Annotated in this window: 234 protein-coding genes, 1 tRNA gene, 1 pseudogene and 1 riboswitch (2 of these 237 only partly in view); of the genes and pseudogenes, 153 read left to right on the forward strand and 83 right to left on the reverse strand. The window is 72.4% G+C overall.

The genetic code is table 11. The annotated features are described in order from the left end of the window. The 24 genes from aspS to KDN32_RS08090 form a co-directional block, all read left to right on the forward strand. Positions 1–645, forward strand: the 3' end of a protein-coding gene (aspS, locus tag KDN32_RS07975) for an aspartate--tRNA ligase (RefSeq protein ID WP_211731484.1). 1,158 nt of this gene lie to the left of the window's left edge; 645 of the gene's 1,803 nt are visible here — the last part of the coding sequence; its start codon lies off the left edge, out of view; its stop codon occupies positions 643–645. Between the two features lie 318 nt (positions 646–963). Next, positions 964–1,998, forward strand: coding sequence for an ABC transporter permease (locus KDN32_RS07980; protein WP_211731485.1), 1,035 nt, complete (start codon positions 964–966; stop codon positions 1,996–1,998). A gap of 82 nt (positions 1,999–2,080) precedes the next feature. Then, positions 2,081–3,847, forward strand: coding sequence for an ABC transporter substrate-binding protein (locus KDN32_RS07985; protein ID WP_211731486.1), 1,767 nt, complete (start codon positions 2,081–2,083; stop codon positions 3,845–3,847). Between the two features lie 195 nt (positions 3,848–4,042). Further along, positions 4,043–5,053 (forward strand): ABC transporter permease, encoded by a 1,011-nt coding sequence (locus KDN32_RS07990; protein ID WP_211731487.1) that lies wholly within the window; start codon positions 4,043–4,045, stop codon positions 5,051–5,053. A gap of 11 nt (positions 5,054–5,064) precedes the next feature. Next, a complete protein-coding gene (locus KDN32_RS07995; protein WP_211731488.1) occupies positions 5,065–6,153 on the forward strand; it encodes an ABC transporter ATP-binding protein in 1,089 nt (362 codons plus the stop codon). Continuing rightward, positions 6,150–7,469, forward strand: coding sequence for an ABC transporter ATP-binding protein (locus KDN32_RS08000; RefSeq protein WP_211731489.1), 1,320 nt, complete (start codon positions 6,150–6,152; stop codon positions 7,467–7,469). Before KDN32_RS07995 ends, KDN32_RS08000 begins: the two co-directional genes overlap by 4 nt. A 49-nt stretch (positions 7,470–7,518) precedes the next feature. Further along, the gene (locus tag KDN32_RS08005) at positions 7,519–8,898 is read left to right on the forward strand and encodes a replication-associated recombination protein A (RefSeq protein ID WP_372446487.1); all 1,380 of its coding nucleotides are present in this window, start codon (positions 7,519–7,521) and stop codon (positions 8,896–8,898) included. A gap of 102 nt (positions 8,899–9,000) precedes the next feature. After that, complete coding sequence (locus KDN32_RS08010; protein ID WP_211731490.1) at positions 9,001–10,779, forward strand: ABC transporter substrate-binding protein; 1,779 nt, start codon at positions 9,001–9,003, stop codon at positions 10,777–10,779. Positions 10,780–10,804: 25 nt separating this feature from the next. Further along, complete coding sequence (locus KDN32_RS08015) at positions 10,805–11,320, forward strand: hypothetical protein (protein ID WP_211731491.1); 516 nt, start codon at positions 10,805–10,807, stop codon at positions 11,318–11,320. Continuing rightward, a complete protein-coding gene (locus KDN32_RS08020) occupies positions 11,320–11,628 on the forward strand; it encodes a DUF6167 family protein (RefSeq protein ID WP_211731492.1) in 309 nt (102 codons plus the stop codon). Before KDN32_RS08015 ends, KDN32_RS08020 begins: the two co-directional genes overlap by 1 nt. Continuing rightward, a complete protein-coding gene (alaS, locus tag KDN32_RS08025) occupies positions 11,628–14,330 on the forward strand; it encodes an alanine--tRNA ligase (protein WP_211731493.1) in 2,703 nt (900 codons plus the stop codon). The genes KDN32_RS08020 and alaS overlap by 1 nt, the downstream gene beginning before the upstream one ends. Before the next feature lie 2 nt (positions 14,331–14,332). Further along, positions 14,333–14,794, forward strand: coding sequence for a Holliday junction resolvase RuvX (gene ruvX, locus KDN32_RS08030; protein WP_211731494.1), 462 nt, complete (start codon positions 14,333–14,335; stop codon positions 14,792–14,794). Continuing rightward, the gene (mltG, locus tag KDN32_RS08035) at positions 14,787–15,956 is read left to right on the forward strand and encodes an endolytic transglycosylase MltG (protein WP_211731495.1); all 1,170 of its coding nucleotides are present in this window, start codon (positions 14,787–14,789) and stop codon (positions 15,954–15,956) included. Before ruvX ends, mltG begins: the two co-directional genes overlap by 8 nt. 31 nt (positions 15,957–15,987) lie before the next feature. Next, positions 15,988–16,812 (forward strand): shikimate dehydrogenase, encoded by an 825-nt coding sequence (locus KDN32_RS08040; protein ID WP_211731496.1) that lies wholly within the window; start codon positions 15,988–15,990, stop codon positions 16,810–16,812. Further along, a complete protein-coding gene (locus KDN32_RS23270; protein ID WP_307853837.1) occupies positions 16,809–17,534 on the forward strand; it encodes a prepilin peptidase in 726 nt (241 codons plus the stop codon). The genes KDN32_RS08040 and KDN32_RS23270 overlap by 4 nt, the downstream gene beginning before the upstream one ends. Positions 17,535–17,546: 12 nt before the next feature. Continuing rightward, positions 17,547–18,725, forward strand: a complete 1,179-nt coding sequence (gene aroC, locus KDN32_RS08050; protein ID WP_211731497.1) for a chorismate synthase — start codon at positions 17,547–17,549, stop codon at positions 18,723–18,725. A 5-nt stretch (positions 18,726–18,730) separates the two neighbouring features. Continuing rightward, entirely contained in the window at positions 18,731–19,231 is a 501-nt protein-coding gene (locus KDN32_RS08055; RefSeq protein ID WP_211731498.1) for a shikimate kinase, read from the forward strand. Beyond that, positions 19,228–20,331, forward strand: coding sequence for a 3-dehydroquinate synthase (gene aroB / locus KDN32_RS08060; protein WP_211731499.1), 1,104 nt, complete (start codon positions 19,228–19,230; stop codon positions 20,329–20,331). The genes KDN32_RS08055 and aroB overlap by 4 nt, the downstream gene beginning before the upstream one ends. Then, positions 20,328–21,122: a ribonuclease FAU-1 family protein gene (locus KDN32_RS08065; RefSeq protein WP_211731500.1), complete on the forward strand. Its 795-nt coding sequence runs from the start codon at positions 20,328–20,330 to the stop codon at positions 21,120–21,122. The genes aroB and KDN32_RS08065 overlap by 4 nt, the downstream gene beginning before the upstream one ends. Then, on the forward strand, positions 21,119–21,559 hold the full coding sequence (locus KDN32_RS08070; protein ID WP_211731501.1) for a type II 3-dehydroquinate dehydratase: 441 nt from the start codon (positions 21,119–21,121) through the stop codon (positions 21,557–21,559). Before KDN32_RS08065 ends, KDN32_RS08070 begins: the two co-directional genes overlap by 4 nt. A gap of 204 nt (positions 21,560–21,763) precedes the next feature. Then, positions 21,764–22,042, forward strand: coding sequence for a hypothetical protein (locus KDN32_RS08075; protein ID WP_211731502.1), 279 nt, complete (start codon positions 21,764–21,766; stop codon positions 22,040–22,042). Positions 22,043–22,054: 12 nt separating this feature from the next. Further along, positions 22,055–22,894, forward strand: a complete 840-nt coding sequence (locus KDN32_RS08080; RefSeq protein ID WP_307853838.1) for a PhzF family phenazine biosynthesis protein — start codon at positions 22,055–22,057, stop codon at positions 22,892–22,894. A gap of 52 nt (positions 22,895–22,946) precedes the next feature. Then, positions 22,947–23,402: a CBS domain-containing protein gene (locus KDN32_RS08085; protein WP_211731503.1), complete on the forward strand. Its 456-nt coding sequence runs from the start codon at positions 22,947–22,949 to the stop codon at positions 23,400–23,402. Between the two features lie 267 nt (positions 23,403–23,669). Continuing rightward, positions 23,670–24,026, forward strand: a complete 357-nt coding sequence (locus KDN32_RS08090; protein WP_211731504.1) for a hypothetical protein — start codon at positions 23,670–23,672, stop codon at positions 24,024–24,026. Positions 24,027–24,141: 115 nt separating this feature from the next. Here the strand turns inward: KDN32_RS08090 and KDN32_RS08095 are convergent, their stop codons facing one another. Then, positions 24,142–24,795 (reverse strand): NAD(P)H-binding protein, encoded by a 654-nt coding sequence (locus tag KDN32_RS08095; RefSeq protein ID WP_211731505.1) that lies wholly within the window; start codon positions 24,793–24,795, stop codon positions 24,142–24,144. A 31-nt stretch (positions 24,796–24,826) separates the two neighbouring features. Here KDN32_RS08095 and KDN32_RS08100 point away from each other — a divergent pair, with 31 nt between their 5' ends. The 4 genes from KDN32_RS08100 to KDN32_RS08115 all read left to right on the forward strand — a co-directional run bounded on the left by KDN32_RS08100 (position 24,827) and on the right by KDN32_RS08115 (position 27,604). Beyond that, positions 24,827–25,654: an aminoglycoside phosphotransferase family protein gene (locus KDN32_RS08100; RefSeq protein ID WP_211731506.1), complete on the forward strand. Its 828-nt coding sequence runs from the start codon at positions 24,827–24,829 to the stop codon at positions 25,652–25,654. Positions 25,655–25,743: 89 nt separating this feature from the next. Next, positions 25,744–26,307 (forward strand): elongation factor P, encoded by a 564-nt coding sequence (efp, locus tag KDN32_RS08105; protein WP_211731507.1) that lies wholly within the window; start codon positions 25,744–25,746, stop codon positions 26,305–26,307. 9 nt (positions 26,308–26,316) lie between these two features. Further along, positions 26,317–26,727, forward strand: coding sequence for a transcription antitermination factor NusB (nusB, locus tag KDN32_RS08110; RefSeq protein WP_211731508.1), 411 nt, complete (start codon positions 26,317–26,319; stop codon positions 26,725–26,727). Positions 26,728–26,791: 64 nt separating this feature from the next. Then, entirely contained in the window at positions 26,792–27,604 is an 813-nt protein-coding gene (locus tag KDN32_RS08115) for a DUF1206 domain-containing protein (RefSeq protein ID WP_211731509.1), read from the forward strand. Here KDN32_RS08115 and KDN32_RS08120 read toward each other — a convergent pair. Together KDN32_RS08120 and KDN32_RS08125 are read right to left on the reverse strand one after the other, a co-directional pair. Next, positions 27,601–28,311 (reverse strand): TetR/AcrR family transcriptional regulator, encoded by a 711-nt coding sequence (locus KDN32_RS08120; RefSeq protein ID WP_211731510.1) that lies wholly within the window; start codon positions 28,309–28,311, stop codon positions 27,601–27,603. The genes KDN32_RS08115 and KDN32_RS08120 overlap by 4 nt on opposite strands. A 73-nt stretch (positions 28,312–28,384) precedes the next feature. Continuing rightward, positions 28,385–29,902, reverse strand: a complete 1,518-nt coding sequence (locus KDN32_RS08125; RefSeq protein ID WP_211731511.1) for an ATP-dependent DNA ligase — start codon at positions 29,900–29,902, stop codon at positions 28,385–28,387. Positions 29,903–29,961: 59 nt separating this feature from the next. On the opposite strand from KDN32_RS08125, the gene KDN32_RS08130 reads away from it, so the two are divergent. From KDN32_RS08130 to KDN32_RS23275, 11 genes are all read left to right on the forward strand, one after another. Beyond that, a complete protein-coding gene (locus KDN32_RS08130; protein ID WP_211731512.1) occupies positions 29,962–30,588 on the forward strand; it encodes an FMN-binding negative transcriptional regulator in 627 nt (208 codons plus the stop codon). After that, the gene (locus tag KDN32_RS08135) at positions 30,585–31,202 is read left to right on the forward strand and encodes a hypothetical protein (protein ID WP_211731513.1); all 618 of its coding nucleotides are present in this window, start codon (positions 30,585–30,587) and stop codon (positions 31,200–31,202) included. Before KDN32_RS08130 ends, KDN32_RS08135 begins: the two co-directional genes overlap by 4 nt. A 92-nt stretch (positions 31,203–31,294) precedes the next feature. Next, a complete protein-coding gene (locus tag KDN32_RS08140; protein ID WP_211731514.1) occupies positions 31,295–31,576 on the forward strand; it encodes a DUF4287 domain-containing protein in 282 nt (93 codons plus the stop codon). A gap of 25 nt (positions 31,577–31,601) precedes the next feature. Continuing rightward, a complete protein-coding gene (locus KDN32_RS08145) occupies positions 31,602–32,450 on the forward strand; it encodes an SCO6745 family protein (protein ID WP_211731515.1) in 849 nt (282 codons plus the stop codon). 54 nt (positions 32,451–32,504) lie between these two features. Next, the gene (locus KDN32_RS08150; RefSeq protein WP_211731516.1) at positions 32,505–33,533 is read left to right on the forward strand and encodes an aldo/keto reductase; all 1,029 of its coding nucleotides are present in this window, start codon (positions 32,505–32,507) and stop codon (positions 33,531–33,533) included. A 115-nt stretch (positions 33,534–33,648) separates the two neighbouring features. After that, positions 33,649–35,025: an NAD-dependent succinate-semialdehyde dehydrogenase gene (locus tag KDN32_RS08155; RefSeq protein ID WP_211731517.1), complete on the forward strand. Its 1,377-nt coding sequence runs from the start codon at positions 33,649–33,651 to the stop codon at positions 35,023–35,025. 66 nt (positions 35,026–35,091) lie between these two features. Further along, on the forward strand, positions 35,092–35,934 hold the full coding sequence (locus KDN32_RS08160; protein WP_211731518.1) for an SDR family NAD(P)-dependent oxidoreductase: 843 nt from the start codon (positions 35,092–35,094) through the stop codon (positions 35,932–35,934). Positions 35,935–36,416: 482 nt separating this feature from the next. Further along, complete coding sequence (locus KDN32_RS08165; RefSeq protein WP_211731519.1) at positions 36,417–37,628, forward strand: HNH endonuclease signature motif containing protein; 1,212 nt, start codon at positions 36,417–36,419, stop codon at positions 37,626–37,628. Between the two features lie 230 nt (positions 37,629–37,858). Continuing rightward, positions 37,859–38,908: a hypothetical protein gene (locus tag KDN32_RS08170; protein ID WP_211731520.1), complete on the forward strand. Its 1,050-nt coding sequence runs from the start codon at positions 37,859–37,861 to the stop codon at positions 38,906–38,908. A 413-nt stretch (positions 38,909–39,321) separates the two neighbouring features. Continuing rightward, positions 39,322–40,080 carry a DUF6414 family protein gene (locus KDN32_RS08175; RefSeq protein WP_211731521.1) on the forward strand — a complete coding sequence of 253 codons (759 nt, stop codon included), beginning with the start codon at positions 39,322–39,324 and terminating at the stop codon, positions 40,078–40,080. After that, entirely contained in the window at positions 40,073–41,236 is a 1,164-nt protein-coding gene (locus tag KDN32_RS23275) for an AAA family ATPase (protein WP_211731522.1), read from the forward strand. Before KDN32_RS08175 ends, KDN32_RS23275 begins: the two co-directional genes overlap by 8 nt. Before the next feature lie 247 nt (positions 41,237–41,483). On the opposite strand, the gene KDN32_RS08185 is transcribed toward KDN32_RS23275, so the two are convergent. From KDN32_RS08185 to KDN32_RS08195, 3 genes are all read right to left on the reverse strand, one after another. Then, complete coding sequence (locus KDN32_RS08185; protein ID WP_211731523.1) at positions 41,484–41,897, reverse strand: hypothetical protein; 414 nt, start codon at positions 41,895–41,897, stop codon at positions 41,484–41,486. Between the two features lie 368 nt (positions 41,898–42,265). Beyond that, entirely contained in the window at positions 42,266–42,883 is a 618-nt protein-coding gene (locus tag KDN32_RS08190; RefSeq protein WP_211731524.1) for a hypothetical protein, read from the reverse strand. Positions 42,884–43,065: 182 nt separating this feature from the next. After that, complete coding sequence (locus KDN32_RS08195; protein WP_211731525.1) at positions 43,066–44,244, reverse strand: IS110 family RNA-guided transposase; 1,179 nt, start codon at positions 44,242–44,244, stop codon at positions 43,066–43,068. A gap of 284 nt (positions 44,245–44,528) precedes the next feature. On the opposite strand from KDN32_RS08195, the gene KDN32_RS08200 reads away from it, so the two are divergent. Continuing rightward, on the forward strand, positions 44,529–44,903 hold the full coding sequence (locus tag KDN32_RS08200; protein WP_211731526.1) for a nuclear transport factor 2 family protein: 375 nt from the start codon (positions 44,529–44,531) through the stop codon (positions 44,901–44,903). Positions 44,904–44,982: 79 nt separating this feature from the next. On the opposite strand, the pseudogene KDN32_RS23515 reads toward KDN32_RS08200, so the two are convergent. Then, a pseudogene (locus KDN32_RS23515) lies at positions 44,983–45,111 on the reverse strand (NAD(+)--rifampin ADP-ribosyltransferase); the annotation flags it as partial. A 116-nt stretch (positions 45,112–45,227) separates the two neighbouring features. On the opposite strand from KDN32_RS23515, the gene msrB reads away from it, so the two are divergent. Beyond that, on the forward strand, positions 45,228–45,650 hold the full coding sequence (msrB, locus tag KDN32_RS08205) for a peptide-methionine (R)-S-oxide reductase MsrB (protein ID WP_211731527.1): 423 nt from the start codon (positions 45,228–45,230) through the stop codon (positions 45,648–45,650). Between the two features lie 24 nt (positions 45,651–45,674). Here msrB and KDN32_RS08210 read toward each other — a convergent pair whose 3' ends face one another. The 4 genes from KDN32_RS08210 to KDN32_RS08225 form a co-directional block, all read right to left on the reverse strand. Continuing rightward, positions 45,675–46,148 carry an SRPBCC family protein gene (locus KDN32_RS08210; protein ID WP_211731528.1) on the reverse strand — a complete coding sequence of 158 codons (474 nt, stop codon included), beginning with the start codon at positions 46,146–46,148 and terminating at the stop codon, positions 45,675–45,677. A 100-nt stretch (positions 46,149–46,248) separates the two neighbouring features. Beyond that, positions 46,249–46,692: a PA2169 family four-helix-bundle protein gene (locus tag KDN32_RS08215; RefSeq protein ID WP_211731529.1), complete on the reverse strand. Its 444-nt coding sequence runs from the start codon at positions 46,690–46,692 to the stop codon at positions 46,249–46,251. Between the two features lie 87 nt (positions 46,693–46,779). After that, positions 46,780–47,250: an SRPBCC family protein gene (locus KDN32_RS08220; RefSeq protein WP_211731530.1), complete on the reverse strand. Its 471-nt coding sequence runs from the start codon at positions 47,248–47,250 to the stop codon at positions 46,780–46,782. Beyond that, positions 47,247–47,990 (reverse strand): DsbA family oxidoreductase, encoded by a 744-nt coding sequence (locus KDN32_RS08225; RefSeq protein ID WP_211731531.1) that lies wholly within the window; start codon positions 47,988–47,990, stop codon positions 47,247–47,249. Before KDN32_RS08225 ends, KDN32_RS08220 begins: the two co-directional genes overlap by 4 nt. A 90-nt stretch (positions 47,991–48,080) precedes the next feature. Between KDN32_RS08225 and KDN32_RS08230 the strand changes: the two genes are divergently transcribed. Continuing rightward, the gene (locus tag KDN32_RS08230; protein WP_211731532.1) at positions 48,081–48,557 is read left to right on the forward strand and encodes a hypothetical protein; all 477 of its coding nucleotides are present in this window, start codon (positions 48,081–48,083) and stop codon (positions 48,555–48,557) included. Positions 48,558–48,634: 77 nt separating this feature from the next. Further along, positions 48,635–50,365, forward strand: coding sequence for a DEAD/DEAH box helicase (locus tag KDN32_RS08235; RefSeq protein WP_307853842.1), 1,731 nt, complete (start codon positions 48,635–48,637; stop codon positions 50,363–50,365). A 10-nt stretch (positions 50,366–50,375) separates the two neighbouring features. Here the strand turns inward: KDN32_RS08235 and KDN32_RS08240 are convergent, their stop codons facing one another. Then, positions 50,376–51,509, reverse strand: a complete 1,134-nt coding sequence (locus KDN32_RS08240) for a CDP-glycerol glycerophosphotransferase family protein (RefSeq protein WP_211731533.1) — start codon at positions 51,507–51,509, stop codon at positions 50,376–50,378. 255 nt (positions 51,510–51,764) lie between these two features. Between KDN32_RS08240 and KDN32_RS22305 the strand changes: the two genes are divergently transcribed. Further along, positions 51,765–52,586, forward strand: coding sequence for a resuscitation-promoting factor (locus KDN32_RS22305; RefSeq protein WP_307853843.1), 822 nt, complete (start codon positions 51,765–51,767; stop codon positions 52,584–52,586). Between the two features lie 61 nt (positions 52,587–52,647). Continuing rightward, entirely contained in the window at positions 52,648–53,304 is a 657-nt protein-coding gene (locus tag KDN32_RS08250) for a hypothetical protein (protein WP_211731534.1), read from the forward strand. 6 nt (positions 53,305–53,310) lie between these two features. Here the strand turns inward: KDN32_RS08250 and KDN32_RS08255 are convergent, their stop codons facing one another. The 3 genes from KDN32_RS08255 to kynA all read right to left on the reverse strand — a co-directional run bounded on the left by KDN32_RS08255 (position 53,311) and on the right by kynA (position 57,099). Next, positions 53,311–53,661: a YciI family protein gene (locus KDN32_RS08255; RefSeq protein ID WP_211731535.1), complete on the reverse strand. Its 351-nt coding sequence runs from the start codon at positions 53,659–53,661 to the stop codon at positions 53,311–53,313. Positions 53,662–53,728: 67 nt separating this feature from the next. Beyond that, complete coding sequence (pepN, locus tag KDN32_RS08260) at positions 53,729–56,161, reverse strand: aminopeptidase N (protein ID WP_211731536.1); 2,433 nt, start codon at positions 56,159–56,161, stop codon at positions 53,729–53,731. 89 nt (positions 56,162–56,250) lie between these two features. After that, positions 56,251–57,099, reverse strand: coding sequence for a tryptophan 2,3-dioxygenase (kynA, locus tag KDN32_RS08265; RefSeq protein ID WP_211731537.1), 849 nt, complete (start codon positions 57,097–57,099; stop codon positions 56,251–56,253). A 241-nt stretch (positions 57,100–57,340) separates the two neighbouring features. Between kynA and KDN32_RS08270 the strand changes: the two genes are divergently transcribed. Continuing rightward, positions 57,341–58,270, forward strand: a complete 930-nt coding sequence (locus KDN32_RS08270) for a DNA-3-methyladenine glycosylase family protein (RefSeq protein WP_211731538.1) — start codon at positions 57,341–57,343, stop codon at positions 58,268–58,270. A gap of 16 nt (positions 58,271–58,286) precedes the next feature. On the opposite strand, the gene KDN32_RS08275 is transcribed toward KDN32_RS08270, so the two are convergent. Continuing rightward, entirely contained in the window at positions 58,287–59,537 is a 1,251-nt protein-coding gene (locus KDN32_RS08275) for a phospholipase D-like domain-containing protein (RefSeq protein WP_372446493.1), read from the reverse strand. A gap of 58 nt (positions 59,538–59,595) precedes the next feature. On the opposite strand from KDN32_RS08275, the gene KDN32_RS08280 reads away from it, so the two are divergent. Then, complete coding sequence (locus tag KDN32_RS08280; RefSeq protein ID WP_211731539.1) at positions 59,596–60,183, forward strand: dihydrofolate reductase family protein; 588 nt, start codon at positions 59,596–59,598, stop codon at positions 60,181–60,183. 3 nt (positions 60,184–60,186) lie between these two features. Here KDN32_RS08280 and KDN32_RS08285 read toward each other — a convergent pair whose 3' ends face one another. Together KDN32_RS08285 and KDN32_RS08290 are read right to left on the reverse strand one after the other, a co-directional pair. Next, positions 60,187–60,405, reverse strand: coding sequence for a hypothetical protein (locus KDN32_RS08285; RefSeq protein WP_211731540.1), 219 nt, complete (start codon positions 60,403–60,405; stop codon positions 60,187–60,189). A 16-nt stretch (positions 60,406–60,421) separates the two neighbouring features. Then, positions 60,422–61,240, reverse strand: coding sequence for a hypothetical protein (locus KDN32_RS08290; protein WP_211731541.1), 819 nt, complete (start codon positions 61,238–61,240; stop codon positions 60,422–60,424). Between the two features lie 61 nt (positions 61,241–61,301). Here KDN32_RS08290 and uvrB point away from each other — a divergent pair, with 61 nt between their 5' ends. Continuing rightward, a complete protein-coding gene (gene uvrB / locus KDN32_RS08295; protein ID WP_211731542.1) occupies positions 61,302–63,431 on the forward strand; it encodes an excinuclease ABC subunit UvrB in 2,130 nt (709 codons plus the stop codon). Between the two features lie 192 nt (positions 63,432–63,623). Here uvrB and KDN32_RS08300 read toward each other — a convergent pair whose 3' ends face one another. Further along, a complete protein-coding gene (locus KDN32_RS08300) occupies positions 63,624–64,571 on the reverse strand; it encodes a LysR family transcriptional regulator (RefSeq protein ID WP_211731543.1) in 948 nt (315 codons plus the stop codon). Positions 64,572–64,644: 73 nt separating this feature from the next. Here KDN32_RS08300 and KDN32_RS08305 point away from each other — a divergent pair, with 73 nt between their 5' ends. After that, positions 64,645–65,565 carry an EamA family transporter gene (locus KDN32_RS08305; RefSeq protein WP_211731544.1) on the forward strand — a complete coding sequence of 307 codons (921 nt, stop codon included), beginning with the start codon at positions 64,645–64,647 and terminating at the stop codon, positions 65,563–65,565. Here KDN32_RS08305 and KDN32_RS08310 read toward each other — a convergent pair. Further along, the gene (locus KDN32_RS08310) at positions 65,516–66,061 is read right to left on the reverse strand and encodes a DUF1707 SHOCT-like domain-containing protein (RefSeq protein WP_211731545.1); all 546 of its coding nucleotides are present in this window, start codon (positions 66,059–66,061) and stop codon (positions 65,516–65,518) included. The two genes, KDN32_RS08305 and KDN32_RS08310, sit on opposite strands and share 50 nt — an antisense overlap. A 77-nt stretch (positions 66,062–66,138) precedes the next feature. Here KDN32_RS08310 and KDN32_RS08315 point away from each other — a divergent pair, with 77 nt between their 5' ends. Next, positions 66,139–66,705: a hemerythrin domain-containing protein gene (locus KDN32_RS08315; protein ID WP_211731546.1), complete on the forward strand. Its 567-nt coding sequence runs from the start codon at positions 66,139–66,141 to the stop codon at positions 66,703–66,705. A 30-nt stretch (positions 66,706–66,735) separates the two neighbouring features. Continuing rightward, positions 66,736–67,125: an MmcQ/YjbR family DNA-binding protein gene (locus KDN32_RS08320; protein ID WP_307853847.1), complete on the forward strand. Its 390-nt coding sequence runs from the start codon at positions 66,736–66,738 to the stop codon at positions 67,123–67,125. Here the strand turns inward: KDN32_RS08320 and KDN32_RS08325 are convergent. Continuing rightward, positions 67,100–67,759: an ion channel gene (locus KDN32_RS08325; RefSeq protein ID WP_307853849.1), complete on the reverse strand. Its 660-nt coding sequence runs from the start codon at positions 67,757–67,759 to the stop codon at positions 67,100–67,102. The genes KDN32_RS08320 and KDN32_RS08325 overlap by 26 nt on opposite strands. A 64-nt stretch (positions 67,760–67,823) precedes the next feature. Here KDN32_RS08325 and KDN32_RS08330 point away from each other — a divergent pair, with 64 nt between their 5' ends. From KDN32_RS08330 to KDN32_RS08355, 6 genes are all read left to right on the forward strand, one after another. Beyond that, positions 67,824–68,315: an Rv1363c family protein gene (locus KDN32_RS08330; RefSeq protein WP_211731547.1), complete on the forward strand. Its 492-nt coding sequence runs from the start codon at positions 67,824–67,826 to the stop codon at positions 68,313–68,315. Continuing rightward, complete coding sequence (locus tag KDN32_RS08335) at positions 68,312–68,827, forward strand: hypothetical protein (RefSeq protein WP_211731548.1); 516 nt, start codon at positions 68,312–68,314, stop codon at positions 68,825–68,827. Before KDN32_RS08330 ends, KDN32_RS08335 begins: the two co-directional genes overlap by 4 nt. A gap of 66 nt (positions 68,828–68,893) precedes the next feature. After that, positions 68,894–69,865 carry an NAD(P)/FAD-dependent oxidoreductase gene (locus KDN32_RS08340; RefSeq protein ID WP_211731549.1) on the forward strand — a complete coding sequence of 324 codons (972 nt, stop codon included), beginning with the start codon at positions 68,894–68,896 and terminating at the stop codon, positions 69,863–69,865. 68 nt (positions 69,866–69,933) lie between these two features. After that, positions 69,934–71,202, forward strand: a complete 1,269-nt coding sequence (locus KDN32_RS08345) for a glycosyltransferase family 4 protein (protein WP_211731550.1) — start codon at positions 69,934–69,936, stop codon at positions 71,200–71,202. Beyond that, the gene (locus KDN32_RS08350) at positions 71,189–71,938 is read left to right on the forward strand and encodes a class I SAM-dependent methyltransferase (protein ID WP_211731551.1); all 750 of its coding nucleotides are present in this window, start codon (positions 71,189–71,191) and stop codon (positions 71,936–71,938) included. The genes KDN32_RS08345 and KDN32_RS08350 overlap by 14 nt, the downstream gene beginning before the upstream one ends. Next, entirely contained in the window at positions 71,935–73,044 is a 1,110-nt protein-coding gene (locus KDN32_RS08355; protein WP_211731552.1) for a glucosidase family protein, read from the forward strand. The genes KDN32_RS08350 and KDN32_RS08355 overlap by 4 nt, the downstream gene beginning before the upstream one ends. Here the strand turns inward: KDN32_RS08355 and KDN32_RS08360 are convergent. Further along, positions 73,000–73,662 (reverse strand): class I SAM-dependent methyltransferase, encoded by a 663-nt coding sequence (locus KDN32_RS08360; RefSeq protein WP_307853850.1) that lies wholly within the window; start codon positions 73,660–73,662, stop codon positions 73,000–73,002. The genes KDN32_RS08355 and KDN32_RS08360 overlap by 45 nt on opposite strands. A 4-nt stretch (positions 73,663–73,666) precedes the next feature. Next, positions 73,667–74,959 (reverse strand): alpha/beta hydrolase, encoded by a 1,293-nt coding sequence (locus KDN32_RS08365; protein ID WP_211731553.1) that lies wholly within the window; start codon positions 74,957–74,959, stop codon positions 73,667–73,669. 37 nt (positions 74,960–74,996) lie between these two features. Here KDN32_RS08365 and KDN32_RS08370 point away from each other — a divergent pair, with 37 nt between their 5' ends. Next, positions 74,997–75,887, forward strand: a complete 891-nt coding sequence (locus KDN32_RS08370) for an aminoglycoside phosphotransferase family protein (RefSeq protein WP_211731554.1) — start codon at positions 74,997–74,999, stop codon at positions 75,885–75,887. A gap of 204 nt (positions 75,888–76,091) precedes the next feature. Here the strand turns inward: KDN32_RS08370 and KDN32_RS08375 are convergent, their stop codons facing one another. After that, positions 76,092–76,835 carry a dienelactone hydrolase family protein gene (locus KDN32_RS08375; RefSeq protein WP_307853852.1) on the reverse strand — a complete coding sequence of 248 codons (744 nt, stop codon included), beginning with the start codon at positions 76,833–76,835 and terminating at the stop codon, positions 76,092–76,094. Between the two features lie 44 nt (positions 76,836–76,879). Then, entirely contained in the window at positions 76,880–77,521 is a 642-nt protein-coding gene (locus tag KDN32_RS08380; RefSeq protein WP_211731555.1) for a sulfotransferase family 2 domain-containing protein, read from the reverse strand. 70 nt (positions 77,522–77,591) lie between these two features. Between KDN32_RS08380 and KDN32_RS08385 the strand changes: the two genes are divergently transcribed. Continuing rightward, positions 77,592–78,236, forward strand: a complete 645-nt coding sequence (locus tag KDN32_RS08385) for a hypothetical protein (RefSeq protein ID WP_211731556.1) — start codon at positions 77,592–77,594, stop codon at positions 78,234–78,236. Here KDN32_RS08385 and KDN32_RS08390 read toward each other — a convergent pair. From KDN32_RS08390 to KDN32_RS08405, 4 genes are read right to left on the reverse strand one after another with little or no spacing between them, the layout of a single operon-like run. Next, on the reverse strand, positions 78,230–78,871 hold the full coding sequence (locus KDN32_RS08390; RefSeq protein ID WP_211731557.1) for a sulfotransferase family 2 domain-containing protein: 642 nt from the start codon (positions 78,869–78,871) through the stop codon (positions 78,230–78,232). The genes KDN32_RS08385 and KDN32_RS08390 overlap by 7 nt on opposite strands. A gap of 37 nt (positions 78,872–78,908) precedes the next feature. Beyond that, on the reverse strand, positions 78,909–79,589 hold the full coding sequence (locus KDN32_RS23280; RefSeq protein WP_211731558.1) for a thioredoxin domain-containing protein: 681 nt from the start codon (positions 79,587–79,589) through the stop codon (positions 78,909–78,911). 47 nt (positions 79,590–79,636) lie between these two features. Continuing rightward, entirely contained in the window at positions 79,637–80,326 is a 690-nt protein-coding gene (locus KDN32_RS08400; RefSeq protein ID WP_211731559.1) for an MBL fold metallo-hydrolase, read from the reverse strand. Beyond that, positions 80,320–81,024 (reverse strand): maleylpyruvate isomerase family mycothiol-dependent enzyme, encoded by a 705-nt coding sequence (locus KDN32_RS08405; protein ID WP_211731560.1) that lies wholly within the window; start codon positions 81,022–81,024, stop codon positions 80,320–80,322. Before KDN32_RS08405 ends, KDN32_RS08400 begins: the two co-directional genes overlap by 7 nt. A 152-nt stretch (positions 81,025–81,176) precedes the next feature. Here KDN32_RS08405 and uvrA point away from each other — a divergent pair, with 152 nt between their 5' ends. From uvrA to KDN32_RS08460, 11 genes are all read left to right on the forward strand, one after another. Continuing rightward, the gene (gene uvrA / locus KDN32_RS08410) at positions 81,177–84,197 is read left to right on the forward strand and encodes an excinuclease ABC subunit UvrA (RefSeq protein WP_211731561.1); all 3,021 of its coding nucleotides are present in this window, start codon (positions 81,177–81,179) and stop codon (positions 84,195–84,197) included. 54 nt (positions 84,198–84,251) lie between these two features. Continuing rightward, positions 84,252–84,719 (forward strand): Rieske (2Fe-2S) protein, encoded by a 468-nt coding sequence (locus tag KDN32_RS08415; protein WP_211731562.1) that lies wholly within the window; start codon positions 84,252–84,254, stop codon positions 84,717–84,719. Positions 84,720–84,784: 65 nt separating this feature from the next. Continuing rightward, positions 84,785–86,779, forward strand: a complete 1,995-nt coding sequence (gene uvrC / locus KDN32_RS08420; RefSeq protein WP_211731563.1) for an excinuclease ABC subunit UvrC — start codon at positions 84,785–84,787, stop codon at positions 86,777–86,779. A 3-nt stretch (positions 86,780–86,782) separates the two neighbouring features. Further along, on the forward strand, positions 86,783–87,661 hold the full coding sequence (rapZ, locus tag KDN32_RS08425; protein ID WP_211731564.1) for an RNase adapter RapZ: 879 nt from the start codon (positions 86,783–86,785) through the stop codon (positions 87,659–87,661). 1 nt (position 87,662) lies between these two features. Then, the gene (locus tag KDN32_RS08430) at positions 87,663–88,631 is read left to right on the forward strand and encodes a gluconeogenesis factor YvcK family protein (protein WP_211731565.1); all 969 of its coding nucleotides are present in this window, start codon (positions 87,663–87,665) and stop codon (positions 88,629–88,631) included. Between the two features lie 70 nt (positions 88,632–88,701). After that, positions 88,702–89,688 carry a DNA-binding protein WhiA gene (gene whiA / locus KDN32_RS08435; protein WP_211731566.1) on the forward strand — a complete coding sequence of 329 codons (987 nt, stop codon included), beginning with the start codon at positions 88,702–88,704 and terminating at the stop codon, positions 89,686–89,688. A 225-nt stretch (positions 89,689–89,913) separates the two neighbouring features. Continuing rightward, positions 89,914–90,909 (forward strand): type I glyceraldehyde-3-phosphate dehydrogenase, encoded by a 996-nt coding sequence (gene gap / locus KDN32_RS08440; protein WP_211731567.1) that lies wholly within the window; start codon positions 89,914–89,916, stop codon positions 90,907–90,909. 4 nt (positions 90,910–90,913) lie between these two features. Beyond that, a complete protein-coding gene (locus tag KDN32_RS08445) occupies positions 90,914–92,128 on the forward strand; it encodes a phosphoglycerate kinase (protein ID WP_211731568.1) in 1,215 nt (404 codons plus the stop codon). 39 nt (positions 92,129–92,167) lie between these two features. After that, positions 92,168–92,938 carry a triose-phosphate isomerase gene (gene tpiA, locus KDN32_RS08450; RefSeq protein WP_211732444.1) on the forward strand — a complete coding sequence of 257 codons (771 nt, stop codon included), beginning with the start codon at positions 92,168–92,170 and terminating at the stop codon, positions 92,936–92,938. A gap of 44 nt (positions 92,939–92,982) precedes the next feature. After that, positions 92,983–93,222, forward strand: coding sequence for a preprotein translocase subunit SecG (gene secG / locus KDN32_RS08455; RefSeq protein ID WP_211731569.1), 240 nt, complete (start codon positions 92,983–92,985; stop codon positions 93,220–93,222). A 35-nt stretch (positions 93,223–93,257) separates the two neighbouring features. Beyond that, entirely contained in the window at positions 93,258–93,620 is a 363-nt protein-coding gene (locus KDN32_RS08460; protein ID WP_210437648.1) for an RNA polymerase-binding protein RbpA, read from the forward strand. Between the two features lie 216 nt (positions 93,621–93,836). Here the strand turns inward: KDN32_RS08460 and KDN32_RS08465 are convergent, their stop codons facing one another. From KDN32_RS08465 to tkt, 7 genes are all read right to left on the reverse strand, one after another. After that, positions 93,837–94,805 (reverse strand): putative endonuclease domain-containing protein, encoded by a 969-nt coding sequence (locus tag KDN32_RS08465; RefSeq protein ID WP_211731570.1) that lies wholly within the window; start codon positions 94,803–94,805, stop codon positions 93,837–93,839. Between the two features lie 256 nt (positions 94,806–95,061). Next, complete coding sequence (gene pgl, locus KDN32_RS08470; protein WP_211731571.1) at positions 95,062–95,790, reverse strand: 6-phosphogluconolactonase; 729 nt, start codon at positions 95,788–95,790, stop codon at positions 95,062–95,064. Further along, positions 95,787–96,704: a glucose-6-phosphate dehydrogenase assembly protein OpcA gene (locus tag KDN32_RS08475; RefSeq protein ID WP_211731572.1), complete on the reverse strand. Its 918-nt coding sequence runs from the start codon at positions 96,702–96,704 to the stop codon at positions 95,787–95,789. The genes pgl and KDN32_RS08475 overlap by 4 nt, the downstream gene beginning before the upstream one ends. A gap of 25 nt (positions 96,705–96,729) precedes the next feature. Continuing rightward, positions 96,730–98,256: a glucose-6-phosphate dehydrogenase gene (zwf, locus tag KDN32_RS08480; protein ID WP_211731573.1), complete on the reverse strand. Its 1,527-nt coding sequence runs from the start codon at positions 98,254–98,256 to the stop codon at positions 96,730–96,732. After that, positions 98,253–99,911 (reverse strand): glucose-6-phosphate isomerase, encoded by a 1,659-nt coding sequence (gene pgi, locus KDN32_RS08485; protein ID WP_211731574.1) that lies wholly within the window; start codon positions 99,909–99,911, stop codon positions 98,253–98,255. Before pgi ends, zwf begins: the two co-directional genes overlap by 4 nt. After that, positions 99,908–101,023 carry a transaldolase gene (gene tal / locus KDN32_RS08490; RefSeq protein WP_211731575.1) on the reverse strand — a complete coding sequence of 372 codons (1,116 nt, stop codon included), beginning with the start codon at positions 101,021–101,023 and terminating at the stop codon, positions 99,908–99,910. The genes pgi and tal overlap by 4 nt, the downstream gene beginning before the upstream one ends. A 39-nt stretch (positions 101,024–101,062) precedes the next feature. Beyond that, positions 101,063–103,177 carry a transketolase gene (gene tkt / locus KDN32_RS08495; protein ID WP_211731576.1) on the reverse strand — a complete coding sequence of 705 codons (2,115 nt, stop codon included), beginning with the start codon at positions 103,175–103,177 and terminating at the stop codon, positions 101,063–101,065. 215 nt (positions 103,178–103,392) lie between these two features. Here tkt and KDN32_RS08500 point away from each other — a divergent pair, with 215 nt between their 5' ends. The 3 genes from KDN32_RS08500 (at position 103,393) to KDN32_RS08510 (ending at position 106,029) form a co-directional block, all read left to right on the forward strand. Next, positions 103,393–104,361, forward strand: coding sequence for a heme o synthase (locus KDN32_RS08500; RefSeq protein ID WP_211731577.1), 969 nt, complete (start codon positions 103,393–103,395; stop codon positions 104,359–104,361). 157 nt (positions 104,362–104,518) lie between these two features. Beyond that, positions 104,519–105,511, forward strand: coding sequence for a hypothetical protein (locus tag KDN32_RS08505; protein WP_211731578.1), 993 nt, complete (start codon positions 104,519–104,521; stop codon positions 105,509–105,511). Between the two features lie 5 nt (positions 105,512–105,516). Continuing rightward, complete coding sequence (locus KDN32_RS08510; RefSeq protein WP_211731579.1) at positions 105,517–106,029, forward strand: class F sortase; 513 nt, start codon at positions 105,517–105,519, stop codon at positions 106,027–106,029. A gap of 10 nt (positions 106,030–106,039) precedes the next feature. Here KDN32_RS08510 and KDN32_RS08515 read toward each other — a convergent pair whose 3' ends face one another. The 4 genes from KDN32_RS08515 to KDN32_RS08530 all read right to left on the reverse strand — a co-directional run bounded on the left by KDN32_RS08515 (position 106,040) and on the right by KDN32_RS08530 (position 109,496). Continuing rightward, on the reverse strand, positions 106,040–106,966 hold the full coding sequence (locus KDN32_RS08515; protein WP_249216386.1) for a COX15/CtaA family protein: 927 nt from the start codon (positions 106,964–106,966) through the stop codon (positions 106,040–106,042). Continuing rightward, positions 106,966–107,745 carry an ABC transporter permease gene (locus KDN32_RS08520; protein ID WP_307853857.1) on the reverse strand — a complete coding sequence of 260 codons (780 nt, stop codon included), beginning with the start codon at positions 107,743–107,745 and terminating at the stop codon, positions 106,966–106,968. Before KDN32_RS08520 ends, KDN32_RS08515 begins: the two co-directional genes overlap by 1 nt. Then, positions 107,742–108,680: an ABC transporter ATP-binding protein gene (locus KDN32_RS08525; RefSeq protein WP_307853858.1), complete on the reverse strand. Its 939-nt coding sequence runs from the start codon at positions 108,678–108,680 to the stop codon at positions 107,742–107,744. Before KDN32_RS08525 ends, KDN32_RS08520 begins: the two co-directional genes overlap by 4 nt. 63 nt (positions 108,681–108,743) lie before the next feature. Further along, on the reverse strand, positions 108,744–109,496 hold the full coding sequence (locus KDN32_RS08530; RefSeq protein WP_211731581.1) for a laminin G domain-containing protein: 753 nt from the start codon (positions 109,494–109,496) through the stop codon (positions 108,744–108,746). Positions 109,497–109,692: 196 nt separating this feature from the next. Here KDN32_RS08530 and KDN32_RS08535 point away from each other — a divergent pair, with 196 nt between their 5' ends. The 9 genes from KDN32_RS08535 (at position 109,693) to KDN32_RS08575 (ending at position 116,692) form a co-directional block, all read left to right on the forward strand. Continuing rightward, on the forward strand, positions 109,693–110,391 hold the full coding sequence (locus KDN32_RS08535; RefSeq protein ID WP_211731582.1) for a helix-turn-helix transcriptional regulator: 699 nt from the start codon (positions 109,693–109,695) through the stop codon (positions 110,389–110,391). Continuing rightward, the gene (gene sufB, locus KDN32_RS08540; RefSeq protein WP_211731583.1) at positions 110,388–111,806 is read left to right on the forward strand and encodes a Fe-S cluster assembly protein SufB; all 1,419 of its coding nucleotides are present in this window, start codon (positions 110,388–110,390) and stop codon (positions 111,804–111,806) included. Before KDN32_RS08535 ends, sufB begins: the two co-directional genes overlap by 4 nt. 83 nt (positions 111,807–111,889) lie before the next feature. After that, positions 111,890–113,077 carry a Fe-S cluster assembly protein SufD gene (gene sufD, locus KDN32_RS08545; RefSeq protein ID WP_211731584.1) on the forward strand — a complete coding sequence of 396 codons (1,188 nt, stop codon included), beginning with the start codon at positions 111,890–111,892 and terminating at the stop codon, positions 113,075–113,077. Next, positions 113,074–113,421, forward strand: coding sequence for a non-heme iron oxygenase ferredoxin subunit (locus KDN32_RS08550; RefSeq protein WP_211731585.1), 348 nt, complete (start codon positions 113,074–113,076; stop codon positions 113,419–113,421). Before sufD ends, KDN32_RS08550 begins: the two co-directional genes overlap by 4 nt. Further along, positions 113,418–114,176, forward strand: a complete 759-nt coding sequence (sufC, locus tag KDN32_RS08555; protein WP_211731586.1) for a Fe-S cluster assembly ATPase SufC — start codon at positions 113,418–113,420, stop codon at positions 114,174–114,176. Before KDN32_RS08550 ends, sufC begins: the two co-directional genes overlap by 4 nt. A gap of 61 nt (positions 114,177–114,237) precedes the next feature. Next, entirely contained in the window at positions 114,238–115,473 is a 1,236-nt protein-coding gene (locus tag KDN32_RS08560; protein WP_372446497.1) for an aminotransferase class V-fold PLP-dependent enzyme, read from the forward strand. A gap of 1 nt (position 115,474) precedes the next feature. Further along, entirely contained in the window at positions 115,475–115,930 is a 456-nt protein-coding gene (sufU, locus tag KDN32_RS08565) for a Fe-S cluster assembly sulfur transfer protein SufU (protein ID WP_211731587.1), read from the forward strand. Further along, positions 115,927–116,304 carry a metal-sulfur cluster assembly factor gene (locus tag KDN32_RS08570; protein ID WP_211731588.1) on the forward strand — a complete coding sequence of 126 codons (378 nt, stop codon included), beginning with the start codon at positions 115,927–115,929 and terminating at the stop codon, positions 116,302–116,304. The genes sufU and KDN32_RS08570 overlap by 4 nt, the downstream gene beginning before the upstream one ends. A 205-nt stretch (positions 116,305–116,509) precedes the next feature. Next, positions 116,510–116,692 (forward strand): hypothetical protein, encoded by a 183-nt coding sequence (locus tag KDN32_RS08575; protein WP_211731589.1) that lies wholly within the window; start codon positions 116,510–116,512, stop codon positions 116,690–116,692. 4 nt (positions 116,693–116,696) lie between these two features. Here KDN32_RS08575 and KDN32_RS08580 read toward each other — a convergent pair whose 3' ends face one another. Further along, entirely contained in the window at positions 116,697–117,674 is a 978-nt protein-coding gene (locus KDN32_RS08580; RefSeq protein WP_211731590.1) for an SMP-30/gluconolactonase/LRE family protein, read from the reverse strand. Positions 117,675–117,796: 122 nt separating this feature from the next. On the opposite strand from KDN32_RS08580, the gene KDN32_RS23285 reads away from it, so the two are divergent. Further along, positions 117,797–118,579 carry an aminoglycoside adenylyltransferase domain-containing protein gene (locus KDN32_RS23285; RefSeq protein WP_211731591.1) on the forward strand — a complete coding sequence of 261 codons (783 nt, stop codon included), beginning with the start codon at positions 117,797–117,799 and terminating at the stop codon, positions 118,577–118,579. A gap of 16 nt (positions 118,580–118,595) precedes the next feature. Beyond that, the gene (locus KDN32_RS08590) at positions 118,596–118,997 is read left to right on the forward strand and encodes a hypothetical protein (RefSeq protein ID WP_211731592.1); all 402 of its coding nucleotides are present in this window, start codon (positions 118,596–118,598) and stop codon (positions 118,995–118,997) included. Here KDN32_RS08590 and KDN32_RS08595 read toward each other — a convergent pair whose 3' ends face one another. Beyond that, a complete protein-coding gene (locus tag KDN32_RS08595) occupies positions 118,998–119,924 on the reverse strand; it encodes a hypothetical protein (protein ID WP_211731593.1) in 927 nt (308 codons plus the stop codon). Between the two features lie 53 nt (positions 119,925–119,977). Between KDN32_RS08595 and KDN32_RS08600 the strand changes: the two genes are divergently transcribed. Together KDN32_RS08600 and KDN32_RS08605 are read left to right on the forward strand one after the other, a co-directional pair. After that, entirely contained in the window at positions 119,978–120,523 is a 546-nt protein-coding gene (locus KDN32_RS08600) for an NYN domain-containing protein (RefSeq protein WP_211731594.1), read from the forward strand. Positions 120,524–120,532: 9 nt separating this feature from the next. Further along, positions 120,533–121,138, forward strand: coding sequence for an acVLRF1 family peptidyl-tRNA hydrolase (locus KDN32_RS08605; RefSeq protein ID WP_211731595.1), 606 nt, complete (start codon positions 120,533–120,535; stop codon positions 121,136–121,138). A 3-nt stretch (positions 121,139–121,141) separates the two neighbouring features. Here KDN32_RS08605 and KDN32_RS08610 read toward each other — a convergent pair whose 3' ends face one another. After that, a complete protein-coding gene (locus KDN32_RS08610; protein WP_211731596.1) occupies positions 121,142–121,627 on the reverse strand; it encodes a GbsR/MarR family transcriptional regulator in 486 nt (161 codons plus the stop codon). A 55-nt stretch (positions 121,628–121,682) separates the two neighbouring features. Between KDN32_RS08610 and KDN32_RS08615 the strand changes: the two genes are divergently transcribed. The 3 genes from KDN32_RS08615 to KDN32_RS08625 are packed head-to-tail and all read left to right on the forward strand — an operon-like array spanning position 121,683 to position 125,048. After that, positions 121,683–122,573 (forward strand): ABC transporter ATP-binding protein, encoded by an 891-nt coding sequence (locus tag KDN32_RS08615; protein ID WP_307853859.1) that lies wholly within the window; start codon positions 121,683–121,685, stop codon positions 122,571–122,573. Continuing rightward, positions 122,570–124,135, forward strand: coding sequence for an ABC transporter permease (locus KDN32_RS08620; protein WP_211731598.1), 1,566 nt, complete (start codon positions 122,570–122,572; stop codon positions 124,133–124,135). Before KDN32_RS08615 ends, KDN32_RS08620 begins: the two co-directional genes overlap by 4 nt. 10 nt (positions 124,136–124,145) lie before the next feature. Continuing rightward, on the forward strand, positions 124,146–125,048 hold the full coding sequence (locus KDN32_RS08625) for an aminoglycoside phosphotransferase/kinase family protein (protein ID WP_211731599.1): 903 nt from the start codon (positions 124,146–124,148) through the stop codon (positions 125,046–125,048). 22 nt (positions 125,049–125,070) lie between these two features. Here KDN32_RS08625 and ypfJ read toward each other — a convergent pair whose 3' ends face one another. Next, positions 125,071–126,009: a KPN_02809 family neutral zinc metallopeptidase gene (gene ypfJ, locus KDN32_RS08630; protein ID WP_211731600.1), complete on the reverse strand. Its 939-nt coding sequence runs from the start codon at positions 126,007–126,009 to the stop codon at positions 125,071–125,073. Between the two features lie 111 nt (positions 126,010–126,120). Here ypfJ and KDN32_RS08635 point away from each other — a divergent pair, with 111 nt between their 5' ends. From KDN32_RS08635 to KDN32_RS08650, 4 genes are all read left to right on the forward strand, one after another. Next, entirely contained in the window at positions 126,121–127,719 is a 1,599-nt protein-coding gene (locus KDN32_RS08635) for an ABC-F family ATP-binding cassette domain-containing protein (RefSeq protein WP_211731601.1), read from the forward strand. 220 nt (positions 127,720–127,939) lie between these two features. Then, positions 127,940–128,722: an enoyl-CoA hydratase/isomerase family protein gene (locus KDN32_RS08640; RefSeq protein ID WP_211731602.1), complete on the forward strand. Its 783-nt coding sequence runs from the start codon at positions 127,940–127,942 to the stop codon at positions 128,720–128,722. Between the two features lie 92 nt (positions 128,723–128,814). Beyond that, a complete protein-coding gene (locus KDN32_RS08645) occupies positions 128,815–130,698 on the forward strand; it encodes an ABC transporter ATP-binding protein (protein ID WP_211732448.1) in 1,884 nt (627 codons plus the stop codon). Between the two features lie 170 nt (positions 130,699–130,868). Next, the gene (locus KDN32_RS08650; RefSeq protein WP_211731603.1) at positions 130,869–131,639 is read left to right on the forward strand and encodes an SDR family oxidoreductase; all 771 of its coding nucleotides are present in this window, start codon (positions 130,869–130,871) and stop codon (positions 131,637–131,639) included. Here the strand turns inward: KDN32_RS08650 and KDN32_RS08655 are convergent. Further along, positions 131,583–132,497 carry an SURF1 family cytochrome oxidase biogenesis protein gene (locus KDN32_RS08655; RefSeq protein ID WP_211731604.1) on the reverse strand — a complete coding sequence of 305 codons (915 nt, stop codon included), beginning with the start codon at positions 132,495–132,497 and terminating at the stop codon, positions 131,583–131,585. The two genes, KDN32_RS08650 and KDN32_RS08655, sit on opposite strands and share 57 nt — an antisense overlap. 62 nt (positions 132,498–132,559) lie before the next feature. Here KDN32_RS08655 and moaA point away from each other — a divergent pair, with 62 nt between their 5' ends. Together moaA and KDN32_RS08665 are read left to right on the forward strand one after the other, a co-directional pair. Continuing rightward, positions 132,560–133,546: a GTP 3',8-cyclase MoaA gene (moaA, locus tag KDN32_RS08660; protein ID WP_211732449.1), complete on the forward strand. Its 987-nt coding sequence runs from the start codon at positions 132,560–132,562 to the stop codon at positions 133,544–133,546. Beyond that, on the forward strand, positions 133,543–133,959 hold the full coding sequence (locus KDN32_RS08665) for a hypothetical protein (RefSeq protein ID WP_211731605.1): 417 nt from the start codon (positions 133,543–133,545) through the stop codon (positions 133,957–133,959). The genes moaA and KDN32_RS08665 overlap by 4 nt, the downstream gene beginning before the upstream one ends. Before the next feature lie 25 nt (positions 133,960–133,984). Here KDN32_RS08665 and KDN32_RS08670 read toward each other — a convergent pair whose 3' ends face one another. Together KDN32_RS08670 and KDN32_RS08675 are read right to left on the reverse strand one after the other, a co-directional pair. Then, positions 133,985–134,185: an acetone carboxylase gene (locus KDN32_RS08670; protein WP_211731606.1), complete on the reverse strand. Its 201-nt coding sequence runs from the start codon at positions 134,183–134,185 to the stop codon at positions 133,985–133,987. Between the two features lie 173 nt (positions 134,186–134,358). After that, on the reverse strand, positions 134,359–134,649 hold the full coding sequence (locus tag KDN32_RS08675) for a DUF3099 domain-containing protein (protein WP_211731607.1): 291 nt from the start codon (positions 134,647–134,649) through the stop codon (positions 134,359–134,361). Positions 134,650–134,722: 73 nt separating this feature from the next. Here KDN32_RS08675 and KDN32_RS08680 point away from each other — a divergent pair, with 73 nt between their 5' ends. The 5 genes from KDN32_RS08680 (at position 134,723) to KDN32_RS08700 (ending at position 139,043) form a co-directional block, all read left to right on the forward strand. Then, a complete protein-coding gene (locus KDN32_RS08680) occupies positions 134,723–134,935 on the forward strand; it encodes a dodecin (RefSeq protein ID WP_135840398.1) in 213 nt (70 codons plus the stop codon). Between the two features lie 69 nt (positions 134,936–135,004). Continuing rightward, a complete protein-coding gene (fabG, locus tag KDN32_RS08685) occupies positions 135,005–135,724 on the forward strand; it encodes a 3-oxoacyl-[acyl-carrier-protein] reductase (RefSeq protein ID WP_211732450.1) in 720 nt (239 codons plus the stop codon). Positions 135,725–135,779: 55 nt separating this feature from the next. Further along, a complete protein-coding gene (gene fabI / locus KDN32_RS08690) occupies positions 135,780–136,550 on the forward strand; it encodes an enoyl-ACP reductase FabI (RefSeq protein ID WP_211731608.1) in 771 nt (256 codons plus the stop codon). A 31-nt stretch (positions 136,551–136,581) separates the two neighbouring features. Continuing rightward, complete coding sequence (locus KDN32_RS08695; protein WP_307853862.1) at positions 136,582–138,288, forward strand: Mur ligase family protein; 1,707 nt, start codon at positions 136,582–136,584, stop codon at positions 138,286–138,288. 293 nt (positions 138,289–138,581) lie between these two features. Continuing rightward, positions 138,582–139,043 (forward strand): AMIN-like domain-containing (lipo)protein, encoded by a 462-nt coding sequence (locus tag KDN32_RS08700; RefSeq protein WP_211731609.1) that lies wholly within the window; start codon positions 138,582–138,584, stop codon positions 139,041–139,043. A 181-nt stretch (positions 139,044–139,224) separates the two neighbouring features. Here KDN32_RS08700 and KDN32_RS22325 read toward each other — a convergent pair whose 3' ends face one another. Genes KDN32_RS22325 through KDN32_RS08715 form a run of 3 tightly spaced genes read right to left on the reverse strand, consistent with a single transcriptional unit; the run spans position 139,225 to position 143,357 of the window. Next, positions 139,225–139,590, reverse strand: coding sequence for a cupin domain-containing protein (locus tag KDN32_RS22325; RefSeq protein WP_211731610.1), 366 nt, complete (start codon positions 139,588–139,590; stop codon positions 139,225–139,227). Positions 139,591–139,602: 12 nt separating this feature from the next. Then, on the reverse strand, positions 139,603–142,374 hold the full coding sequence (gene cphA, locus KDN32_RS08710; protein ID WP_211731611.1) for a cyanophycin synthetase: 2,772 nt from the start codon (positions 142,372–142,374) through the stop codon (positions 139,603–139,605). Further along, the gene (locus tag KDN32_RS08715) at positions 142,371–143,357 is read right to left on the reverse strand and encodes a cyanophycinase (RefSeq protein WP_211731612.1); all 987 of its coding nucleotides are present in this window, start codon (positions 143,355–143,357) and stop codon (positions 142,371–142,373) included. The genes cphA and KDN32_RS08715 overlap by 4 nt, the downstream gene beginning before the upstream one ends. 33 nt (positions 143,358–143,390) lie before the next feature. On the opposite strand from KDN32_RS08715, the gene KDN32_RS08720 reads away from it, so the two are divergent. Then, complete coding sequence (locus tag KDN32_RS08720) at positions 143,391–143,921, forward strand: SixA phosphatase family protein (RefSeq protein WP_211731613.1); 531 nt, start codon at positions 143,391–143,393, stop codon at positions 143,919–143,921. Further along, complete coding sequence (locus KDN32_RS08725) at positions 143,918–144,703, forward strand: putative protein N(5)-glutamine methyltransferase (protein WP_211731614.1); 786 nt, start codon at positions 143,918–143,920, stop codon at positions 144,701–144,703. Before KDN32_RS08720 ends, KDN32_RS08725 begins: the two co-directional genes overlap by 4 nt. On the opposite strand, the gene serB is transcribed toward KDN32_RS08725, so the two are convergent. Beyond that, positions 144,675–145,892: a phosphoserine phosphatase SerB gene (gene serB, locus KDN32_RS08730; protein WP_211731615.1), complete on the reverse strand. Its 1,218-nt coding sequence runs from the start codon at positions 145,890–145,892 to the stop codon at positions 144,675–144,677. The genes KDN32_RS08725 and serB overlap by 29 nt on opposite strands. 170 nt (positions 145,893–146,062) lie before the next feature. Here serB and KDN32_RS08735 point away from each other — a divergent pair, with 170 nt between their 5' ends. Both KDN32_RS08735 and KDN32_RS08740 read left to right on the forward strand, forming a co-directional pair. Beyond that, complete coding sequence (locus KDN32_RS08735; protein WP_249216388.1) at positions 146,063–146,506, forward strand: DUF805 domain-containing protein; 444 nt, start codon at positions 146,063–146,065, stop codon at positions 146,504–146,506. A gap of 45 nt (positions 146,507–146,551) precedes the next feature. Next, a complete protein-coding gene (locus KDN32_RS08740) occupies positions 146,552–146,908 on the forward strand; it encodes a VOC family protein (protein WP_211731616.1) in 357 nt (118 codons plus the stop codon). 3 nt (positions 146,909–146,911) lie between these two features. On the opposite strand, the gene KDN32_RS08745 is transcribed toward KDN32_RS08740, so the two are convergent. After that, complete coding sequence (locus KDN32_RS08745) at positions 146,912–147,652, reverse strand: Rv1486c family protein (protein ID WP_249216389.1); 741 nt, start codon at positions 147,650–147,652, stop codon at positions 146,912–146,914. 76 nt (positions 147,653–147,728) lie between these two features. Here KDN32_RS08745 and KDN32_RS08750 point away from each other — a divergent pair, with 76 nt between their 5' ends. The 4 genes from KDN32_RS08750 (at position 147,729) to KDN32_RS08765 (ending at position 151,000) form a co-directional block, all read left to right on the forward strand. Beyond that, positions 147,729–148,535, forward strand: coding sequence for an ABC transporter ATP-binding protein (locus KDN32_RS08750; protein WP_211731617.1), 807 nt, complete (start codon positions 147,729–147,731; stop codon positions 148,533–148,535). A 17-nt stretch (positions 148,536–148,552) separates the two neighbouring features. After that, the gene (locus tag KDN32_RS08755; RefSeq protein ID WP_211731618.1) at positions 148,553–149,014 is read left to right on the forward strand and encodes an NfeD family protein; all 462 of its coding nucleotides are present in this window, start codon (positions 148,553–148,555) and stop codon (positions 149,012–149,014) included. Between the two features lie 118 nt (positions 149,015–149,132). Beyond that, entirely contained in the window at positions 149,133–150,242 is a 1,110-nt protein-coding gene (locus KDN32_RS08760) for an SPFH domain-containing protein (protein ID WP_249216855.1), read from the forward strand. Continuing rightward, complete coding sequence (locus KDN32_RS08765) at positions 150,239–151,000, forward strand: sulfite exporter TauE/SafE family protein (protein ID WP_211731620.1); 762 nt, start codon at positions 150,239–150,241, stop codon at positions 150,998–151,000. The genes KDN32_RS08760 and KDN32_RS08765 overlap by 4 nt, the downstream gene beginning before the upstream one ends. Here KDN32_RS08765 and KDN32_RS08770 read toward each other — a convergent pair. Further along, on the reverse strand, positions 150,944–151,978 hold the full coding sequence (locus KDN32_RS08770; RefSeq protein WP_211731621.1) for an alpha/beta hydrolase: 1,035 nt from the start codon (positions 151,976–151,978) through the stop codon (positions 150,944–150,946). The two genes, KDN32_RS08765 and KDN32_RS08770, sit on opposite strands and share 57 nt — an antisense overlap. A gap of 87 nt (positions 151,979–152,065) precedes the next feature. Between KDN32_RS08770 and KDN32_RS23290 the strand changes: the two genes are divergently transcribed. After that, positions 152,066–153,190: a PP2C family protein-serine/threonine phosphatase gene (locus tag KDN32_RS23290; RefSeq protein WP_211731622.1), complete on the forward strand. Its 1,125-nt coding sequence runs from the start codon at positions 152,066–152,068 to the stop codon at positions 153,188–153,190. Positions 153,191–153,252: 62 nt separating this feature from the next. Beyond that, positions 153,253–154,233, forward strand: coding sequence for an oxidoreductase (locus tag KDN32_RS08780; RefSeq protein WP_249216390.1), 981 nt, complete (start codon positions 153,253–153,255; stop codon positions 154,231–154,233). Between the two features lie 10 nt (positions 154,234–154,243). Here the strand turns inward: KDN32_RS08780 and KDN32_RS08785 are convergent, their stop codons facing one another. The 5 genes from KDN32_RS08785 to KDN32_RS08805 all read right to left on the reverse strand — a co-directional run bounded on the left by KDN32_RS08785 (position 154,244) and on the right by KDN32_RS08805 (position 158,305). Continuing rightward, a complete protein-coding gene (locus KDN32_RS08785) occupies positions 154,244–155,221 on the reverse strand; it encodes an ABC transporter ATP-binding protein (protein WP_211731623.1) in 978 nt (325 codons plus the stop codon). 1 nt (position 155,222) lies between these two features. Further along, the gene (locus tag KDN32_RS08790; RefSeq protein ID WP_211731624.1) at positions 155,223–156,035 is read right to left on the reverse strand and encodes an ABC transporter permease; all 813 of its coding nucleotides are present in this window, start codon (positions 156,033–156,035) and stop codon (positions 155,223–155,225) included. Continuing rightward, positions 156,028–156,825, reverse strand: coding sequence for an ABC transporter permease (locus KDN32_RS08795; protein ID WP_249216391.1), 798 nt, complete (start codon positions 156,823–156,825; stop codon positions 156,028–156,030). Before KDN32_RS08795 ends, KDN32_RS08790 begins: the two co-directional genes overlap by 8 nt. Positions 156,826–156,949: 124 nt before the next feature. Further along, the gene (locus KDN32_RS08800; protein WP_211731626.1) at positions 156,950–157,465 is read right to left on the reverse strand and encodes a CAP domain-containing protein; all 516 of its coding nucleotides are present in this window, start codon (positions 157,463–157,465) and stop codon (positions 156,950–156,952) included. Positions 157,466–157,777: 312 nt separating this feature from the next. Then, positions 157,778–158,305, reverse strand: coding sequence for a YbhB/YbcL family Raf kinase inhibitor-like protein (locus KDN32_RS08805; RefSeq protein WP_211731627.1), 528 nt, complete (start codon positions 158,303–158,305; stop codon positions 157,778–157,780). 50 nt (positions 158,306–158,355) lie between these two features. On the opposite strand from KDN32_RS08805, the gene cobA reads away from it, so the two are divergent. Continuing rightward, a complete protein-coding gene (gene cobA / locus KDN32_RS08810; protein ID WP_211731628.1) occupies positions 158,356–159,600 on the forward strand; it encodes a uroporphyrinogen-III C-methyltransferase in 1,245 nt (414 codons plus the stop codon). After that, positions 159,593–160,405 carry a TrmH family RNA methyltransferase gene (locus KDN32_RS08815; protein ID WP_211731629.1) on the forward strand — a complete coding sequence of 271 codons (813 nt, stop codon included), beginning with the start codon at positions 159,593–159,595 and terminating at the stop codon, positions 160,403–160,405. Before cobA ends, KDN32_RS08815 begins: the two co-directional genes overlap by 8 nt. Here KDN32_RS08815 and KDN32_RS08820 read toward each other — a convergent pair. From KDN32_RS08820 to def, 3 genes are read right to left on the reverse strand one after another with little or no spacing between them, the layout of a single operon-like run. Then, positions 160,368–161,003: a DedA family protein gene (locus tag KDN32_RS08820; protein WP_211731630.1), complete on the reverse strand. Its 636-nt coding sequence runs from the start codon at positions 161,001–161,003 to the stop codon at positions 160,368–160,370. The two genes, KDN32_RS08815 and KDN32_RS08820, sit on opposite strands and share 38 nt — an antisense overlap. A gap of 10 nt (positions 161,004–161,013) precedes the next feature. Further along, positions 161,014–161,838, reverse strand: a complete 825-nt coding sequence (locus KDN32_RS08825) for a TrmH family RNA methyltransferase (protein WP_307853866.1) — start codon at positions 161,836–161,838, stop codon at positions 161,014–161,016. After that, positions 161,814–162,428, reverse strand: coding sequence for a peptide deformylase (def, locus tag KDN32_RS08830; protein ID WP_211731631.1), 615 nt, complete (start codon positions 162,426–162,428; stop codon positions 161,814–161,816). The genes KDN32_RS08825 and def overlap by 25 nt, the downstream gene beginning before the upstream one ends. 88 nt (positions 162,429–162,516) lie before the next feature. Between def and KDN32_RS08835 the strand changes: the two genes are divergently transcribed. Together KDN32_RS08835 and KDN32_RS08840 are read left to right on the forward strand one after the other, a co-directional pair. Continuing rightward, positions 162,517–163,878 carry an acyl-CoA dehydrogenase family protein gene (locus KDN32_RS08835; protein WP_211731632.1) on the forward strand — a complete coding sequence of 454 codons (1,362 nt, stop codon included), beginning with the start codon at positions 162,517–162,519 and terminating at the stop codon, positions 163,876–163,878. Next, positions 163,878–165,089: an acyl-CoA dehydrogenase family protein gene (locus KDN32_RS08840; RefSeq protein ID WP_211731633.1), complete on the forward strand. Its 1,212-nt coding sequence runs from the start codon at positions 163,878–163,880 to the stop codon at positions 165,087–165,089. Before KDN32_RS08835 ends, KDN32_RS08840 begins: the two co-directional genes overlap by 1 nt. Before the next feature lie 49 nt (positions 165,090–165,138). On the opposite strand, the gene KDN32_RS08845 is transcribed toward KDN32_RS08840, so the two are convergent. After that, positions 165,139–165,432, reverse strand: a complete 294-nt coding sequence (locus tag KDN32_RS08845) for a YiaA/YiaB family inner membrane protein (RefSeq protein WP_211731634.1) — start codon at positions 165,430–165,432, stop codon at positions 165,139–165,141. A gap of 96 nt (positions 165,433–165,528) precedes the next feature. On the opposite strand from KDN32_RS08845, the gene KDN32_RS08850 reads away from it, so the two are divergent. Genes KDN32_RS08850 through KDN32_RS08875 form a run of 6 tightly spaced genes read left to right on the forward strand, consistent with a single transcriptional unit; the run spans position 165,529 to position 170,489 of the window. Further along, complete coding sequence (locus KDN32_RS08850; protein ID WP_211731635.1) at positions 165,529–166,977, forward strand: pyridoxal phosphate-dependent decarboxylase family protein; 1,449 nt, start codon at positions 165,529–165,531, stop codon at positions 166,975–166,977. A 5-nt stretch (positions 166,978–166,982) separates the two neighbouring features. Beyond that, the gene (locus tag KDN32_RS08855) at positions 166,983–167,615 is read left to right on the forward strand and encodes a hypothetical protein (RefSeq protein ID WP_211731636.1); all 633 of its coding nucleotides are present in this window, start codon (positions 166,983–166,985) and stop codon (positions 167,613–167,615) included. An 11-nt stretch (positions 167,616–167,626) separates the two neighbouring features. Next, positions 167,627–169,063 (forward strand): GuaB1 family IMP dehydrogenase-related protein, encoded by a 1,437-nt coding sequence (locus tag KDN32_RS08860; RefSeq protein ID WP_211731637.1) that lies wholly within the window; start codon positions 167,627–167,629, stop codon positions 169,061–169,063. Positions 169,064–169,076: 13 nt separating this feature from the next. Then, positions 169,077–169,754 (forward strand): sulfotransferase, encoded by a 678-nt coding sequence (locus KDN32_RS08865; RefSeq protein ID WP_211731638.1) that lies wholly within the window; start codon positions 169,077–169,079, stop codon positions 169,752–169,754. After that, entirely contained in the window at positions 169,751–170,299 is a 549-nt protein-coding gene (locus KDN32_RS08870) for a nucleosidase (protein ID WP_307853867.1), read from the forward strand. The genes KDN32_RS08865 and KDN32_RS08870 overlap by 4 nt, the downstream gene beginning before the upstream one ends. Before the next feature lie 34 nt (positions 170,300–170,333). Continuing rightward, positions 170,334–170,489 (forward strand): hypothetical protein, encoded by a 156-nt coding sequence (locus tag KDN32_RS08875; RefSeq protein WP_211731640.1) that lies wholly within the window; start codon positions 170,334–170,336, stop codon positions 170,487–170,489. 151 nt (positions 170,490–170,640) lie between these two features. Here the strand turns inward: KDN32_RS08875 and KDN32_RS08880 are convergent, their stop codons facing one another. From KDN32_RS08880 to KDN32_RS08895, 4 genes are all read right to left on the reverse strand, one after another. Next, the gene (locus tag KDN32_RS08880) at positions 170,641–171,222 is read right to left on the reverse strand and encodes a LysR family substrate-binding domain-containing protein (protein WP_211731641.1); all 582 of its coding nucleotides are present in this window, start codon (positions 171,220–171,222) and stop codon (positions 170,641–170,643) included. 35 nt (positions 171,223–171,257) lie between these two features. Beyond that, the gene (locus KDN32_RS08885) at positions 171,258–172,952 is read right to left on the reverse strand and encodes a BCCT family transporter (protein ID WP_211731642.1); all 1,695 of its coding nucleotides are present in this window, start codon (positions 172,950–172,952) and stop codon (positions 171,258–171,260) included. Between the two features lie 73 nt (positions 172,953–173,025). Continuing rightward, positions 173,026–174,714, reverse strand: coding sequence for a bifunctional 3'-5' exonuclease/DNA polymerase (locus KDN32_RS08890; protein ID WP_211731643.1), 1,689 nt, complete (start codon positions 174,712–174,714; stop codon positions 173,026–173,028). A 29-nt stretch (positions 174,715–174,743) separates the two neighbouring features. Next, on the reverse strand, positions 174,744–175,583 hold the full coding sequence (locus tag KDN32_RS08895) for a helix-turn-helix transcriptional regulator (RefSeq protein ID WP_249216392.1): 840 nt from the start codon (positions 175,581–175,583) through the stop codon (positions 174,744–174,746). A gap of 108 nt (positions 175,584–175,691) precedes the next feature. Between KDN32_RS08895 and KDN32_RS08900 the strand changes: the two genes are divergently transcribed. Together KDN32_RS08900 and KDN32_RS08905 are read left to right on the forward strand one after the other, a co-directional pair. Further along, a complete protein-coding gene (locus KDN32_RS08900; protein WP_211731644.1) occupies positions 175,692–176,621 on the forward strand; it encodes an SDR family oxidoreductase in 930 nt (309 codons plus the stop codon). 29 nt (positions 176,622–176,650) lie between these two features. Then, positions 176,651–177,109: a VanZ family protein gene (locus KDN32_RS08905; RefSeq protein ID WP_211731645.1), complete on the forward strand. Its 459-nt coding sequence runs from the start codon at positions 176,651–176,653 to the stop codon at positions 177,107–177,109. Positions 177,110–177,123: 14 nt separating this feature from the next. Here KDN32_RS08905 and KDN32_RS08910 read toward each other — a convergent pair whose 3' ends face one another. Continuing rightward, on the reverse strand, positions 177,124–178,104 hold the full coding sequence (locus KDN32_RS08910) for an Acg family FMN-binding oxidoreductase (protein ID WP_211731646.1): 981 nt from the start codon (positions 178,102–178,104) through the stop codon (positions 177,124–177,126). Next, positions 178,101–178,643 (reverse strand): flavodoxin family protein, encoded by a 543-nt coding sequence (locus tag KDN32_RS08915; RefSeq protein WP_211731647.1) that lies wholly within the window; start codon positions 178,641–178,643, stop codon positions 178,101–178,103. The genes KDN32_RS08910 and KDN32_RS08915 overlap by 4 nt, the downstream gene beginning before the upstream one ends. Positions 178,644–178,776: 133 nt before the next feature. Between KDN32_RS08915 and ppk2 the strand changes: the two genes are divergently transcribed. Both ppk2 and KDN32_RS08925 read left to right on the forward strand, forming a co-directional pair. Next, positions 178,777–179,778: a polyphosphate kinase 2 gene (gene ppk2, locus KDN32_RS08920; protein ID WP_211731648.1), complete on the forward strand. Its 1,002-nt coding sequence runs from the start codon at positions 178,777–178,779 to the stop codon at positions 179,776–179,778. A 90-nt stretch (positions 179,779–179,868) separates the two neighbouring features. Then, complete coding sequence (locus tag KDN32_RS08925; RefSeq protein WP_211731649.1) at positions 179,869–180,825, forward strand: universal stress protein; 957 nt, start codon at positions 179,869–179,871, stop codon at positions 180,823–180,825. Between the two features lie 13 nt (positions 180,826–180,838). Here KDN32_RS08925 and KDN32_RS08930 read toward each other — a convergent pair whose 3' ends face one another. Genes KDN32_RS08930 through KDN32_RS08950 form a run of 5 tightly spaced genes read right to left on the reverse strand, consistent with a single transcriptional unit; the run spans position 180,839 to position 185,906 of the window. Beyond that, a complete protein-coding gene (locus KDN32_RS08930) occupies positions 180,839–181,558 on the reverse strand; it encodes a gamma-glutamyl-gamma-aminobutyrate hydrolase family protein (RefSeq protein ID WP_211731650.1) in 720 nt (239 codons plus the stop codon). A 7-nt stretch (positions 181,559–181,565) separates the two neighbouring features. Continuing rightward, a complete protein-coding gene (locus KDN32_RS08935) occupies positions 181,566–182,345 on the reverse strand; it encodes a 3-oxoacyl-ACP reductase (RefSeq protein WP_211731651.1) in 780 nt (259 codons plus the stop codon). 52 nt (positions 182,346–182,397) lie between these two features. Continuing rightward, complete coding sequence (locus tag KDN32_RS08940; protein ID WP_211731652.1) at positions 182,398–183,762, reverse strand: aldehyde dehydrogenase family protein; 1,365 nt, start codon at positions 183,760–183,762, stop codon at positions 182,398–182,400. Position 183,763: 1 nt separating this feature from the next. Next, positions 183,764–185,131: a glutamine synthetase family protein gene (locus KDN32_RS08945; protein ID WP_307853870.1), complete on the reverse strand. Its 1,368-nt coding sequence runs from the start codon at positions 185,129–185,131 to the stop codon at positions 183,764–183,766. A 40-nt stretch (positions 185,132–185,171) separates the two neighbouring features. Continuing rightward, entirely contained in the window at positions 185,172–185,906 is a 735-nt protein-coding gene (locus KDN32_RS08950) for a FadR/GntR family transcriptional regulator (RefSeq protein WP_211731653.1), read from the reverse strand. A 148-nt stretch (positions 185,907–186,054) separates the two neighbouring features. Here KDN32_RS08950 and KDN32_RS08955 point away from each other — a divergent pair, with 148 nt between their 5' ends. After that, positions 186,055–187,632, forward strand: coding sequence for an amino acid permease (locus KDN32_RS08955; RefSeq protein ID WP_211731654.1), 1,578 nt, complete (start codon positions 186,055–186,057; stop codon positions 187,630–187,632). Positions 187,633–187,687: 55 nt separating this feature from the next. Here KDN32_RS08955 and KDN32_RS08960 read toward each other — a convergent pair whose 3' ends face one another. From KDN32_RS08960 to KDN32_RS08970, 3 genes are all read right to left on the reverse strand, one after another. Beyond that, positions 187,688–188,212: a hypothetical protein gene (locus KDN32_RS08960; RefSeq protein ID WP_211731655.1), complete on the reverse strand. Its 525-nt coding sequence runs from the start codon at positions 188,210–188,212 to the stop codon at positions 187,688–187,690. Positions 188,213–188,293: 81 nt separating this feature from the next. Then, positions 188,294–188,734 carry a hypothetical protein gene (locus KDN32_RS08965; RefSeq protein WP_211731656.1) on the reverse strand — a complete coding sequence of 147 codons (441 nt, stop codon included), beginning with the start codon at positions 188,732–188,734 and terminating at the stop codon, positions 188,294–188,296. Between the two features lie 132 nt (positions 188,735–188,866). After that, a tRNA-Leu gene (locus KDN32_RS08970) sits at positions 188,867–188,952 on the reverse strand. Between the two features lie 80 nt (positions 188,953–189,032). Between KDN32_RS08970 and KDN32_RS08975 the strand changes: the two genes are divergently transcribed. The 6 genes from KDN32_RS08975 (at position 189,033) to ribH (ending at position 194,844) form a co-directional block, all read left to right on the forward strand. Further along, positions 189,033–190,364, forward strand: coding sequence for a M20/M25/M40 family metallo-hydrolase (locus KDN32_RS08975; protein ID WP_211731657.1), 1,332 nt, complete (start codon positions 189,033–189,035; stop codon positions 190,362–190,364). Positions 190,365–190,503: 139 nt separating this feature from the next. After that, positions 190,504–190,656: riboswitch (FMN riboswitch) on the forward strand. Positions 190,657–190,740: 84 nt separating this feature from the next. After that, positions 190,741–191,775 (forward strand): bifunctional diaminohydroxyphosphoribosylaminopyrimidine deaminase/5-amino-6-(5-phosphoribosylamino)uracil reductase RibD, encoded by a 1,035-nt coding sequence (gene ribD / locus KDN32_RS08980; RefSeq protein ID WP_249216393.1) that lies wholly within the window; start codon positions 190,741–190,743, stop codon positions 191,773–191,775. Next, positions 191,776–192,408, forward strand: a complete 633-nt coding sequence (locus KDN32_RS08985) for a riboflavin synthase (RefSeq protein ID WP_211731658.1) — start codon at positions 191,776–191,778, stop codon at positions 192,406–192,408. It abuts the gene before it with no gap. Then, the gene (gene pnuC, locus KDN32_RS08990) at positions 192,405–193,106 is read left to right on the forward strand and encodes a nicotinamide riboside transporter PnuC (protein WP_211731659.1); all 702 of its coding nucleotides are present in this window, start codon (positions 192,405–192,407) and stop codon (positions 193,104–193,106) included. The genes KDN32_RS08985 and pnuC overlap by 4 nt, the downstream gene beginning before the upstream one ends. Beyond that, complete coding sequence (locus KDN32_RS08995) at positions 193,103–194,368, forward strand: bifunctional 3,4-dihydroxy-2-butanone-4-phosphate synthase/GTP cyclohydrolase II (protein ID WP_211731660.1); 1,266 nt, start codon at positions 193,103–193,105, stop codon at positions 194,366–194,368. Before pnuC ends, KDN32_RS08995 begins: the two co-directional genes overlap by 4 nt. Beyond that, entirely contained in the window at positions 194,365–194,844 is a 480-nt protein-coding gene (gene ribH / locus KDN32_RS09000; RefSeq protein ID WP_211731661.1) for a 6,7-dimethyl-8-ribityllumazine synthase, read from the forward strand. The genes KDN32_RS08995 and ribH overlap by 4 nt, the downstream gene beginning before the upstream one ends. A gap of 26 nt (positions 194,845–194,870) precedes the next feature. Here the strand turns inward: ribH and KDN32_RS09005 are convergent, their stop codons facing one another. Further along, positions 194,871–195,128 (reverse strand): DUF3072 domain-containing protein, encoded by a 258-nt coding sequence (locus KDN32_RS09005; RefSeq protein WP_211731662.1) that lies wholly within the window; start codon positions 195,126–195,128, stop codon positions 194,871–194,873. Positions 195,129–195,233: 105 nt separating this feature from the next. On the opposite strand from KDN32_RS09005, the gene KDN32_RS09010 reads away from it, so the two are divergent. Genes KDN32_RS09010 through KDN32_RS09020 form a run of 3 tightly spaced genes read left to right on the forward strand, consistent with a single transcriptional unit; the run spans position 195,234 to position 196,813 of the window. Next, positions 195,234–195,497, forward strand: coding sequence for a phosphoribosyl-ATP diphosphatase (locus KDN32_RS09010; RefSeq protein ID WP_211731663.1), 264 nt, complete (start codon positions 195,234–195,236; stop codon positions 195,495–195,497). 7 nt (positions 195,498–195,504) lie between these two features. Beyond that, positions 195,505–196,350, forward strand: coding sequence for an ATP phosphoribosyltransferase (gene hisG / locus KDN32_RS09015; protein WP_211731664.1), 846 nt, complete (start codon positions 195,505–195,507; stop codon positions 196,348–196,350). Next, positions 196,334–196,813, forward strand: a complete 480-nt coding sequence (locus tag KDN32_RS09020; protein WP_211731665.1) for a PH domain-containing protein — start codon at positions 196,334–196,336, stop codon at positions 196,811–196,813. Before hisG ends, KDN32_RS09020 begins: the two co-directional genes overlap by 17 nt. A 20-nt stretch (positions 196,814–196,833) precedes the next feature. On the opposite strand, the gene KDN32_RS09025 is transcribed toward KDN32_RS09020, so the two are convergent. Beyond that, positions 196,834–197,751 (reverse strand): aldose 1-epimerase family protein, encoded by a 918-nt coding sequence (locus KDN32_RS09025; RefSeq protein WP_211731666.1) that lies wholly within the window; start codon positions 197,749–197,751, stop codon positions 196,834–196,836. 31 nt (positions 197,752–197,782) lie between these two features. On the opposite strand from KDN32_RS09025, the gene KDN32_RS09030 reads away from it, so the two are divergent. After that, positions 197,783–198,745: a GNAT family N-acetyltransferase gene (locus tag KDN32_RS09030; protein WP_211731667.1), complete on the forward strand. Its 963-nt coding sequence runs from the start codon at positions 197,783–197,785 to the stop codon at positions 198,743–198,745. On the opposite strand, the gene KDN32_RS09035 is transcribed toward KDN32_RS09030, so the two are convergent. Genes KDN32_RS09035 through KDN32_RS22335 form a run of 3 tightly spaced genes read right to left on the reverse strand, consistent with a single transcriptional unit; the run spans position 198,715 to position 200,967 of the window. Next, on the reverse strand, positions 198,715–199,305 hold the full coding sequence (locus KDN32_RS09035; protein ID WP_307853871.1) for a uridine kinase family protein: 591 nt from the start codon (positions 199,303–199,305) through the stop codon (positions 198,715–198,717). The genes KDN32_RS09030 and KDN32_RS09035 overlap by 31 nt on opposite strands. Continuing rightward, positions 199,295–200,512, reverse strand: coding sequence for an amino acid deaminase/aldolase (locus tag KDN32_RS09040; RefSeq protein WP_307853872.1), 1,218 nt, complete (start codon positions 200,510–200,512; stop codon positions 199,295–199,297). Before KDN32_RS09040 ends, KDN32_RS09035 begins: the two co-directional genes overlap by 11 nt. Further along, the gene (locus KDN32_RS22335) at positions 200,509–200,967 is read right to left on the reverse strand and encodes a hypothetical protein (protein ID WP_249216394.1); all 459 of its coding nucleotides are present in this window, start codon (positions 200,965–200,967) and stop codon (positions 200,509–200,511) included. The genes KDN32_RS09040 and KDN32_RS22335 overlap by 4 nt, the downstream gene beginning before the upstream one ends. Positions 200,968–201,014: 47 nt before the next feature. Between KDN32_RS22335 and KDN32_RS09045 the strand changes: the two genes are divergently transcribed. The 5 genes from KDN32_RS09045 (at position 201,015) to KDN32_RS09065 (ending at position 204,120) form a co-directional block, all read left to right on the forward strand. Continuing rightward, complete coding sequence (locus tag KDN32_RS09045; RefSeq protein ID WP_211731669.1) at positions 201,015–201,551, forward strand: SseB family protein; 537 nt, start codon at positions 201,015–201,017, stop codon at positions 201,549–201,551. 333 nt (positions 201,552–201,884) lie between these two features. Next, positions 201,885–202,550 carry a translation initiation factor IF-3 gene (gene infC, locus KDN32_RS09050; RefSeq protein WP_307854001.1) on the forward strand — a complete coding sequence of 222 codons (666 nt, stop codon included), beginning with the start codon at positions 201,885–201,887 and terminating at the stop codon, positions 202,548–202,550. Positions 202,551–202,661: 111 nt separating this feature from the next. Beyond that, a complete protein-coding gene (locus KDN32_RS09055; protein WP_211731670.1) occupies positions 202,662–202,874 on the forward strand; it encodes a large ribosomal subunit protein bL35 in 213 nt (70 codons plus the stop codon). A 74-nt stretch (positions 202,875–202,948) separates the two neighbouring features. After that, positions 202,949–203,335: a 50S ribosomal protein L20 gene (gene rplT / locus KDN32_RS09060; protein ID WP_201935762.1), complete on the forward strand. Its 387-nt coding sequence runs from the start codon at positions 202,949–202,951 to the stop codon at positions 203,333–203,335. Positions 203,336–203,340: 5 nt separating this feature from the next. Next, positions 203,341–204,120, forward strand: coding sequence for a TrmH family RNA methyltransferase (locus KDN32_RS09065; RefSeq protein WP_211731671.1), 780 nt, complete (start codon positions 203,341–203,343; stop codon positions 204,118–204,120). A 6-nt stretch (positions 204,121–204,126) separates the two neighbouring features. Here KDN32_RS09065 and KDN32_RS09070 read toward each other — a convergent pair whose 3' ends face one another. Then, a complete protein-coding gene (locus KDN32_RS09070; protein WP_211731672.1) occupies positions 204,127–205,101 on the reverse strand; it encodes a helix-turn-helix transcriptional regulator in 975 nt (324 codons plus the stop codon). A gap of 90 nt (positions 205,102–205,191) precedes the next feature. On the opposite strand from KDN32_RS09070, the gene KDN32_RS09075 reads away from it, so the two are divergent. The 7 genes from KDN32_RS09075 to pheT all read left to right on the forward strand — a co-directional run bounded on the left by KDN32_RS09075 (position 205,192) and on the right by pheT (position 214,928). Continuing rightward, positions 205,192–206,307, forward strand: coding sequence for an epoxide hydrolase family protein (locus KDN32_RS09075; protein ID WP_211731673.1), 1,116 nt, complete (start codon positions 205,192–205,194; stop codon positions 206,305–206,307). Positions 206,308–206,381: 74 nt separating this feature from the next. Beyond that, entirely contained in the window at positions 206,382–206,645 is a 264-nt protein-coding gene (locus KDN32_RS09080) for a DUF4031 domain-containing protein (RefSeq protein ID WP_211731674.1), read from the forward strand. Positions 206,646–206,655: 10 nt separating this feature from the next. Next, positions 206,656–207,732, forward strand: coding sequence for a sensor histidine kinase (locus KDN32_RS09085; RefSeq protein ID WP_307853874.1), 1,077 nt, complete (start codon positions 206,656–206,658; stop codon positions 207,730–207,732). An 83-nt stretch (positions 207,733–207,815) separates the two neighbouring features. Continuing rightward, complete coding sequence (locus KDN32_RS09090) at positions 207,816–208,514, forward strand: response regulator transcription factor (RefSeq protein WP_211731675.1); 699 nt, start codon at positions 207,816–207,818, stop codon at positions 208,512–208,514. Then, positions 208,511–211,174 carry a DUF4153 domain-containing protein gene (locus KDN32_RS09095; protein ID WP_211731676.1) on the forward strand — a complete coding sequence of 888 codons (2,664 nt, stop codon included), beginning with the start codon at positions 208,511–208,513 and terminating at the stop codon, positions 211,172–211,174. The genes KDN32_RS09090 and KDN32_RS09095 overlap by 4 nt, the downstream gene beginning before the upstream one ends. A gap of 153 nt (positions 211,175–211,327) precedes the next feature. Then, a complete protein-coding gene (gene pheS, locus KDN32_RS09100; RefSeq protein WP_211731677.1) occupies positions 211,328–212,425 on the forward strand; it encodes a phenylalanine--tRNA ligase subunit alpha in 1,098 nt (365 codons plus the stop codon). 16 nt (positions 212,426–212,441) lie between these two features. Next, on the forward strand, positions 212,442–214,928 hold the full coding sequence (gene pheT, locus KDN32_RS09105) for a phenylalanine--tRNA ligase subunit beta (protein WP_211731678.1): 2,487 nt from the start codon (positions 212,442–212,444) through the stop codon (positions 214,926–214,928). A 55-nt stretch (positions 214,929–214,983) separates the two neighbouring features. Here the strand turns inward: pheT and KDN32_RS09110 are convergent, their stop codons facing one another. After that, positions 214,984–215,787, reverse strand: coding sequence for a maleylpyruvate isomerase family mycothiol-dependent enzyme (locus KDN32_RS09110; RefSeq protein ID WP_211731679.1), 804 nt, complete (start codon positions 215,785–215,787; stop codon positions 214,984–214,986). Positions 215,788–215,876: 89 nt separating this feature from the next. Between KDN32_RS09110 and argC the strand changes: the two genes are divergently transcribed. The 6 genes in view from argC to KDN32_RS09140 are tightly spaced (each overlapping or abutting the next) and all read left to right on the forward strand, a layout consistent with a single transcriptional unit that may run on beyond the window. Further along, on the forward strand, positions 215,877–216,905 hold the full coding sequence (gene argC / locus KDN32_RS09115; protein WP_211731680.1) for an N-acetyl-gamma-glutamyl-phosphate reductase: 1,029 nt from the start codon (positions 215,877–215,879) through the stop codon (positions 216,903–216,905). Beyond that, positions 216,905–218,056, forward strand: coding sequence for a bifunctional glutamate N-acetyltransferase/amino-acid acetyltransferase ArgJ (gene argJ, locus KDN32_RS09120; protein ID WP_211731681.1), 1,152 nt, complete (start codon positions 216,905–216,907; stop codon positions 218,054–218,056). Before argC ends, argJ begins: the two co-directional genes overlap by 1 nt. Beyond that, on the forward strand, positions 218,053–219,042 hold the full coding sequence (gene argB, locus KDN32_RS09125) for an acetylglutamate kinase (RefSeq protein WP_211731682.1): 990 nt from the start codon (positions 218,053–218,055) through the stop codon (positions 219,040–219,042). Before argJ ends, argB begins: the two co-directional genes overlap by 4 nt. After that, entirely contained in the window at positions 219,042–220,241 is a 1,200-nt protein-coding gene (locus KDN32_RS09130) for an acetylornithine transaminase (protein WP_211731683.1), read from the forward strand. Before argB ends, KDN32_RS09130 begins: the two co-directional genes overlap by 1 nt. Beyond that, positions 220,238–221,161, forward strand: a complete 924-nt coding sequence (gene argF / locus KDN32_RS09135; protein ID WP_211731684.1) for an ornithine carbamoyltransferase — start codon at positions 220,238–220,240, stop codon at positions 221,159–221,161. Before KDN32_RS09130 ends, argF begins: the two co-directional genes overlap by 4 nt. Then, positions 221,158–221,242, forward strand: partial view of an arginine repressor gene (locus tag KDN32_RS09140; protein ID WP_211731685.1) — the beginning only. Its footprint extends 467 nt past the window's final position; the window shows 85 of its 552 coding nt (coding positions 1–85); it begins with the start codon at positions 221,158–221,160; its stop codon lies beyond the right edge, outside the window. Before argF ends, KDN32_RS09140 begins: the two co-directional genes overlap by 4 nt.

Genomic DNA, 221,242 nt, shown 5'->3' on the forward strand with positions numbered 1-221,242 from the left:
GCCGGACCGGTCAAGAGCAGCCGCGCGCTGCTCGGCGCGGCGCGACTGGAGATCGGTCGGCGCGGCGGCATGCTGGACGACTCGACCTTCGCCTTCACCTGGGTGGTCGACGCGCCGCTGTTCGAGCCGAGCTCGGACGCAGTGGCCAGCGGCGACGTCGCGGTCGGCGCCGGAGCGTGGACGGCCGTCCACCACGCGTTCACGAGCCCCAAGCCGGAGTACCTCGACACCTTCGACACCGACCCCGGCACCGCGCTGGCCTACGCCTACGACATCGTCTGCAACGGCAACGAGCTCGGCGGCGGGTCGATCCGTATCCACCGCGGTGACGTCCAGAAGCGCGTCTTCCAGGTGATGGGGCTCAGCGAGGAGGAGTCGCAGGAGAAGTTCGGCTTCCTGCTCGACGCCTTCAAGTACGGCGCGCCCCCGCACGGCGGCATCGCGGTCGGCATGGACCGGATCGTGGCGATGCTCGCCGGCAGCGACTCGATCCGCGACGTCATCGCGTTCCCGAAGTCGGGCGGCGGCTACGACCCGCTGACCGCGGCGCCCGCGCCGATCACCCCCGAGCAGCGCAAGGAGGCCGGCGTCGACGCGAAGCCGGCGGCGCCCGCGCCCGCCGGGGGCGCGGACGCACCCGCCTGACAGGCGTCCCCTGCCGCCTCGGAGCCGCCCCTGAGTGGCGCCTGCGACAGCGCCCCCGCAGCCCCGGGACCCCGGGGCTGCGGGGGCGTCGTCGCGTGGAAGGACCTGCCTCCCACGCGCCTCTGCGACGGAGGACGTCCCGTCCGATGACCGAACGGCGTGAGGTTTGCCGGACACCGCGGACGAACGCGTCGTAACGCGATCGTTACCGGTCGGTGATCGTGCGTGCGGCGCGGGTCACATAGAGTCCCGTTCGGCGCAGGGGCCCGGGGGACCCTCGGACCGCGCCGCGAAAGTCCCGAACCAGATGGGGAGAGCATGTCGGCAGAGACCGCAGGACCGGAGACGCTCGGCTCGATGAGCCAGGAGCCGGACCACCAGGATCCCAACAGCCAGCAGGCGAAGGAGATCTCGGGCAAGTCCCCCCTCCGGATCGCGTTGGGTCGACTCGCCAAGGACAAGATTGCGGTCGTGTGCGCCGTGGTCGTGCTGTTCTTCGTGATCTGCGCCGTGTTCGCCGGCCCGATCGCCAACCTCTTCGGCGTCAGCCTCGAGACCCCGCTCGCCAGTGAGCGCGTCGACGGCCTCAACAACTCGCTGCCGCTGCCGGAGATGGGCCCGCCGAACGGCCCGTTCACCTGGGACCACCCGATGGGTGTCGCCCCGCAGACCGGCAACGACAACCTCGCCTACTGGCTCTACGGCTGCCGCACCTCGCTGCTGATCGCCACGGTCGCCACGCTGGTCGCGAGCCTCGTCGGCGTGATCGTCGGCCTGCTGGCCGGCTTCCTCGGCGGCGCGATCGACAAGGTGCTGTCGTTCTTCATCGACATGTTCCTGACGATCCCGTTCCTGCTGGCCGCGCTGACCCTGGCGCCGATCCTCAACGAGCGGTTCAACCTCTCGGACAACTACCAGACCATTCAGAAGCTCAGCCTGGTCGCCGTCCTGGCGCTCTTCGGCTGGATGGGCACCGCGCGCCTGATCCGCGGTGAGGTCCTCGCGCTGCGCGAGCGCGAGTTCGTGCAGGCGGCCCGCGTGATGGGCATGCCGACCTCCCGCATCCTGTTCAAGGAGCTCCTGCCCAACCTGGCGGCGCCGATCATCATCAGCGTGTCGCTGATGCTGCCCTCGTTCGTCGCCGCCGAGGCCGGCCTGGCCTACCTCGGCATCGGTGTCTCCGACGGCATCTCGTGGGGCCAGACGATCCTGCGGGCCGCGACCCCGACCTACTTCCGTGACTACCCCCAGTTCCTGTGGCAGCCGCTCCTCGGCATCGTCGCCCTGGTGCTGGCCCTCAACCTCCTCGGCGACGCGATCCGCGACGCCCTGGACCCCAAGACCCGCCGCTGAGCCTCGGGGCTCCTGACTCGGGACCACGCACGTCGCCGGAGACGCCGTCCTCGGTGAGAACAAAAAGGAAAGGCTGGACAGCATGAAGCGGAACAAGCCGCTCGCACTCGTCGCTGGCGCCGCTCTCCTGACCCTTGCTGCCTGTGGCGGCGGGTCGGACGACGGTGGCTCCACCGGCGGGGAGAAGCGAGAGTTCGGCGAGCAGACCGGAGGCACGAAGGACGCCGGGGCCCAGGGTCCTGCTGCCGAGATCGACGGCGCCACGGCCGGTGGGACCATCACGGTCTACCTGCCCGGCGACCCCGGTCCGGACACGCTCGACCCGACTGCCGGATGGTCGGTCACCGGCAACTCGATCCAGCAGGCTCTCACCAGCCGCTCGCTGACCCAGTACAAGCGCGGCGACGACGGCCAGCCCGTCCTGGTCCCGGACCTCGCCACCGACCTGGGCACGCCCAACGACGACTACACCGAGTGGACGTTCACCATCCGTGACGACGCCACGTGGGAGGACGGCAAGCCCGTCACCGCGGAGGAGGTCGCCTTCGGCATCTGCCGCTCGCTGGACTCCGAGGCGTTCCCGTCCGGTCCCGGCACCGAGTACTCGAAGGCCTACTTCGACGGTGCGGCCGACTACGAGGGCCCCTACACCGGCAAGGACCCCAACTGCGAGAAGTGGTCGGGCATCTCGGTCGACGGCCAGGACATCACCATCAAGATGGCCAAGCCGTTCCCGGACATGGACTACTGGGGCGCCTTCATGGCGATGGGCCCGGCCCCGCTGGGCAACGCGTCCAAGCCGCCGAACTACGGCACCAAGCCGCTGTCCAACGGCCCCTACAAGGTCGACAGCTACAAGCCCAACGAGGAGCTCGTCCTCGTCAAGAACGACCAGTGGTCCGCTGACTCCGACCCGGCCCGTCACCAGTACGCCGACGAGTTCGTGTTCAAGTTCAACCAGGACCAGGCCAAGGTCGACGAGATCATGCTGTCGGACAACTCCGACAGCCAGACCGCCGTCTCCACCGGCCTCGGCTCGGACAAGTACAACGACGCCAACGGCCAGCTCGGCGACCGCCTGGTGCAGCAGACCTCGCAGTGTGTCTCCACGCTGACGCCTGACTACACCAAGATCGACGACATCCGCGTCCGCAAGGCCCTCGCCTACGCGTACCCGTACCGCGACGTGTGGATCGCCGGCGGTGAGGTTCCGGACGTGACCCGCATCCCGGCCAACTCGGTCATGCCTCCCGGCATGGCGGGCAAGAAGGACTTCCAGGTCGACGGTGAGCAGATCACCTACGACCCGGAGAAGGCGAAGGCCCTCCTGGAGGAGGCCGGCGTCGAGATGCCGTACCCGATCACCATGATCTACTACGAGGTCGACCCGCTGGCCAAGGCCACCCAGGACCAGATCACCAAGGGCTTCGAGGCCTCCGGCTTCTCGGTCAAGGCCATCCCGGTCCAGGAGTCGCCCTACAACGTGTGGCTCGACCCCGACAACAAGGTCAACAAGACCCTCAACCTCCGTGGCGTCAACTGGTGCTCGGACTGGCCGGCCGGCTCGACCATGATCCCGCCGCTGCTGAAGACCGACGCCGTCTACAACACCGCGGGCTTCTCCGAGTCCTCGGTCGACGACGAGATGGACAACATCGCCACCCTCCCGCTCGAGGACCAGGCCGACGCCTGGGGCGCGCTGGACGAGAAGATCATGACGGACTACTTCCCGATCATCCCGACCGCGTTCCGCAACGACCTGTTCGTGTTCGGCACCAAGGTCGGCAACCCGACCGGTGACGGCTCGATCGGTGCGCCGAACTACAAGGACCTGTACGTGATGCAGTGATCCCGGCGCTCCCCGGGGCCTGGCCACGGCCCGGCCCCGGGGGCACCCGCTCCACCTGAGCACCCGAGCACCACCCAAGCAACACTGACGTGTGGGGGTTCCCGATCCGGGGACCCCCACACGGCAGCGCGGACCCAGTAGGCTTCCTGCCTCGGGGGGTCCGACTCATCCACCATCCCCGGAGAGTGACCTGCGATGTTCGCGTATATCGTGAAGAGGCTGATCTCGGGAGTCCTCGTCGTGACGCTGGTCTCGATGGCGATCTTCCTGCTGTTCTGGTACGGACCCTCGAGTCCGGCCCAGCCGATCTGCGACCGAGAGACCAGCAACCGGTGCACCCAGGCGAAGCTGGCGACCTACGAGAAGACCCTGGGCTACAACAACCCGGTCTACGAGGAGTACGGCAAGTATGTCTCCGGCATCTTCGTCGGACGCACCCTCACGATCGCCTCGAACGACTACCGGTGCGACGCCCCCTGCCTGGGCCTGAGCTACCGCACCAAGCAGCCGGTCAAGGAGGAGCTGGTCGACCGCATGCCGGCGACGTTCTCCGTGGCCATCGGCGGCGCCTTCCTCTACCTGCTCTTCGGCATCCCGATCGGGGTGGCGGCGGCCAGACGCCGCGGCTCGGTCTCCGACAAGGCGCTCGTCTCGAGCTTCCTGTTCATCAGCTCGATCCCGTACTACCTGTTCGCGCTGCTGACCTGGCTCTACCTGACCATCACCTTCCAGGTGCCGCTCTTCAGCGACACCGGCTACTTCTCACCGATCGGTGACGGGCCGTGGAAGTGGTTCAGCGGCATGTTCCTGGCGTGGGTCGCGCTCGGCATCTTCGGGTGCACGCAGTACACCCGTTTCACCCGCGGCGCGATGGTCGAGGCGCTGAGCGAGGACTACATCCGCACCGCCAAGGCCAAGGGCCTGCCCACGCGGACCATCGTCTACAAGCACGGCCTGCGCGCCGCCCTGGTGCCCGTCGTCACCATCTTCGGCATCGACTTCGGCACCCTGCTGGCCGGCACGATCTTCACCGAGCGCATCTTCGAGATCCAGGGCATCGGCTACTGGAGCCTCCAGGCGGTGCAGGGCAAGGACCTGCCGGTCGTGCAGGCCACCGCCCTGTTCAGCGCCGTCGTCCTGATCATCTCCAACCTGCTCGTGGACGTCGTCTACTCCGTCCTCGACCCGAGGGTGAGGCTCTCGTGACCAGTGTTCCCATGACCCAGACCAGCGCCGCCGCGGCGGCCGAGTCCGACGGTCCGTTCCTCGTCGTCGAGGACCTGAAGGTGACCTTCCCGACCGAGGACGGCCCGGTGACCGCGGTGAGCGGGCTGAGCTATTCGGTGGAGCGGGGCAAGACCCTCGGCATCGTCGGCGAGTCCGGCTCCGGCAAGTCCGTGTCCAGCATGGCCGTGATGGGCCTGCACGACGCGAAGTCGGCCCAGATCTCCGGCTCGATCCGCGTCGGCGGCACCGAGGTCGTCGGCCTCAGCGAGTCGCGCATGCGCGGCCTGCGCGGCAACGCGATGGCGATGATCTTCCAGGACGCGCTCGCCGCGCTGCACCCCTTCTACAAGATCGGCAAGCAGCTCGAGGAGGCCTACCTCGTCCACCACTCGGGCGCCTCCAAGCGCGACGCCCGTCGCAAGGCGATCGAGATGCTCGACCGCGTCGGCATCCCGCAGCCGGACCGTCGCGTGGACGACTTCCCGCACCAGTTCTCCGGCGGCATGCGCCAGCGCGCGATGATCGCGATGGGCCTCATCAACGACCCGTCGCTGCTGATCGCCGACGAGCCGACCACCGCGCTCGACGTGACGGTGCAGGCGCAGATCCTCGACCTGCTCCAGGACCTGCAGCGCGAGTTCAACTCGGCCGTCATCATCATCACCCACGACCTCGGCGTGATCGCCGAGATGGCCGACGACGTCCTCGTGATGTACGCCGGTCGCTGCGTGGAGTACGGCACGGCCAAGCAGATCCTCACCACGCCCGAGATGCCCTACACCTGGGGCCTGCTCTCGAGCATCCCGGACGTCAGCGCCTCCACCGACGCGCGCCTGATCCCGATCCCGGGCAACCCGCCCAGCCTGCTGCGGCCGCCGTCGGGCTGCTCGTTCCACCCGCGTTGCGTGCACTCCGACAAGGTCGCCGGTGACCTGTGCAGCACCCAGCTCCCCGAGCTGCTCCCGGCCAGCTCGGGCACGGCGCACCTCAAGCGGTGCCACCTCGCCGACCCCGTCGGGGTCTACCAGACCGAGGTGCTGCCCGAGATCGCCCCCGACCTCGTCGAGGAGACCCGATGACCCAGGACCCCAACGCCCGCGCCTCGATCGAGCCCACCGAGGTGGGCGCCAACGCGGCCGAGACCGGTGACCGCGTGCTCGACGACCGTCACGACCTGACGGAGGACCACGAGCTCGCCCACGAGAACCTGGACCTCGCCGACCTGGGTCGTGCCGCCAGCGAGCTCGACCCGGACGCCCCGGCGGTGCTGACCGTCGACAACCTGAAGATGTACTTCCCGGTGAAGTCGTCCGGCCTGGTGCGCCGCACCATCGGCCACGTGCAGGCGGTCGACGGGATCTCGTTCGAGGTGCCCAAGGGTGGGTCGCTCGGCATGGTCGGCGAGTCCGGCTGCGGCAAGTCGACGACCGGTCGCCTCATCACCCGGCTCTACAAGCCCACGGGCGGGTCGATGATGTTCGACGGCCAGGACCTGGCCAAGCTCTCCAACCGCGAGATGAAGCCGCTGCGCCGCGACGTGCAGATGATCTTCCAGGACCCCTACACCTCGCTCAACCCGCGCCACACGGTCGGCACGATCGTCGGTGCGCCGCTCGAGGTGCACAACGTCGTCCCGAAGAACCAGGTCCTCAAGCGGGTCCAGGAGCTGCTCGAGGTCGTGGGCCTCAACCCCGAGCACTACAACCGCTACCCCAACGAGTTCTCCGGCGGCCAGCGCCAGCGCATCGGCATCGCCCGTGCGCTGACGCTCAACCCGAAGGTCCTCGTGGCCGACGAGCCGGTCTCCGCGCTCGACGTGTCGATCCAGGCGCAGGTGGTCAACCTGCTCCAGGACATCCAGCGCGAGTTCGACGTGGCGTTCCTCTTCATCGCCCACGACCTGGCGATCGTGCGCCACTTCTGCCCGGAGATCGCGGTCATGTACCTCGGCAAGATCGTCGAGATCGGTGACCGCGAGACCATCTACGGCCGCCCGCACCACCCCTACACCCAGGCGCTGCTGTCCGCGGTGCCCGACGTGAAGCAGGCGGCGGTCGGTGGTCGGCGCGAGCGGATCCGGCTCGAGGGCGACGTCCCGAGCCCCATCAACCCGCCGTCGGGCTGTCGCTTCCGGACCCGCTGCCAGTTCGCGCAGGAGATCTGCGCGAAGGTGGAGCCGCCGCTGCTCCAGATCGGCTCGCGCCACAAGGTCGCCTGCCACTTCGCCGGCGAGCTCGGTGCCCACCCGGCGACGCCGGTGACGACCGAGCTGCTCGGTGTCGACGACCAGGGCAGCCCGGTCCCCGGAGCCGTGCCGTCGAACACGCAGCTCACCATCCCGGGCTACGAGAAGACCTGGTACGACCTGAAGACCAAGCAGACCACCGGGGCCTGACCCGGGTCCCGGTCCCGGCCACCGAGCCGGGACTGGGATACTCGGTCGCGTGGACGGCCTGTTCGAGATTCCGGGCGCGGGGCAACCCGCGCCCGGTTCCGTGTCCGGGGGAGACCCGGGCGCCGGGTCCCTCGGAGCCAACACGTTCGCCTCGGCGCCGCTCGCGGTGCGGATGCGACCGCGGACGATCGACGAGCTCGTCGGCCAGCAGCAGCTGCGCGCGGCGGGCTCACCGCTGCGCCGGCTGGTCGAGGGCGACCAGTCGATGTCGCTCCTGCTCTGGGGTCCGCCCGGGACCGGCAAGACGACGATCGCGGCGATCGTCAGCCAGCAGACCCGCCGCCGGTTCGTCGAGGTCTCGGCGGTCGCGGCCGGGGTGAAGGAGGTGCGGGCCGCGATCGACGGCGCCCGCGCCGAGCTGGTGCGCAGCGGCCAGGAGACGGTGCTGTTCGTCGACGAGGTCCACCGCTTCACCAAGGCCCAGCAGGACGCCCTGCTGCCGGGGGTGGAGAACCGCTGGGTGACCCTCATCGCCGCCACGACGGAGAACCCCTTCTTCTCCGTCATCAGCCCGCTGCTCTCGCGCAGCCTGCTGCTGCGCCTGCAGTCGCTCACCGACGACGACGTCGCCGAGGTGATCGACCAGGCCGTCGCCGACGAGCGCGGCCTGGGCGGCTCGACCACGCTGGACGACGACGCGCGCGACCACCTCGTACGTTTCGCGGGCGGGGACGCGCGTCGTGCGCTGACCTACCTCGAGGCGGCGGCCGGGGCGGCGGCGAGCAACGGCCAGGACGCCATCGACCTCGCGACCGCCGAGACCGCCGTCGACCAGGCTGCTGTGCGCTACGACCGCCAGGGCGACCAGCACTACGACGTCATCAGCGCGTTCATCAAGTCGATCCGGGGCTCCGACCCCGACGCGGCGCTCCACTACCTCGCCCGGATGATCGAGGCGGGGGAGGACCCGCGGTTCATCGCTCGCCGGCTCGTGGTGCACGCCAGCGAGGACATCGGCCTGGCCGACCCCACCGCGCTCCAGGCCGCGGTCGCCGCTGCGCAGGCGGTCCAGCTGATCGGGATGCCCGAGGCCCGGATCAACCTCGCCCAGGCCACCATCCACCTCGCCGTCGCGCCGAAGTCCAACGCGGTGATCACCGCCATCGACGCGGCCATCTCCGACGTCCGCGCCGGGAAGATCGGCCAGGTGCCGGCCCACCTGCGCGACGCCCACTACGGCGGTGCGAAGGACCTCGGCCACGGGAAGGGCTACGCGTACCCCCACGACGAGCCCTACGGCGTCGTCGAGCAGCAGTACCTCCCGGACGCGCTCGCCGACGCGAGCTACTACACCCCGACCAGCCTGGGCGCCGAGGCCGGCGTGCGGGAGCGGTGGGAGCGGGTGCGCCGGATCGTACGTGGCCGGTAGCACACCACCCGGTCGACCGATGTCTGCGCGGAGCCGCCCCTCTCGTGATGGACTTCCTCCGGTGACCGGACGGACCGGCCTCGACGGGGGAAGAGCAGCACGATGACCAGGACCAGGCCGCTGGCAGTCCTCACGACCGGAGCCGCGCTGCTCGCGCTGGCCTCCTGCTGGGGCGGCCCGGGCGACCCCGACGACCGCGACCGACCGGAGTCCGAGCGGCTGTTCGTCGAGACCGGCCCCGCCGTGAAGGACGCCACGAGGACCGGTCCCGCCGTCCCGGTCCCGGGCGCCGACGAGGGCGGCACGCTCACGGTCTACCTGCCGGGCGCGCCGGGTCCGGACACCCTCGATCCCTCGGGCGCGTTGTCGGCTGTGGGCAACCCGATCCAGCAGGGGCTCGTCAGCCGCTCGCTGACCCAGTACGCGCGCGGCGAGGACGGCGGCGCCGTGCTGGTGCCCGACCTCGCCACCGACCTGGGCCGCCACAACGACGACTACACCGAGTGGACCTTCACCATCCGCGACGACGCGACGTGGGAGGACGGCTCGCCCGTCACCGCCGAGGAGGTGGCCTTCGGGATCTGCCGCTCCCTCGACATCGAGGAGTTCTCCCACGGCCCCGGGAGCGAGTACGCCCGCACCTACTTCCTCGGGGCCGACGGCTACGACGGTCCCTACGCGGGCGACGACCCGGACTGCGCGGACTGGGACGGCATCTCGGTCGACGGGCAGGACCTCACGATCCGGATGTCCCGACCGTTCCCCGACATGGACTACTACGGCGCCTTCATGGCGATGGGCCCGGTGCCGCTCGGCGACGCCTCGGACCCGGTGGCGTACCGCCAGCGACCGCTCGCCAACGGGCCCTACGAGGTGGAGCGCTGGGACCCCTACGAGCAGCTGGTGCTGGTGCGCAACGAGGAGTGGGACGCCGCGTCCGACCCGGCACGCCACCAGTACCCCGAGCGCTGGGTCTTCAAGTTCACCCAGGACCAGGCCAAGGTCGACGAGATCATGCTGTCCGGCAGCCCCCGCGGTCGTGACGCGCTGTCCACCTCGGTCGGCTCGGGTCGCTACCGGGAGGCCGAGCGCCTGCTCGGGGACCGGCTGGTGCAGACGCCCACCAGCTGCGTCGCGACCGTGACGCCCGACTACACGAAGATCACCGACGTGCGGGTGCGCCGCGCGCTGGCCTACGCCTTCCCCTACGAGGACGTCTGGCAGGCGGCGGGCGAGGTCGCCAACGTGACGCGGGTGCGCGCTCACTCGCTGATGCCGCCAGGCATGCCCGGGCACCGTGACGTGCAGGTCGGCGAGGAAGTCATCACCTACGACCCTGCCCACGCCCGCGAGCTCCTCGCCGAGGCGGGCTACGCCGACGAGCCCTACCCGCTCACGATGATCTACTTCGAGCTCGACCCGCAGGTCCGTGCCGCCCAGGACCAGGTCACCACCGGACTGGAGGCAGGCGGCTTCTCGGTGAAGGCGATCCCCGTCCAGGAGTCGCCGTACGACACCTGGCTCAACCCGGACGACGAGCTGGACCGGAGGCTCAACGTCCGGGCCGCCAACGTGTGCCCGGGATGGCCCGGCGGATCCGCGCTGCTGCCGACCCTGCTTCGCACGGGCGCGACCTTCAACACCGCGCGCTTCTCCGAGCCGTCGGTCGACGACGAGATGGACCGGATCGCGACCCTGCCGATCGACGAGCAGGCCGACGCGTGGGCCGACCTCGAGCGGGAGGTGATGGAGCGCTGGTTCCCGGTGGTGCCGGTCGCCGACATCAACCGGCTGTTCGCGTTCGGGACCGGCGTCGGCAACCCCAGCGGCGACTCCTCGATGGGGACGCCCAACTACAAGGACCTCTACGTCGAGCGCTGACCGGCGCGGCTTATAGGCTGTCCGGGTGACGACGGAGCAGGCGTGGCTGGTGGCCACCACGGCAGCGGCCTCGGTGCTGGCGCTCGTGGCGCTGGTCGTCGGCCTGCGCGCCCGCACCCGCGCGGTCCGTGCCGAGGCCCGGGCCGACGCACTGGCCCGCGACCTGGCCGACCGTGTCGCGCTCCTGGAGTCACCCGTCACCACGGCACCTCCGGCCCCGGCCGGCGACGACGCCGCGACCTTCGTGATCACCGCGCTGCGGTCGGACGCCGAGGTGCAGCAGGCGGCGCGGGAGATCGACGGGCGGCTCTTCACCGACATCGTGGCGCGCGAGGCGGTCGTCGCGGCCGCGTCCTGGACCCACGGTGTGCGTCGCGCGCTGTCGGCCGAGAGCCGCAACCGGGTCCGCTTCCACGTGCGCCAGGAGACCAGGCGCGCCGGACGCGAGCGCCGCGCGGAGATGAAGCAGGCGCTGCGCGAGTTCCGTGCCCGCGAGCGGTCGGCGGGCCGTCCGGCCGAGGTCGGGGAGGACGTCGCCTGATGGGACGCCCTCTCTGGTTCGTCGCCGGGGCGGGGGTCGGGGTCTACGCCGCTGCCCGCGCCCGTCGCGTCGCGGAGTCCCTGACCGCCGACGGCCTGCGCGACCGCGTCCGCGGCTGGCAGGTCGGCGCCCGCCTGTTCGCCGAGGAGGTCCGCCAGGGCCACGACGAGCGTGAAACGGAGCTGCGGGAGCAGCTCGGGCTCCGACCTCATGGACTGCACGAGCTGGAACCTGGTTTCGAGGCTCCCCCCAGGGATGCACACCGCGCTCGCACCTCAACCACCGACGAGATGAAGGACCCCCACTGATGGACACCGCCGAGATCCGCCGCCGCTTCCTCGCGCACTTCGAGGCCGCCGGTCACGCCGTGGTGCCGTCCGCCTCGCTGCTCGCCGACGACCCGAACCTGCTGTTCGTCCCGGCCGGCATGGTGCCGTTCAAGCCCTACTTCCTCGGCCAGGAGACGCCGCCCTACGACCGCGCCACCAGCATCCAGAAGTGCGTGCGCACCCCCGACATCGAGGACGTCGGCAAGACCACCCGCCACGGCACGTTCTTCGAGATGTGCGGCAACTTCTCCTTCGGCGACTACTTCAAGGAGGGCGCCATCGAGCTGGCGTGGACCCTCATCACGAAGTCGGTCGACGACGGCGGCTACGGCCTCGACCCCGACCGGCTCTACCCCTCGGTGCTGGTGGGCGACGAGGAGGCGATCGGCCTCTGGATGAAGGTCACCGGGCTGCCCCGCGAGCGGATCGTCCAGCTCGGCCCCAAGGAGAACTACTGGTCGATGGGCGTGCCGGGCCCGGGCGGCCCGTGCTCGGAGATCCTCTACGACCGCGGTCCCGAGTGGGGCCCGGACTTCGACCCGGCCACCCTCGGGCCCGACATGCCGGTCGAGCTCGAGGACCGGCTGCTGGAGTTCTGGAACCTCGTCTTCATGCAGGACGAGCTCAGCGCGGTCCGCTCGAAGTCCGACTTCGACATCTCCGGCTCGCTGCCGAAGAAGAACATCGACACCGGCATGGGCCTCGACCGCGTCGCGTTCCTGCTCCAGGGCAAGAACAACATGTACGAGATCGACGTGATGTACCCCGTCATCGAGAAGGCCGAGGAGCTCACCGGCAAGAAGTACGGTGCCGACCCGGCCGACGACGTCCGCTTCCGCGTCGTGGCCGACCACGTCCGCTCCTCGATGATGCTCATCGGCGACGGCGTCACGCCGGGCAACGACGGGCGCGGCTACGTCCTGCGCCGGCTGCTGCGCCGCGCCGTCCGGTCGATGCGGCTGCTCGGCTGCGAGGACCGGGTGCTGCCCGAGCTGATGCCGGTCTCGCGCGACAAGATGGGCGAGACCTACGACAACCTCTTGTCCGACTGGCCGCGCATCTCGCAGGTCGCGTTCGCCGAGGAGGACGCGTTCCGCAAGACCCTGCAGGCGGGCACCCAGATCTTCGACACCGCCGCCGACGAGGTGAAGCAGACCGGCGGGACCACGCTGTCGGGCGAGCGCGCCTTCGCGCTCCACGACACCTACGGCTTCCCGATCGACCTCACCCTGGAGATGGCCGCCGAGGCAGGCCTCCAGGTGGACGAGGCGGGCTTCCGCGGCCTGATGGCCGAGCAGCGCGAGCGCGCCAAGGCCGACGCCCGCGCCAAGAAGGGCGCGCACGGCGACACCGCGGTCTACCGCGGGATCTTCGACGAGCACGGCCCCACCGAGTGGCTGGCCTACGAGACGCTCGAGACCGAGTCCCGCCCCCTGGCGCTGCTCAGCGGGGGGAGCGCGGTCCAGCGCCTCGGTGAGGGCGAGGTCGGCGAGCTGGTGCTCGACCGCACCCCGTTCTACGCCGAGTCGGGTGGCCAGGTCGCCGACGCGGGCCGGATCGTCTTCGACGGCGGGGTGCTCGAGGTCGTCGACGTCCAGCGCCCGATCAAGGGCCTGGTGGTGCACCAGGTCCGGGTGCTCGAGGGTGAGCTCGACGCGGGCCGCGAGGTGCACGCGCGGGTCGACCCCGAGTGGCGCACCGGCGCCCGCCAGGCCCACTCCGGCACCCACGTGGTGCACGCCGCGCTGCGTGAGGTGCTCGGCCCGACCGCCCTGCAGTCCGGCTCCTACAACCGGCCCGGCTACCTCCGCCTCGACTTCGGCTGGACGCAGGCGCTCACGCCCGAGCAGGTGCGCGACGTCGAGCTGGTCAGCCAGCAGGCGCTGCGCGCCGACCTCCCGGTCGCGTGGGACTACATGACGCTGGAGCAGGCCAAGGAGTGGGGCGCGATCGCGCTCTTCGGCGAGACCTACGACAACACTAAGGTGCGGGTCGTCGAGATCGGCGGACCCTGGTCCCGCGAGCTCTGTGGTGGCACGCACGTCGACCACTCCTCGCAGATCGGCACGGTCGTCGTCACCGGCGAGACGAGCGTCGGCTCCGGCAACCGCCGCATCGAGGCGCTCACGGGCGTCGAGGGCTTCGGCTACCTCGCCCGTGAGCGCGACGTCGTCGCCCAGCTCACCGGCCTGCTCAAGACCCAGCCCGACGACCTCGTGTCGCGCGTGCAGGGCCTCACCGAGCGCCTGAAGTCGGTGGAGAAGGAGCTGGAGAAGGCGCGCCTCGCGCAGCTGCTCGGCGCCAGCGCCGACCTGGCGGCCGGTGCCACGCAGGTCGGTCCGGTGCGCCTGGTCGCCCACCGTGCCGACGGCGCGTCCGGCGGCGACGTCCGCAACCTCGCGATGGACGTGCGCGGCCGGCTGCCCCAGGGCGAGCCCGGGGTCGTGGTGATCGTGGGGCAGGCCGACGGCAAGGTGTCCGTGGTGGCCGCCACCAACGACGAGGCGCGGGCGCGCGGCCTGTCCGCCGGCGAGCTGGTCCGCGCGGTCGGGCCGCTGCTCGGCGGCAAGGGCGGCGGCAAGGACGACGTCGCCCAGGGCGGCGGCACCGACGCGTCCCGGATCGACGAGGCCCTGGCGCTGGTCGCCACCGAGGTCGGCGCCCGCGCCGCGCAGGGCTGAGCGTGCGGTTCGGCGTACGGCTGGGCATCGACCCGGGGGACTCCCGGATCGGTGTCGCCCGCAGCGACCCCTCGGGCTTCCTCGCCACTCCCGTGGAGACGGTGCGGCGGGGGTCCGGCGACGTGCGTCGGCTCGCTGCCCTCGTCGTCGAGCACGAGGCGGTGGAGGTCGTGGTCGGGCTGCCGCGGTCGCTCAGCGGCACCGAGGGCCCGGCGGCCGCCAAGGTCCGCGACTTCGCCGCCACGGTGGCGCGCCGAGTTGCACCCGTCCCTGTCAGGCTGTGTGATGAACGACTGACCACGGTCTCGGCCGAGTCGATCCTGCGCGAGCAGGGCCGGCGTGGGGCGAAACGGCGTGCCGTGGTCGACCAGGCAGCTGCCGTGCTGATCCTGCAGACTGCCCTCGACACGGAGCGGTCGAGCGGACAGGCCCCCGGAGAGATCGTCGAGGTGAACGATGAGTGAGCACCAGGCCCCCGTCGAGGACGACCGCGACGACGAGCCCTACGAGTACGTCCCCGGCGGCAAGCGGCGCAAGCGCCGCGGCGGCAAGGGCTGCCTGGCCGTCCTGGTCGCGATGGCGGTGCTCGTGGGCGGCTTCTACGTCGGGCTCACCAAGGGCGTGGAGTGGGTCTCCGACCAGTTCCAGGGCCCGGACGACTTCGCCGGACCCGGCACCGGCTCCGTGCAGTTCGACGTCAACGAGGGCGACTCCGTCGCGCAGATCGGGCGCAACCTCAAGGCCGAGGGAGTGACCAAGTCGGTCCAGGCGTTCATCGACGCCGCCGCCGGTGAGCCGGACTCGAGCGGCATCCAGGTCGGCGCCTACGAGCTGAAGAAGGAGATGAAGGCCTCCGACGCGCTCGAGGTCCTCATCGATCCCGCGAACCTGATCGGCTTCCCGACCGTCACCATCCCCGAGGGCCTGCGCCTCACCGAGATCGTCTCGACCCTCGCCGAGGGCACCGACTTCTCCGAGGCGGCCTTCGACCGGGCCCTGCAGAAGCCCGACAAGATCGGGCTGCCCGACTACGCCGACGGCAACGCCGAGGGCTACCTCTTCCCGGCGACCTACGAGATCAAGCCCGGCATGAAGCCGCTGGCGATCCTCAAGATGATGGTGGCGCGCTGGCAGCAGGCCGCGGACGAGGCCGGTCTGGAGGAGAAGGCGGCCGAGCTCGGCCACACCCCGGGCGAGCTGATGATCATCGCCTCGCTCATCCAGGCGGAGGGGCGCGGCTCGGACATGCCGAAGATCTCGCGGGTCATCTACAACCGTCTCGACGGCCCCGGCGACAAGGGCGGCACCAACGGCACCCTCGGCATCGACGCGGCCATCGCCTACGGCCTGGGCCTGTCGCCCGGCTCCACCGAGCTGACGCCCGAGCAGCTGGCGGAGGACACGCCCTACAACACCCGCATCAACGCCGGGCTGCCGCCGACGCCGATCGAGGCACCCGGTGACGAGGCGATCGCCGCGGCCGCGAACCCGGAGGAGGGCGGCTGGTACTACTACGTCACCGTCGACCTCTCCACGGGTGAGACGAAGTTCTACGAGACCTACGACGGGTTCCTCGAGGGCCGCGACGAGTACAAGGCCTACTGCGAGACGTCGGACCGGTGCTGAACGAGCGTCTGCACGGCGGGAGCGGCCGGGGGTGAGCGCGCGGCGCTGCGGCGTGCTGGGGGACCCGGTCGCCCACTCGCTGTCCCCGGTCCTGCACCGCGCCGGCTACGCCGCGCTCGGCCTCGACTGGCGCTACGACGCGCACCGGGTGCCGGCCGGCGGGCTGGCCGGGTTCCTCGACGGGCTCGACCCGGAGTGGCGCGGGCTGTCGCTCACGATGCCGCTCAAGCGCGAGGCGATGGCGCTGGCCGATCGGGTGACCGACCGCGCGCGGCTGGCGGGCGCGGTCAACACGCTGGTGCTGGCCGACGACGGATTCCTGAGCGGTGACAACACCGACCTGCCCGGCGCGGCGGCGGCCGTCCGCGAGCGCACGTCGTTGCCGCTGGCGTCGGCGGCGGTGCTCGGTGGCGGCGCGACGGCCACGTCGACGGGGCTCGCCCTGGCCGACCTCGGCGCACGGTCGCTGCGGGTGCTCGTCCGCGACCCGTCCCGGGCGGAGGAGACCGTACGCGCGCTGCGCGCGCACCCGTCGGGGCCCGAGGTGACGACCGGCGCACTCGCCGGCGACGACCCGCTCGACGTGGACGTCGTGGTCTCCACCGTCCCTGCCGTGGCACAGACCCCGGAGCTGGTCGCCAGGTGTGCGCCCGCGCCGGTCCTGTTCGAGGTGCTCTACGACCCCTGGCCCACGCCCCTGGCCGCGTCCGCCGGCGACCGCGTGCTCGTGGGTGGGCTGGACCTGCTGGTCCACCAGGCCGTGATGCAGTTCGATCTGTTCACCGGCCTGCAGGCACCGCTGGAGGCCATGAGGGAGGCGGGCGAGCGCGCGCTCGCCGGACGGAGCCCGACGTGAACGACACCGTGCTCGCCTCGCTGCTGGCCGCGCTCGTCGCCGCCCTCGGGGGCCTGCTCGTGCCGTTCGTCCTCGCCCAGCTGCCCGAGCCCGAGCCGCCCTCGACACCGCTGCCCGAGGGGGAGACCCCGCCTCCGCCCTACGCCGAGCTGGCCGCCCGTCCCGGCCTGGGCTGGCGCTGCGCGGTGGTGGCCGGCGTGCTGGGCGGGGTGGTCGGCGCCACCCAGGGGCTCGTGTGGTCGCTGGTCTGGCTCGCCCCGCTGGTGCCGGTCGCGGTCGCCCTGGCCTTCGTCGACTGGCACACGCGGCTGCTGCCGCGGCGCATCGTCGTCCCGGCGACGCTCGCGGCGCTCGCCGCCGTGCTGGTCGTCGGCCTCGCCACGGACCAGCGTGACGCCCTGGTGCGGGCGGTGGTGGCGATGGTCGTCGCGCGGTCGTTCTTCTGGGTGCTGTGGTTCGTCCACGCGACCGGCCTCGGCTTCGGCGACGTGCGGCTCGCCGCCCTCGTCGGCCTGGTGCTGGGCTGGGAGGGCTGGGGCGCGGTCGCGCTGGGACTGTGGTCCGGCTTCGTGGCCCTCGGCGTGCCCGGCGTGCTGCTGGCGCTCGTGCGGCGTGACCTGACGCTGGTGCGCAAGGCGTACCCCTTCGGACCGGCGATGCTCGCCGGCGCCCTGGTGGGTCTCGTCTGGGGGACCGCGCTCGGCGCGCGTGTCTGGGGCTGAGAGACTGGCGCCATGCTCCGATGGCTCACAGCAGGCGAGTCCCACGGTCCCTCGCTGGTGGCGATCCTCGAGGGGCTGCCCGCCCACGTCCGCGTCACGACCGACGACCTCGCCGACTCGCTGGCCCGCCGCCGCCTCGGCTACGGCCGCGGCGCGCGGATGAAGTTCGAGCAGGACCAGGTGCGGGTGCTCGGCGGCGTGCGCCACGGTGAGACGCAGGGCGGCCCGGTGGCGATCGAGGTCGGCAACACCGAGTGGCCGAAGTGGGAGAAGGTCATGTCGGCCGACCCCGTCGACCCGGTGGAGCTCGACGCGCTCGCCCGCAACGCGGCGCTGACCCGCCCCCGCCCCGGGCACGCTGACCTCGTCGGCATGCAGAAGTACGACTTCGACGAGGCACGCCCGATCCTCGAGCGCGCCTCCGCCCGCGAGACCGCCGCGCGCGTCGCGCTCGGCCGGGTGGCCTCCAACTTCCTCGAGCAGGCCGTCGGCGCGCGGATCGTGTCCCACGTCGTCTCGCTCGGCGGCGTGAAGGCGCCCGCGGGCGTCGTCCCCGGCCCCGACGACGTCGCCCGTCTCGACGCCGACGAGGTGCGCTGCCTCGACCCCGACGCGAGCGCCGCGATGGTGGCGCGCATCGACCAGGCCCACAAGGACGGCGACACCCTCGGCGGCGTCGTGGAGGTGGTCGTCCATGGCCTGCCCCCGGGCCTCGGCTCCCACGTCCACTGGGACCGTCGCCTCGACGCGCGCCTCGCGGGCGCGCTGATGGGGATCCAGGCGATCAAGGGCGTCGAGGTCGGCGACGGCTTCGAGCTCGCCGACACGCCCGGCTCGCTCGCGCACGACGAGATCGTGTCGACCGACGAGGGCCTGCGCCGCACGTCCGGCCGTTCCGGCGGCACCGAGGGCGGCATGTCGACCGGGGAGGCGCTGCGCGTGCGTGCGGCGATGAAGCCGATCGCCACCGTCCCGCGGGCCCTGCGGACCGTCGACGTCGCCACGGGCGAGGCCGCCGTCGCCCACCACCAGCGCTCCGACGTGTGCGCGGTCCCGGCCGCCGGCATCGTGGCCGAGGCGATGGTGGCGCTGGTGCTGGCCGACGCCGTCGTCGAGAAGTTCGGCGGCGACTCGGTCGCCGAGACCCGGCGCAACGCCGAGTCGTACCTCGACACCCTCCGGTTCCGGTGAGCGCCGTGGCTCCCCGCGTGGTGCTCGTCGGCCCGATGGGGGCCGGCAAGACGACCGTCGCCGGCCTGCTCGGCGACGCCTGGGGCGTGCCGGTCCGCGACACCGACGCCGACATCGTCGCCACGAGCGGTCGCGAGATCGCCGACATCTTCGTGGAGTCCGGGGAGGAGCACTTCCGCGACCTCGAGGCGGCCGCCGTGACTGCGGCGCTGGCCGAGCACGACGGCGTCCTGGCCCTCGGCGGCGGGGCCGTGCTGCGCCCCGAGACGCGCGCGGCGCTCGCCGACGTGACCGTCGTGTTCCTGCGGGTCGGGCTGTCCGACGCCGTGCGCCGCGTCGGCCTCGGCGTCGGGCGGCCGCTGCTGCTCGGCAACGTGCGGGCGCGCATCAAGGCGCTGCTCGACGAGCGCACCCCGGTCTACGAGTCGGTGGCCGACCACGTCGTCGAGACCGACGGCCGTACGCCCGGCGAGGTCGCCGACGAGGTCCGCGAGCTGCTCGGATGAGCCCCACCGACACCGTCATCCACGTCGGCGGCGCCTCGCCCTACGACGTCGTGGTCGGCCACGGCCTCGCCGACCGGCTGCCCGGGATGCTGGGGGAGTCGGTCCAGCGCGTCGCCGTGCTCTACGCCGGCACCCTGGGGGCGCTCGCCGACCCGGTCGTCGACGCACTGGTCGAGCACTACGACGTGCTGGCGCTGGGACTGCCCGACGGCGAGCGGGCCAAGACCGCACCGGTGGCCGCGGACTGCTGGGAGGCGCTCGGCGAGGCCGGCTTCACCCGGTCGGACGCCGTCGTCACCATCGGCGGGGGAGCGACCACCGACCTCGGCGGGTTCGTGGCTGCGAGCTGGCTGCGCGGCGTACGCGTCGTGCACGTGCCGACCACGCTCCTCGCGATGGTCGACGCAGCCGTGGGCGGCAAGACCGGCATCAACACCGGCGCCGGCAAGAACCTCGTCGGTGCGTTCCACGAGCCCGCGGGCGTGCTGTGCGACCTCGCGCTCCTGGAGTCGCTCCCGCGTGCGGAGCTCGTCGCCGGGCTCGGCGAGGTGGTCAAGTGCGGCTTCGTCGCCGACCCCGCGATCCTCGAGCTCGTCGAGCGCACCGATCCCGCCGCCCTCACGTGGGACTCGCCCGAGCTGCGCGAGCTGGTCGAGCGCGCGATCCGGGTCAAGGTCGACGTGGTCGTCGACGACCTCAAGGAGACCGGCGGGTCCGGTGGCCACCCGGGCCGCGAGGTCCTCAACTACGGCCACACCCTCGCCCACGCGATCGAGCGCACCAGCGACTACGCGGTGCGCCACGGCGAGGCCGTCGCGATCGGATGCGTCTTCGTCGCCGAGCTCGCGGCACGCGCCGGCTCGCTCGAGCCTGCCGTCGTCGAGCGGCACCGCGCGGTGCTGTCCCGGGTGGGGCTGCCCGTCGCGTACGACGTCGCCTCCTTCGACGACCTCCATGCGGCGATGAGGGTCGACAAGAAGGCCCGCGGCTCGCAGCTGCGCTTCGTCGTCCTCGACGACCTCGCGGTCCCGCGGATCCTGGCCGGCCCCGGCGAGGACGACCTGCGTGCGGCCTACGCGGCGCTATCGTCCGCCGGGTGACTGAGGCTTCGGGGGACGAGACGGCCGTCAGCGAGTCCGGCGGCACCATGCAGCGGCTGACCGGTGCGGCGGCCCCGCGCGAGGTCGACCTGGCGGTGCTGGACGACCTGCGCCGGGCCGAGGGGGACGGACCGTGGCGCCCGGCCGGCACGAGACCGTTCCTTCCCGCGGGCGAGGTCGTCCAATGGCGCTACGGCCGACGCTGCGACCCGATGCGCGTGGTCCGCGACGACGAGCGCGGCCTGGTGGCGTGGCTGGCGAGCGACACCGAGGTGTTGTCGTCGGCGCCGGACGACGGGCTCGCGCTGCGTGACCGGCCCCTGGCGGAGCGGTTCCTCGGCGTGCGGGTCCCGACGCTGGGGCGGTGGCAGGGCAGCGGCATCCTCCGCATCGCGCCTACTGGGCGCCCATGGTCGGTCTGGGTCTTCCGAGAGGACGACGGCTCGCTGGCGGGTCACTACGTCAACCTCGAGCTGACCCACCGCCGACGCGGTGAGGAGACCAACACCCGGGACCTGGTCCTCGACCTCTGGCTCGACGCCGACGACCGGCTCTGGCTCAAGGACGCCGACGAGCTGGGAGCCGCGGTGGACAGCGGAGTGCTCGGCGTCGCTCAGGCCGAGGAGATCCACGCGATCGCGGAGTGGGCGCGGGCCGAGGTCGTCGAGGGCGGCTCGTGGGTGCTCGACGAGGAGTGGACGACCTGGCGGCCGCCGTCCGACTGGATCGCCCCGTCCCTCCCGGACAGCGACGACGTGCGCGCCGCGCGGAGCCGTACGCTCCCCTCATGACCGACCGCACCCGGGTCCTCGTCCTAAACGGCCCCAACCTCGGCCGGCTCGGCCGCCGGCAGCCGGAGATCTACGGCTCCACGACCCACGCCGAGCTCGCGCACCAGTGCGTGGAGTGGGGACGCGAGCTCGGGCTCCACGTCGAGGTGCGCCAGACCAACCACGAGGGCGACCTGCTCGACTGGCTCAACGCCGCCGCCGACGACGTCGTCCCGGTCGTGCTCAACGCCGGCGCGTGGACCCACTACTCGCTCGCCCTCTGGGACGCCTGCGCCCAGCTGACCGCGCCGCTGGTCGAGGTGCACATCTCCGACCCGAAGCAGCGCGCCGAGGAGTTCCGCCACACCTCCGTCGTCGAGCCCCACGCCGCGCTGACCATCGCCGGTCAGGGGATCGACGGCTACCGCCAGGCGCTGGTGCACCTCGCTCCCCGCTGACTCGGCAGCAACTGCGCAGGAAAACCTGCCGAGTCGGCGCGAACTTCGCCGGGAGGACGCCGAGTCGGCAGTAACTTCGCCGGGGGCACGCCGAGTCGGCAGTAACTTCGCGCCGACTCGACGCGGTCGTGGTCGACTTTCTGCCGACTCGGCGGGGTCGTCAGAGATCTTCTGCCGACTCGGCGGACGTGGGAGGCTGAGGGCATGGACGACGGCGTCGAGGTCACTGCCCTGGCGATCAACGTCGCCGTCCCCGAGGACCTGCGGTGGCGCGACACCCGCCGCGACGTCGAGTTCGAGCTCCAGACCCTGACGATCCGGCTGCTGCCCGACGGCTCGACGGCGGCCAAGGCGTACGGCCGTCCCGTGGCCGGCGGTCGCGGCGGGTACGTCTCGTTCCCGGTCCCGGACCGGCCCGAGCTCGTCGCCCTGGTCGCGGCCGCGGCCGACGAGGCCGGGCGGCGCTGGAGCGCCCACCTCTGATTGGATCGGCGGGTGCTGCCCTTCCGCCAGGTCGACGTGTTCAGTGCCGAGCCGTGGCTCGGCAACCCGCTCGCCGTCGTGCACGACGCCGACGGCGTGACCGACGCGCAGATGGCGGACTTCGCGCGGTGGACCAACCTGTCCGAGACGACGTTCCTGTGCACGCCGACCGACCCGGCCGCGGACTACCGGGTGCGGATCTGGACGCCGGCCGGTGAGCTGCCCTTCGCGGGCCACCCGACGATCGGCAGCGCCCACGCCTGGCTGGAGGCCGGGGGAGCTCCGCGTGGCGACGTCGTGGTGCAGGAGTGCGGTGCCGGGCTGGTCGACGTACGCCGCTCGCCGCGGCTCGGGTTCGCGGCACCGCCGCTGGTGCGCTCGGGGCCCGTGGACGACGCGCTGCGCGAGCGGATCCTCGCCGGGCTCGCGGTCGACGCGTCCGCGGTGCGCGACCTGGCGTGGATCGACAACGGACCCGGGTGGGTCGGGGTCGACCTCGGGTCGGCCGACGCCGTCGTGGCGCTGGAGCCGGACCTCGCGGCCTTCACCGACCTCAAGGTCACCGTGCTCGGGCGCTGGGACGACGCGCGAGCCGCGGACCTCGGCGCCGACGTCGAGGTCCGGGCGTTCTTCGCCGACGGCCGCGACTTCACCGAGGACCCGGTCACCGGCAGCGCCAACGCCGGTCTCGCGCAGTGGCTGATCGGCAGCGGCGCGCTGCCGACGACGTACACCTCCCGGCAGGGCAGCGTGATCGGTCGTGAGGGCCGCGTCCGGCTGGAGGCCGCCGACGGCCAGGTGTGGGTGTCGGGCGACGCCGTCACCCGGGTGCGGGGCGAGGTCGACCTCTAGGAGCACCCTCCGGGTGGGACGTGCCGGCCCCCGGTGGCGCATCATGGCTGTCGTGGAGGAGCACCGGGTCGACGACGTGATGCTCCGGGCACCGATCGTGCTGGCCGCGTCCAGCACGCTCGCGGACGCCCGGGACGTGCTCGCGAGCTCGCACGTCCACATCGTGCTGCTGACCGCGACCGGTCGGGTCGGTGAGCCGCTCCTGGGCACGCTGGTGCGTGACGACCTCCCGGACCGGGGCGGTGCCCGCGACAGCGCGCTCACCCACGCCCGGCTCGCGGGTCGTACCGTCCACGCCGACCTCGCGGCCGACGAGGTCCGGCGCTCGATGCGCGCCTCCGGACGCCGACGGCTCGCCGTCGTCGGCGCGGAGGGCAGCCTGCTCGGGCTGCTGTGCCTCAAGCGCAGTGGTGAGGGCTTCTGCACCGATGCCGGCGTGCGCGCACGGCGTGCCGCGCGTGCCGAGGCCGGCCGCGACGACGAGGCGGCACCCGCCCGAGATCGGTAGTTCTGCGGATGCGCCCGCCCCGCGGCGCCCGCGAGACTCGGGCGCAGACGTCGTGATGGTCATCGACGTCGGGGAGGTCGTGATGCGGAGCGTGGTGAGCAGGAGCGCGCACGCGGACCAGCTGGAGGCCGAGGTCCGCGACGCGACGTGCTGCGTCGCGACCGACCGGTGCTGGGCCTGTCAGGTCAAGCTGGGAGAGGTGCGCGCGGCCCGCAGGGACGCGCTGCTGCTCCGGATCGCGACCGTACGACCGAGGAGGACGGCTCGATGATGGTGCGCGACGGTGCTGCTGGGGGCGGCACGGGGGCCCGGGGTGGGGGACGGGTGCCGTTGTCGACGATGGGGCTCGGGATGGCGGTGCGCCGGGAGGCGGCGCGCCGCCGTGCCGAGGCCGACTTCGGGCCGATGTCCGGGCCGGCGCTCGACCTCGTCGAGCTCTTCGAGCTCGGGTGGCACCGGTGCTACGGCGACCTGGCGCCGCCGAGCGACGTCATGGACGACCTGTGGCTGGTCGCCGACGGCGACCTGGGGCGCCTCGCGAGCGCCGCACGCCTCGCGGTGACGGACTGGCGCGACCTCCGGGTCGCCGCCGACCGGCTGCGCGAGGTCGTCCCGGGCGCCTGACGGGCACCGCCTGTCCACACCTCCCTCAGTAGTCCGCTGCGATCGTCCGGTCCCCGGTGGGGTGGGACCGGCCGTCTGCAGCGGACTACGGGTGATGGCTGTGGACGGAGGGGGTTCAGCCGAGCGAGGCGAGCCAGTCCTCGACCGGGACGTCGCCCTTGCCGAAGACGAGCGTCCGGCCGACCGCGCGCTCGTCGGCGAGCACGGCGGCGGCCACCCGGGCGACCAGCTCGCGGGGCGACTCGTCGCCGTCGCGCGAGGACGCGTGCGGGTTGACCCGGCCGTCCGAGGCCTCGGTGGTGAGGGCGCCCGGGCCCAGGACGGTCCAGCCGAGGTCGGTGCCGCGCAGGTGGTCGTCGGCGGCGATCTTGGCGTCCTGGTAGCGCCGGAACGGGTCGTCCTCGGGCACGAGGTGGTCGGGGGAGGCGCCGGAGAACGACACCATGACGTAGCGCCCGACGCCGGCCGCGACCGCGGCGTCCATCGAGCGGATCGCGGCGTCGCGGTCGACGGCGTCGGTGCGCTCGGGGTCGCCACCGCCGGCGCCGGCCGACCAGACGACCGCGTCCGATCCGCGGAGCAGGTCGGTGAGGGCGTCGAGGTCGGCGTCCTCGACCGAGGACACGACGGCCGTGGCGCCGGTGGCCTCGACGTCGGCGACGTGGTCGGGGTTGCGGATCACCGAGCGGACCTCGTGACCGGCCTCGACGAGCAGGGGAGCGAGCAGGAGGGCCACCTTGCCGTGGCCGCCGAAGATCGTGGTGCGCATGTCGCGACGCTAGCGCGGCTACGGTGACCCGGTGCAGCCCCCGGTCCAGACCTCCACCCACCAGGTGAGCCTCGGCGAGACGGAGGTCCGCAAGGCGTACGTCGCCGACCACGAGGACGAGGCCGAGCGGGAGTGGGCCTGCCTGACGCTGCTCGCGGAGCACGCGCCCGGCCTGGCGCCGAGACCGTTGCGGCGCGAGGACGCAGAGACGCCGGTCATCGTGATGGAGCGGCTGCCCGGCGCGCACCTCGCGCCCGAGCCGCTGACGGCCGCGCAGGTCGCCGCCGTCGGCACCGCCCTGCGCCGGCTCCACGACGTACCGGTCGGGGCGGTCGAGGCCGCCGGGATCGGTCCCCGCGGGATCGGCACCGCCACGCTGCCGCCGGCCCTCGTCGATCGGCTCTCGCCCGGGCACGACCTCTCCGCGTGCGAGGACCCGGCGCTGGTGCGGGCGGCGCGCGACGCCGCGCGGGACTGGCTGCGGGACCCCTCGCTGCCCGAGCTCCGGGCGGAGGTCCTCGGCATCGCCGACCTCAACCCGCCCAACGTGATCTGGGACGGGCGCGCCGCGCGGCTCGTCGACTTCGAGGACGCCGGCCTCAGCGACCCGGCGTACGAGCTCGCCGACCACGTCGAGCACCTCGGCAGCCGGCTCCCGGGTGTCTACGACGCCGACGCACTGGCTGACGCCGTGGGGCTGGACGGGGAGCAGCGCGAACGGATGGCGGCCTACCGGCCGTTCTGGGCGGCCTTCTGGCTGGCGATGCTGACGCCCGGCAGCGGGTCGTGGCACCGCAACCCGCCGGGCACGGTGGAGGCGCAGGCCGGGCATTTCATGGCTCTCGTGGGCCGCCACTAGACTGGCCCGTCGGCGCGGGGCAGGCCCCGCCCGCACGTTCCTTGACACTCCTCGAGACCAGACACAGCGACGAAGGCGGACAGACTCACATGGCAACCACCAACGACCTGAAGAACGGCATGGTCCTCAAGATCGAGGGCCAGCTCTGGTCCGTCGTCGAGTTCCAGCACGTCAAGCCCGGCAAGGGTCCGGCCTTCGTCCGCACCAAGCTCCGCAACGTCGAGTCGGGCAAGAACGTCGACAAGACCTTCAACGCCGGCACCAAGGTCGAGACGGCCAACGTCGACAAGCGCACCATGCAGTACCTCTACAACGACGGCTCGTCCTACGTCTTCATGGACACCAGCACCTACGAGCAGCTCGAGGTCACGCCCGAGGTCGTGGGCGACGCCAAGAACTTCATGCTGGAGAACCAGGAGGCGATCGTCGCCACCAACGAGGGTCGCGTGCTCTTCATCGAGCTCCCCGCGTCCGTCGAGCTCCTCATCGCCGAGACCGAGCCGGGCCTGCAGGGCGACCGCTCGACCGGCGGCACCAAGCCGGCCACGCTGGAGACCGGCCACACCATCGCGGTCCCGCTGTTCATCACCACCGGCGAGAAGGTCAAGGTCGACACCCGCGACTCGTCCTACCTCGGCCGCGTCAAGGGCTGAGCTCCGCACGTGGCTGCCCGTTCCAAGGCCCGCAAGCGCGCGCTGGACATCCTCTTCGCCTCCGAGCTCCGCTCCGAGGACCCCGTCGTGGCGCTCGAGCGCGCCGTCGACGCGGGTGAGGGTCCGACCAACCCCTACACCGCCGTGCTGGTGCGCGGCGTCGTCGAGCACCGCGACCGCATCGACGAGGTGCTGAGCACCTACAGCAAGAGCTGGACGCTCGGGCGGATGCCCGCCGTCGACCGCAACGTGCTGCGCATCGGCGTCTTCGAGCTGCTCTGGGGCGACGACGACGTGCCGCAGAGCGTCGCCGTCAGCGAGGCGATGCACCTCGTGCAGGACCTCTCGACCGACGAGTCGCCGGCCTTCGTCAACGGCCTGCTCGGCTCGGTCATGCGCGACCGCGCCAGCCTGGTCTGACCCGTCCCACCCGCAGGGGTTCACGGCCTCGCCCGTGGGCCCTGCGGGGGCCTAGGTTGGCCCCATGAGCAACGCGTCGGACGCCGCCGAGAAGGTCCACGACAGCGAGTGGTTCGACCACGCGATCCGGGCCGGCCTGGTGGCCTACGGCGTGGTCCACCTGCTGGTCGCCTGGCTGGCGATCCAGCTCGCCATCGGCGACAAGGAGGACCAGGCCTCCAACAGCGGCGCCATGCACTACCTCTCCCAGCAGCCGATGGGCGAGGTGCTGGTCTGGCTGATCGCGATCGGCATGCTGCTGCTCGTCCTCTGGCGTGTGCTCGAGGCGGCCTACGGCTACTCCGAGGAGTCGGACGACAAGAAGCGCTGGGTCAAGCGAGGGTCGTCGCTCGGCAAGGCGGTGCTCTACGGCGCCCTCGCCTGGAGCGCGTTCAAGACCGCGACCGGCGACGGGGGCGGCAAGGGCGGCACGGACGGCACGACCGCGAAGATCATGCAGATGTCGGGTGGCCAGCTCATCGTCGGGATCATCGGCCTGGCGATCATCGGCTACGGCATCTCGCTGGTCGTGCGTGGGTGGACCGAGAAGTTCCGTGAGCACCTCGACGCGCAGGGGCAGGCCGGCCAGGACGGGTCGGCGTACGTCCTGTTCGGCAAGATCGGCTACATCGCCAAGGGCGTCGCCATCGTCATCGTCGGCGGCCTGTTCGCCTACGCCTCGGTCACCCACGACGCGAAGAAGTCCGGCGGGCTCGACCAGGCCCTGCAGACCGTGCTCCAGCAGCCGTTCGGCCAGGTCCTCCTGATCGCGATCGCGATCGGGATCGGGGGCTACGGCGCGTTCTGCTTCGCCCGCGCGAAGCACCTCTCGCGCTAGTCGCCCGCGCGTGGCGTTGCGCCGGCCGCGACGGCGAGGGCGGTGGCGACCATGTGCGCGCGCACCTGCTCGGCGGAGACGCGGCTGATCCGCGGCACGCCCGGCGCCTCCTCGGACACGAGCATCGCGACGCGGCCGAGCTGGAGGGTGCCGAGGCCGCTGGCGTAGAGCATGTTGGCGAGCAGGCCGGGGTCCTCGACGTGGAAGTCACCGCTGGCGACGCCGGCCTCGATGGTCTGGGTCAGCACCGCGAGGCAGCCGCTGATGGCCTGCCCGAGCCGGAACATCGCGCTCTCGCTGACCTCCTCGAGCAGGTCGCCGCCCGGGCGGCACATGATCGACTGGGCGCAGTCGACGAACGCGGGATGGGCCAGGCCGTAGTCGACGAACGCCTCGGTCAGCCGCTGCAGCTTGAGCCGCGGCTCGTCGGTCGTGTCGGCGCCGGCACGGAGCGCGTCGCGCAGCTCGTCGAGGTACTGCACGAGGGTGAGGGCGAAGAGCTCCTCCTTGCCGGTGAAGTGGCGGTAGATGATCGCCCGGTTGATGCCGACGGCCCGGGCGATGTCCTCGATCTGGGCGTCGCGCACGCCGCGCTCGTCGAACAGCGCCCGCGTGGCGGCGATGATCTCGGCCTCGCGGAGCCGTCGCCGGGCGGCCGCAGTCGTGCCGCGGGTGACGCCGGTCGGGGTCGACGGCTCGGTGCTCATGGCCGCCAGTCTAGGGAGACGACGCCCCCGTCCCGCCTCCCCGGTGCGGCGTATCTTCGTGTGCGACCGCGTGTCACGCGGGGGCGTGTGAGCGTACGGCCTCGATCGTGTCGGCCTCGTCGGGACCCTTGTCGTCGCGGTAGCGCAGGACCCGCGCGAAGCGCAGCGCGAGGCCGCCGGGGTAGCGCGTCGAGCGCTGCAGGCCGTCGAAGCCGATTTCGACGACCTGCTCGGGGCGGACGTGGACGACGTGTCCCTCGCGGTGGGTCTCGAGGGCGAGGAACCGCTCGGTCTGCCACGCGAGGACCTCGTCGGTCATCCCCTTGAAGGTCTTGCCGAGCATCACGAAGCCGGTGGGCGAGGAGGCGTCGCGGGCGCCGAGGTGGATGTTGGAGAGCCAGCCCTCACGGCGGCCGGAGCCCCACTCGACGGCGAGGACCACCAGGTCGAGGGTGTGGACCGGCTTCACCTTGACCCACGCCGCGCCGCGGCGGCCGGCGGCGTAGGGCGCCGACAGGTCCTTGAGGACGACGCCCTCGTGGCCGGCGGCGACGGTGTCGGCGGCGAACGCGTCGGCCTCGGCGGGGTCGGCGGTGACGAGGCGGCGTACGCGGCGGGGCTCGGGCACGAGGGCGTCGAGCGCGGCGAGCCGCTCGTGGCCGGGGGCGTCGAGCAGGTCACGGCCGTCGAGGTGGAGCAGGTCGAAGAAGTGGGGCGTGATCGCGACGCCCGACTCCTGCGCGGTGCGGCTCGCGGTGTCCTGGAACGCCATCGGACGTCCGTCGTCGGTGAGCGCGAGCGCCTCGCCGTCGAGGACGAACCGCTCCGCCGGCAGCGACCGGGCGACCTCGACGACCTCGGGCAGCCGTGCGGTGATGTCGTCGAGGCTGCGGGTCACCACCAGCACGTCGTCACCGTCGCGGTGGACCTGGATCCGGATGCCGTCGAGCTTGGCGTCGATCGCCACCTCGGTGCCGGCGTCGGGGGAGAGGCCGGCCATCGCGGAGGCCACGTCGGGCGCGCTGGAGGCCAGCATCGGCATGACCGGCCGGCCCACCTCGAGCCCGATCGCGGCCAGTGCCTCCTCGCCCGCCCAGGCTGCGCCGGCCGCCGCAACGGTCGAGCCGGCGAGCATCGCGGCCCGCCGGACCGCGGCGAGCGGGACGCCCGCGACCTGCGCGACCGCCTCCTGGGTGACGGCGTCGAGCGCGCCCTGGCGCACGTTGCCCGTGACGACGGCCTGCAGCCACCGCTGCTCGGGGGCGGTGGCGCGGGAGAACAGCGCGGCGACGGCCTGCCGGCGCGCCAGCTGGGAGCCGGCGCCGGACAGACGCGACATCGCCTCGAACGCCTCGTGGACCTCCAGCACCCCCAGCGACGGCTCGTCGGCGGGGTCGGGGACGTCGCTGACGCCGCGCCAGCCGAGGCCGGTGCGGCGCTGGAGGAGCGCGCCGCCGAGGTAGGACACGACGACCTCGAGCTCCTCGGGCGTGACCCGGGCGAGGGTCTCGGCGAGCGCGGCGACCTTGGCCTTGCGCGAGCGGGTGGCGGCGACCGCGGCGGAGGTGGCGACGAGCTCGGCGAGCAGCATGCGTCCATCCTGCCGCCCGCCACCGACAGCCGCCGCGCCCGAACGGGCAGGATGGGGCCATGCCCCCGTCCGCGCCCGACGCCTCGCTCTACGTGCCGCGACACAACGTGATGGACGTCGACCACGTACGCCCCTTCGTGGCGGCCGTCGGGACCGCCCAGCTCGTCACCGTCGGCGCCGACGGCGCTCCCGACGCGACCTTCCTGCCGGTGCTGTGGGAGGGCGACCGGCTGGTCGGTCACGTCGCGCGCGCCAACGGCCACTGGCGCCGGATCGTCGACGGCTCGCCCGCCCTGGCGGTCGTGACCGGCCCGGACACCTACGTCTCGCCGTCCTGGTACGCCACCAAGGCCGAGCACGGCAGGGTCGTCCCGACATGGAACTACTCGGTGGTCCACCTCCGCGGCCTGGTCGCCGTCCACGACGACCCGGAGTGGGTGCGCGCGATGGTCACGCGCCTCACCGACCGGCACGAGGGCGACCGCGCCGAGCCGTGGGCCGTGACCGACGCCCCGGCCGACTACGTCGGGAAGAACCTGCGCCCGATCGTCGGCGTCGAGCTGGTCGTCGAGTCGGTGGAGGCGAAGGCCAAGCTGTCGCAGAACCGCTCCGACGAGGACCGTGCCGGTGTCGCCCGGGGGCTGGCCGCGGACGGCCGTGACCCGTCCGGCCTGGTCGCCCCGTGAGCCGGGTCCGCGAGCGCTTCACCGGACGGATTGCCGGCGTCGGCAGCACGAGCGGCGTCCGCGTGGTGGTGGGGCGGTGGGACGCCTCGCCGTGGGGTGCGTTCGCCGACGTCATGGTCGAGGACGCGTCCGGCCACCGCGTCCTGCTGGCCCCCGACGAGCGGGTGCGCGACTTCGTCGCCGCGACCTACACCTTCGACGAGCACGTCCTCGAGCCGGTGTCGGTGGTGGACACCCCGGACGGCTGGCAGGTCACGACCCCGTCGCTGTCGCTGCGGCTGGTCACCGGAGGGCGTACGCCGCTCGGCGCGCTCCTCGGGCTCGTGCCCGCCCGCCTCGCGACCGCGCCCGCGTGGTGCACCGCGATCGACCCGGTGGCGCGCGTGGTGGTGCGCGGCGTGCGGACCCGCGGGACCGCCGGCAACGACCGGCGCGAGTGGTACGGCGCGACGTCGGTCCACGCCGTTACGTCGCTGACGGGGGAGTGGCGTGGCTCCTCGCTCGGCGCCCTCGCCCCGGTCGACCCGCCGTGTCGTTTCGGCTTCTCCTCGACGCCCGCCCGGCCGTCGGTGACCAGCGTGGTGACCACGATCGACCGGGCCGTGAAGGCCTGAGCGCCGGGTCCGGCCAGGAGCAGCGGTTTCGGAGAAGCGGTGTGACGGTGGGCGCCGCTAGCGTCGGCGGCACACCGACGAAGGGGACCACGATGAGCTACCAGGCCTACCTCGATGCGATCGAGAAGAAGACCGGCAGGACGCCGGCGGAGCTGCTGGGCGAGGCCGCGGACCGCGGGTTCACCCCGGCGAGCAAGGCCGGCGACTTCGTCTCGTGGCTCGAGGACGACTACGACGTGGGCCGCGGCCACGCGATGGCGTTGTGGGGCGTGCTGAAGAACGGCGCGACGATCAGCGACAAGCACGTCGGCAGCGGCGGCACCCACTCCGACCCGTCGACGGAGCTGCGGCTGGACGGCATCGCCCGCCGCTGAGGGACGGCACGGTAGGAAGGGGGACATGGACCCTCGCCTCGCCGGACGCACCGCCCGCCTCCTGGAGCCCCTGCACGCCCTGGGCTACTTCGCCCCCGAGGTCGAGGCGGAGGTGGTCGGCCTCGGCGTCCGCACGGGTCGTGCCACCTACTTCGCGTCCCGCGCGGCCGCGATGGGTCGGGTCGGCGCCGGCCCCGTGGCGGCGACGTTCTACGTCTTCAACCCGTCGCTGGTCGCCCACTTCGTCCCGGCCGTGTGGGAGGCGGCGAGCCCGGAGGACGTGGTGGCGGCGCGCTACCGCGGCGTCTCGGCCGCGTGGACCCGGTTGCTCGGCGCGGAGGCCCTGGTCTCCGACGAGGTGCGCGAGGCCGCCGACCTGGCTCGTACGGCGGCCGACGGGTGCTCGGTCGCCGGGCGACCGCTCCACGCTGCCCACGCGGACCTGTCGTGGCCGGAGGAGCCGCACATGGTCCTCTTCCACGCGCTGACCCTGCTCCGCGAGCACCGTGGGGACGGGCACGTCGCCGCGCTGATCGGCGCCGACCTCAGCGGCATCGAGGCGCTCGTCACCCACACCGCGACCGGCAAGGGCTTCACCCAGCCGGCTGCGCAGGCGACCCGCGGCTGGTCCGACGGGGAGTGGTCGGCGGCCGTGGCTGGGCTGGCGTCGCGGGGCCTGATGACCGCAGAGGGCGCGCTCACCGAGGACGGCGCCGCCCTCCGGACGGCGGTCGAGCGGCGTACGGAGGAGAGCGCGTACACGCCGTGGGAGCACCTCGGGGAGACCGGCACTCAGCGGCTCACCGAGCTCTGCCGCCCGCTGGTCACCACCGCGCTGACGAACGGCGCCTTCCCGCCCGGGGTCTTCGCCTGAGCGCTGCTCCTCGTCGTCGCGACCGTGCCCGCCCGGGTGGCTAGGCTCGACGCCATGCGATACCGACGGATGGGCAACAGCGGCTGCGCGGTCTCCGAGCTGTGCCTCGGCACGATGACGTTCGGGGCCGAGACCGACGAGGCGGGCTCCCACGCCCAGCTCGACCTGTTCGTCGAGGCGGGCGGCACGCTGGTCGACACGGCCGACGTCTACTCCGCCGGGACCTCGGAGGAGATCATCGGCCGCTGGCTGGCCGACCGGCCGGCGGACGTCACCGACCAGGTGGTGCTCGCGACCAAGGGTCGGTTCCCGATGAGCAGCGGGCCGAACGACGCCGGGCTCTCGACGCGTCACCTGACCCGCGCGCTGGACGCGTCCCTCGGCCGGCTCGGCGTCGACGCGGTCGACCTCTACCAGGTCCACGCCACCGACCCGCACACGCCGATCGAGGAGACGCTGCGCACGCTCGACGGCTTCGTGCAGGCCGGGAAGATCCACTACTACGGGCTCTCCAACTTCACCGGGTGGGAGCTGACCAAGGCCGTCCACACCGCACGGGCGCTGGGGCTGCGGGCGCCGGTGACGCTCCAGCCGCAGTACAGCCTGATCGTGCGCGAGATCGAGTGGGAGGTCGTCCCTGCCGTGCTGGACGCCGGGATGGGCCTGCTGCCGTGGAGCCCGCTCGGTGGTGGCTGGCTGTCCGGGAAGTACACCCGCGACCAGAGGCCGACCGGCGAGACCCGGCTCGGGGAGGATCCCGGTCGCGGCATGGAGGCCTGGGACCGGCGGGGGAGCGAGCGCACCTGGCGGATCATCGACGCCGTCGACCGCGTCGCGCAGGAGCGCGGGGTGTCGATGGCCGAGATCGCGCTCGCGTGGGTCACCAACCGCCCTGCGGTCACGTCCACGATCCTGGGCGCCCGCACCACCGAGCAGCTCACGGCCAACCTGAAGGCGGCGGGGCTCGTGCTGTCGGAGGAGGAGCAGGCGGTCCTCGACGAGGCCAGCGACCTCGGTGCGACGGACTACCCCTACGGCGACCTGGGCGTCGAGCAGCGCAGCCGCGACCTCGCCGGCGGCTGATTCCCGATCCGGGCGGTGGGACTCCTCACCCCTCCGGACCCTTGTGGCGGTCGCGCCCGTGCGTACGTTCGGAGGTGGGGGATGCACACGTCCCACACCGTTCGAGAGGAAGCACATGAGCGACTACCAGGTCACGAACCCGTCCACCGGCGAGGTCGAGAAGGAGTTCCCGACCGCCACCGACGCCGAGGTGCAGGACGCCATCGCGCGCAGCCACGCGGCGTACGGCGAGTGGCGCACGACGTCGAAGGACGAGCGCGCGCAGGTGCTGCGCACGGTCGCCGACCTCTACGACGAGCGGGCCGCCGAGCTCGCCGCGATCATCGCGCGCGAGATGGGCAAGCCGATCCGGGAGGGCAAGGGCGAGCTCAAGCTGGTCGCGTCGATCTTCCGCTACTACGCCGACCAGGGGCCGGCCCTGCTCGCCGACGCCCCGCTCGACCCGGCGATGGGTGGCAGCGCGCTGGTGCGCAAGGAGTCGGTCGGCCCGCTGCTCGGGATCATGCCGTGGAACTTCCCCTACTACCAGGTGGCCCGGTTCGCCGCGCCCAACCTGATGGTCGGCAACACGATCCTGCTCAAGCACGCCCCGCAGTGCCCCGAGTCGGCGCTCGCGATCGACCAGATCTTCGCCGACGCGGGCCTTCCGGCTGACGCCTACATCAACCTCTTCGCCACCAACGACCAGTCGGCCGACATCATCGCCGACCCGCGCGTCGTCGGCGTCTCGGTGACCGGCTCCGAGCGCGCCGGCTCGGCCGTCGCCGAGGTGGCCGGGCGACACCTCAAGAAGGTCGTGCTCGAGCTTGGCGGCTCCGACCCCTTCATCCTGCTCGACGCCGACGACCTCGGCGCCGCCGTGAAGTCGGCCGTCCGGGGCCGGATGGGCAACGCGGGTCAGGCGTGCAACGGCGCCAAGCGGATGATCGTCGTCGACGACCTCTACGACGACTTCGTCGAGCAGTTCACCGCGGCGATGGCCTCGCTCACGCCGGGCGACCCGTTCGACTCCTCGAGCGGCTTCGGCCCGCTCTCGTCGGACGCCGCCGCGACGACCCTGATCGAGCAGGTCGAGGACGCGGTCTCCAAGGGTGCGACGCTCCGCACCGGCGGCAAGCGGCTCGACCGCCCCGGCGCCTTCGTCGAGGCCACCGTGCTCACCGACGTCACGCCCGACATGCGCGCCTACAGCGAGGAGCTCTTCGGCCCCGCCGCTGTCGTCTACCGCGTCAAGGACGCGGCCGAGGCCGTCGCGCTGGCCAACGACTCGTCGTTCGGACTCGGCGGTGTCGTCTGGAGCGCGGACACCGAGCAGGCCCAGCGGGTCGCCGACGCGCTCGACACCGGCATGGTCTGGATCAACAGCGCCCAGGGCTCGGCCGCCGACCTGCCCTTCGGCGGGACCAAGCGCTCGGGCGTCGGCCGCGAGCTCGGCCCCTACGGCATCGACGAGTTCGTCAACAAGAAGCTCATCTACACCCCCGCGGGCTGACCCCGCTCGCCACGGGTCCGGGGGTCCTGCCTCCGGGCCCGTGGCGGCGCCGCCTACGCTCGGCGCATGAGCGATCAGACGATGGCCGGCCGCACCGTGCTGGTGACCGGAGCGAGCGACGGGATCGGCGCGGAGACCGCGAAGGTCCTCGCCCAGCGAGGCGCGACGGTCCACGTCACCGGGCGCTCGGCCGACAAGCTGCGGCCGGTCGCGGAGGCGGTCGGCACGGAGCCGCTGGTCGCCGACTTCTCCCGGCTCGATGACGTACGCCGCCTGGCCGAGCAGGTGCGCGAGCGCGTCGGCTCGCTCGACGTGCTGATGAACAACGCCGGCGGCACCTTCGCCCCGACGCGGACCACGCACGACGGCCACGAGCCCAACTTCCAGGTCAACCACCTCGCGCCGTTCCTGCTGACCAACCTGCTGCGTCCGACGCTGGCCGCCGCCGACCGCTCGCTCGTGGTCAACACCTCGAGCATCGCCAACCTGGTGGGCAAGGTCGTGCTCGACGACCTCGACTACGAGCACCGCAAGGCGCGCGAGTTCGCCGCCTACGGCACCGGCAAGCTGATGAACATCCTCTTCACCCGCGGCATCACCGACCGCTGGGCCGACGACGGCATCGCGTCCGTCGCGGTGCACCCGGGGCCGGTGGGCAGCTCGTTCGGCCGCGACTCGTGGCTCGTGGGCCTGCTCTACCGCACGCCGCTCGCCCGCTTCGCGACGATCAGCGTCCCCGACGGCGCGGCGCCCCTCATCACCCTCGCCGAGCGCGGGCCCGACCCCGAGATCAACGGGCGGTACTTCAGCCGGTTCACCATCGACGGTCGTGAGAACAAGCAGGCGCACGATCGGACTCTGATTGACGGGCTCTGGGAGCGGTCGGCGGAGCTCGTCGGGCTCGCCTGACTCGCACCGCAGGACGGCCCCTCAGCTTCGGTGGTCGAGGAGGGACGAAGTCCCGTCTCGAGACCTGGTCCACCGTTGGTCGAGGAGGCCGCCCGCGGCCGTCACGAGACCCCGTCCACCCTCGCTGGTCGAGGAGGGACGAAGTCCCGTCACGAGACCCCTTGGCCTCAGTTGCACACTGGATCGAACCTCCCCTTCCCGTCTGATTCGAACAGGTGTACGATCGTGCGTAGCACGCCGGTCCGAAACGGTTCTCTCGTCTGAGGTGACGGAGTTCCCGGGATCGGGTCAGTCACTCATAGAACCCGTGTTGGTGCTCGCGGGATGCCGTAGGGCTCTCGGGTGACGACCTGGCTAGTGGTGCCACCCCATGCCTCACCGCTTCGCCCCGGACCCGGGCGGATGTCAGTGACGTGCGTGCAAGGAGGTGGCCCCCGATGGATCAGCTGGACCAGCCAGACCCGGAGCTTCAGCATCCGATCGTGGCGTGTGCGGGCGACCTACGTGCGTTGTTGAAGGGCGTGGTGTCGGTGGAGCCGGTGTTCATGTCGGTGGCCGACAAGCGGGCGGCGCTGGTGGAGCTGGTGGCGGCGCGTTCCCAGCTGGACGGGCTGCTGGCGCGGGTGCTGGCCGCGTCCGACGATCTCGGGACGGTGGAGGGTTCGCGGGACGCGACGGCGTGGCTGGCCTCCGAGACGCGGTCGACGCGGCGGGAGTCGCGTCGGGACCTGGCGTTGGGGCGGGCGTTGGAGGCGCATCCGGAGGTCGGGCGTCAGCTCGCGGACGGCACGCTGCGAGCGGAGCAAGCACGGGCGATCGTCGACGCGGTCGACGCCCTCCCGTCCCGGGTGGATGACGTGGTGCGTGCGGAGGCCGAGGCGCGACTGCTGGCGTACGCGCGTGAGCATGACGCGAAGGGTCTGCGGCAGATCGGGAAGCGGATCCTGGACGTGGTCGCACCCGAGGTGGGGGAGTCCGCCGAGGCCGACGCGCTCGAGGCCGAGGAGCGGCGGGCGGAGGAGTCGGTGTCGTTCTCGATGTCCGATGACGGTGAGGGACGCTGCCACGGCCGGTTCACGGTCCCGTCTCCTGTGGGTGCGGTCCTGCGGCGGATCCTGCTGGCGTTGGCGAACCCGGCCCGCCACACCGACGCCGACCTGCGCGACGAGGCGGGGGTGTGGAAGCCGTCGCGTCGTCGGATGGGTGAGGCGTTCGTGGAGTACGTCGAGCGCTATCCGACCGACGCGGCCCCGCAGACCGCCGGTGTGAACGCGACGGTCGTGGTGACGCTGACCCTTCGGGATCTGCTCGGTGACCGCGGTGTCGCGTTGCTGGACGACGGGACCCGGATGTCGGCGGCGCAGGCACGCAGGTTGGCCTGCGAGGCCGGTGTCATCCCGGTGGTCCTCGGCGGCGACGGTCAGGTGCTGGACCTGGGCCGGACGCGGCGGTTGTTCAGCAAGGCGCAGCGGATCGCGCTCGGTCTGCGCGACGGTGGCTGCACCGCGCGGGGGTGTGAGACAACCGCCTCAGGCTGCCACGCCCACCACGACGACCCCTGGTCCAACGGCGGCACCACCGACCTCGCGAACGGGCGGCTGCTGTGCCCGCGCCACCACCGTCTCGCCCACGACCCCCGCTACGCGAAGACCATCCATGCCGACAACCAGGTCACCTTCGTGATGCGGACGTGAGGGGAGTTGGGATCGAGCTTTCGCTCGGCGGTAGCGACGAACCGCCCACTACGACGCAGGTGCTCAGCGCCCAGATGACCTCTGGTCCATTCATGCTCCAACGAGGAGCCAGCACCTGCCGTCGACGGTCAGCAGTTCCACTCTTGAGTTCGGGGCGCGAGCGAGCAAACAAGGACCCACTCTGGGCGCTTCCGAGTCGAGCCGCACTATTTCGCGAGAGCATGCGGGTCATGAGCGATGCCCCAGAGTCCGCTAAGTCCGACTTTAAGTACAACGTCGAGAACGCGATCTCAATGTCGTGTGATTGGGCCGGCATCTTGGCTCCAGCGCAACTTGAGGCAGTGGCCAAGGAACCGGACGTGCCGATCTGCAACATTTACCTGATCGGTCGCCGTCCGCGGGTAACTGTGGATCCGACGACGTGGGTGTGCGATGCGGAGACGTTCGAGGTGTCGCTGACCGCCGATCTGGGCGGCGGATACTCGAACACGGTCACGCTCAGCGGTCCGCACCTGTACGAAAGTCCGCTAAAGCTGGTCAGCAACGGGCCGTACACGGTCATGGAACTGCACAACGAGGCCGGGGACCTGGTGTCGGGTGCGCCGACGGCGATGTGGTTCTCGATGTACCTGCAACAGACGATGGGGTTGGGACGCATGGATGCGACCGAGCTCGATGAGGCGCTGTTCGACCTGGAGGTCGTGTACGTCGGCCAGTCGCAAGACGCAGGTGGGGCGATCCAGAGCCGGCTTCAGACCCACAAGACACTGCAGCGCGTCATGGCGGACACTCAGCAGACCGCACCACACCTGGACGTGTGGGTCGTCCCGATGCAGTTCGCGACTTACAACAAGATGTCGACCTTTGGGTCGTGGCTGGGCACAGAGGGTGATGAACAGTCCATGGCTCACCTGAACGCGTTCGAGCACGCCTCGCTCGACGTCAGCGTGGTCACGGCGCTGGCCGAGGCTGCCCTAATCCGGTACTTCCAACCCAAGTTCAACGAGAAGTTCGTAGACACCTTTCCCGAGCCGCTTCACAAGACCTACCGGAAGGTCTACGACCTGGATGTGAGCGCGGTCGGGCTCGACTTCGAGACCCTGTCGACCTTCGGCACTCGATTGAAGAGTCGCGTCGTACAGCCAACGTTCATCCACGCTGGCCTGTTCGCGCTCCATGACGAAGCCGACCGGCGCCGGTTCTTCGACTTGGACGACGACGGCGGGGTCGCCGACGCGACCCACTTCAAGCGCGGGCTCGCGAAGGACATCCCTTCCTAGCCCTCCCCCGAAAGCTCGGCTCCCTGATCCACTGGGCGGCCGGAACTCCGCCCACTATGACGTAGGTGCTCAGCGCCGTGCTTGACTCCATGCAGGGATGCGGTGCTGCGATGCCTCGCGCCCGATGTCCGCCCTGGGAATGCTCGGATTGCTGGCGGACTGCCCGACGGATCGCTGCGGCGGCGTGCTAGCGGTCGCCCGTTAAACTGGGGAGAACGGCGTCGCCGGTCAGACTGCGCCCCCGAGATCCCATCGATAGTTCGAACCAGGGGTTCGCCCTCGCTTCCGGCAAGAGATGTCGGTCCTGTCCGGCATGCTCTCCCTGCAACGCGTTCCGCTCGACCGACGTGCCCAGCCAAGAAGGTGACCTCCTGTTGAACTCACCAAAGGACGATGCCGCTACGCCCAAGTCGATGGTCAAGGTCGTCTACTTCGACGAGCAGTCTGCGTCCGACTACCTCGACATCACCGCCGGCGGTGCTACGAGTTCCACAAGCCAGGAGATCAAGGAGCGTGCCTCTGACCTCCACGCGAAGGTCGAGTCGAAGGTGTCCGCACGGCTGTCGTGGCTTCCGTTCGTCGGCGTATCCGGTGAGGCAGGAAGCGGCGTCGACTACAAGAGCGTCGGACAGAGCATCTTGAACCAGACGTTGTCGAACACGATCCTTACTGACTACCTGGCCGAGATCGCCAACGACGACCGCGTTCGTCGACTCGACGACTACGTCGTTACCGCACCGGCAGATTCGATGGCCGCGACCAAGATGTACACGCCCTACATGGTCATCGCGAGAACCGAGGAATTCGGAATCGACCTGGCACGGCTAGATGAGGCACTCGAGCGCGCAAAGGGCTACTACGAGCTCCTCGCCACGAGCCAGCATGACGGTACCGACCGCTGCGTCCTGCGGTTCAACATCCGGGCGTTCAGGAATAACTACGGCCTTTCCGACCTGGGCCGGATGCGCCTGGTCTATCACGCCATTCTCGTCGGCAAGACCACGGAGAAAGGCCTGACGATGTCGGGCGAGATGGCGAGCAGCGAAGCCAGTCCCGGAGATCAGGCTCTGACCGCGCTAGAACTTGTCGACGGCGCACCGGCCGCCTCGAAGGCGGCGGTGGAAGAGCTTGATGTCTACGACGTCGTACTTGCTGGAGTCGAGCGTGGCTGACACCGAGGTCAAGATCTACTACGGCCCACCGTCCTGGTTTCACAAGCAGATCGGGACTGATCTTAAGTCAAAGAACCTCGTTACCCTGGTTCTCCGGGAGGACGCCCGCCGCCGCGAGTTCCGCGTGGTGGTACCCGAGCAGGAGAGCGAGCCGGTGAAGAAGGTCGCCAGGCCCAAGCACGTTGTCGCAGGGTCCAGCGACTACGCAAGCCTCAACGAACACGTCATCACCAACTTCGCGCAGCTCGTTCGCTCGATGCGTCCGAAACACCTCTATCTGAACAATCCACCGTCTCGGGTTCACGACCAGCTCGAACGAGCTTTCGCGGATACAACGACCGCGCACTACGTATACCCACCGTTTACGACGGAAACTCTACGAACCTTTAGGGATGAGTTCGGGAATCACTTGGTCGGACAGGAATCAGTGCGCGAGACGCTCCTCGCGGCGATGTACCCGCTCGCCCGGCTCAGTCGAGGGCGACCGGTCGTACTAATGTTCTACGGTCCTTCGGGCGTCGGGAAGACCCAGACCGCTCAGTTCATCAACGGCCTGCTTGGCGGAGAGCTTCTACGGAAGCAGTTCTCGATGTTCCATAGCGAGAAGTTCGCCTCATACATGTTCGGGGGGGAGCACGGAGAAGCCTCACTTGCTCGCGATCTTCTCGACCGCGAATCAGGCGTCATCCTGATCGATGAGTTTGACAAGGCTAATCCCATCTTCCACAGCGCCTTCTACGAGCTATTCGACACCGGCGAGTTCGTCGATAAGAACTACACGGTCCAGGTTGGCCCGGCACTCATCATCTGTACCTCGAACTACTCGTCGAAGGAAGAGATTCGGGACGCGCTGGGCGATGCACTCGCATCACGCTTCGACGCGCTCATTGAGTTCCAGCACCTCACTTCAAGTGAAGTACTCACAGTCATCGAGCGAACGGTCGATAGCCGTCTCGCGGGCTTAAGCGCCGTTGAGCAGTTGCACGTCACTCGTGAGCAGTTGCTCGGGTTGCTCGGCCCGCTTGCCGCGAGCAGTCACAACATCCGCGAGCTCGGGAAGACCATCGACAGTGTCATCTCCATCCTCCTCGTGAGATCTGCACTCGAAGCAGATACAGACCTCGATCCGCCTACGGCCACAGCGGAAGGTCGGTGACCGCTCCGAGTTCGACGGAGTGGTAGGGCCACGCTCCGTCCCTAGACCGGTCACGATCACATCACCGCAATGATGCTTGGGCGGGGGCAACACTGGTAGCCGGCCCAACTGCGCGCAACCGATAGAACGATGGACGGGTCTGCTGCACGAACTGGTGACAGGCTGAGTCTTCTCGAGGCATGCTGGGGTCGCTCGCGCGCGTGTGCGCTCGCTCTAACCGGCTAGGACCTTGAATTTTCGCGCTGTCTCACGACGACCGATCCTCCACGGCAGGTCCGTACTGCTGACGCATCTTGGCCAGGTTTGCCGCACCTTCAGCCAACTCCTCATCCTTGAGATAATCAGGCTGATTGGTGTAGACGATGTGGTTCGCCGGGTGGATCAGGTCTTTTAACTGCAAGTCGAATGGCAGGATTTCGCTCCAGCGAGTGCTGAGTGACGAGAGCGCCTCGATAGTCACAGGGTGGGCGCGCTGCTCGGGCACGACGCCGGGGACGGAACCTACGAACTCTGCTACGAGCTCACGAGTCTCGCCGCCGGGAACACTGAATGGCGCCGTGACGTCCTGAATGTCGTCCTCTTTCGGATCCACGCGCGTGCGTGTCCATTCCCATGCCATTAACTCGCCGCCTTCGGCGAAGCGCAGGCGCAGACTAACCACCACGAGCGTAGCCGCGCCTGTGTTGTGGAGTACAAGCGGCAGCGGATTGCGGAGCGATCGCGAGCAACGTACGCCGCCCAAGTTGTTGGTTCATACGTTTGCAGCCGTCCCGGCCGCGCGTGCAGCCACCAGAAGGAAAGCACGGTGAACAGCAGCGCCATCATGGAGATGGCGACCGCGGCGTACGACATGGCGTCCATCATGACGGGCAAGTAGCGGGTCAGGAAGGAGTCGTGTGGTGCGTCCTTGCGCCGCATTCGAGCATCCACTCGGTTCCCGCCAGAATTAAGGTCGTGCGATAGCGCTAGAGCACGCACTGGGGGGCTCCACCGCACCAACTTGTGTGGCCCGGGTGAGTCGAGTCTTCGCTAGTGGCGCCAATGCACCGTCTCGTCAACAGCAGCTACGAACATGACGCTTCCTACGAAGTATCCGAACGCGAGGTCGAGGCCGCTAGGCATCAACAGCCACCCAAAGGCGACGCAGCCCGCAGCCGTGCCCCAGCGTAAGTTGAACCTGAACTTGCGGGTTGCGTGAGCGGTAAGAGTGGCGTAAAGGAGTGTTTGAATCACAACAGGGAACAACATCGCCGCGCCGTGAAAGTTGCGAAAAGCGTTGGAGTTCCTAAAGCAATTCAGTGTTGCCGACTCGGTTCCCCCGCATGCTTGCCACTTTTCGCCCAGTTCCGGCAGCAACAATTTCGCCATGATCATCGACAGCGAGATGAACGACACGAGCAGGAGTAGGGCTCTCGCGGTCATCCCGACGATGGTCTGCTGCGAGGGTTGAGGAGCCCAGTGTCTGCAGGAGCGTCGCACGGCGATCAGCATCATCAGAATGGCGACGAAGACGCCCCACTCCCAAAGTCGCACTTCAGGTGAGCCCGCTACTAGCCAGAGAGAGATCGCGAGAGAGAAGCCCAGCAACCCTCCGATCGCATCGACTAAGAATTCGGGGGCTTCAGAAGAGCTCGCTTGATTCGGCACGTGAGGAGGCTAGACGCAGAGGCGGTCGGCCTGACGCCCCGTCTCGAGGCGATGGGCGGGAGCTGGTGCGCCCGACAGCACCTACCTCCGACCGCGCAAGTTCCGGCGCGTCACTCCGCCGCGTGCCGGGGACATCCGGATCTGGCACCCCTCTGTGTCAAGACGCAGCAGGGAGTGGAGTCCTAGGGTGTTGTCTGGCGGGTCCGGGAAGTGGCTTGTCCGAAGAGTTTGGTGTGGGGCTGTGAGCCGGCCGCGCTGGGGTCAGAGTCGTTGCCCCGTTGCCCTCCCGGGCCTGTCCTCGTTGTTGTGCTCGTTGGCGCCTTGGTGGTGCGGACGGCGTCGTTGAGCATGGTCTGGTAGACGATGTCGGACAGTCGGCGCTTCACGCACCGCATGGCTTCCATGGGTGCCTTCCCGGCGGCCTTCTTGCGGTCGTAGTAGGCGCGGCCCTCGGTGGGGTTGCGCAGCTGCACGCGGGCCATGGTGTGCAGCACCCGGTTGATCTGCCGGTTGCCTTTCCTGGACAGCCGGTGGCGGGTCTGGTCACCGGAGGATGCATCCAGGGGTGCGGTTCCGTTCCAGGACGCGAAGTGGGACTTGCTGGGGAAGCGGGTGATGTCGCCGACCTCGACCAGCAGCCGAGCGGCGCCGGTGGGTCCGATGCCGTGCAGGTCCAGCAGCGTGGTGCCGGTCGCGCGGACAAGGTCGGTGAGCTCCTTGTTCGCCTCCTTCTTGCGGGCGTAGATCCGCTCGAGGTCCGTGACGAGCTCGGCGGCCACTCGGCGTCGGGTCTTGCCGACGACTCCGCGGGGCCTGATCTTGGCGAGCAGCGCCTTGGCCTGGGCCGCGGACAGGTTCTTCTTCGCGCCACCCGGGATGAGCTCGAGCAGCAGCTTGTGCAGCTGGGAGGTCTTGCGGGTGTGCTCCTCGCCGAGCGAGCGCCGTCGGTCGACCAGGAGTCGCAGCACCGCGAGTTGCTCGTCGTTGACGACCGGACGCAGGCCGGTCATCCGGGTGCCGACGAGCGCGATGGAGTGGGCGTCGGTGGCGTCGGTCTTGCGTCCTTGACCGGTAGCGAAGACCCGGGCTCGTGCTGACAGCTTCGGTGGCACGTCGACGACTTCCTCGCCCGCGGCGAGGAGTCTTATCGCGACGTGATGGCCGATCCCGGAGCATCCCTCGATGGCCCAGACCCGGTCGGGGAACTGGCTGACATAGCGCCTCATCTCGGCGAACCCCGCCGAGTCGGTGCCGTAGCGGCCGCCACCGATGACGGTCTCGTCGGCGGTCATCACCTCGATCGTGACCGACCGTTTGTGTGGGTCCATCCCGATCACCACACGACTGCTCTCGTTGTTCATCAGCTCCTCCGATGCTCGAACCTGTTCGGTTGTCGAGCCGGGAGGGCAACGCTGCTTCGAGCTGGGCAATCCCCTCTTGAGCCTCTCCTGGCCCTGGCGACGCCCGGGACCGCGCAGGCCAATGGAGAGCCACACGACCAGCGTGCGCAGCCGAAAATGAGAGCGACGACCCGGGCGCCTGGACCGAGCCTCGCCAGACCCGGTCCTGGGGTCAATGGAACAAGCAGCCCCGATGCGGGCGCTCTTGCCGTCTCGGGGACCGTCAGCATGGCACGGTGATGGACATGAGCGTTGAGCAGGAAGTGCTCGCGGCGGCTGAATCGCGAGCAGCGGCTCTAGCGGTGGGCGATGCCGAACAACTCGGTGATCTCTTGCACGTGGCCTTCAGGTGGACCGCGCACATCGGCGACACCTACGACCGCGCCGAGTACATCCGCCGAAACACCGAGGGGCACACGGTCTGGCGATCACAGACCTTGGTCAATCCTGAGGTCGTCGTCGTCGGCGAGACCGCTGTGCTGTACGCCGAAGTGCACGACGTGGTGCAGTCGGACGGAGATGCGTCGGAGACATTCCGGATGCCGATGACCCAGGTCTGGGTCCGTTCAGATAGCAGTTGGAAGTGCCTGGCCGGTCACGCGGGGCCGCGGCTGACCTGACGTCCGCACATGCCGCGATGAGTGCGGCATTCCGCCGCGTATGTGCCTTCGGTACGCGCCGACGACCGACCTCGTGCAGGACTTCGAGCAGGTGGCGCGGCCGGTGAGGTTCCGTCGGGTGGCCGGGAAAGCGCTTGTCGGCGACGCTGGTCGTCCTCGAAGGGGCGGAAGGCGTCACGGTGTACACGCGGCCGGGCCGACTCGCCACCTTCGTGCCGAGGGAAGAGCCCGGAGGCCTGCCGACGGGGATCAAGGGTCACCGGCTCCCGCGCCCCGCGGACGAGACCGCGGGAGCCGTCAGGCACCCGTCCCTACGCTGGCAGCATGTTCCGCCGCGCGCGCCCTGAGCCCGAGGTCGTCCGCTCCGACCAGGAGTGGCGCGAGCAGTTGACGCCGGAGGCCTACCGCGTGCTGCGTCGGGCCGGCACGGAGCGGGCCGGGACGAGTGCGTACGAGCACCCTCCTGCCGACGGCAACGGTGTCTACCGGTGCGCGGGCTGCGGTGCAGAGCTGTTCCGTGCGGGCGACCAGTACGACTCGGGGTCGGGGTGGCCGAGCTTCACCTCACCCGCGGTGGCGGGCAGCGTCACGACGAGGACCGACTTCAGGCTCGTCGTGCCCCGGCGCGAGGTCTTCTGCGCGCGGTGCGGCGGGCACCTCGGCCACGTCTTCGGCGACGGTCCGGCGCCGACCGGCCGGCGCTACTGCATCAACGGCGCCGCACTCGATCTCGACGACGCCGACTGACAGCCGCGAGTACGGTGCGGCGGGTCAGCCGCGCGTCAGGATGGTCTCGAGCTCGGCCAGCGCACGATCGGCGTAGCCCTTCCACATGCGACCGAGGACGCTGGTGGTCAGGCGGGCCGGGGAGGTCCTCGGGTGGAAGGTCCAGGCCCAGCCGACGCGCGCACCGCCGTCGGCGGGCGTGACCGTCCAGGCTCCGTCGATGGTGTGGACGAAGCGTCGGAGCGGCCCTTCGATCTCATCGAGCCGGTAGGCGAAGCTGCGCGGCCGCTCGACGTCGGTCATGGTCTCGCGCAGCCGACCACCGTCGGCGAGCACGATCATGCGTGTCTGTCCGACGGCACCCCAGTCGTCGGGCTGATCGGTCACGTCGGCGACGGCGGGGAAGGCCGCAAAGCGACGGTTGAACACCTCGGTGAGCCGTGCGCCCATGAGCCGGTCGAAGGCGACCTCGGGTTCGACCGCAACGACGCGGGAGGCCTCGACCCGGTGACCGGACATGCTGCTCAGGCTACGCGGGCTCGAGGCGCGACGCATCGGATCCCGGCCGGCGATCCGCCGCCCGGGCGCCGCGGATCACCCGCGGCGCCGGGGGAGCGGGTCACGCAGCAGTCTGCAGCGCCTTCACCTCGTCGCGGGCCGCGACGACGGCGGCCTGCTGGCGTACGACGACCTCGCGGAAGCCGGCGCTGAGGTCGAGCTTGAGGGCGTCCGCGTACTCGGAGACCGCGTGGTCCTCGCCGGTGGCGGCGGCCTTGAGGACGGCCTCGGCGTCGTCGCCGGTGAGCGCGTCCTTCAGGGAGAGCCAGCCGCGGTGGACGGCGGCGGCGACCGAGCCGCTCGCGTCGACGTCGTCGCCGTACTCGTGGCCCATCTCGACGATCTCGCGCCAGAAGCCGGCGCGCTGCTCGGACAGGCGGTGGAGGGTCGACGCCCACTCGGGGTGCTCGCCGTCGCGCAGCTTGTCGGCTGCGTCGGCGAAGCCCTTCTCGCCGTCCTTCAGGGTCTCGACGAGCTCCTTGGCGGCCTTGGCGTCATCAGACATGTGTGCTCCTTCGTGTGGGTGGACCCTCCACACAAGCCGACGGCACACGGCCACGGATCACCCGTGGGGATGCCCACGGAGAAGGCTTCAACCGCCCTCGGCGATCCGCTTGATCGCGGCGAGCGTGGCCGGGATCCCCGCGTGGGCCGCCCGCGTGCGCTCCTCGATCTCGTCGGCGGCGCGGTCGCCGTACTTCTCCGCGAACATCGACAGGCCGGCGGGCAGGAAGGCCCAGGTCTCGGTCAGCCGGGTGCCGTCGCCGTCGGGCTCGAGGAGGAAGCCCCAGCGCACGAAGCCCTGACCGACCTCCCAGGCGAACTCGCGGCCGCGGTCGGCCGCCACCACCTGTGAGCGGGTCTCCCAGGTGCGCGCGGGCGTCTCGTTGTGGCCGGTGAACCACGCGCCGACGGTGCCCGGCTCGGCGTCGTCGTCCCAGCGGCACCACCGGCAGATCGGGCTCCACTCGCCGGTGCGGGTGACGTCGCTGACGAGGTCGTACACCGCCTCGGAGGTGGCTGCGACGACCACCGAGTCCTGGTGGGTCAGTCCCTGGGTCATCCGCGCTCGCTCCTCTGTCGACGGCTGCCACCGTGCCAGTCCTCCTCCTGGCCGACCGACCCGGGGTCGACGCCGAAGCCGACGAGCTGGGGGCGCTCGCGCAGGCTGCGCTTGAGCTCGGCGAAGCCGGGGAAGCGGGCCAGCCCGACCACGTGGTCCCACAGCTCCAGTGCCTGCGCGGGCTCGGGGAGCCGGCTGATCACGGGGCCGAAGAACGCGACGCCGTCCGGCGGCTCGAAGTGGATGATCGGCGTGCCGACGTCCTTGCCGGTGAGCGCGCGGGCCTCGTCGCCGTCCGCTCGGATCGCGTCGTCCCACGACGGGTCGTCGAGGGCGTCTGCGAGGTCGGTGGGGAGGTCGACCTCGCGCAGGATCGGCTCCAAGAACTCCCGGGTCCCGCGGTGCTCGCGGTTCGCGGTCTCGTCCGTGCTCGCCGGCGGCGGGGTGTCGAAGATGTGCGCTCCGAGTGCGGCCTGGAGCGCGTCGACCGCCTGCGGGCCGTGCTCCTCGCGCGCCCGGGCGACGGCACGCAGCAGACGCAGCCCCGCGGTGTGGCCGGCCTCGTACTCCGGTGGGAAGTGGGCGTCGTAGACGATGTCCTCGTTGATCAACCGCAGCGAGATGAAGCGCCAGTCGACGGTCAGGCCTCGCTCGGCCTGCACCATCCGGATCCACTTGCTGGTCAGCCAGCAGAACGGGCACACCGGGTCGAAGTAGAAGCGGATGTCGGCGGTCGTCATGGGTCGACCCTAGGCCCGCCCTCGGCAGACACGCCCCTGACCTCGTACGCTGCTGCAGTCATCACTGCGGGGGTAACTGAGGAGGCGCACGTGTTGGACCAGGACTACGACCAGAACGTCCGCGGCGACGCGAGCGAGCAGGACCAGCCCGGAGCCGAGCTCGGCGTACCCGCGCCCCGTTCGCCCTCGGCGGCGCGGCTGCTGGAGATGACCGCCCGGGAGACCGACCAGTGGCGGGCCGACGCCCGCGCGGAGGCCGACGGCATCGTCGCCGCCGCCCGCGAGGAGGCCGCCGAGGTCGCGCGCGCGGCGCAGGCCGACGCCGACACGATGCGCGAGGACGCGCGTCGCGCCGCCGAGAAGACCATCGCCGAGGCTCGTGCCGAGGCCGAGGGCATTCGCACCGAGGCGTCGGAGCAGCGTGCGCACGAGGAGTCGGAGGTCGCCCGGCTCCAGCAGGTGGCCGCGGAGCACTCCGAGCAGCTTCGCCGTCACCTGACGGACATGCTCGGCCGGCTCGATGCCGTCCCGGGTCAGTCCGAGCGGCGCGACGGCTCGGGGGAGTAGCCCCGGCACCGGTCCCCGCCCGGCAGCCCACAGCGAGCCGCCACCACCGACGCGACCGCCCCGGATACCGTCCGGTGGTGGGTAGTCGACGAGGGTCCAGCACGCGTCGCCGGAGCACGTCCGGGCGGCGCAGCGGCGGCTCCCGCCAACCGCGGCCGCTGCCGGTCGCCGGGCCGGGGGAGCGGCTGTGGGTGCTGGACGTGCCCTACGGCACGCAGGTCGACGGGGCGTCGTGGCACCCCACGGTGAAGACCCACCTGTACGTCGGTCGCCGGCTGCCGGCGCACCTCGAGGCGTACGCGCCCGGGCCCCACACGCTCGGGCGGTTCATCGAGAACACGCTCAACCCCGGCGACCGCACGCCCGAGCCGGAGCCGACCGACGCCTTGGAGCCGCGGCGGCTGCAGTTCGAGGCGGCGGACGCGATCGCGGCTCGCGCCGAGGCCGGCGGACGCCTGTTCCTGCTGGCCGACGAGCCCGGGGTCGGCAAGACGATCTCAGCGGTGCTCGGCGCGCAGGCGGTGGCCGACCTCCGGGACGCGCGCCGCGTGCTGGTCGTCGCCGACCGGCCGGCGGCGATCACCATCGGCCACTGGTGCCGCACCATCACTGCGCTCGGCGACGGCGGGCTCGAGTGGGTCGTCATCACGTGGGACCGGCTCGAGAAGGTGATGGACCACGACTGGGACGTGATCATCGCCGACGAGGCACACGCCCTGCGGCGCACGACGACCAAGCGGTGGAAGCGCTGGGCCCGGATCTCGGGGCACGGCAAGCCGCACGACACCGCGCCGTTCGTCATCGCGACCACGGCGACGCCGGGCCACACGCCGCTCGAGCTGCCCTACCTCGCGCCGGCCTACGCCCAGGTCCTCGGCGAGCCGATGCGTGACTGGGCGTCTGCCACCCAGCCCGGGCAGACGTTCGCCGAGGCGCTGGAGCGTCACGGTGTCGGCGTCGAGCAGGGCCGCTACGGCGCGAGCTGGACCACCGACCCCGCGCGGCGGGCCGCGGACCTCAAGCTGGTCCGGGGCTGGCTCGAGGAGGAGCGACCGCCCGCGATGCTCCACCGGGCGGCGCCGTGGGGTCCGGTGCCGATCTCCGGGATGCCGGTGGCCCTGACGCCGGCCGAGCGGGAGGCGTACGAGGCCGAGTGGGGCGAGTTCTGCCGCGAGATGGACCTCGCGCGGCGGGGCCGCAACGTCGCCAAGGGCCGGGCCGCGCTGCTGCGGTTCCGTCAGAAGGCAGGCCTGCTGCGCGTCGACTCGACGGTCGCCTGGATCGCCCAGCAGGTGGAGGCCGAGCGGCAGGTGGCGTGCTCGGTCGAGTTCGTCGCCACGGCCGCCGACCCCATCGCCGACCGGCTGCGCGCCTCCGGCATCGAGGTCGCGAGCATCTACGGGCGTGACCGCTTCGACCCCGAGGCCGAGCGGCTGCGCTTCCAGACCGGGCAGGCGAAGGTCTGCGTCTTCACCACGGTCGCCTCGATCAGCCTGCACGCCGGCGAGACGCTGGCCGACGGGCGGACGGCGAGCACCGAGCCGCGGGTCGGGGTCTTCCACCAGGCCCGGTTCTCCGGGATCGCCGGGCGGCAGGTCACCGGCCGCACCCACCGCGACCACCAGGTCTCGCCGTGGCACGTCGCCTACGCCGAGGGCACCGTCGAGGAGCAGGTCGGCAAGGTGATGGTCGAGCGCATCGCGGCCGCGTCCGACACGGTCGGCAGCGACACCACCGGGCTCACCGACCTCGCCGAGCTGCTCGGCGCCGACTGGCTGCCTGTCGCGTCGCTCACCGAGGACGGCTGAGCGGGGCGGCTCAGGCCGTGATCGCGCCGCCGCCGTCGTCGAGCAGCCGGTCGCGCAGCGCGACCAGCTCGGACACCGCGGTGAGGAACCGGCCGGTGCTCTCGCCGACCGCGAGGTCGTCGAAGTAGTGGCGGCGCATCGCGAGGCGGGCGAGGTGGTGCTCGTCGTGCTCGAGCCGGTCGGCGAGCAGGTCGGCCAGCGACCCCACCGACCGGGCGTCGACGACATCAGCGCAGTGGCTGAGGGGCGCCTGCTCGTGGAGCGCCGCGAGGTCCCCGTGCGGGTCGGTCATCACGATCGGCCGGTCGGTGCACAGGTAGAGCCAGTCGAGGCCGACCGACGACACGTCGGTGACCATCGCGTCGCACTGCGACATCATCGCCAGGATGTCGCCGCTCAAGACCTCGGTGTGCCCGGCGTCGGGGTCCTCGTGGGCGGCCTCGGCCACGATGCGCAGGATCGCGCCGTGGGCCTCGGCCACCTCGGGCACGAGGCTGGTCGTGACCTTCGGGTGCGGCTTGTAGACCAGCCGCACGTCCGGCACCCGCAGCACCTGCCGCACGATCTCCTCGCCGAGGGCGACCACCGAGGTGTAGTCGTTGTAGCTCGCGTCGCCCTCCCACGTCGGGGCGTAGAGGACCGTACGTCGCGGGCTCGGCGCGAGCAGGGGAGCGCGGGGCAGGTCGAGCTGGGGGCGCCCGATCCGCACCAGCCGGGCGGCGTCGAAGTCGAGCAGGCCGGTGACGTAGCGCTGGACGGCGGCCTCGCCGGCGACGAAGACCCGGTCGTAGGCCTTGGCGTTGTTGCTCGCCATCGACTGCTTGTCGCTCTCGCCGTGGTTGACGTGGACGTGGAGCATCCGCGCGTCGACGAGGGACTCGAAGTTGGTGGGGGAGTTGTTGACGTAGAGCACGACCTTGGCCCCGAGCTCGGCGTAGAGCTCGGTGAGGTCGGCGAACGACTCGGCGTGCAGGACCGGCAGCCGGGTGCGCTCGCGGACCAGCGCGGCCGAGTCGGCGTCGCGTACGACGAGACCCACGGGGTGGGCCGCGTCCAGCACCTCGAGGACCTCCAGCCACTGGATCAGCTGGTAGGCCCGGGTCGGGTCGCCCGCGAAGTGGGCGAGCACGCGTACGTCCTCCACGCAGGAAGTCTATTCGTGCGGGGGAGCTCGTGACCTCCCTCACACGGGTGGGTGGACACCCGCTTGGCGAGGCCGACCCTGATTCGACATGCCTGCGGGGGTCGTGTTCTGGTGGTGGGACCGCAGCAGTGCTCCCGTCGTCGTCGACGCGCCTCCCCTCGTGAGGCGAGCAGCGCAGCGCGGCCGGCGCCCCGCGAGGCGCCGCGTCCGAGCGCCCCGGAGGCGTACCCCCAACCCCCGTGAGGTCAGAAGCACGTGCGTGCCACCACCACACCCACCCCGTCCACCCGCACCGCCGCGCGCTCGCGCGGCGCTGCAGCCGGTCTCGCTGCGGCCGCCGTCGCGCTCAGCCTCGTGCCCGGCAGCGCGTCCGCGCAGCAGGCCGACGCGGCACCCGTCGAGGTCAGCCTGGAGCTCGCCGGTCAGGCGCCGGTCGAGGTTGCCACCACGCCGCAGGTCTGGCCCGGCCAGGTCCTCGAGGCGCACGGCGTCGCCGTCGACGGCAACGACCTCGTCGCGGTCCTCCGCGACGGCGACAAGGTCCACGGCCAGAAGAAGAAGGTGCGGCAGGGCGACGTCGTCCGGCTCACCGACGTGGTCAAGGAGCGCAAGACGAAGATCAAGAAGGTCCGCAAGGGCACCGTCGAGGTCTTCACCACCAAGCTCAAGCCCGGCAAGCGCAAGGTCGTCAGCACCGGTCGCGCCGGACAGCGCAAGATCGTCGCCGTCAAGACGCTCCACGACGGCGAGCCGGTGAGCTATCGCGTGGTGAAGAGGAAGCTGGTCAAGGAGTCGCGTCCGCGTCGCGTCCTCGTCGGCCGCGAGGCGTGGTCCGTCCCCGGCGCCGACGGCCTCAACTGGGGCGCGCTGGCCAACTGCGAGTCCGGCGGCAACCCCCGCGCGGTCAACCCGGCGGGCTACTACGGCCTCTACCAGTTCGACACCGGCACGTGGCGCAGCGTCGGCGGATCCGGCCTCCCGACCAGCGCGTCGGCGGCCGAGCAGACCTACCGCGCCAAGCTGCTCTACCAGCAGCGCGGCCGCTCGCCGTGGCCCACCTGCGGCCGCCTGCTCTGACGCACGGGGTTCCCCGGGATCGATGATGCTCGCCGTGGCCCGACACACCTAGCGTCGGGCCATGGCGACACCCTCTCGGCGACTGGCCCAGCTCCTGGTGGCATCGAGCCTGGCGGTGGCCGCCGTGGCCGTCGGCGGTGGGTCCGCCGATGCTGACCCGCCGCGCGCCTGGACGGGCGGGGTGGAGTCGGACTTCGGCCGGGTCTGGTGGGTCCACGAGGGGTCGTACGCCGGCGCCCCCGGCAACTGGCACCTCGGCGACCTCACCATCGAGGAGGACGACGACGTCCTCACCGGGAGCCTCGTCGACTGGAGCTGCCCCGACGGCGCCAGGCCGCCCGATCCGCTGATCTCACCGGTCCCGCCCACGTCGTGCACGATCGTCGGCGGGACCTACGTCGAGCAGCTCGACCCGTGGGACATCGCGGTCTTCGACCACGCGACCAACCGCCTGCGCCTCTCCGGGGACTTCCGCGAGGTCGACGCCTCGGGCGAGGGTGTTGGCACCGTCCCGATCGACGTCACGCTGGTCGGGACCGGCTCACCGGAGAAGACGCGCACGTACTCGGCCGGCCGCACGCGATTGACCTACGAGGAGTACTTTCCGACGGCGAAGGCCTGGGGTCGATTCGACGGGCACCGCGTCGGCGGTCCTCGCGTCACGCAGTCCATCACCCAGGTCAGCTTCTACATCCGGGACATGGTCCGCGCACCGTGAGGCGCCTCACTCCTCGACTGGTCGCACCTCCACGACGGGGTGCGACCGGGTGAGGACCCGCGCCGCCTCGACGAGGGCGTCGTGGTCGTCGCAGGTGACGAGGAAGAAGCCCGACATCTGCTCGACGGTCTCCGCGTAGGGGCCGTCGGTGACCGCGACGCCCTCGTCGGTACGCCGGAGGGTGCGCGCCGCGCTGCTCGGCCCGAGCCCGGCGCCACCGGTGATCGCCCCGCCCGCCTCCGTCAGCAGCCGGGCGAACTCCGCGTCCGTGTCGTAGGTCGCCTGGTGGTCGGCCTCACTTCCTGCCAGCCACGCGGCCTCGTCGTCAGCGGGGAACAGCACCACGTAGTCGGTCATCGCCGGGTCCTCTCGTCGGGGTCGTCATGAGGGTGACGGGCGGGGACGGCCCGGATCGACAGCGCGGTCACCGGCCCCGCGCCCGCACCATCCGCAGGACCTCCTCCGAGCGCTCGGTGAGGGCGCCGACGACGACGGGCGCGGCGTGGGCAGCTGCGACCTCGCGGGCACGGAGGACGTAGGCCTCGTCGACGGCGTGGACCGGGAAGAGGCTCGCGGTGAGCGCCAGGCCGGGGATCATGCCGCCCTCGTGGAAGGTGGGCAGCGCCTCGAGGAAGCGCTCGGCGTACGGGGCCAGCACGTCGTCCTGGCCGGGGCGCCAGAGGGCCGGGCCGACGGTGCGCGCGGACTGGATCGGCACGCGGCGCTCGACCAGGGCTGTCCACGCCTCCTCCTTCGCCTCCGCCGACGGCGAGCTCGCGCGGACGCAGAGCGCGCGGATCCACGAGTCGGGGTCGGGGTCGCGCTCCTGCAGCGCCTGCACGGCGTCGGCGTCGACCGTGCCGAGCTCCGCACGCCGCTGGAGGACGTACCACTGGACGTCGACGTCGTCGCCGGCGAGCGAGGTCACCTCCGCGAGGTCGTCGTCGTCCGTGGCCGTCCGCGCCAGCGTGCGCAGCGCCGACTGGCGCGACACCCCGGCGTCGAGCATCGACCGCGCGGCGGCGGCGACCTGCGCCTCGAGGTCGGCGCGGTCCGACGCGGGAGCCCACTGCTGGGCCGCGGCCAGCGCTAGCTGGAGGCACGGCTCGGCGACCGTCTCGACGGTCTCGACGCGCACCACGTCGGTGAGCGCGCCGACCGCCTCGGCCGCGGTGGCGTCGCCCTCGGACAGCATGTCCCAGATGGTGGCCATCGCGACCGCGCGGGCGAGCGTCGTGGGCAGCGCGGACGGGCGGCCGACGAGCACCTCGCGCCCGGCCGCGTCGGGCCGGGTGGTGGCGAACGTCGCGTCGTCGTGGTTGACGAGGTAGAGGTCGGCCTCGGGGAGACCCTCGACCGGCGTGCGCTCGCCGTCGACCTCGACCTGGACCGCACCGACCTCCTCGAGGACCTCACCTGCCCAGCGGTAGGCCGCGACCCCGACGACCTGCGGGTGCGGAGCGCCGTGGGCGCCCGCCGCGGTCAGGACGAGGCCGTCGTCGGTCCGCTCGATCCCGAGCCGGTCGACGCCCGCGGTCTCGAGCCACGCCCGGCGCCACGGCTGGAGGTCGCGGCCGCTGGCCTGCTCGAGCGCGCCGACCAGGTCGTCGAGGGTGGTGTTGCCCCAGGCGTGCTCCGCGAAGTACGCCGTCATGCCCCGGCCGAAGGTCTCCTCGCCGACGAAGTGCATCAGCTGCTTGAGGACCGCGGCGCCCTTGGGGTAGGTGATCGAGTCGAAGATGGACTCCGCGTCGGCCACCGACGGCACCACCTGGCGGATCGGGTGGGACGCCGGGCCCTGGTCGGCGAGGTAGGCGTCGAGCTTGTCGCCGACGAGGTTGTTGGCGGCCGTGTCGCCGTAGGCCGTCGCCCGCTCGGCCGCCCACATGCAGGCGAACTCGGCGAACGCCTCGTTGAGCCAGAGGTCGTCCCACCAGCGCATCGTCACGATGTTGCCGAACCACATGTGCGCCATCTCGTGCAGCAGCACGTTGGTGAAGACCTGCCACTCGGCCGTGGTCGGCTCGTGGCGGCGGACGATGTCGTCGCTCCAGGTGACGCAGCCGTAGTTCTCCATGGCGCCGCCGAACTCCGGCAGGAACACCTGGTCATAGCTGCGCTGCGGGAACGGCATCCCGAACCGCTCGCCGAAGAACTCCAGGCCCTGCGCGGTCAGCGTGAAGAGCTGGTCGGCGTCTCGCCGCAGCGCGTCGGCGAGGGTCTGGCGGGCATACAGGCCGAGGTCGTGGCCGCCGGCCTCCTTCCGCACCTCGACGAACGGTCCCGCCACGACGACGGGGTTGTACGTCGAGAGCGGCGGGGTCGGCTCGAAGGTCCAGCGCCGGGCGCCGTCGACCTCCTCGACGAGCGGGTCGCCGGAGTTGCTGACGACCGTCCAGCCGGCCGGCGCGGTGACCGTGAACGCATGCGGCGCCTTGAGGTCGGGCTGGTCGAAGCAGGCCCAGGCATAGCGCGCCTCGTCGGGCTCGAAGGTCGTCCAGAGGTAGACGTTGTCGTCGGCCGGGTCGACCGCGCGGTGGACGCCGCGGCCGTGGGTGGTGTCCGCCTGCACGGTGGCGACGACCAGCTCGTTGTCCTCGGCGAGGCCCTCGAGCGCGATCCGTCCGTCGACGGCCGCTGGCAGGGGCTCGCCGTTGAGCGTTGCCGTCTCGACCTCGGCGCAGCAGTCGACGAAGGTCGAGGCCCCGGCGGTCGCGGCGAAGCGGATCGTGCTCACGGCACGGAACTCAGGCCCGTCGGGCAGGGCGGTGAGGTCGACGGCGATGTCGTAGGACGTGACCGACAGGAGGGCTGCGCGCTCGACGGCCTCCTCCTGTCGCAGGCTGCGGACGGGCACGGGTGTGGTCCTCACTCGAGTCGGTGGCGGTCGCCCGAGGTGGGCGCCGTGGCCACCTTAGGTCGGGCCGCCGACAGGAGTGACGCGGGTCACTGCCCGATGCGGGTGCGGACCTCGTAGAGCTCGGGGAAGAAGGTGAGGTCGAGGGCCCGGCGCAGGAAGTCGACGCCCGACGAGCCGCCGGTGCCGATCTTGTGGCCGATGGTGCGCTGCACGACCTGCAGGTGCCGGAAGCGCCACTGCTGGAAGGCGTCCTCGACGTCGACGAGCTCCTCGCAGGTCTCGTAGACGCCCCAGTGCTCGGCGGGCGCGGCGTAGACCCGCGCGAACACGTCGACGAGGTCGGGGTCGGTGGTGTGCGGCTTCGACCAGTCGCGCTCAAGCAGCCGGTGCGGGACGGCGTGCCCCTGGCGGGCGAGGTGGGCGAGGAACTCGTCGTAGAGCGAGGGCTCGTGGAGCAGCTCCTCGAGCGCGGCGCGGGCGGCCTCGTCGTGGGCGTGGACCTTGACCATGTCGGCCGACTTGTTGCCGAGGAGGAACTCGACCTCGCGGTACTGCGCGGACTGGAAGCCCGAGCTGGTGGCGAGGAACGGCCGGATCTCGGCGTACTCGCTCGGTGTCAGCGTCGCCAGCACCGACCACTGGTCGGTGAGCGTGTGCTGGATGTGCTTGACGCGGGCCAGCCGCTTGAGCGCGGGGGAGAGGTCGTCGGTGCGCAGGAGCTCGCGGGCCGAGCGGAGCTCGTGGACCATCAGCTTGAGCCACAGCTCGCTCGTCTGGTGCTGCACGATGAAGAGCAGCTCGTCGTGCTGCGGCGGGTCGGAGAGCGGCTGCTGCGCGGACAGCAGGACGTCGAGGCGGAGGTAGTCGCCGTAGGACATCGCCCGCGAGAAGTCGCGCTGGATGCCGGACTCGAGGTCACGCTGGTTGTCGCCCATGGCCGCAGGCTAGTCGGGGCCGGTGGTGACCGGCTGCGAGGGAGCGGTGGCTGAGCGACATTTCGCGGGCTGGGAATGTCGGTGTCGCACCGCCGGACGATGACGTCGTACACGTGTCCGGGAAGCTGCCCCAGATCTGCGGAGGGAGGGGCGAGAAGCCGGACACGTGTACCCCGAGGGGCAGCCGAGCAGGTCAGGCCGCTCGGCCGGGCCGTCGGTCGCCTCGACTACCGTCGGAGCCATGGCCGACGTCGAGCGCACCCGCACCTGGGTGCCCGGCTGGCCGTGCGCGCCCGCGCAGGTGCTGCGCCCGCAACGGCGAGGCGCCGGTGACCCCACCCAGCGCGAGGACGACGCCGGCCGCACGTGGCGTGCCATGCGTACGCCGGTGGGCTCGGCGACGCTGTGCATCCAGGCCCGGCCGTCCACCGGCGACGTGGTCGGGCGCGCCTGGGGGCCAGGAGCGGACTGGGCGTTGGAACACCTGCCGCGCCTCCTCGGCGCCGACGACGACCCCACGGGCTTCGAGGCGCACCACCACCCCGAGGTGGCGGAGGGGTGGCGCCGCCACCCGCACTGGCGCTTCGGCGCGACCGGGCTCGTCATGGAGTCGCTGGTGCCGTCGATCCTCGAGCAGAAGGTGACGGGCAAGCAGGCATTCGGGTCGTTCCGCGAGCTGGTGCGCCGACACGGCGAGCCCGCCCCCGGGCCGGTCGCGTCGCTGCGGCTGATGCTCCAGCCCACCCCGGCGACGATCGCCGCCATCCCGTCCTGGGAGTGGTTGCGCCTCGGCGTCCAGCCCGCGCAGTCCCGCACCGCCGTGACCGCCTGCCGGCTCGCGTCGTCGCTGGAGCGGATCACCGAGGTGTCTGCCGAGGAGGCGGACCGGAGGCTGTGCACGGTGCGCGGCATCGGCGTCTGGACCAGCGCCGAGGTGCGTCAGCGCGTGCTCGGGGACCCCGACGCGGTCAGCTTCGGCGACTACCACCTCGCCAACTGGGTCGGCTGGGCGCTGGTCGGCCACGACATCACCGACGAGGAGATGGGCGAGCTGCTCGAGCCCTACCGCCCCCAGCGCGGCCGGGCCGCGATGCTCGCGATCGCTGGCGGCCGCACGCGCCCGCGACGGGGGCCGCGGATGAGCGTGCCGACGCACCTGCCGACGCGCTGAGCCCGAGGGAGAGCGCTCAGAGCAGTGGCCGCAGCGGCGCGAGGAAGCTCTCGGTGAACTTCCGGTTCAGGTCGCGCGCCTCCCACTCGTCGAGGGTGAGCTCGAGGCAGTTGGTCTGGTCGGTCCGGAAGACCTCCTCCATCACCGACGCGAACTCCGGGTCGATCACCTCGACGTTGATCTCGTAGTTTCCCTGGAGGCTGAGCCGGTCGATGTTGGCGGTGCCGACGGTCGACCAGCTGCCGTCGATGGTGGCGGTCTTGGCGTGCACCATCGCGTCGCGGAAGCGCATGATCCGCGCACCCGACGCGAGCAGCTCCCCGTAGTAGCCGCGGGAGATCCAGTCGGCGACGATGTGGTTGGACTTCAGCGGCAGCAGGATCCGGACGTCCACCCCGCGTCGCGCGGCCTCGACGAGCGAGTCGACGAAGTCCTGGTCGGGCAGGAAGTAGGCCGTGGTGATCCAGATGTTGCGGCTCGCGCGGTTGATCGCCTCGAGGTACATGCTGCGGATCGGGAAGTTCCACTGCCGCGGGACGTTGCGGTGGATCCGGATCTGCGGGTCCCAGTGGGACGCGGTCTCCAGCAGCAGCGGCCGCTCGTCGCGCTTGATCCGGTGGCGCCGGTTGAGGTTCCAGAAGTCGGCGAAGGCGCGCTTGAGGTCCCAGACGCCCGGGCCGGTGATCCGCACGTGGGTGTCGCGCCACTCGGTGGCGTAGGGCGCCCCGATGTTGTAGCCGCCGAGGAAGGCGACCTCCTCGTCGACCACCAGCATCTTGCGGTGGTCGCGTCCGTAGCGGCGCAGGTCCCAGAACTTCAGGCCGGCCGTCCACACCGGGTAGCGCAGCACCTTCAGCGACGGCGCGAAGCGCTTGAACGCGGGGGAGACGACGAGGTTGGCGAACCCGTCGTAGATGCAGTGCACGTCGACGCCCCGCTCGGCGGCGGCGGTGAGGGCGGTCTTGAACTTCCACCCGATCTCGTCGCCCTTCCAGATGTAGGTCTCGAAGAGGACCTGCTTCTTTGCGCCGTCGATCGCGGCCAGCATGTCGTCGTAGAGGTCGCGGCCGAAGGTGTACGTCGTGATCTCGCCGTCGCCGACCGGCACGCTCTCGGGTGCCGTCACCGGGAACGGCTTGGGCTTCTTGCCGCGCCGGCGGTAGGAGTCGACGAGCGACAGCGCGATCGCGAGACCGACCTGCAGGCCCAGCAGCCCCAGCAGGCCCCGGCGGACGGCGGTCAGCGCACGGGACAGGGTCACGCGCACAATCTAGCCACGCGCCCCCATGCCCGTGGCGCGCGACCCGGCTGGCAGCATGCGGGCCATGCGTCGCCTCGTCTACCTGGTCGCCGTCACCCTCGACGGATTCATCGCCGGACCCGAGGGAGGTGACCCCAGCGGGTCGGAGTTCCTCCCCGTCACCCCGGACCTCGTCGAGCACCTCGTCGCCTCCTGGCCCGAGACCCTGCCCGGTCCCGCGCGCGACGCGATGGGGGTGACCGACCCCGGCACCCACTTCGACACGGTCGTGGAGGGGCGCGCGTCCTACGAGATCGGTCTGGACGCCGGCCTGCTCGACGCGTACCCCCACCTGCGCCACCTCGTCGTGTCGCGCTCGCTCGCCGGTCGCACCGACCTCCCGGTCGAGGTCGTCGACGGCGACCCGCTCGAGCGGGTCCGCGCGCTGAAGGCCGAGGACGGCGACAAGGACGTCTGGCTGGTCGGGGGCGGCACGCTCGCCCACGCCCTGCTGCCGGAGATCGACCGGCTGGTGCTGAAGGTCAACCCGTCGGTCATCGGCGACGGCGTTCGCCTCTTCGCAGGGCCGTTCTCGCCGGCGCGCTTCGAGCACGTCGGGCAGGTCGACCTGCCCGGCGGGGTCCGGGTCGTCACCCTCGACCGGGTCCGCTGAGCCTCACCGGCGGCGGAACAGCCCGACGCCCGTGCTCGCGGAGTACGCGCGCACGAGGAACGCCAGGCCCAGCAGCAGCTGGGCCACCCCGAGCGCCGTGCGGCCGTCGGTCAGCGTCCAGGCGCCGAGGCACAGCCAGAGGGCGGCGAGGAGGAAGGTCCAGGTGCGAGGGCTCCGGCCGCTGGCCTCCTCCTCGTCCTCCACGTCCTCCACGCGCCGCATGTCGCGACCCTAGCCGTCAGGCCAGGCCCAGCGCGGCGTACCGCGGCACGTCGCACGGCCGGTCCGACAGCACCCGGAAGAGCGCCGCCCGCAGCACGGCCTGCCGTGCGGTGCCGGTGCGCCAGTCGTCGAGCGCCCCGACCGGGGCGTCGTGCCAGAGCACGGCGTCGAGGACCAGGACGGCCTCGGCCCACAGCGGCGAGCGCCAGGTGGGGGAGAAGTCGATGACGAACGGGACGCCGGCGGCGTCCAGCAGCACGTTGCCGGCGAGGTCGCGGTGGACGAGCTGCTCGCGGCCGAGACTGTCGGAACTGTCGGTGCCGTCGAGGCCGTCGACCAGCCCGGCCACGAGGTCGGCGAGCCCCGGCTCGGGGCGCAGCGCGGCCGCGACGACGGCCGCGTCGGCGTCGTACGCCTGGTGCTCGGCGTCGGTCCAGCGGTCCGTGCGCGCGTCGAGGCCGGCAGGGCGTTCGGTCACCGCGGAGGCGAGGTGGGCGTGGAGCAAGTGGGCCGTGGCACGCAGCGTCGGCAGGTCGAGGCACGGGGTCGTACCGTCCTCGAAGCGGGTGGCCGCCCAGCCGTCGACCGTGAGGCTGCCGTCACGGGCGGGCACGGGCAGGGCGAGCCGCAGCGAGCGTGGCGACTCCTCGTCGAGCCGCACGGCCAGTCGCGCCTGGATCGGCGCGAGCCAGGCGTCCTCCGGTCCGTGGCCGGGGGACAGGGCGAGGTCACCCGCCCGCCACGTCGTGCCCTGTCCGCCCGGGAGCGGCTCCAGGACGCCCTCGGCCGCGAACAGGTCGAGCACGTGGTCGGGCGGCTGGCCGGGGTGGGGCATGCAGCGAGCGTAGGACGACTGCTCGGAGCCCGCTGTCGGTGGCCCCGCGTAGGCTCGACGCATGCGTCCAGTCACCGATCTCCAGCGCCGGGTGGCCCCCTTCAAGGTCGTCTCCGACTACGAGCCGTCCGGCGACCAGCCGACCGCGATCAAGGAGATCGTGGGGCGCATCCAGGGCGGGGAGCAGGACGTCGTGCTGCTCGGCGCCACCGGCACCGGCAAGACCGCGACCGTCGCGTGGGTGGCCGAGCAGCTGCAGCGCCCGGTGCTGGTCCTCCAGCCCAACAAGACGCTCGCCGCCCAGTTCGCCAACGAGCTGCGCCAGCTCTTCCCGGACAACGCCGTCGAGTACTTCGTGTCCTACTACGACTACTACCAGCCCGAGGCCTACGTCCCCCAGACCGACACCTACATCGAGAAGGACTCCTCGATCAACGAGGAGGTCGAGCGGCTGCGCCACAGCGCCACCAACAGCCTGCTCACCCGCCGCGACACGATCGTGGTGTCGACCGTGTCGTGCATCTACGGCCTCGGCACCCCCCAGGAGTACGTCGACCGGATGCTGCGGCTCAAGGTCGGCGAGGAGCACGACCGCGACTCGGTGCTGCGCCGGCTCGTCGAGATCCAGTACACCCGCAACGACATGTCCTTCACCCGCGGCACCTTCCGGGTCCGCGGCGACACCCTCGAGATCTTCCCGGTCTACGAGGAGCTCGCGATCCGGGTGGAGTTCTTCGGCGACGAGATCGAGCGCCTGATGACGCTCCACCCGATCACCGGCGAGGTGATCTCCGACGACACCGAGCTGCACGTCTTCCCCGCCACCCACTACGTCGCCGGTCCCGAGCGGATGGAGCGGGCCATCAAGGGCATCGAGCTCGAGCTCGAGGACCAGCTCGCCGCCTTCGAGAAGCAGGGCAAGCTGCTCGAGGCCCAGCGCCTGCGGATGCGCACGACCTACGACGTGGAGATGATGCGCCAGGTGGGGTCGTGCTCGGGCATCGAGAACTACTCGATGCACATGGACGGCCGCACCCGCGGCAGCGCGCCCAACACGCTGCTCGACTACTTCCCCGAGGACTTCGTGCTCGTGGTCGACGAGTCCCACGTCGCCGTTCCCCAGATCGGCGGGATGTACGAGGGCGACATGTCGCGCAAGCGCAACCTCGTCGACCACGGCTTCCGCCTGCCCAGCGCGATGGACAACCGGCCGCTCAAGTGGGAGGAGTTCGTCGACCGGATCGGCCAGACGATCTACCTCTCCGCCACCCCGGGCAACTACGAGCTCGACCGGGTCGGCGGCGTCGACAACACCGTCCAGCAGATCATCCGCCCGACCGGCCTGATCGACCCCGAGGTCGTGGTCAAGCCGACCAAGGGCCAGATCGACGACCTGATCCACGAGATCCGCACCCGCGCCGACAAGGGCGAGCGGGTGCTGGTCACCACGCTCACCAAGAAGATGTCGGAGGACCTCACCGACTACCTCCTCGACGCCGGCATCCGCACGCGCTACCTCCACTCCGAGGTCGACACCCTCAAGCGCATCGAGCTGCTGCGCGACCTGCGCCTCGGCGAGTACGACGTGCTGGTCGGCATCAACCTGCTGCGCGAGGGCCTCGACCTCCCGGAGGTGTCGCTGGTCTCGATCCTCGACGCCGACAAGGAGGGCTTCCTCCGCTCGGACAAGTCGCTCATCCAGACCATCGGCCGCGCGGCGCGCAACGTGTCCGGCCAGGTCCACATGTATGCCGACAAGATCACGCCGTCGATGGAGAACGCCATCGAGGAGACCAACCGTCGCCGCGCGATCCAGGTCGCCTACAACACCGAGCACGGCATCGACCCCACGCCGCTGCGCAAGAAGATCGCCGACATCACCGAGATGCTCGCGCGCGAGGACGAGAACACCGAGGAGCTGCTCCGCACCTGGGCCGACGTCGGTCAGAAGGGCCGCGCCGGAGGCGTCAAGGCCGGCAAGTCGCCCACCCCGGCGCTGTCGAAGATCCACTCCGAGGCACCCGACACCGCCGGCATCCCGAGCGCCGACCTCGCCGAGCTGATCCAGGGCCTGACCGACCAGATGAGGACGGCGGCCGCCGAGCTCCAGTTCGAGGTCGCGGCGCGCCTGCGCGACGAGATCTCCGAGCTCAAGAAGGAGCTCCGCCAGATGATGGAAGCGACGAAGTGAGGAGGGTGCCCCGAGCGAGGCGCTGCACTGAGGAGGCGCGCTAGCGCCGTCTCGAAGTGCACGAGCTCGGAGGGTCCTCGACGAGCGAGGAGCTGCGCGCGAGCGAAGCGAGTGCGCCGGCGACGAAGTAGACCCCTGCGCGCACGCTGGCGGCGTTCTCTCGGATCAGTGGGGAAGATCGCTCCCGCTATGTCACGACGATCGTCCCCACTCTCCGTGGCTAGAGGGAGCGGGGGAGGACGTGAGGGACGCAGCGACCTCGCGCAGCACCTCGTGCACGAGCCGGCGGGCGGGGTTGTCGGTCGTCGAGCGCCGCCACACCGCCTGCACCTGACGGATCGGCTGCGGTCGCTCCACGGGCACGACCACGACCTGGTCGGGCAGGGGCCCGCGGCCCAGCCGGGGGACGAGGCCGATCGCGGTGCCGGTGGCGATGATGCCGAGGTGGGTGGCGTACTCCGCGTCGAGGTAGCGCACGTCCGGCCGCTCCGCACGCCCGGCGAACATGGCCATCAACCAGTCGTGGCAGATCGAGCCCGGTGGCGGCACCACCCACGGCTCGCCGACGAGGTCGTCCGGCTCGACCGAGGTGCGGTCGGCGAAGCGGTGGTCGCGGTGCACGACGAGGTCGGCGCGGTCGGTGAGCAGCAGGTCGGCGTCGAGCCCGGCCGGGAGGTCGAGGTGGACCGACTCCCAGTCGTGCACCACCCCGAGGTCGGCGACCCCGCGGGCGACCGCGTCGACCACGTCGCGCGGGTCGTCACCGCTGAGCGTGATCCGCAGGTCGGGTGCCCGCTCGGCCAGCACCCCGAGGGCGGGCGCGACGAGACCCCGCTTGGCGGTGGCGAACGAGGCCAGGTGGAGGCTGCCGACCACCGGCACGCCGGTCTCGTGGCCGAGGTGGTCGAGCGCCTCCAGCTCGTCGAGCACCCGGCCACCCCGGTCGGCCAGCAGCCGCCCGCGCTCGGTGAGCACGACGCCGCGGCCGACCCGCTCCAGCACCGGCGAGCCGGGTGCCTCGAGGCGCTTGAGCTGCTGGGACACCGCCGAGGGGGTGAAGCCGAGGACCCCGGCCGCGGCGACCACGCTGCCGTGGTCGCGGACGGCGATGAGCGAGCGGAGGGCGACCAGGTCGATCATGCAGTCACGCTACATGAATCTGCTCAGTGGACATCGCTGGTCGTGACGGATTCGATGGCGCAGGATGGCTTTCATGTCCCCACGCCACGCCCTCCTCGCGGTCCTGGTCATGCTCGTGTGGGGTGGCAACTTCGTGGTGATCGACGCCGGTCTCGCCGACGTGCCGCCACTGGCGTTCCTGGCGCTCCGCTTCGCGCTGGTGGCGCTGCCGTGGGTCTTCGTCGTGCCGCCGCCGCGGGTCGGGTGGCGCCCGGTCGTCGCGGTCGGCGCGTTCATGAGTCTCGGGCAGTTCTCGTTCCTCTACGTCGCCCTCGAGCTCGGCATGCCGGCCGGCCTCGCCTCGCTCGTGCTCCAGGCACAGGTCATCATCACGATCGTGCTCGCCGCCGCGGTGCTCCGGGAGCGGCCGACGAGGGCGCAGGCCGTGGGGGCCACCGTGGGCACGGTCGGCCTCGTCGTGGTGATGGTGGCGCACGGTGCGTCGTCTCCGCTGCTGCCGGCGGTGGTCATGCTGGGGGCCTCGACCTGCTGGGCCATCGGCAACGTGGTCGCTCGTGCCGCCGGCGTCGCCTCGGGACTGTCGATGGTGGTGTGGTCGGCGCTGGTCGTCCCGGTCCCGGCGTTCCTCCTGTCGGTGCTGGTCGACGGGTGGTCGCCGACCGTCGACGGCCTCACCCAGCTCAGCGGCACCGCGTGGCTCAGCACGGCTTACACCGCCTTCGGGGCCTCGCTCCTGGGCTACACGATCTGGAACAGCCTGCTCGCGCGCTACCCCGCGAGCGCCGTGGTGCCGTTCGTGCTCCTCGTGCCGGTGGTCGGCATCGTGGCCGCCTGGCTCGTCCAGGGTGAGGTGCCGAGCCCGCTGGAGCTGGCGGGCGGAGCGGTGATGATGGTCGGCGTCGCGCTCGCGACCGTACGCCTGGGGCGACGGCCCCGGGCAGGGGTCACCCGGGACCCAGCTCCCGCTTGCGCAGGCGCTTCTCCTCGCGCCTGACGAGCTCCTGCTCGTGCTCCTCGATGATGTCGCGCTTCTGGAGCTGGGTGCGCAGGAGGTTCGCGAGGGCGGCGAGGCTCGGGAAGACCGCCCACGGGAAGCTGCCGGGCCCCGTGGTCACCGCCCAGATCGTCCAGCAGATCAGCGAGACCGTCAGGAAGCCGGTGGCGGCCTCGCGGCGGGACTTCTCCCACTTCCGCACGGCCTGCTGGTGGACGTCGGCCTGGGTGAGCGACCCGGGCGGGCGGTGCGCGAGGGCGGCGCCCGGGGCATCGGGCACGAGGTCGTCGAGGTGGGGCGCGAGGTCGCCGAGGACCTTCGCGGAGGTCACCGCGGTCGAGCGGGCGTCGTACTCCTCGTGGTCGAGCCGGCCGTCCGCGAACGCCTGGCCGAGGACCTCGAGCGCGACCTCCCGGTCGCGGTCGGAGGCGCGGAGCCGGGCGGCCTGGGGAGACCGGGGGTCCTGCTCGAAACGACCCCACGCACCGGACGACATGGGGCCAGCATAGGCAGCACCACCCGAGGGGAGGGGAGCAGCGTGCGGCGCCGGCCGGGCGTCGCTAGCGTCGGCCCATGAGCACCTCCATCGACCTCGGACGGCCGGTCTCCGGCGACGTCATCGACCTGATCCTCGACGACCACCGGCGCTTCGAGGCGCTGCTGCGCGACCTCCGCGACAGCACGTCCGACCGCGACGCCGTACGGAAGGCCCTCGCCGCGCTCCACGTCGCGCACGCCGAGGCCGAGGAGAAGCACGTCTACCCCAAGCTGCGGCGCAAGGACGCGATCACCGACCACGAGGCCGAGCACGGTGAGGAGGAGCACGCCGAGGGCCACGAGGCGATGCTGGCGGTGCTGGAGCTGAAGGGGACGGACACGCAGGCCTTCGACGACGCCGTCGAGGAGCTCGCGAAGGTGCTCAACCACCATCTCACCGAGGAGGAGCTGACGATCCTCAACCCGGCCCGCGAGGAGGTCGGCGAGCAGGTGCGCGCGACCCTCGGCGAGGCCTTCGCCACCGAGCGCAACGCCCAGCTCGACGCCGACTGCGGCTCCATCGACAACGTCCGCCGGATCGTGCAGGCTGCCGAGAAGGAAGGCCTGCTCGACGACGAGGAGGACGAGGACTCCGACGACTGAGCGGCACCGACCGCCAGGAGGGGGTGCGCGGTGGACGTCACCGCGATGCACGAGGTCTGTGCCGGCTTCCCGGGCGCCTGGCCGGACAACCCGTGGGACCACGAGCACCCGGTCTTCAAGGTCGGCCCGGGGGAGCGGGGCAAGATCTTCGCGTTCCTGGCGGCGGACACCGTCGGTGTGAAGGCAGGCATGACCCGCGAGGTCGCGGACGAGTGGCTCGAGCGCTACCCGGACGACGCGAGCGTGATGGCCTACATCGGCCGCTCGGGCTGGAACGACCTGGCGCTGGCCGGGGCGATCCCCGACGACGAGCTCGTGGAGGCGGTCGAGGAGTCCTACCGGATGGTGGTGTCGCGGCTGCCGCGACGGGACCGGCCCGAGGGCTGGGAGGACGTCACGGCCGGCGGCGCATCATCGTGAGGCCGACCATGCGCGCCACGACCATCGCGACGTAGAACACCCCGACCATCATCTCGACCATCACGACGGAGCGGGCCTGCTCGCCGATGGCGACGATGTCGGAGAGCCCGACGCTCGTGAGCGTCGAGAACGACAGGTAGAGCAGCTCGAACCACGAGTGGTCGAAACCACCGGCGTTGGAGAACGACCGCGGCCACACCACCTGCACCACCGAGAAGACGTACGCGAAGCCCCACGCCACCACGGTGAAGGCCGCGCCGGTCGCGTAGTACTCGTCGGTGGTGATCACGTCGTCGTGGAACAGGTAGCGCAGCATCGCGTAGGAGACGTAGAAGTAGAAGGGCGCGTGCAGCAGCCCCGACGTCAGCAGGATCCAGTCGGTGTCGCGGAAGACCGCGTCGAGCAGCGTGAAGACGATCGTCGGTGCCCCGAGGAAGAACACCACCCGGCTCACGTTGGGCGTGCGCCGCACCGCGAGCACCGCGGACCCGACCGCCAGCATCCCGATCACGCCGAGGAACGCGCGCCCGACGGTCGACCCGCCGAGGAACGGCCACGCCAGCACCTGCAGGAGCTGGGCCGCGAGCAGCATCGCGGACGGGTGCTCGGTCAGGTGCGGGAGGGGCCGGGTCACGACACGGGAGTCTAGGCAGGCGCGAGGGCAGCGCCCGGCCACCTCGCTGGGCTAGGTTCGCGTCGTGGGAGCACGGGGATGGAGGGCCCTGGCCGCCGCGCTGGCGGTCGTGCTGGTCGCGCTCGGCGTCGGGATCGTCGTCGTGCTCCGCGGGTCCGCCGGCGTCGACGACCAGCTCACCGCGGAGCAGCACGAGGTCGCCGCGGCCGCGCGGACCGAGGCGCTGGCCTTCCTCCGGGTCGACCACCGCGACATGGAGCCGCTGGTCGCCGCGGTCCTCGACGGCGCCACCGGTGACTTCGCCGAGCAGTACGACGCGCAGCGCGAGCGGCTGGTGAGCGAGGCCGTCCGGACCCGCGCCAGCTCGACCGGCGAGGTCGTGTCGCTCGGGGTCGCGGACCTCACCGACGACGCGGCCACCGTGGTGCTCGCGGCCAACAGCACGGTCTCCAACTCCTCGACGGACGAGCCGCAGACCCGCTACTACCGCCTGCGCCTGCGCCTCGAGCGCGTGGGCGGCCGCTGGCTCACGAGCAGCCTGGAGTTCGTCCGGTGAGGCGGGTCGTGGGCGCCCTCGCCGCCCTCGTCCTCCTCGCCGCGGCGGTGCTCGGCTGGTTGGTGGCCCGCGAGCCGGCCGACGGGTCCGCCGAGGACCTCTCCGCCGCCGACTCCGGCGCGGCGTTCGTCGCCTCGGCCGAGGTGGGCGACGAGGTGGTCGCGGCGGCCGAGGAGGCTGCGGCCCGCGTGTACACCTACTCCTGGCGCACCCTCTCCGACGACCGGGCCGCGGCGCGCCAGCTGCTCGTCGCGCCGGTCGTGGACCGCTACGACCGGACCATGGCCGGGCTGGCCCCGGGCGCGCGCCGCGACCACCGCGTCGTGACCGCGACGGTGGCCGGGAGCGGGGTGGTCCACGCCGCCACGACGTACGCCCGGGTGCTGGTGTTCGTCAACCAGCGCACGACCGCGGACGACCTCGACGAGCCGCGCACCGACCTCGACCGGGTGCTCGTGACCCTGACCCGGGTCGACGGGCTCTGGCGGGTGAGCGAGCTCGACGCGCTGTGACCACGCCCCGGTCCCGACCGTGGCGCGGCCCTTGTGGTGGCGCCCGGGGATCGGCAGGATCGCGGCGTGGACGACGTGACGACCGACCTGCTGGTGATCGGCGCCGGGCCCACGGGCCTCTACGCGACCTACTACGCGGGCTTCCGCGGCCTCGACGTCACGGTGGTCGACTCGCTGCCCGAGCTGGGCGGCCAGATCACGGCGATGTACCCGGAGAAGGCGATCCTCGACGTGGCGGGCTTCCCGAGCGTCAAGGGCCGCGACCTGGTCGAGGGCCTGGTCACCCAGGCGGCCAGCGCCGACCCGACGTACCTGCTGGACCGCACCGCGTCGACGCTGGAGCACCGCGAGGACGACGTCGTGGTCACCCTCGACGACGGGACCCGCATCACGGCTGGTGCGGTGCTCATCACGTCCGGCATCGGCAAGTTCAGCCCCCGTCCGCTGCCCGCCGGCGATGGCTGGGTGGGGCGCGGCATGGAGTTCTTCGTGCCCAGCTTCGCGCCCTACGCCGGCAAGGACGTGGTCGTCGTCGGCGGGGGCGACAGCGCCTTCGACTGGGCCCAGCACCTCGAGCCGGTCGCGGCGTCGGTGACGCTGGTGCACCGCCGGGAGGCGTTCCGCGCCCACGAGCGCACGGTCGCCGCCGTGCAGGCCTCGAGCGTCGAGCTCGTCACCAACGCGCAGGTCACCGCGCTGCGCGGCGACCCGCTGCTCGAGGAGGTCGAGGTCACCGTCGACGGCCAGGAGCCGCGGGCGCTGAAGGCGCAGGCGCTCGTCGCCGCGCTCGGCTTCGTGGCCGACCTCGGCGCGATCCAGACGTGGGGGCTCGAGACCTCCAAGCGCCACGTCGTGGTCGACCCGTCGATGCGCACGAACCTCCCACGGGTCTTCGCCGCCGGCGACATCACCGACTACCCCGGCAAGGTCCGGCTGATCGCCGTCGGCTTCGGCGAGGCCGCGACTGCCGTCAACAACGCGGCGGTCGCGATCGACCCGACGGCCCACGTCTTCCCCGGCCACTCCAGCGAGGGGTGAGCCCGCGAGTGCCTACCCACGGGTAGGCATAATGGCGGTTCCACGAGCGCCATCGAGAGGCAGACCACGTGCGCATCGCCATGCTGTCCTACCGGACGAAGCCGCACTGCGGGGGACAGGGCATCTACGTCCGCCACCTCAGCCGCGAGCTGGTCCGCCTCGGCCACGAGGTCGAGGTGTTCTCCGGCCAGCCCTACCCCGAGCTCGACGAGGGCGTGCGGCTGACCAAGGTGCCGAGCCTGGACCTCTACCGCGAGCCCGACCCGTTCCGCGTGCCCCACCTGCGCGAGTTCCGCGACCGGATCGACGTCGAGGAGTTCCTCACCATGTGCACGGCCGGGTTCCCCGAGCCGAAGACGTTCAGCTCGCGCATCTCGCGGCTGATGAAGGACCGCGCCGGCGACTTCGACGTCGCCCACGACAACCAGGTGCTCGGCACCGGCATCCTCGACCTCGAGGACTACGGCCTCCCGGTCGTCGCGACCATCCACCACCCCATCACGATGGACCGCCGGATCGACCTGCAGACCGCGCCGACGTGGCGCAAGAAGCTGACCCTGCGCCGCTGGTACGGCTTCCTGCGGATGCAGTCGCGCACGGCCAAGCGCTACCGCCGCGTCCTCACGCCGTCGGAGTCCTCGCGGCGCGACGTCGCGCGCGACTTCGGCGTCGACCCCGCCCGGATCCGCACCGTCCTCCTCGGCGTCGACGACGTGTTCGCCCCGCCGACCGCGCCGCGCGTGCCCGGGCGCATCCTGGCGATGGCCAGCGCCGACGCCCCGATGAAGGGCATCGCCACGCTGCTCGAGGCCTTCGCCAAGCTCAGCGTCGAGCGCGACGTCTCGCTGGTGCTGGTCACGAAGCCCGAGCCGGGCGGCCGCACCGAGCAGCTCGTCGACCAGCTCGGGATCACCGACCGGGTCAGCTTCGTCAACGGCGTCAGCGACGAGGAGCTGGTCGCGGTGATGGGCTCCGCCGAGGTCGCCTGCGTGCCCTCGCTCTACGAGGGCTTCTCGCTGCCCACCGCCGAGCTGATGGCGTGCGCCACCCCGCTCGTCGTCTCGCGCGCAGGCGCCATCCCCGAGGTCGTCGGCCCCGACGGCGAGTGCGCCGACCTGGTGACGCCCGGTGACGTCGGCGAGCTCGAGCAGGCCATCGCCGCGCTGCTCGACGACCCGGAGCGGCGTACGGCGATGGGCGAGGCCGGCCGGGCCCGCGTGCAGGAGCTGTTCAGCTGGCGAGCCGTGGCCGAGGCCACCGCCGCCGCATACGAGGAGACGATCGCCGACTTCCAGCGGGAGCGGCGCGAGGAGGGGACCACCCGTGCTGACCGTTGACTTCGACCGGCTCGGGCTGCGCCCGGGCGAGCGGGTGCTCGACATGGGCTGCGGCGCCGGCCGCCACGCGTTCGAGATGTACAAGCGCGGCGCCGACGTGATCGCGTTCGACCAGGACGCCGACGAGCTGGCCACGGTGCGTGAGTGGTTCACCGCGATGCGCGAGGCCGGCGAGGTGCCCGAGGGCGCCGAGGCCGACGTCAAGGAGGGCGACGCGCTCGCGCTGCCCTTCGCCGACGGCGAGTTCGACCGGATCGTCGCCGCCGAGGTGCTCGAGCACATCCACGCCGACGTCGAGGCGATCAAGGAGCTGGTGCGGGTGCTGCGCCCCGGCGGCACCCTGGCGATCTCGGTCCCGCGGTGGCTGCCCGAGGTGATCAACTGGAAGCTCTCCGACGACTACCACAACGCCGAGGGCGGGCACGTCCGGATCTACACCTCCGAGGAGCTCGTCGACAAGGTCACCAAGGCGGGCCGGTCCAACGACGGCACGCCCGGTGACGCGATGGTCTTCACGGGCAAGGGCTACGCCCACGGGTTGCACGCGCCGTACTGGTGGATCAAGTGCGCGGTCGGCGTGACCAACGACGAGCACCCGCTCGCCAAGGCCTACCACCGCCTCCTGGTGTGGGAGATCATGAAGAACCCGCGGACGCTGCGCGCGGCCGGCAAGGTGCTCGACCCGGTGATCGGGAAGAGCATGGTGCTGTACTTCCGCAAGCCCGAGACGGCATGACCCGGTCCCCGGCGGACGGCGTGCCGACCTGGGCCGACGTCGAGCAGACCGCGGCCACGATCGCCGCGATGCAGGAGCCGTCCGGGGCCGTCCCGTGGACGCCGGGCGAGCACACGGACGTCTGGAACCACCTCGAGTCGGCGATGGCGCTGCTGGTGGGCGGCCAGGCCGATGCCTCCGACCGCGCGTTCGTGTGGGCGCGCCACACCCAGCGGGCCGACGGCTCGTGGCCGATGAAGATCGTGGCCGGGGAGGTCGAGGACCACTCCGGCGAGACGAACATGTCGGCCTACGTCGCGGTGGCGACCTGGCACCGCTGGCTGGTCACCCGCGACGAGTCGCTCGTGCGGGAGATGTGGCCGACCGTGCGCCGCGCGCTGGACTTCGTGGTGTCGCTGCAGCTGCCGTTCGGGGGCATCGCCTGGTCCCAGGAGTGGCGCGACGGGCAGCCGTCGCGGGTCAACGAGGAGGCGCTGCTCGCCGGGTCGTCGAGCATCCACCACGCCCTGCGCGCCGGCGTCGCCCTCGCCGCGCTGGTGGGCGAGCAGCAGGTCGAGTGGGAGCTGGCCGGCGGACGGCTGGCGCACGCGCTGCGCGAGCACCGTGACCTGTTCCTCGACAAGTCCGAGTTCTCGATGGACTGGTACTACCCGGTCCTCGGCGGCGCTGTCCGCGGCGACGCGGCGCACGCGCTGCTCGCCGAGCGGTGGGACACCTTCGTCGTGCCCGGCCTGGGCATCCGGTGCGTCTCCACCAACCCGTGGGTGACCGGCGCCGAGACGGCCGAGCTCGTGCTCGCGCTGGAGGCCGTCGGTGACCGTGACCGCGCCAGCCGGCTGCTCGCCGACGTGCAGCACCTGCGCGCCGCCGACGGGTCGTACTGGACCGGCTACGTCTGGCCCGACGAGGTGTTCTGGCCGCACGAGCACACGACCTACACCGCCGCGGCGGTGGTGCTCGCGGTCGATGCGCTCACCGACACCACGCCCGGTGCCGACATCATGCGCGGCACGACCCTGCCCGAGCTCGCCGAGATCGGCCTCGAGTGCGGCTGCGCGGGCTCAGGCGCCGACCGGGTCGCCGGCGTCGCCGGCCACCCGGCGTAGCACCCGCATCGACCCGAGGGCCTCGACCTCGGAGAAGGCGCCGCTGGCGAGCGCCGGGAGGTAGATGTCCTCGTAGGGCGGCCGGCCGCCGTCGGCCGGGTCGGGGAACACGTCGTGGACGACGAGCACTCCGCCGGCCGCCACCCAGCGCACCCAGCCGCGAAAGTCCGCGCGGGCCGGCTCGACGCCGTGCCCGCCGTCGATGAAGAGCAGCGAGAGGGGCGTACGCCACCAGCGGCTCACCGTGTCGGAGCGGCCCACGACCGCGACGACCTGGTCCTCGAGGCCCGCGTCGGCGATCGTGCGACGGAAGGTGGGCAGGGTGTCCATCAGCCCGCGGTCGGGGTCGACCAGCGTGTCGTCGTGGTGCTCCCACCCGGCCTGGTTCTCCTCCGACCCGCGATGGTGGTCGACGGTGAAGACCGTGCCACCCACCTCGCGGGCCGCGGCGCCGAGCCACACGGCCGACTTGCCGCAGTAGGTCCCGACCTCGAGGGCGGGGCCGTGGGGGAGCCGCTCGCGCGCCCACCGGTGCAGCAGGGCCCCCTCGTCCTCGGGCATGAAGCCCTTGGCGGCGCGGGCGTGCTCGAGCAGGTCCGGAGGCATCTGCGCGGTCACGGGCTCACGCACCCCGGGCGTCGGACGTACGGCTGAGCCGGTCACGCCCGGCGTCGGCGTCGAGGCCGCGGCGCCAGGCGTTCCAGTGCCAGGTCAGCCAGCGGTCCACGGCGTCGACGGCGTGCTCGCTGCGGATCGAGTGGAACACCTCGAACGCGTGCTGGGCGCCCGGGAGCTCGGCGTAGGTGACCGAGCGCCTCGACGTGCGCCGCAGCTCGGCGACGAACATCCGGGCCTGGTCGACGGACACCAGGCTGTCGAGCTCACCGTGGACGACGAAGAAGTCGGGGGCGTCCTCGGTGATCCGCAGGATGGGCGACGCCGCCTCGTAGACGTCGGGGGAGTCGGCCCACGTGGTCTGCATGACGCGGGGGCCGAGGAAGGCGTCGCGCATGCTGATCGCGTTGGCCAGCCCGGTGGAGCCGGCGAAGTCGTAGACGCCGTAGAACGGCACGGCCGCCTGCACGCTGGTGTCGGCGTCCTCGAAGCCGGGCTGGAACGCCGGGTCGCCGGGCGTCAGCGCGGTGAGCGCCGCCAGGTGACCGCCGGCCGACCCGCCGGTGATGGCGAGGTAGTCGGGGTCGCCGCCGTAGGACGCGATGTGCTCGCGCACCCACGCGACGGCCCGCTTGACGTCGACGACGTGCGCCGGCCACGGGTCGCGCGGGGACAGGCGGTAGTTGATCGCGACGCAGTTCCAGCCCTGGGCGGCCATCCGGTTCATCAGCGGGCGGCCCTGCTTCTCCTTCGTGCCGTAGACCCACGCGCCGCCGTGGACCTGGAGCAGCACGGGCGCGCCCTCGATGCGGTCCTTCCCGGCGGGGAGGTAGATGTCGAGGTGTCCGCGGCGTCCGGCGTCGGTGTAGGGCACGTCGCTGATGACGCGCACGGCCTCGTCGCGGAAGTCGAAGGGGCGCGCGAGGTGGCGTACGCGCGTGGCGAGGTCGGCCGGGTCGGGCACCTGGTCGAGCTCCTCGACGCGGTCGACGCCGAGGCCCTCCTCCAGCGCGTCCTCGAGGACCTGCTCGGCCCGCTGGCTCTGGCGCACCATGTGGGCGAGCCCGAGGGCGCTGGCCCCGGCCAGCGCCAGGCCGGCCCTGGCACGGAACCCGCGGCGGCGCTCCCGGGTCAGGTGGGCGGCCGCGTCGAGGGCGGTGAGCGCCAGCACCTGCGGTGCGGTCTCGTTGAAGACGAACCCGGTGACGAAGGAGCCGAACCCGCCGCGGCGGCCGCGCAGGGGGCGCAGCGCGTTGACGGTGAGGGCGGCGACGATGCTCTGGCGGCCGAGGAAACTCACGTGACCAACCTACCGGCCGGTAGTAGCGTCGCGGGCGATGACCAGGATGCACGACGACGAGATCGCGATCGACGACGAGACCGTCCGCCGGCTGGTCGCCGACCAGCTCCCCGAGTGGGCCGGGCTGCCGGTGCGCCGGCTGCCACCCGTGGGCACGGACAACCAGCTCTTCCGGCTCGGCGACGACCTGCTGGTGCGGATGCCGCGGGTGCCGGGGCCGGCCGAGGGCGTCGCCTTCGAGCACGCCTGGCTGCCCCGGATCGCGCCACATCTCCCGGTCACCGTGCCGGCGCCGGTCGCGCTCGGTCGTCCCGGTCACGGCTACCCGTTCGAGTGGACGGTGGTGCCCTGGGTCGAGGGGGCGACGCCGACGCCCGGGACCTGGGACCCCGAGGAGTGGGCCGCCGCGCTCGGCGCGTTCGTGCGCGCGTGCCGCGAGGTCCCGGGGATGGACGGCCCGGTCCGCACCGAGGGGCGCGGCGCGCCGCTGGCGTCGATGGACGAGTGGGTGCGGCGCTGGACCGCGCGGGCCGACCCCGCGGAGCTGTCCCGCGACGCGGTGCTGGCGGTCTGGGAGGACGCGCTCGCCGCGCCGGCGTACGACGGGGAGCCGCGGTGGTTCCACGGCGACCTGCACGAGGGCAACCTGCTGGTCCGTGACGGCTCCCTGGCCGCGGTGATCGACTGGGGCTGTGCCGGCCGCGGCGACCCGGCCATCGAGCTCAACGCGATGTGGGGCAACCTGCCCCGGTCCGTGGCCGGGCTCTACCGCGACGCCACCGGTCTCGACGAGGTCGCCTACCGACGCGCGCGGGGCTTCGCGCTCGCCCCGTCGATCAGCGGCTTCACCTACTACCGCGAGACGTCGCCCCGGATGTCGGAGCTGGGCCTGCGGACGGTGCGCCAGCTCGTCGCGTCGCTGGGCTGACCGCTCGACCTCCACCCTGCGGCAGGCCGGAGGGTCCACACGGTCGTCGTGGTCGACCTGTCCTGACGGGCGGCCAGCCCGATCGGCACGACGGAGACGCGCAGGCATTGGTGGCCGCCCGGCTCGCCGCTCCCGCGTGACGGGCGGTCCCGGGCCGACCAATGCCTGCGCGCCTCCCGGCGCCGCGCGGCGGTGAGTCGGGGGTCAGGCCCGCAGCCGCTCGCCGAAGAACTCGAGGACCGCGTCGACCGCGACCTGGGAGCGCTGCTCGGTCACGGTGGAGTGGCCCTTGCCGGGCAGGTCGACCCGGACGAAGTCGTCGCCGAGCAGCGAGGTGAGGGTGTCGAACCGGGTGCCGACGGCGGGGTCGGAGGCGTAGCGGATGCCGAGCACCGCGCAGCCGTCCGCGGCGCGACGGCGTACAGCCTCGGTGTCGGCAGGGGACAGGTTGAGGTCGGCCGCGCGGGTCCTGCCTACCGGGAAGGGGGCGCTCGGCTGGCAGAGCACGGGTGCGGCGACCGAGTCGTCCACCATCATCGCGAGGGCGAACCCGCCGGTGAAGCACATGCCCAGCGCGCCGACGCCCGGACCGCCGAGCTCGGCGTGGAGGTCGCGGCACAGGGAGCGCAGCCAGCCGGCCACCGGTGTGGTGACGCCGGTGGCGAGCTTGGTGAACTCGCGGCTCACGCACAGCCGCGGCATCGTCCGGACGACGTCGCCGACGCCGAACGGCCGCGCGGCCGGACCGAAGAGGTGGGGCAGGAGCACGGTGTAGCCGGCCTCGACGAGCTCCTCGCCGAACGCGATGACGCCCGTGGTGAGGCCGGGCACCTCGTGCACGACGACGACCCCCGGGCCGGTGCCCTTGCGCCACACCGGGTGGGTGGTCGGGGTGCCGGCGACGTCGGCGGTGTGCTCGGAGCGGGTCCAGGTCTCGAGTGCGTCCACGGGGAGCAATCTCCCAGCCCGCCGGCCGAGGGGGAAGGGCCCGCTCAGAACGCGTAGCCGAAGGCCTCGAGGTCGGCGGCGTACACCTCGGCCACCCGGTCCCGGGTGGCCGAGGTGTAGTAGTCGCGATAGCTGCCGTGCGGCGACCGGTTGCGGTGCGGCACGGGAGTCGGGTCGCCACCGAGGCGGCGCTCGACCTCCGCGAGGTCCTCGGCGAACGACTCGGTGCGACCGACGAAGTCGACCTCGCGCCCGGGCGCGCGCAGGTAGTCCACCTGCGGCCGGCCGAGCCGCGGGAGCTCGTCGGTCCCGCGCAGCACGAACTCCTCGAACCCGGAGTACGCCGCCGCAGCACGCCACAGGTCGTTCCCGCGCATCTTGCGCTCGCCCTCCTGCGGCCGACCGCTCGCCGGTCCCCACTCGCGGTTCCAGTCGTCGATCATCGACCACCACGACACCATCCGGGCCCACGGGTTGCGGACGAAGGCGAAGGACCAGTAGTCCGCCACGCCGGGCTCGGCGCGCAGGATCCGCGCGTACGGCGCGTGGCGCCCCAGCGGCGGGACCACGCCCGGTGCCTTGCTGCGGGCGTCGGGGCAGGTGCGGGTGAAGGTGACGCCGACCGAGACGCCGCCGGTCTTCGGCACGTGCACGAAGAGCGCACGGCGGGCGTCGGAGATCAGCACGGGCGCGAGGCTAGCCCACGCACCGGTGCCAGGTGGGACCGACCGCACCCCGGTGCGGGATGATCGGGCGGTGATGACGTTCCTCGGCCTCGGACCCGGTCGCGACTTCGTGCTCCTGGCCCTGCCGAAGACCGCCAGCACCACCCTCGAGCGGACGCTGGCGCCCCACGCCACCGAGGTGGTCGGCTCGCCGCCCGGCCAGAAGCACCTGCCGGCCCGCGGCTTCGTCCACACCCGGGCGCACGCGCTCGCCGAGCAGGGGCACCCCCGCGACTCCTACGAGCTCGTGACCATGTTCCGCGAGCCGCTGGCCTGGCTGGAGTCGTGGTGGCGCTACCGCGCCCGCGAGGACAGTCGCCAGTCGACGGCCGAGATGACGTTCGACGAGTTCGCGCGGCGCTACCTCGCCGGCGACGACGACGCACCGGTGCCGAAGGGACGCCCCGCGAAGTTCATCCGCGCCCAGGGCGGTGTGGCGGTCGACCGGATCTTCGCCGTCGACCGGCCCGACGTGTGGGAGCCGTGGTTCAGCGCCCGGGTCGGCGCACCCCTGGCGTTCGAGCGGCGCAACGCGTCGACCGCGGAGCGCGGCGAGCTCGCCGACCCCACCCGCGAGGCACTGGTCGCCCACTTCGAGCCGGAGTACGCCGTGTGGCGCCGGCTCGAGGAGACGGGGGAGTGGGCGGGCGCCCGCGGGACCCGTCTCGATCAGTAGGTGTAGCCGAAGAGCTCGATGTCCTCGGCGTAGACCTCGGCGATCTTCTTGCGGGTCTCGTCGGTGTAGTAGTCGTGGTACGTGCCGTGCTTCGACTTGTTCTTGTGCACCGGCGTCGACGGCTCGAGCCCGAGCTGGACCTGCACGCGCTGGAGGTCGGCGACGAAGTTCTCGGTGCGACCCACGAAGTCGACCTCGCGGCCGTGCTTCGGTGCGCGGAGGTAGGAGATCTGCGGCGTGCCGACCCGGGGCAGCTCCTCGGTGCCGCGCAGCACGAACTCGTCGAAGCCGGAGTACGCGGCGGCCGCCCGCCACATCTCGTTGCCGTCGCGCATCGAGTTGTGCTTCACGTCCTGGGGCTTGCCGCTCGCCGGTCCGTGGCGGCGGTCCCACTGCGAGATCATCGAGTACCACGACACCATCCGGGCCCACGGGTTCCGGACGAACCCGAAGGTCCAGTAGTCGATCACCTGCGGCTCGTGCTTGAGGATCTTGCCGAGCGTGGCGTGCCGGCCGAGCGCGGGACGTGCCTTGCGGGCGTCGGGGCAGGCCTCCTTCACGGTCTCCTCGACCGAGACGCCACCCGTCTTGGGGACGTGGACGAAGAGCACCTGCTTGGAGTCGCTGATCAGCACGCGCCGAGGCTATCCCAACGCTCCGGGGCCTCCGGGCTCAGGACTCCAGCGGCCAGCCGCGCTGCGCCCAGCCGCCCGTGCCGCCGGCGACGTTGATCGCCGGCAGGCCCTGCGCCCGCAGGTGGTCGACGACCTGGCGGCTGCGACCGCCGGCGGCGCAGATGACGAAGAACGGGGTGTCGCGGGGCAGCTCGGCGACGCGGGCGGGCACGTCGTTCATCGGGATGTGGACGGCGCCGGGCACCCGGCCGCCGGCCACCTCGTCGGCCTCGCGGACGTCGAGGACGTACGCGCCCTGGCTGTGCGCGGCGGCGAACTGGTCGAGGTCGACCTCGTCCTGCGGGCCGTTCGCGGCGGCCTCCTGCGCGGCCTGCACCTCCTGGCGCACCGCGTCCATGTCGAGCTCGCGGGCCTGGTCGATCACGCCGGCCAGCGCCTGCGGCGGCAGGGCTCCGGCCTGGTTGAACAGCAGCACCCCGTCGCGGAACAGCATCAGCGTCGGGATCGAGGTGATGGCCGCCATCTGGCTCAGCTGCTGCTCGGCCTCGGTGTCGACCTTGCCGAACACGATGTCGGGGTTGTCCTCGGACGCCTTCTCGTAGACCGGGGCGAACTGGCGGCACGGGCCGCACCACGACGCCCAGAAGTCGACCAGGACGATGCCCTCGCCGCTGACGGTCTGCTCGAAGTCGGCCAGGGTCAGGTCACGCGTGCTCATGGCTCCAGCCTGCCACGCCCCGGGTGGCGGCGGGTGGGGGCCGGGCGTCACCAGCCCCGCGCGCGCCACTCGGCCAGGTGCGGGCGCTCGTCGCCGAGGCGGCCGTCGTTGCCGTGCCCGGGGTAGAACCACGTCTCGTCGGGCAGCCGGTCGAAGAGCTTGGTCTCGACGTCGCCGAGCAGCTGCACGAACGCGTCGGCGTCGCCGAAGGTGTTGCCGACGCCGCCCGGGAAGAGGGAGTCGCCGGTGAACAGGTGCGGCGTGGGCGCGACCTCCTCGTCGTCGAGCAGCAGGCAGATCGAGCCGGGGGTGTGACCGGCGATCGCCACGACCTGGAGGTCGCAGGTGCCGACCGCGACCTTGTCGCCGTCGCCGACCCGGCGGTCGACCGCGACGCCGGTCTGCTCCTCGATCGCGTCGGCGTCGGGCGCGCCGGCGACGATCGTCGCACCCGGGTGGGCCGCCTTCACCGCGGCCAGGCCCCGGTGGTGGTCCCAGTGCTGGTGGGTGGTCACGACCGAGGTCAGCGAGCGGTCGCCGATCAGCTCGAGCAGGCGCTCCGGCTCCGCCGCGGCGTCGACGAGGACGAGCTCGTCGGTCACCTCGCAGTGCAGCAGGTAGCAGTTGTTGGACATCTTCGGGTCGACGGCCACCTTGGTGATCGTGAACGGCCCGAGTGCGCGGACGTCGGGTGCGCCGCCGGGGGAGACCTCCCCGGTGTAGGTGTCGGTCACCATGCCTCCATCTCCGGGAGCTCGTGCGTGCTGGACGTCAGGCCCTCGCCCGACCCGCGGCCGGTGAGCCACCAGGCCGCGGCGCCGGCCGGACCGGAGACGACGGGTCCGTCGCCCTCCGGACCGTAGCGCCAGTCGCCGTCGAGGTCGGTGGGCCGGACCGTGATCGGGGTCGGGGTGTCGAACTTCGTGAGCGAGTCGAGCAGCACGCGGTCGAAGTCGGCGCTCCAGTCGGCGTGGGTGTAGCCGCTGCCGAGGTCGGCGTGGTGGATCTCCACCTCGCGCAGCCGCATCAGCGGGACGGCCGCCACCCGGATCACGCGGGCACCGGGGGTCCGGTCGAAGCTGCCGTTCCAGTCGCCGTCGGCCATCGAGGCGAGCGCGTCGGCGAAGGCGCCGGTGCCGGCGAGGAAGCGGTCGCGGAGCTCCGCGGGATCGGCGACGGCGAGCTCGTCGATGTCGCCGTCGCGCCGCTCCTGCGAGGGGTACATCGGCTGCGGGCGCCCGACGTGGGCGCTGTGGAGGACCCCGGCGAGCGCCTCGGCGTTGAGCGCGAGGTGCGCCACGACGTGCCCGCGGGTCCACCCCGGCAGGAGGGAGGGCTCCGCGAGCGCGGTCGCGTCGAGCCCGTCGACCGTGCGGACGAGGGCGCCGTCGGCCGCGCGCAGCAGGTCGCCGACGGCGGGCGTGGTCTCGGTCACGCGGCCCATCGTGCCACCCACCCTGCCGGGTGGACGATGGGTGCGCTGTCGGACCTGCGTGAGAAGGTGGCACGGCCTGTCGGCTTGACCCGACGGGGACACTGGGACGAACATCTGTTCGAACCCCGACGTACGCCAGAACGAGGACCACTGTGGCCGACCAGCTCATCATCCGGGGCGCCCGCGAGCACAACCTCAAGGACGTGTCGATCGACCTGCCTCGCGACTCCCTGATCGTCTTCACCGGGCTGTCCGGGTCGGGCAAGTCGAGCCTCGCCTTCGACACGATCTTCGCCGAGGGCCAGCGCCGCTACGTCGAGTCGCTCTCGGCCTACGCGCGCCAGTTCCTCGGCCAGATGGACAAGCCCGACGTCGACTTCATCGAGGGCCTGAGCCCCGCGGTCAGCATCGACCAGAAGTCGACCTCGAAGAACCCCCGCTCCACCGTCGGCACCATCACTGAGGTCTACGACTACCTCCGCCTGCTCTACGCCCGCGCCGGCCGCGCCCACTGCCCGACCTGCGGCGCGCCGATCGAGCGGCAGACACCGCAGCAGATCGTCGACCGGGTGCTCGCGCTCGAGGAGGGCCGCCGCTTCCAGGTGCTCGCGCCGGTCATCCGCGGCCGCAAGGGGGAGTACGTCGAGCTGTTCCGTCAGCTCCAGCAGCAGGGCTTCAGCCGCGCCCGGGTGGACGGCCAGACCCACACCCTCGACGAGCCCCCGGTGCTCGACAAGAAGCTCAAGCACACGATCGAGGTGGTGGTCGACCGGCTCGCGGTCAAGGAGTCGTCGAAGCGGCGGCTGACCGACTCGGTCGAGACCGCGCTCGGCCTCGCCGGCGGCCTGGTCGTGTTCGACTTCGTCGACCTCGACGCCAAAAACCCGGGCCGGGAGATGAAGTTCTCGGAGAAGATGGCGTGCCCCAACGACCACACCATCGACACCGACGACCTCGAGCCGCGCTCGTTCTCGTTCAACTCCCCGTTCGGTGCGTGCCCCGCGTGCTCGGGCCTCGGCACCCGGATGGAGGTCGACCCCGAGCTGGTCGTCCCCGACCCCGGCGCCACCCTCGGTGAGGGCGCGATCGCGCCGTGGAGCGGCGCCCACGTCGCCGACTACTTCCTCCGCCTGGTCAACGCGCTGGGCGAGGAGCTCGGCTTCGACCTCAACACTCCGTGGGAGCAGCTGCCCACCAAGGCGCGCACGTCGCTCCTCGAGGGTCACAAGACCAAGGTCCACGTCGTCACCCGCAACCGCTACGGCCGCGAGCGGGCCTACTACGCCGCGTTCGAGGGCGTACGGCCCTATGTCGAGCGCCGCCACCGCGAGGCCGAGTCCGACACCAGCCGCGAGCGCTTCGAGGGCTTCATGCGCGAGGTGCCGTGCCCCACCTGCCAGGGCTCGCGCCTCAAGCCGGTGTCCGTGTCGGTGACCCTCGGCGCGCGCGACCAGGGCGGGCTCAACATCGCCCAGCTCTGCGCGCTGCCGATCAACGAGACCGCCCACTACCTCCGCACCGTCGACCTCTCGGTGCGCGAGCGCCAGATCGGCGAGCGGGTGCTCAAGGAGATCCAGGAGCGCCTGCAGTTCCTCCTCGACGTCGGTCTCGACTACCTCTCCCTCGACCGGCCCAGCGGCTCGCTCTCGGGCGGCGAGGCGCAGCGGATCCGGCTCGCCACCCAGATCGGCGCCGGCCTCGTCGGCGTGCTCTACGTCCTCGACGAGCCGTCGATCGGCCTGCACCAGCGCGACAACCAGCGGCTGATCGAGACCCTCGTCCGGCTCAAGGACCTCGGCAACACCCTCATCGTCGTCGAGCACGACGAGGACACCGTCCGGGTGGCCGACTGGGTCGTCGACATCGGCCCCGGCGCCGGCGAGCACGGTGGGCAGGTCGTCCACTCCGGCACGGTCGAGGACCTGCTCACCCACCCCGACTCGATGACCGGCCAGTACCTCTCCGGCCGGCGCGAGATCCCGGTCCCGGCGGTGCGCCGCCCGCGGACCGTCGGGCGCGAGCTCACCGTCCACGGCGCCCGCGAGCACAACCTGCAGGACGTCGACGTCAGCTTCCCGCTCGGGGTGTTCTGCGCGGTCACCGGCGTCTCCGGCTCGGGCAAGTCCACGCTGGTCAACGACATCCTCTACACCTCGCTGGCCAAGCAGATCTACAACGCCCGCACGGTCCCCGGCCGGCACACCAAGATCACCGGCCTCGAGCACGTCGACAAGGTGATCCACGTCGACCAGTCGCCGATCGGCCGCACCCCGCGGTCCAACCCGGCGACCTACACCGGTGTCTTCGACCACATCCGCAAGCTCTTCGCCTCGACCCCCGAGGCCAAGATGCGCGGCTACCTCCAGGGCCGCTTCTCGTTCAACGTCAAGGGCGGACGCTGCGAGGCGTGCTCCGGCGACGGCACGATCAAGATCGAGATGAACTTCCTGCCCGACGTCTACGTCCCGTGCGAGGTCTGCCACGGCGCCCGCTACAACCGCGAGACGCTCGAGGTCCACTACAAGGGCAAGACCATCGCCGAGGTCCTCGACATGCCGATCGAGGAGGCCGCGGAGTTCTTCGCGGCCGTCCCGGCGATCGCCCGTCACATGAAGACGCTGGAGGAGGTCGGCCTCGGCTACGTCCGCCTCGGCCAGCCCGCCACCACGCTGTCCGGCGGCGAGGCACAGCGCGTCAAGCTCGCCAGCGAGCTGCAGAAGCGCTCCACCGGCCGCACCGTCTACGTCCTCGACGAGCCGACGACCGGCCTGCACTTCGAGGACATCCGCAAGCTCCTCGGCGTGCTGTCCAGCCTGGTCGACAAGGGCAACACGGTCCTGGTGATCGAGCACAACCTCGACGTCATCAAGACCGCCGACTGGCTGGTCGACATGGGTCCCGAGGGCGGCTCGCGCGGCGGCACGGTCGTCGCCGAGGGCACGCCCGAGGAGGTCGCGCTGGTCGAGGCGAGCCACACCGGCGCGTTCCTCAAGCCGATCCTCGAGGGCCGCGGGGCCCAGCAGCCGGGCAAGCCGCGGCGGGCGCCGAAGGACACGACGGCGAAGAAGGCCACGGCGAAAAAGGCCCCGGCGAAGAAGACTCCGGCCCGCACGTCGGCCGCGAAGAAGGCCACCGCGAAGGCACCGGCGAAGAAGGCGAGCGCCCGCACGTAGCGCATCAGGGGCGACTCACAGGGATTTCACAGGGCTGCTGGCTAGTCTCGCGCCATGACAGCCATCAACCGACGTCGTGCCCTCGCCGGATCAGCTGCCGTGGCGGTGGGGGTCCCCCTGCTGGCCGCCTGCGGGTCGGACGACGACAGCACCGCGACCGACTCCTCCTCGTCCGGGTCGTCCGGCTCCAGCGAGCCGAGCGACTCCGGCTCGAGCAGCAGCTCGGGCGGGACCGCCGACGCGCTCGCCAGCACCTCCGACGTACCGGTCGGCGGGTGCTTCGTCGTGGCCGCCGCGAAGGTCGTGCTGACCCAGCCGACCGAGGGCGACTTCAAGGCGTTCTCGGCCACCTGCACCCACCAGGGCTGCTCGGTGGAGTCGAGCAGCGACGGCGAGATCCCGTGCCCCTGCCACGGCAGCAGGTTCTCGATCGAGGACGGCTCGGTCATCACCGGTCCGGCCACGTCGGGCCTCGCGGCGGTCGACATCACGGTCGACGGGGACTCGATCACCCAGGCCTGACCGTTCCCGGCCACCCGACGAGGGGAGCGGCCGGGACTGTCGGGGGTCGCCCGTAGGGTTGTCCGGTGGCCACGCCGAGCTCCTACCGACCCGCGCCCGGGTCGATCCCGACCAAGCCGGGGGTCTACCGCTTCCGCGACGCCAAGGGCCGCGTGATCTACGTCGGCAAGGCCAAGAGCCTGCGCCCGCGGCTGTCGTCGTACTTCCAGGACATCGGCAACCTCCACCCGCGCACCGCGACGATGGTCACCACCGGGGCGAGCGTCGAGTGGACGGTCGTCGACACCGAGGTCGAGGCGCTCCAGCTGGAGTACAGCTGGATCAAGGAGTTCGACCCCCGCTTCAACGTGAAGTACCGCGACGACAAGTCGTACCCGTGGCTCGCCGTCACCGTGGGCGAGGAGTTCCCCCGGGTGATGGTCGGACGCGGCGCCAAGCGCAGGGGCACGCGCTACTTCGGCCCCTACAGCCACGCGTGGGCGATCCGCGAGACCGTCGACCTGCTGCTGCGGGTGTTCCCGATGCGCTCGTGCAGCAACGGCGTGTTCAAGCGGTCGTCGCAGATCGGCCGGCCCTGCCTGCTGGGCTACATCGACAAGTGCTCCGCGCCCTGCGTCGGCTCGGTCACCCCGGAGCAGCACCGCGAGATCGTCGACGACTTCTGCGACTTCATGGCCGGCAACACCGCGGCCTTCACCCGCCGCATCGAGAAGGAGATGTACGCCGCCTCCGAGGCGCTCGACTTCGAGAAGGCGGCCCGGCTGCGCGACGACCTCGGCGCGCTGACCAAGGCGCTGGAGAAGCAGGCGGTGGTGCTGGGCGACGGCACCGACGCCGACGTGATCGCGCTCGCCGAGGACCCGCTCGAGGTCGCGGTGCAGATCTTCTACGTCCGCGGCGGCCGGATCCGCGGCCAGCGCGGGTGGGTCGCCGACCGCACCGACGAGGGCGGCACGCCCGAGCTGGTCCAGGACTTCCTGCTCCAGCTCTACGGTGGCGTCGGTGCTGATGAGGGGCAGGACTCGATCCCGCGCGAGGTGCTCGTCCCCGCGCTGCCGCCGGACCACGACGTGCTCGAGGAGCTGCTGGGGGAGCGTCGCGGCAGCAAGGTCGCGATCCGCGTCCCGCAGCGCGGCGACAAGCGCGACCTGCAGGAGACGGTCGCGTCCAACGCCGCCCAGGCGCTCGCGCTCCACAAGACCAAGCGGGCGAGTGACCTCACCACCCGCAACCGCGCGCTCGAAGAGATCCAGCAGGCGCTGTCGCTCGACGAGGTCCCGTTGCGCATCGAGTGCTACGACGTCTCCAACCTCCAGGGCACCGAGGTGGTCGCCTCGATGGTGGTCTTCGAGGACGGCCTGGCCCGCAAGTCGGAGTACCGCCGGTTCGTGATCCGCGGGGTCGACGGGCAGAACGACGTCGCCTCGATGCACGAGGTGATCACCCGTCGGTTCAAGCGGCTCCAGGACGAGCAGGGCAGGAGCGAGACGGTCTCGACCGACTCCGGTCCGATGCTCGTCGATCCGGAGACGGGCCGCCCGCGCAAGTTCGCGTACGCCCCCTCGCTGGTCGTCGTCGACGGCGGGCCGCCGCAGGTCGCGGCCGCCCAGCAGGCGCTCGCCGAGCTCGGCATGGACGACATCCCCGTCTGCGGGCTGGCCAAGCGGCTCGAGGAGGTGTGGCTGCCCGACGAGGAGGACCCCGTGATCATGGCCCGCACCAGCGAGGGCCTCTACCTGCTCCAGCGGATCCGCGACGAGGCCCACCGGTTCGCGATCACCCACCACCGCAACCGACGCTCGAAGTCGATGGTGGAGAGCATGCTCGACGACGTGCCCGGGCTCGGCGAGGTGCGGCGCAAGACCCTCCTCAAGCACTTCGGCTCGCTGAAGAAGCTCCGCGAGGCCGAGGTCGAGGACATCGCGCTCGTGCCCGGCATCGGGCCCCGCACCGCCAGCGCCATCAAGGACGCGGTCGCGAAGGGCGACGCGAGCCGCAAGACTGCAGCCACCGCGCCGGTCGTCAACACCGCGACCGGCGAGATCCTGGAGGAGGACTAGGTCATGTCCCACGTGAGCGAGCCGACCCCCGGCGAGCTGGTGATCGTCACCGGCATGACCGGCGCCGGTCGCAGCACCGCCGCCAAGGAGCTCGAGGACCTCGGCTACTTCGTCGTCGACAACCTCCCGCCGACGCTGGTGCGCGACGTCGTGCGCCTCGTCGACGACAGCCGCGGCATCACCCAGCCGATCGCGGTCGTGGTCGACGTGCGCTCGGGCTCGTTCTTCGACTCCCTCCAGGCCAACCGGCACCAGCAGGTCACCGGACGCCCGACGACGCTGCTGTTCCTCGAGGCCACCGACGACGTGCTGGTGCGGCGCCAGGAGGCGGCGCGGCGACCCCACCCGCTGCAGGCCGGCGGGCGGCTGCTCCACGGGCTGCGCCGCGAGCGCGAGGTGATGGCCGACATCCGCGGCGATGCCGACGTCCTCCTCGACACCTCCAACTTCAACGTCCACCAGCTCCAGGACCGGATCGCCGGGCTCTTCGGCACCGAGGCCCACACCCGCCTCAAGGTCACCGTGATCAGCTTCGGCTTCAAGTACGGCATCCCCGTCGACGCCGACTGGGTGGCCGACATGCGCTTCCTCCCCAACCCCCACTGGATCCCCGAGCTGCGCCCGCAGAACGGCCGCGACCCCGACGTCGCGGCCTACGTCCTGTCCCAGCCCGGCGCCGGCCAGTTCCTCGACCAGTACCTCCCCGTGCTCCGCACCGTCGCCGAGGGCTACCTCGTCGAGGGCAAGCGGTTCATGCAGGTGGCCGTCGGCTGCACCGGCGGCAAGCACCGCAGCGTGGCGATGACCGAGGCGATCGCGGGCCTGCTGCGCGAGGCAGGCCACGACGTCAGCACGGCGCACCGCGACCTCGGCAGGGAGTGACGTGGCCCGCGAGACCGCGCAGGCCGCGGTCGCCCTCGGCGGCGGGCACGGGCTGGCGGCGACGTTGTCGGCGCTGCGCCGCCTGCACGACGACCTCACCATCGACGACCTCACCGCGATCGTGACCGTCGCCGACAACGGCGGCTCGTCCGGCCGACTCCGCGGCGAGTTCGGGGTGCTCCCGCCCGGCGACCTGCGGATGGCGCTGGCCGCGCTCTGCGGCGACGACGAGTGGGGCCGCACCTGGGCCGACGTGGTCCAGCACCGCTTCGCCGGCGACGGCGAGATGAACGGCCACGTCGTCGGCAACCTGCTCATCGTGTCGCTCTGGGAGCTGATGGGCGACCACGTACGCGCCCTCGACTGGGTCGGCCGCCTGCTCGGGGCCCACGGCCGGGTGCTCCCGATGGCGACGACCCCGATGGACATCACCGCGCGGGTGCGGGGCGGCGACCCCGACGACCCGACGCGGGTCGAGGTGGTGCAGGGCCAGGTCGAGGTGGCGACGGCCGCCGGGCAGATCGAGTCCGTCGCGCTGGTGCCCGAGGACCCGCAGGCGTGCCCCGAGGCGGTCGAGGCGATCCTCGCCGCGGAGTGGGTGGTGCTCGGCCCGGGCTCGTGGTTCACCTCCGTGATCCCGCACCTCATGGTGCCGGGCCTGCGCCGTGCCCTCGCCGAGACCAGTGCGCGGCTCGTGGTGGTGCTCAACCTCGAGGCCCAGCCGGGGGAGACCACCGGGTTCGGGCCCGAGGACCACCTCGCCGCGCTCTACGAGCACGTCCCCGACCTCACCGTCCACACGGTGCTGGCCGACGCCACGTCCCTCGGGGACGACCGCGAGCAGCTCGAGAAGGTCGTCGCGGACCGTGGCGCACGCCTCGTCGTGGCCGACGTGTGCGTCGCGGGGGAGCCCCACCACGACCCCGACCGGCTCGCCGACGCGTTCCGCCGGATCGTCGACGAGGCCTGAGTCACGCCGGGGCCGCGGCCCGGCGACTTGGGCGCTGAGGGTCGTTGACCTCCATGGCAGGATTCGGGCCATGGCTATGACGGCACAGGTGAAGGCAGAGCTCGCCTCCACCCAGATCACCAAGACCTGCTGCCGCAAGGCCGAGGTCGCCTCGATGCTGCGCTTCGCGGGCGGTCTCCACATCGTCAGCGGACGGATCGTCGTCGAGGCCGAGCTCGACACCGGAGCGGCCGCGCGCCGGCTGCGCAAGGACATCTCCGAGGTCTACGGGCACACCTCCGACGTCGTCATGGTGCAGGGCAACGGCATCCGCAAGGGCAGCCGCTACATCGTCCGGGTGACCAAGGACGGCGAGGCGCTCGCGCGCCAGACCGGGCTGCTCGACCAGCGCGGCCGCCCGGTGCGCGGCCTGCCGCCCGCCGTCGTCAGCGGCGGCGGCTGCGACGCCGTCGCGGCGTGGCGCGGCGCGTTCCTCGCCCACGGGTCGCTCACCGAGCCCGGCCGTTCGTCCTCGCTCGAGATCACCTGCCCCGGCCCGGAGGCCGCACTCGCGATCGTCGGGGTCGCCCGCCGGCTCGGCATCTCGGCCAAGGCCCGCGAGGTCCGCGGCATCGACCGGGTCGTGATCCGCGACGGCGACGCGATCGGCGCGCTGCTCACCCGACTCGGGGCGCACGAGTCGCTGATGGCGTGGGAGGAGCGGCGGATGCGGCGCGAGGTCCGCGCCACCGCCAACCGGCTCGCCAACTTCGACGACGCCAACCTGCGCCGCTCCGCCCGCGCCGCCGTCGCCGCCGGCGCCCGCGTCGAGCGCGCGCTGGAGATCCTCGGCGAGGAGATCCCCGACCACCTGCGCCAGGCCGGCCACCTGCGCCTCGAGCACAAGCAGGCCTCGCTCGAGGAGCTCGGCCAGCTGCACGACCCGGTGCTCACCAAGGACGCCATCGCCGGGCGGATCCGCCGCCTGCTGGCGATGGCCGACAAGCGGGCCGAGGAGCTCGGCATCCCCGACACCGAGGCGTCGCTAACCCCGGAGATGCTCGCGGACGAGGGCTGACCACGGCGTCTCGCCCCACGTCGGGTCGTTCGACCCTTGCCGGCGAGACCACCGGCCCGGAAGGCTCGTCCTGACGTTGGATCGTTCCAAAGTTACCTGTCCGTACCGCGGGAGACCGCGCTCGGGACCGTCGCCGGCACCCGATAGGGTCGGTGATGCTGGTCACCGAAGGCCAGGGCTGTCCACGGGGTCACCGAAGGCCCCCAACCCAGGAGGCACACACCCATGACTGTTCGCGTAGGCATCAACGGCTTCGGCCGCATCGGCCGCAACTTCTTCCGGGCCGTGCGCGCCTCGGGCGCCGACATCGAGATCGTCGGCGTCAACGACCTGACCGACAACGCCTCGCTCGCCCACCTGCTCAAGTACGACTCGATCCTCGGCCGCCTCGACGCCGACGTGACGAGCGACGACACCTCGATCATGGTCGGCGACCAGAAGATCGCGGTCTCCGCCGAGCGCGACCCGGCCAACCTCTCGTGGGGCGACCTGGGCGTCGACGTCGTCGTCGAGTCCACCGGCTTCTTCACCGACGCGACCAAGGCGAAGGCCCACGTCGACGCAGGCGCCAAGAAGGTCATCATCTCCGCGCCGGCCTCCAACGAGGACATCACCATCGTGATGGGCGTCAACCACGACCTCTACGACCCGGCCCAGCACACCGTCATCTCCAACGCGTCGTGCACCACCAACTGCCTCGCGCCGATGGCCAAGGCGCTCAACGACGGCCTCGGCATCACCAAGGGCCTGATGACCACGATCCACGCCTACACCGCGGACCAGAACCTCCAGGACAACATCCACAAGGACCCGCGCCGCGCCCGCGCCGCCGCCCTCAACATGGTCCCCACCTCGACCGGTGCGGCCAAGGCGATCGGCCTGGTGCTGCCCGAGCTCAAGGGCAAGCTCGACGGCTACGCCATGCGCGTCCCGGTCCCGACCGGCTCGGCCACCGACCTGACCTTCGAGGCCTCGCGCGAGACCTCGGTGGAGGAGGTCAACGAGATCGTCAAGGCGGCCGCCGACGGCCGGTTCCTGAAGTTCTCGACCGACCCGATCGTGTCGACCGACATCGTCACCGACCCGGCGTCCTGCATCTTCGACGCCCCGCTGACCAAGGTCATCGGCAACCAGGTCAAGGTGCTCGGCTGGTACGACAACGAGTGGGGCTACTCCAACCGCCTTGCCGACCTGATCACGCACGTCGGCTCGTCGCTCTGAGCCGATGGCCGACCACACTGCAGGCATCGAGTCGCTGGGTGACCTGGCGGGCAAGCGCGTCCTGGTCCGCTCGGACCTGAACGTCCCGCTCGACGGCACCACCATCACCGACGACGGCCGGATCCGCGCCAGCGTCCCGACCATCCGTCGGCTCTCCGAGGCGGGGGCCCGGGTGGTCGTCACCGCCCACCTGGGCCGTCCGAAGGGTGCGCCCGACCCGGCGTACACCCTGCGGCCGGTGGCCGAGCGGCTCTCCGAGCTGCTCGGCCGGCCGGTGGCCTTCGCCACCGACACCGTCGGGGCGAGCGCCTCCGAGACCGTCGCGGGCCTCGCCGACGGCGACGTCGCGCTGCTGGAGAACGTCCGCTTCAACGACGGCGAGACCAGCAAGGACGACGCGGTGCGCGGCTCGTTCGCCGACCAGCTCGCGCAGCTCGCCGACGCCTTCGTCTCCGACGGGTTCGGCGTGGTGCACCGCAAGCAGGCCAGCGTCTACGACGTCGCGCTGCGGCTGCCGTCGGCGATGGGTGGGCTCGTGGCCACCGAGGTCGACGTGCTGCGCCGCCTCACCGAGCACCCCGAGCGGCCCTACGTGGTCGTGCTAGGCGGTTCGAAGGTCTCCGACAAGCTCGGCGTCATCGACAACCTGATCGACAAGGCCGACAAGCTGCTCATCGGCGGCGGCATGGTGTTCACCTTCCTCAAGGCCCAGGGCCACGAGGTCGGCAAGAGCCTGCTCGAGGCCGACCAGCTCGACACCTGCACCCGCTACCTCCGCGAGGCGGAGGACCGCGGCGTGGAGATCCTGCTGCCGACCGACGTCGTCGTCGACACCGAGTTCCCGTCGGGCGACCGCGAGCCGGAGCCGCGGGTCGTCGCGTCGGGGGAGATCCCCGCCGACGCGCTGGGCCTCGACATCGGGCCCGAGTCGGCCGCGGCCTTCGCCGCGGCGCTGGCCGACGCCCGCACCGTGTTCTGGAACGGCCCGATGGGCGTGTTCGAGGTCGGTGCGTTCGCCGACGGCACCCGCGCCGTCGCCGAGGCGCTCACCGAGGTCGACGGCCTGTCGGTGGTCGGTGGTGGCGACTCCGCCGCCGCCGTCCGCACGCTGGGCTTCGACGAGGCCGCCTTCGGCCACATCTCCACCGGCGGTGGCGCGTCGCTGGAGTTCCTGGAGGGCAAGGAGCTCCCGGGCATCGCCGTACTCGAGAGGGACTGACCCGTGGCCACTTCGTCGAACGCTGGACGCACCCCGCTGATGGCGGGCAACTGGAAGATGAACCTCAACCACCAGGAAGCGGTGGTGCTGGTCCAGAAGCTCGCCTGGACGCTGTCGGACAAGAAGCACGACTTCGGCGCCGTCGAGGTCGTCGTCGTGCCGCCCTTCACCGACCTCCGGTCGGTGCAGACGCTCGTCGACGGCGACCGGCTGTCGTTGGGCTATGGCGCGCAGGACGTCTCGGTGCACGACAGCGGGGCCTACACCGGCGAGATCTCCGCGGGGATGCTCGCCAAGCTCGGCTGCTCCTACGTCGTCGTCGGGCACTCCGAGCGCCGGATGTACCACCAGGAGAGCGACGAGCTGGTCAACGCCAAGGCCCACAAGACGCTGCAGGCCGGCATGACGCCGATCGTGTGCGTCGGTGAGGGCCTCGACGTGCGCCAGGCGGGGGAGCACGTCCCGTTCACGCTCACGCAGGTCGACGGCTCGCTCGACGGCTTCACCGCCGAGCAGGTCGCGGGCCTCGTGGTGGCCTACGAGCCGGTGTGGGCGATCGGCACCGGTGAGGTCGCCACCCCGGACGACGCGCAGGAGGTCTGCGCGGCGATCCGCGAGCGGGTGCGCGAGGTGCACGGCGACGCGGCCGCCGACGGCCTGCGGATCCTCTACGGCGGCTCGGTGAAGGCGGCCAACGTGGCCGGCATCATGGAGAAGCCGGACGTCGACGGATGCCTCGTCGGCGGTGCCAGCCTGCAGGTCGAGGAGTTCGGCGGCATCTGCCGCTTCCGCGACATGCCGGTGCTGTGAGGCCGCTCACCGGTCCCCCCAGGTCGTGACGTAGGCTTCGCATCGTGATTCTGCTCTTCACCATCCTGCTCGTTGCGACGAGCGCGATCATGATCCTGCTGGTGCTCCTCCACAAGGGGCGCGGCGGCGGCCTGTCCGACATGTTCGGCGGCGGCGTCACCAGCAGCCTGGGGGGATCGTCGGTGGCCGAGCGCAACCTCGACCGGTTCACGATCGGGACCGGCATCATCTGGTTTGCCTGCATCATCGCCCTGGGCCTGCTCAAGGCCTACCAGGGCAACTGAACAAACCCCCTGTGAAGTGAGCCGAAGGAGTCCTCGTGGCCGGTGGTGGTGGAAACGCGATCCGCGGTAGTCGGGTCGGAGCGGGGCCGATGGGTGAGGCCGAGCGCGGCGAGGCCGCGCCCCGGCAGACGGTCACCTACTTCTGCAGTCATGACCACCGCTCGGTGGTGACCTTCGCGATCGAGGCCGCCGTGCCGGAGTCGTGGGACTGCCCCAAGTGCGGCCTGCCGGCCAGCCTCGACAGCGAGAACCCGCCGCCGGCGCCGAAGATCGAGCCCTACAAGACGCACCTCGCCTACGTGAAGGAGCGTCGCAGCGAGACCGAGGCGGCCGACATCCTCGACGAGGCCGTCGCGCTGCTGCGCAGCCGTCGCAAGGCCGGCGAGATCATCTTCTGACCCGCCGAGTCGGCGCGAGTGTCACGCGGGCGCGCGCCGAGTCGGCGCGAGTGTCACGCAGGCACGCGTCGAGTCGGCGTGAATGTCACGCGGGCGCGCGCCGAGTTGGCGTGAATGTCACGCAGGCACGCGTCGAGTCGGCGTGAATGTCACGCGGGCGCGCGCCGAGTCGGCGCGAGTGTCACGCGGGCACACGTCGAGTCGGCGTGAATGTGCTCAGCTGGCGAGCCCTTGCCGCCGCCGGTCGCGTGCCCGACGGAAGCCGGCCTGGATGATGGTGTCGAGGTTGGCCTTGTGACCGTAGACGTCGGCGGTCCACACGGGTGTGATCTCCCAGCCGGCGTCCCGGTCGAGCCACTCGAACCGGGACGCGTCGTCGGCCTCGTTCTCCTCGCCGGTGTGCCATTCACGGCCCTGGAACTCGACTCCGAATCGGGCTGCCTCGTTGCCGACGTCGATGAAGGCCAGCTTGCTGCCGGACCGCACCTCGACCTGCGGCTCGGGCGGCGGCACGAGCAGTTGCTTCCACCGCCATCGGACGACGGTCTCACCACCGGACTGTGACCTTCCGTCGGTGTGCGGCGCGACCAGGCGCAACGTCCTCACCCAGCGCATGCCGGCGAACTGGTCGATCGAGTCGATCAGCTCCTCGACCGTGAACGCGCCGAGCCGGTGCAGGGCATCGAGCGCGGTCAGCGCTGGCTCGGGCCAGCGCTGTCGACCGAGGTCGAGAGCGGTCCGGAGCGGCGTGGTCATGCGCACGCCGGCCACCTCGATCAGGTCGTCGGGTCGGAACGTACGCTCACCGCTGTCGGACAGATCATTGCGGAGCCGCCCTCGTCCGGCGGGCAGGTACATCGAGATCGGCAGGGCGTTCAGGTGCTCGTTGGGCAGGAGGAGCATGTTCGCGCCCTGCGCCCACCCCGCGTGCCGGTCGACCAGTACCGCGTCGTCCGGGACCACCAGCCGCAGGCACGCAAGACGGGACGCGGTGTCGTCCACCACCTGGGCTGGCAGGAAGCAGCCGCGGATCGGGTGGCGCAGGAGCCCAGCTTCCGTCAGCGCGGACACCCAGTGCCGCGGCACGCCCGCGGTCCTCGCCATGGTCGACGTGAATGGCGCGTCGAGTGCCAAAGGAAAGGTGTCGTCGAGAAAGGGCATCTCGAGCCAGGCGTGCAGCTGCATGATCGACGTCTTCCCGTCGATCGACAGCAGCAGTCATGCGGTTCTCGGGCCTGTGGATACGCAGCGACCGACGTGGCGCTCCCGCCGGCTGGGCGCCATCTGAGAACACGTTCGCGCCGACTCGGCGGGGCACGCAGTGACACTCGCGCCGACTCGGCGGCGCACGCCGTGACACTCGCGCCGACTCGGCGGCGCACGCTGTGACACTCGCGCCGACTCGGCGACGCACGCCGTGACACTCGCGCCGACTCGGCGGTCAGAGGGCGGAGGCGGCGTCCTCGTCCAGCCACCAGACGGTCTCGTCGCCGCGGACGCCGCGGGCGGGGGTCTCCTCGAGCGAGCCCTCGTCGGCGAGCGCGCGGGCGACGGCCTCGGCCTTGCCCTCGCCGCTCGCGATGAACCAGACGGCGCGGCAGCGCTCCATCGCCTCGAAGGTGAGGGTGACCCGGTCGGGCGGTGGCTTGGGGGAGTCGTGCACGGCGACCGCGATCGCGTCGGTGGCGTGCAGCGCGGGGTGGCCGGGGAAGAGCGAGGCGCAGTGGCCGTCGGGGCCGACGCCGAGCAACAGCACCTCGAAGAAGCCGGCGCCGTGCTCGCGGATCGCGGAGGAGTACGCCTCCGCGGCCTCCTCGGCGGTCGCGACCTCGTCGCTGGCCGGCACCTCGTGGACGTGGGCCGGGTCGACGCCGACGTGGTCGAGCAGCGCCTCGCGCGCCTGGCGGGCGTTGCGGTCGGGCGAGGCGGCCTCGACGAAGCGCTCGTCGCCCCACCAGAAGACCACGCGCGACCAGTCGACGGAGGAGTCGGCGGCGCGGCGGGCGAGCTCGCGGTGGAGCGCGTCGGCGATCGTCCCGCCGGTCAGCCCGACCTGCGGCACCTCGCCGCGCGCCTGCGCGGCCTCGAGCCGGTCGAGGAGCGCCGAGGCGACGTCGCCCACGAGCAGGTCGGCGTCGTCGTGGCGGCGGACCTCCACGTCCCCGCTCACTTCTTCGCCCCGTCGTGCAGGCGGACCAGCTTGGCGGCGGTCGCGGCGTAGGTGTCGTCCTCGTCGAGGCGACGCAGCTCCTCGGAGAGCAGGGCCGGGACCTCGCGCCGCTTGAGCGCGACCGGGCGGTCGGGCCGGTTCGGCGAGGTGAACGTGGCCAGCCGGCCGTCGTTGCGGGCGATGCGGATCGGCCCCTCCTTGGTCTCGAGGGTGACCTCGGTGATGCCCGGCCCCGCGGACGTGCCGCGGTCGACGACGACCTTCAGCCGGTCGCACAGCCAGGCGACCAACAGGTCGGCGCTCGGGCTGATCTTCTCGGCGGTGACCTTCGCGTGGGTGACCTTGAGCGGGTGCTGGTCGAGCGCGGCCGCCAGCAGCGCGCGCCACGGCGTGAGACGGGTCCAGGCGAGGTCGGTGTTGCCGGGGGCGTAGGAGCGGCACTGGTTGAGCATCGCGGTCGACTTGCCGCGGGAGACGGCGGCGGCGTCGGTGATCCGGCGCTGCGCCAGCGCTCCCAGCGGGTCGCCGGCCGGGTCGTGCGGGGCCTGGGTCGGCCACCAGATCGCGACCGGCGAGTCGGGGAGCAGGAGCGGGAGCACGACGGACTCGGCGTGCTTGACCACCTCGCCCTTGAGCCGGATGAGGGCGGTCTCGCCGCCCCACCCGTCGCCGCTGCCGACCTGTGCGTTGACGTGGGCGCTGCCGCGGGCGTCGCCGAGGATCACGCCGAGGACGCGGGAGGGGTGCTCGCGCGAGGCGCGCTTGGCGGCCTGCATCGCCTCGGCGGCGTCGTCCTCGGGGGCGACGATGACCAGGGTCATCACCATGCCCATCGCCGGGCTGCCCGCGCGGGTGCGGGCACGCACGAACTCCGCGGCGATCTTGGCCGACGTGGTGTCGGTGAGCTCGATCATCGGAGGGCTCCTTCGCGGGTGGTCGTCATGGCCGCCTCCACGTGCGGCCCTCGCGGGCGAGCATCGCGTCGGCGGAGGCGGGGCCCCAGGTGCCGGAGTCGTACGCCTCGGGCGTGCCCTTGCGCGCCCAGTAGTCGAGGACCGGGTCGAGGATCTTCCACGACAGCTCGACCTCCTCGTGGCGCGGGAAGAGCGGCGGGTCGCCGAGCAGCACGTCGAGGATCAGCCGCTCGTAGGCCTCGGCGCTCGCCTCGGTGAAGGAGCCGCCGTAGGCGAAGTCCATGTTGACGTCGCGGATCTCCATCGCGGTGCCCGGCACCTTCGACCCGAACCGCATCGTCATGCCCTCGTCGGGCTGCACGCGGATGACGAGGGCGTTGTGGGTGAGGTCCTCGGTGGCGGTCTGGGTGAACGGCAGGTGCGGGGCGCGCTTGAACACGACCGCGACCTCCGTCACCCGGCGACCGAGGCGCTTGCCGGTGCGGAGGTAGAACGGCACGCCCGCCCAGCGACGCGTCTCGACGTTGACGGTGATCGCCGCGAACGTCTCGGTGGTGGAGGTGGCCTTGATGCCCTCCTCCTCGAGGAAGCCGTTGACCTTCTCGCCGCCGGCCCAGCCGGGGGCGTACTGGCCGCGCGCGGTCGTCAGGTCGAGGCGCGCCGGCAGCTGGGCGGAGGCGAGCACCTTCTGCTTCTCGATCCGCAGGCTCTCGGCGTCGAAGGCGATCGGCTCCTCCATCGCGACCAGCGCCATCAGCTGGAGGAGGTGGTTCTGGATGACGTCGCGGGCGGCGCCGATGCCGTCGTAGTAGCCGGCGCGGCCACCGATGCCGATGTCCTCGGCCATCGTGATCTGCACGTGGTCGACGTAGTTGGCGTTCCAGATCGGCTCGAACATGTTGTTGGCGAAGCGCATCGCCAGGATGTTCTGGACCGTCTCCTTGCCGAGGTAGTGGTCGATGCGGAAGATCGACCCGGACGGGAACACCTCGCCCAGGATGTCGTTGAGCTCGCGCGCCGACTCGAGGTCGTGGCCGAACGGCTTCTCGACGACCACGCGCCGCCACTGGTCGGGGCGGTGGTCGGTGAGCCCGTGCTCCTTGAGCTGGCCGACGACGTTGCCGAAGAAGCCGGGCGGGATGGCGAGGTAGAACGCCATGTTGCCGCCGGTGCCGCGCAGCTGGTCGAGCTCCTCGATGGTGCGGCGCAGCTGGTCGAAGGCGACGTCGTCGTCGAAGTCGCCGGGGACGAAGCGGAACCCCTCGGAGAGCTGGTTCCAGACCTCCTCGCGGAACGGTGTGCGGGCGTGCTCGCGGACCGCGTCGTGGACGATCTGGGCGAAGTCCTGGTCGGCCCAGTCGCGGCGGGCGAAGCCGACGAGGCTGAAGCCGGGTGGCAGCAGGCCGCGGTTCGCGAGGTCGTAGATCGCCGGCATGATCTTCTTGCGCGACAGGTCGCCGGTGACGCCGAAGAGCACCATGCCGCACGGGCCGGCGATGCGGGGGAGCCTGCGGTCCTCGGGGTCGCGGAGCGGGTTGGTGTAGGTCGTCATCGGCTGCGGTGCTCCCGGTAGTAGGCGATGAGGGATCTCGTGGCGCGGTCCTGCTCCTCGAGCGCCGAGGCGTCGCCGGCGATTGCGGGCGTGACCTGCTGGGCGAGCTGCTTGCCGAGCTCGACACCCCACTGGTCGAAGCTGTCGATGCCCCACACGGCGCCCTGGACGAAGGTGGTGTGCTCGTAGAGCGCGACCAGCTGGCCGAGGACCGACGGCGTCAGCGCCGGCGCCATGACCGACAGGGTGGGCCGGTTGCCGGGGAAGGTACGGGCGCTGACCAGCGCCTCGTCGACGCCCTCCGCGCGCACCTCGTCGGCGGTCTTGCCGAAGGCGAGGGCCCTGGTCTGGGCGAGGAAGTTGGCCAGGAAGAGCTCGTGGACGTCCGTGTCCCCGTCGGTGAGCGGGTACGCCGGCTGGGCGAACGCGATGAAGTCGGCCGGGACCAGCCGGGTCCCCTGGTGGATCAGCTGGTAGAAGGCGTGCTGGCCGTTGGTGCCGGGCTCGCCCCAGAACACCTCGCCGGTCTCGGTCGTGACCGGCGTGCCGTCCCACCGCACGCCCTTGCCGTTCGACTCCATCGTCAGCTGCTGGAGGTAGGCCGGGAAGCGGTGCAGCTGCTGGGCGTAGGGGAGGACCGCGTGGGTCTGCGCGCCGAGGAACGTGGCGTACCAGACGTTGAGCATCCCGAGCACCAGCGGCACGTTGGACGCCGGCTCGGCCGTGCGGAAGTGCTCGTCCATGGCGTGGAAGCCTGCGAGCATCTCGGCGAACCGTTCGGGCCCGATCGCCACCACGAGGGAGAGGCCGATCGCGGAGTCCATCGAGTAGCGGCCGCCCACCCAGTCCCAGAAGCCGAAGGCGTTGGCGGGGTCGATGCCGAAGTCGGCGACCTTGTCGAGCGCGGTCGACACCGCGACGAAGTGCTGCGCAACGGCGGCGTCGCGGTCGGTGCCTTCGGGCAGGTGGTCGAGCAGCCACGACCGGCACAGCCGGGCGTTGGTCAGGGTCTCCAGCGTGCCGAAGGTCTTGCTCGAGACGATGAAGAGGGTCGTCTCGGGGTCGAGCCCCTCGAGCGACTGCGCGGCGTCGGTCGGGTCGATGTTGCTGATGAACCGGCAGGTCAGCCCGGCCTGGCGGTAGGGGGCGAGGGCCTCGTAGGCCATCACCGGTCCGAGGTCGGAGCCGCCGATACCGATGTTGACCACCGTCTCGATCCGCCGGCCGGTGACGCCGGTCCACTCGCCGGAGCGGACCTTCCCCGCGAAGGCGTAGACGCGCTCGAGCACCTCGTGCACGTCGTGCACCACGTCCTGCCCGTCGACCTCGAGCGTCGCATCAGCGGGCAGCCGCAGGGCGGTGTGGAGCACCGCGCGGTCCTCGGTGGGGTTGACGTGCTCGCCGGCGAACATCGCGTCGCGGCGCTCCCGCACGCGGGTCTGCTCCGCGAGCGCGAGGAGGTGGTCGAGCAGGTCGCCGTGCAGGAAGGTGCGTGACAGGTCGACGTGCAGGTCGCCTGCTCGACGGGCGAGCGACTCCACGCGATCGGGATCAGCGTCGAACCAGCCGCGCAGGTCGGGGGCGAAGCCGTCCGCGACTGCGGACAGCTCCGCCCAGGCCGGCGTGGACGTGGGATCCACCGGCCCGACGCTCACGAGCGTGCGGCCTCGAGCGACGCGCCCAGCGTGGTCTGGAGCTCGTCCCAGGCGACGACGAACTTGTCGACGCCCTCCTTCAGGAGCACGTCGATCACGTCGTCGTAGTCGATCCCGGCCTCGGCCAGCGCGGCCATGTGGGCCTCGGCGTCGGCGTAGAACGGGCGGACCCGGTCGCCGCGGACCTCGCCGTGGTCGGCGACTGCGTCGAGGGTGGCCTCGGGCATCGTGTTGACGGTGTTCTCCACGACCAGGTCGACGACGTACATCGTGTCGTCGTAGTCGGGGTTCTTGACGCCCGTCGAGGCCCACAGCGGACGCTGCTTGCGGGCACCCTTGGCCTCCAGTGCCTCCCAGCGGGGACCGGAGAAGAACTCCTCGTACATCTTGAACGCCAGGCGGGCGTTCGCGACGCCGGCCTTGCCCTTGAGCGAGGCGTCGGTGCCGGGGCCCTCGGTGGTCGCGTCGAGGCGCTTGTCGATCTCGGTGTCGACGCGCGATACGAAGAACGAGGCCACGGAGTGGATGTCGGCCAGCTCGTGGCCGTTGTCGGCCGCCTGCTCGAGACCGGCGACGTAGGCCTCCATCACGTTCTTGTACTGCTCGAGGCCGAAGATCAGCGTGACGTTGACCGAGATCCCGGCGGCGATCGTCTCGGTGATCGCCGGCCAACCCTCCTCGGTGCCGGGGATCTTGATCATCACGTTGGGCTCGCCGACGGTCTTGTAGAGCTCGGCGGCCTCGGCGACGGTCTGCTCGGTGTCGTGGGCCAGGCCGGGCGAGACCTCGATCGAGACCCGGCCGTCGACGCCGTCGGTGGCGTCGAAGGTCGGACGCATCACCTTGCACGCCTCGCGGACGTCGTCGGTGGTGATGACGAGGGTGGCGCGGTCGACGTCGGCGCCCTCGGCGGCGAGCTCGCGGACCTGGGCGTCGTAGCGCTCGCCCTTGGCCAGCGCGCTCTGGAAGATCGCGGGGTTGGACGTCACGCCGACGACGTTGCTGTCGCGCACGAGGTCGGCGAGGTTGCCGGTCTCGAGCCGCTCGCGCGACAGGTCGTCGAGCCAGATGGACACCCCGGCGTCGGCCAGGGCCTTGAGACGGTCGTTCATGTCATGCCTCCTGTGATGGGGCTGTTGGGATGCTGAAGGTCAGGCCTGGACGACGGCGACGGTGTCGCGTGCCGCGTCGGCCACGGCCTCGGCGGTGATGCCGAACTCGGCGTAGATCCGGGCGTAGTCCGCTGACGCGCCGTAGTGGTCGATCGAGACGATCCGGCCCTGGTCGCCGACGACCTCGCGCCAGCCCTGCTTGACGCCGGCCTCGACCGAGACGCGGGCCTTGACGGTGGGCGGCAGGACGGTGTCGCGGTAGGACTCGTCCTGCTCGTCGAACCACTCCATGCAGGGCATCGAGACGACGCGCGCGTCGATGCCGTCGGCGGCCAGCAGGGTGCGGGCCTGGACGGCGAGCTGCACCTCGGAGCCGGTGGCGACGAGGATCACGTCGGGCGTGCCCTTCTCGGCGTCGACGAGGACGTACGCCCCGCGCTCGACGCCCTCGGTGCTCTGGAAGCCGTCCTCGCCCCGGGGGAAGACCGGGACGTTCTGGCGGGTCAGCGCGAGCGCCGCGGGACGGTCGGTGTGGCTGAGGATCGCCTGCCAGGCAGCCGCGGTCTCGTTGGCGTCCGCGGGGCGTACGACGTCGAGGCCGGGCATCGCGCGCAGCGCGGCGAGGTGCTCGATCGGCTGGTGGGTCGGGCCGTCCTCGCCGAGGCCGATCGAGTCGTGGGTCCAGACGTAGGTGACCGGCAGCTTGCTGAGCGCCGCCACGCGCACGGAGCCGCGCATGTAGTCGGAGAAGGTGAGGAAGGTGCCGCCGAAGACGCGGGTCAGGCGGTCGGCCGCGATGCCGTTCATGATCGCGCCCATGCCGTGCTCGCGGATGCCGAAGTGGAGCACCCGGCCGGCGTAGGGGTCGGTGCTCCAGTCGCCGACCTCCGCCACGGCGGGGCCGACGGACGGGGCGCTGGTGATCGTGGTGTTGTTGGAGCCGGCGAGGTCGGCGGAGCCGCCCCACAGCTCGGGCAGCACCGGCGCGAGGGCGTTGATCACCTTGCCGGACGCGGAGCGGGTGGCGACGCCCTTCTCGTCGGCGGGGAAGGTCGGGATCGCGTCGGCCAGGTCGGCCGGCATCTCGCGCCGCTTGAGCCGGTGGAGGAGCTCGGCCTGCTCGGGGTGGGCGGAGGACCAGGCGGCGTACGCCTCGTCCCACTCCGCGCCCCACGCGGCGCCCCGCTCGCGCAGGCCGCGGGTGCGCTCGAGGACCGCCGGCGGCACCTCGAAGGTCTGGTCGGCGTCGAAGCCGAGCACCTTCTTGGTCGCGGCGACCTCGTCGGCGCCGAGCGCGCTGCCGTGGGCCGCCTCGGTGCCCTGGGCGTTGGGGGCGGGCCAGGCGATGACGGTGTCGAGCACGATCATCGACGGCTGGTCCGTCACGGTGTGGGCCTTGCGGATCGCGGCGTAGAGGGCGTGGACGTCCTCGACGTACTCCGTGCCGCCGTTGGTCCAGTCGACGGTCTGGACGTGCCAGCCGTAGGCCTCGTAGCGCTTCGCGACGTCCTCGGTGAACGCGATGTCGGTGTCGCCCTCGATCGAGATCCGGTTGCGGTCGTAGATGACGGTGAGGTTGCCGAGCTGCTGGGTGCCGGCGATCGAGCTCGCCTCGGAGCTGACGCCCTCCTGCAGGTCGCCGTCGGAGGCGAGGACGTAGACCTGGTGGTCGAAGAGACCCTCGCCCGGGGCGGCGTCGGCGTCGAGCATGCCGTGGACGCGCCGGCCGGACAGCGCCATGCCGACCGCGTTGCCGACGCCCTGGCCGAGCGGGCCGGTGGTGACCTCGACACCGGCGGTGTGGCCGAGCTCGGGGTGGCCGGGGGTCTTCGAGCCCCAGGTCCGCAGCGCCTTGAGGTCGTCGAGCTCGAGGCCGAAGCCGCCGAGGAAGAGCTGGGTGTAGAGGGTGATGCTCGAGTGGCCGCACGAGAGCACGAAGCGGTCGCGCGCGATCCACTCGGGGTCGGCCGGGTCGTGGCGCATGACCTTCTGGAACAGCAGGTACGCGGCCGGAGCCAGGCTCATCGCGGTGCCGGGGTGGCCGTTGCCGACCTTCTGCACCGAGTCCATCGCCAGCACGCGGGCGGTGTCGACGGCCAAGGCGTCGGTCTCGTCCCACTCGAGGGTGGCGGGCAGGGCGGACTTCTCGGTCAACGCAGTTCCTCTCGTGGGGTGCAGCCTGGGGGCGGCCGGGGGTGCAGCAGGGATCACAGCGCCCGGGGTGGCCTCGACTGCGAGCCTATCGCCGCGGCCGAGTAGACTCGACCCCGCCTGAGGGTGGTGGCGGACGCTGGTCCCGACCGCGCTCCGTCCCCTCCGGTTCCCCGACGTCCGCGTCCCATCCGCTCCCGTTCCCCGAGGTTCCCACCGTGTCCCACGCCGGCCCGCACGCTGCTGCGTCCGACCGGCAGCCGACCGGTGACGACGGCCCGGCGGCCGAGGCCCCGAAGACGTGGCGCGACGTCGTCGCCGCCTACGTCGGGCTCACCAAGCCGCGGGTCATCGAGCTGCTGCTCCTCACCACGGTCCCGGTGATGTTCTTCGCCGAGCGCGGCATCCCGGCGCTCGGACTGGTCGCCGCGACCGTGGTCGGTGGCGCGCTGTCCGCAGGCTCGGCGTCGGCCTACAACTGCGTCTACGACCGCGACATCGACGAGCAGATGCGCCGTACGCGCCGTCGCGCGCTCCCGCGGCACATCGTCTCGCCGGTCTCGGCGCTGGTCTTCGCCACCGTGCTCGCGGTGCTGTCCACCGTGGTGCTGGCGATCTGGGTCAACTACCTCTCGGCGGCGCTGTCGCTGCTGGCGAACGCGTTCTACGTCTTCGTCTACACGATGCTGCTCAAGCGACGCACGACCCAGAACATCGTGTGGGGCGGGCTCGCCGGCTGCTTCCCCGCGCTGATCGGATGGACCGCCGTCACGGGCGAGCTGGCCTGGACCCCCGTCGTGCTGTTCCTGGTGGTGTTCTTCTGGACGCCGCCGCACACGTGGGCGCTGGCGCTGCGCTACCGCGAGGACTACCGCAACGTCGACGTGCCGATGCTCCCGGTGGTCAAGCCGGCCGCCGAGGTGGGTCGTCAGGTCGTGGTCTACAGCTGGGTGATGGTCGCGACCTCCCTGCTGCTCTGGCCGGTCGCCGGCACGAGCCTGGTCTACCCCGTGGCCGCCGCGGTGCTCGGCGCCGTCTTCCTGCTCGAGGCGCACCGGATGTGGACCCGGGCACGCGCCTCGGAGGTGCTGGCGGAGATCAACCCGATGCGCCTGTTCCATGCCTCCAACCTCTACCTCTCGCTGCTCTTCGTCGCAGTCGCGCTCGACCCGCTGCTGGCCCGCTGAACGATTCGCTAGCCCAAACAGTCCGAAACGTCTCGGACTTGAGCATTACTAGAGGAATGCTTGAGATTCCCTGCCGGGTCTTTCCCCGAGGTGTCGCGTTGAATCGTGCGTGAGGGGGCGATCAGCGTCCCCGTTCGTCTTGGGGGTTGTACTCGCCATGCCTGCACAGCACATCGATCTGAGCCGTGGGGGCTCGGTCACCCGGACCGTCGCGCGGACGGTGGCGCTCGCCGTCGCCGTGGGCCTCGCGGTCATCGGCCTCGCCGCGCCGTCGAGCGCGCACCACAACACGATCACCGGCGCCGTCTCCTGCCGCGAGGGAGGGGGCTGGCTCGTCACCTGGCGCGTCGTCAACAGCGAGCAGCGCACCGAGACCGTGACGTCGTCCAACCGCGCGGTCGTCCCGACCGGCACGACCTTCGGTCCCGCCCAGGCGCGGTCCTTCCAGGAGACCGTCACCACCAAGCCCGGCTCGCCGCTCACGCTCACCCTCGGCGCGCGCTGGAGCAACAACGTCACGGCCACCAACTCGGGCAGCATCGCCGTCGCGGCGTTCTCCGACTCCTGCAACGTCACCCGGGTCGACGCCCCGACCATCCCGGTGGTCGACGAGTGCGGTCCGGGCAACGCCCACTACGGCGAGGTCCCGACCGGCCCGTGGACCTCGGTGACCAACCCCGACGGCAGCGTGACCGTGACGGCCCAGCAGGGCCACGTGTTCACCAACGGCCAGACGGTCATCACCTACCCGGCACCCACCGACAGCAACGTCGCCTGCCCGACGCCGCCCACCACCCCGCCGACGACGCCGCCCACCACCACGCCGCCGACCACGCCGCCGACCACCACGCCTCCCGAGGTGCTCCCGGCCGAGGTCCGCACCGTGCGGGCGAAGGCGCGCCACATCGACAAGTGCGGCCGCCGCAGCGACCTGTTCAAGGTCGGCAAGCGCTCCGGCATCACCTACACCGCCAACGGCAAGGTCGTGCGCCAGGGCGTCTGGCTCAAGGCCCGCACCAAGAAGGTCACGATCCGGGCGACCTCGTCCCGGACGGGTGTCGAGCTGCGCGGACGCCAGGTGTGGAAGATCCGCTTCACGGCGAAGTCCTGCTCGCGGGCTCCCGAGGTCGCGCCCGCCACGGGACGGTGACCCCCGTGCGCCGCGCCGTCCTGGCGGTGGCGGCCGCACTGCTCGCGCTCCCGGTCGCCGGCGCGGGGGCGGCGCACGCCGCCCCCGACCGGCTCCGGATCGCCCGCACCGGCACCGATGCCCGGGTGGTGGAGGTGCCCTCGCGCGGCAACACGCTCGCGGTCGGCAACCAGCTGCGCGGGACGGTCTACACCTGGGCCCAGGGCGACCCGCCGTGCGACCCGACCGGCAGCACCGTCTACGCCGGCCACGCGTGGCGCGCCGGCAACGGTGTCGCCGACCGCTGGGGCCGGCTGCGTCGCGGCGACCGGATCAGGGTCGGCGGCTGCCGCTTCGAGGTGACCCGGCGCGAGTTCTGGTCGGCGAAGCGCCGGATGGGCTCGCTCTACTCCGTGTCCGGGCCTCCGCGGATCGTCCTCGTGGCCTGCAAGGCCGACGACTACTCGCGCCGCACCGTCGTGTTCGCCCGCAAGCTCGGTCCGCGCCACGTCGCGGGGGCCCGGGTGGTCGGGCCGTAGCCGATCGTCCCTACGGCAGCCGGGTGGCCGACTCGGCCTGCTGCTCGGCGTCCGGTCGCGCCTCGAGCGCCGCGTGGTGCGGCAGCACCGCGAGCGCCGCGCGGGCGAGTCCCGCGGCGAGCAGGCCGGCGCCGAGCATGTGCAGCGCGACGAGGGCGACGGGCAGGTCCAGCCAGTACTGCACCCACCCGAGGACCCCCTGGAGCACCTCGACCAGCAGCACCAGCGCGGTGACGGTCGCGAGCCACCGGTGACCACCCCGCAGCGCGACCACCAGCAGCGCCACGGTGAGCGCGACGAGCGCGTAGACGGCGTAGGCGTGCAGGTGCGACACGGTGGACGGGGAGAGGCCGTTGCGGGGCGACTCCGTGTCCCCGGCGTGGGGGCCGGCTCCCGTGACGACCGTGCCGAGGTAGAGGACGACCCAGCCCACCGCGAGCGTGGCCCACGCGAGCGCACGCGGCAGCGGCGGGGCGGCGGGCCGGTCGGGGCTGCGCAGCTCGTCGAGCAGCGCCACGCACACCATGATCATCGCCATCGACAGCAGGAAGTGGCCCGAGACGATCCACGGGTTCAGGTCGGTCAGCACCGTGATGCCGCCGATCACCGCCTGCAGCGGGATGCCGAGGCCGACGACGAAGGACAGCCGGGTCGCCCGCCGGTGCCGGGCGCCGAGCGCGGCGAGGAAGCACGCGATCGCGACCGCGGTGAGCGCGAAGGTGAGCATCCGGTTGCCGAACTCGATCGCACCGTGGACGCCCAGCTCGCCGTGCGGGACGTACGAGGAGTCGGTGCAGCGCGGCCAGGTCGGGCAGCCGAGCCCGGAGCCGGTCAGGCGCACCGCGCCGCCGGTCACCACGATGCCGATGTTGGCGAGCAGGTTGGCCACCGCGAGCGGCCAGAGGTACCGGGAGAGCCGGTGGAGCAGGTCAGTCATCATTCCCACTTGAAGGTCCGGGCGGTGAGGAACGTGCCGACGGCGGCCCAGGCGGCCAGCACGAGCAGGGACCGGGCGTCGACCGCGGCGTGCAGCCCGGCCTCCCGCATCGCCTCGCCGAGCGCGGCGGACGGGAGCCAGCCGATGAGCGAGGAGGCGGCACCGTAGGAGCTGGTCGGCAGCACGACGCCGCCGCCGGCCATCAGCAGCAGGTAGACCAGGTTCGCCAGGGCGAGCGTCGCCTCGGCCCGCAGCAGGCCCGCGACGAACAGGCCGAGGGCCGCGAACGCCGCGGTCCCCAGGGCGACGGCGAGGACCAGGGCGATCAGCGAGGTGGCCGGGTGGCCCGGGTCCGGGTCCCACCCGAGCGCCAGCCCGACGACGACGAGCACGACGAGCTGGAGGGCCACGACGCTCAGCAGGGCGAGCACCTTGCCGAGCAGCAGGCCGTGGCGGGGGAGAGGTGACGAGCCGAGGAGCTTGATCACGCCGTAGCGCCGCTCGAAGCCGGTCGCGATGGCGACCGACGTGAACGCCGTCGACATCACGGCCAGCGCGAGCACGCCGGGCGTGAGCACGTCGACCGGCCGGTGGCCGCCGAGGTCGATGCCGATCCGGTCCGCGCCGGCGACGCCGCCGACCAGGACCATCACCGGGATGACCACGGCCAGCAGCAGCTGCTCGCCGTTGCGCAGCATCAGCCGCGCCTCCATGCGCGCCTGGGCGCGCACCATGCGCGCCAGCGGGGCGCCGCCGGGCGCGGGGGTGAACGTGCTCACGGTGCGAGCTCCCGTCCGGTCAGGTCGAGGAAGACGTCCTCCAGGGTGCGCTGGCCGAGGTGCAGCGACTCGGGCAGCACGTCGTGGTCCTCGCACCAGCGGGCGACGTGCCCAAGGGTGGTGGAGTCCGCCGGACCGTGGATGAGCATGCTCACCTCGTCGAGCTGGCGGACCTCGGTCCCCGGGCCGAGGTCGGCGCGCAGGGACTCCGGGGCCCCGTCGGGGAAGGGTCGGTTCACGACCAGGCGGATCGTCGCGGAGCGACCGCCCCGGGTGAGCTCGGCCGGCGTGCCGGTGGCGATCACCCGGCCGTGGTCGATGATGTGGATCCGGTCGGCGAGGCGCTCGGCCTCGTCCATGTGGTGCGTGGTCAGCACGACGGTCACGCCGTCGGCGCGGATCTCCTCCAGCAGCTCCCACGTGGTCCGCCGCGCCTGCGGGTCCATGCCCGCGGTGGGTTCGTCGACGAAGACCAGCTCGGGACGGCCGACGAGCGCGATCGCGAGGCCGAGGCGCTGCTGCTGGCCGCCGGAGAGCCTGCGGTAGGGCGTGCGCCCGCAGTCGGCCAGGCCCAGGCGGTCGCTGAGCAGCTGGGTGTCGAGCGGCCGGGCGTGGAGCGAGGCCATGTGGTCCAGCATCTCGCGCGCCCGGACGCCGCTCCAGGCGCCACCGGACTGCAGCATCACGCCGATCCGGGGGAGCAGGTCGGCGCGGTCGCGCTGCGGGTCGAGGCCGAGCACGCGGACCGTGCCGGACTGCGGCACGCGGTAGCCCTCGCACGTCTCGAGGGTCGTGGTCTTGCCGGCACCGTTGGGGCCGAGGACGGCCGTGATGGAGCCGCGGTCCACGGTGAGGTCGAGGCGGTCGACCGCCACCTTGTCGCCGTACGTCATCACCAGGCCGTCGATCTCGACGGCAGGGGACGCGGATGGCACGCCTCGATTCTAGGTGCGTGCCATCCGCGGCCCGCGCTCGGTCCCCGTCGGCGGGGAGTCGGCTCAGCCCTTGATCAGGTGGACGTAGTCGATGTCGCCGGCGAAGTAGTCGCAGCTGTCGGCCCCGGTGTTGGGGTTGCTCGTGTCGCAGTCGAGCTTCCCGCCGATGGTCCACGGCTTGTTGTTGTCGATGGTGCCGGTGTTCTTGCGGATCCGGTTGCGGAACACCCCGTCGACGTACATCGTCACCTGGGTGGACGTGCGCTCGCACCGCACGACGTGCCACTGCCCGTCGTTGAGCGGGGTCTTCGAGCCGATGGCCGCCTGACCGTTCGGCGACTTGAACATGCAGCTGATGACGCCCTTGGGCTGCTGGAACTTCACCTGCCCGCCAGACGTCTTGGCCTGTCCCTTCTGGATCACGTTGCCGAACTTCACCGTCGAGCGGTAGCGGATCTCGACCGTGAAGTCGCCGGCGCCGGGGTCCAGCGAGGAGTCCGCGGCGTCGGGGACCATGATCAGGTGGTCCGCGCCGTAGTAGATGCCCTCGTCCGGCGAGTGCCGGTCGATGGTCGCGTAGCCGCCCCGCATCCGCACGTGGCTGCCGATCGCGGCATCGTGGCCGAACCCGGAGCTGTCGGCTGCCACCGTGGCTCCGGCGGGCTCGTCCATCTCGAGCGCCAGCGTCGTCGTCGGCGCGAGGCGCGCCGAGGCCGCCGCGCCCACCTGGCCGTTGGCGGTCGGTGCCGCCAGCACGAGACCGCAGAGTGCGGCCCCTGCTCCCAGCGCCGCGAGCGCCGGTCCTGCTCTCCTCATTCCCCGTCTCCCTCCGTGGGTGCGGGCCGGCGGTTCCGTCGGTCCGGGGTCAGTCCACGCCCGGTGCGGATTCCGTTGTGCTGGTGCGCCCGACGTACCCAGAACTGGGGGCGCGAACCGGCAGGGAGAGGCGCGGCACGATGACTTAGGTGACCCTTCCTTGAAGCGCGGAGGGCATTAACGTCACACTGTCGTTGTGGAATTCACCAGGACGGCGGCGCCCCAGGACGGGGACGCGCCCACGCGTGACCGCGTGGCGCGCACGATCCTGGAGAACGGTCCGTCCACGGCGGCCGAGCTGGCTGCCCGGCTGGACCTGACGCCGGCTGCCGTGCGCCGCCACCTCGACCAGCTCGCCGAGGACGGCGTCGTGGAGCCGCGCGACCAGAAGGTCTACGGCACCCGCGGTCGCGGGCGTCCGGCGAAGGTGTTCGCGCTCACCGAGGCGGGCCGCGACAGCTTCGACCAGCAGTACGACGACCTCGCCGCCCAGGCGCTGCGCTTCCTCGCCGAGTCCCAGGGCGAGGACGCCGTGGCCGAGTTCGCCCGACGTCGGGTCGCGTTCGTCGAGCGCGACTACGCCGCCGTGGTGGCGGCCGACCCGGAGCTGTCGCCGGCCGAGGCCCTGGCCCGGGTGTTCAGCCAGCAGGGCTACGCCGCGTCGGTGCGCCACCTGCCGGTCGTGGGGGAGCAGCTGTGCCAGCAGCACTGCCCGGTCTCCCACGTGGCCCACGAGTTCCCCCAGCTCTGCGAGGCCGAGACGGCGGCGATCGGCGCCGTCCTCGGCACCCACGTCCAGCGGCTGGCGACCATCGCCCACGGCGACGGCGTCTGCACGACGTGCATCCCCCAGACCCCCCGGTCCTCGACGACCACCGAGAAGGAGCAGGAATGACCTCCATCGAAGAACTCAACCCCGAGCTCAAGGGCATCGGCAAGTACGAGTTCGGCTGGGCCGACTCCGACGTCGCCGGTGCTGCCGCGACCCGCGGGCTCAACGAGGACGTCGTGCGCGACATCTCCTCCAAGAAGTCCGAGCCGCAGTGGATGCTCGACCTGCGCCTCAAGGGGCTCAAGCTCTTCCACCGCAAGCCGATGCCGACGTGGGGCTCGGACCTCAACGCCATCGACTTCGACAACATCAAGTACTTCGTGCGCTCCTCGGAGAAGCAGGCCCAGTCGTGGGAGGACCTGCCCGAGGACATCAAGAACACCTACGACAAGCTCGGCATCCCGGAGGCGGAGAAGCAGCGCCTCGTCGCCGGCGTCGCCGCGCAGTACGAGTCGGAGGTCGTCTACCACTCGATCCGTGAGGACCTCGAGGAGAAGGGCGTCATCTTCGTCGACACCGACACCGCGCTGAAGGAGCACGAGGACCTCTTCAAGGAGTACTTCGGCACGGTCATCCCGGTCGGTGACAACAAGTTCGCCGCGCTCAACACCTCGGTGTGGTCGGGCGGCTCGTTCATCTACGTCCCCAAGGGCGTCCACGTCGACATCCCGCTGCAGGCCTACTTCCGGATCAACACCGAGAACATGGGCCAGTTCGAGCGGACGCTGATCATCGCGGACGAGGACTCCTACGTGCACTACGTGGAGGGCTGCACCGCCCCGATCTACTCCTCCGACTCGCTGCACTCGGCGGTCGTGGAGATCGTGGTCAAGAAGGGCGCCCGCGTGCGCTACACGACCATCCAGAACTGGTCGAACAACGTCTACAACCTCGTGACCAAGCGCGCCACCTGCGAGGCCGGCGCGACCATGGAGTGGGTCGACGGCAACATCGGCTCCAAGGTGACGATGAAGTACCCCGCCGTCTACCTCATGGGCGAGCACGCCAAGGGCGAGACGCTGTCGATCGCGTTCGCCGGTGAGGGCCAGCACCAGGACGCCGGCGCCAAGATGGTGCACGCCGCGCCCCACACCTCGAGCTCGATCCTGAGCAAGTCCGTGGCCCGTGGCGGTGGCCGCACGTCCTACCGCGGCCTGATCCAGGTCAACGAGGGCGCGCACGGCTCGAAGTCCAACGTGCTGTGCGACGCGCTGCTCGTCGACCAGATCAGCCGCTCCGACACCTACCCCTACGTCGACATCCGCGAGGACGACGTGTCCATGGGTCACGAGGCGAGCGTCTCCAAGGTGTCCGACGACCAGCTCTTCTACCTCATGTCGCGCGGCATGGAGGAGGACGAGGCGATGGCGATGATCGTGCGCGGCTTCGTGGAGCCGATCGCCAAGGAGCTGCCGATGGAGTACGCCCTCGAGCTCAACCGCCTGATCGAGCTGCAGATGGAGGGCGCGGTCGGCTGACCGCCACCCGCCTGCCGTACGACCGCTGGTCGAGGAGGTCGCGCAGCGACCGTCACGAGACCGAGGACAACGAAAGTAGAGCTGTGACCGTCACCACCGAATCCGTCCGCTCCGCCCTGGAGCAGGACCAGATCGAGAGCCACCTCAACCCGGTGGGCTCCTTCGAGGTCGCCGACCACCCCGTGCCCACCGGGCGCGAGGAGATCTGGCGCTTCACACCGCTGAAGCGGCTGCGCGGCCTGCACGCCGACGCCGGCCTCGAGGGCCGTACGTCGAAGCTCAGCTGGAACCAGCCCGAGGGCGTGTCCGTCACCGCCGTGACCGGCGACGAGGCGCGCGCGCTGCGCGGGATCAGCGGCCTGGTGCCCAACACCCGGTTCGCCGCCCGCGTCCTCGACGAGGTCCCCGCGACCGTGCTGGTCGACGTCCCGGCCGACACCGAGGTCAGCGAGCCGCTGGTCCTCGACGTCGAGGGGCTCAGTGCGGACGAGACGTCCGGCGGGCACCTGACCTTCCGCTTCGGCGCCCACAGCAAGGCCGTCGTGGTCGTCAACCACACCGGCTCGGCCTCGGTCGCTGCGGTCGTCGAGATCGTCGTCGGCGACGGCGCCGACGTCACCGTGGTCTCGATCCAGGACTGGGCCGACGACGCCGTCCACCTCGCCCACCACCAGGCGCTGGTCGGTCGCGACGCGAGCTACAAGCACGCGGCGATCTCCTTCGGCGGTGACGTCGTGCGGATGGACGCCAACGTGACCTACGCCGGTCCCGGCGGCTCCGCGGAGCTGCTCGGCCTCTACTTCGCCGACGAGGGCCAGCACATCGAGCACCGACTCTTCGCGGACCACAACGCCCCCCACACCCGGAGCAACGTGGTCTACAAGGGCGCGCTGCAGGGCGACGGTGCCCACACGGTCTGGATCGGCAACGTGCTGATCCGCAAGGTCGCCGAGGGCATCGAGACCTACGAGGAGAACCGCAACCTCGTCCTCACCGACGGCTGCCGCGCCGACTCGGTCCCCAACCTCGAGATCGAGACCGGCGAGATCGAGGGCGCCGGCCACGCCTCCACCACGGCGCGCTTCGACGACGAGCAGCTGTTCTACCTGCAGTCGCGCGGCGTCTCCGAGGCCGAGGCCCAGCGCCTGGTCGTGCACGGCTTCTTCAACGACCTGATCCGCAAGGTCGGTGTGCCGTCCATCGAGGACCGGCTGCTCACCACGGTCGAGGCCGAGCTCGCCAAGAACGTGCTGAAGGAGCTCGCGCAGTGAGCTTCGAGCGCGCCTGCACGCTGGACGAGGTGCCCGCCGACCAGGCGCTGGCGGTCACCCTCGGTCGCTTCGACGTCGCGGTCGCCCGCGACGGCGACGAGGTCTTCGCCATCGAGAACACCTGCAGCCACGCCGAGGTCGCCCTCAGCGAGGGCGAGGTCGAGCGCACCGACGGCGGCTGCCAGATCGAGTGCTGGCTGCACGGCTCGATGTTCGACCTGCGCACCGGCAAGCCCACCAACCTCCCGGCGACCGAGCCGGTCGCCACCTTCCCGGTCGACGTACGCGACGGCGTCGTCTACGTCGACACCGAGACCACCCTGAACGGAGTCACCCCCGCATGAGCAAGCTCGTCATCACCGACCTCCACGTGACCGTCGACACCGAGGACGGCCCCAAGGAGATCCTCAAGGGCGTCACCCTCACCATCAACGAGGGAGAGACCCACGCCATCATGGGCCCCAACGGCTCCGGCAAGTCGACCCTGGCGTACTCCATCGCCGGCCACCCGAAGTACACGATCACCGGTGGCACCGTGACCCTCGACGGCCAGGACGTGCTGTCGATGTCGGTCGACGAGCGGGCGCGTGCCGGCATGTTCCTCGCCATGCAGTACCCGGTCGAGGTCCCGGGCGTCTCGGTCGCCAACTTCCTGCGCACCGCCAAGACCGCCATCGACGGCGAGGCCCCCAAGCTGCGCACGTGGGTCAAGGACGTCAACGGCGCCCTCGAGCGGCTCAACCTCGACTCGACCTTCTCCCAGCGCTCGGTCAACGAGGGCTTCTCCGGTGGCGAGAAGAAGCGCCACGAGATCGCCCAGCTCGAGCTGCTCGACCCCAAGGTCGCGATCCTCGACGAGACCGACTCGGGCCTCGACATCGACGCGCTCAAGATCGTGTCCGAGGGCGTCAACCGGTTCCGTGGGAAGGACGGCAAGGGTGTCCTGCTGATCACCCACTACACCCGCATCCTGCGCTACATCGAGCCCGACGTCGTCCACGTCTTCGTCGACGGCAAGGTCGCCGCGTCCGGCGGCAAGGAGCTCGCCGAGCAGCTCGAGGCCGAGGGCTACGACAAGTACGTGAAGGCCAACGCCTGAGGTCTCGAGGCTCGCTGCGCTCGCACCTCGACCACCGACGGCTGACCGGAAAGGACTGACGATGGAGGGACTGCTCCCGGATCTCGACGTGATCCGCAAGGACTTCCCGATCCTCGAGCGCACGCTCGCGGGCGGGCAGCCGCTGGTCTACCTCGACAGCGCGAACACCTCGCAGAAGCCGCAGGTGGTCATCGACACGATGGTCGACCACCTCGAGCGCCACAACGCCAACATCGCCCGCGCCATGCACCAGCTGGGCGCGGAGTCGACGGAGGCCTACGAGGGTGCGCGCGACAAGGTGGCCGCGTTCCTCCACGCCCGTTCGCGCGACGAGGTGGTGTTCACCAAGAACGCCACCGAGGCGCTCAACCTGCTCGCCCGCACGATCGAGCTCGGCCCCGGCGACAACGTCGTCATCACCGAGATGGAGCACCACTCCAACATCGTGTCGTGGCAGCTGGCGTGCGAGCGCTCGGGCGCCGAGCTGCGCTGGTTCGGGCTCACCGACGACGGTCACCTCGACCTGTCCGACGCCGACCGGCTGGTCGACGAGCACACCAAGGTCGTCGCCTTCACGTGGGTGTCCAACATGCTCGGCACGATCAACCCGGTCGCCGACCTGGTCGCCCGTGCGCGGGCGGTCGGCGCGGTGTCGGTCGTCGACGCCTCGCAGGCGGCGCCCCAGCTGCCGGTCGACGTCCAGGAGGTCGACTGCGACTTCCTCGTCTTCACCGGCCACAAGGTGTGCGGGCCAACCGGCATCGGCGTGCTGTGGGGCCGTGAGGAGCTGCTCAACGCGCTGCCGCCGTTCCACGGCGGCGGCGAGATGATCGAGACGGTCACCATGGCCCGCTCGACCTACGCCCGCTCGCCGCACCGCTTCGAGGCGGGCACGCCGCCGATCGTCGAGGCCGTGGGTCTCGGCGCGGCGGTCGACTACCTCGGCCACGTCGGGCTGGACGCGATCCACCGCCACGAGCAGGCGATCACGGCGTACGCCCTCGAGGGCCTGCAGTCGGTTCCGGGCCTGACCGTGCTCGGCCCGCTCGACGCCACGCAGCGTGGCGGCGCGATCTCGTTCGAGCTCGACGGCGTGCACCCGCACGACATCGCCCAGGTGCTCGACTCGCGCGGCGTGGCCGTGCGCGCCGGGCACCACTGCGCCAAGCCCGCCCACGCCCGCTTCGGCGTGCAGGCCTCGACGCGGATGTCGTCGTACCTCTACACGACGCCGGCCGAGATCGACGCGCTGGTCGAGTCGCTGCACGCGACCCGCAGCTACTTCAAGGTGGACTGAGATGAGCACCGACCTCGACAGCCTGTACCAGGAGATCATCCTGGACCACTACAAGAACCCGCACCACAAGGGCCTGCGCGACCCGTTCGAGTCCGAGGTGCACCACGTCAACCCGACCTGCGGCGACGAGATCACCCTGCGGGTGCACCTCGCCGACGGGGTCGTCGACGACGTGTCCTACGACAGCGTCGGCTGCTCGATCTCCCAGGCCTCGGCGTCGGTGATGACCGACCTGGTGATCGGCAAGCCGCTCGACGAGGCGATGTCGATCCACCAGACCTTCCTCGAGCTCATGCAGGGCAAGGGGCAGGTCGAGCCCGACGAGGACGTCCTCGAGGACGGGATCGCGTTCGCCGGCGTCGCCAAGTTCCCCGCGCGAGTGAAGTGCGCGCTGCTCTCCTGGATGGCGTGGAAGGACGCGACCACCCAGGCCCAGACTGAAGGAGATCCCGCATGAGCGAGTCCCAGACCGACCACTCCGACCTGCCCGAGGTCCCCGAGGCGACCGGTGGCGGCACCGCGACGGTCACCGTCGACGACGTCACCGAGGCGATGAAGGACGTCGTCGACCCCGAGCTCGGGATCAACGTCGTCGACCTCGGCCTGGTCTACGGCGTGCACCTCGACGAGCACAGCAACGCGGTGCTCGACATGACCCTCACCTCGGCGGCGTGCCCGCTGACCGACGTGATCACCGACCAGACCGAGTCGGCCCTCGAGGGCCTGGTGGGCGACGTCGCGATCAACTGGGTCTGGATGCCGCCGTGGGGCCCGGACAAGATCACCGAGGACGGCCGCGAGCAGCTGCGGGCGCTGGGTTTCAACGTCTGAGGCACGTCGCCACGAGCGAAGCGAGTGGCGGCGTGACCCGAAGAGGTTGAGGGAGCCCCACGGGCGAGCGTGCGAGTCCGTGACGGGCGGCTCGAGACCCTCATCCCCCGTCCGGACCTCGGCGACCGTGCCATGACCGATGTCATGTCGAGGTCGTGCCGTGTGGCACGGGCGGTGCGCGGGCGCTGACGGCAGAGTCGCACCCATGAACCGGAACACACTGTCCTTCATCGCCCTCGCCGTCTCGATGCTCTTCGGGGCCGGATTCGCCAGCGTCCCGGAGGCCGCCCGCGGCGGGTACGCCGCCGTCGGCGGGGTCGTCGTCGCCCTTCTCTGGATCGCGTCGGGACGCTTCGGACGGCCCGACACGGCGTCGCCGCGCCGGTGAACGGTCAGTGGTGGCGCGTCGGCGTCGCCCGCACCTTGGTCACCCAGTAGTCCGTGGTGGGCGTCGGGGTGGTGCTGAACCGTGCGTTCGGCAGGTAGAGGTGCGAGCCGGACCGCGCGACCGTCGTGGGCACGTCGAAGCTGGTCGAGGGGTCCAGGTCGGCAGCGGTGATGGTGCGGACCAGCCGTCCGGCCAGGCCCGTGCGTGAGAGCGTCAGCACCGCGATCTCGCCTGCCTGGTTGCGCACGACGTAGAGGGTGCGCCCGACCCTCAGCATGCCGTCCCCCTGCGTGAGCATCGCACCGCCGAGGTCGACGGCGACGGCCTCGCCCGTCACCCGGTCGACCCGGTAGAGCACGCCGGTGGTCGAGTTGACGACGAGGAGGCCCCGGCCCGTCGGGGCGGTCGTGATGCCGTTGGCGCCGAAGCCGGTGCCCTGGACCCACTCGCCACCCAGCGGCAGCGTCGTCGGCGTCCCGGTCGGGACGCCCGAGGCGGAGCGATCGAGGCGGTAGAGCTGGGCCTGGGAGGAGTCGGTGAACCAGGCGGACCGGCGGGTCAGCACGACGTCGTTGACGAAGCTCGTCCCGGTGGTCAGCGCGACCTCGGCGAGGACGTCGCCGCTGTCCACGTCGACGACGCGGGCGGTGCCGGACGGGCCGCCGGCGACGTAGAGGTGGCCGCGGCGGTCGCTCTTCAGGCCGACCGAGGGCGTGCTCGGTCCCTGGCTCACCACGGTGCCCTGCCCGGTGCGGAGCGACACCTCGTAGATGTCGCCGTCGGCCAGCGAGCCCAGCCAGGCGGTGCCGCGGGTGATCGTGATCCCCGCGGGCTGGAAGCCCGGCGGCAGCTCGATGCGTGCGGGGAACACCCGGTCGCGGTCGGGCACGGCGGCGGACGACGGGGCGGTCCCGCCGAGCAGGGTGGCGCCGAGGACGGCGGCGGCGGTCGAGGCGGCGACCGAGCGGGCTGGATGGCGCATGAGGAGTACCTCCGAGCGGGTCCGGGACTCGACCGCAACCCCGGGCGCGGGAGCCCGACCAGCCCCGCTGACCTGCGGATATTCCGTGGCGCCGGGTGCGACCCGGGGCGCACACTCCCTGCGTGCTCAACCCCCACCCCACGCGTTACGCCGAGCTCAACGGCGTGCTCCACGACCTCGTCACCGGCGCCCGGGAGGCGCTCGGCGAGGCCTTCGTCGGCGCCTACCTGCAGGGCTCGTTCGCCCTCGGCGCGGGCGACCTGCACAGCGACTGCGACTTCCTGGTGGTCGTGCGCGAGCGCCCCGACGTCGCTCAGGAAGCGGCCCTGCGCCGCCTGCACCACGACCTGCCGCACCGCGACGGCCACTGGAACCGTCACCTCGAGGGGTCGTATGCCGTCGCCGCCGACCTGCGCACGACCGCGGGCCTCGGTCGCGACTGGCTCTACGTCGACCACGGGTCCGACGAGATGGAGTGGTCGGAGCACTGCAACCAGCCGTGGAGCCGCTGGATCGTGCGCGAGCACGGCATCACGCTCCTGGGCCCGTGCCCGGTCGAGCTGATGGAGCCGGTCCCGGCGGACGTCCTGCGCGAGCACGCGCTCGCGAGCCTCGCCACGATCACCGACGACGTGCTCGGCTGGTGCCCGCCCACCATCGCGTGGTGCCAGCGCTACCTCGTCGTGCAGGCCGCGCGCAGCCTCTACACCGTGCGCACCGGCGAGGTGGCCAGCAAGCGCGACGCGCTGCGCTGGTCGATGGTGCACGGCGACCCGCGCTGGCGGCCGCTGCTGCAGCAGGTGCTGGGCGACCGTGACTGCGGCTTCGACCCGATGGCTGCCCCGCGACCGGGGTCGATGGAGGAGGCACGCGCCTTCGCGGCGCACGTCGCGGCCGTGGCCTGACCCGTAGGCTCGTGGCATGAGCGAGCGCGAGGTCGACCCCCAGCCGGTGGACCACGGCGAGATCGACTTCGACCACGAGGAGCTGCGGGTCTTCTGGGACCTCGCGCGGTTCCACGCCAGGCTCAACACGATGCCCGGCTACTTCGGGCCGACCGCGCTGGAATCGGTCCCACCGCCGGGATGGGCCTTCGGCGAGTCCGCCGAGGAGTCCGACGCGTACGTCGCCCGGGTCCTGGCCGAGGACGGCGGGTCCACGACGGCCCCGCTCGTCGACTACGCGGGCGACCTGCCGCAGGTCGGCGCGCTCTCCATCCTGTGCGACGGCGCCGGCGTGCCGCGCGCCCTCCTGGAGGTCACGGACGTGGCCGAGCAGGACGACGAGGTCGTCGAGTCGTTCCGCGTCGTCCACCGGTCCTGATCACCCGCGGTAGGTCGGCAGCGCCGGCTGCCAGGTGAGCGGCACGGCCGGCACGATGTCCTCGTCGGTGTCGTCGGGCCACGTCGCGCGACCGACGTACGTCGTCCCGGCGAGCGTCAGCCGGACGGTGTAGTCGAACGGTCCGCTCCCGAGGGTCGTCGCGCGGCGGCCGAGCCGGTCCGGGGCGCGGAACGACAGCGAGCCCTCGGTCCAGCACCGGTCCGCGGGACCGAGCGGGAGCACGACGGAGCCGCCGTCGGCGGAGGTGACCGTGATGTCCGCGCTCGCGTCGTCGTAGGTGCGGTCGAGGTCGGAGACGAAGAGCTCGACCCCGTAGGAGTCGAGGGTCCCGTCGTGGTCGGCGAGCACCGCGGCCTGGCCGGTCGCGGCGTCGGGGAAGGTGCCGTCCGTCGGCGTGTGCCACCGGACGGTCGTCACCGCGTCGCCGCCGGTCGGGCCGCGACCGAACAGGTCGACGTCCCAGTCGCCGGCCGGCCCGGCGGGAGGGACCCGGAACGTGCGCTCGCCGGTGGTCTCGACCGGGACGGTGACCTGGCGCCCGCACCCGGCGCGGGTGCCGTGCTCGCGGAAGGTGGCGTCGAAGGTCCAGCCGGGGAGGTCGAAGGCGAACTCCAGCGCGGTGGGCGTGCCGACCGACGGGGGAGTGTCCGAGGGGCCGCCGTCGGCGCACCCGCTCGCGTAGCAGATCGTCCAGGGGCTCAGGGACCGCTGCCCGTCGGGCGTGAGCACGTGGAACTGGGGCGGCCGGTCGATCGAGAAGGAGTCCGGAGACCGCTCCGCGGGGACCTCCAGCCCGCTGGGCACCGTGGTGGCCGGGGACCGTGGGGCCGGCGCGACCGTCCCGGGGGTCGAGGCGCCGCACGCCGTGAGCACCAGTGCCGCCGCAGCGACCAGGACCGTCCGCATGAGGGTCCGACGCGGTGGCGTGCGGAGGCGTTCCGGTGTGGGAGAGTCCTCGCATGGCCGAGCGGAAGACCTACCTCCTCGTCGACGGGGAGAACATCGACGCCACCCTCGGGACCTCGATCCTCGGGCGCCGGCCGCGCCCGGAGGAGCGGCCCCGCTGGGACCGGCTGCTCGAGTGGGCCGAGCGGGCCTTCGACCAGGACGTCTCCGGCCTGTTCTTCCTCGCCGCCGGCACCGAGCTGCCGACGAGCTTCGTCCAGGCGCTGCTGGCCATCGGGTTCACCCCGATCCCGCTGAGCGGCGAGGGCAAGGTCGTCGACATCGCCATCCAGCGCACCGCCGAGGCACTGGTGCACCGCGAGGCGGACGTGGTGCTGGTCAGCCACGACGGCGACTTCGTCGACCAGGTCTCGGCGCTGTGCGACGGCTCCCGCCAGGTCGGGGTCATCGGCTTCACCGAGTTCGTCAACTCGCAGTTCCGCAACCTGCCCGGACTGCGGATCTTCGACCTCGAGTACGACCTCGGCGCCTTCAACGCCTCGCTGCCGCGCACCCGGATCATCCCGATCGACGAGTTCGACCCGCTCGACTTCCTCTGAGGGGTCGCGGTGCCGGTCGTGCTGGTCCCGCCCGCCCGGTGGGGGCGGTGGGTCGACAACTTCGGCGCGCGTCACGGCGGCGCCTCGCTGTCGGTGTCCGACGGTGCGCTGCACGGCGCGGCCGAGGACGGGTCGCGCTTCACCGCGCGGCTCCCGTTCGACACGACGTACGACGGGGCGGTCGACGCCAACGCCTTCGCCAGCGCCGCGGTGCCGCCGGGCGCCTGGGGCGTGCTCCTCGTCCGCAAGGGCGGGTTCGCCGTCGCGCGGCTCGCGGCTGACCGGACGGTCGACTCGAAGGTGGGGCAGCGGCACGTCCAGGGTCGCACCAAGGCCGGCGGCCAGAGCCAGCAGCGCTTCGCCCGCCGACGGGACAACCAGGCCCGGCAGGCCTACGAGGCGGCCGCCGACCACGCCGCCCGGATCCTCGACGGGGTACGCGTGGTCGTCACCGGGGGAGACCACGCCGCCGTGGACGCGGTGCTCGCCGACCCGCGCCTCGCGCGCGCACGCGTGGTGGGTCCGTGGCTGCCCGTCCCGGACCCGCGGCGCGCGGTGCTCGAGCAGGCGGTCGCCGACGCGTGCGCGCTCCAGGTCGACGTCGTCAACGCCTGACGGTCACCCGCGGGTCCGCAGGTCGTCCTCCAGCTCGCGGCGGCGCACCTCCCAGCGCGCGGCGATGCCGTCCATCTCGGAGCTGACGAAGGCCAGGAACTCGCGCATGAGCACCAGCCGCGGGCGTGCGGGGGAGTCGTCCGGGAGCCCGGCGAGGCCGTCGTCGAGCGCCTTCAGCATCGGGGCGTACGCGCTGTCCTTCTGCACCATCGCGCCGTGCCACGCGTCGTCGTCGACCACGTAGACGTCGCGCCGCGTGCCGCGCTCGCGCTCGCGGTGGACGAACCCGACCTGGGTCAGGAACTTGATCGCCCCCGACACGGCCGCCGGGCTGATGCCGAGCGCACCCGACAGCTCCGCCGACGTCATCCGGCCGTCGTCGTCGGCCGTGAGCGCGGCGAACACCCGGGAGGGGAGGCGGGGGAGCCCGGCGTCGGTCATCGCTCCGCCCATGCGCTCGACGTACTGCTCGACCGGGGACTGTGGCATGTCACCACCTTATAAAGATTCACACAAGTGTGAAAGCAGGCGTAGCGTGGGAGGCGTGACGCCACCGATCGAGATCAGCGGACTCGTCAAGACCTTCGGCAGCGTGCGGGCGCTCGACGGCCTCGACCTCACGGTCGACGCGGGCGAGGTGCACGGCTTCCTGGGACCCAACGGCGCGGGCAAGTCCACCACCATCCGGGTGCTGCTGGGCCTGCTGCGCAGCACGGCCGGCTCGGTCACCGTCTTCGGGCTCGACCCGTGGGGCGACGCGACCGAGATCCACCGGCGGCTGGCCTACGTGCCGGGCGACGTGAGCCTGTGGCCCAACCTCACCGGCGGCGAGACCATCGACCTGCTCCTGCGGATGCGCGACGTCGACCCTCGCGGCACGCGCCGCGACGAGCTGCTGCAGCGCTTCGAGCTCGATCCGACCAAGAAGGGGCGCGCGTACTCGAAGGGGAACCGGCAGAAGGTGGCGCTGGTGGCAGCGTTCGCCACGCCCACCGACCTGCTCGTGCTCGACGAGCCGACCTCTGGGCTGGACCCTCTCATGGAGGAGGTCTTCAACCAGTGCCTGGCCGAGCACAAGGCGTCCGGCACCACGGTGCTGCTGTCGAGCCACATCCTCAGCGAGGTCGAGCGGCTCGCCGACCGCGTCACGATCATCCGTGGCGGCCGGGCCGTGGAGTCGGGATCGCTCGACCAGCTGCGCCACCTGCGTCGCAACCGGGTCCGGGCCATGGTGTCGGGCACGCTGCCCGACCTGTCCGGGCTGGACGGGGTGCACGACGTCGACGTGGACGGCCGGGTCGTGCAGGCGTCCGTCGACCCTGCCGGCCTCCCGCTGCTGCTCAAGGCGCTCGACGCCGCAGGAGTCGTCTCGCTGACGAGCACCCCGCCCACCCTCGAGGAGCTGTTCCTCGACGCCTACCGGAGCACGCCATGAGGCCGCGGCTGCGCGGCACCGGCCTGCTGCTGCGCTTCGCGCTCCGGCGCGACCGCGTGCTGCTGGGGGCGTGGCTGCTCGTGCTGACCGCCACCGTCGCCGCGAGCGCCGCCGCGACGGGTCCGCTCTACGCCTCCACGGCCGAGCGGGTGGCCGCAGCGGAGGCGATCAACGCCAGCCCGGCGGTCGTCGCCCTCTACGGACCGATCCTCGACACCTCGAGCCTCGGCGAGCTCTCGATGACCAAGATGACCGTGCTCTACGCGGTGTTCGTCGCCTTCCTGTCCGTGGTCGTGGTGCGCCGCCACACCCGGGTCGAGGAGGAGACCGGACGCGCCGAGGTCGTCGGCGCCACGGCGGTCGGCGCCGACGCCCCGACCGCGGCCGCGGTGCTCGAGGCGGTGCTGGCCTCCGTCCTCCTCGGGGTGCTCGTCGCCGCCGTGGACGTCGCTGCGGGGCTGCCGGTGGGCGGGTCGGTGCTCTTCGCCGCGTCGTGGACGGGGATCGGGCTGGTCGGCGCCGGCGTCGGGCTGCTCGCCGCCCAGGTGTCGTCGAGCGCCCGCACCGTCGGGTTCCTCGCGTCGGCGGTCATCGGCGTCCTCTACCTCCTGCGCGCAGTCGGCGACCTGACCGCCGGGTGGCTCTCGTGGCTGACGCCCTTCGGCTGGGGCACCCAGCTGAGCGCCTGGTCCGCGCCGCGGGTGTGGCTGCTCGCGCTCTACCCGCTCCTCGCCGTCGTCCTCGCTGCGGCGGCGGTCGCGCTGCGCCGGCGCCGCGACCTGGGCGCCGGGATCGTGCCGGACCGGCCAGGTCCGGCGGTGGGGTCCCCACGCCTGCGCGACGGCCTCGCTCTGGTCTGGCGCCAGCAGGGCACGGCACTGGTCGGCTGGACGGTCGGCGCCGCGGTGCTGGGCGGGCTGATGGGATCGATCGTCCCGTCGATCGGCGACATGCTCGACACCGAGGCGACGCGCGGCGTGATCGAGGCGATGGGCGGGGCCGGTGCCCTGCAGGACGCCCTCGTGTTCGCCCTCGCGTCGATCGGTGCCGTCGTCATCACCTGCTTCGGGATCGCGACGGTGACCCGCGCAGCCGGCGACGAGCACGACGGGCGTACGGAGACCGTGCTCGCGACCGCGACGTCCCGCTCGGCGCTGCTCCTCGCGCTGGCCTCGGCCGCGCTGGTGGGCACGACCTGGCTGCTGCTGGTCTCGGGCGTCGCGACGGCGGTCGGTCGGGGGGACGGCCTGTCGGCGGTCGGCGCGGCGCTCGCCCAGGCTCCCGCGGTGTGGGTGGTGCTGGGTGCGGCGCTGCTGCTGCTGTCGTTGCGCAGCCGGTGGGCGGTGGCGGGATGGGCGGTCCTGGTGCTCTGCGTGACCCTCGGCCAGGTCGGCGCCGCCCTGGAGCTGCCCGGGTGGGTCCTGGGGCTCTCACCGTTCCACCACGTCCCGAAGTACCCGACCGAGTCCTTCGCGTGGCAGCCCGAGGCGGGCCTCACCCTCGTCGCGCTGCTCGCCGTGGCGGCGGCCTGGTGGCGCTACCGGAGCCGCGACATCGGCTAGCGTCCTCGCCATGTGGCAGCCCGAGCCGGGGTGGCAGCGCCTCCCGGGAGCCGGTCCCGCGACGACGGGCGTCTGGTCGGCGTCGTCGGAGGGACGCGAGGTGGTCGTCAAGCGGCTCACCGCCCCGGACCCGCACGACGCGCCGGGGACCCTCGCCCCGTCGGACGTCAACTACTGGCGGCGCGCCGCCGACGTCGCCCTCAGCGGGGTCGTCGCGTCCTCGCCGGGCCTGCGGGAAGCACCGGTCGTCCGGGTCGAGGAGGACGACGAGGGCGTCACCCTCGTGCACGAGCGGGTGGTGCGGCAGGACGCGCCCGGCCCGTGGCTCGCGGCCTGCCTCGGGCGCTTCGCCGCGGCCGACCTCGGCCGGCACCCGTGGCTGGCACGCGACCAGCTGCGCACCCGCCTTGCGCTCGTCGAGCGGCGCGGCGGCTGGCGGACCCTCGCCCGGACGCCCGTCGCGGACGTCGCCGACCACCTGTGGTCGCGCCGCGGCGCCTGGCTCGACCGCTGCGACGCCCTGCCGCAGGTCGCCCAGCACGGCGACCCCTCGGCGGCCAACATCCCGGGGCGGCACGGCGACGGTGCCGTCGCGATCGACTGGGCACACCTGGGCACCGGCCCGGTGGGCGCCGACCTCGGCTACCTGTCGCTCGCCACCCGCGAGGAGGTCGGCCCGCTCGTCGAGGCGTACGCCGCCGCCCTCCCGCCCGGCCTCGCCGACCGTGACCAGGTCCTGCTCGGCGCGCGGGTGATGGCCGTCTACACCGCCCTCACCCGGCTGGACTGGGCGCTCGCCCGGGTCGCGGACGGTGACGGCGCGCTGGCCGGCAAGTTCCGCCACCCGAGCGTGGCGCCCTACATCCACGCCATGCAGCGCCAGGTCGACCAGATCGAGGCCCTGCTCGCCTGAGCGGGGTCGAGAGGTCGGTCGATCAGAGGCTGCTGGCCGAGAAGGTGTCGCAGGCCTCGAGCGTGCCCTGCTCGTAGCCGGTGGTGAACCAGCGCATCCGCTGCTCCGACGACCCGTGGGTCCAGCCCTCGGGGTCGACCCGCTGGCCGGCCTGCTGCTGGATCCGGTCGTCGCCGACCGCCTTGGCCGAGTCGAGCGCCTCGGCGATGTCGCCCTGGTCGAGGCCCTCGAGGATGCCGTCACCGTCGGCCGCGTCGCGGGTCCACATGCCGGCGTAGCAGTCGGCCTGCAGCTCGAGGCGCACCGCGTCGGAGCTCGCGCCCTGCTGGGTGCGGACCTGTCCCATGGTGCCGAGCAGGTTCTGGATGTGGTGGCCGTACTCGTGGCCGAGGACGTAGGGCTCGACGAAGTCTCCGCCCTGGCCGCCGAGCTGGCCCTCGAGGACGTCGGAGAAGAAGGTGGTGTCGAGGTAGATCTGCTGGTCGGCCGGGCAGTAGAACGGGCCGACCTGCGAGGACGCCTGGCCACAGCCGGTCGCGACGCCGCCGGCGAAGGTCTTGATCGCGGCCGGGGTGAAGTCGGTGCCGCCCTGCTCGGGGAGGGTCCGCGCCCAGAACTGCTCGAGGGAGTACGCCACGGCCTTGCGCGCGCAGTCGGCGTCGCGGTTGGCGTCGGCGCCGGACGTGCAGTCGGCGTAGCGCTGGTCGCCGGAGTCGATGCCCTCGGGCTGGCCGATCGAGCCGCCCTGGCCGCTCGTACCGCCGGAGCCGCCGGGCAGCCCGCCGCCCACGCACGTGGTGAGCACGATGAACAGCACGATGATGATGAGTCCGCCGATGCCGCCACCGGCACGCGCGCCGCCCGGGATCGGGATCCGCATCGGGGATCCGCCGCCGCCACCACCACGACCCGCGTCACTCACGCGACCCCTGCTGATGTCGGCCTTCGGGTTGAAGCGCATGGTCGTGCCTTTCGCCGTCGCTCACGCCCGTGTGGTGGCGTCAGCGCAGGTTAGCGCCTGACGCCGACGATGCGGCGCCACGCGTCACCCCTTCGTAGGATGTGGCACGAGATGATCACCGCCCAGAAGCTCGAGGTCCGAGCCGGCGCGCGGCTCCTCATGGAGGACGTCACCTTCCGCATCGCCTCGGGCGACAAGGTGGGCCTCGTGGGGCGCAACGGCGCCGGCAAGACGACCCTCACCCGCATCCTCGCCGGCGAGGGCACCCCGGCCGACGGCCAGGTGCTGCGCAGCGGCGAGATCGGCTACCTCCCGCAGGACCCGCGCGTCGGTGACCCCGAGGTGATCGCCCGCGACCGCATCCTCTCGGCCCGCGGCCTCGACGAGGTCGTGCGCCGCCTGCGCGAGGCCGAGGTCGACATGGCGAGCGAGGACCCGAAGGTCCACGAGCGCGGCATGAAGCGGTGGGCGCGTGCCGACGCCGAGCTGCACGCCGGCGGCGGCTACGCCGCGGAGTCCGAGGCCGCCCAGATGGCCGCCGCGCTCGGCATCGAGGAGCGGCTGCTCGCCCAGCCCATCGGCACCCTGTCCGGCGGCCAGCGCCGCCGTGTCGAGCTCGCCCGGATCCTGTTCTCCGGCGCCGAGATCATGCTCCTCGACGAGCCGACCAACCACCTCGACGCCGACTCGATCATCTGGCTGCGCGACTTCCTCAAGGCGCACCGCGGCGGCTTCGTGGTGATCAGCCACGACAACGCGCTGCTCGAGGCGACGGTCAACAAGGTCTTCCACCTCGACGCCAACCGCGCCGTCATCGACGTCTACAACATGGGCTGGCACAACTACCTCACCCAGCGCGAGGACGACGAGAAGCGCCGCAAGCGCGAGCGGCAGAACGCCGAGAACAAGGCCAAGGTGCTCACCGACCAGGCCAACAAGATGCGCGCCAAGGCGACCAAGGCCCAGGCGGCACAGTCGATGCTCAAGCGTGCCGAGAAGATGATGGCCGGCATCGAGGGCGAGCGCGCCGCCGACAAGGTCGCCCGGATCGCGTTCCCGGAGCCCGCGCCCTGCGGCAAGACGCCGCTGATGGGCACCGAGCTGTCGAAGTCGTACGGCTCGCTCGAGGTGTTCACCGCCGTCGACCTCGCCATCGACCGGGGGAGCCGGGTGGTCATCCTCGGCCTCAACGGCGCCGGCAAGACCACGATGCTGCGCATCCTCGCCGGCGTCGACCAGCCCGACACCGGCCAGGTCGTCCCGGGCCACGGGCTCAAGATGGGCTACTACGCCCAGGAGCACGAGACGCTCGACGTCAACCGGACCGTGCTGGAGAACATGCACAGCGCCGCGCCCGAGCTCACCGACACCCAGGCGCGGTCGGTGCTGGGCTCGTTCCTCTTCTCCGGCGACGACGCCCACAAGCCGGCCGGGGTGCTGTCCGGTGGCGAGAAGACCCGCCTCGCCCTGGCGATCCTCGTCGTCTCCAGCGCCAACGTGCTCCTGCTCGACGAGCCCACGAACAACCTGGACCCGGCCTCCCGCGAGGAGGTGCTGCACGCGATCCGCAGCTACAAGGGCGCGATCATCCTCGTCACCCACGACGAGGGCGCGGTGCGCGCGCTCGACCCCGACCGGGTGCTGCTGCTGCCGGACGGCGACGAGGACCTCTGGACCGACGACTACGCCGACCTGGTGTCGCTCGCCTGACCCAGCCGCCCTCGGTGGTTGAGGTGCGAGCGCGTCTCCTCGGTGGTTGAGGTGCGGGCGCGTCTCCTCGGTGGTCGAGGTGCGGGCGCATCTCTTCGGTGGTTGAGGTGCGAGCGCATCTCCTCGGTGGTCGAGGTGCGAGCACATCTCCTCGGTGGTTGAGGTGCGAGCGCAGCGAGCCTCGAAACCACACGTTACCGATCGGTAGTAACCTCGCGGCATGACTCCCGAAGAGCTCGCCGCCGTCGGTCTCCGCCTCGACGTGGACGGTGCGGTCGCGACGATCACCGTCGACCGCCCCGAGGTGCGCAACGCCCAGACGCCCGCGATGTGGCTGGCGCTCGGCGAGGTGGGCGCGAGCCTGTCCGACGACGTGCGCGTCGTGGTGGTGACGGGCGAGGGCGAGACGTTCTCCGCGGGCCTCGACCGCGCGATGCTCGACCCGACCAACGCCGGCCCCGGCACCGTGCTCGAGCTGCTGTCGCTGGGCGACGAGGAGGCATCGGCGCGCATCGACGCCTTCCAGGGCGGCTTCACGTGGCTGCGCGACCCGCGCTTCGTGTCGATCGCGAAGGTCCGCGGCCACGCGGTCGGCGCCGGCTTCCAGCTCGCCCTGTCCTGCGACCTGCGGATGGTCGCGGACGACGCGAAGTTCTGCATGAAGGAGTCCGCGCTCGGGCTGGTGCCCGACCTCACCGGCACCCAGCCGCTCGTGGAGCACGTCGGCTACTCCCGCGCCCTCGAGATCTGCGCGACCGCCCGGACCGTGGGTGCCGAGGAGGCGGTGCGGATCGGCCTCGCGACGGGGTCGTACGCCTCCGCGGACCTCGACGCGGCGGTCGCCGAGCTCGCGGCCGCGCTGTGCGCGCCGATGGCCGGCGTCGTCCCCGAGACCAAGGCGCTGCTGCAGGGCGCCACCGACCGCGACCTCGACGAGCAGCGTCGCCTCGAGCGCGAGGCCCAGGTGCGCCGCTTCCGCGCGGTCGCTGCGGCGTTGGGCTGATCGCCGGGCCGGCCCCGCTGTCGGTCGTCGACGGAACAATGGGGCACGCCCGACGGTTGAGCGGGTGAGCCGACGAAGGAGCATGCATGTCGATGGGGCCGGGAGGCGGGGGACCGCCGTGGCGCCACCTGCGCAGTGACCGCAGCGTGGTGGACAACAAGATCGAGCGCAGCACCGTGCGGCGTGTGCTTGGCTTCGCGCGTCCCCACCGGCACCTGATCGCCGGGTTCCTCGCGGTCACCGTCGTCGACGCGGCGCTCGTGGTGCTGCCGCCGCTGCTGCTCAAGATGATCATCGACGACGGCGTCCGCACCGGTGACACCTCGCTGGTCGTCTGGCTCGCCGTCCTCGTGGCGCTCGTGGCGGTCGCCGACTCCGCGTTCGGCCTGGTCACCGGCTGGTTGTCCAGCCGGATCGGCGAGGGCCTGATCTACGACCTCCGCACCCAGGTCTTCGCCCACGTCCAGCGCCAGTCGCTGGCCTTCTTCACCCGCACCCAGACCGGTGCACTGGTCAGCCGGCTCAACAACGACGTGATCGGCGCCCAGCGCGCCTTCACCTCGACCCTCCAGGGCACGGTCTCCAACATCATCTCGGCCGTCGTCGTCGGCGTGACGATGCTGTTCCTCAGCTGGCCGGTCACGCTGCTGTGCGTCGCGCTCTTCCCGATCCTGCTGGTCGCCTCGCGCCTGGTCGGCAACCGGCTGGCGAGCCTGTCGCGCGAGCAGATGGACGGCAACGCCGACCTCGGCAACGCGATGACCGAGCGGTTCAACGTCGGCGGCGCGATGCTGCTCAAGCTGTTCGGCCGCCGCGAGGAGGAGGACGTCGCCTACGCCCGCAAGGCCGCGGTTGTCCGCGACCTCGGCGTCCGGATCTCGCTGCTGACCCGCATCTTCTTCGCCGCGATGACCCTCGTCCCCTCTCTCGCGACCGCGCTGGTCTACGGCATCGGTGGCTGGCTCGCCATCCGGGGCGACCTCTCGGTCGGCACCATCGTCGCCCTCGGCGTGCTGCTGACCCGGCTGCTCGGCCCGCTGCAGGGCCTGTCCAACGTGCGCATCGACGTGATGACCGCGCTGGTGAGCTTCGACCGGGTCTTCGAGGTGCTCGACCTGCCCTCGCTCATCCAGGAGAAGCCCGACGCCGTGGTCCTGCCGCCCACCGCGTCGCGGCTGGAGTTCGACCACGTCGCCTTCACCTACCCGCGCGCCGACCAGATCTCGCTGGCCTCGCTCGAGACCGTCGCCCGCACGGAGTCCCGCGACACCGGCCAGGTGCTCCACGACGTGACGTTCACCGCCGAGCCCGGCCGGATGGTGGCGCTTGTCGGTCCGTCCGGCGCCGGGAAGACGACCGTCACCCACCTCGTGGCGCGGCTCTACGACGTCGAGTCCGGTGCGGTGCGCGTCGGCGGCCACGACGTGCGCGACGTGACGCTCCAGTCGCTGGAGGACGTCGTCGGCTACGTCACCCAGGACGCCCACATGTTCCACGACACGATCCGGGCCAACCTGCTCTACGCACGCCCGTCCGCGCTGGAGGCCGACGTCTGGGCCGCGCTGGAGGCCGCGCAGGTCGCCGGCCTCGTGCGGTCGCTCCCCGACGGCCTCGACACGGTGGTCGGCGACCGCGGCTACCGGCTCAGTGGCGGCGAGCGCCAGCGCCTCGCGATCGCGCGCCTGCTGCTCAAGGCACCGGCCATCGTCGTCCTCGACGAGGCGACCGCCCACCTCGACAGCGAGTCCGAGGCGGCGGTCCAGCAGGCGCTCGACGCCGCGCTCGAGGGGCGTACGTCGCTGGTCATCGCGCACCGGCTCTCCACCGTCCGCAACGCCGACCTGATCCTCGTCCTCGACGACGGCCGGGTCGTGCAGCAGGGCACCCACGCCGAGCTGCTGGCCGCCGGCGGGCTCTATGCCACGCTCCACGCCACGCAGTTCCGCGAGGCCGCCACGGAGCCGGTCGCCGGCTGACGTCGCGGCACGCCGCCCCGGTCCCGATGAGCGGTGCGTGAGCCACGTTCCACGGCTCGCGAACGTGGGTGGGCCACCGCCGGCGGCGTGGCGTACGCAGCGCGCCCGACGCGACAGCGCGGACTCGGGTCGCCGGCTGACGGTGGCGTGGTGCGTCTAGGGTCGGCGGCATGGACCTCCAGCTCACCGACAAGGTCTTCCTCGTCACCGGCGGGGCTCGCGGGCTCGGCCGGGCCACGGCCGACGTGCTGGTCGCCGAGGGCGCCCGTGTCGTCCTCTCCGGCCGCTCGCAGGACACCCTCGACGCTGCGGTCGCGAGCCTCGACGCGATGGCCGGGCGCACGGCGGCCGTGGGCATCGTGGCGGACAACGCCGACCGCGGGACGTCGGCTCGTCTGCTCGCCGCTGCCGACGAGGCGTGGGGACGGCTCGACGGCGCGCTGGTCAGCGTCGGCGGCCCGCCGAAGGGACCGGTGGCGACGATCACCGACGAGCAGTGGACCGCGGCGTTCGAGTCGGTGTTCCTCGGCGCCGTACGCCTGGCGCGCGACGTCGGTGCGGCGCTGCCCGACGGCGGCTCGTTGGGGCTCGTCCTCTCCTCGAGCGTGCGCTCGCCCCTGCCGGAGATGGCGATCTCCAACGGGTTGCGCCCCGGCCTGGCGATGGTGGCCAAGACGCTGGCCGACGAGCTCGGTCCGCGCGGGGTGCGGGTCAACGGCCTGCTGCCAGGCCGGATCGCCACCGAGCGCGTCGCCGAGCTCGACGCCACGACGGGCGACCCCGACGCGGCGCGGGCGGCCGCCGAGCGGACCATCCCGCTGGGTCGCTACGGCGAGCCCGAGGAGTTCGGCCGCGCGGCCGCGTTCCTGCTGTCGCCCGCCGCGTCATTCCTGACGGGCGTGATGCTCCCGGTCGACGGAGGTCTCCTCCGGGCGCTGTGAGGCAGGAGACGGGTCGTCCGGCTCGTCGTCGGGCTCGATCATCTCGCGCCAGGTGCGGCGCTTCTTCGCCGGCTTCCTCGGTGCGGCCGGCTGCGCCGGCCGCGGGTCGGGCGTCCGCTCGGGAGCGCCCGGACGCCCGCCCCGCATCTCGTCGTAGACGAGGTAGAAGAAGCCGAAGATCGCCATCGCCCCGAAGAACCACCACTGCAGGCCGTAGAAGAAGTGCGGGCCGTTGTCGAGCTCGGGCAGCTCGACGGGCTCGAGCGCGGTCGCGGGCTCCGGGGACTCCGAGCGCAGGTCGACCCAGCCGCCGAGGACCTCGCGGCCGAGCGCCTCGCCGATCCGGCCGCTGTCGACGGCGCGGGTGGAGCGGTCGGTGACGAGCGTGCTGTCTCCCTCGGCGTCGCGTCGCACCCAGCCGGTGACGGTGACCTCGCCCTCCGGCGGCGCGGGCACGTCCTCGGAGGTGGCGCCGCGGTTGTCGGTGGCGTACCAGCCGCGGTCGACGAGCAGGCTCGTGCCGTCGGCGAGCTCCAGGGGCACCACCACGTCGACACCGGCCTCGCCCTCGCGGGTCCGGTAGCGCACGATCACCGTGTCGTCGACGGCGTAGGTCCCGGTGGCCTCGACGATGCGCCACTCGTCCTCCTCGCCGGGGTCGGTGTCGGGGGAGAGGACGTCCTCGACCGGGGAGGCGCCGGCCCGCTCGTTGCGCTCGATGATCGAGTTGCGTTCCTTGCGATCGTCGAGGCGGTGGAACTGCCACTCGCCGAGCCGCAGCGCGACCCAGGCGAGGAAGACGACGACGAGCGCGAAGACGATCCAGCGCCGCGAGACGAGGAACCGCAGCCGATGCACGCGTCGAGGTTATCCGGCGGATCCACGGCGCTTCTGGGCGGCCTCGTTAGACTCCGGGGGTGATGACACCTCTGGCAGACCGTTTCGGCCGCGTGGCCACCGACCTGCGTGTCTCCCTGACCGACCGGTGCAACCTGCGCTGCAACTACTGCATGCCGGCCGAGGGACTCGACTGGCTGCCGACCGAGCAGACGCTGACCGACGACGAGGTGGTCCGCCTCGTCACCATCGGCGTCGAGCGCCTCGGGATCACCGAGGTGCGGTTCACCGGCGGCGAGCCGCTGCTGCGCCGCGGGCTGGTCGACATCGTGGGTCGTACGCACGCCCTCGGCGTCGAGACCTCGCTGACCACCAACGCGCTCGGCCTCTCGCGCACCGCGCAGGCCCTCGCCGACGCCGGCCTCGACCGGATCAACGCGAGCATCGACTCGGTGCGCCCGGAGACCTTCGCGGCGATCACGCGTCGCGACCGGCTCGCCGACGTCGTCGCGGGCCTCGAGGCGGCGAAGGCCGCCGGGCTCGGACCGGTCAAGCTCAACGCGGTGCTGCTGCGCGGCACCAACGACGACCAGGCGGCCGAGCTGCTGCGCTGGAGCATCGACCAGGGCTACGAGCTGCGCTTCATCGAGCAGATGCCGCTCGACGCCCAGCACGACTGGAGCCGGGCGGCCATGGTGACCGCCGACGAGATCTTCGAGGCGCTCTCCGCCGAGTTCACCCTCACCCCGCACGGCGCTCCCCGCGGGAGCGCGCCGGCCGAGCTGTTCGACGTCGACGGCGGCCCCGCGACGGTCGGCATCATCGCGTCGGTGACCCGCCCGTTCTGCGGCGACTGCGACCGCGTGCGGCTCACCGCCGACGGACAGGTCCGCAACTGCCTGTTCGCCCGCGAGGAGTCCGACCTGCGCACTGCGCTGCGCTCGGGTGCGGGCGACGAGGAGATCGCCGAGCGCTGGATCATCGCGATGCGCGGCAAGCGCGCCGGCCACGGCATCGACGACGAGACCTTCCTGCAGCCCGACCGTCCGATGTCCGCCATCGGCGGATGAGCGACGACGGCCCGGACCTCACGCCCCTCGGCTCGTGGTTCGGGCCCATCCCCGCGTGGAGGTTCGCCCTGTTCCTCGCGATCGGTGTCGCGATCCACGTCGTCCTGGCGTGGCTGGTCGAGGGCGCCGGGCTCCACGCCTGGCTGGTGATGGGCGTCATCGCCGGCGGTGCCGTGCTGGGCGTCCCGCTGGGTCGGCAGGACGCGCGGGGCGTCCTGCGACCCCGGGTGGACCACCGCGGGAGGCTGGTGTGGCCCGGCGTCGTGGCGTTCGTCGTCCTGGGCGTGGCCGTGGTCGTCACGATCTCGCTGGTCGAGGACGCGCCTCTCTTCTTCCCACTGTTCATGGCGGGTGCCGGCGCGGCGGGCGTCACCGGCGTGCGCTCGCGCGACCGTGCCCTGGCCGCGGCGTGACCGCGAACGGTCCTCGCTGAGCGCCTCAGGCGGGCACGTGCGGCTCGACGTCGCGCAAGAACCCGCGCGCGCCGAGGAAGTCGGACAGCGACGCCCGGTGCTCGTCGCACGCGAGCCAGGTCTTGCGCCGCTCCGGGGTGTGGATCTTCGGGTTGTTCCACAGCAGCGCCCACACGGCGTCGGCCTGGCAGCCCTTGGCCGAGCAGGTGTCGCGGTCGAGCTCCACGGGGGCCTCTCGGGTCGGTGGGAAATGAGAAGTGCCGGACAGCCACGGGGGGAAGCTGTCCGGCACTTCAACCGCGAGCGCAGACGGGGGATGCTGCGTTCGCTGTGCAGAATCATGGCACGCGGCTGGCTGAAAACCAAACTTTCGGATGAGATCGTGCCATCAAATTTTCCTCAGTCTTTCGTCTCGTTCGCCGTCAGTTCGTGGGCGTACGAGGCGTCCGGCAGCGCGAATCCGTCGTTGCGGGTGTCCGAGGCGTTCCCGATGACCACGGCGAGGAACGGGAGGAAGACCGCGGCGCCGACCAGGATCCAGCGCAGCACGCCGTCGCCGACGAACACCGCGGCCAGGAAGCACACGGTGCGGATGGTCATGGAGACGGCGTAGCGGCGCTGCCGCGACTTCATGTCGGCGGCGGCGCTGCTGCGGGCCGTGGTGATGCGTACGGCGTCGGGCTTGGCCATGGCCTCGAGTCTACGTCGCTAGGCTCCGTTTCCCACGGGCCGACCGGACCCGTGGAGGCCGAGGGAGGAACCCATGTCCAACCGCACCTACCGCGTCACCGAGATCGTCGGCACCTCGCCGGACGGCATCGACCAGGCGGTCCGCAACGGGATCGAGCGCGCCGGCCAGACGCTGCGCCACATCGACTGGTTCGAGGTCACCCAGATCCGCGGGCAGGCCAAGGACGGCTCGGTCGAGCACTTCCAGGTCGGGATGAAGGTCGGCTTCCGCCTCGAGGACGAGTGAGCGCGTCCGCGCCGGGACCCTGTTTCGGTCTACCCCCCGGTAATCACTAGCGTCGGGCCCGTGACCGAGATGCCTGCCGCCAGCACCCCCCGCTCCGTCCTCGTGACCGGAGGCAACCGCGGCATCGGCCGCGCGATCGCCGAGGCGTTCCTCGCCCAGGGCGACAAGGTCGCCGTCACGACCCGCAACGGGGGAGCCCCCGACGGCGCGCTCGACGTGCGCTGCGACATCACCGACCCGGCCGCGGTCGAGGCCGCGTTCGCCCAGGTCGAGGAGGCGCACGGCCCGGTCGAGGTGCTGGTCGCCAACGCCGGCATCACCAAGGACACGCTTCTGCTGCGGATGAGCGAGGACGACTGGTCCTCGGTGCTCGACACCAACCTGACCGGCACGTTCCGGCTGGCCAAGCGGGCCGCCAAGGGCATGCTGCGCCAGCGCCGCGGCCGGATCATCCTGATCTCGTCGGTCGTCGGCCTGCTGGGCTCGGCCGGCCAGGTCAACTACGCCGCATCGAAGGCCGGCCTCGTCGGGCTCGCCCGCTCGCTGGCGCGCGAGCTGGGTAGCCGGTCGATCACGACCAACGTCGTCGCCCCGGGCTTCGTGGAGACCGACATGACCGAGGTGCTCACCGACGACCAGAAGTCGGCGATCAAGGCCCAGGTCCCGCTCGGCCGGTACGCCTCGCCCGCCGAGGTCGCGTCCGCCGTCACCTGGCTGGCCTCCGACGGCGCCGCGTACGTCACCGGGGCGGTCATCCCGGTCGACGGCGGCCTCGGCATGGGCCACTGAGCACCAGCGACACCCACCGACACTCCGCACCGCCCACAGAGAAGGACACACGCACATGGGAATCCTCGACGGCAAGCGCATCCTGGTCGCCGGCGTGACGATGGACAGCTCGATCGGCTTCGCGACCGCGAAGATCGCGCAGGAGCAGGGCGCGACCGTGCTGATCTCCAACTTCGGCCGCGCGCTCGGCATCACGAAGCGGATCGCCAAGCGGCTGCCGCAGGAGCCGCCGGTGCTCGAGCTCGACGTCACCGACCAGGCGCACCTCGACGGCCTCGCCGACCAGGTGCGTGAGCACGTCGACGGCCTCGACGGCGTCGTGCACTCCATCGCCTACGGCAACCCCGAGACGCTGCTCGGCGGCAGGTTCATGGACGGGCCGTGGGACGACGTCGCGCAGGCCGTGCAGGTGTCGGCGTACTCGCTGAAGTCGCTCGCGGTGGCGACCCGCCCGCTGCTCTCGCGCGGCTCCTCGATCGTCGGGCTGACCTTCGACGCGACCACCGCGTGGCCGGCCTACGACTGGATGGGCGTGGCGAAGGCGGCGCTGGAGAACACCTCGCGCTACGTCGCCCGCGACCTCGGCCCCGACGGCATCCGCTGCAACCTGGTCTCGGCCGGCCCGCTCAAGACGCTCGCCGCGAAGGCGATCCCGGGCTTCGAGGACCTCGAGTCGGCATGGAAGGACCGCGCCCCCCTCGGGTGGGACGAGGCCGACCACACCCCGACCGCCCAGGCCGTGTGTGCGCTGCTCAGCGACTTCTTCCCGGCCACGACCGGCGAGATCGTGCACGTGGACGGCGGCTTCCACGCGATGGGGCTGTAACGCCACACCGACGGTTCGGTAGTTTTCGGCGGTGACCTCCCTCGTCGAGCTGCGGATCCTCGAAGGCCCCAACCTCTACTTCCCCCGCGCGGCGGTGAAGCTGACGCTCGACGTGTCGGTGATCAGCGACGCGAGCGACGAGGCGGCGCTGCGGTTCGCGCGCCGGATCGGCCTGCGCACCACGCGACCGGGTGCGCCGGGGTCCGGCTTCCGGCAGCGGTTCGCGCTGCGCGCCGTCGAGCGGCTCGTGCGCGCCATCGCGGGCGAGGCCGGCACGCGGCGCCTCGCGGTCCGGGTACGGCCGACGTCGGACCCCCAGGTCCTCGTCGTGGCGTTCCCGTGGCGCAACCGCGGGCGGGCGCGCGCGCTCGGGGAGGCCGTGGCGCACGCGCTCGACGCGCTGCCCGCACCCGACCTCGACGCGGCCGTCAGCGCGGCTGCCGCTGAGGTCGCCGCGGCCGAGCCGGGGGAGCGGCCGACCACGATCACGCCCCGCATCCCGGTCGTCGCGGTGACCGGCACCAACGGCAAGACGACCACCAGCCGGATGGTCGCGCACATCGCCCGCACCAGCGGGCTCGTGGTCGGCTGGTCCAACACCGACGGCGTCTACCGCGACGGCGTGCTCGTCGAGGCCGGCGACTACTCGGGTCCGTCCGGGGCCGCCCGCGCGCTCGGCCTGCCGGACGTGCAGCTCGCCGTCACCGAGACCGCCCGCGGCGGGATCCTGCTCAAGGGCATCGGCATCACCCGCAACGACGTCTCCGTGGTCACCAACGTGACCGCCGACCACCTCGGCCTGCAGGGCATCGACACCGTCGACCAGCTCGCCGAGGTGAAGTCGGTGGTCCCGCGGATCACCCGTCGCGACGGCTGGGCGGTGCTCAACGGCGACGACCCGCGCGTGCTCGCGATGCGCCAGGTCGTCTCCGCGCAGCCGTGGATCTTCAGCCGCGACCCCGACTCGCCGGCCGTGCGCGAGGCGCTCGGACACGGCGGTCGCGCGACGACCGTGATCGACGGGTGGATCACCGTCCTCGTGCCCGGCGCCGACCCCGACCCGCTCCTCGAGCTGGTCGACGTCCCGATGACCCTCGCCGGTCTCTCGCGCTTCAACATCGAGAACGCCCTCGCGGCCGCCTCCGCCGCGCTGGCGATCGGCCTGGCCCGCGAGCACGTGGTCGAGGGCCTGCGGTCCTTCCGGCCGGACGCCGAGCACAACCCGGGCCGGATGAACTTCTTCTCGCTCCCCGCCCCCGACGGGCAGGGCGTGTCGGTGGTGATGGACCTCGCCCACAACGAGGCGGGGCTCGAGGCGCTGCTCGAGATCATGGCGGGCGTACGCCCTCCGGACGCGCGGCTGCTGCTCGGCCTCGGCGCGGTGGGCGACCGCACCGACGAGCTGATCGACGCGCTCGGCGAGATCGGCGCGAAGGGCAGCGACATCCTGGCCATCGGCCACAAGGCCCACTACCTCCGCGGGCGCACCATGGACGAGATCGACGCGCTGCTGCGTGCCGGCGCCGCACGGGTCGGGGTCACCGACATCGACACCTACGACACCGAGGTCGCGTGCCTCGCCGCGCTGGTGGACCGGGCCGAGCCCGGCGACGTGGTCGGGCTGATGTGCCACGCGGAGCGCCAGCAGGCCTACGACTGGATCGCGGAGCACGGCGGGACGGCCGACAGCCCGGAGACGCTGGCAGAGAAGGTGAGGGCGGCGTCGTCACCCGCCTGAGAGGTGGGTGAGGGGGATTCCGAGCCTCGGAAGTGCCCCTCACGCACCGCTCGCTGCAACCGGACGCGGGGCTGGCGCGTCCACCACGTGACGACGGAGCGGCGGGACGGGGACGAGCGATGACGAGCACCAGCGGGGCGGTCGTGGCGTCGGCGGTGCTCGCCCTGGCACTCGCGGGCTGCGGAGCGCCCGGTGAGCCAACGTCCGACCGGAGCGTCCGACCGACGCCCACGCCGTCCAGCCCGACGTCCACGCCGACCTCCTCGCCACGCTCGGCAGTACTGGACGGGGTCGTGCCCGCGTTCCCGACGGGCACCGACAGCCAGTACGTCGAATCGCGTCCCCGCTCCCTGCTGGTCCTGACCGACGTGCGGGGCGGGCGCCACGACGGCTTCGACCGCGTCGTGATGCAGTTCCGCGGGCCCGGGAAGCCCGGCTGGTACACCGCGTACGTCCGACGCCCACGTGCCGACGGCAGCGGGGAGCGGGTGCCGGTCGCGGGCGACAGCTTCCTCGACGTCTACGCCTCGGGCACGACGTACGACCCGGACGAGCCTGCCTACGACTACGACACGCGGCGTCACGTCGCCGTCCCCGGGGACGGACCCGTGCGCGACGTCTACGTGCTCGGGACCTTCGAGGGCAACACCCAGGTGCTGGTCGGGATCGAGGGCGCCGCTCGGCCGTACCGGGTCTTCCGGCTCGCCGACCCGCCGCGGCTGGTCGTCGACGTACGTGACACCGCCGGCGGCTGAGGGCAACCGCGGACGCTCCGGCGCGCTGACGGGCGGTGCGTGACCCACATTCCCAGGGTCGAGAATGTGGGTGGCTCACCGCTCGTGGGCGTGGCGCGAGTGGGCGCGCTGACCGGCGGTGCGTGACCCACGTTCCGGTGGCTGGAAACGTGGGTGGCTCACCGCCGGGGCCGCGGGACGCTCAGGTGTCGCCGGGGTCGACCTGCTCGCCCGGCGCCCCGATGTCGAGGTCTCCCTCGACGATGACCGCGGTCATCCCGCCGGGCGACCTCGTCTCGTGCTGCTCGCCCGGCTCCCAGACGGCGGCCTCGCCCGGGCCGAGCCGGTGGACGACGTCCTCGCGGCCGGCCACCTCGGCCTCCCCGGTCAGCACCACCAGCAGCTGGCGCCCGACCGCGGGGTGCCGGCCGATCGTGCCGCCGGGGGCGAGCGCGACGGCGACCAGGTGGGTGTCGGCGCCGAGCCCGAACGCTCCGACGGAGAACCCGCGGCTCCCGTGCGCCTCGATCGGGCGGTGGGGCAGCCCCGCGAGGTCGAGGACCCGCACCTCAGGCCGCCCTCACGACTCGGCGGGCGGCGTGTAGTCGGGGTCGGCGGACGGGGCGTCGGGGTTGGCGCCGGAGCCGGCCTGGGCGACGTCGGACCAGTTCTCCAGCTCGCTCATCACCTCGGCGTGCTTGTCGACGCACACCACCACCAGGTCGCCCCGGTTGGCGCGGCTCATCGCGTGGCGGACCGCCTCGATCTCCTCGAGCACCAGCTCGGCCTGCTTGCAGCGCGCGCCCTCCTCCATCGCCTCGTGGACGCCCTGGAGGACCAGCTCGGCGGTCGCGCCGCGCTCGCGCCCGCGCAGCGCGACGTCCTCGCGCACGATGCAGACGTCGAAGTGCTGGGCGGCCACCCGGCCGAGGTCGACCATGTCCTGGTCGCGCCGGTCGCCGGCGGTCGCGATGATGCCGATCCGCGAGGGCCGGGCGAGGTCGTGCGACGACTCGAGCGACTCGCCGACCCGGTCGACGAAGTCGCCGAGCATCTTCATGCCGGGCGCGTTGTGGCAGTAGTCGACGATGACGTTGACGCCGTTGACCTCGACCTCGTTGAGCCGGCCGGGGGAGAGGTAGTAGTTCGTCGAGAACGTGCGCAGCCCCTGGCGGATGTCGTGCAGCGGGGCGCCGGCGGCGAAGGCCGCGGCGGCGGCCGCGAGCGCGTTCTGCACGTTCATCCGGGCCCGGCCGTTGAAGGTGGCCGGGAGCAGGTGGGTCCACGCGAGCTGCATCTCGCGGCGGCCGTGCTGGACGACCATCATCTCGCCGCGGTCGCTCGGGTTGAGCACGATCGCCTTGCCACCGCGGCGGCAGTGGGCGTCGATCATCTCGCGCACCTCGCTGCCCGGCTCCTCCATCGAGAACCACACGACCTGGCCCGAGCAGCGGCGCCGCATCTCGCGCACCAGCGGGTCGTCGGCGTTGAGGACCGCGTGGCCGTCGCGGGGCACGGCCTCGACGATGACCGCCTTGACGTCGGCGAGCTGCTCGACGGTGTCGATGCCGCGCATGCCGAGGTGGTCGGGCTGCACGTTGAGGACGACGGCGACGTCGTTGCGCTCGTAGCCCAGGCCCTCGCGCAGGATGCCGCCGCGGGCGACCTCGAAGACGGCGAAGTCGACGCGGGGGTTCTGCAGGACCATGCGGGCCGACCGGGGACCGGAGGCGTCCGCGCGGATCACCAGGCGCTCGTCGATCACCACGCCGTCGGTCGAGGTCATGCCGACCTTGCGGCCCATGCCCTTGAAGACGTGGCTGATCATCCGGCTGGTGGTCGTCTTGCCGTTGGTGCCGGTGACGGCCACGATCGGGATGCGCGACGTCGCACCCGGCGGGAAGAGCATGTCGACGACCGGCTTGGCGATGAACTGCGGCTCGCCGATGGTCGGGTGGGTGTGCATCCGGAAGCCGGGGGCCGCGTTGACCTCGCAGATCGCACCGCCGGTCTCGCGCACCGGCTGGGTGATGTCGGGGCAGATGAAGTCGATGCCGGCGATGTCGAGGCCGACCATCCGGGCGGCCTCCTCGGCGATCTCGACGTTCTCCGGGTGGGCCTCGAAGGTGCGGTCGATCGAGATGCCGCCGGTCGACATGTTGCCGGTGAGCGCGAGCTTGACCATCTCGCCCTCGGCCGGCACGGACTCGAGGGTGTGCCCCTGGTCGGCGAGCACCTCGATCGCCGCGTCGTCGACCTTGATCCGGGTCAGCACCTTCTCGTGCCCGACGCCGCGGCGCGGGTCGGCGTTGGTGAGGTCGACGAGCTCCTCGACCGTCGACGTGCCGTCGCCCGTGACCGACGCCGGCACCCGCTCGGCGATCGCGACCATGCGGCCGTCGATGATCAGGCAGCGGTAGTCCTTGCCGGTGACGAAGGACTCCACGATGACGTTGCCGCGGCGCGACTGCCCGTGCGCGACCGGGAACGCGGCGCGTACGTCGTCCTCGTCCTGCAGGTCGAGGCACACCCCGCGGCCGTGGTTGCCGTCGAGCGGCTTGAGCACGACCGGGTAGCCGATCCGGCGGGCCGCGGCCACCGCGCCGTCCTCGCTGCGCACCGACTCCTGCTTGGGGACCGGGAGGCCGGCGGCGCCGAGCAGCTTGGTGGTGAGGTCCTTGTCGGAGGCGATGTCGACCGCGATCGAGGAGGTCTCCGACGTCATGGTGGCGCGGATCCGCTTGGCGTGGACGCCCTGCCCGAGCTGGACGAGGGAGTACTGGTTGAGCCGGATCCACGGGATGTCGCGCGACACCGCCTCGTCGACGATCGCCTGCGTCGAGGGGCCGAACGCCGTGCGCTCGGCGCGACGGATGAAGTCGTCGCGCTCGGCCTCCCAGTCGAAGTCGGGGTCGCCCTCGACGAGGTGGTTGACCAGCCGCACCGCGAGCCGGCCGGCGCTCAGGCCGACGTTCTCGTCGATGTAGCCGTAGATGATGTTGTAGCGGCCCGTCTGGCCCTTGACCTGGCGCGTCTTGCCGCGACGGATGTCGTGGCCGACGAGCTGCTGCAGGGCCAGCGCGACGTGCTCGGCGACGTGCCCGAGCCAGGTGCCCTCGTTGAGCCGCTCGAGGAAGCCGCCGCGCCGACCGCGCGAGCACGAGTGCTCGCGCAGCCCCGGCAGCATCGCCACGAGGTCCTCGGAGAAGCCGGGCAGCGTGTTGGTGGGGAACTGCTCGAGCGAGCCCAGGTCGACGACGAGGTGGATCGACTTGTCGTAGGACCAGACGTTGGGGCCGCGGTAGACGCGGGTCTCGACGATCTCGAGGTCGGGCGTGGGGCGCTCGGTCATGCCTGGTCTCCCTGGGGGGTGGCGGTGTCGTCGGACGGGTGGGGCTGGGCGCGTCGCAGCTTGAGGCGACGACGGATCGCCGCGGGTGTCGCGTCGGCGGCGGCGATGTCGCGGGCGAGCTGGCGCAGGTCGCGGCTGGCCTCGGCCAGCTCGAGGGCGTCCTCGGCGGCGACCTCGGTCTCCTGCGGGACGAGGGTCCGGGTGGTGAGGTCGAACACCGACCCCTCGGGCAGGACGTGGAACACCACGCCGCTGGCCAGGATCGGCGACGAGCGAGGCGCCTCGTGGGCGTTGGAGACCATCCGGGCGCCGTCGAAGACGGTGACCGCGCCCTTGCCGATCACCCGCATGACCGAGTCGCCGTCGACGTCCTCGACGAGGCCGCAGGTGTCCTCGTCGACACCGATGCCGAGCAGCTGCGGGCTCTGGGCCACGATCATCAGCAGCCGGCCGTAGCGGTTGCGCTGGTCGAAGTGCTGGTCGATGACGGTCGTCGGGACCAGGCCGAGGCCCGCGGCCACCTGGGTCATCCGCTGCTTCGGCGTCGACCCGCCGACGCCGAAGGCGACCATGTGCGACGACTGGATGCTGGCACCGGCCGACGTCCCGGCCACGACGGCCCCGCGCTCGTGGGCGCGCAGGATCGCCTCGCCCACCGGCGTGCCGCCGATGACCGACGAGAGCTTGAGCTGGTTGCCCCCGGTCATGAACACCCCGGTCGCCTCGTCGAGCGCCTTGACGAGGGCGGGGTCGTGGGCCTGCTCGCGCGTCTCGGGACGCACCGCGTCGACCCGGGCCGCGCCGAACTTGGAGAAGAGCGCGTCGTAGACGTCGACGACCTCGCGTCCCAGCGACGACGCGGTCGGGATCACGGCGATCCGCGCGTCCCTCCCGCCGCTGAGGGAGACGAAGTGCTTGAGGATCGTCGGCTTGCGCACCTTGTCCTCGGCGCCACCGATGATCATGAGTGGTCCCTTGGGCATGACAGGCAGGCTAGCGGCTGGGAGGGTGAGCGGATGCAGGAGTCAACGAGCGGCGGACGCCGCCGCCTGGTGCTCGTCCGCCACGCGAAGGCCGAGCCCACCGCCCCGACGGACCACGAGCGCGACCTCAGCACCCGCGGACGCGCGGACGCGGAGGAGGCCGGACGCTGGCTGGCGGGTGCGGGCCTCGTGCCCGACGCCGCACTGGTGTCCGACGCACGACGCGCCCACGAGACGTGGCTCCACCTGGCGCTCGGCGGGTCGTGGGACGTGGAGCCGGAGCTGTCGCCGGCCCTCTACGCCGCGGGACCGGACTCCGCGCTCGACCTGCTCCGCGAGACGTCGCCCGAGGTCGGCTCCCTCGTCGTGGTCGGCCACAACCCGACCATGGCCTACCTCGCCGAGCTCCTCGACGACGGGGACGGTGACGGCGAGGCCACGACGTCGATGCTGGTGCGCGGCTTCCCGCCCGCGGCCCTGGCCGTCTTCGAGGTCGACGGGACGTGGGGCGACCTCGCGCCCGGGACCGCGCGGCTGACGTCCTTCCACGTCGGCGAGGCGTGACCGGCCCCGACGACGTCGCGGCCCGGCTCCGCGCCGCCGGCTGCGTGTGGGCGGAGGACGAGGCCACGCTGCTGCGCGAGGCGTCCGGCTCGGACGCCGAGCTCGACGCCCTCGTCGCCCGCCGTGTCAGCGGGGAGCCGCTCGAGCTCGTCCTCGGGTGGGTCGCGTTCCTCGGCCTCCGCCTGCGCGTCGCGCCCGGCACGTTCGTCCCGCGTCGGCGCACCGAGCTCCTCGCCCGGACGGCCCGGCGGGAGGCCGGGCGCCGGGCCGGCGACCCGGTGGTCGTCGAGATGTGCTGCGGCGTCGGCCCGGTCGCTGCCGCCCTCGAGGGGCTGCCGGGCACCGTCCACGCGGCTGACCTCGACGACGTGGCGCTGGCCTGCGCACGGGTCAACGCGCCGTCGGCACGCATCCACCGGGGCGACCTCTACGACGCGCTGCCCGACGACCTCGCAGGACGCGTCGACGTGCTGGTGGCCAACGCGCCGTACGTCCCCACCCGGCGGATCGCGTCGATGCCGCCCGAGGCCCGTGAGCACGAGCCGCTGGTCGCGCTGGACGGTGGCGCCGACGGCGTGGACGTGCACCGGCGGCTGGCTGCCGGGGCACCCGCCTGGCTGGCGCCCGGCGGCGTGGTGCTGGTCGAGACCAGTCCCGCCCAGCTCCCGCTGACCCTCGCCGCGCTGGCGGACGCCGGCCTCGACGTCAGCTCGGTCCGCGACGACGACGTCGGCGGCTGCGTCGCCGTCGGGGTCAGTCGGTCAGCGGCGGGGCCGGCGTGACGATGCCGACCTCGGCGTCTGCCTCCTCGATCTCCTCGCGGGAGATCCCGAGGAGGTAGAGGACGCTGTCGAGGTAGGGCGTGTTCACCGAGGTGTGTGCGGCGTCGCGCACGACCGGCTTGGCGTTGTAGGCGATGCCGAGACCGGCGGTGTTGAGCATGTCGAGGTCGTTGGCGCCGTCGCCGATGGCGATGACCGCGTCGAGCGGCACGCCGACCTCGGCAGCGAACTCCCGCAGCGCGGCGGCCTTCCCCGCCCGGTCGACCACGTCGCCCACGATCCGGCCCGTGAGCCGGCCGTCGACGATCTCGAGGTCGTTGGCGCGCGAGAAGTGGATGCCGAGGTCGGCGGCGAGCCGGTCGGTGATCTGGCTGAAGCCGCCCGACACGATCGCGAAGCGGTAGCCCAGGCGCCGCAGCGTGCGGACCATGGTGCGCGCGCCCGGCGCGAGGACCACGGACTCGTAGACCTCGTCGAGCGCCGACGCCGGCACGCCCTCGAGCAGGGCGACCCGCTGGCGCAGCGACTCCTCGAAGTCGAGGTCGCCGCGCATCGCGGCCTCGGTGACCCGGGCGACCTCGGCCTCCTGCCCGGCGTGGGCGGCGATCATCTCGATCACCTCGCCCTGGATCAGGGTGGAGTCGACGTCCATCACGATCAGGCGCACCCCGCGGCGGTGCAGGCTCTCGCGCTGCACCGCGAGGTCGATGCCCTGGCGGACCGCCTCGGTGGCCAGCAGCGGGCGCAAGCGGTCTGCCGGGGCGCCCGACACGTGCAGCTCGATCGCGGTGACGGGGTAGCGCGCCATCCGCTCGATGCGGTCGATGTTGGCACCGGAGTCGGCGATCCGCCCGGCGACGGCCGCGACGGCGGAGGCCTTGAGCGGGCTGCCGATGAGCGTGATGTGGGAGCGGTCGCCGCGCCTGCTGCGGTTGTCGCCGGCGCCGCGGTCCACCTCGACGCTCATGCCGAGCTCGGTGCCGGTGCGCTCGATCACGTCGCGCAGCTTCTTCCAGTCCCGCGGCGCGGTGACCAGGATGCCGAGCAGCAGCCGTCGGCGCAGCACGACCTGCTCGATGTCGACGACCTCGACCCCGGCGCCGGCGAGGGCGTCGAAGATGGCCGAGGTGACGCCCGGCCGGTCCTTGCCGATGAGGGTGACCAGGAGGGTCTTCGGCTCGTCTTCCATGGTGGGGGAAGGCTAGCCCCGCGGTGCGGCTGCCCGGGGCCGGGTCCGCACCTCGGGCGCGACCAGGCGCGGTCGGGGGCTGTGGGTGCTGGCCTCGCCGCACCGGATCCCCTAGGTTGCTCCGCGGTGGGGGCCCCGCTCGTGGGGTCACCCGGACTCAGGGGGTTTCGATGGACTTCATGACAGCGGTCAAGACGTGCTTCTCCAAGTACGTCGACTTCAACGGCCGAGCGCGCCGGTCCGAGTTCTGGTGGTGGGCGCTGTTCACCTTCCTGGTCGGCATCGTGGCCGGCATCCTGGACCGCGCTCTCGGCACCACGTACGGGGTGAACGACTCCAACGGGCTGATCGGGACGCTCTCGTCGCTCGCGCTCCTCCTGCCCGGCCTCGCGGTCGCCGCCCGACGACTGCACGACACCGGACGCAGCGCGTGGTGGCTGCTGCTGATCATCGTGGTGTTCTTCGGCTGGATCGTGCTCTTCGTCTTCTACGTCCTCGACAGCCAGCCCGGCGACAACCGGTTCGGCCCGAACCCCAAGACGGGTCCTGCGGGCTACGACGGTGGCTACCCGCCGCCCCCGCCGGCCTACGGCAGCGGCCAGTACGGCGCCTGACCCGCTCGAGGGTGAGTGTCGGTGGGCGGGCGTAGCGTCCGCCGCATGACGTCCGTCCACCACACCATCGACTACGTGGAGATCAACGTCTCCGACCTCGCCGCCTCCCGCGCGTTCTACGAGCAGGCCTTCGGCTGGCTCTTCAACGACTACGGCCCGACCTACGCCGGCATCCGCGCGGCGTCGGGCGACGGCGAGGTCGGCGGCCTCAACGCCGCCGGCACCCCGGGTCCCGGCGGCCCGCTGGTCATGCTGTTCTCCGACGACCTCGACGCCACGCGTGCGGGCATCGAGGCAGCCGGCGGGACGATCACGACGCCGCCCCACGAGTTCCCCGGCGGTCGTCGCCTCGAGTTCGCCGACCCCAGCGGCAACGTGCTCGGCGTCTGGGCGTCGTCCTAGGGATCAGCCCTCCGGCCACACCTCGGGCGAGCAGGCCGCGACGATCGCGCGCCGCGCCGCCCGACCCAGCGGCGTGAGCAGGTCGCGGCGTCGCTCCACCTCGTGCGCCGAGAGCGCGCCGCCGTCGTCGACGAGGGCCAGGTCGACGATCGACCACGCCTGCAGCCCGCGCCCGGCGAGCTCCACGCACCGCGGAGGAGTGCCGAGCGGCGCGTCGAGCTCGGGACGGTGGTGCAGGTCCATGAGGGCGTCGGCCGCCTCGGGCCGCCACCGCGCCACGTCGAGGTCGGCCAGGTCGCGCGCCGCGACGAGCAGCGCCTCGCGCAGCGCCCGGTCCGCCTCCCCGACGTCGGGGAGCTGGCGCCGGGCGGCCGCGTGCGGGGTCCACTGCACGGTCTCGCCGACCTCGGTCGGGACCAGGCCCAGCTCGCCGGCGACGACGGCCTGGCCAGCCTCGAGCGCCGCCTCGTTGAAGGCGCGCGGACCGCCCAGCCCGAGCGGGTCGCCGTCGACCGGCAGGGCCAGCCCCGCGCCCGTCGCGCCCGCTCCGCGGCAGCGCACCAGCAGGTCGAGCGCGGAGCCGCCCTCGAGGAGGTGCGTGTCGGCCGCCAGCACGTCGAGGACGTGGTCGGTCTGCTCGTGCCCGCGCAGCCACGCGGTCAGCCACCACGCCAGCGTCGCCGAGTGCGGCAGGGCGTACGGCAGGGAGCGTGGCGAGGACGGGGGAGGGGCGTGCGGGGACATCGTCGGCGAGGCTACTCGCCGCGCCCCGCGCGTCGTGCCGTCCGCAGCGGCACGCGCGCTGGATAGGGTGAGTGACATGGTCGCCGTCATCGAGTTCGCCGGGGTCACGGTGCGCCGTGGCACGACGTTGCTGCTCGACGACGTGAGCTGGCAGGTCGAGGAGGACGAGCGCTGGGTGGTGCTCGGCCCCAACGGTGCCGGCAAGACCACGCTGCTCCAGGTCGCGGCCGCCCAGCTCCACCCGACGGCCGGGGTCGCCGGCATCCTCGACGAGGTGCTCGGCACCACCGACGTGTTCGACCTCCGCCCGCGCATCGGCCTCACCAGCGCCTCGCTCGCCGACCGCATCCCGCGCCACGAGCTGGTCAAGGACGTCGTGGTGTCCGCCTCCTACGGCGTCGTGGGGCGCTGGCGCGAGGAGTACGCCGACCTCGACCACGACCGTGCCGCGGCGCTCCTCGGGGAGGTCGGTGCGGCCCACCTCGCCGAGCGCACGTTCGGGACCCTCAGCGAGGGCGAGCGCAAGCGCGTGCAGATCGCGCGCGCCCTGATGACCGACCCGGAGCTGCTCCTGCTGGACGAGCCCGCCGCCGGGCTCGACCTCGGCGGGCGCGAGGACCTGGTCGCGACGCTCTCCGAGCTCGCGCTCGACCCCGACTCGCCGGCCACCGTGCTCGTCTCCCACCACGTCGAGGAGATCCCGCCGGGCTTCACCCACGCCCTGCTGCTGCGCGAGGGCCGCGTCGTCGACGCCGGGCCCGTCGAGGAGGTCGTGACGGCCGAGACGCTGTCGGAGACCTTCGCCATGCCGCTCGTGCTGACGCGTGCCGACGAGCGGTTCGCAGCGCGGCGACGAGTCGGCGCGCCCGCGGGCGACCGGTAGATCGATAGGGTCGGGACATGGACTGGATCCGCGACCACCTCTGGGAGACCTGGCTGGCGCTGTCGATCGCGCTCGGGGTCGCCGAGATGTTCAGCCTGGACCTGATCCTCGCGATGCTCGCGGCGGGCGCCGCGATCGGCATGGTGGCCGCGCTCGTCGGGCTGCCGTTCGAGATCACGGTCATCGCCGCGATCGCCTCGTCGGTCGCGATGCTGGCGCTCGTGCGCCCGTCGTTCGTCAAGCGCCTGCACAGCGGACCCGAGCTCGCGCTCGGCCACGGCAAGCTCGTCGGGACCCGGGGGATGGTCACCGAGGAGATCACCGGGCTGTCCCCGGGCCGGATCAAGGCCGGAGGCGAGATCTGGACGGCTCTTCCCTACGACGAGAACCTGCGGATCGCGCCCGGCGAGACGGTCGAGATCCTCCAGATCAAGGGCGCCACCGCCTACGTCCACCCGGTCGCGACGCTCGAGCCCTGAGCGCCGGCCGACCGCAGCACCCACGCCAGACCATCCACCACGCAACACCCGAGATCGGGGGAGACCGGTGACACCACTGCTCATCCTGTTCCTGCTCGTGCTCGTGTTCGTCGTCGTCATGCTCGCCAAGACGGTCCGGATCGTGCCCCAGGCACGGGCCGCCATCGTCGAGCGCTTCGGCAAGTACAAGGGCACGCTGCCGGCAGGCCTCAACATCGTCGTGCCGTTCATCGACAAGGTGCGCTACCTCATCGACCTGCGCGAGCAGGTCGTGAGCTTCCCGCCCCAGCCGGTGATCACCGAGGACAACCTGGTGGTGTCGATCGACACCGTCATCTACTTCCAGGTGACCGACCCGGTGGCGGCGACCTACGAGATCGCCAACTACATCCAGGCCGTCGAGCAGCTCACCATGACCACGCTGCGCAACATCGTCGGCGGCATGGACCTCGAGCAGACGCTGACCTCCCGCGAGGAGATCAACAACGGCCTGCGCGGCGTGCTCGACGAGGCCACCGGCAAGTGGGGCATCCGCGTCAACCGCGTCGAGATCAAGGGCATCGACCCGCCGCCGTCGATCAAGGACGCGATGGAGAAGCAGATGCGCGCCGACCGCGACAAGCGCGCGCTGATCCTCAGCGCGGAGGGCCAGCGGCAGTCCGCGATCCTCACCGCCGAGGGCAACAAGCAGTCGCAGATCCTCAACGCCGAGGGTGACCGCGAGTCGCAGATCCTGCGCGCCCAGGCCGACCGCGAGGCCGCGATCCTGCGGGCGCAGGGCGAGGGCCAGGCCATCCAGACGGTCTTCCAGGCCATCCACGACGGCCAGCCCGACCAGTCCCTGCTGGCCTACCAGTACCTCCAGATGATGCCGAAGATCGCCGAGGGCAGCGCCAACAAGGTCTGGGTCATCCCCTCCGAGATCACCAAGGCGATGGAGGGGCTCGGCTCCTCGATCCACGAGATCGCCGGGATCCCGAAGGACGCCAGCCCGCGCACCCGCGTCGACATGGGACCGTCCGAGCCCCAGCTGCCGCGCTCGTCGGAGGACCCCGAGGTGCGGGCCACCAGCCAGGCCGTGCAGCAGGCGATCGCGGAGGCGGAGATCGCCGCCAACCCGGGCAAGTCCGCCCGTTCGATGGACACCGGCAACGGTGACCCGCTGGGCAGCGACCCGCTGGGCTCGTCCGAGCCGCCGGCCGAGCCGGGAGGTCCCGCCGGCCAGTGAGCCTCGTCGAAGCCCTGCTGGTCGTCCTCGCCGGAGTGGCGGCCGGCACCATCAACACCGTGGTGGGGTCGGGAACGCTGATCACGTTCCCGACCCTCCTCGCGTTCGGCGTCCCGCCCGTGACCGCCAACGTCAGCAACACCGTCGGGCTCGTGCCCGGCAGCGTGTCGGGCGTCGTGGGCTACCGCCGCGAGCTGGCCGGGCAGCGCTCGCGCGTGCTGCGCCTCGGCTCGGCGTCGCTGCTCGGCGGCGTGGTCGGGGCGCTGCTGCTGCTCTGGCTGCCGTCGTCGGCGTTCGACGCGATCGTGCCCGTCCTCATCGCGCTCGGCGTGGTGCTGGTGCTGCTCGGTCCGCGCATCCAGCGCTCGGTGGCCGCCCGTGCCGAGCGTCGCGGCGGCATCCCGGACCACGGCGTGTGGTGGGTGTGGCCGGCGGTCGCCCTCACCGGCGTCTACGGCGGCTACTTCGGCGCCGCGCAGGGCGTGCTGCTGATGGCCGTCCTCGGCATCGGGGTGGTCGACTCCATGCAGCGCCACACGGCCACCAAGAACGTCCTCGCGCTGCTGGTCAACGCCGTCGCGGCGGTGATCTTCATCCTGGTCGCCGACGTCGACTGGGTCGTGGCCGGGCTCATCGCCGCGGGGTCGATCGTCGGTGGACAGCTCGGCGCCACCGTCGGCCGCCGGCTCCCACCGGTGCTGCTACGCGCGGTGATCGCCGTCGTCGGCGTGACCGCGCTCGTCGTCCTGCTCGCCTGAGGCCGGAGGGCCCACCCACGCGTCCAGCCACGTGCCGAGGACGCCGTAGACGCGCCGACGCACGTCGGGTCGCGAGAGCACCATGTCGTGCACTGCTCCCTCGACCGCGACCGACGTGACGTGCCGACCGATCGAGGAAGCCCAGCGGCGGATCTGCTCGACGTCGAGGACGATGTCGGTGGAGCGCACCGCCTCGTCGGTCGGCTCGGTGAAGGTCGAGCGGGCCGACGACATCACCAGCACCGGGCCGGGCACGTCGAGGCCGGCGTGGAGGCGGGCGTGGCCGCGCCGCACGGCGCGCAGCCACCCGACGTAGACCGGACGGGACTCCAGCGGCTTCCAGTCGAGGTCGTAGTCCCACTCGCCGCCGTGGTCGCGGTGCAGCGACCGTCCGTAGACCTCGCTGACCCGGCGCGGGATCTCCTGCATCGGGCGTCGCGCGCCGAGCCGCTCCAGCGCGATGGTCGCCGCGGGGCTCCGCAGCCAGGCCGAGCCCTGCATGTCGAGCCACGGCGAGTTGAGCACCGTCCCGGCGAGCTCGGAGGGCCGCCGTTCGTGGGCCCACAGCGGGACGGTCAGCCCGCCGGTGGAGTGCGCCGAGACGAGCACCTCGCGGTGGCCGTCGCGCTGGGTGATGCGCCACCAGGCGAGGTCGATCTCGGCGAAGTACTCGCTGAGGTCGGCGACGAAGTGCGGGGTCTGGTGCTCGCGCAGCGACCGGCCGTACTTGCGCAGGTCGACCGCGTAGAACGTCCACCCGCGGTCGGTCCACCACCGGGCGTACTCGTCGTGGAAGAAGTAGTCGGCGAAGCCGTGGACGTGCAGCACCGCGCGGCCGTTGGGTCGCCCGGGCCGGCGGGTCACGAGGGTGGCGACGACCGCGCCCTCGTCGTCCGGGGGCAACGAGATGGTCTCCACCCGGTAGTCGGGGCCGAGCACGTCCGCATCGACGTCGGCCGGCGGCGGAACCAGCGTCATGCGCCGAGGATATCGACCCGGTCACGGTGCCCTCGAGATTTCGGCATTAGACCGCGACCTCGACGGCCGCGCCACTACCCTTGCGCAGTGTCGAACGCCCTGAGCACCATGCCGCGCGCGTTCTCGGCGTACGTCCGCTCGCACGTCGAGCGCTGGCGCACCGGGTCGCGTGGCAGCCAGGCGTTCCTGCTGCTGGTGCTCACCGCGCTGGTGGCGCTGGCGGTCATCCTGGCCGATGTCGCGGCGCTCGTCCTGCCGGTGGCCCTGTGGTTCCTGTTCCTCATGGTCGGGCTGATGCTGCTCCGCTTCGTGCCGCTGGTGCTGCTGACGGTCGTGCTGTCCGCCGCCGCGATCGGCACGTCGGTCGACACCGACTTCAAGACCGGCAGCCGCTTCCTCGCGCTCGCGGTGTTCGCGGTCGGCGTGGTGCTCGCGGTCTACCAGTCCAGCCGCCAGCGCTCGGGCCTGCCGATGGCGCTGAGCGAGGCGGTGCTCACCCAGCTGCGTGACCGCCTGCAGCGGCAGGGTGTCGTCCCGCAGCTGCCTGCCGGGTGGCGCTCGCAGTCGGAGACGATCACGGCCAACGGTCCGAGCTATGCCGGCGACTTCCTCGTCGCCGACCTGCGCGAGGGACGCTGGCTGGAGATGGCGCTCGTCGACGTCTGTGGCAAGGGGACGACCGTGGGTCCGCAGGCGCTCCAGTTCGCCGGGGCGCTGGGTGGGCTGATCGGCGCACTGCCGCCGCACGAGCTGATGGCCGCGGCCAACGGCTTCCTGCTGCGCCAGGAGTCGGACGAGTCGCTGGCCACGGCCGTGCACGTCAAGGTCGACCTGGTCACGGGCGACTACACGATCACCAGCGCCGGCCACCCGCCGGCGCTCCACTGGCACCTCGACCACCGCGGCTGGTCGGTCGACAACGCGCGGGGCATGGCGCTCGGCGTGATCCCCGAGGCGGACTTCACCCCCAGCCGGGGCCGGCTCAAGCCGGGCGAGGCGCTGATGTTCTACACCGACGGCGTCATCGAGTCGGCCGACAAGGACCTCGACGGCGGCATCGACTGGCTGCGCGACGTCGCGCTCCAGGCGGTCGATGCGCGCGGGTTCGCGGGGCTGCCCCGCCGGGTGCTGAAGAAGGTGCCGCGCGGGGACGACGACCGCGCCCTGCTCCTGCTCGAGCGGCAGCCGCTCACGTCGCCCGAGCGCGCCTGACGGTCTGGTCCGGCCACCACGGCCGTTGACCTCGAGCGCGCGCGAGGTCCTAGTCTCGGCAGATGGTCACGACCCAGGAGATGCTCCGACGCCAGCAGCCGCTCGAGACCGTTTTCGGCTACCGCACCACCGCGGCGGAGGTGGTCGCCGGGCACGACCTCGCCGGCAGGCGGGCCGTCGTCACCGGTGGCTACGCGGGCCTGGGCATCGAGACCGTACGCGCGCTGGCCGGCGCCGGCGTGTCCGTCCTGGTCCCGGCGCGACGGCCCGACGCGGCGACCGAGGCGCTGGCCGACCTCGAGGGCGTCGAGGTCCGCGCGATGGACCTCGGCGACCTCGACTCGGTCGCCGCCCTCACGGCCTCGGTCCGCGAGGACGGGCGTCCGATCGACCTGGTGATCGACGTCGCCGGCGTGATGGCCACCCCGCACCAGCAGACCCCGCAGGGCTGGGAGCTGCAGCTCGGCACCAACCACCTCGGCCACTTCGCGCTGGTCGGCGGCATCGCCGGGCTCCTCACCGACGGCGCGCGGGTCGTGTCGTACTCCTCGACCGGCCACTACCGCTCGCCCGTGCTGTTCGACGACCTGCGGTTCGAGACCACGCCCTACGACCCGTGGGTCGCCTACGGCCAGTCCAAGACGGCGAACGCGCTCTTCGCGGTCGCCCTCGACGCGCGCGGCGCCTCCCGCGGCATCCACGCCTACTCGGTGCACCCGGGCGGGATCATGACCGACCTGCAGCGGCACATGCCGCGCGAGGACCTCCTCGCGCGCGGGTGGATCGACGAGGACGGCAACCCCAACCCGCGCTTCAAGACGCCGGCGGAGGGAGCCTCGACCGGGCTGTGGGCGGCGACGGCGCCCGAGCTGGAGTCGCGCGGCGGCGTCTACTGCGAGGACTGCGCCGTGAAGGGCGTCGTGCCGCCCGACCACGCCGACCTCACGACGGGCGGCGTCAAGGAGTGGGCCATCGACGTGGCCGCTGCCGAGCGGCTCTGGGAGCTGTCCGTGGGCGCGACCGGCGTCGACCCGCTGGGCTGACCGCGCCGCGTCAGGGCCGGGCGCCGCGCGAGTAGAGCTCGCGGATGACGTCCTCGATGTCGGGCTCCTGGATCGACAGGTCCGCCACGTCGTAGCCCGCCGCCACCGCGGCGACGACGGGTGCGGCGCTGGCGTCGGCGGGGAAGGACAGCCACTGCCGCGGACCCTCCACCTTCCGCACGCTCGCGCCCGGGACCTCGATCGGCGCCGCTTCGTCGACGAGGTCGACGACCAGCGTGCGGCTCGACCCGCCCTCCGCGTGCAGGCCGGACAGGGAGCCGTCGTAGACGCTGGTGCCGTGGTCGATCACGATCACCCGGTCGCACAGGGCCTCGATGTCCTGGAGGTCGTGCGTGGTCAGCAGGAGGGTGGTGCCGCGCTCGGCGTTGAGCGCGCGCAGGAACTCGCGCAGCCGGCCCTTGCTGACGACGTCGAGGCCGATGGTGGGCTCGTCGAGGTAGAGCACCTCCGGGTCGTGCAGGAGCGCGGCGGTGATGTCGCCGCGCATCCGCTGGCCGAGGCTGAGCTGGCGGACCGGGGTGTCGAGCTGGTCGCCGAGGTCGAGCAGGTCGACGAAGCGGTCGAGGTTGGCGCGGTAGCGGGCCGGCTCGATGCGGTACATCTTGCGCAGCAGGTCGAAGGAGTCGCGCAGCGGCAGGTCCCACCACAGCGTGGTGCGCTGGCCGAACACGACGCCGATCCGGCGGGCGAGCTCCACGCGGTCGCGGCTGGGGTCGAGGCCGGCCACCCGCACGGTGCCGCCGGTCGGGACGAGGATCCCGGTCAGCATCTTGATCGTGGTGGACTTCCCGGCGCCGTTCGGCCCGATGTAGCCGACCATCTCGCCGGCGGTGACGGCGAAGGTCAGGTCGTGGACGGCGCGCACGCTGTCGCGCGTGCGGCGGCGCCGGCCCTCGACGCGGCGGCGTACGTCGAAGGTGCGCTCGAGGTCGCGCACGTCGACCAGCGGTCCGGACGTCTGGTGCATGTCAGCTCCCGGTGGAGGTGTAGTGGCGCACGCCGGTGCGCCAGACGAGGAGGGCCGCCGCCAGCGTCAGCAGGCCGGCCACGGGGGAGGCGAGCTGGAACGCGTCGGGCATGCCGAACGGGTCGCCACGCCCGAGGAGGTACAGACAGGGGTACCAGTTCACGAACGCGACCGGGATGACGAAGGTGAGGCCGACCATCACCTCGCGCGGGAAGATGCTCAGCGGGTACTGGGTGACGGTCGCGCCGCCGTAGGTGAAGGCGTTGGCGAACTCGGTGGCGTCGGTCGTCCAGAACTGGATGCAGGAGAAGCCGACGAAGAGGCCGAAGAACACCAGCGCCCCGCTCACCAGCATCGAGACGGCCACCAGCACCCGCGCCGGGGTCCAGTCGACGTGGGTGCACGCCCAGCCGAACACGACGGACGCCTGGGTCAGCCGCCCGAGGCGGCGGAGGGTGAACTGGTCGGCGCACACCTGCACGAGCAGGGGGACCGGCTTGGTCATCATCTGGTCGAGGCGCCCGGTGCGGATGTAGGCGCCGATCCGCTCGACGCTGCCGATCGCGGTGTCGGCGACGCCGAGCGCCAGCGACGCGCTGCCGTAGAGCAGGGCCACCTCCTGCAGCGAGAAGCCGGCGAGGTCGCGCAGGTGCGCGAACATGATCCAGAGCCCGACGAAGTCGAGGCCGGTGATCAGGCCGTTGCCGAGCGCGAGCAGCAGGAACGACGTGGGGTACTGCCAGGCGGCCCGGACCCAGAGCCACGCGATCTGGCCGTACGTGCGCAGGTGCCGCGCGGCTGCGGCGTCAGCCACCCTGGACCACCACCTTCCGGGTGGCGAGGGACAGCACCGTGTGGCAGGCCGCGAGCAGGACGACCGCCCACAGCACCTGGAAGCCGAGCGCCGCGACGAGGTCGGTGCCGGTGTGCTTGCCGAGCCAGACGTCCGCGGGCACCTGCACGTAGGACGCCCACGGCAGGGCGGTGGCGAGGGTGCCGAGCCAGCCGGGGAACAGCACCAGCGGCAGCATCATGCCGCTGAAGAAGATCGCGAACGCCCCGCTCATCACCTTGACCCCCGACTGGTCGAGCAGCCAGAACGCGGTGCTCGCGACGAGGAACCTGATCGCGAAGCTCACCACCACCGCCAGCACCAGGGACAGGCCGAAGGCGAGCGCCGCCACGGGGGAGGCGGGGAGCGCGATGTCGAAGACGACGAGGCCGATGACCGTGGGGCCGAACCCGCGGGTCAGGAGGTGGTACGCCGCGCGGCCGAGGTCGGCGGCGAGGTACCAGCCGACCAGTCCGACCGGACGGTAGAGGTCGATCGCGACGTCGCCGGTGCGGACCCGCTCGGCGAGGTCGTCGGTGCTGCCGCCGCCCCACAGCGCGATGGTCATCAGCAGCGCCTGGCCGAGCCAGACGTAGGTCACCGCGTCCTGCTGGTCGTAGCCCCCGGCGGTCGGGTTCGCCCGCCAGAGCGCGATGTAGGCGTAGGAGTAGATGACCCCGAACACCGAGTTGGTGAAGATCCCCGCGAGGGTGGCGGCGCGATAGGTGGAGTAGCGGCGGAAGGCGCGTGCGGCGATCGCGACGTGCAGCATCCGCATCCCCTCGTACGACCTCGACCCGGTGGTGCCCCCGACGGGGCCCGGGATCGTCTCACACCCGACGGGGGTCGCGCACGGGAGTTCTCCGGTGAGGGCCGAGCGGGGTCGTGCCGGTCGGTCAGCGGTGGCGGACCAGGTTGACCACGCCGATGGTGCGGCCCTGGCCGTCACGGGTGATCGCGACGCCGGCGCGGTCGGCGCGCCGGCTCAGCAGGATCTCGCGGTGCCCGGGGGAGTCGAGCCACAGCTCGATCATCTGGGCCGGGGTGAGTCCGGTGCCGCGTACCAGCGTCTCTCCGGCCCAGGTGCCGTGGCAGCGATCGACCACGTCGCCCTGGTCGCGGTGCGCGAACACACCGGTGCGGGCGATGCGCCGCCCCCACTTCTCCGCCATCTTGTCGGTGCAGGAGTCGAACACCCGGACCTCGCGCAGGCCGTTGGCCGCCCGCGCCTGGTTGATCTCGACCATCAGCAGGTCCTCGAGCTGCGCCGACGACAGCGTGCTGACGTCGCGGGTGCTGTCGGTCGACGTCGGGACCGGCCAGGTGCCGGCGTGGGCCGTCGCGGCGGGGCCGAGCAGCGCGGTCGCGGCGAGGCAGAGCGAGACGACGAGGGAGCTGGTCCGGTGGCGCATGGGTTCCTCCAGGAGATCCGCCGTCGAGGGGGGTGTGGGCAGATCTTGACGGAATCTTGGGCTATTCCGTCTTGATAGTAGAACGCATGTATGGGTCCGGCTAGAAATTGGCGAAACCAGCGACGACACGCCCACGTTTCGTCAACTCTTCGCCCGGAGTCGACGCACAGTCGACCGCAGTGATGAAACCGCCTTGACGGTTTCTTCGTGGTCCAAACGACGAAAAGAGGCCCTGCGGTCTGGACCGGGGTCCGGGCCGCAGGGCCTCGAGGTCGTCCGCCCTTGGCGGCGATGCCGCAGGGCGCGGGTGGGTCAGTGCTGGTAGGTGCCGTGGAGGATCGCGCGGCCGAGGGTCTTGAAGGCGAGGTTGAACGACACCACGGCGGGGGAGGCGTCGGCGTCCACGCCGAGCGACTCCTCGCCCACGGCGTGCACGACGAAGAAGTAGCGGTGCGGCTGGTCCCCCTCGGGCGGCGCGGCGCCCATGAAGCCGGCCTCGCCGCCGTCGTTGCGCACGTGGAAGGCGCTGCCCGGCAGGTCGGCGGACGCGGCCCCCGTGTCGAGCGACGTCACGTCGGCCGGGAGGTCGACCAGCACCCAGTGCCAGAAGCCGCTCGGGGTCGGGGCGTCGGGGTCGAAGCAGGTGACCACGAAGGACTTCGTGCCCTCGGGGGCGCCCGACCAGCTCAGCTGGGGCGAGGTGTTGCCGGCGGAGGCCACCTGGTCGTCGGACAGGGGGGCGCCGTCGGTCACGTCGGTGCTCGTGACGGTGAACGACGCCGTGGCGGGGAGGTAGTCGTACGGGTTCGGGGAGACCGGTCGCTCGATGCCTGTGCTCATCCCTCGAACCTAGCCACCCCGGCCACGCGGGGGCCAGAGACACTGGACCCATGACCGACGAGCACGCCGACGCCGGACCCGCCCGCCCCTACCTGGCCGGGCTGGTGCTGGCGGGGCGCAAGGTCGTCGTCGTCGGCGGCGGGCACGTGGCGCAGCGGCGGGTCCCCTCCTTCCTCGCCACCGGAGCCCGCGTCACGCTGGTGAGCCCCGAGGTGACGCCCGCCCTCGAGGGACTGGCCGGCGAGCTCAACCTCGAGCTGCGCGAGTTCGTCGAGAGCGACCTCGACGGTGCGTGGTACGTCGTCGCGGCGACCGACGACCCCGACGTGAACGCCCGGGTGGTCGCGGCCGCGGAGGCCCGCCACACCTTCTGCGTCCGCGCCGACGACGCCCGCAGCGGCAGCGCCTGGACCCCGGCAGTCGGCCACCACGGCAGCGTGACCGTCGGTGTGCTCGGCAACCGGGAGCCGCGGAAGTCCGCCGCGCTGCGCGACGAGATCGTCACCGCGCTGCGCGACGGCGACCTGAGCGCCACCGACGCCCACGACCGCACGCCGGGGGTGGTCCTCGTGGGTGGCGGTCCGGGGGAGCCGGAGCTCGCCACCGTCGCGGCCCGCCACGCCCTCGCGTCGGCCGACGTCGTCGTCGCCGACCGGCTCGCGCCGCGCGAGCTCCTCGACGGGCTCGGCCCCCACGTCGAGCTCGTCGACGTCGCCAAGCTGCCGCGCGGCCGCTCGGCCACCCAGGAGCGGATCAACGAGGTCATCGTGGACCGGGCGCGGGCCGGCAAGCGCGTCGTCCGCTTCAAGGGCGGCGACTCCTTCGTCTTCGGCCGCGGCTACGAGGAGGTCCTGGCCTGCCTCGAGGCCGACGTGCCGGTGACGGTGGTCCCGGGCCTCACGTCCGCGATCGCCGTCCCGGCCCGGGTCGGCATCCCGGTCACCCACCGCGGCGTGGCCCACGAGTTCACGGTCGTCTCGGGGCACCTTCCGCCCGGCCACCCGGAGTCCCTCGTCGCGTGGGACGCCGTGGCGCGGATGCGCGGCACGGTGGTCCTGCTGATGGCGGTCGACAACGCCGCCGCCATCGCGGACGTCCTCGTCGCGGGTGGCCGGCCGGCCACGACGCCGGTCGCGGTGGTCGTCGACGGCACCATGCCCACCGAGCGCACGGTGCTCACCACGCTCGGCGACCTCGCCGACGACCTGGTCGCGCACGAGGTGGTGCCGCCGGCGATCATCGTGGTCGGCGACGTGGTCGCGGTGGCCCGTCCGGCACACTACGGGCGTGGCTGACCCGCTCCGCACCATCGAGATCGACGACCCGGACGACCCCCGCCTCGCCGACTACCGCGACCTGCGCGACGTGGAGCTGCGCAAGTCGCTCGAGGCCGAGCACGGGCTGTTCCTCGCCGAGGGCGAGAAGGTCGTCCGCCGGGCGGTCGAGGCCGGCCACCGGCCCCGCTCGTTCCTGATGGCCCCGCGCTGGCTCGACGGGCTCGGCGACGTGATCGGCGACGGGGACGCCCCCTGCTACGTGCTGTCCGAGCAGCTGATCGAGCAGGTCACCGGCTTCCACGTGCACCGGGGGGCGCTCGCGTCGCTGGAGCGCCGGGTGCTGCCGTCCGTCGACGAGGTGCTGGAGGGTGCCCGCTCGGTGCTGGTCCTCGAGGACCTCGTGGACCACACCAACGTGGGCGCGATCTTCCGCTCCGGCGCGGCCCTCGGCTTCGACGCGGTGCTGCTGGCGCCGCGGTGCGCCGACCCGCTCTACCGCCGGGCGGTGAAGGTCGGCATGGGGGCGGTGTTCACGACCCCGTGGACGCGACTGACCGACTGGTACGACGCGCTGCCGGACCTCTCGCGTCGCGGCTTCACCACCGTCGCGCTGACGCTGTCGACCGACTCGGTGCCGATCGAGGAGGCGTTGGCGGGCGTCGACCGGCTGGCGCTCGTGCTCGGCTCCGAGGGCCACGGCCTGTCCGGCCGCTGGGAGGCGTCGGCCGACCGCCGCGCGATCATCCCCATGCGCGCCGGCATCGACTCGCTCAACGTCGCCGCCGCTACTGCGGTGGCGTGCTACGCCGCCGCCCGCCGCTGACCTTGTGCCGCAGCCGCCGCGCGGCGACCACGACCAGCACGACCGCGACCAGGACGTAGACCACGTTGCTGGCCGGCCCGACGTAGCCCTCCACCACGTGCCACTGCGCGCCGAGCTCGTAGCCGGCCAGGATCAGCGCCGCGTTCCAGAGCAGGCTGCCGAGGGTGGTGTAGAGGCAGAACGTGGGCAGCGGCATCCGGTCGACCCCCGCCGGGATCGACACCAGGCTGCGCACCCCCGGGACCAGCCGGCCCAGGAACACCGCGGACCGGCCGTGCGCCCCGAACCACGCCACCGCACGGCGTACGTCGTCGGCGTGCACCAGCGGGATCCGGTCGGCGAGCCGGCAGATCCGCTCCAGCCCCCACGCGGCGCCGAGCCAGTAGAGCACCAGGGCCCCCACGAGCGAGCCGGCCGTCGCCCAGGCGATCGCCGCGACCAGGCCGTAGTGGCCCTGGCTGGCCGTGTAGCCCGCGAGCGGGAGCACCAGCTCGCTGGGCACCGGCGGGAACACGGTCTCCAGGGCGGTCGCCAGGCCGACGCCGGGCGAGCCGATCGTGCGCATGACCAGGACGACCCAGTCGAGGACGGCTTCCATCTCCCGCCCGTCAGCCGCGCTGCCGCAGCGCTTCGTGGAGGACCAGCGAGCCCGCCACGGCGGCGTTGAGCGACGACGCGGACCCGACCATCGCGATGCTCGCGACGTCGTCGCAGACCGCCCGCCACGCCGAGGACAGCCCGTGGGTCTCGTTGCCCACCACGACCACGACCCGGCCGGCCAGGTCGACCGAGCCGAGGTCTGTGCCCTCCTCGTCGGTGCCGACGATGCGGTAGCCGTGGGCGTGGGCGTGCTCCACGACCGGGCCGGGGCCCGGGACGCGCAGCACCGTCAGCGCGAAGAGCGATCCGGTGCTGGCCCGCACGGACTGGGGGTCGTAGGGGTCGGCGGCGTGCCCGGTGACGACCAGCGCCGAGGCGCCGAACGCGTCGGCCGACCGGGCCAGGGTCCCGATGTTGCCGGGGCTGGTCGGGCGGTCGAAGACGACGACCGGCCCGTGCGGGCGCGCCGAGTCGCCGAGGCGGGCGACCCCGTCGTCGGGCATCTCGACGACCGCGACCAGCTCGGCGCCGTCCTTGCCGCTGAGCCGGGCGTGGAGCTGCGGTGCGAGCACGACGCGCTCGGCGTCGGTCGAGGCCCACATCTCCTCGGCCCATGCGGACGTCGAGTCGTCGGCACGCAGCAGCTGGCGCACGGTCCAGCCCTCGGCCACCGCCCGGGTGACGGGCCGGACGCCCTGGACGAGGAACTCCCGGTTGCGGTGCCGCTTCGACCGGTTGGTCAGCAGCGCCTCCCACTGCTGGAAGCGCGCGTTCTCACGGGTGATGCGCAGGTCGTTCATGCCCGCGGTCAGCCGGTCTGCTCGGCGGGCCACGACAGCGGGTAGTCCTCGGCCGCGGCGTCGTGCTTCTTCGTCAGTCGCTTGCGTGACTTCGCCGACAGCCGGTCACCGAAGACCGTGCCGAGGGTGTGGTCGGTCTCGTGCTGGAGGCACCGGGCGAGCAGCCCGGTGCCCTCGAAGGAGACCGGCTCGCCGTCGAGGCCGGTGCCGTCGACCCGCGCCCAGTCCGGTCGCGGGCAGGGCTCGAAGGAGCCGGGGAAGGACAGGCAGCCCTCGTCGTCGTCGTCGAGGCGGCGCTCGCGTCCCTCGGGCAGAGTCAGGACCGGGTTGCACACCAGCCCGACCGTGCGCACCCCCTCGTCGTCGGGGCAGTCGAAGACGAACATCGCGACGTCCTCGCCGACCTGGCAGGCGGCGAGGCCGACGCCGTCCGCGGCGTACATCGTGGCGACCATGTCGGCGGCCAGGGCGGCCAGCGCGTCGTCGTAGGTCGTCACCTGCTGCTGCGCGGCGTGCATCACGGGCGTGCCCCAGCGGGTGATCGGACGGACGGTGCCGCCGGTGGGCAGGGGGCCGTGGGGAGCCCGGGCGTCGTCGGCGGGGGCGGTCGGCTCGTCGGGCATGCGGACGATCGTAGCGAGCGGGGGTGGGGTGACCCGCACCACGTACGCCCCTCTGGTGGAGTCTGTAACTCAGAGTTACATTGACACCATGTCCCTCCTCAGCAGTCTCCGGCCCGGCGGTCGCCACGGGCTGTCCTCCCGGGAGAGCCGCGACCCCATCGGCTACGCCGTCGCAGCGGTCAACCGGCTCGCGCAGAGCGACCTGATCGACCGCGTCGGTCTCCGCCGGCAGGCCGAGCGGGCCGTCTACGTCACCACGCGCGACGGTTTCCGCGTCGCGACGGCGGCCGGGCGGACCTTCGCCCGCGCCGGCGGACGCTCGCCCGGCGCACGTCCTGCGGCCGCCGCGTCGCGCGGTGTCTTCGACCTCACCCCGACCGAGGACGAGCAGATGCTCGTCGACGTGGTCACCGAGCTGGCCGACGAGGTGCTGCGCCCTGCCGCCGCGGCGGCCGACGACGCCTGCGCGGCTCCGCCGGAGGTGCTCGCCGCCACCCGGGAGGTCGGCCTCCCGGTCCTCGGGGTGCCCGAGTCGCTCGGCGGCATCATGGAGGAGCGGTCCGCGATGGCGGGCACGCTGGTCGCCGAGGCGCTCGCGCGCGGCGACATGGGCCTCGCGGTCGCCTCGCTCGCACCCGGTGCCGTGGCGACCGCGCTCGGCCTCTGGGGCACCGACGCCCAGCAGCAGACCTACCTGCCGGCGTTCGCCGGCGACGACGTCCCGGCCGCCGCGCTCTGCCTGGCGGAGCCGCGGGTGCTGTTCGACGCGTCCGCGCCCGCCACCACCGCGACCCGCGACGGCGACGGGTTCGTGCTGGACGGGGTGAAGTCCGGCGTCGTGCGCGGCGCGGAGGCCGAGCTGTTCGTGGTCTCCGCCGCCCTCGACGGCACACCGGCCCTGTTCCTCGTCGAGTCCGGCGCGGCGGGGCTCGAGGTCGAGGCGGACCCGTCGATGGGCCTGCGCGCGGCGAGCCTGTCGCGCCTGCACCTCGACGGCGTACGCGTTCCGGGTGACGCGCTGCTCGGCGACACCGACGGGCGCGCCCACACCGAGTGCGTGCGGCTGTCGCGGCTCGCGTGGTGCGCGCTGGCCGTCGGCACCGCCCAGGCGGTGCTCGACTACGTGAAGGACTACGTCAACGAGCGCGAGGCGTTCGGCGAACCCATCAGCCACCGCCAGTCGGTCGCCTTCATGGTCGCCGACATCGCCATCGAGCTCCAGGCCATGCGGCTGCTGACCTGGAAGGCGGCGAGCCGCGCCGCCCGCGGCGACGACGTCGCCCGCGCCGTGGGGCTCGCCCGCCAGCTGTGCGCCGAGAAGGGGATGCGGATCGGCCTCGACGGGGTCCAGCTCCTCGGCGGCCACGGCTTCGTGAAGGAACACCCGGTCGAACGGTGGTACCGCGACCTGCGGGCCATCGGAGTCATGGAAGGTGCGGTGCTCGTCTGATGATCAACCTGGAGACCCCGAGGAAGCACGCCACGCTCATCGACCAGGCCCACCAGCTGGCGATGAACATGCTGCGGCCGATCTCGCGCCGCTACGACCGCGCCGAGCACACCTACCCCAAGGAGCTCGACATGCTGGCCGCGCTGATCGACGGCGTGTCCGAGTCGGGCGCCAGCAGCGGCGCCGGAGCGGGCGGCGTACGACGCGAGGACGGGCCCGACGACGGTCGGGTGCGCAACGGCACCAACCTCGCCTCCGTGCTGTCGATCGCCGAGATGTGCTGGGGCGACACCGCGCTGCTGCTGTCGATGCCGCGCCAGGGGCTCGGCAACTCCGCGATCGCCTCCGTGGCGACCGAGGAGCAGCTCGAGCGCTACCGGGGCACGTGGGCCGCGATGGCCATCACCGAGCCCGGGACCGGCTCCGACTCGGCCAGCATCACCACCACCGCGGTGAAGGACGGGGACGACTACGTCATCAACGGCGAGAAGATCTACGTCACCTCGGGCGACCGCGCGGACAGCGTCGTGGTGTGGGCGACCCTCGACAAGGAGCTCGGGCGGGCCGCGATCAAGTCGTTCCTGGTCCGCAAGGACAACCCGGGGCTGAAGGTCGAGCGGCTCGAGCACAAGCTCGGCATCCGCGCCTCCGACACGGCCGCGATCACCTTCACCGACTGCCGGGTGCCGGCCGAGGATCTTCTCGGCTCGCCGGAGATCGACGTGAAGTCCGGCTTCGCGGGGGCGATGGCGACCTTCGACAACACCCGGCCGCTCGTGGCCGGCATGGCGGTCGGCTGCGCCCGCGCGTCGCTCGACCTCACCCGCGACCTGCTCGAGCAGGCCGGCGTCACGGTCGACCACGACCGACCCGCGCACCTGCAGAGCGCGGCCGCCGCGACCTTCCTGCGCCTCGAGGCCGACTGGGAGGGTGCGCAGCTGCTGATGATGCAGGCGGCGTGGATGGCCGACAACCGCAGGCCCAACTCGCTGGAGGCGTCGATGGCCAAGGCGAAGGCCGGCCGCGTCGGGTCCGACGTCACGCTCTCCTGCGTCGAGCTGTGCGGCACCCTCGGCTACAGCGAGTCCGAGCTGCTGGAGAAGTGGGCGCGCGACTCCAAGATCCTCGACATCTTCGAGGGGACGCAGCAGATCCAGCAGCTGATCGTCGCGCGCCGGTTGCTCGGGCTGACGAGCAGCCAGCTGCGCTGACGCACGACGACGCCCCTCCCGGAGGACCGGGAGGGGCGTCAGCGCGTGGTCAGGAGACGGACTTGAAGGGGTCGTGCTCGGCGAGGAGCTTGTCGACGCGGGCCTGGTCGATGCGGTGGAAGACCCGCGCGTCCTCCTGCTGGTCGCGCACGACCTTCGCGAGGGTGAAGGTCGAGGTCGTCAGGTAGAGCGTGCCGAGGGCGAGGAAGCCCTTGATCCACGGGTCGGCGTCCATGAAGTAGATCGCGACCAGCATGGCGAAGAGCGAGGCACCGAACGAGATGGTGGCCTGCAGGGCGAAGGCGGCGGTGTTCTTGGCGGTGGTGTCGGTCTTGGAGGGCATGGCAGAAGCCTGCTCGGGGAGGACGTCGCGCGGACCTGTCGCGCTACCCGATCCGCGCTGAGTACGCGCACCTGACGCGACCGGTACGTTCGGGCCATGCCAGAGAGCGCACCCGGACACATGTCGCCCGAGGAGTTCCGCCGCCAGGGCCACGCGGCGATCGACTGGATCGCCGACTACTGGGCGTCGCTCGACGACCTGCCGGTGCGCTCGCAGGTCGCGCCGGGCGACGTACGGGCGCTGCTGCCGGCGTCCGCGCCCGAGGAGGGCGAGTCGTTCGACGCGCTGCTCGCCGACCTCGACCGCGTGGTGGTGCCGGGCCTCACCCACTGGCAGCACCCGCGGTTCCTCGCCTACTTCCCGGCCAACTCGTCGCCGGCGGCGATCCTCGGCGACCTGCTCTCGAGCGGCATCGGCGCGCAGGGGATGATCTGGGCGACCAGCCCGGCGGTGACCGAGGTCGAGCAGGTGGTGCTCGACTGGTTCGCCGAGGCGCTCGGCCTGCCGACCGCGTTCCGCAGCGACGGCCCCGGTGGCGGCGTCATCCAGGACACCGCGTCCACCGCGACGCTGACCGCGCTGCTCGCCGCCCTGCACCGCGCCAGCGGAGGTGACGTACGGCGTCATGGCGTCGGTGCCGGCCAGTGGACGGTCTACGGCTCCACGCAGGCGCACTCGTCGCTGGTGAAGGCGGCGATGATGGCCGGTCTGGGGGAGGACGCGGTGCGCGCGGTCGGCGTCGACCCAGCCACCCAGGCGATGGACGTCGACGCGCTGCGCGAGGCCGTCGCGGCGGACGTCGCGGCCGGCCGGCGCCCGGTCATGGTGCACGTCGCGTCCGGGTCCACCTCCACCGGCGCGACCGACGACGTCGCGGCCGTCGTGGAGGTCGCGCGCGAGCACGACGACCTGTGGGTCCACGTCGACGCCGCCTGGGCGGGGGTCGCCGCCGTCTGCCCCGAGCTGCGCGGCCACCTGCGGGGCGTGGAGGACGTCGACTCCTTCGTCACCAACCCGCACAAGTGGCTGCTGACGACCTTCGACTGCAGCACCTTCTGGGTGCGCGACCGCGCGGCGCTGACGGGGGCGCTCTCGATCCTGCCGGAGTACCTCCGCAACGCCGCGACCGAGTCGGGCGCCGTCGTGGACTACCGGGACTGGCACCCCCAGCTCGGACGACGCTTCCGTGCCCTCAAGCTCTGGGCCGTGCTCCGGACCTACGGGCTGGAGGGGCTGCGCGCCCACGTCCGGTCCGGCGTCGAGCTGGCGCAGCGGGTCGCCGACCACGTCGCGGCCGACGACCGCTTCGAGCTGGTGACCGAGCCGTCGCTGTCCCTGGTGGTGCTCCGGCTCCGCGCGGGCGACGAGCAGACGCTGGCCGCGATGGAGGCCGTCAACGCCTCGGGCGAGGCCTACCTCAGCCACACGACCGTCGAGGGGCGCGCCGCGATCCGCGTCGCGGTGGGCAGCTGGCGCACGACCGCGGCCGACATCGACCGGACCTGGGCGGCGCTCCAGCACGCCGCCGAGCCTCTGCAAGGGTGAGGAGCATGAAGCTCTACGCCGACTCACCGGCCCGCCGCACGCGCCAGGTGGTGGCCGACCTCGTCCTCGTCGCGTGGCTGGTGCTCTGGGTCTGGGCGGGCAACGCCGTCCACGACGCCACCGTCGAGCTCGCAGGACCCGGGCGCCAGACCGAGTCGGCCGCGACCTCGATGGCCGAGCAGCTGCGCGACGCCGGCGAGCGGCTCGGCGGGGCGCCGCTGGTCGGCGACGAGCTGGCCGTGCCGTTCGACAAGGCGGCCGACGCGTCGAACGGCCTCGCGTCGGCCGGGCGCGACACCGCCGACGCCGTCGAGCGGCTGGCGCTGCTGCTCGGGCTCGCGGTCGCGCTCATCCCGATCCTGGTGGTCTGTGCCCTCCACCTGCCCGCCCGGTGGCGCTTCGTGCGCGAGGCGACGGCGGGAGCACGCTTCATCGACGCGCAGGACGACCTCGACCTCTTCGCCCTGCGGGCCCTGGCCCACCAGCCGATGCACGTCCTCGCACGGGTCAGCGACGACCCGGCCGGCGCGTGGCGCGCCAGGGATCCGGAGGTCGTGCGCGCCCTCGCGGCCCTGGAGCTGGCCGACGTGGGCCTGCGGCCCCCGGAGCTGCCGGGCACGGTGGGCGGCTCCGCGTAGAGTCACGCCACGTGCAGTTCCTCGACGGCGCGACGCCGCCCCACGACCTGACGTACGACGACGTGTTCATGGTGCCGCGGCACTCCGCGGTCGCGAGCCGCTACGACGTCGACCTCGCCACCTCCGACGGGACCGGCGCCACGCTGCCCCTCGTCGTGGCCAACATGACGGCGATCGCCGGCAAGCGGATGGCCGAGACGGTCGCCCGGCGAGGCGGCCTCACGGTCATCCCGCAGGACATCCCGATCCCGGTGGTCGCCGACGTCGTCGCGTGGGTCAAGCAGCGCCACCACGTGTTCGACACCCCGATCGAGCTGCGCCCCGACCAGACGGTCGCCGAGGCGCTCTCGCTGATCCCCAAGCGCGCCCACCGCGCGGCCGTCGTCGTCGAGGACGGCCGTCCGGTCGGCGTGGTGTCCGAGGCCGACTGCGCCGACGTCGACCGCTTCGCCCAGGTCGGCTCGGTGATGAACCGCGACGTCGTCACGGTCTCGACCGGCACCGACCCGCGCGAGGTCTACGACGCCATCGAGCGCGCCAAGGCGCCCCTGGCCGTCGCGGTCTCCGAGGCCGGCGAGCTGGTCGGCGTGCTGACCCGGCTCGGCGCCCTCCGCGCGACGCTCTACACGCCCGCGCTCGACGCGGCGGGCGGGCTGCGCATCGCGGCGGCCGTCGGCGTCAACGGCGAGGTGTCCGAGCGGGCCGAGCAGCTCCTGGCGGCCGGCGTCGACTGCCTGGTCGTCGACACCGCCCACGGCCACCAGGACCGGATGGTGCAGGCGCTCCGGGCCGTACGCGCGCTCTCGCCCACCGTGCCGGTCGCGGCCGGCAACGTCGTGTCGGCCGAGGGGACGCGCGCGCTCGTCGAGGCAGGTGCGGACATCGTCAAGGTCGGCGTCGGACCGGGCGCGATGTGCACCACCCGGATGATGACCGGCGTCGGGCGGCCGCAGTTCTCCGCCGTCCTCGAGTGCGCCACCGCCGCCCGCGAGCTGGGCAGGCACGTGTGGGCCGACGGGGGAGTGCGTCACCCGCGCGACGTCGCCCTGGCGCTGGCCGCCGGCGCGTCGTCGGTGATGATCGGGTCGTGGTTCGCCGGGACCCACGAGTCGCCCGGCGACCTGATGCACGACGCCGACGGCCGGCCGTTCAAGGTCTCGTTCGGCATGGCGTCGGCGCGCGCGGTCGCCAACCGCACGGCCGGCGAGTCGTCCTACGACCGGGCGCGCAAGGGCCTCTACGAGGAGGGCATCTCGTCCTCGCGGATGTACCTCGACCCGCAGCGTCCCGGCGTCGAGGACCTGATCGACCAGATCTGCTCCGGCGTGCGCTCGTCGTGCACCTATGCGGGGGCGAGCACCCTCGCCGAGCTGCACGACAACGCCCTCGTCGGCCTCCAGTCCGCCGCCGGCTTCCACGAGGGCCGTCCGCTCGAGCGGTCGTGGTGAGGGTGGTGGCCCGATGAGCACGCGCGAGCTCCAGCACGTCTTCGTGATGACCTACGGGCGGTCGGGCTCGACCCTCCTCATGGGCATCCTGAACTCGATCCCCGGCTGGCTGATCCGGGGCGAGAACCGCCACGCGATGCGTCACCTCTACGACTTCCACCGCACCGGCCTCGCCGAGCGCGACCGCGTCGACCCTGCCCGGGCGAGCCAGCCGACCCACCCGTGGTTCGGCATCGAGGGCTTCCCCGAGGTGGCGTCGCTCCAGCACATCCGGACGCTGGCCGAGGCGACCCTGCTGCGGCCCGAGCACGACACCCGGGTCAGCGGCTACAAGGAGATCCGCTGGTACGACGCGGACCTCCCGGACTACCTCGCGTTCCTCCAGCAGGTCTTCCCGGGCGCCCGGTTCGTGCTCAACACCCGCAATCTCGAGGACGTCGCGGCCAGCAACTACTGGACCCACAAGGACGACCCGCTCGCCCAGGTGACCGCGATCGAGCAGAAGATGCTCGCCGCGGCGGAGGGGCTCGGCGACGCGGTCCACCGGGTGCACTACGACGACTACGTCGCCGACCCGGACGTGCTGCGCGGGCTCTTCGAATGGCTCGGCGAGACCTACGACCAGAACCGCGTCGAGGCGGTCCTCGCCACCCCGCACTCCCGCCGCGGCAAGCACCGGGACGCCGAGTGAGCCGGCAGGTCCTGGTCGTCTCCGCGACGACCGCGGAGGCCGCGCACGTCCCGCCCGACCTGCCGCTCGTCATCACCGGCATGGGCAAGACCGCCGCGGCGGCCGCGACCGCACGCGCCCTGGCGGCGTACGACGACCTCGCCGGCATGACGGTCGTCAACATCGGCACCGCCGGCGCGCTGCGTCCGGGCCTGGCCGGACTCTTCGAGCCTGGCACCGTGCTCAACCACGACCTGAGCGCCGACGTGGTCCGCGCGCTCGGCCACGACCCGCAGGAGCGGCTCGAGGTCGGCGCGTCCGACGTCGTCCTCGCCACCGGCGACGTCTTCGTGAGCGACCCGGTCGTGCGCGACGCCCTCGCCGCGCGCGCCCACCTCGTCGACATGGAGGGCTACGCCGTCGCCTATGCCGCGCAGCAGGCGGGCGTCCCCGTGCGCCTGGTCAAGCACGTGTCCGACGCCGCCGACGAGTCGGCGCTCGACTGGCCGAGGCTGGTGGCCGCCTCGGCGGTCGTCCTCGGGGAGTGGCTCGCGACCGAGCTCTGAAGGCTCCGCGGCCGGTCCGTGTGAGGATGGCCACATGATCGTCAACCCCGGCAGCCACGACCCGCAGGGTCCCTGGGACCCCGACGCGAGGAAGAAGTGGATCGACACCCGCTACTTCTGGACGCTGCTCCCGGTGCTGGTGGTGATGGTCGGCCTGATCGTCGCGGGGCAGTACCTCGGCGACGGCTGAGCCGCAGGAGCGCGCCCGAGCCGCCGGCGTACGCCCCTGGGCAGGTATCGGTCAGGCTCTCGCTGAACTTGTCAGGGCGTGCACGGCCTGACAAGTTCAGCGATCCCCGGTCAGCCGGGGATCGCTGAAGCACGCCCCACCGCCCCCCGGGTCAGCGCGACGTGTTGGCGGTACGCCCCTTGGTGACGCCGACGAACGCCTGCGTCACCTCGTCGTCGCGCTCGACGAGCCACACCAGCGCCATGGTGGTGGGCTCGAGGTCGGCGACGACCCGGGTGACGACGTCCTTGCGCTGGTGCAGGCGGGCCACCGACATCGGGAGGATCACGACGCCCGTGCCGGCGGCGACCGTCTCCACGGCCTCCTGCTCGGTCATCGGGGGCCAGTCGAGCTGCTCGGCGTCCGGCGTCCAGCCGCTGGGGTGCGGTCGGACGAGCTGCTCGTCGACCAGGTCGGCAGTGGTGACCTCGTCGTCGGCCGCGGCCAGCATGTGGTCGCGGGACGCGACGGCGACCTGCACCTCGTCGTAGAGGCGGACGCAGTGCAGCCCGTCGCGGTCGACGGGGAGCCGGACGAGCGCCATGTCGAGGCTTCCGTCGCGCACCCCGTCGGTCTGGTCGGCCTCGGTCGTCGGCACCAGGTGCAGCGTCTCGGGGCGCCGCTCGCGCCAGTGGCGCGCCCACTTGTCGGGGGTCGCGCCGGTGACGAAGCCGACGCGGAGGGGAGCGATCATGGGCACGACCCTACGGTGACCGCTCCCTGTCCCGGTCAGGCCTCGGGGTCCTTCTGGACCGAGATGACGAAGTCGTCGCCGTGCTCGGTGACACCGGTGATGACGGCGGCCTCGACGGCCTCGATGGCGTACTGGCGGCGCACCACCATCGGGTCCTGGCCGAGGTCCTTCACCAGCGCGGCCGCGAGGCCGACCATGATCACCACGAACGGCAGGGCCGCGATGACGGTGATCGTCTGCAGGCCGGTCAGCGCGTCGGCGCCGCCGACGAGGAGCATCACGGCCGCGACGGCGCCGGTCGCGACGCCCCAGAAGATCACGGTCGGGCGGCTCGGGTGCGTGGTCCCGCGCTCGGACAGGGTGCCCATCACGATCGAGGCGGCGTCGGCGCCCGAGACGAAGAAGATCCCGACCAGGACCATCACGACGATGCTCGAGACGGTCGCGAGGGGGTAGACCTCGAGGGTGCTGAAGAGCTGGTTCTCCAGGCCGCCGGCGCCCGCGATGTCGGTGCCGTTCTTCTGCAGGTCGATGGCCGCGCCGCCGAAGATGCAGAACCAGACCACGCTCACCAGGCTCGGGACGAGCAGGACACCGGTGACGAACTGGCGGATGGTGCGACCGCGCGAGATGCGCGCGATGAACATGCCGACGAACGGCGTCCACGACAGCCACCACGCCCAGTAGAAGACGGTCCAGCTGGACAGCCAGTCGCTGGTCTCCTCGCCCTCGGCGGCGGTGCGCGCGGCCATCATCGGGAGGTCGGCCACGTAGGAGCCGATCGAGGTCGGGACCAGGTTGAGCATGAAGACCGTCGGGCCGACGACGAACACGAAGAGCGCGAGCGCGACCGCGAGCACCATGTTGATGTTGGAGAGCCACTGGATGCCCTTGGCGACGCCGGACACGGCGGAGAGCACGAAGGCGGCGGTGAGCACGGCGATGATGCCGACGAGCACCGCGTTGCCGGTGTCGCCGATGCCGGCGACGATCTGGAGGCCCGACTCGATCTGCAGGGCGCCGAGGCCGAGCGAGGTGGCCGAGCCGAAGAGGGTCGCGAAGATCGCGAACATGTCGATCGCCTTGCCGCCCACGCCGTGGGCGTGGCGGCCGAGGATCGGCTCGAAGGCCGAGCTGATCAGCTGGAGGCGGCCCTTGCGGTAGACGCCGTACGCGACGGACAGGCCGACGACGGCGTAGATGGCCCACGGGTGCAGCGTCCAGTGGAACATCGTCGTGGCCATCGCGGTCTGCGCGGCCTCGGCGTTGCCGGCCTCACCCGTGCCGGGCGGCGGCGTCACGAAGTGGGTGATCGGCTCGCTGACGCCGTAGAACATCAGGCCGATGCCCATGCCGGCGCTGAACATCATCGCGATCCACGACACCGTGCGGAACTCCGGCTCCTCGTCGTCGCGACCGAGCGGGATGTTGCCGAACTTGCCGAGCGCCAGCCAGATCACGAAGACGACGAACGCGCTGGAGGTCAGGACGAACAGCCAGCCGGTGTTGCCCATGACCCAGGACAGGCCGCTCGCGGAGGCGTCGGCGAGGCTTCCGGTGCTGACGAAGCCCCATGTCAGGAACGCGATGCTGATCAGCGCCGTGACGCCGAAGACGACCTTGTCGAGGCCGCGCTCGGGGGCGGGGGAGGGCTCGATCGCCGCGTCGAGGGCGGGGTGCACCTCGTCGGGGACGGGGAGCTCGTGTGGGTGGTCCGTGTCGATGGCCATCCCTCGACCAGATCAAGAATCTTGGCGTCAAGCAAACCGGGACGCGGGTTCCCCGCTGACGCCGAGACGGATCTCACGCTCGCTGCTCGCCCACAGGGGTGGCGTTCTCCCCGGCGTCCCTGCCGGCGTCCTTGCCGGCCTCGGCGTAGGAGCGCACGACCGACACCGACAGCGGGAAGTCGATGGGGAGGTCGCGGAACAGCAGCCTCGCGGCACCGTCCGCGGCGTCCCGGACGGCGGCGACGACCGCGTCCGCCAGCTCGGCGGGCGCGTGCACCACGACCTCGTCGTGCAGGAAGAACACCAGGTGCGGACGGGCCTCCACCGGACCGTCGTCGCCGAGCGCCCACAGCCGGTTGCGCAGGTCGGCCACCCAGCACAGGGCCCACTCCGCGCCCGTGCCCTGGACGACGAAGTTGCGGGTGAAGCGGCCGTAGGCGCGGCGCCGGCGGTCGAGGTCGGTGAGGTCGTCGGGCGGTGCGTCGGGCTCGTCGCGCCACGAGCCGCCGAGGGCCGGGCAGCCGCGGCCGAGCAGCGTCCGCACGACCTGGCCGCGCTCGCCCACCCGGGCGGCCTCCTCGACCAGCCCGAAGGCGCGGGGGTAGCGCCGGCTCAGGTCGGCCACCATCCGGCCGCTCTCGCCGCTGGTCGCGCCGTACATCGCGCCGAGCAGGCCGAGCTTGGCGTGCTGGCGCGAGGTGACCGCGCCGTCGTCGACCATGCCCTGGTAGAGGTCGGCGCCGCGGGCCGCGCGGGCGAGGGCGGTGTCGCCGCTCATCCCGGCCAGGACGCGGGGCTCGAGCTGGGCGACGTCGGCCGCGACGAGCACCCAGCCGTCGTCGGCGACGGCGGCCGGCCGCACGACGGCGGGGAACGACAGCGCGCCACCGCCGTTGGAGGACCAGCGCCCGGTGGCCGAGCCGGCAGGCTGGTAGACCGGGCGGAAGCGGCCGGCAGACACCCACTCGTCGCTCCACGCCCAGCCGACCGTCTGGAACAGGTGGGCGAGCTTCTTGTAGCGCAGCAGGGGCTCGACCACCGGGTGGTCCACGCGGCCGAGGGTGGAGGCGCGGGTGTCCGGCACGTCGACCTCGGCCCGGCGCAGCGCGGTCATCAGGTCGGGACGTGAGTCGGGGTTGAGCGCGGGGCTCCCGAGGATCTCGCGCACCTCGTCGGCGGCCCGCTCGAGCAGCAGCGGCCGCGCTCCCCGCGGAGGCCGCGGTCCGAGCAGGTCGGCGAGGATCCGCTGGTGGACGTCCACCCGCCAGGGCACACCGGCGTGGGTCATCTCCGCCGCCGCGAGGGCACCGGCCGACTCGGCGGCCAGCAGCAGGGTGAGGCGCGCCGACGCAGGGGACGCGTCGACCGCGGCGACCTGCCGGGCGTCCTCGGCGTCGGCGCGCAGGTGCTCGGTGGCGTCGGCGCTGAACAGCACGGGGTCGCCCGCGACGACCGGCCCCAGCCCGTCCCACAGCGGCCGGTCCGGGCCGTCGAGGAGGCCGTGGTCGACCTCGGGTGCGCGGCGGAGCAGGTGGTGCCCGAGCCGCAGGTCGTGGCACCGGCCGACCCGTACGCCGTGGGCGAGGAGCAGCGGGTACCAGCGGGCGGTGTCGTCCCACACCCAGCGAGGACCCTCGGCCTCGCGCGCGGCGACGTGGGCCGGGAGGTCGGCCAGGGCGAGGACCTCCTCGTCACCGCCGGTGCCGTCGCCGGTCAGCAGCACCCGGTCGCCGGGCAGGCGGGAGAGGTGGACGCGGCTCACGAGGACAGCCTCCCCGACGCCACCGACGCTCAGCCGGTCGAGGGTGCGCCGACGGCGCCCAGCAGCCGCAGCCGCTCGTGGCTCACCGTGCCGGGGGTCGCGGTGTGGACGAGCAGCGAGTGCGACTGGAACGGGTCGAGGGCGACCTGGCAGCTCAGCTCGAGCAGGCCGACGGCCGGGTGGAGGTAGCGCTTGACCTCCCGCGGCCGGATCCCGACCTCGTGCGCCGCCCACCGCTCGCGGAACTCCTCGCTGCGCTCGACCAGCAGCGCGGCGAGGTGGGCCGCGCGGGAGTCCTGCCCGCGCAGGGCGACGACCGCGCGGAGGCCGGAGGCGTACATCCGGGAGTAGAAGTCGTGGTCCTCGGGCGGGTGGATCAGCCGCGCGGTCGGCTCGGTGAACCACCGGTAGCCGATGCTGCGTGACGGGCCGGTCCACCGGCTCGCATCGCCGACGAGCGCGACGCTGAGCGGCGTCTGGCGCAGCGACTCCCCGAGCTCGGTGACGATCTCGGCGGGCGTGTCGCCCAGCCGGTCGAAGATCCGCAGCATGCCCGGGGACACGTGGTCGCCGGCCGCCTCCCGGACCGGCGGGCGGTGGCCGGCGAGGCGGAACAGGTGATCGCGCTCGTCGAGCGAGAGGTGGAGCCCTTGGGCGATCGAGGCGACCATCTGCTCGGACGGCTGCGGGCCGCGCTCGCGCTCGAGGCGCGAGTAGAAGTCGGTCGACATGTGGCTGAGCGCGGCGACCTCCTCGCGGCGCAGCCCGGGGGTGCGGCGCCGCGGACCGCGAGGGAGCCCGACGTCCTCGGGCTGCAGGGCCTCCCGGCGTCGGCGCAGGAAGTCGGCCAGCGCGGCGCGATCGATCATGCGGCCATCCTGTCTGGTCGACCTGCCCGTATCCACGGATCGCCGGGCCGTGGATACGGGACCGCGCGGCGGGCACGCTGGGCGGACACCGACCCGAGGAGACCCACCGTGCCCAGGACGTACGACCTCCCCCTTCCCGACCTGACCGGGCGCCGCGCGCTCGTCACCGGCGCGAGTGACGGGATGGGCCTCGGCATGGCCGCCTCGCTCGCCGGTGCCGGCGCCGAGGTGCTCCTGCCCGTCCGCAACCGCGCCAAGGGCGAGGCGGCCGTGACCTCGATCCGCGACCGGGTGCCAGGGGCACGTCTGGTGCTGCACGACCTCGACCTCGCCTCGCTCGCGTCGGTCGAGGCTCTCGCCGACCGGCTCGTGGCGGAGGGCCGACCGATCCACCTGATGATCAACAACGCCGGCGTGATGACGCCCCCGGAGCGGGCGACGACCGCGGACGGCCACGAGCTCCAGCTCGGCACCAACCACCTCGGTCACTTCGCGCTGACCGGGCGGCTGCTGCCGCTGCTGCGTGCCGGGCGAGCCCGCGTGACCTCCCAGGCGAGCATCGCGGCCCGCCGGGCGACGATCCACTGGGACGACCTCGACTGGGAGACCTCGTACGACGCGATGGCGGCCTACCGCCAGTCGAAGCTCGCCTGCGGGCTGTTCGGGCTCGAGCTCAGCCGTCGCAGCGCGGCCGCGGGCTGGGGGGTCACGAGCAACGTCGCCCACCCGGGCGTCGCCCCGACCAGCCTGCTGGCCGCGCGCCCCGAGCTCGGCAGGAGCGCCGACACCACGGGGGTGAGGGTGATCCGGTGGCTGTCCGCGCGCGGGCTGCTCGTGGGGACGGTCGAGTCCGCCCGGCTCCCCGCCCTGCTCGCCGCGACCGCCGGGGACGACGGCGGGTTCTACGGACCGCAGTGGCCGGGCAGTGCCGGCGGACCGCCGGGCGCGCAGTCGCTGTGGCGACCGCTGCGCAGCAGTGACGAAGCAGCGCGGCTGTGGGAGGTCTCCGAGGAGCTCACGGGGGTCACCTTCGGCTGAGCGCCTTGGCCGACCGGGATGATGGCGGGGTGCTGCACCGCCACCCGTTCCTCAGCCTGCTGACCCTCGCGTACCTCGGGTTCCTCGCCCTCGTGACGCTCACGCCGGGCTCCGACCAGCCCGACTACCAGGGGCTGGCCGAGCGGATCCTGGTGCGGCTCCAGCGCTACCCCGACCTCGACCCGCTCACCAGCCGGCTGAGCGTGGAGCGCATCGAGTTCCTCGCCAACATCGGCCTGTTCGTGCCGCTCGGTGTGTTCCTGCTGCTGCTCGTCGGGACCCGGTTCTGGCTGGTCGCGATGGCTGCCGGCATCGTGCTCACCTCGATGATCGAGAGCGTCCAGCGCGAGATCCCCGGCCGGGTGTCGGACCCGCGGGACGTGGCGGCCAACTCGATCGGCATGTTCGTCGGGATCGTGCTGGCCGTCGTGCTGACGCTGCCCGCGGCGCTCCGGCGACGGCGCGAGCGCGCGGCGCGGCGGGCCTGACCGGACGGCCGTCCTCAGCCGGTCTCGAGCACGTCGTCGAGCGGGCGGCGCGGGGTGCGGACGAGGTCGTCGCGGCCGATCGCCTGCCATCCGACCCGGACCAGCACGAGCGGGTGCGCGAGCCCGCCGAGGACGTCGTGCTGGAAGGCGCGCCGCGTCTCCGGGACCTCGACGAGCTGGCTGAGCGGGACCACCGACAGGCCGTCCGCGGTGGCGGCGAGCCACAGCGCGCTGAGGCCCTCCCCGGCGCGCAGCCACGCGGCCGGGTCGTCCTGGCCGTCGAACAGCACCACCAGCCCGTCGGAGGACTCCAGGTCGGGGCCGGGGACCGCGTGCAGGGGTGCGGTGTCGAAGCGCTGGGCGTACGCGCCGGCGCGGTGGCTCGGCTCGGGCAGCGCCTCGCGCGGGATGCCGTCCACCGGTCCGCGGTCGAGCCACTCCTCCTGCTCGGCACGCGCGGTCGGGCGTGAGCGCTGGAGCTGGGCGGCGAGCAGCACGAGCCGCTCGGCGCGGAAGCGCTCGGACACCTCGGTGAGCGCGACTGCGCGGGCGCCCTGCTCGTTGGCCACCGCGGCGAGCCGCTCCAGGCGCTCCTCGGGCACGGGCCAGGAGGTGAAGCGCCGGCGGTCCGTGCTGCGTCGGGCCAGCAGGTCGAGGGTCTCGGCGCCGTGCGGTGGGGGAGGGCCGGCCTCGAGCGTGATCCGGGCCAGCAGGTCCGCTCGCCGGGGATCGGGGAGACGTTCGACCGTCGGGACCCACCCGAGCGCCGCGGCTGCGACAGTCGCGTGGTGCAGCGCGGCGCCGCAGCTGATGACCAGGTTGCGACCCAGGGGGTCGGCCACCTCGAGCTGGCGCCTGCGGTCGGCGTGCAGCTCCAGGCCACGCCCGGAGGTGCGCCAGCGCCACGGCTGGGTGTTGTGCACGCTCGGTGCCAGGCACGCGGCGCCGACGACCTGCCGGACGACGCGGTCCGGCACGGCGGGACGGGCGGTCATCGGGGCACCCCCTCCGGCCCGGGTTCGGCCGGCAGCAGGTCGGCCAGCCGCTCGCCGAGCTCGCGGGCCCGGGTGATCTCGCCGTCGGCGAGCGGGCCGCCGACCGCGGTGACCAGGAAGCCGGTCGGTGCGTCGGCGACCCGCAGTCCCCGGCGCCGCGCGAGCCGGGCGATCGCCGGACCGGCGGCCCGCGGCAGCCAGCGCACCGAGCTGACGCGCGTGTCGAACGCGGCGACCCGGGGTGGGTGCGACTGCGGGCTGGTCAGGCCCTCCAGCCACTCCCGGACACCGGGACCGGCACGGTCGGGGACGGCTCCCTGGCGCACGGCGTCGGCCCGGGTCGCGGGTCGGCTGAGGGAGAAGGCGTGCGTGGGGGCACCGACCACGAGCAGGTCGAGGTCCCCGGGCAGGTCGGTGGGGGCGTCGCCCACCACGACCACGCCCACCTCCACGCCGCGCCCCGCGAGTCCGGCGGCCACCTCCCGCGCGACCTGCTCGGTGTTGCCGAACATCGACTCGTAGACCACCAGCGCCTTCATCGCTCCTCCTCGGGTGCATCCCCGCTGCTCCCAGCCTCCTGCGGTCCGACCCCCGGGGGGCAGGGACGAAGGGCCCCCGACCACGTGCCCTTGGGCACTGGGGTGGGGGCTCGCCGCTGCCTAGCCTCACGGCATGTCGACGCTGGACTCCCGTGACCGCACCCCCGAGCCTCCGTCCTCCGGCCCCGGCGGTCCCGGGCACGCCGAGGACCTGGACGAGCTGCTCGACCTCGAGGACGACCTGAGGCCCGAGGGCCAGGAGGCCGACGACCGGCCGGACGCGGAGGGCGTCCCTGCGTGGCGGCAGGGCTACCCGTACGAGAAGAAGCTCAGCCGCAGCGAGTACGAGCACACCAAGCGGCTGCTGCAGATCGAGCTGCTCAAGCTCCAGGCGCACGTCAAGGACACCGGGCAGAAGGTGGCCGTGCTCTTCGAGGGTCGGGACGCGGCCGGCAAGGGTGGGGCGATCAAGCGGTTCATGGAGCACCTCAACCCCCGCGGCGCCCGCATCGTCGCGCTCAGCGTGCCGACCGCGCTCGAGCAGTCGCAGTGGTACTTCCAGCGCTACGTCGCGCACCTGCCGAGCGCCGGGGAGATCGTGCTGTTCGACCGCTCCTGGTACAACCGCGCCGGGGTGGAGCGCGTGATGGGCTACTGCACGCCCGTCGAGTACCTCAACTTCATGCGCGAGGTGCCCGACTTCGAGCGGATGCTCACCCATGCCGACATCCACCTGGTGAAGCTGTGGTTCTCGGTGTCGCGCGCCGAGCAGGCGGCCCGCTTCGCCGCCCGGTCCTCCGACCCGGTGCGGCAGTGGAAGCTCTCGCCGACCGACCTGGCCAGCCTCGACAAGTGGGAGGCCTACACCGAGGCCAAGGAGGCGATGTTCTTCCACACCGACACCGGCGACGCGCCGTGGACGGTCATCAAGTCCAACGACAAGAAGCGCGCCCGCATCGAGGCGATGCGGGTGCTGCTCTCGAGCATGGACTACCCGCAGAAGGACCGTGAGCTGGTCGGCACGCCCGACCCGCTCATCGTGGGGCCGGCGGCGCTGGTGCACGAGGACGACGAGGACCCGGGGCGGTTCTTCCCGCCCCTGCTCACCTCGTCGGGCCCTTCGCGGCCGGCGTGAGGACGTAGGGCCCTGCCCGGCGCCCGGGCGCCGGAGCACCGTGGAGGTGGGACTGGTGGTGGGCCCCCCGCCGCCGCTGAGGAGGACGCGATGAGCACGTCGGACTTCGTCGAGACCGGGACGGCGGGAGCCGTCGTCGTCGGCGTCACGGGACCCGGGCGGGAGACCGCGGCACTGCGCTTCGCGGTCGCCGTCGCGCGCCGCGAGGAGCTCGAGGTCGTGCTGGTCCATGCCTTCCGCACCGCGCTCCCGGCACCGCCGCAGGCCGCGCTGGTGTCCTACGCCGCGACCGCCGACGTCGCGGAGTGGGTGGTGAAGGAGGTCGAGGAGGAGCTGGCCGGACTCACCGGGGGACGGGTCCGGTTCCGGAGCATCACCGTGGCCGGCGCACCCGCCCGGGTGCTCGCCGACCTCTCGCGCGGCGCGCGGGTCGTCGTCCTCCAGCACCGCACCGACCACGCGGCCGGTCGGCTCTTCACCGGCTCGACGGTCACCGGCACGGCGACCCACGCGCACTGCCCGGTCGTCTCGGTGCCGGCCGACTGGGAGGCGCCGGTCGGCGACGAGCCGGGCGAGGTGGTCGTCGGCGTGCACGAGGGCGGCCTGCCCCGTCCGGTGCTCGCGGCGGCGTACGACTGGGCCGAGGCCACGGCCGCCGACCTGCGCGTGGTGCACGCCTGGCGGCTCGACCCGGCCTACGACGACATCATCACCGCGCGCGTTGCCGGGGAGTGGAACCACACCCGGCGGGAGGCGCTCGCGGCCGCGGTCACCGCTCTCGGCGCCGCGCACCCGGGGGTGCGGGTCACCCTGGAGGTGCGCCACCAGTACCCGCCCGAGGTGCTGGTCGAGGAGTCGCGCTCGGCGTCGCTGGTGGTCCTCGGTCGCCGCGGCCCGCACCTGTGGCCGGGGGAGCACCTCGGCTCGCTGGCCCGCACCGTGCTGCGCGCGGCCCACGGCCCGGTGATGGTCGTGCCGGTCGCCCGGCACGACGAGTCGCCCCGTGACTGGGACCTGCTCGCCGACGAGGTGTCCCCCCAGGCCTGAGCCGCGGCGGAGCTCAGGAGGCCGCCCGCCCGGCGTGCTGCCGGGCGGCGGCCACCAGGCCGGCCATCAGGCCGATCTCGACGCGCGTCTCGGGGTGCCACTGCACCGCGACGCACCAGCGCTCGCCCGTGGCCTCCATCGCCTCGAGCGTCCCGTCGGCGGCGTGCGCCACCGCCTCGTAGCCGGGGTGCGTCGCGACCGACTGGTGGTGGTGGCAGCTCACCTCGACCTGCGGGCCGACGAGGTCGGCGAGGCGCGACCCGGCGGTCGTCGCCACGGCGACCGTGCCGTACGCGTCGCCGCCGGGCGAGTGGTCCTCGTGCCCCACGAGGTCCGGCGTGTGCTGGTCGAGGGTGCCGCCGGCGTGCACCGCCATCAGCTGCATGCCGCGGCAGATCCCCAGCACCGGCAGGCCGGCCTCGTCGGCGGCCGCCAGCAGCGCCAGCTCCCAGGCGTCCCGCTCGGGCTGCCAGCCGGCGGTGCGTGGGTGCGGCTCGGCGGCGTAGCGCGACGGGTCGACGTCGGCGCCGCCCGAGACGACCAGCGCGTCGAGGCGTGCCACCACCCGCGACGCCGCGCCGGGCGTCGCGACGGGTGGCAGCAGCAGCGGCACGCCGCCCGCCGCCTCGACCGAGGCGGCGTACTCCGTCGGGAGCAGGTCGGCGGACGTGCGCCACACGCCCCACTCGGCGTGCTGCCGGTAGGTCGTCAGGCCGACGAGGGGAGCGTCCACGGCTGCCTCAGAGCGGGGTGACGTAGGCGCCGGAGATGCCACCGTCGACGAGAAAGGTGTTGGCGGTCATGAAGCTCGACTCGTCGGAGGCGAGGAAGAGCACGGCGTTGGCCATCTCCTCCGGCTCGCCGAAGCGTCCCATCGGGACGTGGACGAGGCGGCGCGCGGCGCGCTCGGCGTCGCTGGCGAAGAGCTCCTTGAGCAGCGGCGTGTTGACCGGCCCGGGGCACAGCGCGTTGACCCGCACGCCCTCGCGGGCGAACTGCACGCCCAGCTCGCGCGACATCGACAGCACGCCGCCCTTGGACGCGGAGTAGGAGATCTGCGAGGTCGCGGCACCCATGACGGCGACGAACGAGGCCGTGTTGATGATCGAGCCGCGCTTCTGCTCGAGCATGTAGGGCAGCGCGGCCTTGCAGCACAGGTAGACGCTGGTGAGGTTGACCTCCTGCACCTTGCGCCACGCGTCGAGGTCGGTGTCGAGGATCGAGTCGTCCTCCGGCGGCGAGATGCCCGCGTTGTTGAACGCGATGTCGACCGACCCGTAGGTGTCCTTGGCGGTCCGGAAGAGGGCGTCGACCTCCTCCTTGGAGGTGACGTCGACGTGGACGTAGGTCACCACGTCGGGACCGCCGAGCTCGGCGGCCAGCGCCTGGCCCGCGGCGTCGTCGATGTCGCCGATGACCACGCGCGCGCCCTCCTCGACGAAGCGGCGCACGGTCGCGAGCCCGATGCCGCTGCAACCGCCGGTGACGACGGCCGTGCGGCCCTCGATGCGTCCTGCCATGGGTGTCTGCCTCTTTCTGCTGGGTGGTGCGTGCGGGGGTGGTGAACGGTGGTCAGTGGGCGATGAAGACGTTCTTCTCCTCGGTGAACGCGTCGGGCGCGTCGGGTCCGAGCTCGCGGCCGAGGCCGGACTGCTTGTAGCCGCCGAACGGAGTCCAGTAGCGGACCGAGGAGTGGCTGTTGACCGACAGGTTGCCGGCCTCGACCCGGCGGGCGACCCGCAGCGCGCGACCCACGTCGGAGGTGAAGATCGAGCCGGACAGGCCGTAGTCGCTGTCGTTGGCCAGCGCCACCGCCTCGTCCTCGTCGTCGAAGGCCATGACCGCGACGACGGGCCCGAAGACCTCCTCGCGCCAGATCGGCTCGGAGGTGTCGGTGGACTCGACGACCGTCGGAGGCAGCCACCAGCCGGGACCGTCGGGGGCGCTCCCGGTGAACGCGACGGACGCGCCGTCGACGTAGGCCTGCACGGCGTCGCGCTGCCCGGCCGAGACCATCGGGCCCATCTCGCTCTGCTCGTCGGCCGGGTCGATCACGCGCAGCGCCCGGACGGCGGTCTCGAGGCGTCCGACGAACTCGTCGTAGGCCGAGCGCTGGACGAGGATCCGCGACCGTGCGCAGCAGTCCTGCCCGGCGTTGTCGAAGACGGCGTACGGCGCGCTGGCGGCCGCGGCGGCGACGTCGGTGTCGGCGAAGACGATGTTCGCGCTCTTGCCGCCGAGCTCGAGGGTCACCCGCTTCACCTGGTCGGCGCAGCCGGCCATGATCTGCTTGCCGACCGCGGTGGACCCGGTGAAGCAGACCTTGCGGACCAGGGGGTGCGTGACGAAGCGCTGGCCCACCACGGAGCCCCTGCCGGGCACGACCGTGAGCACCCCCTCGGGGATGCCGGCCAGCCGGGCGAGCTCGCCGATCCGGATCGCGGTGAGCGGGGTGAGCTCGGCCGGCTTGAGGACGACGGTGTTGCCGGCCGCCAGCGCCGGCGCGAAGCCCCACGCGGCGATCGGCATCGGGAAGTTCCAGGGCACGATGATCCCGACCACGCCGAGCGGCTCGTGGAAGGTCAGGTCGGTCCCGCCGGCCACCGGGATCTGCCGGCCGAAGAGGCGCTCGGGCGCCGCGGAGTAGTAGTTCAGGCAGTCGCGGACGTTGCCGGCCTCCCAGCGGGCGTTGCCGATGGTGTGGCCGGCGTTGAGCACCTCGAGCCGCGCGAGCTCCTCGAGGTGCTCGTCGACCACGGCGGCGAACGCGCGCAGCAGCCGGGCGCGCTCGCCGGGCGCGACGTCGCGCCACGCGGGGAACGCGTCGTGGGCGCGCTGGATCGCGGCGTCGGCGTCGTCGAGGGTGGCGAGGGCGGGGGAGGAGTCGATCTCCTCGCCGGTGGCCGGGTTGATCAGGGGGTGGGTCTGCAGGGTCATCTCACAACCTCTCGAAGCCGCGGACGAGCTCCCAGTCGGTGACGGCGGCGTTGTAGGCGGCGAGCTCGACGTCGGCCATGTTGGCGTAGTGGTCGACGACGTCGTCACCGAGGGCCGCCCGGACCACCTCGGAGGAGTGGAACAGCTCACGCGCGGCGCCCATCGTCGACGGCACGCGCGGCTTGTCCGAGGCGTAGGCGTTGCCGGTGAGCTCGGGCTCGAGCTCCAGCTCGTTCTCGATGCCGTGCAGCCCGCCCGCGACCATCGCCGCGAGGGCGAGGTAGGGGTTGGTGTCGGCGCCGGGGATGCGGTTCTCCATCCGCGCGCCGGCGCCGCGGCCCACGAGGCGCACCGCGCACGTGCGGTTGTCGAGGCCCCACCCGAGCGTCGTCGGCGCGAAGGACCCGTCGGCGAAGCGCTTGTAGGAGTTGACGTTGGGGGCGAACAGCAGCGTGAAGTCGGCGGCGGTCGCGAGGACGCCGGCGATGAACTGGTCGTAGAGCGGCGTGCGGCCTCCGGCCTCCTCGTCCCAGAACACCAGCTCGCCGTCGGTGCCGCGCAGCGAGAGGTGGATGTGGCAGGAGCTGCCCTCGCGCTGGTTGGGCTTCGCCATGAAGGTCACCGACTTGCCGTGCTGCGCGGCGATCTCCTTGGCCGCGTTCTTGTAGACGACGTGGTTGTCGGCGGTCGTCAGCGCGTCGGCGTAGAGGAAGCCGACCTCGTGCTGGCCGAAGTTGCACTCGCCCTTGGCTCCCTCGACGTCGAGACCCGCGGCGTACATGTGGTTGCGGATGTCGCGCAGGAGCGGTTCGAGCTTGGTGGTGCCGAGGATCGAGTAGTCGACGTTGTAGTCGTTGGCCGGGACGAGGTCGCGGTAGCCCTTGCGGCGCGCCTCCTCGTAGGTGTCCTCGTAGACGACGAGCTCGAGCTCGGTGCCGGCGTACGCCTTCCAGCCGCGCTCGGCGAGCCGGTCGAGCTGGCGGACCAGGATCGCGCGCGGCGACGCGCTCACCGGCGTGTGGTCGGTCCACTCGAGGTCGCACTGGACCATCGCGGTGGCCGGCAGCCACGGGAGCAGCCGGATGGTCTGCTCGTCCATGACGAACTCCATGTCGCCGTAGCCCTGCTCCCACGAGGTCATCGCGTAGCCCGACACGGTGTTCATGTCGACGTCGACGCCGAGGAGGTAGTTGCACCCCTCGGTGCCGTGCCCGACGACGTGGTCGAGGAAGTAGCGGCCGTGCAGCCGCTTGCCCTGGAGCCGGCCCTGCATGTCGGTGAAGGCGAGGACGACCGTGTCGACCTCGCCCCCCTCGATCAGGCCGCGCAGGGCGTCGAGGGTGAGGTGGCGGTCGTTGCGAGTGGTCACGTGCTCTCCGTCTCCGGTGGGTCGGTCGGTGCGGTGGGTGTCAGGCCAGCAGGCCGCGCAGCAGCGCCGCGGTGTCGTCGCAGTGGTCCTCCATGACGGCGCGGGCGCGGTCCGCGCGGCCGGCCAGCACGGCCTGGCAGATCTGTCGGTGCTGCTGGTGGGAGTGGCTGATGTTGGTGTCCAGCGACGGGATCGACGCCAGCGCGGTGTCGAGCACCGACTGCACGGAGGTGACCGCCTCCTGCACGCGCGCCGACCCGCTGAGCGCCGCCACCGTCAGGTGGAACCGCGAGTCGGCCTGGCGGTGCGCGCGCTTGCCGGTGGCGTCGTGGACGGCCGTCTCCGCGGTGGTGAGGCGCTCGCGCTCGGCGTCGGTCAGCACGCGCGTCGCGGCGAGGTAGGCCGCGCCGGGCTCCACGACCCGGCGGAACTCCAGGGCGTCGAGCCACTCCGCGGCCGTGGACTCCGCGAGCCGGGCCAGGCCGCCGGTGAAGCGGGCACGGGCACCGGACGTGACCGTCGAGCCACCGCCGCGACCGCGCCTGGTCTCGACCAGCCCCGCCTGGCGCAGCGCCGCGATCGCCTCGCGCAGGGTGGCGCGGCTCACCGCCATCCGCTCGGCCAGCTCGCGCTCGGGCGGCAGCAGGCTGCCGACCGGGTAGACGCCGAGCCGGATCGCGGTGGCGAGCTGCTCGACGCAGCCCTCGAAGGCGTGGTGGCCGCGCACGGGGCGGAGCACCGCTGAGGTGAGGTGCTCGTGCGGCTGCGCGGACATGGGCGTCAGTCTGGGCACCGCGTGCCGGTGACGTCAATGGTCAGGGTTCAGACCAATTTCTGTATCACCTATTCACAACGCGTCGGTCGCGGGTCTACGGTGCCGAGCACCCAACTGACGCTCGTCGAGCTCCGCGAGAGGTGTTGCCATGCCCCCCGAGTCCACGTCCCAGCCGTCGGCCCCGCACCTGTCCGAGGACGAGGAGCACCTGGCCAGGCTCGGCTACAAGCAGGAGCTGGCCCGGTCCTGGTCGGGCTTCTCCAACTTCGCGATCTCGTTCTCGATCATCTCGATCCTCGCCGGCTGCCTCACCACCTACGGTGCGGGCATCGCGAACGGCGGTCCGGTCTCGATCTCGTGGTCCTGGCCGATCATCTCGGTCTTCATCCTGATCATCGGCTTCACCATGTCCGAGCTGGTCTCGGCGATGCCGACCTCGGGCGGCATCTACTACTGGGCCTCCAAGCTCGGTGGTCCCGCCGCCGGGTTCTTCACCGGCTGGCTCAACCTGATCGGACTGATCGCGGTGACCGCCTCGGTGGCCTACGGCTGCGCGACGTTCTTCCACCTGACGTTCCTGGCCTGGGGCTGGCAGGACACGTTCTCGCTCAACGTCGTGTTCGTGTTCTTCCTCGTGATCCTGGCCTTCATCACGGTGGTCAACATCTTCTCCAGCCACCTGCTCGCCGTGATCAACAACATCTCGGTGTGGTGGCACGTCGCCGGTGCGGCGTTCCTGGTGCTGGTGCTCATCATCGTCCCCGACCAGCACCTGAGCGTGTCGCAGGTCTTCACCGACACCTACAACGGGTCCGGGTGGGCCGACGGGTCCACCAGCAGCCTGGTCTTCTTCTTCGCGATCATCCCGTTCGGCTTCATCCTGACCCAGTACACGATCACCGGCTTCGACGCCTCCGTGCACCTGTCCGAGGAGACCCAGGGCGCGGCGAGGACCGCCGCGAAGGCGATCTGGCAGTCGATCTTCTACTCCGCGGTCGGGGGCTACATCCTGCTGCTGGCGGTCACCTTCGCGATCCCGCAGGTCGACGGCGCCCCCGACTACGCCAGCATCCCGGCGGGCGGCGTGGCCTACGTCTTCGACACCGCGCTCGGCTCGACCTGGGGTGGTCTGCTGCTGTTCGTGTCGTCCGCGGCACAGCTGTTCTGCGCCACCGCCTGCCTGACGTCGACCTCGCGGATGATGTTCGCCTTCAGCCGCGACCGGGCCGTGCCGGGCTCGCGCATGTGGTCGAAGGTCAACGCGTCCCGCACGCCCGCCAACGCCGTCATCTTCGCGGCCGTCCTCGGCGCGCTCATCACGCTGCCGGCCCTCAAGTCGGTCAACGGCATCCCCACCGCCTTCTACGCCGTCACCTCGGTGTCGGTCATCGGCCTCTACTTCTCCTTCGCCATCCCGATCTTCCTGCGCTGGCGGGCCGGTGACTCCTTCGAGGTCGGCAGCTGGAACAACGGCGCGAAGTACAAGTGGATGAACCTCGTCGCCGTGATCGAGATCGTCGTCGTCGGCATCATGCTGATGCTGCCGACCTCGCCCTTCGGCGCGCCGTGGCGCGACGAGTTCGACTGGGCGGCGGTCAACTACGCCCCGATCATGGTGCTCGCCGTGCTGCTCTTCCTCGCCGTGTGGTGGACCACGTCGGCGAAGAAGTGGTTCACCGGTCCGGTCAAGACGATCGACGACGACGTGGTCAACGCCTTCGACTGACGTTGCCGGGGCCGGCTCGAGGCCGGCCCCGGCCCGTCGGTCCTCGGCTCGCCCGTCAGCGCGGGTAGGACACGACGGACTTGCCGTCGTAGCACGTCCGGTCGGGGACGATCGCTGCCGGGACGTCGAAGCGCTCCAGCACCCGACAGCCGTAGACCTCCTGGGTGCCGAGGCGTACCGGCGTGCGCCAGCGGCCGTCGGTGCGGACGGCGATCTGGACGTAGCCGCCGTCCGGGCACGGGGCGAAGTTGCCCATGTCGCTGATGAACGCGTACCCGTCGGAGCGCCACCGCTTGACGATCATCGTGGCGGCCGTGCGGCAGCGCTCGCGCGGGTCGTTCTGGTGCCACAGCCGGGTGAGCCGTCGCTCCACGAAGCGCTGGAACGCCGGGGACGTGTCGTCGATCCGGTCGAGGTGGTCGAGCGTCACCTCCGCACCGAAGTGCGGGTAGGTCACGGTCCGGACGGTGGCGCGGTCCACGGTCGGGGCCGCGTCGGCGGTGGCCGCCGGGACGAGGGCGACCGGGACGAGCGCGAGCGGGGCGAGGAGCGAGAGCAGGACGGTGGCGGTGCGGCGCATGGCGTCTCCCGAGGCGGTGCGGCCGCTGGTCGGCCACTCACAGGACTGGACGCGTCCGGTGCCTCGGGGGTTGCACGTGGGTCACGCCCGCCGGCGTCCGGGCGCGTCGGGGCCGGTCCGCACCCGCACGGACGCCACCCGCCACGCGACGGCGTACGCGAGCAGGGCGGCGACCCAGCCGGCTGTCATCACGCCGAGCGCGCCGTCACCGTGGCCGTCGCCGACGTAGGCGACGCCGCCGGCGACGGCCGCGGCGACGGCGAGCAGTCCGGCGAGCACCGCGCCCCGCAGGACGACCGGGCCCTCGGCTGCCGCGCGGGCGGCGAGGACGGCGGTGTCGACCAGCACCGCGACGCCGAGCAGTGCGTGCGCCAGCAGGCCGAGGTCGTGGAGGAGGAACGTCCAGCCGTCGGTCCCCGTTGCGCCGCGCGGGAAGGTCCCACCCGTGCCGGCCACGACGCCCACCAGCACCAGCAGCGCGACGACGCGCCGGGCGGCGGAGCGGACGCGCACATCGGTCATGCCTCGACCCTGCGACGTGCGGCACGCACGCGGCAGGGGAGGACGACCCGAGCCCACCGGGACCTTCGTGCCGGCGTGGGGAACGGGAGATGCGAAGAGCCCCAGGTCGGTGACCTGGGGCCCTTTGCTGTGTGTCCGAGGGGGGACTTGAACCCCCACGCCCTAATACGGGCACTAGCACCTCAAGCTAGCGCGTCTGCCAATTCCGCCACCCGGACGAGTGCTGGAGAAACATAGCAAAACCCCACCCGGGCAACGAATCGGGGTCGGTCCCCGACCGTGGGGCAGGATGGACGGCATGGACCAGGCCTCGAAGGACCCGTCGGACACCCGCTCGTACGACCCCGCCGCCGAGGTGGTCCGGCTGTGCCAGGACCTCATCGCGATCGACACCTCCAACTACGGCAGCGAGGACGGGCCGGGCGAGCGCAAGGCCGCCGAGCACGTCGCGACGCTGCTCGACGAGGTGGGCATCGAGAGCCAGGTCATCGAGGGCCGGCCCGGCCGCGCCAACGTCGTCGCCCGGTGGGGCGGGGGAGACGGTCGCGCGCCGCTGCTGCTGCACGGGCACCTGGACGTGGTGCCGGCCGAGGCCGACGACTGGCAGGTGCACCCGTTCTCCGGCGAGATCAAGGACGGCCAGGTGTGGGGCCGCGGCGCGGTCGACATGAAGGACTTCGACGCGATGCTGCTCAGCGTCGTGCGGGCCCGGGCGCAGGCGGGAGCCGCGCCCGACCGCGAGGTGGTGCTCTGCTTCACCGCCGACGAGGAGGCCGGCGGTCACCACGGTGCGGGCGTGCTCGTCGACGAGCACCCCGACCTGCTGGCCGACTGCACCGAGGCCGTCGGCGAGGTGGGCGGGTTCTCCGCCACCGTGCGCGGGCGTCGGGTCTACCTCATCGAGGCCGCGGAAAAGGGCATGGCGTGGATGCGGCTGACCGCCCGCGGTCGCGCGGGGCACGGCTCGATGATCAACGACGACAACGCCGTCACCCGGCTCGCCGGTGCGGTCGCGCGGATCGGCGCCCACGAGTGGCCGGTGCGCCTCACCCCGACCATGGAGGTGCTCCTCGCCACCGTCGGCGAGCTCGCCGGCACCGAGGCCACCCCGGAGAACGCCGAGGCGCTGGTGGAGGAGTTCGGCGACGCCGCGCGGATGCTCGGCGCGGTCATCCGCAACACCGCCAACCCCACGATGCTGGGCGCCGGCTACAAGACCAACGTCATCCCGACCGAGGCCCGGGCCACCGTGGACGGACGGTTCCTGCCCGGCTACGAGGACGAGTTCTTCGCGACCCTCCACGAGCTCGCCGGTGACGGCATCGAGTTCGAGTTCGAGTCGAAGCAGGACCCGTGGGAGACGCCCTACGACGGCGACCTGGTCACCGCGATGTCGCGCAGCCTGCTCGCCGAGGACCCCGACGCCCTGGTCGCTCCGTACCTGATGAGCGGCGGCACCGACGCCAAGCACTTCCGCAGGCTGGGCATGCGGTCCTACGGCTTCGCGCCGCTGCGGCTGCCCGCCGACCTGGACTTCACCGCGCTCTTCCACGGGGTCGACGAGCGGGTGCCGGTCGACGCCCTCGAGTTCGGTGCGCGCGTCTTCGACCGGTTCCTCGACCAGGTCTGACCTGCGCGCCACCCTCACTCCGACCCCGGGGCGGTGATCGCCACCGCCGGGCGGGGGCGCGGAAGATGTTGCGCACGTCACCGGCCGGCTCCGGGGAGGGAATGCCTGCGGCTGTGGCACAGTTGCCCCAAGCAAGAGCAAGCGTGCTCTGGGGGCGGTGGAACTCCGCACCGGCGGTGACTGGCCGAGGACTCCTCGACCGGAAGTCCGCGACCCGACCACAGCCAGTGGCCGGTTGACCAGGTGGGAATCCTGGACCGACGGTCAAAGTCCGGATGAGAAGCGCACGCACACGACCTGCACGACCACCGCCTGCCGGTGCGTGCCGCGTCGTCGAGGCCCCCCTGAGTCCGCGTCCACGGACCGGAGGCAGGACATGACGACGAACGAGGCCGAGCGCCGCGCGATGCGCCGCGCGCTCGAGCTGGCCGTCACGCCGGGCGTCCCGCTCGGTCCCAACCCGCGGGTGGGCTGCGTGGTCCTCGCCGCGGACGGCCGCACCATCGCCGAGGGCTTCCACCGGGGGGCCGGGACCCTCCACGCCGAGGCCGCCGCCCTCGCCGAGGCCGGTGAGGAGGCGCGCGGCTCGACGGTCGTCGTGACCCTGGAGCCGTGCAACCACACCGGTCGCACCGGTCCGTGCAGCGAGGCGCTGATCGCGGCCGGCGTGCGCCGCGTCGTCTTCGCCCAGCCCGACTCCAACCCGGTCGCCGTCGGCGGCGCCCGCCGGCTGCGCGAGGCCGGCGTCGAGGTCGTCGGCGCCGAGATGATCGAGGAGGCGCAGGCGATCAACCGCACGTGGACCTTCGCCATCGCGCGTCGCCGGCCGTTCGTGACCTGGAAGTTCGCCGCCACCCTCGACGGGCGCAGCGCCGCGGCCGACGGGACCAGCCGTTGGGTCTCGAGCCGGGCGGCCCGACGCGACACCCACCGGCTGCGCGGCCTGTGCGACACCATGCTCGTCGGCACGGGGACGGTGCTCGTCGACGACCCCGAGCTGACCGTCCGCGACGACGTCGACGAGCCGCTGCCGGTCCAGCCGCTGCGCGCGGTCATGGGGCTGCGCGACCTCCCGACCGACCGGCGGGTCCTCAACGACCGCGCCGAGACCGTCCACCTGCGCACCCACGACCCGCGCGAGGCGCTCCAGCAGCTCCACGACCTCGAGCGCCAGCACGTGTTCCTGGAGGGCGGGCCGACGCTGGCACGCGCCTTCCTCGACGCCGACCTCGTCGACGAGGTGGTCGCCTACGTCGCCCCGATGCTGCTCGGCTCCGGCGCCTCCGCGGTCGCCGACCTCGGCATCACCACCATGACCGACGCCCTGCACCTGCACGTCACCGACGTGACCGTGCTGCAGGGCCACGACGGCGAGGACACCAACGTGCGCCTCACCATGAGGAGGAAGTGAATGTTCACCGGGATCGTCGAGGAGCTCGGCACGGTCGCCGAGGTCGTCGACCAGGGTGACGCCATCAGGCTCACCATCGAGGCCGCGACCGTGCTCGAGGGCACCGGTCTCGGTGACTCGATCGCCGTCAACGGCTGCTGCCTGACCGTCTCCGCGCTCGGTGACGGGCGCTGGACCGCCGACCTCATGCAGGAGACGCTCGACAAGACCTCCCTGGCCGGCGTCGCGCCGGGGGACCGCGTCAACCTCGAGCGCGCGGTGACCGTCGACAAGCGGCTCGGCGGCCACATCGTCCAGGGCCACGTCGATGGCGTCGGCGAGGTGATCTCCCGGTCGCCGAGCGAGCACTGGGACGTCGTCGAGGTCTCGCTGCCGTCCCACCTCGCCCGCTACCTCGTCGACAAGGGCTCGATCACCGTCGACGGCGTCAGCCTCACGGTCGTGGAGGCCGGTGAGGACAGCTTCACCGTGAGCCTGATCCCGGAGACCCTCGCCCGTACGACCCTCGGCTCGCGCCGTCCCGGCGACCGGGTCAACCTCGAGGCCGACGTCATCGCCAAGCACGTCGAGAAGCTGCTCGGCTCCTATCCCACCGCGCAGTCCCTGCGCCCTGCGAACGACGAGGAAGAATGATGTCCCTGCTCGAGTGGCTGGTGCACGGCACCATCCCGGTCCCCGGCGGCGCCCTCGGCGTCCGCGAGGTGGTCGGCAACCTGTTCGGCCTCGCCAGCGCGATCCTCGGGATGCGCCGGCTCGTGTGGGCCTGGCCGATCGGCCTGGTCGGCAACGTCCTGCTCTTCACCGTCTTCGCCACCGGCGAGCTCTCCGGCCACATCGACGAGCCGCTGTGGGGCCAGGCCGGGCGCCAGGTGTTCTTCGCCGCGGTGTCGGTCTACGGCTGGTGGCGCTGGTCGCAGGTCCGCTCGCAGGGCGGGGCCTCGGACGGCGGTGCCATCGCACCGCGCTGGGCCACCGCGCGCGAGCGCGTCCAGCTGGTCGTCCTCGGCGTCGTGGGCTACGCCGTGGCGTACGTGCTGCTCACCCGCGTGCTCGGGTCGTGGGGCCCGACCACGGAGGCCTGGATCCTCGCGGGTTCCATGCTCGCGACCTACGGGATGGCGCGCGGCTGGGTGGAGTTCTGGCTGGTCTGGATCCTCGTCGACGTCGTCGGCGTGACCACGCTCATCCAGGCGGGCTACTACCCGACGGCCGGGATGTATCTCTTCTACGCCGTGTTCGTCGTGATCGGCTTCGTGGTCTGGCTGCGCGCCAGCCGCACGGTCGTGGACGCCACCGAGGCCCGGGAGACCGAGGAGGTGGCCCGCGCATGAGTGTCCGACTCGACAGCATCGACCGGGCGGTCGCGGACATCGCGGCCGGCAAGGCGGTGGTGGTCGTCGACGACGAGGACCGCGAGAACGAGGGCGACATCATCTTCGCCGCGGCGAAGGCGACGCCGGAGCTGATGGCGTTCACCATCCGCCACTCCAGCGGCGTGATCTGCGTGCCGATGCCGGGCGACATGCTCGAGCGCCTCGAGATCCCCCTGATGACCCCGCACAACAAGGACCGGCTGCGCACGGCGTACACGATCTCGGTCGACGCCCGCGACGGCGTCAGCACCGGGATCAGCGCCGCCGACCGCGCCCACACCGCGCGGGTGCTCGCCGACTCGGCGACCGAGCCGTGGGAGCTGACCCGACCGGGCCACGTCTTCCCGCTGCGCTACCGCGAGGGCGGCGTGCTGGTGCGGCGCGGCCACACCGAGGCGGCAGTCGACCTCGCGAAGCTGGCCGGCCTGACCCCCGCGGGCGTGCTGGTCGAGGTGGTCAACGACGACGGGACCATGAAGCGGGCGCCCGAGCTGCGGGAGTTCGCCGACGAGCACGGGCTCGCGATGATCTCGATCGAGGACCTCGTCCGCCACCGGCGGCGCCACGAGCGCCACGCGGTGCGGGTCGCGGAGACCCGGCTGCCCACGCGCCACGGCGACTTCACCGCCTACGGCTACCGCATCACCATCGACGGCAGCGAGCACGTCGCCCTCGTGCACGGCGACATCAGCGGCCCCGAGCCGGTCCTCACGCGGGTGCACAGCGAGTGCCTGACCGGCGACGTGTTCGGCAGCCGGCGCTGCGACTGCGGTCCGCAGCTCGACGAGGCGCTGGCCGCGGTCGTCGCTGAGGGCAGGGGAGTGGTGGTCTACCTCCGCGGCCACGAGGGCCGCGGCATCGGCCTGGTCGCCAAGCTGCAGGCCTACCAGCTCCAGGACGGCGGGCGCGACACCGTCGACGCCAACCTCGACCTCGGGCTGCCCGCCGACGCACGCCACTACGGCACCGCGACGCAGGTGCTGCGCGACCTGGGCGTGGAGTCGGTGCGGCTGATGACCAACAACCCCGACAAGACCGCGAGCCTCGAGGACTTCGGGGTGCACGTGGCCGAGCGGGTGCCGCTGACGCCGCACCCCAACGACCACAACCTCGCCTACCTGCTCACCAAGCGGGACCGCATGGGCCACGACCTGCCCGGCCTCGCCACCCCTGGGACCGCCCCCAGGACCGCCCCCGGACACGAAGGAGACGACGCATGAGCGGCGCCGGAGCACCGACCTCCCAGCCCTACGACGCCAGTGGGCTGAAGGTGGCCGTCGTGGCCGCCAGCTGGCACACCCAGGTCATGGACGGCCTGGTCGCCGGCGCCGAGCGCGCCCTCGCGGCCTACGGCGTGGCCGACGCGGTGGTGCTGCGGGTGCCGGGCACGTTCGAGCTGCCGGTCGTCGCGGCCACGCTCGCCCGTGAGGGCTACGACGCGATCGTCGCGCTGGGCGTGGTCATCCGTGGCGGCACCCCGCACTTCGACTACGTCTGCTCGGCGGCGACCGACGGCCTGACGCGCGTCGGCGTCGAGCACGCGGTCCCGGTCGGGTTCGGCGTGCTGACCTGCGACACCGAGGAGCAGGCGATCGACCGCGCGGGGCTGCCCGGCTCGTCGGAGGACAAGGGGTGGGAGGCGACGGCCGCCGCGCTCGACACGGCCCGCGTGCTGGCGGCGATGCGCGACCGCTGACGTCCGCCTCGGGGTGCCGGGCCGGATCAGCTCGTGCGGTCGCTCGCCGACTGCAACCGGTCGATGTGCTCGGACGCCTCGGCCTTGGTGAGGTCAGCGGGGAGCTCCTCGCCCGCCTCCCGGGCCAGCGTGTCGAGGTAGGAGCGCTGCGCGCCGGTCATCGGCTCGTCACCGGTGACCCACTCCTCGGGGTCCTTGCGCGTCGAGTCGCCCTGCGGACCGCCGAGGGTCTCCGGCTGCTGGCCACCGGCGGGGTCGTTCGAAGATGTGTTCGATGAGGTCATGACCCGACCGTAACCCCGGGCGCGGGCACCACCACCGCCTGAAGGGGTGGTCCGGCGCCGGACCCGCGGCGCGCCCGCCGCCGCCGCGCAACTAGGCTGGGGCCCGTGAAGACGTTCGAGGACCTGTGGGCCGAACTGTCCGCGAAGGCTGCCGAGCGACCCGAGGGGTCCGGCACCGTGAAGCAGCTCGACGCCGGTGTCCATGCCATCGGCAAGAAGCTGCTGGAGGAGGCCGCCGAGTCCTGGATGGCGGCCGAGCACGAGGGCAAGGACGCGACCGCGCTGGAGATCAGCCAGCTGCTCTACCACGCGCAGGTCCTCATGCTGGCCTCCGGCCTGACCCTCGACGACGTCTACGCCCACCTGTGAGCCGACCATGACCTTGCGCATCGCCGTCCCCAACAAGGGGTCCCTGTCCCAGTCCGCCACCGACATCCTGCGGGAGTCGGGCTACCGCCAGCGCTCCGACTCCAAGGAGCTCGCGCTCGTCGACGCCGAGAACGACGTCGAGTTCTTCTACCTCCGACCGCGCGACATCGCGCTCTACGTGGGTGAGGGCACCCTCGACGTCGGGATCACCGGGCGCGACCTGCTGCTCGACTCCGGCGCGAAGGCCGAGGAGGTGATGCCGCTCGGCTTCGGCCGCTCGCGCTTCCACTTCGCCGGTCCCGCCGGCCGCTACTCCTCGCTCGCCGACCTCCAGGGCCTGCGGGTCGCGACGTCGTACGTCGGCGTGGTGGAGGACTTCCTGTTCCGCCAGGGCATCGACGCGACCGTGACCCGCCTCGACGGCGCGGTCGAGACGAGCATCCAGCTCGGCGTCGCCGACGTGATCGCCGACGTCGTCGAGACCGGCTCGACCCTGCGGGCGGCCGGGCTCGCCACCTTCGGCGAGGTGATCCTCGAGTCCGAGGCCGTCCTCGTCACGCGCGGCGGCACCGTCCCCGACGACTTCGAGGTCTTCCGTCGCCGGCTCGAGGGCGTGCTCGTCGCACGCAGCTACGTGATGATGGACTACGACATCGAGGAGTCGAACCTCGACCGCGCCACCGAGCTCGCGCCCGGCCGCGAGGGCCCGACCATCTCCCCGCTCGGCAAGTCCGGGTGGGTCGCCGTGCGGGTGATGATCCCGCGCTCCGGCTCGCAGCGGCTGATGGACGACCTCTACTCCGCCGGCGCCCGCGCCATCCTGCTCACCGACATCCATGCCTGCCGACTCTGACGCCCGCGCCGGCCGTCCGCTCCCGGACCTGCCGCACACCTGGCGGCCCTTCGGGGTGCGGATCGCCGTGATCGGGTTCGGCGTGATGCTGCTCGTCGTCTGCACCGCCGCGTGGTACGGCTTCGACCCGTCGGTGCGCGAGCGGTTCAGCGGGCTCCAGCGGTTCACCGTGCTGGCGATGGGCGCGGCCCTCGGGACCTGCGGCTGGGCCCTGGGCCGGGCGCGCCTCACCGTCCGTCGCGACACCCTGACCGTGGTCAACGGCTTCCGCTCGCGGCGCCTCGAGCGTGCGCAGGTCGTCGACATCCACCTGCCCCCGGGCGCGCCGTGGGCCACCCTCGACCTCGCGGACGGCAGCACCCTCTCGGCGATGGCCTTCCAGGGCTCCGACGGCCGTCGCGCCCGTGACGGCGTGCGCCAGGTCCGGGCGCTGCTCGACCGCGACGCACCCTCCGGGGTCTGACCGGCCGGTCGGACTGCTCGTCAGTCCTCGGGCTGCAGGGCGTGGATGCCCCACGACACCGACAGCTCGTCGCCCGGGGTGCCCGCCGGCGCCAGCGTGACGAGGTCGGTGCCGGAGTTGAAGGCGTCGGCCGGCGCGGTCATCGGCTCGACCGCGATCCCGGGACGCGGCCCGTCGGCCGGCGGCGTGAACACCTGCAACCAGTGGTGGTGCTCGTCGAGCCACAGCACGACGCCGCGTGACGTCGCGGGGTCGCGGAGCGTCACCGTCGCCCGGCCGTCGACGTGCTCCACGTCGCCGAACGCGGTGTCGAGGCGCAGGTCGCCGATCCGCCGGCCGGCCGTGAAGTCGTGCTCGCCCGAGACGGGCTCGGTCCCGGTCGGGAGCAGCCGGTCGTCGACCAGCACGCGGGTCCGGGCCGGCAGGGTGAGCTCGAGGTCCTCGATCCCGTCGCCGACCCGGAGGTAGGGGTGGGCGCCGGAGGCGTACGGCGCCGGCTCGGGGGAGAGGTTGGTGGCGGTCTGGGTGACGACCAGGCCGTCGGCCGACAGGTCGTAGAGGACGTGCAGGTCGAGCGCCCACGGGTAGCCGCTCTGGGCGAGCACGCGGTGGACGAGCGACACCGTGGTGCCGGTGTGCTCCTCGACGGTCCACGACGCCCAGCGCGCCAGGCCGTGGGAGGCGTTGTGGTGACCGGGGTCGGTGAGCCCGAGCTGGTGCTCGCGACCGCCGAAGGAGTAGCGGCCGTCGCGGATCCGGTTCGGCCAGGGCATCAGCAGCTGGCCGCGGCAGCCGGTCGACATCTCGTCCTCGCCGAACCCGTCCACGAGGTCGCGCCCGTGGTGGGTGAGGGTGCGCAGCGCGGCGCCGCCCTCGGTGACGACGGCCGTGTAGCCCGCTGCCGCGATCTCGTACTGGTCTCCGCTCGGCCTCACCATGGCGACACCCTAGGGCGACTAGCCTGCCCGGGTGCACACCACCACGCGCCGGCTGCTCCCCGACGACGCCGCGACGACCGCCGCGCTGATGTCGCGGATCGAGGCCGACCACCCGACCGGCTTCTGCCTGTCGCCCGACGAGGTGGTCGAGGTGATGGAGCACCTGCCCGGGAGCGTCCTGCTCGGCGCCCACGACGGCGAGGAGCTCGTCGGCTACGCGGCGGTGCTGCCGGGGACGCCGCACGACACGGGCCAGCGGACGGTCCTCTACGGCGACGTCGACCCCGGCAGGCTCGGCGAGGGGATCGGCACCGACCTGCTCGCCGCGGCGCTCGACGTGGCGCGGTCGATCCACGCGGAGCAGGCGCCGCACCTGCCCGCGCGCTACGCCAGCCAGGCGCTCGCCGGTCGGGACGACCAGGCCGACCTGCTGCGCGCGGCCGGGATGGTGCCCGGCCGGCACGCCTTCCTCATGCGCGCCCCGCTCCAGGGTCCCGGCGCCGACCTGCCCGTGCCGTCCGACCTCGTCGTCGAGACGTTCGACCCGGCCGTCGCCGAGGAGCTCCGCGCGGCGCACAACGTGGCCTTCGCCGACTACCCGGACTGGAGCCCCGCCGACGCCGACTACTGGCAGGCGTTCATGGTGCGCGCGACCCACGCCCGCCACGACCTCTCCCTGGTCGCGCGGGACCCGGACGGACGGGTCGCGGGCTACGTCTTCGCCCACGAGTACGCCGTGCCGATGGCGCCCGGCCCGGGACGCGAGGCCTACGTGCCCTACGTCGGCACCGTCCCGGACCAGCGGGGGCGCGGTCTCGCGACGGCGCTGCTCGCCGCGGTCCTCGACCGGTGCCGGGCGGCCGGCTTCGACCGGGTGACCCTCAACGTCGACACCGCCAATCCCACCGGCGCCCTCGGGATCTACGAGCGGGCCGGGTTCGCGGAGGTCTACCGCCAGGACTTCTACAAGCTCGAGGAACCCGCGGCCGGCTGAGCCGATCCCTCGGTGTCGACCACGAGGTCGGCGTGCTCGCGCGTCGCGAGCTCTGCGAACAGCGCGTCCTCGTCGAGGCGCCACTGCTCCCAGTGGGCCCGCATCTGCTCGCCGTCGCGGGCGATGCCGCGTCGCAGCCGCAGGTCGGAGCCCGCCTCGACCCAGACCAGCACGCCCACGAGGTGGGCGATGGCGGGCGACCAGCAGCCCACGCCCTCGAGGACCAGCACGCCGCCCGGGCCGACGGGGTGCGTCTCGGCCCACCCGTCGGCCGCCCAGTCCCACCGGCGCCACTCGCTCTCGCGCCCGTCGGCCAGGGGGATGAGCAGCTGCTCGACGGTGGCGGCGAGGCCCGGGAGCCCGCGCCACCCCTGCAGCAGCTCGTCGCAGTGCACGAGGGTCGCGCCGGGGAGGGCGCGCGCCAGCGCGTCGGCGAGCGTCGTCTTCCCGGAGCCGGCGGGTCCGTCGACGCAGACCAGTCGGCCCGGCCCGAGGGTGGGCGGGCTGGCCAGCAGGCGCTCCGCGACGTCGGCGGCGACCCGGACGGGGTCAGAAGGCACGGTCGCACCCGCGGTAGGACGGGACCACCTCGGTGACGGACTCCCCGCGCACCAGGTGGACGTCGCGCACGTGCTCGAACAGCTCGCCGGACTTGGCGTGGCGGAACCACACCAGGTCGCCGATGGCGAGCAGCGCGGCCGGGTGGCCGGTCAGCGGCGTCTGCACCTCGCCGGCCCCCTCGAGGCCGGTCAGGTGGAGGCCCGGCGGCGCCCACGGCACGGGGGAGCGGTCGGCGCCGGTCGCACCGCTGGCGATGAGGCCGCCGCCGTGGACGGTCGCCATCTCCGGGGTCGGCTTCCGGGTGACCCGCAGGCCGAAGTACGCCGCGGGGCGCGGGTCGAAGGACGCGTAGTGGTCGAAGATGCCGGGGACGAGGAGGCCCGAGCCCGCGGCGATCTCGGTGACCGCACCGTCCGCGGCCGTCGCCTCGACCGACCCGGACCCGCCGCCGTTCCAGAACACGAGGTCGGCGAGCGCGGCGAGCGCGTCGGCGATCTCGCGCCGCCGCACCTCGAGCTGGGCCATCGAGGCCTGCTTCAGGCGCCGGACGAGCAGCGACCTGGTGCGCTGGTCGGGCACGTCGTCCTGGACACCCGCGACCTGGCCCTCGTAGGTCATCACCCCGACGAGGCGGAAGCCGTCGCGCTCGACGACCCGACGGGCGAGGGCGACCACGTCGGCGGTGTCGAAGAGCGGGGAGCGCTTCGGCCCGATGTGCTGGCCGCCGAGGCGCAGCCCGGCGTCGAGGTCGAGGGCGATCCGTACGGGCACGGCGCGCGAGGAGCGGGTGGCGTCGACCGCGTCGAGGTGCGCGACGTCGTCGATCATGAGCGTGATCGCCGCAGCGGCGGACGGGGAGGCGGTCAGGCGGGCGAGCGCGGCGGCGTCGACGCTGGGGTAGGCGACCACGATGTCGTCGCTGACGCCGGTCTCGTGCAGCCACAGGGCCTCGGCCACCGTGAAGGCGAGCACCCCCGAGAAGCCGTCGTGGGCCAGGGCGCGGGTGATGAGGGCCGGGACGCGCAGGGACTTGGACGCGACCCGGATCGGCTTGCCGCCGGCGCGGCGGACGAGGTCGGAGGCGTTGGCGTCGAAGGCGTCGAGGTCGACGACCGCGATCGGCGTCGGCGGTGGCTCGGGCAGGCTCGCCACGGCGGCGCCGAGACGCGACCACAGGCGGTTGCGCTCGACGTAGGCGTCGCTCACTCGATGCCCCGCTTGCGCAGCATCGCCTCGATGTCGGCGAGGTCGTCGTCGATGACGGGCTCGCCCTTCCGCGGGGTCGGCGCGGTCGGGAGCTCGCCACCGCCGCGGCGCTCCGTGCGCCCGCGGCGCTCCTTGCCCGCGGCCTGCCCGCGGGCGAGCTGGCGGTCGCGGATGAAGCCGCTGACGATGAGGAGCAGGACGGCGAGACCGGCCAGGCCCACCCCGGTCCAGGTCCGCACGTCGAAGACCAGGCCGGTCGCCCAGTCGGTGACGGCACTGCCGATCTCGACGACCGTCCGCAGAGTGCCTGTCAGCCACGCCGCTGCGGGCAGCAGGGTGAAGCCCAGCGCCCGCAGGCCGTTCGCGGCGCCGCGGCGCCGGAAGGCGATCCACGTCCAGATCGCGCCCGCCACGGTGAGCGCTGCGGTCAGTGCTGCCCAGGTCGTCTCCTCCACGGGCCCCACACTCCCACAGCGCACCACGCCTGCGGGACAATGACGGCGTGCACCACGACGACAGCGAGTCCCTCGTCCGGACCATCCCCGACCCCGGGTTCGCCGACGACACCGGGGCGGCCGACGAGCACCTCGCGGCCGTGCTGGCCGGTCACGCCTCGGGCGCGGCGTCGTCGGCCGAGGTGCTGGCGGTGCTCCAGGACGCACGCCTGCTGGTGCCGGTGGTGGCCGTGCTCGGCGAGGTGGAGGTCGACGAGCAGGGACTCGCGCACGACAAGTCCTCGGACATGGCGGCCGTCCTCGTGCGGGCGGCCGACGGCAGCACCGGCCTGCTCGCCTTCACCGCGACCGGGACGATGGCGCGGTGGGACCCGCAGGCCCGGCCGGTGCCGGTGAGCGCACGCACGGCCGCGACCGCGGCGGTGCAGGACGGCGCCGAGGCCCTGCTGGTCGACCTCGCCGGCCCCGCGACGTACGTCGTCGACGGCGACGACCTCACCCGGCTGGCCTCCGGCTGGCGGCTGGTCGCGCTGGGCGGGGAGGCCGGCGGCACCCACGGGTGGATTGGGCCCGCGGCGGAATGATCGGCTAGTCTTCGGTGTTGACCGATCAGTGACGTGACGGGACCACCCTCCCCGATCGCCGCCGATCCCGCCAAGCGGAGGCAGCAGCACCCGTCTCCCACCCGCACCGATCGCCCTGCACCACAGATCGTCGGGTCCAGGTCCCAGCTCCACCGAAGGCGCGACGCGCCCGCGGTGGTCGCCAGTTCCCGAGAGCTCGGGGACGGGTCGTGACTGGCTCCCGCTTGGCACACAGCGGGAGCCATTGTTCATTTCCGGGGCACACCAGTTCCGGGCGGGCAGGCGCTCCCACCCACCCGAACCACTGGAGGACCCATCAGCACCGAGCTGCGCATCAACGAGCGGATCCGCGTACCCGAGGTCCGGCTCGTCGGACCCAACGGTGAGACCGTTGGGATCGTGCCGACCGACCAGGCACTCAAGCTGGCCCAGGAGGCCGACCTCGACCTCGTCGAGATCGCTCCGCAGGGACGCCCCCCTGTCTGCAAGCTCATGGACTACGGCAAGTTCAAGTACGAGAACGCCCAGAAGGCCCGCGAGTCCCGCCGGAACCAGACGAACGTGATCATCAAGGAGATGAAGCTTCGTCCCAAGATCGACAAGCACGACTACGAGACCAAGAAGGGTCACGTCGTGCGGTTCCTCGGTGCCGGCGACAAGGTCAAGATCACGATCATGTTCCGCGGTCGTGAGCAGCACCGTCCCGAGCTCGGCTTCCGCCTGCTGCAGAAGCTGGCCGAGGACGTCCAGGAGCTCGGCTTCGTCGAGTCCTCGCCGAAGCAGGACGGCCGCAACATGACCATGGTCATCGGCCCGCACAAGAAGAAGGCCGACGCCAAGATCGACGCCGACGCCGCCCGCGCCTCCAAGGCGCAGGAGCGTGCGGACCGCAAGGCCGAGGAGGACGCCGAGCGCGAGGCCGCCCACGCGGCCGGCCCGGTGGCCCAGAAGAAGGAGCGTCGCCGCTCCGAGAACCTGGACCCCGACATCGACATCTGAGCGAAGCGACGAGGTCGATGGAGCACGTCGCGGCGAAGCCGTGACATCCAGACCCCCAGTTTTCCGCCGTCCCGGCCACGAGCCGGGGCTGCACCGAAGAGGAGAGAACACATGCCGAAGAACAAGACCCACTCGGGCGCCAAGAAGCGCTTCAAGGTGACCGGCTCGGGCAAGATCCAGCGCCTGCAGGCCGGCCGCAAGTCCGGCGCTGCGTTCGCCTCGGCGCCCACCACGGGCAGCCGCAAGAAGCACCGCCGCAACGCCGGCGTCGTCGAGCTCGAGAAGGCCGACGTCGCCCGCGCCAAGAAGATGCTCGGCATCTGAGGCACGCCACCGCACATCCCCTGGTGGCCCAGCCGCCGTCCATCTGATCTTCATCCGCACCAAGGAGTAACCCCATGGCACGCGTCAAGCGCGCAGTGAACGCCCAGAAGAAGCGTCGTACCACCCTCGACCGCGCGAGCGGCTACCGCGGCCAGCGCTCGCGGCTCTACCGCAAGGCCAAGGAGCAGGTCACCCACTCGCTGGTCTACAGCTACAACGACCGCCGCAAGAACAAGGGCAACTTCCGCAAGCTCTGGATCCAGCGCATCAACGCTGCGGCCCGCGCCAACGGCATGACCTACAACCGCTTCATCCAGGGCCTCGGCCTGGCCGGCATCGAGGTCGACCGCAAGATCCTCGCCGAGCTCGCCGTCAACGACGCGCCGGCCTTCGCCGCGCTCGTCGAGGCCGCCAAGGCCGCGCTGCCCGAGGACGTCAACGCGCCCAAGGTCTCCGCCTGAGCCACATGAGCACCCCTCTGACCGTCGGCAACAGCCGCGTCAAGGAGGCTCGCAAGTTGAGCCGCCGCTCGGTACGCACCGAGCGGCGGCTCTTCCTCGCTGACGGCCCGAAGGCCGTCGAGGGCGCGCTCTCCGTCGCCGGCTGCGTGGTCGAGGTCTTCGCCACGCCGTCGGCCCTCGAGCAGCACGCCGAGCTGCTGGCGGACGCCGACGTCACGCTCGTCGACGACCGGGCGCTGGCCTCGCTGTCGGACTCGGTGTCCCCGGCCGGCGTGGTCGCCGTGTGCCGTCCGGTCGACGCGCCGCTGGCGCACGTCGTGGCCGCGGCACCCCGGCTGCTCGCGATCTGCGCCGACGTCCGCGACCCCGGCAACGCCGGGACCGTGATCCGCACGGCCGACGCGGCCGGCGCTGACGGTGTCGTGCTGGCCGGGCAGTCGGTCGACGCCTACAACGCCAAGACCGTCCGCGCGACGGTCGGCAGCCTGTTCCACCTCCCGCTGGCGATCGACCCCGACCCGGCCGCCGCCGTGCGCGCCGCCCAGGAGCGCGGGCTCACCGTCCTGGCGGCCGACGGTGCGGGCGAGGTCGACCTGTTCGACGCCGACCTCACCGGACCCACGGCCTGGCTCTTCGGCAACGAGGCGTGGGGGCTGCCGGACGAGCTCGCCGCCCTGGCCGACCACCGGGTCGCGATCCCGATCCTGGGGCGGGCCGAGAGCCTCAACCTTTCCACGGCCGCTGCCGTGTGCCTCTACGCCAGCGCGCGGGCCCAGCGGGTCTGACCCGCGTCAGTCCGGCGGGAGCGCGCGGGCGTAGCGCGTCGCCAGGGCGGCCACGTGGTCGACCAGCGCCGGTGGCGAGTCGACGTGGAAGTCGAGGCCGAGCAGCCCGATGTAGACCGCCACCATCTCGACGCTGTCGGCGCCGGTGACGAGCACGCTGTGGTCCTCGTCCACGGTTTCGACGACCCCGACGGTGGGGTTGATCCGCCGCAGCACCTCCGCGGCAGGCGCGTCGACGGCGATCCGGCAGTGCACGTTCCATCCCGAGAACGCGACGTCGCGCAGCACGAAGGCCGCGTAGTCGCCGCCCTCGAGCGGTGCGGACGCGAACCGCCCCGCCCCCGGGGTGCGCACCTCGATCCGGTCGACCCGCAGGGCCCGCCACCGGCCGTCGGGCCGCACCCGCGCGACGACGTACCACCGCTGCTGCCAGCTCACCAGGCGGTAGGGGTCGGCCTCGAGGCGCTCCTCGACGTCGTGCGTCGGACGGTGGAAGAGCCGCAGGCCCTCGCGGTCGCGGACGGCGGCCGCGAGGTCGGCGAGCAGCCCGATGTCCACCGGTGGGGCGACGGCGTTGGTCGCGGTCTCGGCCGGGCCGACGTCGGTGCTCTCGGCGAGGGTCCGCACGCGGCGCCACAACCGGTCGGGAAGCACGTGCTGGAGCTTGGCGAGCGCCAGCGCGCCGGCCTCCTCGATGCCGCTCACCGCGGACACCGCGCCCAGTCCGACGGCGACGGCGACCGCCTCGTCGTCCTCGAGCAGCAGGGGAGGGAGCCGCCCGTGCTCGCCGAACCGGTAGCCGCCGGCCGCGCCGCGCACCGACTCGACCGGGTAGCCGAGCTCGCGCAGCCGCTGGACGTCCTTGCGCACCGTGCGCTCGCCGACCCCGAGCACTCCCGCCAGCTCGGGGCCGGTCGCGGTGACGCGGGCCTGGAGGTGGCCGAGCAGGGCGATCAGCCGGGACGAGGTCTGCAGCGACATCGGGGCCTCCCGCGGGCGTGCGGAGATCGTCGGGATCGGGGTGGACGAATCAGGGCCGAACCGAGCCGGATTCGTTCCTAGGTTACCGACATGAGCACTCACCAGACCACCAGCGACCTGACCTTCCGCCCCTTCACGATCTCGGTCCCGCAGGACGCGATCGACGACCTGCGCGCCCGGCTCGCCCGCACCCGGTACGCCGCGGAGCCGACCGACACCGCCGGCTCCGACGACTGGTCCGCCGGAGCACCCGTCTCCTACCTTCGCGAGATGGGCGACCACTGGCGGGGCGACTTCGACTGGCGCGCGCAGGAGGAGCGGATGAACGCCCTCCCGCAGCTCCTCACCGAGATCGACGGCCAGACCGTCCACGTCGTGCACGTCCGCTCGGCCAACGAGGACGCCACCCCGCTGCTGCTGCTCCACGCCTACCCGGGCTCCTTCGTCGACTTCCTCGACCTGGTCCCGCACCTGACCGCCGACTTCCACCTCGTCATCCCGTCGATCCCCGGCGTGGGCTTCAGCCAGCCCCTGACCGACGGCGGCTGGGACTCGCGGCGGACCGCCCGCGCCTGGGACCGGCTCATGCGTGGCCTCGGCTACGACTCCTACGGCGCGCACGGGTCCGACAACGGGGCCGTGGTGGCACGCGAGCTGGCGATCCTGGCACCCGAGGGGTTCCTCGGCGCACACGTCCTGCAGCTGTTCTCCTTCCCGTCGGGGGACCCGGCGGAGTTCGAGCAGATGTCGCCCGCCGACCACGCCGCCCTGGAGTTCGCGGGCTGGTTCCAGACGGTCAACGGCTACGCCACGATGAACGCGTCCCGGCCGCGGACGGTCGCCGCCGCGCTCAGCGACTCGCCGGTGGGCCAGCTGGCCTACAACGAGCTGTTCGAGAGCTTCGGCAACGGCACGTCGCGCGTCACCCGCGACCAGGTGCTGACCCAGGTGAGCCTCTACTGGTTCACCAACAGCAGCGGAGGAGCCGTCCAGACCTACCGCGCGGAGCAGGCCGTCGAGCCGCGGGTCAACGAGGGACGGATCGGGGTCGCGGTGTTCGCCGACGACTTCCGCTCGATGCGGCCCTTCGCCGAGCGCGACAACACCCGGATCGTGTCGTGGACCGAGCACCCGGTCGGCGGCCACTACGCGGCCATGGAGGTGCCGGCAGAGCTCGCCGGGGCGATCGGTGGGTTCTTCGGCTGACCGCGCGGACGGCGGCGCGCGGCCCACGGTCGTGCGCCGCCGCTGTGCGCCGACGTGCCCTAGGCTCGGCGGCGATGATCCTGATCGACCCGCCCGCCGTGCCGCGCTGGGACCGGCTGTGGTCGCACCTCGCCAGCGACACCTCCTACGACGAGGCGCACGCGTTCGCGGCCGCCCACGGCATCCCGGCGCGCGGGTGGGACGGCGACCACTACGACGTGCCCGCCGAGTTCTACGACGCGATGGTCGAGGCGGGTGCCGTCCCCGTGAGCTCCCGCGACCTGGTGGCCGCGCTGCGCGCCGCCGGGTTGCGGCGGCCGAAGCCGCTGCGAGGCTAGGGTGGCCGACGTGGCGGCGAGCAGCGGGCGGAAGGTGGACAGCGGCACCAGCCGGCTGCACTCGCTCGCGGACTTCTACCCCGACGGCATCCTCGGCGCCACGCGCGAGGGCGTGGTGACGCTGCTCAACGCACAGGCGGCCGCGCTGCTCGGCGTCCACCAGCAGGACGCCCTCGGCATGCCGCTCGACGACGTGCTGCGCCTGCTCGACCAGGACGGCCGCACGTGGCTCGCGGCCAACCGTCCCTTCGACAGCATCTCGATCGTGCGGGCGGTGCCGGAGCAGTCCTGGCTCAACGCCTCGGGCGAGGAGGTGCTGACCACCGCGACGCTGATCCGCGACGCGCCGCTCGGCCGGGTCGCGGGCATCGCGGTCGGGCTGCGCAGCGGCCGGGGCCGGGCGCTGCTCGACCGCGAGCGCTCCGACCTGGTCGCGACGGTCGCCCACGAGCTCCGCTCGCCACTGACCGGCGTCAAGGGATTCGTGCAGGCGCTGCTCAACCGGTGGGACAAGCTCAACGACGACCAGCGCAAGCTGATGCTCACCACCGTCAACGCCGACGCCGACCGGCTGGCCCGGCTGATCGCCGAGCTGCTCGACGTCGCGCGCATCGACACCGGTCGGCTGCAGCTCTACCCCCGCGACTGCTCCGCCGAGACGCTGGTGCAGCGCGTCGTCGGCTCGATCGAGGCCGGGACCGCGCGGTCGATCGTCCTCGAGGTGGAGGACGACCTGCCCGAGGTCTTCGCCGACCCCGACAAGTTCACCCAGGTCGTCACCAACCTCATCGAGAACGCGATCCGGCACGGCCAGGGACAGGTCAGCGTGCGGCTGGCGTCGTCGCCGGCCCTCGACGGCGTGCGGATCACGGTGGACGACGAGGGCGACGGCATCCCGGTCGAGCTGCGGCGGCGCGTGTTCACGAAGTTCTGGACGACCGGGGAGTCCGGCGGCAGCGGCCTCGGGATGTACATCATCGGCGGTCTCTCGCGCGCCCACGGCGGCCGGGTGATCATCGACGACGCCCCCGGTGGCGGCGCCCGCGTGATGGTCGACTGGCCGCGCGAGGACCTCCGCCCGGAGTGACCCGCAGCAGCGGCGACCGACCTCCACACAACCTTCACGAGTCGTCCGCCACTCCCGGTCCGTCCGGCTCCTAGGGTCGGGGCATGACCACACGCCGCGCCCTCGTCGTCGAGGACGAGCGCACCATCAACGACGCGCTCACCCAGCGGCTCCGGGCCGAGGGCTTCGAGGTCGAGCAGGCCTTCGACGGCCCGTCGGCCGTCGAGCTGGCCCGCGCGGGACGACCCGACGTCGTCCTCGTCGACGTGATGCTGCCCGGCCTCGACGGCCTGGAGGTGTGCCGCCGGATCCAGTCCGAGCGGCCCGTGCCGGTGCTGATGCTGACCGCGCGCGACGACGAGGCCGACGTCCTGGTGGGGCTGGGGGTCGGGGCCGACGACTACCTGACCAAGCCGTTCTCGATGCGCGAGGTGGTCGCGCGCGTGTCCGCGCTGCTGCGACGGGTCGAGCGGGCCGCCGACCTCGCCCGCGAACGACCGGTCGCGCTGACCGTCGGCGGGGTGGTCGTCGACCCCGGCGCGCGTCGTACGACGGTGGCGGGCGAGCCGGTCCACCTGACGCCCACGGAGTTCGACCTGCTGCACTGCCTCGCCCGCGAGGCCGGCCAGGTGCTCACCCGCGAGCGCCTGCTGCGCGAGGTCTGGGACTGGGGCGACGCGTGGGGCACGTCCAGCGCCACCCGGACCGTCGACAGCCACGTCAAGGCGCTGCGCAGCAAGGTCGGTGCCGACCGGATCCGCACCGTCCACGGGGTCGGGTACGCCCTCGAGGTGCTGCCGTGAGCGGCCCGCCGTCCCCGCCGGCCCCGCCGTCCCCACCGGCCGGCGGGCGCGCAGCGCTGGACGCGGTGTCCAGCATCAAGGTCAAGCTGGGGCTGCTGGTGGTCGCCTCCGTCGTGGTGGCAGTCCTGCTCACCCTGCTGGGCGCGGGCGCCGACGTCTCGCCGTGGCTGGTCCTGCCGGTGAGCGTCGCGCTGGCCCTCGGCGTCACCCAGCTGCTGGCGGCCGGCATGGTCGCGCCGCTGCGCCGGATGACCGAGGTGGCACGCGCCATGGCGCGCGGCGACTACACCGGCCGGGTCCGCACGACGGCCACCGACGAGGTCGGTCAGCTCGCGGCCGCCTTCAACACCATGGCCGAGGACCTGGCAGCCGTCGACCGCGAGCGACGCGACCTGATCGCCACCGTGTCCCACGAGCTGCGCACGCCCCTGACGGCGATGACGGCGCTGCTGGAGAACCTCGCCGACGAGGTCGTCCCGGCCGACCCGGAGCACCTCGGTGCCGCGCTGGCCGAGGCCGAGCGGCTGGGCCGGCTGGTCGACGACCTGCTCCGGCTCTCGCGGCTCGAGGCCGGCGTGGTCGACCTGGAGGCCGACGACGTCGACCTGCATCGGCTCGTCGAGGCCTGCGTGCGCGAGGTCGGATCGGCCGGCAGGCCGGGGGAGTTCGCCGTCGAGCTCCCGGCCGGCCTCACCGTCCCGGGCGACCCGGCCCGGTTGCGCCAGCTCCTCGTCAACGTGCTCGAGAACGCCGGCCGCCACGCGCCGCCCGGCACGGCCGTCACGGTGACCGCCGGAGCCGGCGACGACGGGTGGTGGCTCGAGGTCGTCGACCTCGGCGGAGGAGTCGCACCCGTGGATCGGGAGCGGGTCTTCGAGCGCTTCGGCACCGACGGGGCCGGCGGCACCGGGCTCGGCCTCGCCGTCGCGCGATGGGTCGCCCGGCTCCACGGCGGCACGCTGCGCTTCCTCGACCCGGTCGGTGGCAGCGGCGCCCGGCTGCGCCTCGACGTACCGCGGGTCCCGTCCCCCGCCCCCGTTGCCGCTCCTTCGCATCTCGACCACCCGACCGCCCCGGAGGCCACCATGACCACGACCGCACCCGTCCCGCCGCCTCCGTCACCGGCCTCCGCGGAGCACGTCCCGGCCGGCCTCGACGGCCTGTTCGGCCGCTTCTGGCCGGAGCCGGCCCTGCCGCCGGGCCTGCGTACCGTGCTGGCAGCGGCCGTCGCCGGCCTGGTCGCCGGGATCGCGCTGTCGTTCACCGCTCCCGGCATCACCTGGACCCTCGTGGCGGTGGTCTCCGGTGCCGCCGCGCTGGTCACGGCCCGCCGTCGGCGCGAGCCGTGGACCCTCGCGTGCGCCGGGCTGGCGCTCCTCCTCGTGCTGCCGATGACCCTGCTCGACGCGTGGTGGATCCAGATGCTCTGCCTCGTCGCCGCCGCGGCCGTCTTCCTGTGCGGCGTGACCGGCGCGCGGACCATGCCCGGCATCCTGCTGAGCGGCCTGTCGTGGCCCCTCGCGTCCCTGCGCGGCCTGCCCTGGTTCGGGCGCTCGCTGCGCCTGGCCGGCACCGGCGCCCGTACGCCCGCGGTCGTCCGCACCGCGGCCTGGTCGTTGCTCGGCCTCGGTGTGTTCGGCACGATCTTCGCGAGCGCCAACCCGGTGTTCGGCTCGTGGGTGGACCAGCTCGTGCCCAACCTGACCTTCAACGACCTCGTCGGGCGCGCGTTCCTCGCCTGCTTCGTCTTCGCCGTCACGCTCGGGGCGGCCTACCTCGCGCTCAACCCGTCGCAGGTGGAGGTGCTCGGTGGGCGTCGCCCGCAGGCCTTGGCGAACCGGTTCGAGTGGCTCGTGCCGGTGCTGGCCGTCGACCTCGTCTTCGTCGCCTTCGTCGCGGCCGAGGCGCGCGCCCTCGTCGGGGGCGAGGACTACGTCCGCGAGACGACGGGCCTGACCTACGCCGACTTCGTGCACCAGGGGTTCGGCCAGCTCACCCTGGCGACCGCGCTGACGGTGCTCGTCGTGTGGGTCGCCGCCCGGCGCGCCGGCGACGGCACCGACGACCGGCGCTGGCTGCTGGGCTCGCTCGGCCTCCTCTGCACCCTCACCCTGCTCGTCGTGGCGTCCGCGCTGCGCGGGATGGCGGTCTACCAGGACGCCTACGGCTTCACCACGCTGCGCCTCTTCGTCGACGTCTTCGAGGGCTGGCTCGGCTTCGTGGTCCTCGCGATCATGGTCGCCGGCGTGACCCGGCGCGGTCGCTGGCTGCCGAGGGTCGCGCTGGTCTCCGGCGCGCTCGCCCTGCTCGGCCTGGCGGCGGTCAACCCCGACGCGTGGGTGGCCGGGCAGAACCTCGACCGCTACGAGGCGACCGGCGACCTCGACCTGAACTACCTGCAGACGCTGTCGGCGGACGCCGCCCCCGTGGTCGTCGACCGGTTGCCCGAGGAGGTGTCGCGATGCGTCCTGCAGCTGCTGCCGCTGAACTCGCTCGACCCCGAGGTGCTGGGCGACGCGCGAGCGTGGAACCTCGGCCGCTCGCGCGCCCACGACGCGCTCCGGCGCATCGACGTCGCACCGATGCCGACGGCGTACGACGCCGCGACGGGCGGGCCCGCCGACGAATGCGCTGGCGTCTGGGCCGCCTTCGCGCAGTAGCATGACCGTCGTGGACACGAGCCTGCGATTTCTGCGCCCCGGACCTCCTCCGGCGAGCTGCTGACGTCGACCTGGTCCGGGGACGCCTCCGACCCGACCTCCGTCCACACCTAGACTCTGCGGCGAACTGCTGACGCCGCGCGAAAGGGAGCCATGTCCGGCCCCAACACCGACTACGACCCTGTCGAAGTGACCCCGCTCAAGGCCGACCAGGTCGACGAGATGCGTGAGGCGGCCCTGGCCGCGATCGCGGACGCCGCCGACCTCGACGCGCTCAAGCAGGTCCGACTGGACCACGCCGGGGACCGTTCCCCGATCGCCCTCGCCAACCGCGAGATCGGCGCCCTGCCGCCCCAGGCGCGCAAGGAGGCCGGCCAGCGGGTCGGCCAGGCCCGCGGCGCGATCAACCAGGCTGTCGCCGCGCGCCAGGCCGTGCTCGAGGCCGAGCACGAGGAGCGGATGCTCGTCGAGGAGACCGTCGACGTCTCCCTGCCGACCACGCGTCGCCGCCGCGGCAGCCGACACCCCCTGACGCTGCAGTCCGAGCTGATCGCCGACCTGTTCGTCGCGATGGGCTACGAGGTCGCCGAGGGACCGGTCGTGGAGGCCGAGTGGCTCAACTTCGACGCCCTCAACCTCGGCCCCGACCACCCGGCACGCACCATGCAGGACACGTTCTGGACCGAGCCGGCCGAGGACCACGTCGTGCTGCGCACCCAGACCTCGCCGGTCCAGGCCCGCACCATGCTGACCCGCAAGCCTCCGATCTACGTCGTCTGCCCGGGCCGCGTCTTCCGCACCGACGAGTACGACGCCACCCACTCGCCGATGTTCCACCAGGTCGAGGGTCTCGTCGTCGACGAGGGCATCACGATGGCCCACCTCAAGGGGACGCTCGACCACTTCGCCTCGCAGCTCTTCGGCGACGGCATCACCACCCGGTTCCGCCCGTCCTACTTCCCGTTCACCGAGCCGTCCGCCGAGGTCGACGTCCTGTGCTTCGTGTGCCGCAACGTCGACCCGGCGTCGTGCCGCACCTGCCGCGGCGAGGGCTGGATCGAGTGGGGCGGCTGCGGCGTGGTCAACCCGCGCGTGCTCGTCGCGTGCGGTGTCGACCCCGAGGTCTACAGCGGCTTCGCGTTCGGCATGGGGATCGACCGCTCGTTCATGTTCCGGCACGGACTGGAGGACCTGCGCCCGCTCTTCGAGGGCGACGTCCGGTTCAGCAGCGCCTTCGGCACCGAGATCTGAGAGGGGACGCAGAGCCATGAAGGCCCCACTGTCCTGGATCCTTGACCACGTCGACGTCCCTGCCGGGACGACGACCGACGACCTCACCCACCGGCTGACCCTCACCGGCCTCAAGCTCGAGGCGATCGAGAGCCCCGGCAGGGAGATCACCGGCCCGCTCGTGGTCGGACGCGTGCTCACCATGGAGCCCGAGCCGCAGAAGAACGGCAAGACCATCAACTGGTGCACCGTCGACGTCGGTGACGCCAACGGCACCGGGGAGCCCCAGGGCATCGTCTGCGGTGCCCACAACTTCGCCCCCGGCGACCTCGTCGTCACGGTCCTGCCGGGCGGCGTCCTGCCCGGCGGCTTCGAGATCAGCGCCCGCAAGACCTACGGGCACCTGTCCGCCGGCATGATCTGCTCCTCGCGCGAGCTCGGGCTCGGTGACGACCACGACGGCATCATCGTGCTGCCCGAGGGCGCCGGCGAGCCCGGCCAGGACGTCCGTCCGCTGCTCGGGCTGGACGAGGAGACCATCGAGTTCGAGATCAACCCCGACCGGGCGTACGCCCTCTCGATCCGTGGCATCGCCCGCGAGGTGCTGGTGTCCGTCGAGGGCGCGAGCAGCTTCCGCGACCCGGCCGACCGCGACACCCCTGCAGCCGACGACGCCGGTCACCCGGTCGTGGTCGAGGACGCCGCGGGCTGTCCCGTCTTCGTCGCCCGCACGGTCACCGGGTTCGACCCTGCGGCGCCGACGCCGGACTTCATGGTCCGCCGGATCACCGCCGCCGGCATGCGTCCCATCTCGCTCGCGGTCGACGTCACCAACTACGTGATGCTCGAGACCGGCCGCCCGATCCACGGCTACGACGCCGACAAGGTGCAGGGCGCGCTGGTCGTGCGGCGCGCGCGTCAGGGCGAGACGCTCACGACCCTCGACGGCACGAAGCGCACCCTCGACCCGGGTGACCTCGTGGTCTGCGACGACTCCGGGATCATCGGCCTCGGCGGCGTGATGGGCGGCGAGACCACCGAGATGTCCGACACGACCACGACGGTCCTCGTCGAGGCGGCGCACTGGGACGCGGTCTCGATGTTCCGGACCGGGCGCCGGCACAAGATCACCTCGGAGGCCGGGAAGCGCAACGAGCGCGGCGTCGACCCGACCATCTGCGAGGCCGCCGCCGACCGCGTCGTCGAGCTGCTCGTCGAGCACGGCGGCGGCACGGCGGCGCCCGGCGTCACGGTCGTCGGCACGCCGCCGGCGATGGCGACGATCGAGGTCCGCGGCGACCTCGCGGAGCGCGTGTCCGGCATGCCGATCAGCGAGGAGCAGGCGGTCGAGTGCCTGCGTGCGATCGGCTGCGCCGTGTCCGGTTCGGGCACCCTGTCGGTCACGCCGCCCCCGTGGCGCCCCGACCTCACCGACGCGCAGGACTTCTCCGAGGAGGTCGTCCGCCTCGTCGGCTACGACAAGGTGCCGTCGGTGCTGCCGACGCCTCCCTCGGGCCGCGGGCTCACCCGCGCCCAGCAGCTGCGTCGGCGGGTGGGTCGCACGCTCGCCGGGGACGGCTTCGTCGAGGTGGTCAGCTTCCCGTTCGTGGGGGAGGGCGACCTCGAAGCCCTCGGCCTCCCCGCCGACGACCCGCGCCGCGACCTGCTGCGGCTGACCAACCCGCTGAGCGCCGAGACCCCGTTCATGACCACGACGCTCCTGCCCGGCGTGCTGCGCACGGCCGGCAAGAACGTCGGGCACGGCACCACCGACCTCGCGATCTTCGAGACGGGCACGGTGACGCTCCCGCGGCACGCCGGTCCGGCGGCGATCCTGCCCGTCGACCGACGTCCCACCGAGGAGGAGTTCGCCGCGCTCGACGCCGCGCTGCCCGCGCAGCCGCTGCACCTCGCCGTCGTCGCGTCGGGTGACGCGACGGCCGACGGCTGGTGGGGCGAGGCCCGGCCGGTCTCGTGGTCCGACGCCGTCGACGCCGTCCGCGCCGTCGCCGACGCCCTCGGCCTGGAGGTCACCACGAGCGCCGCGTCGGTCGCGCCCTGGCACCCCGGTCGCTGCGCCGAGCTGTCGGTCGACGGCGAGGTCGTCGGTCACGCCGGCGAGCTCCACCCGAAGGTCTGTGCCGCCTTCGGCCTGCCGAAGCGGACCGTGGCGGCCGAGGTCGACCTCGACGTGCTGGTCACGCGAGCCGTCCACCTGCGGCCCGCGCCGGCGTTCTCGTCCTACCCGGTCGCGAAGGAGGACGTGGCGCTGGTCGTCGATGCCTCCGTCCCGGCCGCCGACGTCGAGGCAGCGCTGCGCGAGGGAGCGGGCGAGCTGCTGGAGTCGATCCGGCTCTTCGACGTCTTCACCGGCGCCCAGGTCGGCGAGGGGAAGAAGTCGCTCGCCTACGCCCTGCGCTTCCGCGCCCCGGACCGGACGCTGAAGGAGGGCGAGGCAGCGGCCGCCCGCGACGCCGCCGTCGCCCTCGCCGCCGAGCGCACGGGAGCCGTCCAGCGCGCCTGAGCACGGACGGTGGAGCGCAGGGCCCGATCCACGGGCGCTGCGCTCCACCGTCGCGTCAGTTGATCGGCGAGCCCACGATCGCCCGGAACCGTCGCAGCACGTCCGGGTCGCCGGCCACGGCGATGCCCGTGTCGTCCGCGCGGTCCCAGAGCCAGAGGTCCAGGGCCGCGGCGGTGCCGTCGACGACCACGTCGGGCTCGACGTCCGCGTCCTCGGGGGCCTCGACGACGTGGAAGTCCTCCTCGTCGGCGTAGGACCTCCCGCTGTCCGGGTCCGTGCCGGAGAACGTGCCGAAGCGCAGCCAGAAGGCGTCGCCCGTGTCGGTCACGTCCACCCGCACCGTCGCCTCCTCCGGCTCCCAGGCACCCCACGGCGGCATCCCGCCGTACATGACGCCGAGGCACTCGTGCACGCCGTCGGCGGCGAGCGGCGCGTCGACGTCACTCCCCGCACCCGCCGTCTGCTCCGCGTCCACCCGGTGCACCAGCGCCTCGTGGGCCTGGCGGCGCAGGATGAAGCCGACGGTGTGGTCGTCCGACCAGTTCCACGCCTCCTCGCCCGGGTCGGCCGCCTCGAGGGCGGTGACCAGGTCGGCCGACCACCGGTCGAAGGCCTCGAGCAGCTCGGCGTACGACCCCGGGCGCTCGGGCTCGACCTCCTCCGGCTGGCTCGGCCGGGCGCCGACGACCTCGGCCCACCAGCGCTGCACGGTGGCGAGGTGCCAGAGCAGGTCGGCGGCGTCCCAGTCGGGACAGGCGGGCACGCGGGCGTCGGGGTCGCAGGCGGCGAGCACCTCGCGGAAGCGGGCGGACTCGGAGCGGATGGCGGACAGGTAGGCGTCGGGCGCGAGACGGGTCACCCGAGCACCGTAGGGGGAGCGACCGACGCCGCGCTCGGGCTTATCGGGCCCTTTCGCAGTGTCATGCACTGGCATGTATATTCATTCACATGTCCGCATCAGTCGCCGTCGCCGGAGCAAGTGGGTACGCCGGGGGCGAGGTGCTGCGCCTCCTGCTGGGTCACCCCGGGGTCGAGATCGGCGCCGTCACCGCCGGCAGCAACGCCGGCGAGCGGCTCGGCGCGCTACAGCCGCACCTGCTCCCGCTCGCCGACCGGGTGCTCGCCGACACCGCCGTCGAGACCCTCGCCGGGCACGACGTGGTGTTCCTCGGGCTGCCGCACGGCCAGTCGGCCGCGATCGCCCAGGCGCTCGGCGACGACACCGTCGTCATCGACTGCGGTGCCGACTTCCGGCTCACCGACCCGGGGGAGTGGCAGGCCTTCTACGGTGGCGAGCACGCCGGCTCGTGGCCCTACGGCCTGCCCGAGCTGCCCGGCCAGCGCGAGCTGCTCCGCGGCGCGCGGCGGATCGCCGTCCCGGGCTGCTACCCGACCGTCTCCACCCTGGCGATCGTCCCCGCGCTCACCGCTGGTCTCGTCGAGCCGGACGTCACGGTGGTCGCCGCCTCGGGCACCAGCGGCGCGGGCAAGGCCGCCAAGCCCCACCTGCTGGGCAGCGAGGTGATGGGCAACGCCAGCGCCTACGGCGTCGGCGGCACGCACCGGCACACCCCCGAGATCGTGCAGAACCTCAGCGGCGTCGCCGGCACCGCGGTGAAGGTCGGCTTCACGCCGCTCCTCGTGCCGATGTCGCGGGGCATCCTCGCGACGGTGCAGGCGCCGCTGGTCGACGGTGTGTCCGCCGCGCAGGCGCGCGACGCCTACGTGGCGGCGTACGCCGACGAGCCGTTCGTCCACGTCCTGCCGGAGGGCCAGTGGCCCCAGACCCAGTCCGTGCTCGGCTCCAACGCCGTGCAGGTCCAGGTCGCGGTCGACGAGCGCGTACGACGACTGGTGGCGGTGGCCGTGGTCGACAACCTCGCCAAGGGCACCGCCGGCGCCGCCGTCCAGTGCATGAACCTCGCCCTGGGCCTCGACGAGGCCACCGGGCTCTCCACGATCGGACTCGCTCCCTGATGACTGTCACCCACCCAGTCGGCTTCACCGCCGCCGGCGTCGCGGCCGGACTCAAGTCCACCGGTGCCAAGGACCTCGCCCTGGTCGTCAACCAGGGCCCCACCCACGACTCCGCCACCGTCTTCACCGCCAACCGCTGCAAGGCCAACCCGGTCCTCTGGAGCCAGGAGGTCGTCAAGGACGGCACCGTCCGTGCGGTCGTGCTCAACTCCGGCGGCGCCAACTGCTACACCGGGCCCGAGGGCTTCCAGACCACCCACGCCGTCGCCGAGAAGGTCGCCAGCGGCCTCGGCATCGGCGCGATCGACGTCGTGGTGTGCTCGACCGGCCTGATCGGCCTGGCCAACGACCGCGACGACCTCCTCGCCGGCGTCGAGGCCGCCACCGCCGCCCTGTCCGCAGACGGTGGCGCGAGCGCGGCCGAGGCGATCATGACGACCGACTCGGTCAGCAAGAACACCGTGGTCGAGGGGGCCGGCTGGTCCGTCGGCGGCATGGCCAAGGGCGCCGGGATGCTCGCGCCCCAGCTCGCCACCATGCTCGTCGTGCTGACCACCGACGCGGTCGTGCCGGCCGCCGAGCTCGACGCGGCGCTGCGCGCCGCCACGCGGGTCAGCTTCGACCGGCTCGACTCCGACGGCTGCATGTCCACCAACGACACGGTCACCGTGATGGCGAGCGGGGCCAGCGGCATCACGCCCACCCCCGAGGACTTCACCGCCGCCCTCACCCAGGCCTGCACCGACCTCGCCATGCAGCTGCTGAAGGACGCCGAGGGCGCCGACCACGAGATCGCCATCACCACCCTCCACGCGGCCTCCGAGGAGGAGGCCGTCGAGGTCAGCCGCAGCGTGGCCCGCAGCAACCTCTTCAAGGCCGCGATCTTCGGCAACGACCCCAACTGGGGCCGCGTCCTCGCCTCGATCGGCACCACGCAGGCGCAGTTCGACCCCGCCGACCTCGACGTCGCCATGAACGGCGTCTGGGTGTGCCGTGAGTCCACCCCCGCCGAGGACCCCGCCACGGTCGACCTCACCGGCCGCGAGGTCAGCGTGACCATCGACCTCAAGTCCGGCGACGCCCGCGCGACCGTCTGGACCAACGACCTCACCCACGCCTACGTCCACGAGAACAGCGCGTACAGCTCATGAACCAGACCCAGGACCACTCCCAGGACCGGCCCGCGGACGGCCGGGGCGCCGAGACCGCCGTCGACCAGACCCCTCGCCGGCCAGACCCGGCCAAGGCACGCACCCTGGCGGCCGCGCTGCCGTGGCTCAAGCGCTACCACGGCCAGACGATCGTGGTGAAGTACGGCGGCAACGCGATGACCGACGACGCGCTCAAGGTCGCCTTCGCCGAGGACATCGCGTTCCTGCGGTTCGCCGGCTTCAAGCCCGTCGTCGTGCACGGCGGCGGTCCGCAGATCTCGCGGATGCTCGACCGGCTCGGCATCGCGTCGGAGTTCCGCGGCGGCCTGCGCGTGACCACGCCCGAGGCGATGGACGTCGTCCGGATGGTGCTCGTCGGCCAGGTGCAGCGCGAGCTCGTGGGGCTGATCAACCAGCACGGCGCGCTCGCCGTCGGCCTGTCCGGCGAGGACGCCGGGCTGTTCCGGGCCGAGGCCACGGGCACCGTCGTCGACGGCGAGGAGGTCGACCTCGGCCTCGTCGGCGAGGTCGCCGAGGTCCGTCCGGAGGCCGTCCTCGACCTGATCGAGGCCGGCCGGGTCCCCGTGGTGAGCTCGGTCGCCCCCGACGCCCACGGCCTGGTCCACAACGTCAACGCCGACACCGCCGCGGCCGCGCTCGCCGTCGCGCTCGGGGCGGAGAAGCTGATGGTGCTCACCGACGTCGAGGGCCTCTACCGCGACTACGGCAACTCCGACGACCTGATCCAGGAGATCAGCCCCGAGGCGCTCGGCGAGATGCTGCCCGGCCTCGACGCCGGGATGATCCCCAAGATGCGCGCCTGCTACGAGGCGGTCGTCGGGGGAGTGCCCCGCGCGACGGTCGTCGACGGCCGTGAGCCGCACGCCGTGCTGCTCGAGATCTTCACCGACGAGGGCGTCGGCACCCAGGTGCTGCCCGGCGTCGCGACGCGGCTCCGCAAGCCCTACGGATCGGAGGACGCGTGATGAGCGACGTCCAGGAGCGCTACTCCCGCGCGGTCATGAACACCTTCGGCCCGCCGGCGCTCGCGCTGGCCCGGGGGAGGGGCGCGCACGTCTGGGACGCCGACGGCAGGGAGTACGTCGACCTGCTCGGCGGGATCGCCGTCAACGCGCTCGGCCACGCCCACCCGGCGCTGGTCGAGGCCGTGACCACCCAGCTCGAGACCCTCGGCCACGTCAGCAACTTCTTCGCCACGGAGCCGCAGGTCGCGCTCGCGGAGCGGCTCGTCGGGCTGCTCGGGTGGGGCGACGACGCACGCGTGTTCTTCAGCAACTCCGGTGCCGAGGCCAACGAGGCGGCGCTCAAGCTCACCCGCCGCACCGGCCGGACGCGGATCGTCGCCGCCGAGGGCTCGTTCCACGGCCGGACCATGGGTGCCCTGGCGCTCACCTCCAAGGCCGCCTACCGCGAGCCCTTCGAGCCGCTCCCCGGCGACGTCACGTTCGTCCCGTTCGACGACGTGGCCGCCCTCGAGGCGGCGGTCGACGACACCGTCGCAGCCGTGGTGCTCGAGCCGATCCAGGGCGAGGCCGGCGTCGTCGTGCCGTCCCCGGACCTCCTCGCCGCCGCCGGCCGGATCGCCCACGCCCACGGCGCCCTGCTGTGGGTCGACGAGGTGCAGACCGGCATCGCCCGCACCGGCGCGTGGTTCGCCCACCAGCTCGTCGACGGCGCCGAGCCCGACGTGGTCACCCTGGCCAAGGGCCTCGGTGGCGGCATCCCGGTCGGCGCGACCGTCGCCCGGGGCGCGGCCGCGACGCTGCTGCAGCCCGGCAACCACGGCACGACGTTCGGCGGCAACCCGGTCGCGGCGGCCGCCGCGCTGGCCGTCCTCGCGACCGTCGAGGCCGACGACCTGCTGGGCGCCGCGACCGCTCGCGGCGAGCAGCTCGCCGGGCTGCTCGCCGCCCAGACCGGCGTCGTGCAGGTCACCGGCGCCGGCCTGATGCGCGGCGCCGAGCTCGACGGGCCGTACGCGCCGCACGCCGTGGCAGCGGCCCGCGACGCCGGCTTCATCCTCAACGCGACCGGGCCGACGCGGCTGCGCTTCGTCCCGCCGCTCGTCATCACCTCCGAGGACCTCGACGCGCTCGGCGCAGCCCTCCCGTCGATCCTCGCCCACGCCCGCACTGCCGCCGGCTCACAGGAGACCCACGCATGACCCGCCACTTCCTCCGCGACGACGACCTGTCGCCCGCCGAGCTCCTCGAGGTGCTCGACCTCGCCGACGCGATGAAGGCCGACCCGTTCGGCCACAGGCCCCTGGCCGGCCCGCACACGGTCGCGCTGGTCTTCGACCGGCCGACCCTGCGGACCCAGGTGTCCTTCGCGGCCGGCATCGCCGAGCTCGGCGGCAACCCGATGACCGTCGACGGCGGCCTGGCCGCGATGGGCTCGCGCGAGGGCGTCGAGGACGTGGCCCGCATCCTCGGCCGCCAGGCCGCGGCGATCGTGTGGCGCACCGCCCACCAGAGCGACGTCGACACCATGGCGGCCTACGCCCACGTCCCGGTCCTCAACGCGCTCACCGACGAGTTCCACCCGTGTCAGCTGCTGGCCGACCTGCAGACCGTCCGCGAGCACAAGGGACGCCTCGCCGGCGTCCGGGCGGCGTTCGTCGGCGACGGCGCCTGCAACATGGGCAACTCATGGGTCCTCGCGGGCGCGTCGGCGGGCATGCACGTCGTCGTCGGCGCCCCCGCGGGCTTCGGCCCGGACGCCGACGTCGTCGCCCGGGCCCGCGAGATCGCCCAGGACACCGGCGGCTCGATCGAGCTGACGACCGACCCCGTCGAGGCGGTGCACGGTGCCGACGCCGTGATCACCGACTCGTGGGTGAGCATGGGACGCGAGGAGGAGGCCGCCGAGCGGCTGCGGATCTTCCCGCCCTACGGCGTCACGGACGAGCTGCTCTCCCACGCCACGTCCGACGCGATCGTCCTGCACTGCCTGCCCGCCTACCGCGGGAAGGAGATCTCCGAGGAGGTCATCGAGGGCACGCAGTCGGTCGTCTGGGACGAGGCCGAGAACCGGCGGCACGCCCAGAAGGCGGTGCTGACCTGGCTCCTGGACAAATCATGACGGCCGTCAGCCCGCTGACCAAGGGCGCCCGCCACCAGCGGATCGTCGACATCGTCACCGCCCACCCCGTGCGCTCGCAGA

Source organism: Nocardioides palaemonis (genome assembly GCF_018275325.1).
Lineage (GTDB): Bacteria > Actinomycetota > Actinomycetes > Propionibacteriales > Nocardioidaceae > Nocardioides > Nocardioides palaemonis.

Coding starts and splice junctions, on each gene's coding strand:
- KDN32_RS07980 (WP_211731485.1), top strand. CDS start 964: ATGTCGGCAGAGACCGCAGGACCGGAGACGCTCGGCTCGATGAGCCAG.
- KDN32_RS07985 (WP_211731486.1), top strand. CDS start 2,081: ATGAAGCGGAACAAGCCGCTCGCACTCGTCGCTGGCGCCGCTCTCCTG.
- KDN32_RS07990 (WP_211731487.1), top strand. CDS start 4,043: ATGTTCGCGTATATCGTGAAGAGGCTGATCTCGGGAGTCCTCGTCGTG.
- KDN32_RS07995 (WP_211731488.1), top strand. CDS start 5,065: ATGACCCAGACCAGCGCCGCCGCGGCGGCCGAGTCCGACGGTCCGTTC.
- KDN32_RS08000 (WP_211731489.1), top strand. CDS start 6,150: ATGACCCAGGACCCCAACGCCCGCGCCTCGATCGAGCCCACCGAGGTG.
- KDN32_RS08010 (WP_211731490.1), top strand. CDS start 9,001: ATGACCAGGACCAGGCCGCTGGCAGTCCTCACGACCGGAGCCGCGCTG.
- KDN32_RS08020 (WP_211731492.1), top strand. CDS start 11,320: ATGGGACGCCCTCTCTGGTTCGTCGCCGGGGCGGGGGTCGGGGTCTAC.
- alaS (WP_211731493.1), top strand. CDS start 11,628: ATGGACACCGCCGAGATCCGCCGCCGCTTCCTCGCGCACTTCGAGGCC.
- mltG (WP_211731495.1), top strand. CDS start 14,787: ATGAGTGAGCACCAGGCCCCCGTCGAGGACGACCGCGACGACGAGCCC.
- aroC (WP_211731497.1), top strand. CDS start 17,547: ATGCTCCGATGGCTCACAGCAGGCGAGTCCCACGGTCCCTCGCTGGTG.
- aroB (WP_211731499.1), top strand. CDS start 19,228: ATGAGCCCCACCGACACCGTCATCCACGTCGGCGGCGCCTCGCCCTAC.
- KDN32_RS08070 (WP_211731501.1), top strand. CDS start 21,119: ATGACCGACCGCACCCGGGTCCTCGTCCTAAACGGCCCCAACCTCGGC.
- KDN32_RS08075 (WP_211731502.1), top strand. CDS start 21,764: ATGGACGACGGCGTCGAGGTCACTGCCCTGGCGATCAACGTCGCCGTC.
- KDN32_RS08090 (WP_211731504.1), top strand. CDS start 23,670: ATGATGGTGCGCGACGGTGCTGCTGGGGGCGGCACGGGGGCCCGGGGT.
- KDN32_RS08095 (WP_211731505.1), bottom strand. CDS start 24,795: ATGCGCACCACGATCTTCGGCGGCCACGGCAAGGTGGCCCTCCTGCTC.
- efp (WP_211731507.1), top strand. CDS start 25,744: ATGGCAACCACCAACGACCTGAAGAACGGCATGGTCCTCAAGATCGAG.
- KDN32_RS08115 (WP_211731509.1), top strand. CDS start 26,792: ATGAGCAACGCGTCGGACGCCGCCGAGAAGGTCCACGACAGCGAGTGG.
- KDN32_RS08120 (WP_211731510.1), bottom strand. CDS start 28,311: ATGAGCACCGAGCCGTCGACCCCGACCGGCGTCACCCGCGGCACGACT.
- KDN32_RS08125 (WP_211731511.1), bottom strand. CDS start 29,902: ATGCTGCTCGCCGAGCTCGTCGCCACCTCCGCCGCGGTCGCCGCCACC.
- KDN32_RS08130 (WP_211731512.1), top strand. CDS start 29,962: ATGCCCCCGTCCGCGCCCGACGCCTCGCTCTACGTGCCGCGACACAAC.
- KDN32_RS08140 (WP_211731514.1), top strand. CDS start 31,295: ATGAGCTACCAGGCCTACCTCGATGCGATCGAGAAGAAGACCGGCAGG.
- KDN32_RS08145 (WP_211731515.1), top strand. CDS start 31,602: ATGGACCCTCGCCTCGCCGGACGCACCGCCCGCCTCCTGGAGCCCCTG.
- KDN32_RS08150 (WP_211731516.1), top strand. CDS start 32,505: ATGCGATACCGACGGATGGGCAACAGCGGCTGCGCGGTCTCCGAGCTG.
- KDN32_RS08155 (WP_211731517.1), top strand. CDS start 33,649: ATGAGCGACTACCAGGTCACGAACCCGTCCACCGGCGAGGTCGAGAAG.
- KDN32_RS08160 (WP_211731518.1), top strand. CDS start 35,092: ATGAGCGATCAGACGATGGCCGGCCGCACCGTGCTGGTGACCGGAGCG.
- KDN32_RS08170 (WP_211731520.1), top strand. CDS start 37,859: ATGAGCGATGCCCCAGAGTCCGCTAAGTCCGACTTTAAGTACAACGTC.
- KDN32_RS08175 (WP_211731521.1), top strand. CDS start 39,322: ATGGTCAAGGTCGTCTACTTCGACGAGCAGTCTGCGTCCGACTACCTC.
- KDN32_RS08195 (WP_211731525.1), bottom strand. CDS start 44,244: ATGAACAACGAGAGCAGTCGTGTGGTGATCGGGATGGACCCACACAAA.
- KDN32_RS08200 (WP_211731526.1), top strand. CDS start 44,529: ATGAGCGTTGAGCAGGAAGTGCTCGCGGCGGCTGAATCGCGAGCAGCG.
- msrB (WP_211731527.1), top strand. CDS start 45,228: ATGTTCCGCCGCGCGCGCCCTGAGCCCGAGGTCGTCCGCTCCGACCAG.
- KDN32_RS08210 (WP_211731528.1), bottom strand. CDS start 46,148: ATGTCCGGTCACCGGGTCGAGGCCTCCCGCGTCGTTGCGGTCGAACCC.
- KDN32_RS08215 (WP_211731529.1), bottom strand. CDS start 46,692: ATGTCTGATGACGCCAAGGCCGCCAAGGAGCTCGTCGAGACCCTGAAG.
- KDN32_RS08220 (WP_211731530.1), bottom strand. CDS start 47,250: ATGACCCAGGGACTGACCCACCAGGACTCGGTGGTCGTCGCAGCCACC.
- KDN32_RS08225 (WP_211731531.1), bottom strand. CDS start 47,990: ATGACGACCGCCGACATCCGCTTCTACTTCGACCCGGTGTGCCCGTTC.
- KDN32_RS08250 (WP_211731534.1), top strand. CDS start 52,648: ATGGCGACACCCTCTCGGCGACTGGCCCAGCTCCTGGTGGCATCGAGC.
- KDN32_RS08255 (WP_211731535.1), bottom strand. CDS start 53,661: ATGACCGACTACGTGGTGCTGTTCCCCGCTGACGACGAGGCCGCGTGG.
- kynA (WP_211731537.1), bottom strand. CDS start 57,099: ATGGGCGACAACCAGCGTGACCTCGAGTCCGGCATCCAGCGCGACTTC.
- KDN32_RS08270 (WP_211731538.1), top strand. CDS start 57,341: ATGGCCGACGTCGAGCGCACCCGCACCTGGGTGCCCGGCTGGCCGTGC.
- KDN32_RS08280 (WP_211731539.1), top strand. CDS start 59,596: ATGCGTCGCCTCGTCTACCTGGTCGCCGTCACCCTCGACGGATTCATC.
- KDN32_RS08285 (WP_211731540.1), bottom strand. CDS start 60,405: ATGCGGCGCGTGGAGGACGTGGAGGACGAGGAGGAGGCCAGCGGCCGG.
- KDN32_RS08290 (WP_211731541.1), bottom strand. CDS start 61,240: ATGCCCCACCCCGGCCAGCCGCCCGACCACGTGCTCGACCTGTTCGCG.
- uvrB (WP_211731542.1), top strand. CDS start 61,302: ATGCGTCCAGTCACCGATCTCCAGCGCCGGGTGGCCCCCTTCAAGGTC.
- KDN32_RS08300 (WP_211731543.1), bottom strand. CDS start 64,571: ATGATCGACCTGGTCGCCCTCCGCTCGCTCATCGCCGTCCGCGACCAC.
- KDN32_RS08305 (WP_211731544.1), top strand. CDS start 64,645: ATGTCCCCACGCCACGCCCTCCTCGCGGTCCTGGTCATGCTCGTGTGG.
- KDN32_RS08310 (WP_211731545.1), bottom strand. CDS start 66,061: ATGTCGTCCGGTGCGTGGGGTCGTTTCGAGCAGGACCCCCGGTCTCCC.
- KDN32_RS08315 (WP_211731546.1), top strand. CDS start 66,139: ATGAGCACCTCCATCGACCTCGGACGGCCGGTCTCCGGCGACGTCATC.
- KDN32_RS08355 (WP_211731552.1), top strand. CDS start 71,935: ATGACCCGGTCCCCGGCGGACGGCGTGCCGACCTGGGCCGACGTCGAG.
- KDN32_RS08370 (WP_211731554.1), top strand. CDS start 74,997: ATGACCAGGATGCACGACGACGAGATCGCGATCGACGACGAGACCGTC.
- KDN32_RS23280 (WP_211731558.1), bottom strand. CDS start 79,589: ATGAGCACGCGTGACCTGACCCTGGCCGACTTCGAGCAGACCGTCAGC.
- KDN32_RS08400 (WP_211731559.1), bottom strand. CDS start 80,326: ATGGTGACCGACACCTACACCGGGGAGGTCTCCCCCGGCGGCGCACCC.
- KDN32_RS08415 (WP_211731562.1), top strand. CDS start 84,252: ATGACAGCCATCAACCGACGTCGTGCCCTCGCCGGATCAGCTGCCGTG.
- rapZ (WP_211731564.1), top strand. CDS start 86,783: ATGTCCCACGTGAGCGAGCCGACCCCCGGCGAGCTGGTGATCGTCACC.
- whiA (WP_211731566.1), top strand. CDS start 88,702: ATGGCTATGACGGCACAGGTGAAGGCAGAGCTCGCCTCCACCCAGATC.
- gap (WP_211731567.1), top strand. CDS start 89,914: ATGACTGTTCGCGTAGGCATCAACGGCTTCGGCCGCATCGGCCGCAAC.
- KDN32_RS08445 (WP_211731568.1), top strand. CDS start 90,914: ATGGCCGACCACACTGCAGGCATCGAGTCGCTGGGTGACCTGGCGGGC.
- tpiA (WP_211732444.1), top strand. CDS start 92,168: ATGGCGGGCAACTGGAAGATGAACCTCAACCACCAGGAAGCGGTGGTG.
- KDN32_RS08465 (WP_211731570.1), bottom strand. CDS start 94,805: ATGCAGCTGCACGCCTGGCTCGAGATGCCCTTTCTCGACGACACCTTT.
- KDN32_RS08475 (WP_211731572.1), bottom strand. CDS start 96,704: ATGATCGAGCTCACCGACACCACGTCGGCCAAGATCGCCGCGGAGTTC.
- zwf (WP_211731573.1), bottom strand. CDS start 98,256: ATGACGACCTACACCAACCCGCTCCGCGACCCCGAGGACCGCAGGCTC.
- tal (WP_211731575.1), bottom strand. CDS start 101,023: ATGAACGACCGTCTCAAGGCCCTGGCCGACGCCGGGGTGTCCATCTGG.
- KDN32_RS08505 (WP_211731578.1), top strand. CDS start 104,519: ATGCCTGCACAGCACATCGATCTGAGCCGTGGGGGCTCGGTCACCCGG.
- KDN32_RS08515 (WP_249216386.1), bottom strand. CDS start 106,966: ATGACTGACCTGCTCCACCGGCTCTCCCGGTACCTCTGGCCGCTCGCG.
- KDN32_RS08530 (WP_211731581.1), bottom strand. CDS start 109,496: ATGAGGAGAGCAGGACCGGCGCTCGCGGCGCTGGGAGCAGGGGCCGCA.
- sufB (WP_211731583.1), top strand. CDS start 110,388: ATGACCTCCATCGAAGAACTCAACCCCGAGCTCAAGGGCATCGGCAAG.
- sufC (WP_211731586.1), top strand. CDS start 113,418: ATGAGCAAGCTCGTCATCACCGACCTCCACGTGACCGTCGACACCGAG.
- KDN32_RS08560 (WP_372446497.1), top strand. CDS start 114,238: ATGGAGGGACTGCTCCCGGATCTCGACGTGATCCGCAAGGACTTCCCG.
- sufU (WP_211731587.1), top strand. CDS start 115,475: ATGAGCACCGACCTCGACAGCCTGTACCAGGAGATCATCCTGGACCAC.
- KDN32_RS08570 (WP_211731588.1), top strand. CDS start 115,927: ATGAGCGAGTCCCAGACCGACCACTCCGACCTGCCCGAGGTCCCCGAG.
- KDN32_RS08575 (WP_211731589.1), top strand. CDS start 116,510: ATGAACCGGAACACACTGTCCTTCATCGCCCTCGCCGTCTCGATGCTC.
- KDN32_RS08580 (WP_211731590.1), bottom strand. CDS start 117,674: ATGCGCCATCCAGCCCGCTCGGTCGCCGCCTCGACCGCCGCCGCCGTC.
- KDN32_RS08590 (WP_211731592.1), top strand. CDS start 118,596: ATGAGCGAGCGCGAGGTCGACCCCCAGCCGGTGGACCACGGCGAGATC.
- KDN32_RS08595 (WP_211731593.1), bottom strand. CDS start 119,924: ATGCGGACGGTCCTGGTCGCTGCGGCGGCACTGGTGCTCACGGCGTGC.
- KDN32_RS08600 (WP_211731594.1), top strand. CDS start 119,978: ATGGCCGAGCGGAAGACCTACCTCCTCGTCGACGGGGAGAACATCGAC.
- KDN32_RS08610 (WP_211731596.1), bottom strand. CDS start 121,627: ATGCCACAGTCCCCGGTCGAGCAGTACGTCGAGCGCATGGGCGGAGCG.
- KDN32_RS08620 (WP_211731598.1), top strand. CDS start 122,570: ATGAGGCCGCGGCTGCGCGGCACCGGCCTGCTGCTGCGCTTCGCGCTC.
- KDN32_RS08625 (WP_211731599.1), top strand. CDS start 124,146: ATGTGGCAGCCCGAGCCGGGGTGGCAGCGCCTCCCGGGAGCCGGTCCC.
- ypfJ (WP_211731600.1), bottom strand. CDS start 126,009: ATGCGCTTCAACCCGAAGGCCGACATCAGCAGGGGTCGCGTGAGTGAC.
- KDN32_RS08635 (WP_211731601.1), top strand. CDS start 126,121: ATGATCACCGCCCAGAAGCTCGAGGTCCGAGCCGGCGCGCGGCTCCTC.
- KDN32_RS08640 (WP_211731602.1), top strand. CDS start 127,940: ATGACTCCCGAAGAGCTCGCCGCCGTCGGTCTCCGCCTCGACGTGGAC.
- KDN32_RS08645 (WP_211732448.1), top strand. CDS start 128,815: ATGGGGCCGGGAGGCGGGGGACCGCCGTGGCGCCACCTGCGCAGTGAC.
- KDN32_RS08650 (WP_211731603.1), top strand. CDS start 130,869: ATGGACCTCCAGCTCACCGACAAGGTCTTCCTCGTCACCGGCGGGGCT.
- moaA (WP_211732449.1), top strand. CDS start 132,560: ATGACACCTCTGGCAGACCGTTTCGGCCGCGTGGCCACCGACCTGCGT.
- KDN32_RS08665 (WP_211731605.1), top strand. CDS start 133,543: ATGAGCGACGACGGCCCGGACCTCACGCCCCTCGGCTCGTGGTTCGGG.
- KDN32_RS08675 (WP_211731607.1), bottom strand. CDS start 134,649: ATGGCCAAGCCCGACGCCGTACGCATCACCACGGCCCGCAGCAGCGCC.
- KDN32_RS08680 (WP_135840398.1), top strand. CDS start 134,723: ATGTCCAACCGCACCTACCGCGTCACCGAGATCGTCGGCACCTCGCCG.
- fabG (WP_211732450.1), top strand. CDS start 135,005: ATGCCTGCCGCCAGCACCCCCCGCTCCGTCCTCGTGACCGGAGGCAAC.
- fabI (WP_211731608.1), top strand. CDS start 135,780: ATGGGAATCCTCGACGGCAAGCGCATCCTGGTCGCCGGCGTGACGATG.
- cphA (WP_211731611.1), bottom strand. CDS start 142,374: ATGACCGAGCGCCCCACGCCCGACCTCGAGATCGTCGAGACCCGCGTC.
- KDN32_RS08715 (WP_211731612.1), bottom strand. CDS start 143,357: ATGCCCAAGGGACCACTCATGATCATCGGTGGCGCCGAGGACAAGGTG.
- KDN32_RS08720 (WP_211731613.1), top strand. CDS start 143,391: ATGCAGGAGTCAACGAGCGGCGGACGCCGCCGCCTGGTGCTCGTCCGC.
- serB (WP_211731615.1), bottom strand. CDS start 145,892: ATGGAAGACGAGCCGAAGACCCTCCTGGTCACCCTCATCGGCAAGGAC.
- KDN32_RS08735 (WP_249216388.1), top strand. CDS start 146,063: ATGGACTTCATGACAGCGGTCAAGACGTGCTTCTCCAAGTACGTCGAC.
- KDN32_RS08740 (WP_211731616.1), top strand. CDS start 146,552: ATGACGTCCGTCCACCACACCATCGACTACGTGGAGATCAACGTCTCC.
- KDN32_RS08745 (WP_249216389.1), bottom strand. CDS start 147,652: ATGTCCCCGCACGCCCCTCCCCCGTCCTCGCCACGCTCCCTGCCGTAC.
- KDN32_RS08750 (WP_211731617.1), top strand. CDS start 147,729: ATGGTCGCCGTCATCGAGTTCGCCGGGGTCACGGTGCGCCGTGGCACG.
- KDN32_RS08755 (WP_211731618.1), top strand. CDS start 148,553: ATGGACTGGATCCGCGACCACCTCTGGGAGACCTGGCTGGCGCTGTCG.
- KDN32_RS08760 (WP_249216855.1), top strand. CDS start 149,133: ATGCTCGCCAAGACGGTCCGGATCGTGCCCCAGGCACGGGCCGCCATC.
- KDN32_RS08770 (WP_211731621.1), bottom strand. CDS start 151,978: ATGACGCTGGTTCCGCCGCCGGCCGACGTCGATGCGGACGTGCTCGGC.
- KDN32_RS08780 (WP_249216390.1), top strand. CDS start 153,253: ATGGTCACGACCCAGGAGATGCTCCGACGCCAGCAGCCGCTCGAGACC.
- KDN32_RS08785 (WP_211731623.1), bottom strand. CDS start 155,221: ATGCACCAGACGTCCGGACCGCTGGTCGACGTGCGCGACCTCGAGCGC.
- KDN32_RS08795 (WP_249216391.1), bottom strand. CDS start 156,825: ATGCTGCACGTCGCGATCGCCGCACGCGCCTTCCGCCGCTACTCCACC.
- KDN32_RS08800 (WP_211731626.1), bottom strand. CDS start 157,465: ATGCGCCACCGGACCAGCTCCCTCGTCGTCTCGCTCTGCCTCGCCGCG.
- KDN32_RS08805 (WP_211731627.1), bottom strand. CDS start 158,305: ATGAGCACAGGCATCGAGCGACCGGTCTCCCCGAACCCGTACGACTAC.
- cobA (WP_211731628.1), top strand. CDS start 158,356: ATGACCGACGAGCACGCCGACGCCGGACCCGCCCGCCCCTACCTGGCC.
- KDN32_RS08820 (WP_211731630.1), bottom strand. CDS start 161,003: ATGGAAGCCGTCCTCGACTGGGTCGTCCTGGTCATGCGCACGATCGGC.
- def (WP_211731631.1), bottom strand. CDS start 162,428: ATGCCCGACGAGCCGACCGCCCCCGCCGACGACGCCCGGGCTCCCCAC.
- KDN32_RS08835 (WP_211731632.1), top strand. CDS start 162,517: ATGTCCCTCCTCAGCAGTCTCCGGCCCGGCGGTCGCCACGGGCTGTCC.
- KDN32_RS08840 (WP_211731633.1), top strand. CDS start 163,878: ATGATCAACCTGGAGACCCCGAGGAAGCACGCCACGCTCATCGACCAG.
- KDN32_RS08845 (WP_211731634.1), bottom strand. CDS start 165,432: ATGCCCTCCAAGACCGACACCACCGCCAAGAACACCGCCGCCTTCGCC.
- KDN32_RS08850 (WP_211731635.1), top strand. CDS start 165,529: ATGCCAGAGAGCGCACCCGGACACATGTCGCCCGAGGAGTTCCGCCGC.
- KDN32_RS08855 (WP_211731636.1), top strand. CDS start 166,983: ATGAAGCTCTACGCCGACTCACCGGCCCGCCGCACGCGCCAGGTGGTG.
- KDN32_RS08865 (WP_211731638.1), top strand. CDS start 169,077: ATGAGCACGCGCGAGCTCCAGCACGTCTTCGTGATGACCTACGGGCGG.
- KDN32_RS08875 (WP_211731640.1), top strand. CDS start 170,334: ATGATCGTCAACCCCGGCAGCCACGACCCGCAGGGTCCCTGGGACCCC.
- KDN32_RS08880 (WP_211731641.1), bottom strand. CDS start 171,222: ATGATCGCTCCCCTCCGCGTCGGCTTCGTCACCGGCGCGACCCCCGAC.
- KDN32_RS08885 (WP_211731642.1), bottom strand. CDS start 172,952: ATGGCCATCGACACGGACCACCCACACGAGCTCCCCGTCCCCGACGAG.
- KDN32_RS08895 (WP_249216392.1), bottom strand. CDS start 175,583: ATGATCGATCGCGCCGCGCTGGCCGACTTCCTGCGCCGACGCCGGGAG.
- KDN32_RS08910 (WP_211731646.1), bottom strand. CDS start 178,104: ATGACCGCCCGTCCCGCCGTGCCGGACCGCGTCGTCCGGCAGGTCGTC.
- KDN32_RS08915 (WP_211731647.1), bottom strand. CDS start 178,643: ATGAAGGCGCTGGTGGTCTACGAGTCGATGTTCGGCAACACCGAGCAG.
- ppk2 (WP_211731648.1), top strand. CDS start 178,777: ATGTCGACGCTGGACTCCCGTGACCGCACCCCCGAGCCTCCGTCCTCC.
- KDN32_RS08925 (WP_211731649.1), top strand. CDS start 179,869: ATGAGCACGTCGGACTTCGTCGAGACCGGGACGGCGGGAGCCGTCGTC.
- KDN32_RS08935 (WP_211731651.1), bottom strand. CDS start 182,345: ATGGCAGGACGCATCGAGGGCCGCACGGCCGTCGTCACCGGCGGTTGC.
- KDN32_RS08940 (WP_211731652.1), bottom strand. CDS start 183,762: ATGACCCTGCAGACCCACCCCCTGATCAACCCGGCCACCGGCGAGGAG.
- KDN32_RS08950 (WP_211731653.1), bottom strand. CDS start 185,906: ATGTCCGCGCAGCCGCACGAGCACCTCACCTCAGCGGTGCTCCGCCCC.
- KDN32_RS08955 (WP_211731654.1), top strand. CDS start 186,055: ATGCCCCCCGAGTCCACGTCCCAGCCGTCGGCCCCGCACCTGTCCGAG.
- KDN32_RS08960 (WP_211731655.1), bottom strand. CDS start 188,212: ATGCGCCGCACCGCCACCGTCCTGCTCTCGCTCCTCGCCCCGCTCGCG.
- KDN32_RS08965 (WP_211731656.1), bottom strand. CDS start 188,734: ATGACCGATGTGCGCGTCCGCTCCGCCGCCCGGCGCGTCGTCGCGCTG.
- KDN32_RS08975 (WP_211731657.1), top strand. CDS start 189,033: ATGGACCAGGCCTCGAAGGACCCGTCGGACACCCGCTCGTACGACCCC.
- ribD (WP_249216393.1), top strand. CDS start 190,741: ATGACGACGAACGAGGCCGAGCGCCGCGCGATGCGCCGCGCGCTCGAG.
- KDN32_RS08985 (WP_211731658.1), top strand. CDS start 191,776: ATGTTCACCGGGATCGTCGAGGAGCTCGGCACGGTCGCCGAGGTCGTC.
- pnuC (WP_211731659.1), top strand. CDS start 192,405: ATGATGTCCCTGCTCGAGTGGCTGGTGCACGGCACCATCCCGGTCCCC.
- KDN32_RS08995 (WP_211731660.1), top strand. CDS start 193,103: ATGAGTGTCCGACTCGACAGCATCGACCGGGCGGTCGCGGACATCGCG.
- ribH (WP_211731661.1), top strand. CDS start 194,365: ATGAGCGGCGCCGGAGCACCGACCTCCCAGCCCTACGACGCCAGTGGG.
- KDN32_RS09005 (WP_211731662.1), bottom strand. CDS start 195,128: ATGACCTCATCGAACACATCTTCGAACGACCCCGCCGGTGGCCAGCAG.
- hisG (WP_211731664.1), top strand. CDS start 195,505: ATGACCTTGCGCATCGCCGTCCCCAACAAGGGGTCCCTGTCCCAGTCC.
- KDN32_RS09020 (WP_211731665.1), top strand. CDS start 196,334: ATGCCTGCCGACTCTGACGCCCGCGCCGGCCGTCCGCTCCCGGACCTG.
- KDN32_RS09025 (WP_211731666.1), bottom strand. CDS start 197,751: ATGGTGAGGCCGAGCGGAGACCAGTACGAGATCGCGGCAGCGGGCTAC.
- KDN32_RS09055 (WP_211731670.1), top strand. CDS start 202,662: ATGCCGAAGAACAAGACCCACTCGGGCGCCAAGAAGCGCTTCAAGGTG.
- rplT (WP_201935762.1), top strand. CDS start 202,949: ATGGCACGCGTCAAGCGCGCAGTGAACGCCCAGAAGAAGCGTCGTACC.
- KDN32_RS09065 (WP_211731671.1), top strand. CDS start 203,341: ATGAGCACCCCTCTGACCGTCGGCAACAGCCGCGTCAAGGAGGCTCGC.
- KDN32_RS09070 (WP_211731672.1), bottom strand. CDS start 205,101: ATGTCGCTGCAGACCTCGTCCCGGCTGATCGCCCTGCTCGGCCACCTC.
- KDN32_RS09075 (WP_211731673.1), top strand. CDS start 205,192: ATGAGCACTCACCAGACCACCAGCGACCTGACCTTCCGCCCCTTCACG.
- KDN32_RS09080 (WP_211731674.1), top strand. CDS start 206,382: ATGATCCTGATCGACCCGCCCGCCGTGCCGCGCTGGGACCGGCTGTGG.
- KDN32_RS09090 (WP_211731675.1), top strand. CDS start 207,816: ATGACCACACGCCGCGCCCTCGTCGTCGAGGACGAGCGCACCATCAAC.
- pheS (WP_211731677.1), top strand. CDS start 211,328: ATGTCCGGCCCCAACACCGACTACGACCCTGTCGAAGTGACCCCGCTC.
- pheT (WP_211731678.1), top strand. CDS start 212,442: ATGAAGGCCCCACTGTCCTGGATCCTTGACCACGTCGACGTCCCTGCC.
- argC (WP_211731680.1), top strand. CDS start 215,877: ATGTCCGCATCAGTCGCCGTCGCCGGAGCAAGTGGGTACGCCGGGGGC.
- argJ (WP_211731681.1), top strand. CDS start 216,905: ATGACTGTCACCCACCCAGTCGGCTTCACCGCCGCCGGCGTCGCGGCC.
- argB (WP_211731682.1), top strand. CDS start 218,053: ATGAACCAGACCCAGGACCACTCCCAGGACCGGCCCGCGGACGGCCGG.
- KDN32_RS09130 (WP_211731683.1), top strand. CDS start 219,042: ATGAGCGACGTCCAGGAGCGCTACTCCCGCGCGGTCATGAACACCTTC.
- argF (WP_211731684.1), top strand. CDS start 220,238: ATGACCCGCCACTTCCTCCGCGACGACGACCTGTCGCCCGCCGAGCTC.